This is a genomic window from Streptomyces odontotermitis, from assembly GCF_050510915.1.
In the GTDB taxonomy this organism is placed as follows: domain Bacteria; phylum Actinomycetota; class Actinomycetes; order Streptomycetales; family Streptomycetaceae; genus Streptomyces.
Genome location: NZ_JBNJLS010000002.1, coordinates 454735 through 680085 on the forward strand (window position 1 = coordinate 454735; position 225351 = coordinate 680085).

General features: G+C 72.5%; 197 protein-coding genes and 4 pseudogenes (2 of these 201 cut by a window edge). 82 read left to right on the top strand and 119 right to left on the bottom strand.

Features of this window, described 5'->3' with window-relative positions:
• The 7 genes from ACQB60_RS08215 to ACQB60_RS08245 form a co-directional block, all read right to left on the bottom strand.
• Nucleotides 1-1188, bottom strand: the beginning of a protein-coding gene (locus ACQB60_RS08215; RefSeq protein WP_496925642.1) for a PQQ-dependent sugar dehydrogenase. Its footprint begins 1281 nt before the window's first position; the window shows 1188 of its 2469 coding nt (coding positions 1-1188); it begins with the start codon at nt 1186-1188; the stop codon falls past the left edge of the window.
• Nucleotides 1189-1464: 276 nt separating this feature from the next.
• Nucleotides 1465-2466 (bottom strand): sugar phosphate isomerase/epimerase family protein, encoded by a 1002-nt coding sequence (locus ACQB60_RS08220; RefSeq protein WP_496925160.1) that lies wholly within the window; start codon nt 2464-2466, stop codon nt 1465-1467.
• 12 nt (nt 2467-2478) lie between these two features.
• Complete coding sequence (locus ACQB60_RS08225) at nt 2479-3735, bottom strand: Gfo/Idh/MocA family protein (protein ID WP_496925161.1); 1257 nt, start codon at nt 3733-3735, stop codon at nt 2479-2481.
• A gap of 12 nt (nt 3736-3747) precedes the next feature.
• Nucleotides 3748-4800 carry a substrate-binding domain-containing protein gene (locus ACQB60_RS08230; RefSeq protein ID WP_496925162.1) on the bottom strand — a complete coding sequence of 351 codons (1053 nt, stop codon included), beginning with the start codon at nt 4798-4800 and terminating at the stop codon, nt 3748-3750.
• A gap of 70 nt (nt 4801-4870) precedes the next feature.
• Nucleotides 4871-5878 (bottom strand): ABC transporter permease, encoded by a 1008-nt coding sequence (locus tag ACQB60_RS08235; protein ID WP_496925163.1) that lies wholly within the window; start codon nt 5876-5878, stop codon nt 4871-4873.
• Complete coding sequence (locus ACQB60_RS08240; RefSeq protein ID WP_496925164.1) at nt 5875-7449, bottom strand: sugar ABC transporter ATP-binding protein; 1575 nt, start codon at nt 7447-7449, stop codon at nt 5875-5877. The genes ACQB60_RS08235 and ACQB60_RS08240 overlap by 4 nt, the downstream gene beginning before the upstream one ends.
• Before the next feature lie 170 nt (nt 7450-7619).
• Nucleotides 7620-8801, bottom strand: a complete 1182-nt coding sequence (locus ACQB60_RS08245; RefSeq protein ID WP_496925165.1) for an ROK family transcriptional regulator — start codon at nt 8799-8801, stop codon at nt 7620-7622.
• A gap of 234 nt (nt 8802-9035) precedes the next feature.
• On the opposite strand from ACQB60_RS08245, the gene ACQB60_RS08250 reads away from it, so the two are divergent.
• Complete coding sequence (locus ACQB60_RS08250) at nt 9036-10217, top strand: low temperature requirement protein A (protein ID WP_496925166.1); 1182 nt, start codon at nt 9036-9038, stop codon at nt 10215-10217.
• Between the two features lie 185 nt (nt 10218-10402).
• Here ACQB60_RS08250 and ACQB60_RS08255 read toward each other — a convergent pair whose 3' ends face one another.
• The 4 genes from ACQB60_RS08255 to ACQB60_RS08270 all read right to left on the bottom strand — a co-directional run bounded on the left by ACQB60_RS08255 (nt 10403) and on the right by ACQB60_RS08270 (nt 14082).
• Nucleotides 10403-11077: a GntR family transcriptional regulator gene (locus ACQB60_RS08255; protein WP_496925167.1), complete on the bottom strand. Its 675-nt coding sequence runs from the start codon at nt 11075-11077 to the stop codon at nt 10403-10405.
• 182 nt (nt 11078-11259) lie between these two features.
• Nucleotides 11260-12207: a beta-ketoacyl-ACP synthase III gene (locus ACQB60_RS08260; protein ID WP_496925168.1), complete on the bottom strand. Its 948-nt coding sequence runs from the start codon at nt 12205-12207 to the stop codon at nt 11260-11262.
• Nucleotides 12208-12599: 392 nt separating this feature from the next.
• Nucleotides 12600-12725 carry an MFS transporter small subunit gene (locus tag ACQB60_RS08265; protein WP_496925643.1) on the bottom strand — a complete coding sequence of 42 codons (126 nt, stop codon included), beginning with the start codon at nt 12723-12725 and terminating at the stop codon, nt 12600-12602.
• A 22-nt stretch (nt 12726-12747) separates the two neighbouring features.
• Nucleotides 12748-14082 (bottom strand): OFA family MFS transporter, encoded by a 1335-nt coding sequence (locus ACQB60_RS08270; protein ID WP_496925169.1) that lies wholly within the window; start codon nt 14080-14082, stop codon nt 12748-12750.
• A gap of 284 nt (nt 14083-14366) precedes the next feature.
• Between ACQB60_RS08270 and ACQB60_RS08275 the strand changes: the two genes are divergently transcribed.
• The 5 genes from ACQB60_RS08275 to fdhD are packed head-to-tail and all read left to right on the top strand — an operon-like array spanning nt 14367 to nt 20937.
• Nucleotides 14367-15338 carry a 2-dehydropantoate 2-reductase gene (locus ACQB60_RS08275; RefSeq protein WP_496925170.1) on the top strand — a complete coding sequence of 324 codons (972 nt, stop codon included), beginning with the start codon at nt 14367-14369 and terminating at the stop codon, nt 15336-15338.
• Nucleotides 15335-17278 carry a molybdopterin oxidoreductase family protein gene (locus ACQB60_RS08280; protein WP_496925171.1) on the top strand — a complete coding sequence of 648 codons (1944 nt, stop codon included), beginning with the start codon at nt 15335-15337 and terminating at the stop codon, nt 17276-17278. The genes ACQB60_RS08275 and ACQB60_RS08280 overlap by 4 nt, the downstream gene beginning before the upstream one ends.
• Nucleotides 17279-17284: 6 nt before the next feature.
• Nucleotides 17285-19156: an NADH-ubiquinone oxidoreductase-F iron-sulfur binding region domain-containing protein gene (locus ACQB60_RS08285; RefSeq protein WP_496925172.1), complete on the top strand. Its 1872-nt coding sequence runs from the start codon at nt 17285-17287 to the stop codon at nt 19154-19156.
• A 28-nt stretch (nt 19157-19184) separates the two neighbouring features.
• Nucleotides 19185-20045: a 2Fe-2S iron-sulfur cluster-binding protein gene (locus ACQB60_RS08290; protein WP_496925173.1), complete on the top strand. Its 861-nt coding sequence runs from the start codon at nt 19185-19187 to the stop codon at nt 20043-20045.
• Nucleotides 20046-20052: 7 nt separating this feature from the next.
• Complete coding sequence (fdhD, locus tag ACQB60_RS08295; RefSeq protein ID WP_496925174.1) at nt 20053-20937, top strand: formate dehydrogenase accessory sulfurtransferase FdhD; 885 nt, start codon at nt 20053-20055, stop codon at nt 20935-20937.
• Between the two features lie 83 nt (nt 20938-21020).
• Here fdhD and ACQB60_RS08300 read toward each other — a convergent pair whose 3' ends face one another.
• Nucleotides 21021-22394, bottom strand: a complete 1374-nt coding sequence (locus tag ACQB60_RS08300; protein WP_496925175.1) for an MFS transporter — start codon at nt 22392-22394, stop codon at nt 21021-21023.
• 94 nt (nt 22395-22488) lie between these two features.
• On the opposite strand from ACQB60_RS08300, the gene ACQB60_RS08305 reads away from it, so the two are divergent.
• The gene (locus tag ACQB60_RS08305; RefSeq protein WP_496925176.1) at nt 22489-23430 is read left to right on the top strand and encodes a LysR family transcriptional regulator; all 942 of its coding nucleotides are present in this window, start codon (nt 22489-22491) and stop codon (nt 23428-23430) included.
• On the opposite strand, the gene ACQB60_RS08310 is transcribed toward ACQB60_RS08305, so the two are convergent.
• Entirely contained in the window at nt 23384-23824 is a 441-nt protein-coding gene (locus ACQB60_RS08310; RefSeq protein WP_496925177.1) for a MarR family winged helix-turn-helix transcriptional regulator, read from the bottom strand. The genes ACQB60_RS08305 and ACQB60_RS08310 overlap by 47 nt on opposite strands.
• A gap of 181 nt (nt 23825-24005) precedes the next feature.
• On the opposite strand from ACQB60_RS08310, the gene ACQB60_RS08315 reads away from it, so the two are divergent.
• Nucleotides 24006-24734, top strand: a complete 729-nt coding sequence (locus ACQB60_RS08315; protein WP_496925644.1) for a dienelactone hydrolase family protein — start codon at nt 24006-24008, stop codon at nt 24732-24734.
• Between the two features lie 158 nt (nt 24735-24892).
• Nucleotides 24893-25546, top strand: coding sequence for a GOLPH3/VPS74 family protein (locus ACQB60_RS08320; RefSeq protein ID WP_496925178.1), 654 nt, complete (start codon nt 24893-24895; stop codon nt 25544-25546).
• On the opposite strand, the gene ACQB60_RS08325 is transcribed toward ACQB60_RS08320, so the two are convergent.
• Nucleotides 25540-25977 (bottom strand): MarR family winged helix-turn-helix transcriptional regulator, encoded by a 438-nt coding sequence (locus ACQB60_RS08325; RefSeq protein WP_496925179.1) that lies wholly within the window; start codon nt 25975-25977, stop codon nt 25540-25542. The genes ACQB60_RS08320 and ACQB60_RS08325 overlap by 7 nt on opposite strands.
• Nucleotides 25978-26111: 134 nt before the next feature.
• Between ACQB60_RS08325 and ACQB60_RS08330 the strand changes: the two genes are divergently transcribed.
• From ACQB60_RS08330 to ACQB60_RS08340, 3 genes are all read left to right on the top strand, one after another.
• Nucleotides 26112-27065: a quinone oxidoreductase family protein gene (locus ACQB60_RS08330; protein WP_496925180.1), complete on the top strand. Its 954-nt coding sequence runs from the start codon at nt 26112-26114 to the stop codon at nt 27063-27065.
• Nucleotides 27066-27202: 137 nt separating this feature from the next.
• Nucleotides 27203-29116 (top strand): exo-alpha-sialidase, encoded by a 1914-nt coding sequence (locus tag ACQB60_RS08335; protein WP_496925181.1) that lies wholly within the window; start codon nt 27203-27205, stop codon nt 29114-29116.
• A 10-nt stretch (nt 29117-29126) separates the two neighbouring features.
• A complete protein-coding gene (locus tag ACQB60_RS08340) occupies nt 29127-30425 on the top strand; it encodes a DUF5005 domain-containing protein (RefSeq protein ID WP_496925182.1) in 1299 nt (432 codons plus the stop codon).
• Here ACQB60_RS08340 and ACQB60_RS08345 read toward each other — a convergent pair.
• Nucleotides 30361-31401: a bile acid:sodium symporter family protein gene (locus tag ACQB60_RS08345; RefSeq protein WP_496925183.1), complete on the bottom strand. Its 1041-nt coding sequence runs from the start codon at nt 31399-31401 to the stop codon at nt 30361-30363. The genes ACQB60_RS08340 and ACQB60_RS08345 overlap by 65 nt on opposite strands.
• Before the next feature lie 165 nt (nt 31402-31566).
• Between ACQB60_RS08345 and ACQB60_RS08350 the strand changes: the two genes are divergently transcribed.
• Nucleotides 31567-32433 (top strand): LysR substrate-binding domain-containing protein, encoded by an 867-nt coding sequence (locus tag ACQB60_RS08350; RefSeq protein WP_496925184.1) that lies wholly within the window; start codon nt 31567-31569, stop codon nt 32431-32433.
• An 8-nt stretch (nt 32434-32441) separates the two neighbouring features.
• Here ACQB60_RS08350 and ACQB60_RS08355 read toward each other — a convergent pair whose 3' ends face one another.
• Nucleotides 32442-33422 (bottom strand): Lrp/AsnC family transcriptional regulator, encoded by a 981-nt coding sequence (locus ACQB60_RS08355; RefSeq protein ID WP_496925185.1) that lies wholly within the window; start codon nt 33420-33422, stop codon nt 32442-32444.
• A 113-nt stretch (nt 33423-33535) separates the two neighbouring features.
• Between ACQB60_RS08355 and ACQB60_RS08360 the strand changes: the two genes are divergently transcribed.
• Nucleotides 33536-35077: an MFS transporter gene (locus ACQB60_RS08360; RefSeq protein WP_496925186.1), complete on the top strand. Its 1542-nt coding sequence runs from the start codon at nt 33536-33538 to the stop codon at nt 35075-35077.
• Between the two features lie 58 nt (nt 35078-35135).
• Here the strand turns inward: ACQB60_RS08360 and ACQB60_RS08365 are convergent, their stop codons facing one another.
• From ACQB60_RS08365 to ACQB60_RS08375, 3 genes are all read right to left on the bottom strand, one after another.
• Nucleotides 35136-36575, bottom strand: coding sequence for a helix-turn-helix domain-containing protein (locus ACQB60_RS08365; RefSeq protein ID WP_496925645.1), 1440 nt, complete (start codon nt 36573-36575; stop codon nt 35136-35138).
• A 113-nt stretch (nt 36576-36688) separates the two neighbouring features.
• Nucleotides 36689-37486 (bottom strand): SAM-dependent methyltransferase, encoded by a 798-nt coding sequence (locus ACQB60_RS08370; protein WP_496925187.1) that lies wholly within the window; start codon nt 37484-37486, stop codon nt 36689-36691.
• On the bottom strand, nt 37483-38328 hold the full coding sequence (locus ACQB60_RS08375; RefSeq protein ID WP_496925188.1) for a helix-turn-helix domain-containing protein: 846 nt from the start codon (nt 38326-38328) through the stop codon (nt 37483-37485). The genes ACQB60_RS08370 and ACQB60_RS08375 overlap by 4 nt, the downstream gene beginning before the upstream one ends.
• Before the next feature lie 219 nt (nt 38329-38547).
• On the opposite strand from ACQB60_RS08375, the gene ACQB60_RS08380 reads away from it, so the two are divergent.
• The 5 genes from ACQB60_RS08380 to ACQB60_RS08400 all read left to right on the top strand — a co-directional run bounded on the left by ACQB60_RS08380 (nt 38548) and on the right by ACQB60_RS08400 (nt 46181).
• Complete coding sequence (locus ACQB60_RS08380; RefSeq protein WP_496925189.1) at nt 38548-39123, top strand: winged helix-turn-helix transcriptional regulator; 576 nt, start codon at nt 38548-38550, stop codon at nt 39121-39123.
• Between the two features lie 249 nt (nt 39124-39372).
• Nucleotides 39373-41196, top strand: a complete 1824-nt coding sequence (locus tag ACQB60_RS08385; protein WP_496925190.1) for an AMP-dependent synthetase/ligase — start codon at nt 39373-39375, stop codon at nt 41194-41196.
• Nucleotides 41197-41307: 111 nt separating this feature from the next.
• On the top strand, nt 41308-42567 hold the full coding sequence (locus ACQB60_RS08390) for an ABC transporter substrate-binding protein (RefSeq protein WP_496925191.1): 1260 nt from the start codon (nt 41308-41310) through the stop codon (nt 42565-42567).
• 15 nt (nt 42568-42582) lie between these two features.
• Complete coding sequence (locus ACQB60_RS08395) at nt 42583-45399, top strand: ABC transporter permease subunit (RefSeq protein ID WP_496925192.1); 2817 nt, start codon at nt 42583-42585, stop codon at nt 45397-45399.
• Nucleotides 45396-46181, top strand: a complete 786-nt coding sequence (locus ACQB60_RS08400) for an ABC transporter ATP-binding protein (RefSeq protein ID WP_496925193.1) — start codon at nt 45396-45398, stop codon at nt 46179-46181. Before ACQB60_RS08395 ends, ACQB60_RS08400 begins: the two co-directional genes overlap by 4 nt.
• Before the next feature lies 1 nt (nt 46182).
• Here ACQB60_RS08400 and ACQB60_RS08405 read toward each other — a convergent pair whose 3' ends face one another.
• The 3 genes from ACQB60_RS08405 to ACQB60_RS08415 all read right to left on the bottom strand — a co-directional run bounded on the left by ACQB60_RS08405 (nt 46183) and on the right by ACQB60_RS08415 (nt 47694).
• Nucleotides 46183-46353: a hypothetical protein gene (locus tag ACQB60_RS08405; RefSeq protein WP_496925194.1), complete on the bottom strand. Its 171-nt coding sequence runs from the start codon at nt 46351-46353 to the stop codon at nt 46183-46185.
• On the bottom strand, nt 46346-46678 hold the full coding sequence (locus tag ACQB60_RS08410; protein WP_496925195.1) for a DUF6415 family natural product biosynthesis protein: 333 nt from the start codon (nt 46676-46678) through the stop codon (nt 46346-46348). Before ACQB60_RS08410 ends, ACQB60_RS08405 begins: the two co-directional genes overlap by 8 nt.
• A gap of 185 nt (nt 46679-46863) precedes the next feature.
• Nucleotides 46864-47694 carry a helix-turn-helix transcriptional regulator gene (locus tag ACQB60_RS08415; protein WP_496925196.1) on the bottom strand — a complete coding sequence of 277 codons (831 nt, stop codon included), beginning with the start codon at nt 47692-47694 and terminating at the stop codon, nt 46864-46866.
• 110 nt (nt 47695-47804) lie between these two features.
• Between ACQB60_RS08415 and ACQB60_RS08420 the strand changes: the two genes are divergently transcribed.
• Nucleotides 47805-48176 carry a cupin domain-containing protein gene (locus tag ACQB60_RS08420; protein ID WP_496925197.1) on the top strand — a complete coding sequence of 124 codons (372 nt, stop codon included), beginning with the start codon at nt 47805-47807 and terminating at the stop codon, nt 48174-48176.
• A gap of 35 nt (nt 48177-48211) precedes the next feature.
• On the opposite strand, the pseudogene ACQB60_RS08425 reads toward ACQB60_RS08420, so the two are convergent.
• Both ACQB60_RS08425 and ACQB60_RS08430 read right to left on the bottom strand, forming a co-directional pair.
• A pseudogene (locus ACQB60_RS08425) lies at nt 48212-48676 on the bottom strand (transposase); the annotation flags it as partial.
• A gap of 330 nt (nt 48677-49006) precedes the next feature.
• A pseudogene (locus ACQB60_RS08430) lies at nt 49007-49240 on the bottom strand (helix-turn-helix domain-containing protein); the annotation flags it as partial.
• A gap of 17 nt (nt 49241-49257) precedes the next feature.
• Here ACQB60_RS08430 and ACQB60_RS08435 point away from each other — a divergent pair.
• On the top strand, nt 49258-49806 hold the full coding sequence (locus ACQB60_RS08435) for a flavoprotein (protein ID WP_496925198.1): 549 nt from the start codon (nt 49258-49260) through the stop codon (nt 49804-49806).
• A 94-nt stretch (nt 49807-49900) separates the two neighbouring features.
• Here ACQB60_RS08435 and ACQB60_RS08440 read toward each other — a convergent pair whose 3' ends face one another.
• From ACQB60_RS08440 to pqqA, 11 genes are all read right to left on the bottom strand, one after another.
• Nucleotides 49901-50398 carry a GNAT family N-acetyltransferase gene (locus ACQB60_RS08440; RefSeq protein ID WP_496925199.1) on the bottom strand — a complete coding sequence of 166 codons (498 nt, stop codon included), beginning with the start codon at nt 50396-50398 and terminating at the stop codon, nt 49901-49903.
• Between the two features lie 172 nt (nt 50399-50570).
• The gene (locus ACQB60_RS08445) at nt 50571-52391 is read right to left on the bottom strand and encodes a discoidin domain-containing protein (RefSeq protein WP_496925200.1); all 1821 of its coding nucleotides are present in this window, start codon (nt 52389-52391) and stop codon (nt 50571-50573) included.
• A gap of 12 nt (nt 52392-52403) precedes the next feature.
• Nucleotides 52404-53516 (bottom strand): PQQ-dependent sugar dehydrogenase, encoded by a 1113-nt coding sequence (locus ACQB60_RS08450; protein WP_496925201.1) that lies wholly within the window; start codon nt 53514-53516, stop codon nt 52404-52406.
• Between the two features lies 1 nt (nt 53517).
• Complete coding sequence (locus ACQB60_RS08455) at nt 53518-54534, bottom strand: chitinase (RefSeq protein ID WP_496925202.1); 1017 nt, start codon at nt 54532-54534, stop codon at nt 53518-53520.
• An 88-nt stretch (nt 54535-54622) separates the two neighbouring features.
• Entirely contained in the window at nt 54623-55423 is an 801-nt protein-coding gene (locus ACQB60_RS08460; RefSeq protein ID WP_496925203.1) for a heparin lyase I family protein, read from the bottom strand.
• A gap of 6 nt (nt 55424-55429) precedes the next feature.
• Nucleotides 55430-56608 carry a glycoside hydrolase family 88/105 protein gene (locus tag ACQB60_RS08465; RefSeq protein WP_496925204.1) on the bottom strand — a complete coding sequence of 393 codons (1179 nt, stop codon included), beginning with the start codon at nt 56606-56608 and terminating at the stop codon, nt 55430-55432.
• A gap of 17 nt (nt 56609-56625) precedes the next feature.
• Nucleotides 56626-57726, bottom strand: a complete 1101-nt coding sequence (gene pqqE / locus ACQB60_RS08470; RefSeq protein ID WP_496925205.1) for a pyrroloquinoline quinone biosynthesis protein PqqE — start codon at nt 57724-57726, stop codon at nt 56626-56628.
• Entirely contained in the window at nt 57723-58013 is a 291-nt protein-coding gene (gene pqqD, locus ACQB60_RS08475) for a pyrroloquinoline quinone biosynthesis peptide chaperone PqqD (RefSeq protein WP_496925206.1), read from the bottom strand. Before pqqD ends, pqqE begins: the two co-directional genes overlap by 4 nt.
• Complete coding sequence (pqqC, locus tag ACQB60_RS08480; protein ID WP_496925646.1) at nt 58010-58666, bottom strand: pyrroloquinoline-quinone synthase PqqC; 657 nt, start codon at nt 58664-58666, stop codon at nt 58010-58012. Before pqqC ends, pqqD begins: the two co-directional genes overlap by 4 nt.
• 110 nt (nt 58667-58776) lie before the next feature.
• Nucleotides 58777-59745, bottom strand: coding sequence for a pyrroloquinoline quinone biosynthesis protein PqqB (gene pqqB, locus ACQB60_RS08485; protein ID WP_496925207.1), 969 nt, complete (start codon nt 59743-59745; stop codon nt 58777-58779).
• A gap of 10 nt (nt 59746-59755) precedes the next feature.
• On the bottom strand, nt 59756-59890 hold the full coding sequence (pqqA, locus tag ACQB60_RS08490) for a pyrroloquinoline quinone precursor peptide PqqA (protein WP_496925208.1): 135 nt from the start codon (nt 59888-59890) through the stop codon (nt 59756-59758).
• Between the two features lie 292 nt (nt 59891-60182).
• On the opposite strand from pqqA, the gene ACQB60_RS08495 reads away from it, so the two are divergent.
• Nucleotides 60183-61016, top strand: coding sequence for an aldo/keto reductase (locus ACQB60_RS08495; protein WP_496925209.1), 834 nt, complete (start codon nt 60183-60185; stop codon nt 61014-61016).
• 50 nt (nt 61017-61066) lie between these two features.
• Here the strand turns inward: ACQB60_RS08495 and ACQB60_RS08500 are convergent, their stop codons facing one another.
• From ACQB60_RS08500 to ACQB60_RS08525, 6 genes are all read right to left on the bottom strand, one after another.
• Nucleotides 61067-65548 (bottom strand): SAV_2336 N-terminal domain-related protein, encoded by a 4482-nt coding sequence (locus ACQB60_RS08500; RefSeq protein ID WP_496925210.1) that lies wholly within the window; start codon nt 65546-65548, stop codon nt 61067-61069.
• Nucleotides 65545-66633, bottom strand: coding sequence for an AAA family ATPase (locus ACQB60_RS08505; protein ID WP_496925211.1), 1089 nt, complete (start codon nt 66631-66633; stop codon nt 65545-65547). Before ACQB60_RS08505 ends, ACQB60_RS08500 begins: the two co-directional genes overlap by 4 nt.
• Nucleotides 66634-66701: 68 nt before the next feature.
• Complete coding sequence (locus tag ACQB60_RS08510) at nt 66702-68429, bottom strand: VMAP-C domain-containing protein (RefSeq protein ID WP_496925212.1); 1728 nt, start codon at nt 68427-68429, stop codon at nt 66702-66704.
• Between the two features lie 30 nt (nt 68430-68459).
• Nucleotides 68460-68849 carry a CU044_2847 family protein gene (locus tag ACQB60_RS08515; RefSeq protein WP_496925213.1) on the bottom strand — a complete coding sequence of 130 codons (390 nt, stop codon included), beginning with the start codon at nt 68847-68849 and terminating at the stop codon, nt 68460-68462.
• Nucleotides 68850-68896: 47 nt separating this feature from the next.
• The gene (locus tag ACQB60_RS08520; RefSeq protein WP_496925214.1) at nt 68897-70504 is read right to left on the bottom strand and encodes a serine/threonine-protein kinase; all 1608 of its coding nucleotides are present in this window, start codon (nt 70502-70504) and stop codon (nt 68897-68899) included.
• 16 nt (nt 70505-70520) lie between these two features.
• Entirely contained in the window at nt 70521-74747 is a 4227-nt protein-coding gene (locus tag ACQB60_RS08525; protein ID WP_496925215.1) for an nSTAND1 domain-containing NTPase, read from the bottom strand.
• A gap of 296 nt (nt 74748-75043) precedes the next feature.
• Between ACQB60_RS08525 and ACQB60_RS08530 the strand changes: the two genes are divergently transcribed.
• Nucleotides 75044-76573, top strand: a complete 1530-nt coding sequence (locus tag ACQB60_RS08530) for a glycosyltransferase family 39 protein (RefSeq protein WP_496925216.1) — start codon at nt 75044-75046, stop codon at nt 76571-76573.
• A gap of 112 nt (nt 76574-76685) precedes the next feature.
• Here the strand turns inward: ACQB60_RS08530 and ACQB60_RS08535 are convergent, their stop codons facing one another.
• Nucleotides 76686-77615 carry a class I SAM-dependent methyltransferase gene (locus ACQB60_RS08535; protein ID WP_496925217.1) on the bottom strand — a complete coding sequence of 310 codons (930 nt, stop codon included), beginning with the start codon at nt 77613-77615 and terminating at the stop codon, nt 76686-76688.
• Nucleotides 77616-77807: 192 nt separating this feature from the next.
• The gene (locus ACQB60_RS08540; RefSeq protein ID WP_496925218.1) at nt 77808-78884 is read right to left on the bottom strand and encodes a helix-turn-helix transcriptional regulator; all 1077 of its coding nucleotides are present in this window, start codon (nt 78882-78884) and stop codon (nt 77808-77810) included.
• Nucleotides 78885-78946: 62 nt separating this feature from the next.
• Between ACQB60_RS08540 and ACQB60_RS08545 the strand changes: the two genes are divergently transcribed.
• On the top strand, nt 78947-79432 hold the full coding sequence (locus ACQB60_RS08545; protein ID WP_496925219.1) for a hypothetical protein: 486 nt from the start codon (nt 78947-78949) through the stop codon (nt 79430-79432).
• Nucleotides 79429-79893, top strand: coding sequence for a hypothetical protein (locus ACQB60_RS08550; RefSeq protein WP_496925220.1), 465 nt, complete (start codon nt 79429-79431; stop codon nt 79891-79893). Before ACQB60_RS08545 ends, ACQB60_RS08550 begins: the two co-directional genes overlap by 4 nt.
• A 55-nt stretch (nt 79894-79948) precedes the next feature.
• On the opposite strand, the gene ACQB60_RS08555 is transcribed toward ACQB60_RS08550, so the two are convergent.
• A complete protein-coding gene (locus tag ACQB60_RS08555; protein WP_496925221.1) occupies nt 79949-80683 on the bottom strand; it encodes a class I SAM-dependent methyltransferase in 735 nt (244 codons plus the stop codon).
• Nucleotides 80684-80689: 6 nt separating this feature from the next.
• Nucleotides 80690-80995: a 4a-hydroxytetrahydrobiopterin dehydratase gene (locus ACQB60_RS08560; protein WP_496925222.1), complete on the bottom strand. Its 306-nt coding sequence runs from the start codon at nt 80993-80995 to the stop codon at nt 80690-80692.
• A 108-nt stretch (nt 80996-81103) separates the two neighbouring features.
• On the opposite strand from ACQB60_RS08560, the gene ACQB60_RS08565 reads away from it, so the two are divergent.
• Nucleotides 81104-81919 carry a helix-turn-helix domain-containing protein gene (locus ACQB60_RS08565; protein ID WP_496925223.1) on the top strand — a complete coding sequence of 272 codons (816 nt, stop codon included), beginning with the start codon at nt 81104-81106 and terminating at the stop codon, nt 81917-81919.
• Here ACQB60_RS08565 and ACQB60_RS08570 read toward each other — a convergent pair.
• Nucleotides 81909-82370, bottom strand: coding sequence for a hypothetical protein (locus ACQB60_RS08570; protein ID WP_496925647.1), 462 nt, complete (start codon nt 82368-82370; stop codon nt 81909-81911). The two genes, ACQB60_RS08565 and ACQB60_RS08570, sit on opposite strands and share 11 nt — an antisense overlap.
• A gap of 235 nt (nt 82371-82605) precedes the next feature.
• Here ACQB60_RS08570 and ACQB60_RS08575 point away from each other — a divergent pair, with 235 nt between their 5' ends.
• The 4 genes from ACQB60_RS08575 to narI all read left to right on the top strand — a co-directional run bounded on the left by ACQB60_RS08575 (nt 82606) and on the right by narI (nt 89276).
• Nucleotides 82606-86286, top strand: a complete 3681-nt coding sequence (locus tag ACQB60_RS08575) for a nitrate reductase subunit alpha (RefSeq protein WP_496925224.1) — start codon at nt 82606-82608, stop codon at nt 86284-86286.
• Between the two features lies 1 nt (nt 86287).
• Nucleotides 86288-87895, top strand: a complete 1608-nt coding sequence (narH, locus tag ACQB60_RS08580) for a nitrate reductase subunit beta (RefSeq protein WP_496925225.1) — start codon at nt 86288-86290, stop codon at nt 87893-87895.
• 83 nt (nt 87896-87978) lie between these two features.
• Complete coding sequence (narJ, locus tag ACQB60_RS08585) at nt 87979-88554, top strand: nitrate reductase molybdenum cofactor assembly chaperone (RefSeq protein WP_496925648.1); 576 nt, start codon at nt 87979-87981, stop codon at nt 88552-88554.
• The gene (narI, locus tag ACQB60_RS08590; protein ID WP_496925226.1) at nt 88551-89276 is read left to right on the top strand and encodes a respiratory nitrate reductase subunit gamma; all 726 of its coding nucleotides are present in this window, start codon (nt 88551-88553) and stop codon (nt 89274-89276) included. The genes narJ and narI overlap by 4 nt, the downstream gene beginning before the upstream one ends.
• 1 nt (nt 89277) lies before the next feature.
• Here the strand turns inward: narI and dnaK are convergent, their stop codons facing one another.
• The 4 genes from dnaK to ACQB60_RS08610 all read right to left on the bottom strand — a co-directional run bounded on the left by dnaK (nt 89278) and on the right by ACQB60_RS08610 (nt 94742).
• Nucleotides 89278-91152, bottom strand: a complete 1875-nt coding sequence (dnaK, locus tag ACQB60_RS08595; protein WP_496925227.1) for a molecular chaperone DnaK — start codon at nt 91150-91152, stop codon at nt 89278-89280.
• A 147-nt stretch (nt 91153-91299) separates the two neighbouring features.
• Nucleotides 91300-91725: an OsmC family peroxiredoxin gene (locus ACQB60_RS08600; protein WP_496925228.1), complete on the bottom strand. Its 426-nt coding sequence runs from the start codon at nt 91723-91725 to the stop codon at nt 91300-91302.
• Nucleotides 91726-91845: 120 nt separating this feature from the next.
• Entirely contained in the window at nt 91846-93684 is a 1839-nt protein-coding gene (locus tag ACQB60_RS08605; protein WP_496925229.1) for a vWA domain-containing protein, read from the bottom strand.
• Nucleotides 93681-94742, bottom strand: coding sequence for an ATP-binding protein (locus ACQB60_RS08610; protein WP_496925230.1), 1062 nt, complete (start codon nt 94740-94742; stop codon nt 93681-93683). The genes ACQB60_RS08605 and ACQB60_RS08610 overlap by 4 nt, the downstream gene beginning before the upstream one ends.
• A gap of 186 nt (nt 94743-94928) precedes the next feature.
• Between ACQB60_RS08610 and ACQB60_RS08615 the strand changes: the two genes are divergently transcribed.
• Nucleotides 94929-97754, top strand: a complete 2826-nt coding sequence (locus ACQB60_RS08615; protein WP_496925231.1) for an ABC transporter substrate-binding protein — start codon at nt 94929-94931, stop codon at nt 97752-97754.
• 178 nt (nt 97755-97932) lie between these two features.
• Nucleotides 97933-99558 (top strand): DUF6345 domain-containing protein, encoded by a 1626-nt coding sequence (locus ACQB60_RS08620; RefSeq protein ID WP_496925232.1) that lies wholly within the window; start codon nt 97933-97935, stop codon nt 99556-99558.
• Here ACQB60_RS08620 and ACQB60_RS08625 read toward each other — a convergent pair whose 3' ends face one another.
• From ACQB60_RS08625 to ACQB60_RS08635, 3 genes are all read right to left on the bottom strand, one after another.
• Entirely contained in the window at nt 99559-100977 is a 1419-nt protein-coding gene (locus ACQB60_RS08625; protein WP_496925233.1) for an amino acid permease, read from the bottom strand.
• A gap of 81 nt (nt 100978-101058) precedes the next feature.
• A complete protein-coding gene (locus tag ACQB60_RS08630) occupies nt 101059-103221 on the bottom strand; it encodes a phage holin family protein (RefSeq protein ID WP_496925234.1) in 2163 nt (720 codons plus the stop codon).
• A 169-nt stretch (nt 103222-103390) separates the two neighbouring features.
• Nucleotides 103391-103822, bottom strand: coding sequence for a hypothetical protein (locus ACQB60_RS08635; protein WP_496925235.1), 432 nt, complete (start codon nt 103820-103822; stop codon nt 103391-103393).
• A gap of 97 nt (nt 103823-103919) precedes the next feature.
• On the opposite strand from ACQB60_RS08635, the gene ACQB60_RS08640 reads away from it, so the two are divergent.
• The 6 genes and pseudogenes from ACQB60_RS08640 (at nt 103920) to ACQB60_RS08665 (ending at nt 109249) form a co-directional block, all read left to right on the top strand.
• The gene (locus ACQB60_RS08640) at nt 103920-104693 is read left to right on the top strand and encodes an MBL fold metallo-hydrolase (RefSeq protein WP_496925236.1); all 774 of its coding nucleotides are present in this window, start codon (nt 103920-103922) and stop codon (nt 104691-104693) included.
• The gene (locus tag ACQB60_RS08645; RefSeq protein ID WP_496925237.1) at nt 104690-105331 is read left to right on the top strand and encodes a DedA family protein; all 642 of its coding nucleotides are present in this window, start codon (nt 104690-104692) and stop codon (nt 105329-105331) included. Before ACQB60_RS08640 ends, ACQB60_RS08645 begins: the two co-directional genes overlap by 4 nt.
• 105 nt (nt 105332-105436) lie before the next feature.
• Nucleotides 105437-107101 (top strand): APC family permease, encoded by a 1665-nt coding sequence (locus ACQB60_RS08650; protein ID WP_496925238.1) that lies wholly within the window; start codon nt 105437-105439, stop codon nt 107099-107101.
• A gap of 101 nt (nt 107102-107202) precedes the next feature.
• Nucleotides 107203-108603: an L-serine ammonia-lyase gene (locus ACQB60_RS08655; protein ID WP_496925239.1), complete on the top strand. Its 1401-nt coding sequence runs from the start codon at nt 107203-107205 to the stop codon at nt 108601-108603.
• A gap of 48 nt (nt 108604-108651) precedes the next feature.
• Nucleotides 108652-108738: pseudogene (locus tag ACQB60_RS08660) on the top strand (phosphatase); the annotation flags it as partial.
• Nucleotides 108739-109051: 313 nt separating this feature from the next.
• Entirely contained in the window at nt 109052-109249 is a 198-nt protein-coding gene (locus tag ACQB60_RS08665) for a hypothetical protein (protein WP_496925240.1), read from the top strand.
• Nucleotides 109250-109259: 10 nt separating this feature from the next.
• On the opposite strand, the gene ACQB60_RS08670 is transcribed toward ACQB60_RS08665, so the two are convergent.
• The 4 genes from ACQB60_RS08670 to ACQB60_RS08685 all read right to left on the bottom strand — a co-directional run bounded on the left by ACQB60_RS08670 (nt 109260) and on the right by ACQB60_RS08685 (nt 113499).
• Nucleotides 109260-110510, bottom strand: coding sequence for an MBL fold metallo-hydrolase (locus ACQB60_RS08670; protein ID WP_496925241.1), 1251 nt, complete (start codon nt 110508-110510; stop codon nt 109260-109262).
• Nucleotides 110507-111955 carry an aminotransferase class I/II-fold pyridoxal phosphate-dependent enzyme gene (locus ACQB60_RS08675; protein ID WP_496925242.1) on the bottom strand — a complete coding sequence of 483 codons (1449 nt, stop codon included), beginning with the start codon at nt 111953-111955 and terminating at the stop codon, nt 110507-110509. The genes ACQB60_RS08670 and ACQB60_RS08675 overlap by 4 nt, the downstream gene beginning before the upstream one ends.
• 101 nt (nt 111956-112056) lie before the next feature.
• Nucleotides 112057-112617 carry a hypothetical protein gene (locus tag ACQB60_RS08680; protein WP_496925243.1) on the bottom strand — a complete coding sequence of 187 codons (561 nt, stop codon included), beginning with the start codon at nt 112615-112617 and terminating at the stop codon, nt 112057-112059.
• A gap of 162 nt (nt 112618-112779) precedes the next feature.
• Nucleotides 112780-113499 carry an ANTAR domain-containing response regulator gene (locus ACQB60_RS08685; RefSeq protein ID WP_496925244.1) on the bottom strand — a complete coding sequence of 240 codons (720 nt, stop codon included), beginning with the start codon at nt 113497-113499 and terminating at the stop codon, nt 112780-112782.
• Nucleotides 113500-113576: 77 nt separating this feature from the next.
• Between ACQB60_RS08685 and ACQB60_RS08690 the strand changes: the two genes are divergently transcribed.
• On the top strand, nt 113577-114704 hold the full coding sequence (locus tag ACQB60_RS08690; RefSeq protein WP_496925245.1) for a GAF domain-containing protein: 1128 nt from the start codon (nt 113577-113579) through the stop codon (nt 114702-114704).
• 86 nt (nt 114705-114790) lie between these two features.
• Here ACQB60_RS08690 and ACQB60_RS08695 read toward each other — a convergent pair whose 3' ends face one another.
• Together ACQB60_RS08695 and ACQB60_RS08700 are read right to left on the bottom strand one after the other, a co-directional pair.
• Nucleotides 114791-115774: an RNA polymerase sigma factor SigF gene (locus tag ACQB60_RS08695; protein ID WP_496925246.1), complete on the bottom strand. Its 984-nt coding sequence runs from the start codon at nt 115772-115774 to the stop codon at nt 114791-114793.
• Between the two features lie 227 nt (nt 115775-116001).
• Nucleotides 116002-116133 carry a hypothetical protein gene (locus ACQB60_RS08700; protein WP_384850475.1) on the bottom strand — a complete coding sequence of 44 codons (132 nt, stop codon included), beginning with the start codon at nt 116131-116133 and terminating at the stop codon, nt 116002-116004.
• Nucleotides 116134-116307: 174 nt separating this feature from the next.
• Here ACQB60_RS08700 and ACQB60_RS08705 point away from each other — a divergent pair, with 174 nt between their 5' ends.
• A complete protein-coding gene (locus ACQB60_RS08705) occupies nt 116308-116751 on the top strand; it encodes a CBS domain-containing protein (RefSeq protein ID WP_496925247.1) in 444 nt (147 codons plus the stop codon).
• A gap of 3 nt (nt 116752-116754) precedes the next feature.
• On the opposite strand, the gene ACQB60_RS08710 is transcribed toward ACQB60_RS08705, so the two are convergent.
• Complete coding sequence (locus ACQB60_RS08710) at nt 116755-117330, bottom strand: TIGR03086 family metal-binding protein (protein WP_496925248.1); 576 nt, start codon at nt 117328-117330, stop codon at nt 116755-116757.
• A gap of 215 nt (nt 117331-117545) precedes the next feature.
• Here ACQB60_RS08710 and ACQB60_RS08715 point away from each other — a divergent pair, with 215 nt between their 5' ends.
• Genes ACQB60_RS08715 through ACQB60_RS08730 form a run of 4 tightly spaced genes read left to right on the top strand, consistent with a single transcriptional unit; the run spans nt 117546 to nt 120534 of the window.
• Nucleotides 117546-117767 carry a FeoA family protein gene (locus tag ACQB60_RS08715; protein WP_496925249.1) on the top strand — a complete coding sequence of 74 codons (222 nt, stop codon included), beginning with the start codon at nt 117546-117548 and terminating at the stop codon, nt 117765-117767.
• A complete protein-coding gene (gene feoB, locus ACQB60_RS08720) occupies nt 117760-119766 on the top strand; it encodes a ferrous iron transport protein B (RefSeq protein WP_496925250.1) in 2007 nt (668 codons plus the stop codon). Before ACQB60_RS08715 ends, feoB begins: the two co-directional genes overlap by 8 nt.
• A complete protein-coding gene (locus ACQB60_RS08725; RefSeq protein WP_496925251.1) occupies nt 119763-120134 on the top strand; it encodes a FeoC-like transcriptional regulator in 372 nt (123 codons plus the stop codon). The genes feoB and ACQB60_RS08725 overlap by 4 nt, the downstream gene beginning before the upstream one ends.
• 19 nt (nt 120135-120153) lie before the next feature.
• Complete coding sequence (locus tag ACQB60_RS08730) at nt 120154-120534, top strand: VOC family protein (protein ID WP_496925252.1); 381 nt, start codon at nt 120154-120156, stop codon at nt 120532-120534.
• Nucleotides 120535-120567: 33 nt separating this feature from the next.
• On the opposite strand, the gene ACQB60_RS08735 is transcribed toward ACQB60_RS08730, so the two are convergent.
• Complete coding sequence (locus ACQB60_RS08735) at nt 120568-122196, bottom strand: ABC-F family ATP-binding cassette domain-containing protein (RefSeq protein WP_496925253.1); 1629 nt, start codon at nt 122194-122196, stop codon at nt 120568-120570.
• A gap of 211 nt (nt 122197-122407) precedes the next feature.
• Between ACQB60_RS08735 and ACQB60_RS08740 the strand changes: the two genes are divergently transcribed.
• From ACQB60_RS08740 to ACQB60_RS08755, 4 genes are all read left to right on the top strand, one after another.
• Nucleotides 122408-123676 (top strand): alkaline phosphatase D family protein, encoded by a 1269-nt coding sequence (locus ACQB60_RS08740; RefSeq protein WP_496925254.1) that lies wholly within the window; start codon nt 122408-122410, stop codon nt 123674-123676.
• Between the two features lie 78 nt (nt 123677-123754).
• A complete protein-coding gene (locus tag ACQB60_RS08745) occupies nt 123755-125245 on the top strand; it encodes a bifunctional phosphatase PAP2/diacylglycerol kinase family protein (protein WP_496925255.1) in 1491 nt (496 codons plus the stop codon).
• A 120-nt stretch (nt 125246-125365) separates the two neighbouring features.
• The gene (locus ACQB60_RS08750) at nt 125366-126181 is read left to right on the top strand and encodes a class I SAM-dependent methyltransferase (protein ID WP_496925256.1); all 816 of its coding nucleotides are present in this window, start codon (nt 125366-125368) and stop codon (nt 126179-126181) included.
• A gap of 147 nt (nt 126182-126328) precedes the next feature.
• Nucleotides 126329-127213 carry a DUF4097 family beta strand repeat-containing protein gene (locus ACQB60_RS08755; RefSeq protein WP_496925257.1) on the top strand — a complete coding sequence of 295 codons (885 nt, stop codon included), beginning with the start codon at nt 126329-126331 and terminating at the stop codon, nt 127211-127213.
• On the opposite strand, the gene ACQB60_RS08760 is transcribed toward ACQB60_RS08755, so the two are convergent.
• A complete protein-coding gene (locus ACQB60_RS08760; RefSeq protein WP_496925258.1) occupies nt 127203-130400 on the bottom strand; it encodes an AfsR/SARP family transcriptional regulator in 3198 nt (1065 codons plus the stop codon). The genes ACQB60_RS08755 and ACQB60_RS08760 overlap by 11 nt on opposite strands.
• Nucleotides 130401-130589: 189 nt before the next feature.
• Here ACQB60_RS08760 and ACQB60_RS08765 point away from each other — a divergent pair, with 189 nt between their 5' ends.
• A complete protein-coding gene (locus ACQB60_RS08765) occupies nt 130590-130760 on the top strand; it encodes a hydrophobic protein (RefSeq protein WP_496925259.1) in 171 nt (56 codons plus the stop codon).
• A 45-nt stretch (nt 130761-130805) separates the two neighbouring features.
• Here the strand turns inward: ACQB60_RS08765 and ACQB60_RS08770 are convergent, their stop codons facing one another.
• From ACQB60_RS08770 to ligD, 11 genes are read right to left on the bottom strand one after another with little or no spacing between them, the layout of a single operon-like run.
• A complete protein-coding gene (locus ACQB60_RS08770) occupies nt 130806-131069 on the bottom strand; it encodes a gas vesicle protein K (RefSeq protein WP_496925260.1) in 264 nt (87 codons plus the stop codon).
• Between the two features lie 28 nt (nt 131070-131097).
• Nucleotides 131098-131334 (bottom strand): gas vesicle protein, encoded by a 237-nt coding sequence (locus ACQB60_RS08775; RefSeq protein ID WP_496925261.1) that lies wholly within the window; start codon nt 131332-131334, stop codon nt 131098-131100.
• Nucleotides 131331-132248, bottom strand: a complete 918-nt coding sequence (locus tag ACQB60_RS08780) for a GvpL/GvpF family gas vesicle protein (RefSeq protein ID WP_496925262.1) — start codon at nt 132246-132248, stop codon at nt 131331-131333. Before ACQB60_RS08780 ends, ACQB60_RS08775 begins: the two co-directional genes overlap by 4 nt.
• Nucleotides 132241-132579 carry a gas vesicle protein gene (locus ACQB60_RS08785; protein ID WP_496925263.1) on the bottom strand — a complete coding sequence of 113 codons (339 nt, stop codon included), beginning with the start codon at nt 132577-132579 and terminating at the stop codon, nt 132241-132243. Before ACQB60_RS08785 ends, ACQB60_RS08780 begins: the two co-directional genes overlap by 8 nt.
• On the bottom strand, nt 132576-133769 hold the full coding sequence (locus ACQB60_RS08790; protein WP_496925264.1) for an SRPBCC family protein: 1194 nt from the start codon (nt 133767-133769) through the stop codon (nt 132576-132578). The genes ACQB60_RS08785 and ACQB60_RS08790 overlap by 4 nt, the downstream gene beginning before the upstream one ends.
• The gene (locus tag ACQB60_RS08795; protein ID WP_496925265.1) at nt 133762-134469 is read right to left on the bottom strand and encodes a DNA primase; all 708 of its coding nucleotides are present in this window, start codon (nt 134467-134469) and stop codon (nt 133762-133764) included. Before ACQB60_RS08795 ends, ACQB60_RS08790 begins: the two co-directional genes overlap by 8 nt.
• Before the next feature lie 22 nt (nt 134470-134491).
• Nucleotides 134492-134731, bottom strand: coding sequence for a gas vesicle protein GvpG (locus tag ACQB60_RS08800; protein WP_496925266.1), 240 nt, complete (start codon nt 134729-134731; stop codon nt 134492-134494).
• Between the two features lie 9 nt (nt 134732-134740).
• Nucleotides 134741-135520: a GvpL/GvpF family gas vesicle protein gene (locus ACQB60_RS08805; RefSeq protein ID WP_496925267.1), complete on the bottom strand. Its 780-nt coding sequence runs from the start codon at nt 135518-135520 to the stop codon at nt 134741-134743.
• Nucleotides 135517-135945: a gas vesicle protein GvpJ gene (gene gvpJ / locus ACQB60_RS08810; RefSeq protein WP_496925268.1), complete on the bottom strand. Its 429-nt coding sequence runs from the start codon at nt 135943-135945 to the stop codon at nt 135517-135519. Before gvpJ ends, ACQB60_RS08805 begins: the two co-directional genes overlap by 4 nt.
• Before the next feature lie 58 nt (nt 135946-136003).
• Nucleotides 136004-136360: a gas vesicle protein GvpO gene (locus ACQB60_RS08815; protein ID WP_496925269.1), complete on the bottom strand. Its 357-nt coding sequence runs from the start codon at nt 136358-136360 to the stop codon at nt 136004-136006.
• A 37-nt stretch (nt 136361-136397) separates the two neighbouring features.
• Nucleotides 136398-137360, bottom strand: coding sequence for a non-homologous end-joining DNA ligase (gene ligD, locus ACQB60_RS08820; protein ID WP_496925270.1), 963 nt, complete (start codon nt 137358-137360; stop codon nt 136398-136400).
• A gap of 117 nt (nt 137361-137477) precedes the next feature.
• On the opposite strand from ligD, the gene ACQB60_RS08825 reads away from it, so the two are divergent.
• Nucleotides 137478-138014, top strand: a complete 537-nt coding sequence (locus ACQB60_RS08825; RefSeq protein WP_496925271.1) for a hypothetical protein — start codon at nt 137478-137480, stop codon at nt 138012-138014.
• Here ACQB60_RS08825 and ACQB60_RS08830 read toward each other — a convergent pair.
• Nucleotides 137989-139848: a transketolase gene (locus ACQB60_RS08830; protein ID WP_496925272.1), complete on the bottom strand. Its 1860-nt coding sequence runs from the start codon at nt 139846-139848 to the stop codon at nt 137989-137991. The genes ACQB60_RS08825 and ACQB60_RS08830 overlap by 26 nt on opposite strands.
• 2 nt (nt 139849-139850) lie before the next feature.
• Nucleotides 139851-141275: an NAD(P)/FAD-dependent oxidoreductase gene (locus ACQB60_RS08835; protein ID WP_496925273.1), complete on the bottom strand. Its 1425-nt coding sequence runs from the start codon at nt 141273-141275 to the stop codon at nt 139851-139853.
• A gap of 259 nt (nt 141276-141534) precedes the next feature.
• Here ACQB60_RS08835 and ACQB60_RS08840 point away from each other — a divergent pair, with 259 nt between their 5' ends.
• Both ACQB60_RS08840 and ACQB60_RS08845 read left to right on the top strand, forming a co-directional pair.
• On the top strand, nt 141535-142632 hold the full coding sequence (locus tag ACQB60_RS08840) for an enolase C-terminal domain-like protein (protein ID WP_496925274.1): 1098 nt from the start codon (nt 141535-141537) through the stop codon (nt 142630-142632).
• Between the two features lie 77 nt (nt 142633-142709).
• A complete protein-coding gene (locus ACQB60_RS08845; RefSeq protein ID WP_496925275.1) occupies nt 142710-143273 on the top strand; it encodes a hypothetical protein in 564 nt (187 codons plus the stop codon).
• Nucleotides 143274-143308: 35 nt separating this feature from the next.
• On the opposite strand, the gene ACQB60_RS08850 is transcribed toward ACQB60_RS08845, so the two are convergent.
• Nucleotides 143309-143932 (bottom strand): phage holin family protein, encoded by a 624-nt coding sequence (locus ACQB60_RS08850; RefSeq protein ID WP_496925276.1) that lies wholly within the window; start codon nt 143930-143932, stop codon nt 143309-143311.
• Nucleotides 143933-144025: 93 nt separating this feature from the next.
• Between ACQB60_RS08850 and ACQB60_RS08855 the strand changes: the two genes are divergently transcribed.
• Both ACQB60_RS08855 and ACQB60_RS08860 read left to right on the top strand, forming a co-directional pair.
• Complete coding sequence (locus ACQB60_RS08855) at nt 144026-144601, top strand: hemerythrin domain-containing protein (RefSeq protein ID WP_496925277.1); 576 nt, start codon at nt 144026-144028, stop codon at nt 144599-144601.
• A 68-nt stretch (nt 144602-144669) separates the two neighbouring features.
• A complete protein-coding gene (locus ACQB60_RS08860; protein ID WP_496925278.1) occupies nt 144670-145020 on the top strand; it encodes a VOC family protein in 351 nt (116 codons plus the stop codon).
• Between the two features lie 45 nt (nt 145021-145065).
• On the opposite strand, the gene ACQB60_RS08865 is transcribed toward ACQB60_RS08860, so the two are convergent.
• Entirely contained in the window at nt 145066-147042 is a 1977-nt protein-coding gene (locus ACQB60_RS08865; protein ID WP_496925279.1) for a DUF5107 domain-containing protein, read from the bottom strand.
• Nucleotides 147043-147082: 40 nt separating this feature from the next.
• Nucleotides 147083-147247, bottom strand: coding sequence for a hypothetical protein (locus ACQB60_RS08870; protein ID WP_496925280.1), 165 nt, complete (start codon nt 147245-147247; stop codon nt 147083-147085).
• A gap of 51 nt (nt 147248-147298) precedes the next feature.
• Here ACQB60_RS08870 and ACQB60_RS08875 point away from each other — a divergent pair, with 51 nt between their 5' ends.
• Nucleotides 147299-147637, top strand: a complete 339-nt coding sequence (locus ACQB60_RS08875; RefSeq protein WP_496925281.1) for a DUF6204 family protein — start codon at nt 147299-147301, stop codon at nt 147635-147637.
• On the opposite strand, the gene ACQB60_RS08880 is transcribed toward ACQB60_RS08875, so the two are convergent.
• From ACQB60_RS08880 to ACQB60_RS08895, 4 genes are all read right to left on the bottom strand, one after another.
• Entirely contained in the window at nt 147618-148187 is a 570-nt protein-coding gene (locus tag ACQB60_RS08880; RefSeq protein WP_496925282.1) for a GNAT family N-acetyltransferase, read from the bottom strand. The genes ACQB60_RS08875 and ACQB60_RS08880 overlap by 20 nt on opposite strands.
• Before the next feature lie 32 nt (nt 148188-148219).
• A complete protein-coding gene (locus ACQB60_RS08885) occupies nt 148220-148540 on the bottom strand; it encodes a hypothetical protein (protein ID WP_496925283.1) in 321 nt (106 codons plus the stop codon).
• Complete coding sequence (locus tag ACQB60_RS08890) at nt 148537-148776, bottom strand: LapA family protein (protein ID WP_496925284.1); 240 nt, start codon at nt 148774-148776, stop codon at nt 148537-148539. The genes ACQB60_RS08885 and ACQB60_RS08890 overlap by 4 nt, the downstream gene beginning before the upstream one ends.
• A gap of 149 nt (nt 148777-148925) precedes the next feature.
• On the bottom strand, nt 148926-150737 hold the full coding sequence (locus tag ACQB60_RS08895; RefSeq protein WP_496925285.1) for an alpha/beta fold hydrolase: 1812 nt from the start codon (nt 150735-150737) through the stop codon (nt 148926-148928).
• Between the two features lie 362 nt (nt 150738-151099).
• Between ACQB60_RS08895 and ACQB60_RS08900 the strand changes: the two genes are divergently transcribed.
• Nucleotides 151100-151609, top strand: a complete 510-nt coding sequence (locus ACQB60_RS08900) for an AAA family ATPase (RefSeq protein ID WP_496925649.1) — start codon at nt 151100-151102, stop codon at nt 151607-151609.
• A gap of 12 nt (nt 151610-151621) precedes the next feature.
• On the opposite strand, the gene ACQB60_RS08905 is transcribed toward ACQB60_RS08900, so the two are convergent.
• Nucleotides 151622-152758, bottom strand: a complete 1137-nt coding sequence (locus ACQB60_RS08905) for an FAD-dependent oxidoreductase (protein WP_496925286.1) — start codon at nt 152756-152758, stop codon at nt 151622-151624.
• Nucleotides 152759-153122: 364 nt separating this feature from the next.
• Here ACQB60_RS08905 and ACQB60_RS08910 point away from each other — a divergent pair, with 364 nt between their 5' ends.
• Nucleotides 153123-154964 (top strand): glycosyltransferase family 39 protein, encoded by a 1842-nt coding sequence (locus ACQB60_RS08910; RefSeq protein ID WP_496925287.1) that lies wholly within the window; start codon nt 153123-153125, stop codon nt 154962-154964.
• Between the two features lie 67 nt (nt 154965-155031).
• Nucleotides 155032-155253, top strand: coding sequence for a DUF7489 domain-containing protein (locus ACQB60_RS08915; RefSeq protein ID WP_496925288.1), 222 nt, complete (start codon nt 155032-155034; stop codon nt 155251-155253).
• Nucleotides 155254-155357: 104 nt separating this feature from the next.
• On the opposite strand, the gene ACQB60_RS08920 is transcribed toward ACQB60_RS08915, so the two are convergent.
• The 4 genes from ACQB60_RS08920 to ACQB60_RS08935 are packed head-to-tail and all read right to left on the bottom strand — an operon-like array spanning nt 155358 to nt 160550.
• Nucleotides 155358-156296, bottom strand: coding sequence for a S66 peptidase family protein (locus tag ACQB60_RS08920; protein ID WP_496925650.1), 939 nt, complete (start codon nt 156294-156296; stop codon nt 155358-155360).
• 17 nt (nt 156297-156313) lie between these two features.
• Entirely contained in the window at nt 156314-158299 is a 1986-nt protein-coding gene (locus ACQB60_RS08925; RefSeq protein WP_496925651.1) for a prolyl oligopeptidase family serine peptidase, read from the bottom strand.
• Between the two features lie 42 nt (nt 158300-158341).
• Entirely contained in the window at nt 158342-159715 is a 1374-nt protein-coding gene (locus ACQB60_RS08930) for a M20/M25/M40 family metallo-hydrolase (protein ID WP_496925289.1), read from the bottom strand.
• Nucleotides 159708-160550 carry a M55 family metallopeptidase gene (locus ACQB60_RS08935; RefSeq protein WP_496925290.1) on the bottom strand — a complete coding sequence of 281 codons (843 nt, stop codon included), beginning with the start codon at nt 160548-160550 and terminating at the stop codon, nt 159708-159710. Before ACQB60_RS08935 ends, ACQB60_RS08930 begins: the two co-directional genes overlap by 8 nt.
• A 277-nt stretch (nt 160551-160827) precedes the next feature.
• On the opposite strand from ACQB60_RS08935, the gene ACQB60_RS08940 reads away from it, so the two are divergent.
• The gene (locus ACQB60_RS08940; protein ID WP_496925291.1) at nt 160828-161301 is read left to right on the top strand and encodes a hypothetical protein; all 474 of its coding nucleotides are present in this window, start codon (nt 160828-160830) and stop codon (nt 161299-161301) included.
• A 49-nt stretch (nt 161302-161350) separates the two neighbouring features.
• Here ACQB60_RS08940 and ACQB60_RS08945 read toward each other — a convergent pair whose 3' ends face one another.
• Nucleotides 161351-162244, bottom strand: coding sequence for a LysR family transcriptional regulator (locus ACQB60_RS08945; RefSeq protein ID WP_496925292.1), 894 nt, complete (start codon nt 162242-162244; stop codon nt 161351-161353).
• 196 nt (nt 162245-162440) lie between these two features.
• On the opposite strand from ACQB60_RS08945, the gene ACQB60_RS08950 reads away from it, so the two are divergent.
• Complete coding sequence (locus ACQB60_RS08950; protein ID WP_496925293.1) at nt 162441-162827, top strand: tautomerase family protein; 387 nt, start codon at nt 162441-162443, stop codon at nt 162825-162827.
• 50 nt (nt 162828-162877) lie between these two features.
• Here ACQB60_RS08950 and ACQB60_RS08955 read toward each other — a convergent pair whose 3' ends face one another.
• From ACQB60_RS08955 to ACQB60_RS08965, 3 genes are all read right to left on the bottom strand, one after another.
• A complete protein-coding gene (locus ACQB60_RS08955; RefSeq protein WP_496925294.1) occupies nt 162878-163273 on the bottom strand; it encodes a VOC family protein in 396 nt (131 codons plus the stop codon).
• 75 nt (nt 163274-163348) lie between these two features.
• A complete protein-coding gene (locus ACQB60_RS08960) occupies nt 163349-164389 on the bottom strand; it encodes a helix-turn-helix transcriptional regulator (RefSeq protein ID WP_496925295.1) in 1041 nt (346 codons plus the stop codon).
• An 86-nt stretch (nt 164390-164475) separates the two neighbouring features.
• Entirely contained in the window at nt 164476-165645 is a 1170-nt protein-coding gene (locus tag ACQB60_RS08965; protein WP_496925296.1) for an FAD-dependent monooxygenase, read from the bottom strand.
• Nucleotides 165646-165800: 155 nt separating this feature from the next.
• On the opposite strand from ACQB60_RS08965, the gene ACQB60_RS08970 reads away from it, so the two are divergent.
• Nucleotides 165801-166307 (top strand): DinB family protein, encoded by a 507-nt coding sequence (locus tag ACQB60_RS08970; protein ID WP_496925297.1) that lies wholly within the window; start codon nt 165801-165803, stop codon nt 166305-166307.
• Nucleotides 166308-166389: 82 nt separating this feature from the next.
• Here ACQB60_RS08970 and ACQB60_RS08975 read toward each other — a convergent pair whose 3' ends face one another.
• From ACQB60_RS08975 to ACQB60_RS08990, 4 genes are all read right to left on the bottom strand, one after another.
• The gene (locus tag ACQB60_RS08975; protein ID WP_496925298.1) at nt 166390-166743 is read right to left on the bottom strand and encodes a hypothetical protein; all 354 of its coding nucleotides are present in this window, start codon (nt 166741-166743) and stop codon (nt 166390-166392) included.
• Between the two features lie 172 nt (nt 166744-166915).
• Complete coding sequence (locus ACQB60_RS08980) at nt 166916-168544, bottom strand: ABC transporter substrate-binding protein (protein WP_496925299.1); 1629 nt, start codon at nt 168542-168544, stop codon at nt 166916-166918.
• Nucleotides 168544-170472: a hypothetical protein gene (locus ACQB60_RS08985; protein WP_496925300.1), complete on the bottom strand. Its 1929-nt coding sequence runs from the start codon at nt 170470-170472 to the stop codon at nt 168544-168546. Before ACQB60_RS08985 ends, ACQB60_RS08980 begins: the two co-directional genes overlap by 1 nt.
• Nucleotides 170473-170852: 380 nt before the next feature.
• A complete protein-coding gene (locus tag ACQB60_RS08990) occupies nt 170853-171857 on the bottom strand; it encodes a GHMP family kinase ATP-binding protein (protein ID WP_496925652.1) in 1005 nt (334 codons plus the stop codon).
• 166 nt (nt 171858-172023) lie between these two features.
• On the opposite strand from ACQB60_RS08990, the gene ACQB60_RS08995 reads away from it, so the two are divergent.
• From ACQB60_RS08995 to ACQB60_RS09020, 6 genes are all read left to right on the top strand, one after another.
• Nucleotides 172024-173040: a pyridoxal-phosphate dependent enzyme gene (locus ACQB60_RS08995; RefSeq protein WP_496925301.1), complete on the top strand. Its 1017-nt coding sequence runs from the start codon at nt 172024-172026 to the stop codon at nt 173038-173040.
• A 32-nt stretch (nt 173041-173072) separates the two neighbouring features.
• The gene (locus ACQB60_RS09000; RefSeq protein ID WP_496925302.1) at nt 173073-173918 is read left to right on the top strand and encodes a Rossmann-like domain-containing protein; all 846 of its coding nucleotides are present in this window, start codon (nt 173073-173075) and stop codon (nt 173916-173918) included.
• Nucleotides 173919-174001: 83 nt separating this feature from the next.
• Entirely contained in the window at nt 174002-175261 is a 1260-nt protein-coding gene (locus ACQB60_RS09005; RefSeq protein ID WP_496925653.1) for an MFS transporter, read from the top strand.
• 125 nt (nt 175262-175386) lie between these two features.
• Nucleotides 175387-176376, top strand: a complete 990-nt coding sequence (locus ACQB60_RS09010) for a FecCD family ABC transporter permease (RefSeq protein WP_496925654.1) — start codon at nt 175387-175389, stop codon at nt 176374-176376.
• A 1-nt stretch (nt 176377) separates the two neighbouring features.
• Nucleotides 176378-177157: an ABC transporter ATP-binding protein gene (locus ACQB60_RS09015; RefSeq protein ID WP_496925303.1), complete on the top strand. Its 780-nt coding sequence runs from the start codon at nt 176378-176380 to the stop codon at nt 177155-177157.
• A 26-nt stretch (nt 177158-177183) separates the two neighbouring features.
• Nucleotides 177184-178188: an ABC transporter substrate-binding protein gene (locus ACQB60_RS09020; protein WP_496925304.1), complete on the top strand. Its 1005-nt coding sequence runs from the start codon at nt 177184-177186 to the stop codon at nt 178186-178188.
• 22 nt (nt 178189-178210) lie between these two features.
• On the opposite strand, the gene ACQB60_RS09025 is transcribed toward ACQB60_RS09020, so the two are convergent.
• The 5 genes from ACQB60_RS09025 to ACQB60_RS09045 form a co-directional block, all read right to left on the bottom strand.
• Nucleotides 178211-178936, bottom strand: coding sequence for a class I SAM-dependent methyltransferase (locus ACQB60_RS09025; RefSeq protein ID WP_496925305.1), 726 nt, complete (start codon nt 178934-178936; stop codon nt 178211-178213).
• Nucleotides 178937-179113: 177 nt separating this feature from the next.
• The gene (locus ACQB60_RS09030; protein WP_496925306.1) at nt 179114-181540 is read right to left on the bottom strand and encodes an ATP-binding SpoIIE family protein phosphatase; all 2427 of its coding nucleotides are present in this window, start codon (nt 181538-181540) and stop codon (nt 179114-179116) included.
• 212 nt (nt 181541-181752) lie between these two features.
• Nucleotides 181753-184212, bottom strand: coding sequence for an MFS transporter (locus ACQB60_RS09035; RefSeq protein ID WP_496925307.1), 2460 nt, complete (start codon nt 184210-184212; stop codon nt 181753-181755).
• Between the two features lie 214 nt (nt 184213-184426).
• Nucleotides 184427-184870, bottom strand: a complete 444-nt coding sequence (locus ACQB60_RS09040) for an SRPBCC family protein (protein ID WP_496925308.1) — start codon at nt 184868-184870, stop codon at nt 184427-184429.
• A 115-nt stretch (nt 184871-184985) separates the two neighbouring features.
• A complete protein-coding gene (locus ACQB60_RS09045; RefSeq protein WP_496925309.1) occupies nt 184986-185759 on the bottom strand; it encodes a TetR/AcrR family transcriptional regulator in 774 nt (257 codons plus the stop codon).
• A gap of 51 nt (nt 185760-185810) precedes the next feature.
• Here ACQB60_RS09045 and ACQB60_RS09050 point away from each other — a divergent pair, with 51 nt between their 5' ends.
• Both ACQB60_RS09050 and ACQB60_RS09055 read left to right on the top strand, forming a co-directional pair.
• Entirely contained in the window at nt 185811-187271 is a 1461-nt protein-coding gene (locus tag ACQB60_RS09050) for a DHA2 family efflux MFS transporter permease subunit (RefSeq protein WP_496925310.1), read from the top strand.
• 76 nt (nt 187272-187347) lie between these two features.
• Nucleotides 187348-188391, top strand: a complete 1044-nt coding sequence (locus tag ACQB60_RS09055) for an Rv2578c family radical SAM protein (protein WP_496925311.1) — start codon at nt 187348-187350, stop codon at nt 188389-188391.
• Between the two features lie 17 nt (nt 188392-188408).
• On the opposite strand, the gene ACQB60_RS09060 is transcribed toward ACQB60_RS09055, so the two are convergent.
• The 8 genes from ACQB60_RS09060 to ACQB60_RS09095 all read right to left on the bottom strand — a co-directional run bounded on the left by ACQB60_RS09060 (nt 188409) and on the right by ACQB60_RS09095 (nt 201773).
• The gene (locus tag ACQB60_RS09060) at nt 188409-189716 is read right to left on the bottom strand and encodes an acetylxylan esterase family protein (protein WP_496925312.1); all 1308 of its coding nucleotides are present in this window, start codon (nt 189714-189716) and stop codon (nt 188409-188411) included.
• Between the two features lie 113 nt (nt 189717-189829).
• Entirely contained in the window at nt 189830-192862 is a 3033-nt protein-coding gene (gene fxsT, locus ACQB60_RS09065; RefSeq protein ID WP_496925313.1) for an FxSxx-COOH system tetratricopeptide repeat protein, read from the bottom strand.
• Between the two features lie 57 nt (nt 192863-192919).
• A complete protein-coding gene (locus tag ACQB60_RS09070) occupies nt 192920-194215 on the bottom strand; it encodes an aKG-HExxH-type peptide beta-hydroxylase (RefSeq protein WP_496925314.1) in 1296 nt (431 codons plus the stop codon).
• A 75-nt stretch (nt 194216-194290) separates the two neighbouring features.
• Complete coding sequence (gene fxsA, locus ACQB60_RS09075; RefSeq protein ID WP_496925315.1) at nt 194291-194425, bottom strand: FxSxx-COOH cyclophane-containing RiPP peptide; 135 nt, start codon at nt 194423-194425, stop codon at nt 194291-194293.
• A gap of 180 nt (nt 194426-194605) precedes the next feature.
• Complete coding sequence (locus ACQB60_RS09080) at nt 194606-197884, bottom strand: SAV_2336 N-terminal domain-related protein (protein WP_496925316.1); 3279 nt, start codon at nt 197882-197884, stop codon at nt 194606-194608.
• A gap of 5 nt (nt 197885-197889) precedes the next feature.
• Complete coding sequence (locus tag ACQB60_RS09085; protein ID WP_496925317.1) at nt 197890-198915, bottom strand: AAA family ATPase; 1026 nt, start codon at nt 198913-198915, stop codon at nt 197890-197892.
• Nucleotides 198916-199113: 198 nt separating this feature from the next.
• Entirely contained in the window at nt 199114-201255 is a 2142-nt protein-coding gene (locus ACQB60_RS09090; RefSeq protein ID WP_496925318.1) for a VMAP-C domain-containing protein, read from the bottom strand.
• Nucleotides 201252-201773: a CU044_2847 family protein gene (locus ACQB60_RS09095; protein WP_496925319.1), complete on the bottom strand. Its 522-nt coding sequence runs from the start codon at nt 201771-201773 to the stop codon at nt 201252-201254. Before ACQB60_RS09095 ends, ACQB60_RS09090 begins: the two co-directional genes overlap by 4 nt.
• Nucleotides 201774-201993: 220 nt before the next feature.
• Here ACQB60_RS09095 and ACQB60_RS09100 point away from each other — a divergent pair, with 220 nt between their 5' ends.
• On the top strand, nt 201994-203589 hold the full coding sequence (locus ACQB60_RS09100) for an alpha/beta hydrolase (protein ID WP_496925320.1): 1596 nt from the start codon (nt 201994-201996) through the stop codon (nt 203587-203589).
• Between the two features lie 113 nt (nt 203590-203702).
• Here ACQB60_RS09100 and ACQB60_RS09105 read toward each other — a convergent pair whose 3' ends face one another.
• From ACQB60_RS09105 to ACQB60_RS09115, 3 genes and pseudogenes are all read right to left on the bottom strand, one after another.
• Entirely contained in the window at nt 203703-204065 is a 363-nt protein-coding gene (locus ACQB60_RS09105) for a PIN domain-containing protein (protein WP_496925321.1), read from the bottom strand.
• A gap of 22 nt (nt 204066-204087) precedes the next feature.
• A pseudogene (locus ACQB60_RS09110) lies at nt 204088-204345 on the bottom strand (ribbon-helix-helix domain-containing protein); the annotation flags it as partial.
• A 48-nt stretch (nt 204346-204393) separates the two neighbouring features.
• On the bottom strand, nt 204394-205287 hold the full coding sequence (locus ACQB60_RS09115; RefSeq protein WP_496925322.1) for a LysR family transcriptional regulator: 894 nt from the start codon (nt 205285-205287) through the stop codon (nt 204394-204396).
• A 162-nt stretch (nt 205288-205449) separates the two neighbouring features.
• On the opposite strand from ACQB60_RS09115, the gene ACQB60_RS09120 reads away from it, so the two are divergent.
• From ACQB60_RS09120 to ACQB60_RS09160, 9 genes are all read left to right on the top strand, one after another.
• Nucleotides 205450-205911: a pyridoxamine 5'-phosphate oxidase family protein gene (locus ACQB60_RS09120; RefSeq protein WP_496925323.1), complete on the top strand. Its 462-nt coding sequence runs from the start codon at nt 205450-205452 to the stop codon at nt 205909-205911.
• Nucleotides 205912-206039: 128 nt separating this feature from the next.
• A complete protein-coding gene (locus ACQB60_RS09125) occupies nt 206040-207434 on the top strand; it encodes an ATP-grasp domain-containing protein (protein WP_496925324.1) in 1395 nt (464 codons plus the stop codon).
• 1 nt (nt 207435) lies between these two features.
• Nucleotides 207436-208704 carry an MFS transporter gene (locus tag ACQB60_RS09130; RefSeq protein ID WP_496925325.1) on the top strand — a complete coding sequence of 423 codons (1269 nt, stop codon included), beginning with the start codon at nt 207436-207438 and terminating at the stop codon, nt 208702-208704.
• Nucleotides 208705-208943: 239 nt separating this feature from the next.
• Complete coding sequence (locus ACQB60_RS09135) at nt 208944-210770, top strand: GH3 auxin-responsive promoter family protein (protein WP_496925326.1); 1827 nt, start codon at nt 208944-208946, stop codon at nt 210768-210770.
• Entirely contained in the window at nt 210767-211624 is an 858-nt protein-coding gene (locus ACQB60_RS09140; RefSeq protein ID WP_496925327.1) for an alpha/beta hydrolase, read from the top strand. The genes ACQB60_RS09135 and ACQB60_RS09140 overlap by 4 nt, the downstream gene beginning before the upstream one ends.
• On the top strand, nt 211621-212838 hold the full coding sequence (locus tag ACQB60_RS09145) for an enolase C-terminal domain-like protein (RefSeq protein ID WP_496925328.1): 1218 nt from the start codon (nt 211621-211623) through the stop codon (nt 212836-212838). The genes ACQB60_RS09140 and ACQB60_RS09145 overlap by 4 nt, the downstream gene beginning before the upstream one ends.
• Nucleotides 212835-214067 (top strand): aminotransferase-like domain-containing protein, encoded by a 1233-nt coding sequence (locus ACQB60_RS09150; protein WP_496925329.1) that lies wholly within the window; start codon nt 212835-212837, stop codon nt 214065-214067. Before ACQB60_RS09145 ends, ACQB60_RS09150 begins: the two co-directional genes overlap by 4 nt.
• A 59-nt stretch (nt 214068-214126) precedes the next feature.
• A complete protein-coding gene (locus ACQB60_RS09155; protein ID WP_496925655.1) occupies nt 214127-214912 on the top strand; it encodes a carbon-nitrogen hydrolase family protein in 786 nt (261 codons plus the stop codon).
• Between the two features lie 63 nt (nt 214913-214975).
• The gene (locus tag ACQB60_RS09160) at nt 214976-215380 is read left to right on the top strand and encodes a RidA family protein (protein WP_496925330.1); all 405 of its coding nucleotides are present in this window, start codon (nt 214976-214978) and stop codon (nt 215378-215380) included.
• 7 nt (nt 215381-215387) lie between these two features.
• On the opposite strand, the gene ACQB60_RS09165 is transcribed toward ACQB60_RS09160, so the two are convergent.
• From ACQB60_RS09165 to ACQB60_RS09175, 3 genes are read right to left on the bottom strand one after another with little or no spacing between them, the layout of a single operon-like run.
• A complete protein-coding gene (locus ACQB60_RS09165) occupies nt 215388-216422 on the bottom strand; it encodes a PAS domain-containing sensor histidine kinase (protein WP_496925331.1) in 1035 nt (344 codons plus the stop codon).
• The gene (gene kaiC / locus ACQB60_RS09170) at nt 216415-218004 is read right to left on the bottom strand and encodes a circadian clock protein KaiC (protein WP_496925332.1); all 1590 of its coding nucleotides are present in this window, start codon (nt 218002-218004) and stop codon (nt 216415-216417) included. Before kaiC ends, ACQB60_RS09165 begins: the two co-directional genes overlap by 8 nt.
• Nucleotides 218001-218339: a circadian clock KaiB family protein gene (locus ACQB60_RS09175; RefSeq protein ID WP_496925333.1), complete on the bottom strand. Its 339-nt coding sequence runs from the start codon at nt 218337-218339 to the stop codon at nt 218001-218003. The genes kaiC and ACQB60_RS09175 overlap by 4 nt, the downstream gene beginning before the upstream one ends.
• Nucleotides 218340-218551: 212 nt before the next feature.
• On the opposite strand from ACQB60_RS09175, the gene ACQB60_RS09180 reads away from it, so the two are divergent.
• Complete coding sequence (locus ACQB60_RS09180) at nt 218552-219172, top strand: response regulator (RefSeq protein WP_496925334.1); 621 nt, start codon at nt 218552-218554, stop codon at nt 219170-219172.
• Between the two features lie 448 nt (nt 219173-219620).
• Here the strand turns inward: ACQB60_RS09180 and ACQB60_RS09185 are convergent, their stop codons facing one another.
• The gene (locus ACQB60_RS09185) at nt 219621-220202 is read right to left on the bottom strand and encodes an adenylosuccinate lyase (protein WP_496925335.1); all 582 of its coding nucleotides are present in this window, start codon (nt 220200-220202) and stop codon (nt 219621-219623) included.
• Nucleotides 220203-220597: 395 nt separating this feature from the next.
• Here ACQB60_RS09185 and ACQB60_RS09190 point away from each other — a divergent pair, with 395 nt between their 5' ends.
• Together ACQB60_RS09190 and ACQB60_RS09195 are read left to right on the top strand one after the other, a co-directional pair.
• On the top strand, nt 220598-222391 hold the full coding sequence (locus ACQB60_RS09190; protein WP_496925336.1) for a 3-hydroxyacyl-CoA dehydrogenase family protein: 1794 nt from the start codon (nt 220598-220600) through the stop codon (nt 222389-222391).
• Nucleotides 222392-222530: 139 nt separating this feature from the next.
• Nucleotides 222531-223361 carry a TetR family transcriptional regulator gene (locus ACQB60_RS09195; RefSeq protein ID WP_496925656.1) on the top strand — a complete coding sequence of 277 codons (831 nt, stop codon included), beginning with the start codon at nt 222531-222533 and terminating at the stop codon, nt 223359-223361.
• A gap of 119 nt (nt 223362-223480) precedes the next feature.
• Here ACQB60_RS09195 and ACQB60_RS09200 read toward each other — a convergent pair whose 3' ends face one another.
• The 4 genes from ACQB60_RS09200 to ACQB60_RS09215 all read right to left on the bottom strand — a co-directional run.
• On the bottom strand, nt 223481-223945 hold the full coding sequence (locus tag ACQB60_RS09200) for a GNAT family N-acetyltransferase (protein WP_496925337.1): 465 nt from the start codon (nt 223943-223945) through the stop codon (nt 223481-223483).
• A gap of 29 nt (nt 223946-223974) precedes the next feature.
• Nucleotides 223975-224475: a hypothetical protein gene (locus tag ACQB60_RS09205; protein WP_496925338.1), complete on the bottom strand. Its 501-nt coding sequence runs from the start codon at nt 224473-224475 to the stop codon at nt 223975-223977.
• A 4-nt stretch (nt 224476-224479) separates the two neighbouring features.
• Nucleotides 224480-225178: a hypothetical protein gene (locus ACQB60_RS09210; RefSeq protein ID WP_496925339.1), complete on the bottom strand. Its 699-nt coding sequence runs from the start codon at nt 225176-225178 to the stop codon at nt 224480-224482.
• A gap of 116 nt (nt 225179-225294) precedes the next feature.
• Nucleotides 225295-225351: the 3' end of a toxin Doc gene (locus ACQB60_RS09215; RefSeq protein ID WP_496925340.1), read on the bottom strand. Its footprint extends 318 nt past the window's final position; 57 of the gene's 375 nt are visible here — the last part of the coding sequence; the start codon falls outside the window, past its right edge — the gene reads right to left on this strand; it ends in the stop codon at nt 225295-225297.

The window sequence follows — 225351 nt, forward strand, 5'->3', positions numbered from 1 at the left end:
GGTGCCGAACTCGGGCACGGACCCGCCGTCGTAGGGGATCCAGGCTTCCTGCGCGGCCGGCAGGTCGGTGAGGCCGGTGTTGTGCGGCGACTCGTTCTTCGGGGCGGCGCAGTTGAAGGCCGACCCGGAGGTGGAGGTGGCGAAGTCGTAGTCGATGTAGGCGTCGTTCTTGCCGGTGCAGTACGGCCAGCCGTAGTTGCCGGGCTTGGTGACGCGCGCGAACTCGACCTGTCCCGCCGGTCCCCGCTTCGGGTCGGCGGCGCCCGCGTCGGGGCCGTAGTCACCGACGTAGACCGTGCCGGTGGGCTTGTCGACGCTCATGCGGAAGGGGTTGCGGAAGCCCATCGCGTAGATCTCGGGGCGGGTCTTGTCCGTGCCGGGCGCGAAGAGGTTGCCGCCGGGGACGGTATACGAGCCGTCGTCGGCGACCTTGATGCGGAGGATCTTGCCGCGCAGGTCGTTGGTGTTGCCGGCCGAACGCTGGGCGTCGTAGGCGGGGTTGCGGTTCGCGCGCTCGTCGATGGGGGTGAAGCCGTCGGAGGCGAAGGGGTTGGAGTCGTCGCCCGTCGACAGGTAGAGGTTGCCGTCCTTGTCGAAGTCGATGTCGCCGCCGACGTGGCAGCAGATGCCGCGGTTGGCGGGGACGTCGAGGACCTTCTTCTCGCTGGCCGCGTCGAGGGTGCCGTCGTCCTTCAGCGTGAAGCGGGAGAGGCGGTTCACGCCGTCGAACTTCTTGAAGTCGTCGGCGGTGCCCTCGTTCGGGGCGTCGCCCGCGGGGGTGTCCAGGGGCGGGGCGTAGTAGAGGTAGATCGCCCGGTTGGTGCTGAACTTCGGGTCGATGCCGACGCCTTGGAGGCCCTCTTCGTCGTGCGAGTAGACGGGTATCTTGCCCGCGGTCCTGGTGTCACCGTTCGCGTCGGTGAGGCGCAGGGTGCCGTCGCGGGAGGTGTGCAGGACGGAGCGGTCGGGAAGCACGGCGAGCGTCATGGGCTCGCCCATCTCGGGCTCGCCCTTGGCGAGGGTCACCTGCTGGAAGTCCTCGGCGGCCGACGCTCCCGCGCCGGTGGCGGGGTCCTTGGGTGCGGCGCCCGCGTGCGGGGCGGCGAGGGTGAGGGTCGCACCCATGAGGAGGGGGGCGGTGAGCAGGGCGAGTGTCTTACGGCGTCTTGGGCGGCGGGTCCTGTGCAGCACGGTTCTCCTCCGGGAGGGGTGTACGGAGCGGGTGCGTTGCGTGTCTGCGTGCACCGGGGTGCGCCGTCACCCCGGGGAGGTTCATGTCCTGTACATCTCAGGGACGGTAGCGAGCTTTGTCTTTGGCTGGAAGCCCTTGCGCAGAGGGGAAGTTGGGCTTTCTCCTCGGGCGGGACAAAGTGGGAGCGGGCAGGGGGAGTCCACCCCGCCCCGCCCCTTCCCGTAACCAGGGACTTCGCCCCTGGACCCTCCCCGACCCGAGCGCCGGACGGGCTAGTCCGACCCGAAGGCCGCGTCGAAGCTGCCGCTCGGTGGGTCGAAGTCGTACGCCTTCAGCTTCGTCAACGCCTCCGGCGCCCCCTGCAGGCGGTCCATCCCCGCGTCCTCCCACTCCACCGAGATCGGGCCCTCGTACGCGATGGAGCGCAGCATGCGGAAGACGTCCTCCCAGGGGACGTCGCCGTGGCCCGCCGAGACGAAGTCCCAGCCGCGGCGCGGGTCTCCCCACGGGAGGTGGGAGCCGAGGCGGCCGTTGCGGCCGTCCAGGCGCCTGCGTGCCTCCTTGCAGTCGACGTGGTAGATGCGGTCGCGGAAGTCGAGGAGGAAGCCGACCGGGTCCAGGTCCTGCCACACGAAGTGCGAGGGGTCGAAGTTCAGGCCGAAGGCCGGGCGGTGGTCGACCGCCTCCAGGGCGCGGTGCGTCGTCCAGTAGTCGTAGGCGATCTCGCTGGGGTGCACCTCGTGGGCGAAGCGGACGCCCTCCGCGTCGAAGACGTCCAGGATCGGGTTCCAGCGCTCCGCGAAGTCCTCGTAGCCGCGCTCGATCATCGACTCCGGCGCGGGCGGGAACATCGCGACCAGGTGCCAGATCGAGGAACCGGTGAAGCCGATGACCGTGTCGACGCCGAAGGCCGCGGCCGCGCGGGCCGTGTCCTTGATGCGGGCGGCGGCCCGCCGCCGGACGCCCTCCGCGTCCCCGTCGGCCCAGACCGCGGCCGGGAGGATCGCCTGGTGGCGCTCGTCGATGATGGCGTCGCAGACCGCCTGGCCCACCAGGTGGTTGGAGATCGCCCAGCACTTGAGGCCGTACTTGTCGAGCAGCGCGTGCCGCCCGTCCAGGTAGGCGGGGTCGGCCAGGGCCTTGTCGACCTCGAAGTGGTCGCCCCAGCAGGCGAGTTCGAGGCCGTCGTAGCCGAAGTCGCGGGCGAGGCGGCAGACCTCCTCGAGCGGCAGGTCCGCCCACTGACCGGTGAAGAGCGTGTACGGGCGTGGCATCGGCTGGCCTCCTCAGGCGGGGATATTGGCGGGACCGGCGGGGATCGTCGTGTAGACCGAGTTCTTCGTCGCGCTCTCCTCCACAGCCGCGAGGACCCGCTGCACGGACAGCCCGTCCGCGAACGACGGTGCGGGGTGCTCCCCGGTGGCGATGGCGTGCAGCAGGTCGCGGGCCTGGTGCACGAAGGTGTGCTCGTAGCCGAGGCCGTGGCCCGGCGGCCACCAGGCGTCCAGGTAGGGGTGGTCGGGCTCGGTGACGAGGATGCGGCGGAAGCCGGAGGACGACGCGGGTTCGGTGTGGTCGTGGTACGAGAGCTCGTTGAGGCGCTCCAGGTCGAAGGCCAACGAGCCGTCGGAGCCGTTGAGTTCGAGGCGCAGCGCGTTCTTGCGGCCGGCGGCGAAGCGGGTCGCCTCGAAGGTGGCGAGGGCGCCGGAGGCGAGGCGGCCGGTGAAGACCGCCGCGTCGTCGACGGTCACCGGGCCCACGTCCGCGGGCCGCCCCGCGCCGGTGGCCGCGAGACCGCTCGACGCCCCGTCAAGCAGCGGCCGCTCCCGTACGAACGTCTCGGTCAGCGCCGACACGCCCGCGAGCGGCTCCCCCGCCAGGTACTGCGCGAGGTCCACGATGTGCGCGCCCAGGTCGCCGAGGGCGCCGGAGCCCGCGCGGTCCTTGCGCAGCCGCCAGGTGAGCGGGAAGGCGGGGTCGACCAGCCAGTCCTGGAGGTAGGCGAGGCGGATGTGGCGCAGGGTGCCGAGGCGGCCCTCGCGCACCATGCGGCGGGCCAGGGCGAGGGCGGGCACCCGGCGGTAGTTGAAGCCGACCATGGCGATCCGGCCGCGGGCGCGGGCCCGTTCGGCGGCCTCGGCCATCGCCTCGGCCTCCTCGACGGTGTTGGCGAGGGGTTTCTCGCACAGCACGTGCTTGCCCGCGTCCAGAGCGGCGATCGCGATGTCGGCGTGGCTGTCGCCGGGGGTGCAGATGTCCACGACGTCCACGTCGTCGCGGGCGATGAGGGCCCGCCAGTCGGTCTCGGCCGCCGCCCAGCCGAGCCGGTCGGCGGCGGCGCGCACGGCCGCGCCGTCACGCCCGCAGACCGCGGCAAGGACCGGCTGGACCGGCAGGTCGAAGACGCGGCCGACGGTGCGCCAGCCCTGGGAGTGGGCCGCGCCCATGAAGGCGTAGCCGACCATGCCCACCCCCAGCGCCCGCTTGCCCGCGCCGTCCCGCCCCGACTCCTCCGACCCCTCCGACTGCTCCGTCTCTCGCATGCGACGCACCTCCTACTTGAAGCCGGTGGACATGTACTGGCCGACGTTGTCCTTGTCGACGACGGCCGAGTAGAGCGTGATGAAGGCGGGGATCTCCTGTTCCGCCATGCCGCTCACGCCCTTGCTCTGGCCGAGGGCGCGGGCCAGGTCGATGGCGGAGGCGGCCATGGTGGGCGGGTAGAGGACGGTGGCCTTCAGGACGCCGCGGTCCTGCTTGATCTCCTGGAGGGCGGAGAGCGCGCCCGCGCCGCCGACCATCAGGAAGTCGTCGCGCCCGGCCTGCTTGATGGCGCGCAGGGCGCCGACTCCCTGGTCGTCGTCGTGGTTCCACAGGGCGTCGAAGTCCTTCTGTGCCTGCAGCAGCTGGGACATCTTCGACTGCCCGGACTCGACGGTGAACTCCGCCGCCTGCCGCGCCACCTTCTTGATGTTGGGGTAGTTCTTCAGGGCGTCGTCGAAGCCCTTGGTGCGCTGCTTGGTGAGCTCCAGGTTGTCGAGCCCGGCAAGCTCGACGACCTTCGCGTCCTTCTTGTCCTTGAGCTTCTCGCCGATGTAGCGGCCCGCGTTGAGGCCCATGCCGTAGTTGTCGCCGCCGACCCAGCAGCGGTACGCCTGCGGGGTGGCGAAGACCCGGTCGAGGTTCACGACGGGGATGCCGGCCTTCATCGCCTTCAGGCCGACCTGGGTGAGGGCCTTGCCGTCGGCGGGGAGGATGACGAGGACGTCGACCTTCTTGTTGATCAGCGTCTCGATCTGCCCGATCTGGGCGGCGGTGTCGTTGGACCCCTCCGTCGCCTCCAGGCTGACGTCGGAGTACTTCTTCGCGCGCTCCTTGGCGTTGTCGTTGATCGCGTTGAGCCAGCCGTGGTCGGCCTGCGGTCCGGCGAAGCCGATGGTGACGTGCTTGCCGGGCTTGTCGTCGGCGACGGGCTGGTCCTTGGCGCTGTCGGAGCCGTCGTCCTTCGTGTCGTTGCTGGTGCAGGCGGTGAGCAGGGCGCCCGCACCCACGGCGGCGGTGCCGAAGAGCAGTCCTCTGCGACTGGCGAACTGTGGTGACTCTGGCATGGCGATGGCCCTTCAAGTGGCTTCAGGTGGCTACGGCTGCTTCGGCTGGCTACGGCTGCCGCAGCCGGCTTCAGACGGAGGTGGCGGTGCGGCGCTGGACGAGGACGGCGGCGACGATGATCGCGCCCTTGGCGATCTGCTGGACCGCGGTCTCCAGGTTGTTGAGCGCGAAGATGTTCTGGATCGTCGTGAAGATCAGGACGCCGAGGACGGAGCCGGTGATGGTGCCCCGGCCGCCGGTCAGGAGGGTGCCGCCGATGATCGTGGCGGCGATGGCGTCGAGCTCGTACAGGTTGCCGTTGGTGTTCTGGCCGGAGCCGGCCAGGACGATCAGCAGGAAGGCCGCGATGCCGCAGCACAGCCCGGACAGCAGATAGAGGTAGAGCCGCTGGCGGCGCACGTCGATCCCGGCGAGCCGCGCGGCCTCCGCGTTCCCGCCGACGGCCACGGAGCGCCGCCCGAAGGTGGTCCGGTTCAGCAGCAGCCAGCCGATCACGGTCACCGCGGCGAAGACCATCACGAGCGGCGGGATGCCGAGGACGTACGCGTCGCGCTCGCCGAGCTTCAACACCGAGTCGATGGTGACCATTTGAGTCTTGCCGTCGGTGATCTGGAGGGCGAGTCCGCGGCCGGAGGCCAGCATGGCGAGCGTCGCGATGAAGGGGACGATCCCGCCGTACGCGATGAGCAGTCCGTTGACGAGGCCGCAGCCCAGACCGACGATCACGGCGGTGAAGAGGATGCCCGCGAAGCCGTACTCCTGGGTGGCGACCGTCGTCGCCCACACGGAGGCGAGCGCGACGATCGCACCGACGGAGAGGTCGATGCCGCCGGAGATGATGACGAAGGTCATGCCGACGGTGACGACGCCGATGACGGACGCCTGGGTGAGGATCAGCTGGACGTTGTCGGTGTCCAGGAACGAGTCGGGCTGGGTGATGCCGCCGATCAGGACGAGCACGGCGAGGACGCCGAGCAGCGACAGGGTGCGCACGTCGAAGCGGATGACGCGGGGGCGGTGCTCGGCGGGGGCGCGTTTCGGGGCGACGGGCCGGGCGGGCGATGCGGGCTGCGTCATGACGCCGGGCTCCCTTCCATGACGAGGTCGAGTACGCGGTGTTCGTCGAGGTCGCGTGCGGGGGCGGTGTGCACGACGCGGCCCTCGCGGAGCACCAGGACGCGGTCGGCGAGGCCGAGGACTTCGGGGACTTCGCTGGAGACGAGGAGGACGGCGAGCCCCTCGTCCGCGAGGCGGCGGATCACCGCGTACAGCTCGGCGCGGGCGCCGACGTCGACGCCGCGGGTCGGCTCGTCGAGCAGCAGCACCTTGCAGCCGCGCAGCAGCCAGCGGGCAAGGACGGCCTTCTGCTGGTTGCCGCCGGAGAGGGTGCGCACGGGAGCGGAGGGCTGGTCGGGCCGCAGCGACAGCTCGCGGGTCGCGGCCCGGGCGGCCTCCCGCTCGGCCCTGCGGTCGATCCAACCGGCGTGCGCGAAGCGGGACATGGAGGAGACCGACACGTTGCGGGTGACGGACTCCAGCATCAGCAGCCCCTGCGCCTTGCGCTCCTCGGGCGCGAGCCCGAGCCCGGCCCGCACGGCGGCCCGCACGCTGCCCGGCCGCAACACGCGCCCGTGCACGGCGACTTGACCGCCCGTCGGCTTCCGCGCCCCGTAGATCGTCTCCAGGATCTCGGAGCGACCGGAGCCCACGAGCCCGGCGAGGCCGACGATCTCGCCGGGCCGCAGGTCCAGGTCGAGGGGTGCGAACTCCCCGTCGCGGGCGAGTCCGCGCACGCTCAACACGGGCGGCGACACGTCCAGTTGGGCCTCCTGACCCTGCTGGCCCTGCTGGCCCTGCTGGCCCTGCTGGCCCTGCTGGCTCTTCGGCCGGTCAGGGAAGACGTACTCGACGTTGCGCCCCGTCATCAGCGCGACGACCTCGCGGGTCGGCGTCGACTTGGCGGGCAGTCCGCCCGCGACGGCGCGCCCGTCCTTGAGTACGGTGACGCGGTCCCCGATGCGCCGGATCTCCTCCAGGCGGTGCGAGATGTAGACGACGGCGACGCCGTCGGCGGTGAGGTCCCCGACGATGCGGAAGAGGTTGTCTACCTCGTCCGGGTCGAGGGCGGCGGAGGGCTCGTCCATGACGATGAGGCGCACCTCGTGGGAGAGGGCGCGGGCCATGGAGACGATCTGCTGCTGGGCGGCGGACAGCTCCCCGACGAGGGCGCCCGGAGCGATCTCCCCGTGCCCAAGTCGCTTGAGAAGCTTGCCTGTTGCGGCGCGGGCCTCCCGCCCCCGTACGACGAATCCGGCGGTCGTCGGCTCGTGCCCGAGGAAGACGTTCTCGGCGACGGAGAGGTGCTCGACCAGGTCGAGCTCCTGGTAGATGGTGGCGATGCCGAGGCGCACGGCGGCGATCGGCGACCGGAGCCGGGTGGCGGCGCCGCGCCAGGTGATCTCGCCGTCGTCGGGCTGATGGGCCCCGGCCAGAACCTTGATGAGCGTGGACTTCCCCGCGCCGTTCTGGCCGAGGAGACAGTGCACCTCGCCCGCCTGGACGGTGAGGTCCACGCCGTCGAGGGCGCGGACGCCGGGGAAGGACTTGGTGATGCCGGACATGGTGAGCAGCGGTGGTTCTGGTGCCATGGCGGGTCCCCTACGCGGGTGCTGGCCGGATTCAGGGCAGGGCAGGGCAGGGCGCTGTGCAAGGACGGGAGCGGTTTGGTGCTCGCCGTGAAGCGGGTGGTGAGGTGGTGAGACGTGCTCGTGGGGCGTGCTCGTGGGGCGCGGTGGTGAGACGTGCTCGTGAAGCGTGGTTACGCGGGTGAGAAGAGGTGGTCGCTGATGAGCCGGGCGCCGCCGATGACTCCGGCGGTGGGTCCCAACTCACCGAGCACGATGGGGAGGTTGCCGGTCGCGAGGGGCAGCGACTGGCGGTAGACCTGGGTGCGGATCGCGGCCAGCAGCGTATGGCCGAGGCCGGTCACGCCGCCGCCGATCACCACGAGGCCGGGGTTGAAGAAGCTGACGAGCCCGGCGATGACCTGGCCGGTGCGGTTGCCGCCCTCGCGGATGAGGTCGAGGGCGGCGGCGTCCCCGGCGGCGGCCGCCGCGGCGACGTCGACGGCGCTCAGCGAACCCGCCGTCTCCAGTCGGGCGGCGAGCTCCGTGGAGCGCCCCTGGGCGGCGGCCTCGGCCGCGTCGCGGGCGAGGGCCGCGCCGCTGAAGTACGCCTCCAGACAGCCCCGGTTGCCGCAGGCGCAGGGCCGCCCGTCGGGCTCGACCTGGATGTGCCCGATGTCGCCCGCGCTGCCCGTCGTGCCGCGGTGGACCTCACCGCCGACGACGATGCCGCAGCCGATCCCGGTGCCGATCTTCACGCACAGGAAGTCGCCCACGGAGCGTGCGACGCCCGCGTGCTGCTCCCCCATGGCCATCAGGTTCACGTCGTTGTCGACCATGACGGGGCAGCCGAGGTCCTGGCTGAGCGCTTCCCGTACGGGAAATCCGTCCCAGCCCGGCATGATCGGCGGGGCCACCGGAACGCCCTCGGGGAAGCGGACAGGCCCCGGAACACCGATCCCGGCGCCGTCGAACCCCTCCGCGAGCCCGGAAGCCCGCAACTTCCCCGCCATGGCGAGCACTTGCTCGAAGACAGCCACCGGCCCTTCCCGGACGTCCATGGGCTGGTTGATGTGCCCGAGGACCTCCAGCTCGGCGTTGGTGACGGCGACGTCGACCGAGGTCGCGCCGATGTCGACGCCGAGGAAGCGGAGCGAGGGGGCGAGCCGGATGTTGTGGGAGCGGCGGCCGCCGCGCGAGGCGGCGAGTCCGTCGGCGACCACGAGGCCGGTCTCGAGCAGCCGGTCCACCTCGACGGCCAGCTTCGACCGCGAGAGGTCGACCTGATCGCCCAGCTGGGCACGGGAGTTGGGCCCACCGTCACGCAGCAGCCTCAGCAGCCGCGCCTGGTGCGCGTTGGCGGGTCGAGCCGTCATACGTCTCACGCGCCCCTCCCCGCCTCATCGGGCCTTTCGGCCTTGGGCCTCTCGGCCTTGGGCCTCTCCGGCTGGCTTTCGAGGGGAACGTAGCAGCGGCTGCGCGGACTGGGAAGAAGTTGCGCAGTAAATGGCGGTGACTTTCTCCCCTGACAGGACAAAGGCTGGACAGGCGGCCGTCGACCTGCTGGTGTGACGGCCGCACTCTCACGATCAACTCAACAGGGGGAACAGATGGAGGCGGACGTCACCGCTGGGGCCGGGCGCCGCGTCAGCACGCTGGAGCTCTTCTTCGATCTCGTCTTCGTCTTCACGCTGACCCAGCTGACCGTGCTGCTCACGCACGAGCTGTCCTGGGCCAACGCGGGCCGCGTGGTCCTCGTCTTCACGGTCGTCTTCTGGATGTACGACGCCTACGCCTATCTCACCAACCAGGTACCGCCCGACCGCCCTTGGCGCCGGCTCCTCCTCATCATCGGGATGGGCGGCTTCCTCGTATGCGCGCTCGCGGTGCCGACGGTGTTCGGCGCGGGCGGCGTCCCCTTCGGCCTCGGCTACCTCCTCGTCGTGGTGGTCCACACGGCCCTCTACACGCTGATGCACGGCCGGGACGTGGCATGGTTCGCGCTCCCCAACATCCTGGGCGCGCTCGCGGTGACGGGGGCGGGCGCGGCGGACGGCCGCACCGCGGAGGCCCTGTGGCTCCTCGCCCTCATCCTCCAGATCGCGACACCGCGAGTGATCGTGAGGGCGACGCGGCGGGAGAAGACCGCGACCGGGACGGCCACGCCGGGCCTCGGCCAACTCGGCCTGCGCCTGGGCGGATTGAGCGCCACCCACCTGGTCGAGCGGCACGGCCTCCTCCTCATCGTGGCGCTCGGGGAGTCGATCGTCGCGATCGGGGTCGGCGCGGGCGACCTGCGGATCACCGGGCAGCTCGCGGCCGGTGCGTTTCTGGCGCTCGCCGTCGCGGCGGCGCTGTGGTGGACGTACTTCGTGCGTGACGAGGGCGCGGCGGAGGCGGTGTTCGCCCGCACGCCGCCCACGCGCCGGTTCGCCCTCGCGATCCGGGCGTACTACTACGCGTTCCTGCCGATGCTCCTCGGCATCGCGTTCTTCGCGGCGGGCGTGAAGAAGTCGATCGGCCACCTCACCGAGTCCCTGCCCACGGCTCCCGCGCTGGCGCTCGCGGGCGGCGTGGCCCTGTTCCTCGCGGGCGACGTGGCGTTCCGCCGTGCCCTGCGGTTCGGCCCCTTGCGCTACCGCGCGACGGCGGTTCCGGTCACGCTCGCGACGACGCTCCTGGGCACGGGCTTGTCGGCGGTGGCGGAACTCCTGGGCTTGGTGGTGGTGTTGGTGACGATGCTGGCGACGGAGACGGCACCACGTGAGAGCGAACACACCGCCCCCGCGTGAGAGCACATCCGCCCACCCGCGTGAGAGAGATACGGGTGGGCGGGTGGGAGACCGCCGCGGAGCGGCGGGGAAGTCACGCGGCGGAGCCGCGGAGAGTCAGGGCCGCGGAGCGGCGGGGAAGCCACGCGGCGGAGCCGCAGCAAAGCTCCGTCGCGGAGCGACGGAGAGGGACCAGTTCCCGGCGGCTAGCCCTCGCGGTGGTGGTACGTCTCCCTCGTATGCTCCGTATGCGCCCGCATGACCTCCGTGGCCCGCCGCTCATCACGCGCGGCGATCGCCGCGATCAGCGCCCGGTGCTCGATCCAGGACTGCTTGCCCCGCTGCCGAGCCACCGGCGTGTAGTACCAGCGGACCCGCCGGTCCACCTGCCCCGCGAGCTCGGCGAGGACCAGGTTGCCCGCGAGCTCCATGACCTTGCCGTGGAACGCCGCGTTCGTCGCGACGACCAGGTCCACGTCCCCGTCCGCGACGGCCTGTTCGCCCTTCGCGCAGAGCTCTTCGAGGGCGGTGATCCCGGACGTGCCCGCGTTGGCGGCGGCGAGCCGGGCGGCCTCGGCCTCCAGGAGCGTGCGGACGGTGAGGAGCTGGTCCGCCTCCTCCTCCGTCGGCTCGTGCACGAACGCGCCCTGTGCGGGGCGCAGATCGACCCAGCCCTCGGTGTTGAGACGCTGCAGCGCTTCCCGTACGGGCTGCCGCGACACCCCGAGGTGCCCGGCGAGTTCGCTCTCCACCAGGTGCTGGCCCGGCTGCAGGGCGCGGGTCGTGATGAGTTCGAGCAGCGCCTCGTAGACCCGCTCCCGCAGCGGACCGGGCCGCTCCAGTCTGGGCACGGCCCCCTGTGGCAGTCCTGCGGACAACATCACGCCCCCTCTGGCCCCGGTGTGCGGTTTCGGCCAACGCCCCATTGCCTTTTGTCTACAGTCTACGGAGCACAATGACCAGGGCCAGGGGCAGTTGAGCCAGTCACACGCGCGAACTCGCCGGGCCACCCGCCGCCACGAGGAGGCGCCCGACCCGCTGCCGCAAGGGACGCACCACCCGCCTACGGGCAGCGCACCACCTGTCCCGCGTACGACAGGTTGCCGCCGAACCCGAAGAGCAGGACGGGGTCCCCGGTGACGATCTCGCCGCGCTCCACCAGCTTCGAGAGGGCGAGCGGCACGCTCGCGGCCGAGGTGTTGCCGGAGTCGACGACGTCGCGTGCGACCACCGCGTTGACCGCGCCGATGCGCTCGGCGAGGGGTTCGACGATGCGCAGGTTGGCCTGGTGCAGGACGACCGCGGCGATCTCGTCCAGGGCGAACCCGGCCCGCTCGCACGCCTGCCGGGCCAGCGGCGGCAGCTGCGTCGTCGCCCACCGGTACACCTTCTGCCCCTCCTGCGCGAAGCGCGGCGGCTCGCCCTCGATCCGCACGGCGTCGCCCATCTCGGGCACCGAGCCCCACAGCACCGGCCCGATGCCGGGTTCCTGGCCCGGCTCGCACGCCTCGACGACGGCCGCTCCGGCGCCGTCCCCGACGAGGACGCAGCTGCTGCGGTCGGTCCAGTCCACGATGGAGGACATCTTGTCGGCGCCGATGACGAGGGCGCGGGTCGCGGCGCCCGCCCGTACCGCGTGGTCGGCGGTGGCGAGGGCGTGGGTGAACCCGGCGCACACCACGTTCACGTCGAGGGCCGCGGGGGCCGGGATGCCGAGGCGGGCGGAGACGCGGGCGGCCATGTTCGGGGAGCGGTCGACGGCGGTCGAGGTGGCCACCACCACGAGGTCGACGCCGTCGGGCGTCAGACCCGCCGCGGCGAGCGCCTTGGCCCCCGCGTGCCAGGCCAGCTCGTCGACGGGCTCCTCCGGGCCCGCGATGTGACGGGTGCGGATGCCCACCCGCGACCGGATCCATTCATCGCTGGTGTCGACCATGGCGGCAAGGTCCTCGTTGGTGAGCACACCGGACGGTTGATAGTGACCGACGGACGTGACGCGCGAGCCATGCATGGAGCGGATCCCCCTTTTATGCCGAGTTGCCGGAGCTGCGGGACCCACCAGTCTGGTCAGAGACTGATGGGTAACCGTGCACGTAAAGCGACAGGAATGCGGCAGCGGGTTTGGATGGATCTCATCAATTCCGCCACCTGGTGAAGAGACGCACGGACCTGTGCACGCGTTGAGCGGAGCGTGACCGAACATCACCGCACCGCGGTCAGGATCCCACAACAAAGGCACGTCGGCAGGGGTATTGAAAGCGGCTTGGAAGCCCGAACCGGGCTTCCTGGTAGGCCAGTTGACCAGCGCATATGCCGATCAGATCCAGCCAATACCGGCTCGTTGACCGGTTTTCTACTGGCCTTCGGCGCCAGGAGTCACCCCGGCCACCCCGGCGCGGGGCGTCACCCGGTGAACAGCTGTGTCGCCTTCCGTACGAGTTCGTACAGACCGTAACCCAGCGGGGCGAGCACCCAGAGCCAGGCCGCGGTGATCAGTGCCCGGCGACGGGGCGGGACCGCGGGGGCCACGGGGGCGGCGGAGGGGGCGGGGTCACTGGGGAGCGGGCTCGTCGGCGTGGGCATCTGCGGCCTTCCTGGGGGCGGGGATGTGGTGGCGGGCGTGGACGGGGCGGACGAGTTCGTTGGCGACGAAGCCCACGGCGAGCAGCGCGATCATGATCGTGAGGGAGAGGCCGTAGAGCTCGGGGCCGTGCTTGCCCGCGTCCTTCTGGTGGTCGGCGACCCGGTTCACGATGAGCGGCCCGAGGACGCCGGCCGTGGACCACGCGGTGAGCAGGCGGCCGTGGATGGCGCCGACCTGATAGGTCCCGAAGAGGTCCTTCAGGTAGGCAGGGATGGTGGCGAACCCACCCCCGTAGAAGGAGAGGATCACCAGCGCGCAGACGACGAACAGCGGCTTGGAGCCGTCGCCGAACCGGGCGATGAGCAGATACATGAGCGCGCCCGCGCCGAGGTAGAGCCGGTAGACGTTCTTGCGGCCGATGCGGTCGGAGGCGGAGGACCAGCCGATGCGCCCCGCCATGTTGGCGGCGGAGAGCAGCGCGACGAAGCCCGCCGCCGCCGAGACGGACACAGGGGTGTCCGAGTCCGCGAAGAAGTCGGTGATCATCGGGGCGGCCTTCTCCAGGATGCCGATCCCGGCGGTCACGTTCATGCAGAGCACCAGCCACAGGCACCAGAACTGCGGGGTGCGGATCGCCTGCCGCGCGGAGACCTGCGGCCCGTCGAGCGGCGCGGGAGCGCCCGGCTTCGGCGCCACCTCCGCCCGCGGTACGCGCACCAGGGCGACCCCGAGCGCCATGAACACGGCGTACGTGAGCCCGTGCACCAGGAACGCGAGCGCGATGCCGTCCGCGTCCGCGCCGAAGGAGTCGAGCATCCGCGCCGACCACGGCGAGGCGATGAGCGCGCCGCCGCCGAAGCCCATGATGGCGATGCCCGTGGCCATGCCGGGCCGGTCGGGGAACCACTTGATCAGCGTCGACACCGGCGAGATGTACCCGATGCCGAGCCCGATGCCGCCGACGAAGCCGTAGCCGAACACGATCAGCCAGTACTGCCGCGTGGCGGCGCCGAGCGCGGCGAGCAGGAAGCCGGAGGAGAAGCAGGTGAGGGCGACGGCCATGGCCCAGCGCGGGCCGTTGCGTTCGACGAGGGTGCCGCCGAACGCCGCGGACAGGCCGAGCATGACGATGCCGAGCTGGAAGGGGAGCGCGCTCTGGGTGCCGCTGAGGTCGAGCGCGGATTCCAGGGGCGGTTTGAAGACGCTCCAGGCGTAAGCCTGGCCGATGGAGAGGTGCACCGAAAGGGCGGCGGGCGGTACCAGCCACCGGCTCCAGCCGGGTGGCGCGACGGGGGGTCTCATGATCCCGAACGGTAGGAATCCGCCGGGCAGTTGGGAAGAGGGCGGGCATCCCTTCGTCCGCTCCTTCGTCCGCTCCTTCGTCCGCTCCTTCGTCCGCCCCTCATCCGCCCCTTCGTCGACGATATGCAATCTGCCGCGAGGCGCGTCAGACCTCTTGCTGGCCCAACTTCCATACTGTAGACAATATTCCATCGACAGTCGGCGACCGCTGTGAGCCTTCCGGCGCCGACCGCCGTCCACTTCGAGCCTTCTTCGGATCCCTCGACCGAACGGAGCGCCCCACCGTGAAAGTCGCAGTACTCGGCGCCGGGGCGATCGGCGCCTATGTCGGAGCCGCGCTGCACCGCGCGGGTGCCGACGTCCATCTCGTCGCCCGTGGACCGCACTTGACGGCCATGAGGCAGCACGGCGTCCGGGTCCTCAGCCCGCGCGGCGACTTCACCGCGCAGGCCCACGCCACCGACGACCCGGCCGACATCGGCCCCGTCGACTACGTCTTCCTGGGCCTCAAGGCCAACTCGTACGCGGCGTGCGGACCGCTCATCGAGCCCCTGCTGCACGACACCACCGCGGTGGTCGCCGCGCAGAACGGCATCCCCTGGTGGTACTTCCACCGGCACGGCGGACCGCACGACGGCCACCGCGTGGAGAGCGTCGACCCGGGCGGCGCCGTCAGCGCGGTGCTCGCGCCGGAGCGCGCCATCGGCTGCGTGGTGTACGCCGCAACGGAGTTGGCGGGGCCGGGCGTCGTCCGGCACCTCGAAGGCACCCGCTTCTCCCTCGGCGAACCCGACCGCTCCCGCTCCCCGCGCTGCGCCGCCTTCAGCGAGGCCATGGTCGCGGGCGGCCTCAAGTGCCCCGTCGAGCCCGACCTCCGCGCCGACATCTGGATCAAGCTGCTCGGCAACATCTCCTTCAACCCGATCAGCGCCCTCGCCCGCGCCACGATGCGCGAGATGTGTCTGCACGGCGGCACCCGGCGCGTCATCGAGATCATGATGTCGGAGACCCTCGCGGTCGCCGCCGCCCTCGGCTGCAAGCCGGACATCTCCATCGAGCGCCGCCTCGCGGGCGCCGAACGCGTCGGCGACCACCGCACCTCCACCCTGCAGGACCTGGAGCGCGGCAAGCCCCTGGAGCTGGACGTCCTGCTCGCGGCCGTCGTCGAACTGGCGGACATCACCGGGGTTCCGGTGCCGACGCTCCGCACCGTCCACGCCATCTCGGACCTGCTCGCATTGAGGACCGCCGCATGAGCCGCATGAGCCGTACGAACCACACGAGCAAACGCGACCGAACCCCCAAGACCTACACCCGCCTCACCCACCCCCTCGTACGGGACTCCCGCGACGAGCCGTTCCGCCCGGCGACCTGGGAGGAGGCGCTCGACCGTGTCGCGGCCGGACTCCGCTCCGCCCAGGGCGCGTTCGGGATGTTCTCCTGCGCCCGCGCCACCAACGAGATGAACTACGTGGCGCAGAAGTTCGCCCGCGTCGTCATGCGCACCAACAACGTCGACTCCTGCAACCGCACCTGCCACGCCCCGAGCGTCGCGGGCCTGTCCGCCGCGTTCGGCTCGGGCGGCGGCACCTCCTCGTACGAGGAGGTGGAGCAGACCGACCTCATCGTGATGTGGGGATCCAACGCCCGCTTCGCGCACCCGATCTTCTTCCAGCACGTCCTGAAGGGCATCAGGAACGGCGCCCGGATGTACGCGGTCGACCCGCGCCGCACCAGCACCGCGCAGTGGGCGGAGAGCTGGCTCGGCCTGAACGTCGGCACGGACATCCCGATGGCGCACGCGATCGGCCGCGAGATCATCCACGCGGGCCTCGCCAACCACGCCTTCATCGAACGGGCCACCACCGGATACGACGACTACAAGGCCCTCGTCGAACCGTGGACCCTCTCCCTCGCCGAGAAGGTCACGGGCGTACCGGCCGCCGCCATACGGGAGTTGGCGCACGCCTACGCCCGCGCGGAGCGGGCCCAGCTGTGCTGGACGCTCGGCATCACCGAGCACCACAACGGCACGGACAACGTCCGCGCCCTGATCAACCTCTCCCTCCTGACCGGCCACGTGGGCCGCTACGGCTCCGGCCTGCAGCCCCTGCGCGGCCAGAACAATGTGCAGGGCGGCGGCGACATGGGCGCGATCCCCAACCGCCTGCCCGGCTTCCAGGACATCCTCGACGACGCGGCGCGCCTCAAGTTCGAGTCGGCGTGGGAGGTGCCGATCCAGCCGCGCTACGGCCTGAACCTCACCGAGATGTTCGAGGCGATGGAGGCGGGATCGCTGCGGGCGGTCTACTGCATCGGCGAGAACCCGGCCCAGTCGGAGGCCGACAGCGACCAGGCGGTACGCCGCCTGCGGGCCCTCGACTTCCTCGTCGTCCAGGACATCTTCCTGACGAAGACCGCCGAACTCGCGGACGTCGTGCTGCCCGCGACGGCGGGCTGGGCCGAGACCGAGGGCACCACGACCAACAGCGAGCGCCGCGTCCAGCGGGTGCGCGCGGCGGTCCGCCCGCCCGGCGAGGCCCGCGAGGACATCGACATCATCTGCGACCTCGCCGCCCGGCTCGGCCACGAGTGGAAGTACGCGGACGCGGAGGCGGTCTGGAACGAGCTGCGCTCCCTCTCCCCCGACCACCACGGCATGACGTACGAACGACTGGACTCCCTCCAGGGCATCCAGTGGCCCTGCCCCGACGAGGACCGTCTCGAACCGACGTACCTGCACGGCAGGTTGTGGGAGACGGACGAGACCGCGCGCGGCGACGCCGCCCCCTTCGGCCTGGTCGCGCACGACCCGCCGGTGGACCTCACCGACGAGCGGTACCCGATCCGGCTGACGACCGGCCGGCGGCTCGACTCCTACAACACCGGTGTGCAGAGCGGGAGTTTCGCGTCCCCGCTGCGCCGCGGCGAGTACGTGGAGCTGTGCCCGGAGGACGCGGAGCGGTACGGGGTGGCGGTCGGCGAGGAGGTCCGGGTGTCCTCGCGGCGCGGCGCCGTCCTCGCCCCGGTCTGGGTGGACCCCGGGCTCCGCCCCGGACTCGCGTTCATGACCATGCACTTTCCCGACGAGGTGGACACCAACCAGCTGACGATCGAGGCGAACTGCCCGATCGCGGGCACGGCGGAGTTCAAGGCGTCGGCGATACGCATCGACAAGCTGACGGCAGGGGGCTGAGCGGACGTGGATCTGCGCTTCGGTGACAGCAAGCCGACGGACGAGGAGCGGGCGGCGGTCGACGCGCTGCTCGGCCCGCCGGACTCCGCCTGGGAGGGCGCCGGCGACCGGCCGGAGGCCGATCTGCGGTGGGCCAGGGGCGGGCGGGAGGCCCGCGAGCGGCGCGATCTGCTGTTGCCGGGGCTGCACGCGCTGAACGACCGGGTGGGGTGGGTGAGCGAGGGCGGCCTCGACTACCTGTGCCGCCGTCTGACGGTGCCGCCGGCGGAGGGGTACGGAGTGGCGACGTTCTACTCCATGTTCTCGGTGCGGGCGCGGCCTGCGACGGTGGTGCGGGTGTGTACGGACATCGCCTGCGGGGGCGCTGCGCTGTGCGCGGAGGTGAGGGCGCGCTCGGGCCCCGCGTCCGGGGTGGCGGTCGAGGCGAGCCCTTGCCTGGGCCTGTGCGAGCGGGCCCCGGCAGCCCTGGTGGTACGCGCGGGTGCGCCTGCGGCGCCTGCTTCCCCGACCCCGCCCCTTCCTGAAGGGGAAAGGGAAACCCCGTACGCCACCGCCGTCGTCGCCCCCGCCACCACCGACTCCATCGTCCTCGCCGCGGCCTCCCCCGAGTCCGCCGCCCCGGAGCCCCCCGCATCGATGGCGGTCCCCCAGGCAGGCAGCAACGGCCTCGTCCTCCTCAAACGGGTCGGCACCGTGGACCCGGAATCCCTCGACGACTACCGGGCCCACGGCGGCTGGACCGCCCTCCGCCACGCCTTCGCCCTCGGCCCCGCCGCCGTCATCCGCGAGGTCACCGACGCCGGCCTGGTGGGCCGAGGGGGCGCCGCCTTCCCCACGGGAAGGAAGTGGCAGGCCACCGCCTCCCAGCCCGACCGCCCCCACTACCTCGTCTGCAACGCCGACGAGTCCGAGCCGGGCACCTTCAAGGACCGCGTGCTGATGGAGGGCGACCCGTACGCCCTCATCGAGGCGATGACCATCGCCGGGTACGCGACGGGGGCCCACCACGGCTACCTCTACCTTCGGGGCGAGTACCCCCGCGCCCTCACCCGCCTGACCCGCGCCATCGAACAGGCCCGCTCCCGCGGCCTCCTCGGGGACGACATCCTCGGCCAGGGGTACTCCTTCGACATCGAGATCCGCCGGGGCGCGGGCGCCTATGTCTGCGGCGAGGAGACGGCGCTCTTCAACTCCATCGAGGGGTACCGGGGCGAGCCCCGCTCCAAGCCGCCCTTCCCCGTGGAGAAGGGGCTCTTCGGCAAGCCCACCGTCGAGAACAACGTCGAGACCCTCGTCAACGTCCTCCCGATCCTCACCCTGGGCGCCCAGGCGTACGCCGCCATCGGCACCGGCACCTCCACGGGCCCCAAGCTCTTCTGCGTGTCGGGAAGCGTCGAGCGGCCCGGCATCTACGAACTCCCCTTCGGCGCCACCCTCGGCGAGCTCCTGGACCTCGCGGGACGGCCCGGCAACCTCCGCGCGATCCTGCTCGGCGGAGCCGCGGGCGGCTTCGTGCGCCCCGACGAACTGGACATCCCTCTCACCTTCGAGGGCACGCGGGAGGCGGGGACCACCCTCGGCTCCGGAGTCGTGCTCGCCCTCGACGACACCGTGCCGCTCCCCCGCATCCTGCTCCGCATCGCGGAGTTCTTCCGCGACGAGTCCTGCGGCCAGTGCGTGCCCTGCCGCGTCGGCACCGTCCGCCAGGAGGAGGCCCTGCACCGCCTCCTGGACCGCACGGGGGCGGCCGCCGCCGACGACGTCGCGCTGCTGCGCGAGGTGGGCCGCGCCATGCGGGACGCCTCGATCTGCGGCCTCGGGCAGACCGCGTGGAACGCCGTGGAATCCGCCATCGACCGCCTGGGGGCGTACGAATGATCACGAACCGTCACCGGGAGGCGTCCGCATGACCGCGATACCGCTTCAACCACCGCGCCGCCTCGTCGAGTTCACCCTCGACGGGCAGGAAGCCAGGGTCCCCGAGGGGGCCACCCTCCTCGACGCCTGCCGCGCCGCCGGAAAGGACGTCCCGACGCTCTGCGAAGGCGACACCCTCACCCCCAAGAACGCCTGCCGCGTGTGCGTCGTGGAGGTGGAGGGCGCCCGCACCCTCGCCCCCGCCTGCTCCCGCAGGGCCGAGCCCGGGATGAAGGTCCGCACCGACACCGAGCGCACCCGGCACAGCCGGAAGATCGTCCTCGAACTCCTCGCGTCCTCGGTCGACTTGTCGACGACCCCGAAGGTCGCGGGCTGGCTCAAGGAGTACGAGGCGAAGCCCGACCGCTTCGGCCCGGACGCGGCCCGCCTGAACGAGGAGCCCAAGGTCGACAACGACCTGTACGTCCGCGACTACGACAAGTGCATCCTCTGCTACAAGTGCGTCGACGCCTGTGGCGAGCAGTGGCAGAACACCTTCGCCATCGCGGTCGCCGGGCGGGGCTTCGACGCCCGGATCGCCGTGGAGCACGACGCTCCGCTGACCGACTCGGCGTGCGTGTACTGCGGGAACTGCATCGAGGTGTGCCCGACGGGTGCGCTCAGCTTCAAGAGCGAGTTCGACATGCGGGCGGCGGGGACCTGGGACGAGTCCGCGCAGACCCAGACGACGACCGTGTGCGCGTACTGCGGAGTCGGCTGCAACCTGACGCTGCACGTGCAGGACAATGACATCGTGAAGGTCACCTCGCCGCACGACAATCCGGTGACCCACGGCAACCTCTGCATCAAGGGCCGCTTCGGCTACCAGCACGTACAGAACCGGGACTGATCAAGGCATGGGACGAGTCACGGAACGACGGCGCGTCATCCGGATCCGGGACGGGCGCGTCAGCGAGCGGGCGGACACCCTCGTCACCGAGGAACCCCTGGAGATCCGCCTGAACGGGAAACCACTCGCGATCACGATGCGCACGCCGGGGGACGACTTCGCGCTGGCTGCGGGGTTCCTGGTGAGCGAGGGCGTGCTGGCGTCCGCCGACGACCTGCAGTCGATCGTCTACTGCGCGGGCGCGACGGAACGGGGCACCTCCCGCTCGAGCGGAGCCGGGAGTGGGGGAGGGTCCAACACCTACAACGTCGTCGACGTGCGGCTCGCGCCCGGCGTCCCGGTCCCCGACATCACCCTGGAGCGCAACGTCTACACGACGTCGTCGTGCGGCCTGTGCGGCAAGGCCAGCCTCGACGCGGTGCGCACCCAGGCCCGGTTCCCGCTCGCCGACACTCCCCCGGTCCGGCTCGGCCCCGGCCTGCTCGCGAGCCTCCCCGACCGGCTGCGCGCCGCTCAGCGGGTGTTCGACCGGACCGGGGGCCTGCACGCGGCGGCGCTGTTCTCCGAGGAGGGCGAGCTGCTCGACATACGGGAGGACGTGGGCCGCCACAACGCGGTCGACAAGCTGGTGGGCCGGGCGCTCCAGGAGGGCCGGCTGCCGCTGTCCCGGGCCGTGCTGCTGGTGTCCGGGCGGGCCTCCTTCGAGCTGGCGCAGAAGGCCGTCATGGCGGGCATCCCGGTGCTCGCGGCGGTCTCCGCGCCGTCCTCGCTCGCCGTCGACCTCGCGGCGGAGACCGGCCTGACCCTGGTCGGCTTCCTGCGCGGGGCGTCCATGAACGTGTACGCGGGTGAGCACCGCGTCGCCCTTGAGGCACCGGCCGTCCAGGGCTGAACCGCTCCCCCGCCACACGGCGGCGGGCCCGGACCGGGCGGGGAGCGCCCCCTGCGCCCGGCCGGGCCCACACCGCCGCCCGGTCATGGAGTGGCTCGGGCCCGCGCCACCAGGAGCACCGCCACGGCGCCCACGCCGCAGAGGATCCAGCCCGCCGTGGACAGCCCGGCGAGGGTGCCGAGCACGGCGACGCCGAGGGCCGAACCCGCTTGCCGGACGGCGTTGAGCGCGCCCTGGCTGGTCGCCGCGTACGCGGGCGGGGCGGACAGGGCCATCGCGGCGGCGGCGCCCGGGATGGACAGCGTGCCGGTCGCGGCGAGGGCAAGCTCGGCCGCGACGATCAGCGGCAGCGGCGGGTTCGAGGTGGTCACGAGGGTGAGGAGCAGGCCCGCGAGGACCGTGGCCGTCATGCCCGCGAGGAGGACCGGTCGGGGGCCGTGGCGGGCCACGAGGCGGCCGGTGAAGAACGGCATCACGCACACCGGGAACACGATCGGCAGTGAGGCGAGCCCGGCCTCGAACGGCGTGAGCGCGTACGCGCGTTGCAGCCACACGGCGAAGAGGTACATGCCGCCGAAGTAGGCGAAACAGGACACCGCGGCGGCCACCATGGCGGCCCGGACCCGGTCCAGGGCGAGCAGCGCGGGCGGCAGGACGGGGGCGGCGGCGCGGCGCTCCACGAGGGCGAGGGCGGCGAAGGCGAGTACCGCGGCGGCGACCGGCAGCAGGGCGGCCGCCGAGCCCCAGCCCTCGATGCCCGCTTCGACGAGGCCGAAGGTGAGCAGGCCGAGCCCCGCGGTGGACAGGAGCAGTCCGGGGCGGTCCAGGGGGCGGCGGGCGGCGCGGGCGGGCGGCGTCGGGACGCGCCGGGACAGGAGCAGCGCGGCGAGCGCGATGGGCGGGTTGACGAGGAACACCAGGCGCCAGCCGCCGAGTTCGACGAGGGCGCCGCCGAGGACGGGGCCGACGGCCGCGCCGATGCCGCTGAGCGCGGTCCAGGCGCCGATGGCCCGGGTGCGGCGGGCGGGGTCCGGGTTGAGGTGGATGAGCAGGGCGAGCGAGGCGGGCACGAGCCCGGCGCCCGCGGCACCGAGGAGTCCGCGCCCGGCGATGAGCGCCCCGGCGCCGGGCGCGAGGGCGCAGAGCGCGGACAGCACGGCGAACGCGGCGAGCGCGGTCAGGTAGACGCGGCGGGCGCCCCACCGGTCGGCGATGACGCCGCCGGCGAGCAGCAGTCCGGCGAAGACGACGGTGTAGGCGTCGACGGTCCAGGGCAGCGCGGCCGCGGCGGGGTGGAGGGAGCTCTGCACGTCGGGGACGGCGACGTTGAGGATCGAGGTGTCGAGGAGGACGAGCAGGTTTCCGGCGGCGATGCCGAGGAAGGTGCGGCGCGATCGGGCGCCGGGCGCCACCTGTTGAGGCGCGCCGGTGGTGCGGGGCAGACTTTCCGTGGTCATGGGGCGAGCGTCGCCCGAGGGGTGCGGGGGCGGCGACGCCGGACGTCCGATGCCCCCATCGGAGAGTCCGATGGGGCGTGGGTAGGGTGACGCGGTGGACACCCGCTATCTGCGCGCCTTCGTCGCGGTCGCCGACCACGGCGGCATCTCCGCCGCCGCCCGGGCGCTCGGCTACGCCCAGTCCAGCGTGAGCGCCCAACTCAAGCGCCTGGAGGCCGATGTGGGTGCGGTCGTGCTGCTGCGGGCGGGCACGGGCGCGAGCCTCACCGAGGCCGGGCACCGGCTCCTTCCGCACGCCCGCGAGGCCCTCGAACTGGACGCGCGGATACGCAGGGCGGCGCTCGGCGACCGGCCCCGGCTGCGCATCGGCGCCCAGGAGTCGCTCGCCCACGCGTGGCTGCCCGAGGTGCTCGCGGCTCTGGAGTACGGGGCGGCGGGCACGGACGTGAACGTCGACGTCGAGCTGACCGTGGGCGTGCGCAGCCGGGTGGAACGGGCCTTCGGGGCGGGCGAGTTGGACCTGGTCTTCCAGTACGACAACGGGCTGCGGGCGCTCGGCGCGCACACCGTCGTGGGCCACGACCGCACGGTTCTCGTGGCGGGCCCCGGCCACCCGCTGGCCGGGCGCCGGGCGGTGACGCCCGAGCAGACCCTCGCGTACGGCTTCCTGGTCTCCGAGCCCGGCTGCACCCTGGAGCTGCTGCTCGACCGCTTCGGCGAGGACTCGTTCACGGGCTCGCGGCAGTCACGGGTGACGGGCTCCATCTCGGCGCTGCTGCGCCTGGCCGGGCACGGCCACGGCCTGTCGCTGCTGCCGGAGATGACGGTCGCGCGCGAGCTGGAGAGCGGTGAGCTGGTCCGGCTCGACCTCACGGAGCGGCTGCGCCCGGTGAGCATCGTGGCCCAGTGGCAGCCCCGCCTCGGCCCCGCCGAAGGCCCGCTGCGCGCGCTCCTGGACCTGGCTCGTCGCGCGGACCCGCTACCGGAGGTCACGCACGGGTGTGGTGATCCAGCAGGCGGGTCAGCAGGTGCGTGAGCTGGTCGCGTTCGGCCTGGCTGAGTGGTGCGAGCAGTTCGTCGTGGAGGGTGTCCAGGACCGTGTCGAGGCGGCGCAGGTGGCGGCGGCCCTGCGGGGAGATCGTGATGAGGTTGCGGCGCTGGTCGTCGGGGTCCGGTGTGCGCTCGACGAGCTGCCGTTCGGCGAGTTCCTTGAGCACGCCGACCATGTCGCTGCGGTGGATGCCGGAGCGCAGGCTCAACTCGGCCTGGCTGCCCGGCCCGTACTCCTGCAGTGAGGCGAGCACGGCGTAGTGCCACTTGCGGGCGTCGGCGCGGGCGAGGCCGTCGTTGATCAGCCGGTCCGAGCGCGTGGTCAGCTGCGACAGCAGCCGGCTCGGCAGTCGGCGCAGCCGCTCGGGCGTCCTGGTCATGGCGCCGATCCCCTCCATTGCGTTAGTGGGACCAACGATATACGTTCACTCACGCCCACACCGTTAGTGCCACTAACGCTGAAGCCGCCGTCACGCGAACTGCCGCCGTCGGGCGACCTCAGGACCCGGCGCCGAGAATGCGAAAGGAAGATCCGCCATACCCACCCAGACGCTCACGACACTGCAGATCCCCACCCCGGACGGCGAGGCCGACGCGTTCGCCGCCTTCCCCGACGACGGCGGGCGGCACCCGGGGGTGCTGATGTACGCGGACGGCTTCGGCATCCGGCCCGTGCTGCGGGAGCTGGCCCGCGAACTGGCCGGGCACGGCTACTACGTCCTCGTCCCCAACTTCTTCTACCGGCACGGTCCGGCGCCGCTGTTCGACCTGCCCGAGCACATCGGGGAGGACGTCAGGCCCGCGGTCATGGCCCAGGTGATGCCCCTGCTCCAGGCACACACCACCGAGCGGATCCTGCGCGACGCCGACGCCTACCTGGACTTCCTCGGCTCCCGGCCCGAGGTCGCCGCCGGACCGGTCGCGGTGACCGGCTACTGCATCGGCGGCCTGCTCGCGATGCGCACCGCCGCGGCCCACCCCGGCCGCGTGGCCGCCGTCGCCGGATTCCACGGCCCCGTGAGCGCCGGCGGGCCCGACGACCTGCGCCGCCTTCTCGCCACCCTCACCGCCCGGGTCCACCTCGGCCACGCCGAGAGCGACCTGACGCCCGAGGCCCTCCGCGAGCTCGACCAGGCGCTGGACGCCGCCGGGATCGACCACACCTCCGAGATCTACCCGGGCACCGTCCACGGCTTCACCATGTCCGACACCGACGCCTTCAGCCCCTCAGGGCTGCAGCGCCACTGGGAGCGCCTGCTCCCCCTCCTGGCCGGTACCCTGACGGCCTGAAGAGCGACGCGGCCCGACAGCCCCGATTCCCGCACCATGGGGCACAAGTGGGCCCGCGATGACCGCCGGGCGGCGAGAATCGAACGAGAACGCCGCCCGGCCCGCCGTGGCCGGCCCCGGCGCTCTCGCCCCCGCACCCGACCGACGTGGAGCCGCTCATGACCACCGCACAGGACCTCGCGATCGTCGCCGCGGAGCTGACGCCCGACCGGACCGTGGAGCAGGGCGAGCTGTCACTCGCGCTCGCCGGGGCCGAGGTGCTGGACCTGGTCGAGGCCGGAGCCCTGGCCGTGGACGGCGACCGTCTCCTGCCGGGAAGCCAAGTCCGCACGGGGGAACGCCTGTTGGACGAGGCCGCCGCAGCGCTGATACGGCAGGAGCCGCACGAGTCGGTCGAGGACTGGCTGTGGCGCCGGGGCCAGGGACTCTTCACGGCGTACGCCGACGACCTGGCGCGGATCGGGCTGACGACCCGGCAGCCGAGCCGCTGGGACCGACTGCGGACCGGGCGGACGGCACCGACCACCCCCACTGCCGCCACCACCCCCACTGCCGCCACCGCCTCCACCGCCGCCTCCGCCGCCCGGCACCGCGCCGAGGGTCGCTGGTCGGCGGGCGAGCCCGTGCTCGCGGCCCTGGCGTCCGCCGCCGGCCTGCGCGCCGAGCCGGTCGAGGACACGGAGGAGCTCGCCGGTGACGCGGTCGCGGCGGTGCTGGCCGCCGTCGGCGGCGCCGTCCAGGAGCTGCAGGCCGTACGGCAGCGCAAGGCGATCGAGGACGCGGCGTTCGACAACGTCTGGCGCGGCTACTGACCCACCACCCGCTGCAGCATCCCCAGGAACTGCGTACGCTCGGCGGCCGAAAGGGGCGCGAGCAGCTCGGAGTTGGCGCGTTCCGCGGCGCGGGCGCAGCGTTCCACCGCAGCCTTGCCCTCGTCCGTGAGGGTGATGGCGTTCTTGCGGCGGTCGTGGGGGTCGGGGGCGCGCAGGACGAGTCCCGCGGACTGCAGGTCGTTGATGATGCCGACCATGTCCTTGGGGTCGAGCGAGACGGTGCGGCCGAGCTCGGCCTGGGCGACGGGGCCGCGGTCGGCGACGGCGGACAGCACGACGTGGTGCCACATCTTCATGTCCTCGCCCGCGAGCGCCTCGGCGACCAGGCCGCGCCCGCGGGCGGCGGCGCGCCCCAGGAGCCAGCTGGGGAGGGTGCGGATCGTGCTGGGTGCGGGAGGGGTGCTTGCCATGGGAGGGAGCGTATCGAAGAACCGTTGGACTTCCCAATGAAGTTCCCTGTACGGTCTTCATTTGTTGGGGTTCCCAATGGTTCTCCCTGCCCCCTGTCCTGCTCCACCTTCCCGCTCCCTGCCTGGAGGCACCCGTGCGTCGCGTTCGCTACGAAGTCAGCGGTGGCCCCGAAGTCCTGTTCCTCGAAGACGTCGACGTTCCCGTACCCGGCGCCGGTGAACTCCTCGTGCGCAACGAGGCAGTCGGGGTGACCCTCCCCGTGGTCCGCAAGGTGCGCGAGGCCCGTGCACCCGTCGCGCTCGGCGGTGAGGTCGCCGGGGAAGTGGTGGCCGTGGGCGAGGGCGTCACCCGGTACCGGGTCGGCGATCGCGTCACCGGGCTCGTCTTCGGGCACGGGTACGCCGACCACGCCCTGTTGCACTGCGACATGGCCTCCCCCGTGCCGGACGGGGCGAGCGCCGTCGACGCCGTGGCCCTCGTCCGCAGCGGCCTCGTCGCGTACGGGGCGCTGGAAGCCGCGCGGCCCGCCGCCGGAGAGGCCGCCCTCGTCACCGGCGCCGCCAGCGGGGTCGGCCATCTCGCCCTGCAACTGGCCCAGTTGAAGGGGGCGTCGCGCGTCGTGGCCGCCGCCTCCGCGCCCGACGGGGCCACGTTCGCCGCGAAGGAGGCGTTCCTGCGCGGGCTCGGGGCCGATGAGGTCCTCAGCTACGACGACCTCGCCGACGAGGAGCGGCGGGGGGACGGCGCCGACTACTGCCTGGACGCCGTCGGCGGTGAGCTGCTCACTCCGGCCGTGCGCTCCCTCGCCCCGCACGGCCGCCTGGTCGCGTACAGCTCGGGCGGCGGCACCGTCGCGGCGTACGACCTGCTCGTGGGCGCCAAGTCGGTCATCGGGTTCCAGATGCGGATCGTCGCGCAGGGGCGGCCCGAGCGGTACGAGGCCTGGCGGCAGGAGCTGTGGCGGCTGCACGGCGCCGGGCTCCTCAAACCCGCCGTGCACGCCGAGTTCGGGCTCGCGGACGCGGCGAAGGCGCATGAGGTGATCGAGGGGCGCGCAAACCTCGGAAAGGTCGTCCTGGTCCCCTGAGGTCCGCCCGAGGGCGCTTCGCACTCCCCTGGCGCACGCTTCTTGTGGGCGGCGATTCGCCCCAAGTAGCGTCTGTGGCGCGCACGTTGGACGTGGGATGTCAGGATGTCCAGTCGCCATGAAGGGCGGACCGCACCATGCCTACTGCCAGTCTCCGTGTACGCCTGAGAACGCTCGGCACCACCACAGCCGCACTCGCCGCCGCCCTCGCCGGGGCCCTGCTCCCGGCACCGGCCGCGCACTCCGCCGAACCGGCACAACGCACCGCCGCCAGCCCGCCCTTCGAACAGCAGGTCCTGTTCAAGGCGTCCCAGGATCCCGGCTACGCCTGCTACCGGATACCCGCCGTCGTGAAGACCGTGAAGGGCACCCTCCTCGCCTTCGCCGAGGGCCGCACCCGCGACTGCAGCGACGCCGGTGACATAGACATCGTGGTGAAGCGGTCCGAGGACGGCGGCCGCACCTGGGGCCCGCTCCAGGTCGTCAACGAAGGAGCGGGCGACACCCACGGCAACCCGGCGCCCGTCGTGGACCGCGAGACCGGCCGCATCCTGCTCGCCGAGACCTACAACACGGGCCGCACGGACGGGAAGAACTGCGATGTGCCGTGCGACCGCACCCCGCACCTGCAGTACAGCGACGACGACGGCCGCAGCTGGTCGGCGCCGCGCGACCTCAGCGACGAGATCCTGCCCGACGACTGGAACTCCTGGTACGCCACCGGGCCCGTGCACGGCCTCCAGCTGACCCGCGGCCACCACCGCGGCCGCCTCGTCTTCACCGTCAACGCCGAGACATGGAACGGAAGTCGGGTCACCGCCAACCACGCCGCGCTCATCGTCAGCGACGACGGCGGCGACCACTGGCGGGTCGGCGCCCGGGACTCGTATCCGATCGCGGACGACGGGACGTTCCGGCAGAAGCCGTCCGAGATGACCATCACCGAGCGGCACGACGGCGCGGTCTACGTCAGCGGCCGGGAGCAGGACGGCACGGACCTCGGCCACCGCACGCACACCCTCAGCCGCGACGGCGGCGACAGCTTCGTGGCCCCCTTCCGCGCCCTCCCCGACCTCTACACACCCCAAGTCCAGGGCTCCACCCTGCGGTTGGGCAACCGGATGCTGCTCGCCTGCCCGGGCGACCCGGACCGGCGCCGGACCATGATGATCCGGTCCTCGTACGACGGCGGCCGCACCTGGGACAGCTTCGACCGGGGCACCGTCGTCACCACGGACTGGTCCGGCTACTCGGACATGGTGCAGGCCGACGACGACCACGTGGGCCTGATGTACGAGGGCGGGGCGGTCGACGCGCGCGACGAGATCCGCTTCGCCCGCTTCACCGAGGACTGGCTGAAGCCGCGCCGCGGACCGGACCCGAAGACCACCGACCGCGCCTGGTTCGCCCGGCCCGCCGCCGTGCTCGGCGGCGCCACCGAGACCGAGGGACGCATCGGCGGGGCCCTCTCCTTCGACGGGACCGACGACTCCGTGCGCCTGCCCTACAGCGACCGACTCCCGCTCGGCACCCAGGACTTCACGGCATCCCTGTGGTTCCGCTACACCGCCACCAGCGGTGAGCAGCCGCTGCTGTGGATGGGCGGCGTCGGCACCAATCAGCCCCAGGTGTGGCTGCGCGGCGAGCCCGCCAGCAAGCGCGTCACGGGTCTGATCACCACGCGGGACGGCGCGACGCCCCCGAGGTCCGCGTCCGTGTCCACGACCGGCGCGTACAACGACGGCCAGTGGCACCACATCGCCCTGCGCCGCACCGGCGGCCGCCTCACCCTCTTCCTCGACGGCACCCCGGTCAGCGCCCCGGACGTCCCGGGCACCGTCTCCCGCAACTCACCCTTTGGTGTGCACATCGGTGAACGCCTCGACAGCCGCGCCCACTTCACCGGCGGCATCGACGAAGTCCGGGTATGGGACCGGGCGTTGAGCGACGAGGAGATCGGCGATCTCGGCTCGGCGCGGTCCGCGCGGGGCGCTGTGACCCGGGACACCGTGCTGTGGCTGCCCATGGACCACATCCGCGGAAGCAACTAACGTCCCGGGCGTGTCAGCCGACCATGGACCCACCGGGCGGCCCGGACGCGGGAGTTCCCGCCGCCGGGTCTGGCCGGCCGTACTCCTCGGCCTCGCCCTCGCCGCGATCCTGCTCACCGCCCTCCCGGACGACGACCGGGAGGGCGGTGCGGTCTGCGGGCCCCGCACCGTCGCGTCCTGGTCCGCCGACACCGAGCTGACCGGGGCCTTCGCCCGCTACGGCGACGACACGAAGCGCGCCGACGACTGGACCGGCGGCGACGGCACCCACTCGGTGCGGCTGCCCGACGGCCGGGTGCTCTGGCTGTTCTCCGACACGTATCTGGGCCAGGTGCACGCGCCGCCCAACCCGGCGGGCCAGCCGCACACGTGGCGGGACGCGACGGCGCCCTTCGTGCGCAACTCCGGTGTGGTGATGAGCCGTTCGGGCTCCCTGGAGCGGACCGTCGCCGCGCCGCTCTTCACCGACCCGGCGCCCGGGCAGTGGCGGTGGCCGGTCGCCGCGAAGGTGGAGCCGCGCTCGCCGGGCTCGGACGAGCAGGTCGTCCGGGTCCTCCTGTGGAGCCGTACGACGGGCACGGGGCCCTGGATCTACGGCGTCCCCACCGCCACCGAGGTCGCCACGCTCTCCCTGCCCGACCTGCGCCTCGAAGGCATCGTGACGGTCTCCGACCAGCGCGCGGTCGCCGCCCCCGAGGAGCGCGTCCTGTACGGCACCTCGACCGTCGACGCCGACGGCTGGACGTATGTCTTCGGCGGCAACGACGGCCAGGCCGCCGCGCGCCCCGCCTCGCACGCCTACGTCGCCCGCGTCCCGCACGGCCGGCTCGCCGAGCCGGGGGCCTGGCAGTACTGGGACGGCAAGGACTGGACCGCCCAGGGGGCCGTCACCGCCAAGGGGGCGCCGAAGAAGCCGAAGCCGGTGCTCGGGGACGGGCAGAAGCGGGGCGTGGGCAGCGCCTTCAGCGTCGCGCGGGTCGACGGCACGTACGTCCTGTTCACCATGGGCGCCGGCGCCGAGGCGCTGAGCGCCGTCACCTCGTACTGGGCCTGCTCCCCCACCGGCCCCTGGCACGGCCCCGCCAAGGGCTTCGCGCCGCCCCTGCCGAAGGACGGCGCCGCCCGCCAGGACACCGCCGCCTACAACCCGCAGGTGCACCCCGCGCTCAGCGGGGACGGCCGCCTCGTGCTGAGCTACGACGTCAACTGGCTGGACGCGACGCCCTCGGCGGCCGCGGCCAACATCAGCCGGAACGTGTCCCTGTACCGACCGCGGTTCGTGTCCCTGAAGCTCGCCCAGGAGCGCTGACGAACTCCTCCGGATCGCGCGAGCGGCGCTTGGCGATGACCGCGCACACCATCAGCTGCATCTGGTGGAAGAGCATCAGCGGCAGCACCGCGAGGGACGCCTGCGCGCCAAACAGGACGCTCGCCATGGGCAGTCCGGCGGCGAGGGACTTCTTCGAGCCCGCGAACTGGATCGCGATCCGGTCGCCCCGCGCGAAGCCGAGCCTCTTGGCCCCGTACCAGGTGAGCGCCAGCATCACCGCGAGCAGCACCGCCTCGACGGCGAGCAGCGCGCCGAGCCGCAGCGGGGTCACCTGGTGCCAGATGCCGCGCACCATGCCCTCGCTGAACGCGGTGTAGACGACGAGCAGGATCGAGCCGCGGTCCACGAAGCCCAGGATCTTCTTGTGCCGGGCGATGAAGCAGCCCACCCAGCGGCGCAGGAACTGTCCGGCGAGGAACGGCACGAGGAGCTGCAGCACGATCTTGAACAGCGAGTCGGCGGAGAAGCCGCCGCCGCTGTTGCCGAGCAGCGCCGCCGCGAGCAGCGGCGTGATCACGATGCCGATGAGCGAGGAGAAGGAGCCCGCGCAGATCGCCGCGGGCACGTTCCCGCGCGCGATCGAGGTGAACGCGATGGACGACTGGATGGTCGAGGGGACCAGGGTCAGGAAGAGGAATCCGCTGTAGAGGGCGGGCGTCAGGACGTACGGGACGAGTCCCCTGGCCGCGGCCCCGAGCAGCGGGAAGACGAGGAACGTGGCGGCGAGGACGGTGACGTGGAGCCGCCAGTGCTTGAGTCCGTCGAGCGCCTCGCGGGTGGACAGGCGCGCCCCGTACAGGAAGAACAGGAGGGCGACGGCGCCGGTGGAGGCGCCGGACGCGATGTCGGCGGCCGCTCCGCGCGCGGGCAGCAGCGCCGCGATTCCCACGGTGCCGAGCAGGGCGAGGATGTACGGGTCGACCGGCATCCACGACGGCCACGTCAGGCGTTTCATTGGTTCCTTGCTCTCGTGCGGCCCGTGCCGGGCACGCTCGTGCCGCGCGCGCCGGGCCCTGGGTCAAGATCGCGCGCTCTCCATGATCCTCCTCAACCCCATGATCGGGAATCCCGCATACCGCTCTGACTGTCATCACGCTTCATGATGGGTAGGCTCGGCCCCGTGTACGACCCCTCGCAGCTGCGCACCTTCCTCGCGGTGGCCCAGACGCTGAGCTTCACGCAGGCCGCCCGCCGCCTCGGCCTGCGCCAGTCCACGGTGAGCCAGCACGTGCGGCGCCTGGAGGACGCGGTGGGGCGCCAGCTCTTCACCCGGGACACCCACGGGGTGGAGCTGACCGAGGACGGCGAGGCGATGCTGGGCTTCGCGCGCCGCATCCTCCAGCTGTACGAGGAGGCGGCCGCGCACTTCCGCGGGACGCGGCTGCGCGGGCGGCTGCGGTTCGGCGCCTCCGAGGACTTCGTGCTGACCCGGCTCACCGACATCCTGGAGACCTTCCGGCACGACCACCCGGAGGTCGACCTGGAGCTGACCGTCGAGCTCTCGGGCACGCTCCACGCCCAGCTGGACGCGGGCAAGCTCGACCTGGTCCTGGCCAAGCGCCGCCCCGAGGACCCGCTCGGCGAACTGGTCCGGCACGACGAGCTGGTGTGGATCGGCGCGGAGCGGCTGCGCCTGGACCCCGACCGGCCGGTCCCGCTGATCGTCTACCCGCCGCCCGGCATCACCCGCGCCCTGGCCCTTCAGGCCCTGGAGCGCAGCGGCCGCGCCTGGCGCATCGCCTGCACCAGCGGCAGCCTCAACGGCCTGGTCGCCGCCGCCCGCGCGGGCCTCGGCGTGATGGCGCACTCCCGCGGCCTGATCCCGCCGGGCCTGGTCCGGATCCCGGACCGGGCGGGCCTGCCCGAGCTCGGCGCGGTCGACTTCGTGCTCCGCCACGGCGAGCGCAGGGCCCGCGCGCAGGAGGCCGCGGACGCGCTCGCGGCGGCGATCCTGGCGGGCGGGGACCGGCTGCACCGGACGCGCTGACCTGGGCGTCAGCGCGGATACGCCCGGTACGTGAGCTGCTTGATGCGCCGGTAGAAGGGCGCCGTCTCGACGTGCTGGACGCCTTCGAGGCGGCCGAGCTTCCCGCTGAGGTAGGCGTACAGCGCGGCGTTGTCGCGGGCGATGGCGCTCACCATGATGTTGGAGGGTCCGGCCACGGCGCTGGCGTGGGCGACCTCGACGTGCGTGGCGAGCTCCTTGCCGACCGTGTCGAGGGCCCAGGGCGCGGCGGTGATCCAGAGCATCGCCTGGGTGCGCAGGCCGAGCAGGGCGAGGTCGTACTCGATGTCGATGTACACCGCGCCGGAGTCGAGCAGCGCCGCGAGCCGCCGCTTGACGCCGGACTCCGAGCGGCCGGTGGCCCGTTGGAGCTCCGGATAGGTGGCGCGGCCGTCGCGTTCCAGTGCGACGACCAGGGCCTCGTCCTCCGGGTCGATGCGGGCGGTCCCCATGGCGGCGGCGGGGCCCCGCTCGGGGCGGAGCGCGGCGACCTGCTCGGCGCTGAGCGGGCCGCACTTGACGATCCAGCCCGCCGGTCCGCCGAAGAAGCGGTGCAGCATCTGCTGGGCCTTGATGTCCACGATCTGCGGGGTGCGCGGCAGCTTGCCGAGCAACAGGTCGTGCTCGTCCTGGGTGCGCGGCCTGGTGCAGCAGACGACCTCCGTGCCACCCGACGTGAGCCCAACCCAGGCGGTGTCCGGCCGCCGCGCGAGGGCGGTGGCGATGGGCTCGGCGCCGTCCGGCGCGCAGCGCAGCCGCAGCGTCCACCGGTCGAAGCCGAGCCGCTCGTGGTCCCGGACCCCGACGATGCGCAGACCGCCCTCGGCGATCAGCCTGCGGTAGCGGCGGGCGACGGTCTGGTCGGAGACGCCGAGCACGGCCGCGATCCGGCTGAAGGGGGCGCGGCCGTCGACCTCCAGAGCGTGCAGCAGCTTCACATCGAGCTCATCAAGGAGAGGTGATTCCACCACGCCCACCACTTCACATGTCGGATTCCAGCGATTCACCGTCAGGCATGCGATGAAACGCCCGGCCGGACCCCATCGTACGGGGAACACGCATCCGTCGTACGAGGAGTTGGATCATGCGTAAGTGGGGGCCGCTGACCGCGGTGTCTCTGGGGACGTTCATGCTGCTGCTGGACGTCACGATCGTGGTGGTGGCGCTGCCCGACATGGCGCGGGCCCTCGATGCCACGCTGAGCGATCTGCAGTGGGTCATCGACGGATACGCGCTGGCCCTCGCCGCGCTGCTGCTCGGGGTGGGCGCCGCGGCGGACGTCCTCGGGCGGCGCCGCCTCAACGTCGCGGGCACCGCCGCCTTCGCGGTGGCGTCGCTCGGCTGCGGCCTCGCCACCAACGCGGAGCTGCTCGTCGCGGCCCGCGCGCTGCAGGGCCTGGGCGCCGCCGCGATGTTCGCGACGACGCTGCCGCTGCTCGGCGCCGCCTACCAGGGCAAGGACCGGTCCGTCGCGCTCGGCGTGTGGGGCGCGGTCAGCGGGGCCGCGGCGGCGCTCGGGCCCGTCGTGGGCGGGCTGCTCACGGAGGGGCCCGGCTGGCGCTGGATCTTCTTCGTGAACCTGCCGGTGAGCGTGGCGGCGATAGGGATGACGCTGCGCGTGCTGCCGGAGGCGAAGGGCGAGAGCGGCCGCCGGGTCGACTGGGCGGGCACGGTCACCTTCGCGCTCTTCGCCGGCGCGCTCACCTACGGCGTGGTGCGGGCCGGCGCCGAGGGCTGGACGTCGGCGCCGACCGCGGTGACGCTCGCGGTCGCCGCGCTCGCCCTGGTGGCCTTCGTCGCCGTCGAACGGCGCGTCGCGCAGCCCCTGTTGGACCTGCGGCTGCTGCGCCAGGGCGGCTTCACCGGGGTGCTGATCGGGGCCGTCGGCTACAACGCGGCGGCGTTCGGGCTGATGGCGTACCTGTCGATCTGGCTGCAGACGGTGCTCGGCATGAGCCCGGTCCACGGCAGCCTGGTGATGCTGCCGCTGGCGGCGACGTCGTTCGTGGTGGCGGCGGTCGGCGGGCGGCTGCTGCACGGGGTGCCCGCGCGATTCACGATCGGTGTGGGCCTGCTGCTGATCGGCGTGGGCGGGCTCGTCCTGGCACGGCTCGACGCCGGTTCGTCGTGGGGCGCGCTGGTGCCGGGCCTGACCCTGGCGGGCGTGGGCACGGGCCTGGTCTCGCCCGGACTCGCGGGCGCGGCGCTCGCCTCCGTGCCGCCGCGGAACGCGGGCATGGCGGGCGGCGCGGTCAACACGTTCCGGCAGCTCGGCTACGCGCTCGGCGTCGCCGTCTTCGGAACGGTGCTCACCTCCCGTATGCAGGACGCGATCGGCCACGACGCGGCGCACACCGTCGCGGGCGGCGGCGCGGCGGCCCTGCGCGGCACGCTCTCGGACCACGCGATCCGCTCGGCCTTCGCCTCCGGCCTCAACGCGGCGTCCCTGACGGCGGGTTCGGTGGGGCTCGTGGCGGGCGTGGTGGTGCTGGTCATGGTCCGCACGCGGAGGCAGCCGCCGCGGGCCGGGGCGACCTCGACGTCGGCTTCAACGTCGGCTTCGGCTTCGGCTCCTGCCTCGGCTTCGGCGCAGGCGGCCCCCGGGCTCCAGGGTCAGCGCGCCTGACCGTCCTCCGACGCCCCGACGCCCCGACGCCCCGACATCCTGACGTCCCGCTGCCCCGCTACTGCGCCGGCCCCCGGTAGGTCCGGCCGCCGCGGCGGGGCAGCGCCGTCGTCGCGTCGCCCGCGCGGGCCAGCGTCTCGGCGGCCAGGTGGAGTTCGGCGCGGACCGTCGCCAACGACAGGTCCAGGTCGAGGAGTTGTGCGCACTTGGCGAGCCAGGCGGTCAGGGTGGTGCGGTGCAGGCCGAGTTCGGCGGCGGCGGGCGCGGTGCGGGCGCGCTGGCGCAGCCAGCAGCGGAGCGCGATGCGCAGCCGCACGTCCAGCGGTTCGAGCAGGGCCCGCGCCCAGCGCTCCGCGGGGGCGGGGGCGAGGAGGTCGGGGGGCAGGGGCGTGGCGGGGAGGCGGGCGGCGGTGGCGGGGCCCTCAGCGGGGGCCGGGGTGCGCAGCGCGAGGAGGAGTTGGGCCTGGACGGTGGCGCTGTCCAGGTCGGCGGCGAGGTGGGCGCCGATGGTGCGCAGGCGGGCGCGGACGGTGTTCTCGGACACGTCGAGCGCGGGCGCGGCGGCCTGCGCGGAACCCGCGCGCAGCCAGGCTTCGAGGGTGCGGCGCTGTTCCCGGTCCAGGGGGGCGAGGACGGCGGCGGACCAGGCGGCGAGCCGGTCGGCGGGCACGACGTGCAGCAGCTCGTGGGCGCCGAGGCCGGTCGCGGGGCTGAGGCAGCCGGGCGCCGCCCCGGTGCGCGCGGTGCCCGCCTCGGCCCACGCAGTGGCGAGGACGTCGAGGGGTACGGGGTCGGCCGCTCCCCCGGTCAGCTGGTGCCGCTCGGCGACGCGGGCGACCAGGGGGAGGGTGCGGTGCTGGTCGCCGTGCGCGTCGTGCAGGGCGACCACCGTCAACTCGGCCCCGTCCAGGGCGATCAGCACGCGGTGGGCGCCGCGGGCGGCGTGCGGCCGGACGGCGCGCCACAGCGCGTGGTGGGCGGCGTGGACGCCCTGTCCGGTGAGCCGGTACACGGTGGCGTGCGTGGCGGTGCAGCCGCCGAGCACCTCGGTGGCGAGCTGGTCCTGGCCGTGCAGCAAGAGGTGCAGCACGGCGCCGTGCAGGCGCTGTTCGGCGCCCCGCGTCTCGTCGGCCTGCCGGGCCCGCACCCGCAGCAGGTCGACGGTGGTCTGTGCGACCAGCGCGGCACGGGGTCCGGGCGTGGCCTTGCCGGGGCCGAGGACGAGGACGGCACCGGCGGCCTGCCGGATGAGGAGGTGCGGGTGGGCGCGCGGGTACGCGACCGCCCGTACGCCCGCGGGCGCGGCGGTGTGCGGATAGCTGTGGACCGCCCCGGCGACGGGGTCGACGAGGGTGGCCCAGCCGTCGGCGAGGGCGGCGGCCTCGGCGATGAGGGCAGCGCCGGAGCGGGCCGCGGCGAGGGTGAGCCGCCGCGTCACGTGCTGCGGCGCGTCCTGGTGCGGCCCGTCTCCGGGGAACCCGTCGTCGACGGGAGGCACGGCAGCGGCGGGAGGCAGGGAGGTGGTGGGGGGCAGGGAGGAGCCGGGAGGCACGGCAGCAGCGGCGGGCGCGGGCCGCGCACAGTCCTGTGCGCGGCCCGCGCTGCTCGTCGTCACGGGATCAAGGCGACGCCGCCCCACCCGGCCCGATCGGTGAGCCTGCCGGTGTTCGCGTCGGGCCGCCAGCGGGGCCAGGAGGTGTAGCCGGGCTCCACGAGTTCGAGGCCCTTGAAGAACTCGACCGTCACGGACGGCTCGCGGAAGATGTACGGGATCGCGCCGGAGCTGTTGTACTCGTCCTGCACGACCTGGTGTTCCTCGTCGGCCGCGGTGGAGTGGCTCACCGACAGATAGCTCCCCGAGGGCAGCTTCTCCACCAGGCGGCGCACCAGGGACAGGGCGTCGTCCCAGTCGACGATGTGCCCGAGCACGTCGTTGATCACCAGGGCGATGGGCTGGGTCATGTCGAGCGTCTTGGCCGCGCCCGCGAGGACCGTCTCGGTGTCGCGCATGTCCGCGAGGACGTAGTCGGTGGCGCCCTCGGGGGTGCTGGTGCGCAGCGCGTGGACGTGGAGGAGGACCAGCGGGTCGTGGTCGACGTAGACGATCCGGGAGTCGGGGGCGATGCGCTGGGCGACCTCGTGGGTGTTGTTCGCCGTCGGCAGTCCGGCGCCCAGGTCGAGGAACTGCCGGATGCCGGCGTCCCGCGCGAGATAGGTCACCGAGCGGCGCAGGAAGTCGCGGGACTCCTGTGCGAAGGGCTTGATCTTCGGGTACTTGCCGCAGTACGCGTCACCGGCGCGCTGGTCGGCGGGGTAGTTGTCCTTGCCGTTGAGCCAGTAGTTCCACACCCGGGCGCTGTGCGCCACGGACGTGTCTATCTGCGGGGGCAGTTGGGTCGGTTCGGTCACGCCAGTTCCTCTTTCGATCTATGGGGATGGGGGGCTGCGGTGCAGGCGTAGTCGAGCAGCATGAGGTAGGCCGTCACGGTCTCGCGCGCGTCCCACACGTCGGCCGTGCCGGGCAGTCCGCCCTCGCGGACCACGTGGTCGGAGATCTCCGGCACCTCGACGCGGTAGACGGTCAGCGGCGGCTTGCCGGTCAGGGCGTGCGGCGGGGCGTCCAAGGGGTGGACCTGCAAGGTGACTTCGGGCCGCTCGGCGGCGGCCCGCAGGGCCTTGGTCTGTTCGGCCATGATCTCCGCGTCGCCCACCTGGGTGCGCAGGGCGACCGCCGACATCAGGGCCCAGACACGGGTCTGCTGGGCGCGCAGCCGCTCTTGACGCTCCATCAGGAATTCGATGCGCCCGTCCTTCTCGGCCGGGGAGAGGCCGGGACGCAGCGCGTCGTCGACGGCGCGGGCATAGGCAGGGGTGCGCAGCAGGACCGGGACGAGCGCGGGGTGCCAGGTGCGGATGATGCTGGCCGCGGACTCCACGCTCATCAGGTCCAGCTGCCAGGAGTCCATGACGGCACGCCACGGGTGCCACCATCCGGGACGGTTGGCCGCCGCCAACTTCCCGAGGAATTCCTCCGTTTCGGCGGGGCCCGCGCCGTAGGCCGCCAGGAGCGTGGAGACCTGGCCCGCGTCCAGGGACGTCTGGGCCTGTTCGATGCGGCGGACCGTCGCGGGATGGGCGCCGAGCGCGTCGGCCGCCTCCCGGAACGTCAGTCCCGCCGACTCACGCAAAGTTTTGAGCCGGGTGGCCAGAACGAGGTGCGCGACGGTCCTGCCGGATCGTTCGCGGGCCACAAATCCCTCCCCCTTTCCCGCACTTACCGCAACTTGTGGATAGTGCACACCCTGTACCTTGCAATCCCTGCGCGCAACCCTTTCTATGGCATCACTGCCTGCTCGGCGAAACAGAGCCCGGACCAGCTCAGAAGGGGGACAGGTAGATGCCTGAAACGCCGTCAATGCGAACGGATTCCGGCTGGGGGCTTGTACGGCTCCTGGTGGAGCCGTATCCGCATGCCTGAGGCGAACGGCCCCTTAAACGACACGGCCCGAGGCGACACCACCGGAGGCGACACGACCCGCGGCACCCGGCGACGGCCGCCGCGCGGTCTCGCCTCCCGCCTCTCGGCCTTCCGGCGCCCCGCCCCGGCCGAACGACCCTCGCCCCTCGCGCCCGACCCCGAGCTCTCACCGGGCGACGAGCGCTACCTCCAGCGGGTCCACGACTTCCTGCACCTGCTCAACGGGGAGTGGGACTGGGACGTCCTCGTCGCCCTGAGCTCGGGCCCGCTCCAGTACACGGAGCTCCTGGACACGGTGCGGGAGCGGACCCCCGCGAGCAAGTGGGCCGCCGGGCCGCGCCGGTACCTCCAGGAGCGCGCCCTCACCCGCACCCTGCAACGCCTCACGGGGACCGAACTCGTCCACCGCGAGCGCGAGGTGGACTTCCCGTACGCCGCCGCGTACCGCCTCGCGCCGCCCGCCGCCGCCCTGCTCGACGTCATGACCCCGGCCGCCGAGTGGGCCGAGGCCCACTCCGGCCTCCTGGGGCGGGCCCAGGAACGCAGACGGCGGGCTCCCGACGCCTGACGCGACCCGTCAGCCGCGGGACAGAGGCGCGGTGACCGGGCCGTACACGGCCCGTACAGATTCGGTGGAGATTACGCCACCGAAACTTACCGATCCGTAAGAAATCTGTCCCGCCCCTCCCCTTGTGGCCCTATTTCACCCGCCTGACCAGCACTGATCGTCCGCGCCCCGGGCACCGCACCCCTCTCCCGCCCCGCGCCGGGGTGGGGTACGGTCACGGCGCTGTGCGGAGCGCCACAAGGAGCATCATTGCGCGAGTTCTCGAATCCTCCGACGGCGTTGGCGCCGCCGGTGGGCGGCCTGGCCGACGCCGTGTTCGACCATGCACTCGAGGATCCGCTCCACATCGCCCTGGGCCGCAAGGTCGACGACCGCTGGCAGGACGTGACCGCCGGGCAGTTCCGCGACGAGGTCCTGGCTCTGGCCAAGGGGCTGCTCGCCCAGGGCGTGCGGTTCGGCGACCGGGTCGCGATCATGAGCCGCACCCGCTACGAGTGGACGCTCTTCGACTTCGCGCTGTGGACCGTCGGCGCCCAGGTCGTGCCGGTCTATCCGACGTCCTCCGCCGAGCAGGTCTTCTGGATGCTGCACGACGCGGGCGTCTCGGCCGTCATGGTCGAGCACGAGGACCACGCGATGACGATCGGCGCGGTCATCGACCGCCTCCCCCAGCTGCGCCGCCTCTGGCAGCTGGACGCGGACGCGGTCGGGGAACTCACGTACGCGGGCGCCGAGATCGACGACGAGGTGGTGCACCGCCACCGCCGGGCCGTCACCCCCGACTCGATCGCCACGATCATCTACACCTCGGGCACCACGGGCCGCCCCAAGGGCTGTCTGATCTCGCACGCCAACTTCATGTTCGAGGCGGACACCGTCATCGAGCGCTGGGAGCCGGTCTTCCACTCCAAGCGCGGCGACGAGGCGGCCACGCTGCTCTTCCTGCCGCTCGCGCACGTCTTCGGGCGCATGGTGCAGATCGCCGCGGTGCGCGGCGGGGTCAAGCTCGGCCACCAGCCGCAGCTCAACGCGGCGGCGCTCATCCCCGACCTGCAGGCGTTCCGGCCCACGTTCATCCTGGCCGTCCCGTACATCTTCGAGAAGGTCTTCAACGCGGCCCGCCGCAAGGCCGAACGCGACGGCAGGACCGGCCCGTTCGACAAGGCCGTCGAGGCGGCCGTCAGGTACGCGGACGCCGTCGAGGCCAAGTCCTTCGGCACCGGCCCCGGGCCGAGCGCCGCACAGCGCATGCAGCACCAGGTCTTCGACAAGCTCGTCTACGCCAAGGTGCGCGAGGCGATGGGCGGACGCGTGCGGCACGCGATGTCCGGGGGCTCCGGCATGGACCGCCGCCTCGGCCTGTTCTTCGCGGGCGCGGGCGTCACGATCTACGAGGGCTACGGGCTGACCGAGTCCACGGCCGCCGCCACCGCCAACCCGCCCGAGCGCACCCGCTACGGCACCGTCGGCCAGGCCATCCCCGGCACCACCGTGCACATCGCCGACGACGGCGAGGTCTGGCTGCACGGCGGCAACGTCTTCCAGGGCTACCTCAACGACCCCAAGGCCACCGACGCGGCGCTGCACGACGGCTGGCTCGCCACCGGCGACCTGGGCGCGCTCGACGAGGACGGCTATCTCACGATCACCGGGCGCAAGAAGGAGATCCTGGTGACCTCCGGCGGCAAGAGCGTCTCGCCGGGCCTCCTCGAGGAACGGGTCCGCGACCACCCGCTGGTGGCCCAGTGCATCGTCGTCGGCAACGACCGCCCCTACATCGCGGCGCTCGTCACCCTGGACGCCGAGGCCGTGGAGCACTGGCTCACCATGCGCAACAAGCCGCAGCTCTCCCCCGCCGACCTGGTCCGCGACCCGGACCTGGAGACGGAGGTGCGCCGCGCCGTGGTGGCCGCCAACACGCTGGTCTCGCAGGCCGAGTCGATCCGTACGTTCCGGATACTGGCGCACCAGTTCAGCGAGGAACACGGCCTGCTCACGCCCTCGTTGAAGCTGAAGCGGAAGGCCATCGAGCAGGCGTACGCGTCCGAGGTCGAGGCCCTCTACCGCGCCTGATCCGCCGCGCCGAAGGTTTCTGACGGCTCATCAATTACTGTCGCGCCAGTTATTGACGGTTCATCAGGTCCCGCACAGAATCAGCCCCACTTCGACGGAGGGGGCTCGACCGTGCCGCGATCGATCCGTGCCATCACCGCCACCGTGGCGGCCCTGCTGCTCGCCACCACCGCCTGCAACTCGGCTTCCACCAGCGGAAGTTCTACGGACAGCAAGGGCGGCACCAGCCGGGGCGTGACCGACGACGCCATCAAGGTCGGCGGCATCGTCTCCATGACGACCGCCAGCGGCTACAGCAAGAAGGACACCGACCTCGGCGCCCGGGCCCGCTTCGCGCGCGCCAACGCGGCGGGCGGCGTGCACGGCCGGAAGATCGACTACACCGGCGCCGAGGACGACGGCCAGGACCCCGCCAAGAACCTCGCCGCCGCCCGCAAGCTCGTCCAGCGTGACAAGGTCTTCGCGATCGCCCCGATGAGCTCGGTGACGTTCTCCGGCGCGGACTTCCTCCAGCAGCAGAAGGTCCCCACCTTCGGCTGGGGCACCATCCCGCCCTTCTGCGGCCCGAGTTATATGTACGGCTTCGGCGGCTGCATGGTCCCGATGCCCGGCGGCACCATCACCCAGAGCTGGCCGGAGGGCCTCAGGAAGGTGCTGAACGGCTCCCAGGGCAGGACCGTCGCGATCCTCGCCAACGACAACGACGCGGGCACCTTCGCCATCCGCACCTACAAGCAGAGCTTCGCCGCCGCCGGCTTCAAGGTGACGTACGCCAAGTCCACGGTCCCCGCCACCTCGGTGCCGAACGACTGGTCCGCGTACACGAAGGCGATCCTGCGCTCGAACGGCGGCAAGGCCCCCGACGCCGTCGTGAGCGTCATGCAGACCCCGTACAACATCGGCCTGTTCACCGCCGTCAAGCGCACCGGCTACCAGGGCGTCCTCACCGACCCCACGGACTACGACCCCGGTCTGCTCTCCAAGAGCGCCACGAAGAAGGCCCTGGACGGCGTGCACGTCCTGCTGGCCTTCCAGCCGTTCGAGCAGAGCAGCCCGGCGATGAAGCAGTTCAAGGCGGACATCAGGAAGACGGCGGGGAAGGACGTCCCGCTCAACATGCACATGATGACGGGCTACATGTCCGCCGACCTCTTCCTCGCCATCGCCGACAAGGCGGGCAAGGACCTCACCGTCGAGTCCTTCCAGAAGGCCGCCGACGGCTACTCCGACACCGGCACCATGGTCGGCGACCGCGCCCTGCCCAAGGGCCAGAAGGAGGCGTTCGGCTGCGGCGCCCTCGTACAGCTCAAGGGCGGCAGGTACCGCGTGTCGGCCCCCTTCAAGTGCTACGAACCGATCCCCTTCAAGTAGAGGGGACCCGTCCCCATGTCGGACCTGCTGGGCTTCGTCCTGAGCGGACTCGTCTCAGGCGCCCTCTACGCGCTCCTGGCCACGGGCCTCGTCCTGTCCTACTCCGCCTCCGGACTCTTCAACTTCGCCCACGGCGCCACCGCCTACCTCTGCGCCCTCACCTTCTACGAGCTCCACTCCGGCCTCGGCTGGCCCGCCGTCCCCACCGCCCTGCTCCTGGTCTGCGTCGCGGCCCCGGCACTCGGCTGGGGCCTGGACCGTCTCATGTTCCGGAAGCTGGCCCGCGTCGGCGAGACGGCCCAGATCGTGGCAACCATCGGCCTGTTGGTGGCCCTGCCCGCGCTCGGCCTGTGGGTGGTGGAGCTCCTTGAGGACGCGGGCGCCTCGGTGAAACCGGCGGAGAACCAGTTCGGCCTGCCCGGCGTGGGGCCGAGCCCCGCCACGTCATGGCAGCTCATGGACGGCGTCGGCATCGACTCCGACCAGCTGATCACGTGGGTGGCGACGGCGGCGGTGGCGGTTGCTCTGTGGCTGCTGATGCGCCACACCCCCCTGGGCCTGCGGCTGCGCGCGGCGGTCGACAACCGCTCACTGGTGGAGCTGCGCGGCATGAGCGCGGACCGGCTGTCGTCGGTGGCGTGGATGCTGTCGTCCGGACTGGCGGGACTGGCGGGAGTCCTGGCGACTCCTCTGCTGGGCCTGTCCTCGCACGACTTCACCTTGTTCCTGTTCGTGTCGGCGACGGCAGCGGTGCTGGGCCGCTTCATGTCGATCCCGCTCGCGTTCGCGGGCGGGCTCGGGCTCGGGGTGCTGCAGAACCTGGTGGCCGGTTACGCGGACTTCGCGGACCGGATCACGGGCTTCCGTACGGCGGTGCCCTTCTTGTTCCTGTTCGCCGGACTGCTGCTGCTGACCCGGCGGCAACGGGCGGCGGGGACGGCGGCGGCCGACGCGCCCCCGGTCGACTACTTGGCGGGGAGGTCGTGGGCGCGGAGGTGGGGGCCGTGGGCAGTGGCGGCGGTGCTGATGGCTTTGGCGTTCTACACGATCACGACCCCCTTCTGGAGCGGCGTCCTCGCCCAAGGGCTGGCCATTTCCCTGGTCTTCATCTCCTTCACGGTCGTGACCGGGCTCGGCGCGATGGTGTCGCTGGCGCAGGCCACGTTCGTGACGGGCGCGGCGCTGGTGGCCGGGCTCCTGATGAGCCACGGGTGGCCGTTCATCGCGGCGGCGCTCGTCGGGACGGTGTGCGCGGCGCTGCTCGGCGCGGTGGTGGCGCTGCCGGCGCTGCGGCTGGGCGGCCGCTCCCTCGCCCTCGCGACGCTGGCACTCGCCTTCCTGGCGGACCAAGTCCTCTTCCAGATGGGCTGGTTGAGGAACGGCGACACGGGCTGGGAGATCCCGCGCCCGGTGTTCGGCCCCGTCGACCTGAGCGACGACCGGGCGATGGGGGTGGCGATGGTCGTCCTCGCCACGGCGGCGGTCGCGGCGCTCAGCGCGCTGCGGAACTCGGCGTCGGGCCGGGCGATGCTGGCGGTCCGCTCGGCCCCGGCGGCGGCGCTGGCGTCGGGGGTGTCGGTGGTACGGACGAAGCTACTTCTGTTCACGCTGTCGGCGGGGCTCGCCGGTTTCGGCGGGGTGATGTACGCGTCGTTCAACACCCGTATCACGGCTACGGACTTCACGGCGATGACGGGGCTCGTGTGGCTGGCGGTGGTGGTGGCCGCGGGGGTGCGGAGGCCGCAGTTCGCGGTGGTGGCGGGGGTGGTGTTCGCCGTCGTCCCGCACTTGTTGAGCGACTACGTCACGGAGTCGGTTCAGGTGCCGGTGGTCCTCTTCGGCCTTGCGGGACTGGCGCTGGCCAACGACCCTGACGGGTATTGTGCGGCGGTTTCGGTGCGGTTGCATCGGCGGCGGGTTTCCAGGCCGCGGCCTGGGGCGGCGGACCCAGCCCGTCCGGTGTTTGAGGACGAGGCCGTTCAGGCCGATGGGGGTCCAGGGGCGCAGCCCCAGGAAGGGTGCGCCAGGGGCGACGGAGTCGCCGTATCGGGAAGGGGCGGGACTGGGGAAGAGCCCGCCGGAGGCCCAGCCCTGACCCTCCACGACCTCCACGCGGGCTACGACGGCGCCCCCGTCCTCCACGGAGTGACCCTCACCGTCCACCCCGGCGAGATCGTCGCCCTCCTGGGCCCCAACGGCGCCGGAAAGTCGACCACGTGCAAGGCGGCCGCAGGACTCATCCCGCCCGCCGAGGGCCAGATCCGCATCGGCGGACGCGACGTCACACACACCGGCCCCACCCACCGCGCCCGCTCCGGCGTCCTCCTCGCCCCCGAGGGCCGCGGCATCTTCCCCTCCCTCACCATCGAGGAGAACCTCACCCTCCACCTCCCCGACAAGGACCAACGAGACGCCGTCTACGCCCGCTTCACCACCCTCGCCGCCCGCCGCAAGGTACCGGCAGGCTCCCTCTCCGGCGGCGAACAGCAACTCCTGGCCCTGGCCCCCCTCCTCCAGAACCCACCCACCGTACTGATCGCGGACGAACCGTCCCTGGGCCTGGCGCCCCGCATCGTCGACGAGGTGTTCCACCTCCTCACCGAACTCCGCGACGCGGGGGCAGGGTTGCTCCTGGTGGAGGAGAAGGCGGCGGAGGTCCTCGGGGTGGCGGACACGGTCGCGTATCTCGCACAGGGCCGCGTGTCGTGGTGCGGCCCGCGGGCGGAGGTCAGACAGGACCGCCTGACGGAGGCGTACTTGGGCATGAAGGCCACGGCCACAGGCACAGACAGGGCCACCGACCACAGGGCGGAAGGAGCAAGCCACCCATGACCCAAGACCGACACGCGCTCGCCGCCACCGGCATCGGCGTCCGCTTCGGCGGCATCCACGCCCTGGACGGCGTGGACCTCACCATCACCCCCGGCGAGGTCTGCGGCCTCATAGGCCCCAACGGGGCAGGCAAGACAACCCTCTTCGACGTCCTGTCCGGCATCCGCCGCCCCGACACGGGCCGGATCCTCCTCGACGGCACCGACGTCACACGCCGCTCCCCCGTCTGGCGGGCCCGCCACGGCATGCGCCGCACCTTCCAGCGGCAGCAGCTCTTCGGACAGCTGACCGTGACCGACAACCTCCTGGTCGCGCAGGAGTGGCGGGGAGGCGGCGGCGGCTTCGCAGCGGATCTGCTCTCCGCACCGACCCGCCGCAAACACGAGGCATCCCGCCGCGAACGGGCCACGGCCGTCCTGCGCGAATGCGGCCTGGACACACTCTCAAACGACTACGCGGGCGCACTCCCCGTGGGCCAGGCCCGCATGGTGGAACTGGCCCGCGCGGTGGCGGACCCCCCACGCGTCCTGCTCCTGGACGAACCGGCATCCGGCATGACAGCGGACGAAAGAGCCCACCTCTCCGCAGTGATACGCCACTTGGCCGACGAGGAGGGCTGCGCCATCGTCCTCGTCGAGCACAACGTCGCCTTCGTCATGGAACTCTGCGCCCGCGTCGTGGTCCTCGACCTCGGCAGGGTCCTGGCCCAGGGCACGGCGGCGGAGGTGCGCGCGGACACCAGGGTGCGGGACGCGTATCTGGGCACGGCGGCGACGGCTTGAGCTACCCGGGCGGGCCACCACCCTGTTGCGGCCACCGTCCACCGCCGTAGTAGTGGTGGTGGTCGCCGCCGTGCCCCGCCCTTCGGCAGCAGCGATAGGTGTCGCCGGGCTTCTGATCCCAGCAGAGGCCCGGAATCTCGACTCCCCGCTGACGCGCCTTCTCTTCAGTCATGCTCAACCTCCTTTGCGTAGGCGTCGAGTTCGCGGAGGCGGCGGCCGAGCTCGGCGACGTACACGGCAGCGACCAGTGGGGCGTCTGCGGGGAGCTGTTCGGCAAGGGCGTTGTCGGCCGCGTCAAGGACACGCTGCCGGTTCCACCAGGCGACGGTGCCGCGGTCCAGTCCGTCCGCCTGCCTCTGCACCAGCGGCAAGCGTTCCTGCAGTGCGGCTCGAAGTCGCTCGTCCAGGGCACGCACGTCAGTCGTGCACGGCAGGGTGCGGCAGGCCGAGAGGGCTTCCTCGATGAGGTCGTCCACCGGGGAGAGTTGAGCGTTCATGGTGTCCCCGCATCCACGTTGATCAGGTAGGTGACCAGCGTGGGCCCCAGCCGGGGTCACAATGCTCACAGATTTGTGAGCGTTGCGAGCGGGACCTAGTGCTCTGACCGCATAGGTTCGCCGGGTTGATCTTCAGAGGCGGAGGCTATTGGGGACGTTCTGAGGCGAGCATCCGATGCGAGGGCTCAAGAGGTAGTTGGGTACAAACCGGTGCGAGTGCGCTGGTAGCGCGCGGGGGTGGTGCCGACGTGGCGTGTGAAGTGTCGGTTGAGGTGGGCCTGGTCGTGCAATCCGACGGTTGTGGCGACCTCAGCGGGTCGGTGGCCGTCGAGCAGGAGGCGACGGGCGTGTTCGATCCGCTTGCCGGTGAGGTAGGCGTGTGGCGGAAGGCCGTATGTCTGCTTGAAGCAGCGGATCAGATGGGTGGGGTGGGCATGCAGGGTGGCCGCGGCATCGTGCAGGGAAAGGCCGGCGTGGGTCCGTGAGTCCAGTAGTTCCCGCAGCTGAGCGGCGAGCCGGTTTGCCTCACGCCCCGGTGCGCGGGGCTGGAGCGCAGCGAGATGGAAGTGGAGCCGCTCTCGGATGAACGAGAGGCGGGACTCGGCTTCGAAGCCGTCTCCGGGATGTACGAGAGCGGTGTGCAGCTGGTCGATCCGGCCGCGCAGCAGTTCATCGTTGAGGACCGGGGTGTCCGCCGCCCGGCCGGCCAAATGCTGCGGGAGTACGGAGTCGTCGAGGTAGAGATTGCGCTTGCGGAACCCGGATTCGGTGACGGTCCGCCCGTCATGGGGGATGTCGGGAGGAAGCAGGAGGACGCTGGTGTTGCCGGTCGCCCCGTGGCGGTGACGGTCGAGTGCGAAGTCCACGGAGCCGTCGTCGAGGATCATCAGATCCCACGTGTCGTGGGTGTGGGCCGGGTATGCGTGGTCGGTGAAGTGGGCGTGGAAGACCTCGGCGATCCCGGGGACCGGCGGCCGCCAGGCGCTGATGGACGTGCGGGGGCGGTCGGAGGCCATGCCAGGAACGTACAAGACCCGCGAAGTCGGGGCCCGGCAGGCTCGTCACACCGGACGGAGGGCTCAAGAGCCCGCTCCGGTGCCCTGTCTGTCTTGAGGAAGGATGCCGTATGCCTACGTCAGCTGTTCCCGTCAACCTTGCCGACAAGCTCGCACAGTTCAGCGAGCTGTGGTCACAGAAGAAGGTGGCGGTGCTCAACGACTACGAGGTCAAGCTGGCCAAACTGAAGGGGGAGTTCGTCTGGCACACCCACGAGGACACCGATGAATTGATCCTGGTCATCAGCGGGCGGCTCACCATCCAGCTCAGGGATGGCGATGTGGTGTTGGAACCCGGCGAGCTGTTCGTCGTTCCCCGCGGGGTCGAGCACTGCACCGTGGCCGACGAGAAGACCGCGATCCTGTTGCTCGAACCGGCGGGAACGATGAACACCGGTGATGCAGGAGGGCCGATGACCAAGGCGGCCGAGATCCTCAGCTGAGGCAGGGCGTCAGGCCGCGACCTTGAGTGGCCGTCCCCACCCCAGCGGATGCCCTTCTCGCTGCGGACGCGGACGCGTTCGCGTCGTTGGGCGGCCAGGACATCGGGATGGCGGGCGTTCTGGTTGCGCCAGTGCAGATAGCGGTGCAACTCCTGTGTCTGAACGGTGTGGTTGGGGTGGTGGGAGTTGGCAAGGGTGAACTGCCGCAGCGGCCCGAAGTGCGCCTCGATCGGATTCGCCCAGGACGCGTTCGTCGGGGTGAAGCACAGCTCGACCTTGTTGCGGGCTGCCCAGCGCAGGATGCGGGCGTTCTTGTGGGCGGACAGGTTGTCCAGGATCACGTAGATCGGGGCGCCATCGGGACGCGCTGACCGGATGGTCCTGAGCGCGGCCCACGTCGGGTTGATCCCTTTGCGGTGCCGGTTGACGCCCCACAAGGTGTCGTCGCCTACCGAGTAACAACCGTGGAAGTACGTGACCCCGTGGGTGCGGTGGAAGGTCCCCGCACCCGATGGTCGATCCGCAAGCTCGCCGACCATCTGCGGCGCAACGATGACGCCGGGCAACGCCTGGGCCGCATTCCTCAGGTGAGTGGCACGGACCTCTTGGCACAAGCAGTCGGCGGCTTCGATGAGCTGCTGGGCCGGTCGGCAGGTGAGGTCGGGGTTGGCACCGAGGTCGTAGAGGTCGATGGCCTCACGGATGGGGCGGACCAGCGCAGCGAGGCGGTCCTGCTGCAGCTCGGTGATATAGGGCTGTCCGTTCAGGACGGTGACGTCGACCTGGAGGGCACGGGCGACAGCCGCAGTGAAGTCGTCAGTTGCAGGGCGGGCACCGCATTCCACTTGGTTCAGCAGGCTGTAGGAGTAGGGGATCCGGTCCGCGAGTTGGACCTGTGTCAGGCGGGCCAGTTTCCGTTGCTCTCGGATCCGTGCGCCTGTGTGGTCGCAGTCCAGTCCGGGCATACGGGTCTCCATTCCTTGCAGCCACTTGGAACGGTACCCACGCCAGGGGGTGTTGGGCCTCGCTGCGCCCCGACCTGTCCAGTTCTGGGGCGGTCGCATGTGATCGGATGGGGCGTATGACGTCTCGTGTGCTGTATCTCTTCGGGTCTGCTGCTCCTCCGGTCTTCGACGTGGCGAAGGTGATCGAGGATGCGCAGCAGCGGGGGTTCGATGTATGTCTCGGGTTGACGCCGACTGCGGCCCGCTGGTTGGAGGAGTCCCTGGATGGGCTGGCTGCGTTGACTGGGCATCCGGTGCGCTGGGAGTACAAACGGCCGGGGGAGCCGGATGCGTGGCCGAAGGCGGACGTGATCGCGTTCGCGCCCGCCACCTTCAATTCGATCAACTCGTGGGCTCTCGGGCTGACGCACGACTTCGTGATCGGAGTAGTCGCCGAGGGCATCGGCAAGGGCATTCCACTGGTGGCAATGCCATGCGTGAACGCCGCCTACGTTCAGCACCGGCAGTTCGAGCGGTCAGTTGTTGCCCTGCGCGAGATGGGCGTAGAGGTGCTGTACGGAGAGGACGGGTTCGCGCCGAATCAGCCGGGCCAAGGGCGCCCGGACGAATATCCGTGGCCTCTGGTTCTTGACGCAGCGGAGCAGATCGTCGGCCCTCGGGCCTAGGCTGGCATCACGCCCCCGCGCGACCGCGCCAGGCGCGCTCGGTCATCCAGATGGTGAGGTCGCGCGCGATGCGGCCGACATCGGTGGACACACGTCAGGAGACCCGCGGCAGCGCCAGCCACTCCCCCCACGTGATGTCCCGCCCCACAGAGCGCGGCTGCTTGAAGGGCCACTCCGCGGCCAGCCACTGCGGCACCAGCGCGTCGAGCGCTCGCTCCGTCTCGCTGTCGACCAGGGCGTCCACCACCCACCAGGAGATCTCTGCGTCGGCGCCGGTGCGCTCGGGTGGGTCGATGTAGACGCAGCCGAGGAGTGCCGTCTCCTGTTCGTCCAGGAGCGCGTAGTTGAACGACTGGTGGGCGGCGATCTCGCGCTCGTGGCGCAGGAGGTCGATGCGGTCCTCGTCGTACGTCATCGACTCCTGGGGCCAGTCCCAGGCCGGGCCGAAGATCTTCCAGAGGCGCTCCCGGGAGCCCATCACGGCGGGGTAGTCGATCGCCGTGTCGGCCTCGCGGATCGGGCGGAGGTGGAGTGCCGTGCCGGGTACGGGGACGTGGACGGGGTGGATGAAGTCTTCGGGCAGCCAGGTCATAGGGAGCGAGGCTACAGCTGGACGGTGTGGGGACTCTCGCCCTTTTCTCGCCGACCGCCGACCGCCGACCGCCAACCGCGGCCCGCCGCCCGCCGCCCGCCGCCCAGCTCACGGCAGCCGGGGGTTGCGTCGGCCTCACCTCGCACGACGCGCGCCCCGGCCGCCGCCCGCCCTACCCGGAGGAGCCGCCGACCGGGTAGGACGCGCCGAGCCACGCCTCGTCGATCCGCAGCCGCTTGTAGCGGGTGGTGTCGGTCGACGCCGCGTGGGTGCCGGTCACCTCGAGCCGGATGTGGCGGGCCGTCGTCGGCGGGATGTCGATGACGGCCACGCCCCGGTGGCTCGGCAAGGTGCCGGTACGCACCGGGCTGCCCCAGTGCGTGCCGTCCGCGCTCGCGTACACCCGGTAGCCCTTGATCCGCGCCGACTGCTCCGTGTCGGAGCGGGGGTAACTCACCGAGTCCTCCCGTTGGTTGAGGGACAGGTAGCGCACCCTTCGCGCCGCCGTACCCAGGTCGAAGGTCAGCGACGTGGGCGTCGTGCGGTCGCTGTCCCAGTACGTCTCGTAGTCGCCGTCGGCCGCCGCCGAGGCCGGGTGGCCGCTCGCCGCGCTGCTCGCGCTCATCGTGTAGGCGTCACGCGGGATCACGCCCTCCCGTCCCGCCGTCGTCACCTTGAAGACCGTGTCGTACGGGTCCCAGGTGCCGGGGGCGAGGTCCGTGAGCGTCAGTGTTCCGCCGGACTGGGAAAAGGGGATGCGCGCTCCCGTACGGAGGTCGGTGACCGCCGTGACCCGGTAGCCGTTGTCGCGGACCTTGAGCGTGGACGCCCCCGGCGGTGTCAGTACGTGGATGTAGTGGCGGTCGGGGTGCGTCCTGCTGACCGTCGTCACTCCGTGCGCGCCGTCGTTCCAGAAGCCGGGCTTGAGACCGCCATGCAGGTAGCCGCCGCCCTCCACCGCGCTCAAAGACTCCCAGATCCGGTCCAGGTAGCCGTCCGTGAAGTTGTTGAACGCCGCCTGTTTGGGCGGGAGTTCGCCGTTCAGCATCGCCGTCTCGGCCATCAGGGCCTTGACCGAGGAGCCCACGTTCGTCACCAGGCGGCCGAGCGTGAGTCTGCGGTCCACCTCCGGGTCGCTGCCCGTGTACCACCAGGAGCCCGTCGAGGGGAGTTTGAAGTCCGCTTCGGTCAGGCGGGGTGCCGCCGTGTAGATCGCCTGGGGGTAGTCGTAGGACGGGGTCATGCCGGTCTTCTGTTCGTTGCTGATCATGTCCATGATCGGCGTGTCTTCGTTGTTGTTGCTCAGGGTGTAGTGCGGGCGCCTCTCGTAGATCTTGCGGTAGAGGTCGTGGCCCTCCCAGTACGCGTTGTCGTTGTCGATCCAGAAGCCGCCGAGGTCGGGGTAGCGGTCCATGACCTCGAAGAAGTTGTCGTACGAGAACTCGCCGAAGCCGTCGCGGGTCGTCAAGTCGACGTCGCGGCCCTTGTGGTCCGAGTACGCCTTCGAGTCGAGCCACTCGTGGCCGCCCTCGTCGTGCCACTGCGGGTCGTCGGTCATGTAGAGGATCGTCCTGAGGCCCTTGGCCCTGGCCGCCGCGATGAGTTCACCGAGGAAGTCGCGGCGCGTCGAGCAGCTGCCGGGGATGGCGGACGGCCAGGGACGCGCGTAGCCGAGGCGGCTGTGGAAGGTGGCGAGGACCAGGTACTGGGTGTGCAGCTTCTGCGCCTCCTTCACCCAGTGGTCGGGGGTCCAGCCGCCCGCCGTGACGTCGTTCTCCCAGTCGCGGCAGTCGGTGTGGGCGGGTGCGGTGCGCTCGCCCCAGTGGAGGAAGAGGCCGCCGACGGAGGAGCGCAGGAAGTCCTGGCGCGGGTGGTGGACGTCGGCGCGGGCCGCCGGGCCCGGCAGCGCCGACACTCCGAGGAGGAGTGCCAGCGCGGCCAGGACCGGCAGGAGACGGCGCCGTACGCCCGTGGCAGGCGTCATCAGTGCCATGGCGGGCCGCCCCTACCCGAGCGAGACCTTGAAGATCTTGTCCGAGCCGTCCGGCTCGCCGCCGTTGTTGTCGGCGTTCGTCGTGGACAGCCAGAGCTCCTTCGCCCCGCCCGGCACGGCGGTCACCGCGCGCAGCCGCCCGTAGTCACCCACGTAGAACGCCTTCGCCGTGCCGACGTCCTCGTTGTCGGCGTTGATGGGGATGCGCCAGAGGCGTTCACCCCTGAGGGCCGCCATGTAGATCGCGCCGTCCACGACGGCGACGCCGCTCGGGGACGCCTCGGCGACTCCCCACGTCTTCTTGGGGTTGGTCATCCCGGACGTGTCGCAGGTGCCCTCGCATATCGGCCAGCCGTAGTTCTTGCCCGCCTTGATGAGGTTCAGCTCGTCCTTGGAGCTGTTGCCCAACTCGGCCTCCCACAGCCGCCCTTGGGGGTCGAAGGCGATGCCCTGCGGGTTGCGGTGGCCGAGGCTGTAGACGTAGTTGCCGAAGGGGTTGCCGGGGGCGGGCTCGCCGTCCCTGGTCATGCGGAGGATCTTGCCGTTGAGGGAGTTCTTGTCCTGGGCGAGGTCGGGGGTCTGGGCCTCGCCCGTGGTGGCGTACAGGTATCCGTCGGGGCCGAAGGCGAGGCGCCCGCCGTTGTGGTACTTGTTCTTCTTGATGCCTTTGAGCAGCGCCTTGTAGTCGCTGAGCTTCGTCCCGTCGTACGTCATGCGGGCGATGCGGTTGCCCTCGGACGAGGTGTGCATGAAGTACACGTAGTGGTTGCTCGCCCAGTCCGGGTCGACGGCGACCCCCATCAACCCGCCCTCCCCGCCCGTGGTCTGGGCCTCGGGGACCGTGCCGACCTGGGTCTTGGTCCCGCCGTCCGGCGACACCTTCCACACCCGGAAGTCGTCCCGCTCGGTCACGAGGGCCGACTTCCCGTCGGGCATCCAGTACGTGCCCCAGGGGATGGTCCAGCCGGTGGAGACGGTGCTGATGTCCTTGGGCTCGCTGTCCGCCGCCGGGGGCCGCACGGGTGCGGCGGAGACGGACGGCACGTACTGGCTGACGCCGATGACGAGGGCGGCGGCCGTCCCGCAGACGACGGCGCGGCGCACCTGGGGGGTGCTGGAGTTCATCTCAACCTCCGTACTGGGCGACGATTTTGGTGAAGTCGTACGGCTGCTGCGAGACCCCGCTGCAGGAGTCCCCGTCGCCGCCGGACCCGCAGGCCCGGTCGCGGTTGACGGACCAGAAGGCGAAGCGCGCGATGTGGTGCTGCCGCGCGTAGCCGAGGATGGTCTTGAAGTCGCCGGTGGTGACGGTCTCGTCGGCCTCGTCGGTCTTGCCGTTCATGGAGGAGACGCCGATGTGCCGGAAGGCGTCGGTGTCGCTGTAGCCGTACGCGCTCTTGACCGCCGCCTTGAGGCCGTCGAGGGCGCTGACGGTGGCCTGGCCCATGGAGCCGCTGTGGCCGCCGAAGTCGAACGGCATGATCACCCAGGCGTCGTTGGCGAGCCCGGCCGCGGCGCCCCGCTTGATGAGGTCCTTGCCGGTGGCGTCGGGGCCGTTCGGCGTGGTCCCCATGGTCACGTACGTGACGATGCCCGGGTTCTTCTGCTTCACGATCTTCAGGGCGTCCACGACGCGCTGGCGGACCGTCGCGTTGGAGAACTCGGTGTCCTCGATGTCGATGTCGAACGCCTTCAACTTGTAGGCGTCGATGACCTTTTGATAGGCGCCGGCGAGCGCGGCGGCGCTCGTGCACTTCTCGCCGAGCTTGTTGCCGCTCCAGCCGCCGACGGAGACGACGATGTCGCCGCCCGCCCCGCGTATGGAGTTGATGGCCGCCTCGTCGGAGCCGCCCTTGAGGGCGCGGCTGCCGTCCCACTTCGGGTTGCAGCCGCCGTCGGACAGGATGAAGGCGAGCGTGAACCACTTGACGCCGGTGGCGGCCATGACGTCGGTGGGCTTCTGCGGGTTGCCCCAGCCCAGGTACTCGTACGGGGCGGCGTGGAGGGTGCCCGCGGCGCGCGGTGCGGAGGGCGCGGGGGACGCCTGGGCGGACGACGACTCGGTCACGAGGGTGAGCGAGGCGGCGGTGAGGAGGCCGGTGGCGGCCAGAGCAGTGGTGACTCTGCGGGGGGTGTGGGCCATGGGGGCTTTGTTCTCCTTCTCGGTGTTAGGAAGAGTTCCTAACAATGGATGGGCAGGGGTGTCCCACCTCGTGCGGTGCGGAACGGAGTTACGTGAGCTGGTAGCCGCGCAGGTCGGTGAGGAGCATGTACGTGTTCTGGAGCGAGCCCGAGGTGTCGCCGAGGGAGCGGTAGATGCCCCACTTGGGCCGCACCCGGTCGGCGAGGAAGGTGTCGACGCCGGACTTCGACTTGTCGATGACGGTCGTGGAGCCGCTCTTGAGGATCCAGCGCAGCGAGCCCGCCGAACCGTTGCCGATCTTGATCTGGAAGTCGACGTCGATCCACTTGTCCTGCAGCGGCTCCAGGTCCGTGCGACCCACCAGGACGTCGTCGGTGAACTGCTTCAGCTCGATGGTCTGCCGGCCGTCCACACGGCGCAGCGACTGCACGACGATCGGTGAACTGCCCTGGCCCGGCTGCTTCATCTGCATGATGTGCGTGAAGGTCGTCGTCGCCTTGAGCGAACTCGGTATGTACATGCGGTACGTGAGCCGCCAGGTCTGTCCCGACTGCCACTTGAGGTACGAGTCCCCGGTGCGCAGGCCCGTGACCTCCTGGCGCTGGCGGTCGGTGTGGGTGTCCCGGTCGACGGTGTGCATGGTGAAGCGGAAGTTGTCCCCGTCGGGCTTGATGTGGGGGTGCCCCGCCGGGTGCGAGTCGGCGCGGTCGTCCTCGATCGTCTCGAAGGCGCGCAGGCCGTCGGTGCGTGCGGACGGCGACCAGCGCAGCTGCCAGGACGCGGCGGGTGCACCGGCGACGGGCGCACCGGCGGCGACCCGCGCCCCGGCGGCCGCCGCCACCGTGCCGCCGAGTGCCGCTCCCAGCACGGCCCTTCGTGATGGAGTCATGCGTTCCTATCCCTTCTCTCTGAGCTGCTCGTTCATGATCAAAAAGGCGCCCAGGCCGTGGAAGTCGTTGGTCTCACGGGGGCGCGCGATGTAGAAGGCGTAGTCGCCGACGTTGGTGCCGATGGAGATGTCGGCGAGGTTCGTGCGGCCGTCGGGGCCGAGGGAGATCTCCTTCAGGACGCCCTCGTAGCCGCGCCGGGCGACCTGCGCGTAGTGCGGGTCCACATAGCCCTGCTGGGCGGCCCGGGAGAGCGCGTAGGTGAACATGCTGGAGCAGGACGTCTCGGTCCAGTTGCCGTCGCGGTCGCCCTTGTCGACGACCTGGAACCAGCGGCCGGTCGCGGGGTCCTGGTACTTCTCGACCCCGGCCGCCAACTTCCGCACCTTGTCCACGAGTTGCGCCCGTCCCGGCTGGCCCGCCGGGACCGCGTCGAGGACATTGACGGCGGCCATCGCGTACCAGCCGATGGCGCGGCACCAGTGCTCGGGGGCGAGCCCGGTGTCCCGGTCGGCCCAGGAGGCGGTGCGGGACTCGTCGTAGGCGTGCCGCAACAGCCCGTTGCCGACCTGGAGATGGCTCCCGTAGACGGTGAGCTGCTTGACGGCCTCGGAGTTCGCGTAGGCGGCGTCGCCGAACTCCTTGCCGTACTCGACGAGGAACGGATTCACCATGTAGACGCCGTCCGACCAGAGTTGATGGGCGCGGCTATCGGTGTCGGCATGCCAGAAACCGCCGTCCGCGGTACGCGGATAGCTCCTGAGCCGGTCGCGGACCTTGCGTGCGGCGACCTGGTACCGCCGCTGTCCGGTCTCGTGGTGCAGGATCACGAGGAGCCGTCCGGCCTGCATGCTGTCAAGGCTGTTGAACTTCTGGCCGATGTTCCCGGAGCCGTCCACGAAGCGGTCCACATAGCTCTTGATGTACGTCAAGTAGCGCGCCTGGTGCGTGCGTTGATAGGTGAGGTACTGGCCGTAGAGGTAGAGCCCGACGGGGTAGGACCAGCCGCCGATCGTGTCCGGTGTGAAGCGGGCGGTGGTGGAGTCGACCATGGCGGTGGACCAGTCGGTCGCGGCGCTCCGGGGCTCCCTCGCGGGGCCCGCCTCGGCCGCGGGGGCGGCGGCGAGCAGCGCGGCCATGACGACGGCGCACAGCACCGTACGTCTTCGCACGCCTCCCCTTCGCATCACGCCTCTCCTTCGCATCATGCCCCTCCTTCGCGGTAGGCGTACGCGGGGACCGGCGCCGGGTCGCGCGGGGTGCGCGCGGCGTCGACGAGGGCGCGGACCTCCGCATGGTCGGGTGAGCGACGGCAGGCGGGGTCGGTGCGCGCGGCGTCGCCGGTGAGGGCGTACGCCTGGCAGCGGCAGCCACCGAAGTCCGTGGCGCGCAGCGCGCAGCTGCGGCAGGGCTCGCGCATCCAGGACTCGCCCCGGTACCGGTTGAAGGCGTCCGACTCACGCCAGATCCAGGCGAGTTGCCGCTCCTTGACGTTGGGCGCGGCCGCTCCGAGGAGTTCGCCCGCCGCCGGGCACGGCAGCACCGTGCCGTCCGGGGCGACGGTCAGGGAGAGGGCGCCCCAGCCGCCCATGCAGGGCTTCGCGGTGCCGTCGACGTAGTCGGGCGCGACCCAGACGAGCTCCATGCGCCCGGCGAGCCGCTCCCGCCACCGCTCGACGGCGGCGCGGGCGGCGGCGACCTGGGCGCGGCTCGGCAGCAGTGCGTCCCGGTTGCGCAGCGCCCAGCCGTAGAACTGGGTGTTGGCCAGCTCGACCCGGTCCGCACCCCACGCGAGGCCCAGTTCGACGAGTCCGTCCAGGGCGTCGAGGTTGGCGCGGTGCAGCACGGCGTTGAGCCCGAGCGGAAGCCCGGCCGTGCGCACGAGCCGCGCGGCCCGCTGCTTGGCCGTGAACGCCCGTGCTCCCGCCATGAGTTGGGCTTCCTTCGGGTCGGGGTGCTGCACGGACAGCTGCACGCTGCGCAGGCCCGCGTCGACGAGCACGGCGAGCCGCTCGCGGTGCAGGCCGACGCCGCTGGTGACGAGCTGCGTGTGGATCCCGGCGCCGTCCGCGGCGGCGACGATGTCGGCGAGGTCGCGGCGGAGCAGGGGCTCACCGCCGGAGAGATGGGCCTGGACGACACCGAGGTCGGCGGCCTGCCGGAAGACGTCGCCCCACTGGGCCGACGTCAACTCACCGGTGCGGGCGACGAGTTCGGTGGGGTTGGAGCAGTAGGCGCAGCGCAGGGGGCAGCCGTGGGTGAGTTCGGCGAGCAGCGCCCACGGAGGATCGGGAACCCGGGTCACCGGAGCCACCCCTCCCCCCGTAACTTGTGCAGGAACACGGGGACTTCAGCGGCGACGGGCGCGTCCGGGTGGCGCTGCGCGAGCTCCGCCACGATGGCGTCGACGTCCCGCTCGCCGTCGCAGAGCCCCAGCACCTGCCCGGCGGCCCCGCGCAGCACGACGACCCGCTCGGGCAGGACGAGGAGGTCGACGTCGCGCACCCGGTCATGGCGCAGGGTGACTGAGCGGACGAGGGCGGGACGCCAGGGGGCCCGTATCCGAGAGGCATGCGCAGGGATGTCCGTCATGCCGCTCCCTCCCCCCGGTCGACGGCGTCGAGCAGCGACCACAGCACGTCGCACTTGAAGGCGAGTGCGGCGACGGCCCGCTCCTGCTGCTCGCGGGTGCGCGCCCACTCCAGGACGAGCGCGAGCGCCTCCTGCCCGTCACGGCCCCCCTGTCCCACGCGCGTACGGAAGTAGGCGAGCCCGTCGGCGTCGATCCACGGGTAGTGGCGTTCGAAGGCGGCGATCCGGGTGCGCATCAGGTCGGGCGCGGACAGCTCGGTGAGGGAGGCGGCGACGGCGTCGAGGGCGGGCCGCAGCCGGCAGAAGTTGACGTAGCCGTCGACGGCGAGCCGCACGCCCGGCAACATCCTTGTGGTGTCGGTGAGTTGCTCACGCGACAGCCCCGCCGCCTCGCCGAGCCGCAGCCACCGCTCGATGCCGCCGTCACCGTCCTTCTCGCCGTCGTGGTCCTGGATGCGGCGCAGCCAGCCGCGCCGGAGCGCCGGGTCGTCGAACTTGGCGAGGATCAGGGCGTCCTTGACGGGGATGTGCCGCTGGTAGTGGAAGCGGTTGGCGATCCAGCGCCGCACCTCCGCGCGCGTCAGGGTGCCTTCGTGCATGCGTACGTTGAAGGGGTGCCGGTCGTGGTAGCGCTCGGCCGCGACGGCGCGCAGGCGTGCGGTGAGCTCGTCCGGGGTCCAGGGAGCGGGATGCTCGGGGGGCTCGGGGCGCTGGGGGTGCTCGGGGTGTTGGGGGTACTCGGGGTGCTGGGCAGGGGCGGCCGTCACAGCTCGATCACCATCCGGTCGGCGGCGGCCTCGAGCCCCCACTCGGCGAGCTGCTTGTGCTGCTCGGCGTGCGGGTCCCCGAGGGGGTTGGTGTTGTTCAGGTGGGTGTAGAGGACCCGGCCGGGGAGGCGGGCGAGGCGGTGGGCGGTGCCGCCGGGGCCACTGATGGGGAGGTGTCCCATGGCGGTGGCGGTGCGCGTGGTGAACCCGGCCCGTACGGGTTCGTCGTCGTCCCAGAAGGTCCCGTCGACGAAGACGAGGTCGGCCTCGCGCGCGGCCTGTTCGAAGGCGTCGGTCCAGACGGCGAGGGCGGGGGCGTAGAGGACGGTGGCGTTGGTGCCGGGGTCGTGGAGGCGCAGGGCGACGGACCAGGTGGGGGTGTCGGGGCCGCCCTGGCCGGCGGCGTAGCGGGGCCGTTTGGCCGAAACAGGCAGCGCGGAGACGCGAATCCCCGAACCTCCTTCCAGGACAAGCGGGTTGACCCCCTCCGCACCCTCCTCACTCTCCGCGCCCTCCGAGCCCTCCGCGCCCTCCGTCCCCGTCCCGTCCGGCAGTTCACGCCACCGGACAGCGGTGTACGGGCCGAGCACGGCGTCGAGGCGCAGCCCGTCGCGCACCGCGCCGCGCACGGGCGCCGTGGCGAGGATCTCCACCCCGTCGCGGGCCTCGCGCAGCCGGGCGATGCCGAGGGTGTGGTCGAGTTCGGCGTCGGTGAGGACGACACCGGCGAGCGGGGTCCTGCGGGGTTCCGGCCCCGGGTGGAGGGCGGGACAGTCCTCGATCTGGGCGCCGAGGTCGGGGGTGGCGTTGACCACGTACCAGTGGCGCTCGCCCGCGCGGACGGCGAGCGAGGCGTGCAGACGGCGGCGCTCCGGGTGGGCGCGTGCCCCGGTGCACCCGGGGCACGCGCAGTTCCACTGGGGCAGTCCGCCGCCCGCCGCGGTGCCGAGCACCTGCAGCAGCATGGCGGTGGGTTTACCGGTCGGCGAGACGGTAAGCCGTGACCTCTAGGGCGGTGTCGACGACCACGTACTCGGGGGTCTCCCACGAGAGGGGGGCCGCGGGGGCGGGGGCCGTGCCGTCCTGGGGGACGCTCTCGTGCTCGGTCATGTGCGTGCCTGCCTTCCTGACGGGGGGTGGGGGTTCAGGAGGGTGTGCGCAGAAGTCGCGCAGCGTTCACATGAGTGACTTGGATTCACTCACGTGCAATAGGGTCGCGGCATGACGGGACGCGGTCAATGGTGCAGACCGTTCTGAAGCCGTGCGCGTCGCGAAACCGCCCCAGGAATGCGACAGCACGCGCGAATCCGCCCCCAGGAATGCGACAGCACAACTGATCGTTGACCATAGGAGTACCAATCCTGCCTTCGTTGGCAGCAACCGACTTAAGGATCGAGAGCTCGTGAGCAAGGTCCCCCCGATCACTCTGAACAACGGCGTCGAGATGCCCCAGCTCGGCTTCGGCGTCTGGCAGGTGCCGGACGACGAGGCGGAGAAGGCCGTCGGCACCGCGATTGAGGCCGGGTACCGCAGCATCGACACCGCGGCCATCTACGGCAACGAAGAGGGCACCGGCAAGGCGATCGCCGCGTCCGGCGTCCCCCGCGAGGAGCTCTTCATCACGACGAAGCTCTGGAACGCGGACCAGGGCCACGACGCCACGCTGCGCGCCTTCGACGCGTCCCTGGAGAAGCTCGGCCTCGACTACGTGGACCTGTACCTGATCCACTGGCCGCTGCCCTCCAAGGGCCTGTACGTGGACACGTACAAGGCGTTCGAGAAGATCCAGGCCGAGGGGCGCGCCAAGTCCATCGGCGTCTCGAACTTCCTCCCCGAGCACCTGGAGCGGCTCCTCGCCGAGACGTCGGTGATCCCCGCCGTCAACCAGATCGAGCTGCACCCGCACCTGCAGCAGCGCGCGTCCCGCGAGGTCCACGCGGAGCAGGGCATCACCACGGAGGCGTGGTCGCCGCTGGGCCAGGGCAAGGGCCTCCTGGAGGTCCCCGCGATCATCGCCATCGCGCAGAAGCACGGGCGCACCCCCGCGCAGGTCGTGCTGCGCTGGCACGTCCAGCTGGGCAACGTCGTCATCCCGAAGTCCGTGACGCCCTCGCGGATCAAGGAGAACATCGATGTGTTCGGCTTCGAGCTGGATGTCGAGGACATGGCGGCGATCAGTGCGCTGAACGAGGACCGGAGGCTGGGGCCGGACCCGGCCACGTTCGACGTGGTCTGAGGCTTCCCTTCTCTCTGACGTGACCTGGCCCGGCCGCTCGCCGGACCAGGTCACGCCGTCAGGCCGTCCAACTTCTCCTGGACGGCGCGGGTTTCGGGGGCGTTGGGGCCCAGGCGGGAGGAGTGGGCCTCGTGGACCCGCACGTACTCCCGGGCGGCTGCGGCCGAGTCGCCGGACTTCATGTGGCAGTCGCCGAGCCGCTCCCGGGCGCGCACGGTGTCCGGGTGGTCGTCGCCGCGCTCCTGGTGCCACAGCTCCACCACCACCTCGTACTTGCGAGCGGCCTCGCTGAAGCGTCCTGCCATTTCGTACGCGTCCGCCGTCAACTCCACGGAGCGGGCGAGCTCTTCGGGTGAGCCGGACACCATCAGCCGGTGGGCCTCCAATCGCTCGCACAGGCCCATCGCCGCGCTCAGCATCCGGGCCGCCAGGTATGCCCGCGCCAGCCCCTCTCCGGACCGGAGGGTGTCCGGGTGCACGTCTCCTTGCTGTCTCCTTCTGTCGGTGTACGCGGATTCGCAGAGCGGGACCGCGCCGCCCGGGTCCCCCAGGGCCAGATAGGCATCCGCCAGGTACTCGCGCGTGCGGACGGTCCGCAGATCCAAGGTGCCGAGGACCCGCTCCCGGTTGACCAGCGTCAGATGAAACTGCTGGATGGCCTCGGCCCACTCCCCGCGCGCCAGGTGTGCGCGGGCCAGGCCCTCGCGCGCGTCCAGGGTCTCCGGGTGCTCTCGGCCGCGGGTCCTGATCCTGGCGTCCAGCACATCCTTGTACGTCGCGACAGCCCAATGGCCGTTGCCCGTGAGCAGATACCACTCCGCCATGGCCACCCTGATGTCCACCGTCAGCGCATGGTCCTCGCCCAGGACCTCACGGCAGACCGGCAGCAGCAGCTCCGCCTCCCTCATCGCCCGCTCGGTGTCGCCCGCGGCATGGCAGGTCCGGGCGAAGTCGAACCAGATGACGAGTGTTTCCTTCTGCTCGGGGCCCAGGGCCATCCTCGCCTCGTACAGCAGCCCCTCGCACTGCTCCACGGACAGCTGTCCCTCGGCGGACCCCGCGCCGTCTTCCACGGCGTGGAGTTCCACGGTGCGCCGGTCCTCGGGCGGCAGCTCCTCGACGGCGCGCAGGATCCCCAGGAACCGGGCGTCTGCCTCCGCCTGGAGTCTGCGCCTGCGCTCGCGCGTGAGCCGTCGGCGTCGCGACGGCGGCCGCACGACCTCTGCGAGCATGGCTCCCAGCTCGGGGTGGTCCGCACCGAGCACCGGCCCCAAGGGCGCCAGCGCGTTCCTGTACACCTCGTACGACGCCTCGATCTTGTCCGCCGCCCCATAAGCCCTGGCGAGGGCCCCCGCCGTCAGCAGATAGGCCGGATCCTCCGGTTCGAGTATCCGACCGGCACACTCCAGCGCCCGCAGCAGCCAGGAAACGGCCTGCTCCGGGGCGCCGGACTGCAGGGCGCGCGCCGAGGCCGCCACCAGCAGTTCCGCGAAGGCCAGGCTGCCGTGGTCCGGCCGGACGAGGTCGGCCAACGCCTCGATGTGGGGCCGCATCCCCAGCCAATCGGCGATGGTGACCTCGTTCTCGGGAAGCGGATCCAGAGACCCCTCCGGCAGCCCTCGGTGCAGGCAGAGAACGGCCGCGTCCCGCGCCTCCGCGACGGCCCGCACGCTCCGGGCCGGATCGTCCGGGTCCGGCACCCGCGCCGCCGCGCGCACCTGGTCGTGCACCCGCACCGTCTCCCGGCCCTCGACCCCCTCCACCTCGACGAGCTTGACGTGCGCCAGGCCGCGCAGGGCGCGCTCCCGCTTCGGGGTGGACTCCACAAGGGCCAGCAGGCGCAGCGGCACGGGCTCGGTCCCGTACCAGGCCAGGATGAGCAGGATCCGGGTGGCCAGGCGGTTGTCGACGGCCTGGAGGGCGAGCTCGACGAACCTCCGCGCATCCGTCGGGGACCCGTCCGGGCCCGGATCGCGTACCAGATCGGCGCTCATGCGGGCGAGTTGGGCGCGGTACTCGATGACGGTGGTGTCGGTCTGCCGGAGGTAGGCGGCCGCCATGGAGACGGTCAGCGGGAGGCGGCCGAGGTCCTCGCAGAGCTCTTCGACGCCGTCGGCAGCCTCCGCGAAGCCGGAGCGCTCATTGAACAGCTCGACGGCTGCGGGGAGTTCGAGTGGTCCGACCTCCACCGTCGTGTCCTGCGGGCACCATTCGCCACTGAGCCGCCCCAGGACCAGGAAGCTGCCGCGCGGCCCGGCCCGGGTCAGCAGGGTGCGGAGGTCCGCCGTGGCTGCCCCGCTGTCGACGACCACCAGACAGTGGTGCGCCTGCAGCCACCCCAGGGCCCACTCCCGCAGCAGCTCGGTCGGCATGGCAGCCAACGGCTTGACGTCCTGCGGCAGTTCGGGGTGGACCGCGACGGCCAGCGCGGCGAGGCCCTCGTCGAGGGAGTCTGCGGTGTCCCCGTCGATCCACCACACCCCCTCGTACACGTCCTCCTCCTCGATCTCCCGCACCCACTCCGCGGCCAGGGCTGTCTTGCCCACACCACCGAGTCCGGTGACGGCGACGACGGAGGGCTCGTGCACAGCGGCGCGGATGAACGCCTCGTCCAAGAGGGCGAGTTCACGCTCACGTCCCACGATGCTGTGCGGCGGCGGAGTGTTCGAGAGGACGGAGGGACAGGGGGTGAGGGCGGGCTGCTGGAGGAGCGCCAACGGCCGCGTATCCACCTCCGTTTCCCCGGCCTCCGCCTCCACCCCACTGCCGATGTCTTCCGCCTCCACCTCCACCCCACTGCCGATGTCTTCCGCCTCCGCCTCCACCACACCCGCCCTCGGCCCCGCCCCCGTCCCCACACCCGACGGCGCCTCCACCAACCTCCGCTCCGCCACCGCCACAGCCGTGTTCCGCAGCAGCCCCAACGCCTCCTCGCTCACCAGCGCGAACGGCTCCCCCGCCGCCCCGAGCCCCCGGCTGCCCGTCCCCTCCTCCACCGGCACGACCGCGCGGAACGTCTCACTGCGCGCCCCCGTCCGCGCGGCGATGCCCTCGCCGATCCGGCTGAGGAGCTCGGCGGCGGCGAGCGACTCGGGGCGGGGCAGCGTCTCCAGCAACGCCGCCCTCGCGCCCGGCACGAACTCGTACAACTCCCGCTCCCCGGCAACCGGTTCGAGGAGCCCGCTGAGCAGCACCTCGGCCAGGTCGCTCGGTGGCGAGTCGACGGTGACGTGCTGCTGGATGAGCCGCATGACGGGGAGCGCGGGGACCGAGAGGGCGATGTGGGCGGCGAGGTCGGCGGCGGTGGGGGACGCCGCGGAGAGGAAGCGCAGCAGCCGCTCCTCCAGGGGCAAGTCCCCCTCCACGAGGGATGGTTGGCCATCGCGCCGCCGCGCCTCGCGCGCCACCTCCCGCGCACTCACGTACGTGACCGCCGTGTCCCGCCGCCGGTCCCCCGTCGCCATCACGAGCCCCGCCCAGTCGGCCAGCCACTCCGGAGACAGCTCCAGTACGGGTACGGGAAGCGTGCCCGGCTCCCTCTTCGTGCGGCCGTCGTGCGGGGTGAACCGGAGGGCCGTGTTGGGCGCGCCCGCACGCGAGGCGATGGCCCGGCCGGGCACGGCGGGCGCCGCGGTACGGCGCCACAGGCGTTCGGGCAGCGGCTGCAGGATGGCGGTCGGTCCACTGCGCGCCCACCGGTGCAGGACCGGCCCCACCCGCCCGGCCCACCAGTGCGGCCCGGAACAGTCGCTGAGGACGAGGACGAGGTCCCGTCCGGTGGGGTCGACGAGGGCAGCCGGCTCCCTGGCCGGGCCGGTCGGGGACGGGCGGACGGCCAGTCCCGGCCCCAGGTCCGCCAGGTACCACACCCGCACGTCCCGGAACGCCCCCGTCCGCCGCATCGCCTCCCTCAACTCCCTTACCAGCGGCCGCCATACGCCCATCGCGGGGCCGGTGTCGACGACGAGGGAGAGGGTGAGGAGGCGGTCCGTGGTGGGGACCATGACCGGGGTCCAGGGGCGCCTGCCGGGGCGGCGGGCGGCGCGGGACGCCGTGGCGTCCTCGTCCAGGCGGCGGCGCCTGCGGTCGGGGACGCGCTGCTTGAGCGGGCGCAGGGCCCGCTGGATCGCGAGTTCGTGGCGGAGCGCGCGCGGCGCGGGCACCAGCAGCTCGTCGGCGTCCGAGCCGGACGGGCCCGCCCCGCGCGGCAGGTGCAGGAGGCGGCCGCCGGCGACGGTCCCCTCCTCGGCGGCGTCGTCCTGCGGCGCGCCCTCCTCAGCGTCCGCGTCCGGATCGTCGTCCGCTCCGTCCCCGCGGTCGTCGTCCTCGAAGGCCGGGTCCATGACCGCCCAGGGGTCCGACCAGCGGCCCGCCGCGTACTGCCCTCCGGGCCGTCCGCCGTCCTCGCCCGGCTCGCACTCCTCCTCCACGCCCGGCAGCCGCTCCGCGAGCCACAGCATCTCCGCGAGCTCCAGCGGCGTGACCGGCGGGCCCAGCGCTTCGAGGGCGTCGCGGAGGCGCTCGACGGTCATCGCGGGGCGCCGCCGTCGTCGTCGGGCCCGGCCGTGTCGCTGCTCAGATACGGCATGACCTGGTCCGCCAGTTCGGCGACCGTCTCGGGGGATTCGCTGAACGACGCGTGGTGGCACATGTAGATCGCGTTGAGGAGCTGGTCGTTGGCGAGCAGCCCCTTGCTGCGGCGCGCGAAGAAGCGCTCGATGATGTCCCGTGCCCCGTCGGGGAGTTCACCCTCGGTGCCCGCGCCGTGGTCCGCGCCCACCACACCCCCGAGGTGCTCCCGCACGATCGCCGTCAGCTCCTCGACGCTCGCGGGCTGCTTCAGGTCCACCGTCACGCAGCGCCGCAGGAACGCGGGCGGGAACTCGCGTTCGCCGTTGCTGGTCATCACGACCAGCGGGAAGGCGCGGCAGGTGACCGTGCCGTCGCGGATCTCCACCCGGTCGGTGGTGCTGTCTGCCGTCATGACCCTGGCCGTCGGCTCCGCGCGGCGGGCCAGCTCGACGAGTTCGTAGGAGCCCTTCTCGAAGATGGTGAGGAGGTCGTTGGGGAGGTCGATGTCGCTCTTGTCGATCTCGTCGACGAGCAGGACGCGCGGACGCTCGTACGGGAGCAGGGCGGTGCCGAGGGGGCCGAGGCGGAGGTAGTCACCGATGTCGTCGGGCCCTGCGGCGCCCCTCGGCCCGTCCTCGCGGGCGCGCTCGGCCGCGTACAGCCTGGTCAGCGGGTCGTATTCGTAGAGCCCGTCCCGCAGCGCGACGCGGCTGGTGATGGGCCAGTGCAGCACCTTGCCGAGGCCGAGTTCATGGGCGACGGCGTAGGCGAGGGACGACTTGCCGGTGCCCGGGGCGCCGGTGACGAGGAGGGGCCTGCGCAGGTAGAGCGCGGCGTTGACCTGGCGGACGGCGTCGCGGCTCGGGCGGTAGCTGGCCGCGGCGTGCCGGTTGCCGGAGTCGCCGGGCGGGACGGGCAGGGGCGGGCCGCCCGTGAAGGTGCGCCACGGCGGCGGGGCGGGCAGCCGCTCGATCCCGTCGTGCGGGACGCGCGCCCCGGTGTAGAGCTGCCAGTCGGCCGACGCGGCGGTCTCGTCAGGCGCCATCTCTCGAACTCCCCATCTCACGAACTACCCATCACCACGAACTCACCATCGCCACGAACTCCCCATCGTCACGAACTCCCCATCGCCAGCGGTGGATCGGGCTTGCGCTCCGGGTCGTCCCAGAACAGGGTGAGCCGGTGCCCGCAGTGGTCGGCGCTCCCCTTGTGCGGGGAACGCGCCTCCTTGCGGAGCTTCATGACCTCGGTCGGCAGCAGGTCGGGGGCCACGGCACCGACGGCCGCGACGAGAACGTCCAGGTACGCCTCGGCGGCACAGCGCACGTGCCCCTCGCCGCCGTCCGCCCCGCAGTCGCGCCGCCGCCACAGCATGATGGGCACGCCCGTGTCGAGCGCGGCCGACAGCCAGTCCGGCCGGGGCGTCGCGGCATACGCGAGCGCGCACAGGTCGTCGTCGGCGTCGAGCCAGTCGTAGAACTCCGCGTAGTCGTACGGGCTTCCGCAGCGCACCGGCTGCGGCCGGGTCTCGCGCCGGGCACGCACGGTCTCCCAGCGCTTGCGGGTGAGACGGGCCGCCGTCACCGGCTTGAGCCGCTCGACGTGGCGGACGACGACGGGCACGGAGCGCAGGGGGCGGGGCCTGGCCGCGCCGGGCTCGTGGATGCTCCAGTCCTCGAAGGGCTGGTTCATGAGCCCTTCCGGGACGACGAACTCCAGCATCCAGTCCAGGTCGTGGACCTTCGCGACCTGCTCGGCGAGGAGCGCCTCGACCTTGGCGGGGACCTGGGCGCGGCGCACCCGCTCGGGTCCGGCGCCGCCGACCCGGACGCCGTCGACGACGGTGGAGACGGTGAGTTCGAGGCTCGCGCCACGGGTGAGGGGTTCGAGCCGCACGATGACGGAGCCGGTGGACCGGGCGGCGGCACCGACCTCGGCGCGCCCCCGCTCGGCGTACCCGACGAGCCAGCACCGCATCCACTGCTCCACGTCTTCCCGTGCGGGCGTGGGGAGTTGGGGGACGAGGACCCGCAGCAGCCGTTCCAGCCGGTCCTCGCCGCCGGGCATCTGCTCGCCCACGTACCGGATGGCGTCCCATACGGAGGCGAAGGCGGGCAGCGTGCGCCGGAAGGCGGGGAACGCCTTCCGGACGATGACCTCGAGCCCGATCCGCGGTTCGGCTCCCGCGCACCGCATGCGCAGTTCGCGGCGCGGCTCGGTGGCGAGCCAGTCGAGGTCCAGCAGGTCGTCGAGCTCTTCCCAGTGCCGCCGCATGGAGGCGAGGGGCAGCATCCGCCCCGTGTACCCTCCCTGTTCGCCGCCGAGCACGGCGTCGGTGACGATCCCCACGACGCGCTCGCTGGTCGGGTCGTACACGGCGGCTCCGCTGAACCCCTCGTCCAGGCGCCGCAGATGGGCCTGGGCGACCTCGACCTCCAGCCACTCCGCGCGCAGCAGGCGGTCACCGCTGGTGCGGAGGGTGACGTGCGTGCCGTCCTGCTCATGCCCGAGCGGATAGCCGAGAGCCCTCAACTCATAGGTGAGCGCGCCGTTCTGAGGTACGAGGGCGTCGAGCGGGGCGAAGACGCAGGCGCGCTCGCAGTCCAGCGGTGTGTCGAGTTCAAGAACCGCGATGTCCCCGAGGTCGTCGAGCCGCTCCCACCCCGTGCCGCAGTCGCGCACGGTGGCGGTCAGGTCGCCGACCACTCCGGGGAGCGCCACGACCACCTTGCTGAGGCCGTGGACGACATGGGCGCACGTGACGATGCGCCGGTCGTCGACCAGCACCCCGGCCCCCACCGGCCGGCCCCCGTCCGTGGCGATCCGCGCACGCCAGTGCATGTCCCCCATTATTCGCCTCTGTGTCCGCCCCTACTCGCCCTGCGCACCGCCCTGTTGCCCCTGCACGGGCACCCCGGACGCGCCCTCTCCACCATCCCCCTGCGACCGCGTCCACGACAGCTTCACGGTCAGATGCCCCTCGGCGGAGGTCTTCGCGATGACGGCCCCGGCCGCAGCGTTCAGCTTCACACCGAATTCGAGCTCGATCTCGTCGGGGTTGAGCACGGTGGTCCGAAACGCCCGCAACGCCGCCTCCGCGGCCCCGCGCACACTGTCCAGGGCGTCCTCGAACCGCCCCTGCACATCGTGGATCTCCCCATCGGGGTGCCGTCGCGACACGGACCGGAATCCGGGGTCCCGAGTGTCCACCTCGACGACGACGGGACCGTCGTCGGACTCCCAGCGCATCAGCTCGCTCATGTAGGAACGTTAACGTCAACAGGGGTCCCGTTAGGGGGCGTTGGGAATTACCGCTCGCGATACGTCGCCATGGCCCGCTCGTAGACCCGGTTCACGGCGTCGCGGCGCGACTCGGGGCCCGTCACCAGGATGAGGTGGTAGCGGCCCTTGGAGAGGATGGCGAGGTTGCGGACGTAGACCTCCCGGCCGGTCTCCTCCTGCCAGGTGTAGCGGCCTTCCGCCATGGTCAGACCGCGCGTTTCGATCTGCCGGAGGCCGGTGACCGAGGACCACGACGAATCCCGGAACGGTTTCAGTTCCGGCTCCCCCTCGTTCAGGTACTTGATCGGTTCCTTCCCGAACCGGTCGGCGGAATCCCTGCCCGGCACGACGGTGAGCCGATAGTCGCCGCCGGTGAACAGGTACTGGCCCTTGCTGTTCCTGTCGTGCCGCTCCCACCGGTCCGGCACTTCGACGCCGAACGAGCTCTCCTCGACGAACCGGTACCCCTTCGCCGCCGCCCTCTCCTTGGCCTTGCCCTGCGAGGGCCGGGGCGAGTGCGGGGCAGGGGACGCGTGAGCGGACGACGGTTTCTCCGACGCGCCCTCGGGGGACGACCCGTCGCCGTCCGTGAGCTGCCGGACGGTCAGGGCGGCGACGGCGACCAGCACGGCCGCGACGACGGCGTAGGGGACGACACGGCGCCGCTCGCGTGCCGGGCGCCGCGGTCGCGGCCGGGCCCCCGCCCCCTGCGCCGTCCGGAGCACGGCCGGGGCCGGTGTCGGTGTCGGGGCCGGTGTCGGGGCCGGGGCCGGTGTCGGGGCCGGTGGCTCCGCCACCCTCCGCAGCACGTCCACGACCGCCTCCGCCGACGGCCGCTCCTCGGGCACCTTGGCCAGCAACTCCCGTACGAGTACGCCCAGTTCACGCCCCTTCCCGACCGGCACGCTCGCAGCGGTGAGCACCGCAGCGACCGTCCCCTCCAGCGTCTCCCGCCGGAACGGCGACCACCCCTCCAGCATCCGGAAGAGCAGCACTCCGAGCGACCACAGATCGGACGGGGGCGCCGGACGGTGGCCGCCCATCCGTTCGGGCGCGGTGTACTCCAGGGAGCCGACGAACTCGCCGGACCGGGTCAGGGGCTCGTCGCCCTCGATGTAGGCGATGCCGAAGTCGGTGAGGACGACGCGCCCGTCGGTGCCGAGGAGCACGTTGGCGGGCTTCACGTCGCGGTGCAGCACGCCGCGCGCGTGGGCAGCGCCCAGGGCCTGGGCCACGTGCAGGCCGATGCGGGCCGTCTCGGGCTCGGGGAGCGCCCCCTCGCGGGCGAGCAGGCCGGCGAGGGACTCGCCCTCGATGCGCTCCATGACGATCCAGGGGAGCCCGCCGTCCGTGATGACGTCGTGCACGGTGACGATGGCGGGGTGGCGCACCCGTGCCGCCGCGCGGGCCTCCCGCAGGATGCGTTCGACGCGGGCCGCCTGGGTGGCGGGTTCGACCGGGAGCAGTTCGGGCAGGTGGGCCACCTTGACGGCGACGTCCCGGTCGACGAGGTCGTCGTGTCCGAGCCAGACGGAGCCCATGCCGCCCGCGCCGATGCGTTCGACGAGCCGGTAGCGGCCGCCGATCACCTTGCCCTCGGCGCCGCCGGTCCCGGCTCGTTCCCCTGTGGTCATGCGGGCATCATGCCCGTCAACAGGTGGCCCGGTAGGGCGTGTTCGGCAGATGCGTACGCCACTGGGACCTGGTGAGGCCGCCGTGGGCGTGTGCGCACGCCGCCGCGGCGGCACGCTCCGGGGCGACCGCGAGGCTGCGGGTCACCGAGCTCGGGGTCGCGACGCGGAGTGCGCCGTCGGCGAAGCCCAGGGCGAGGACGGGGCCGTCCGTCGCCGGATAGTCGGCTCCGGCCAGGCGCGGTGTGGACGTCTCCCACAGGCGGACGGAACCGTTCTCGCGGCCTGCGGCCAGGTAGCGGCCGTCGGCGGAGAAGGAGAGGACGGGCACTCCCGCTGCCCCGGTGCTGTCGGCCTGGGACCCGGGCGAGAGCACGCCGAGGACACGCGTGCCGCGCCCGTTCCACAAGGTGGTCTTGCCGTTGTGGTCGACCACCGCGAGGTAGCGCCCATCGGGGCTGAACTCGGCCGTCTCGACGATGTCTTCGCCGCGCAGCACGTGTGCCGTCCGGCCGGTTGCGAGGTCGGTGAGCACGCCGTCCCAGGTCAGCGCGGACCGGCCGTCGGGGGTGAGCGTGGCCTGGATTCCCGCCGTCGCGCGACGCAGGACGCGGTGGCGGGTGTGTGCGTCGACCCGCCAGGTGTCGATGCGGCGGTCGTCGTTGTCGTGGCTGCCGACGGGGCCGCCCGTCGTCACGAGCGGTGCGCCGGCGCCGGGGATCACCAGGCCGTCGACCCGGGACGGCACGGTCTGCCGCAGCGTGGCCGCGCGCCGCCGCAGGTCCCAGGCCCGCAGGGTCGTCCCGTCCTCCCTGTACTGCGCGTAGGCGACCGTACGACCGTCCGGCGAGAACGCCATCGGTTCGCTGCAGTCCGCGCAGGTGCGGCCCGGAAGCACGGCCGTGGCCCGGCCGTCGCGGGTGCGCCGGACCTTGAAGTCCCCCTTGCCCCCGTGGGGTTCGACGGTGGCCACCGTGCGGCCGTCCGGGCTGAACCGCGCCGCCTGCAGGGGCTTCGGCAGGCCATGGGCGGCCGCCGACAGCTCCGCGCTCACGTCGACGGTCCGTACGACCTCGGGCCCCGCCAAGTGGCGGACCACGCCGTCCGCCGCGTCGAGCCGCACCTCCCCCGCGCCCGCGTCCTCGCGGGCATGGCGCAGCAGCGGGGCGTCCGGACGCGCGGTGCGCCAGAGTGCGAACTCGTCCCTGCCGAGCGTCACGGCGAAGGCGCCGTCCGCGCTGAACGCCACCTCCGGTTCCTCCGTGCCCGGCACCCTGATCCTCGGGCGCTCGCGTCCGGACCGTACGTCCCAGGTGCGGATCGAGCCGTCCGCGGGGACGACAAGCGCCCGGCCGTCCGGCGTGAAGGACACGTCCTGGGCGGTGCACGCCCGCGCGTCGAGCGCGCGCGGCCAGGTCCTGCGGAGCGCGCGTCCCGTCCTGATGTCCGTGACGGTCAGTCCGCCGTCGTCGTCGAGGCAGGTCGCCAGGAGCCGGTCGTCGGGGCTGACCGCGGGGGCCGGGCTGCTGCTGGAGCGTGCGTCCTCGGCCTTCGCGAGGAGCCGGTGGCGGCGCACGTCCCACACCTGGACCTCGTCCCGGTCCTCGTCGACGACGACGAACGTCCGCCCGCTCGGCCCGAACTTCCCCTCCACGCTGCCCCGGTGGGACGGCCCGAAGCGCGGCCCCACCGCCCGCTTCCGCCGCAGGTCCACGACCTGGACGCCCCGCTCGCCCCAGACGGCGAGCAGCCGCCCGTCCGCACTGACCCGGGCAGGGGCGCCGTCCTCGTGGTGGGGGGCGTAGGTGCCGATGCGGCGGTGGGTGCGCATGTCCCACCGGGTGACCCGGTCCCGGTCGACCGACGTCAGGACGCGGCCGTTCGCGCTGAGGAAGCGCGTCGCGTTGGGCACCGTACCGTCGTCGAGGCCCGCGAACGCGTCCCGCTCCCGCCGGGCCCCCGCCGTCCGCACCGCCTCCCGCGTCTCGGGCAGGTCGGCGAGGCGCCAGGCCGCCACGCTCAGCCGCGCCGCCGTCACCGGGTCCGAGGTGCGCAGCGTCTGCGCCACGCCCACGATCCGGCGCGCCTCCGCCTCCGCCCGCTGCCGCTTCCCGGTGCGGTTCTGCTGCCATGCCACCGCGCCCGCGACGGCCGCGAGGCAGAGCAGCACGGCGAGGGCGGACACCAGCACCCGCGACCTGCGGGCCGCGCGGGCGGAGGCGCGTACGCCGTGGTCGTGCGCCGCGACGCTCGCCCGCAGGAACTCCCGCTCCAGCCTGCTCAGTTCGAGGCCACCATCGCCGTCGCTGTCGCTGTCGCTGTCGCTGTCGCCATCACCATCGTCTCCGGCGGCGAAGGCGTCCCGCGCCGCGGTCAGCCTGGCACCGCGGTACAGCGCCCCGGCATCCCGCCCCAACTCCCTCCAGACGTACGCCGCTTCGGTCAGTCCGCGCCGCAGCCGCAGCCGTTCGCGGTCCGCCTCGACCCAGCCGCGCAGCCGGGGCCAGGCGCTGAGCAGCGCCTCGTGGGCCAGGGCGACGGTGGTGCCGTCGGCGATGAGCAGCCGGGCGCGGACCAGCCGCTCCAGCACCTCGCTGCTCCCGCCGACCTCCCGTGCCCTGTCGGCCTCCCCGGCCTCTTCAGCCTCTCCCGCCTCTCCACTCCCGCCCGGGAGTTCGGCGCGCTCGACGGGGCGGCGGGTGTCCTGCGTGCCGTCGCCCGGCTCCACCATGCGCAGCAACAGCCTGCGGGCTGCCGCCGCTTCACCCTCCGTGAAGCTCTCGAAGACCTCCTCGGCGGTGTGCGCGACGGCCCCGCGGACACCGCCGATCGCCTCGTACGCGGCCTCGGTCAGCGTCTTGCCGCTGCGCCGCCGCCACACTTCGCGCAGGGCGTGCGCCATCAGGGGCAGTCCGCCCGGCTCGTCGGCGACGTCGGCGACGATGCGGGCGGTCAACGCCCGCTCCACGACAAGGTGTTCGGCCGTGGCGGGCCGGACGACGGCCTCCCGGAGGCGGGCGGGCGTCATCGGACCGACCAGGAGACTCGCCTCCCGCAGCGCGTCGGCGAGCGGGGCGTGCTCGGCGCAGTGGCCGTAGAAGTCGGCGCGGACGGCGAGGATCACGCGGAGGCGGCGGGCCGGTTCGCGGGCGGCAAGCAGCAGTTCGAGGAAGCGGGCGCGCTCGGCGGGGTCCCGGCAGAGCGCGAAGGTCTCCTCGAACTGGTCGACGACGAGGAGCGTGTCGCCGTCTCCGTCGGCCGGGGTGAACAGGGCGCGGTGCGTACGGGCGGGCCGGCCGCCCGGCGTGAGGATGCGGATAGCGGCGGGCCGCCCGCCCCGACCCCTCAGCCCCGCGCAACCACTCGCGTCCGCCCGGCCCTTCGCGTCCGCCCCACCTTCCAGCTCCGCGCAACCGCTCGCGTCTGCCCGGACCTTCGGCCCTGCGCGACCGTTCATGTCCGCCCGGCCTTCGCGCTCCGCGCGACCGCTCGCATCCGCCTGGCCTTCCGGCTCCACCCGGCCCTTCGCGTCCACCCGGCCTACCAGCCCCGCGCGACCGTCCGCATCCGCCCGTCCTTCCGGCCCCACGCAACCGCTCGCGCCCGCCCGCCCCTTCGCGTCCGCCCCGCCTCCCGACCCCGCGCAGCCGTCCGCATCCGCCCGCCCCTCCTCGTGCGGCCCCCGTCCCCTCACGCCCGGCTCCCGCAGCGCCGGGATGAGCCCCGCCCGCAGCAGCGACGACTTGCCGCTCCCCGACGCTCCGAGCACCACCACGAGGCGATGGCGCGCGGTGAGGTCGAGGAGTTCGTCCACGAGGTCGTCGCGGCCGTGGAAGCGGGACCGGTCGCCGGGGCCGAAGCGGGCCAGCCCCGGGTAGGGCGACTCCTCCGACTCCGTGCCCTCCGGGGTGGGTTGGGCGTGGGCGGTGACCGTCTCCTGCCACCGCCGCTCCCACTCCTCCGCGTCGCCGTCGCACGCGGCGACGTATGCGAGGAGCACGGCGAGGGAGGGGAGCCGTTCCCCGGAGGCCGCGGCGGACAGGGTCGGGGCCGAGTAGGGGACGCGCTGCGCCATCGACCGGTAGGTGGGAGTGCCCGCGTCCACGCGGAGCTTGCGGAGCTCGTACGCGAGGCGCTGCACGGGGCCCGCCGTCGGCTCCAGCGGCTTCTCCCTGCGCCCCACCGTGCTCCCCCTCTCCCCCTCTCCGTCCTCGCCCGCCCCTCCACCGGCGAAGATCCCATCCACGCTAACAATTGATTGACGGCCCGGAACAGGGCTGCCCATCAATCCCCGCTCGGCTGAACTCGGCCTTTCGGGCCCCGTGTCGGGCCTGGTCACCACCGATCCGTCCGTACGGGGAGCCCGCCATCACCACCGCCCTCCAGACCCAGCGCACCACCGCGCGCCCAGCCGGCACCCCGGCTCCGCCGCGAGCGACTCCGCGGCCCCTGTGGTCGGCCGTCCTGCCCGGCGCGCTCCTCGCTCTCGCCCTCGGCCTGTGGGGGGTACGGCGCGAGGGCCACCTGTGGCGGGACGAGGCGGTGACCGTCGACGTCGCCAGCCGCGAACTGCCCGATCTCTGGAACACGTTGGGGAACGTGGACGCCGTCCACGGCCTGTACTACCTCGTCATGCACGGCCTCTTCCGGACGGTCCCGTACGGCGTCGACCTCACGCTCGTGCTGCGCCTCCCGTCGGTGCTCGCGACGGCGGTCGCCGCGGCCGGGGTGGCGCTGACCGGTCTGCGGCTCGCGGGGCTCCGGACCGGGCTGTTCGCCGGGGTCGTGTTCGCCGTGCTGCCGCCGGTGCAGCGGTTCGCGCAGGAGGGCCGGTCGTACGCGATGGTGTGCGCGGCCGTCGTCTGGGCGACGTATCTGCTGGTGCGCGCCGTCCAGTTGGGCGGTCGTCGGCGGTGGGCGGGGTACGCGGCGGTGCTGCTCCTGGCCTGCCTGCTGCACGAGTTCGCGGTGCTTGCGCTCGCCGCGCACGCGCTGGTCGTACCGCGCACCGCCCGGCGCGGGTGGCTGGCGGCCGCAGCCACCGTGGTCGCCGGGCTCACGCCGCTGGCAGTGCTGAGCCAGCGGCAGTCTGCACAGGTGGAGTGGATCGGCGGACCGGGCCGGGCAGCGGCCCAGGCACTCGCCGTCCTGGCCGGGATCGGGGGCGCCTGCGCCGTGTTCCTCGCCCGGGACAGCGGGTGGTGGGGCGCGGTGCGCCGAGGCGGGGGCAGGGTCCTGAGCCGGGCTCAGAGCCTGGGCCGGGAGCGGGGCCTGGGCCGGGAGCGGGGCCTGGGCCGGGAGCGGGGCCAGGGCGGAGAGCAGGGCCAGGGCCGGGAACAGGGCCAGGGCGGAGAGCAGGGCCTGGGCGGACGCCTGGGTCGGAGTGCCGACGAGGACACGGCTGGCGCAAGAGGCATGGGCGAAGCCGCGTTCGTGCGGCTCGGGCTCGGGCTCGCCGTGCTGCCCTCCGCGCTGCTCCTGCTCGCCTCCCTCGTCCGCCCGCTCTACATGGACCGGTACGTCCTTTACTCCCACGCGGGGCTCGCCCTGCTCGTCGGCGGGGCCCTCGACCGGGCGGCGCGGGGTGCCCGGTGGCGCGCGGTCGTGGCGGCCGGGGTGGCGGGGGCCGCCGTCGTCTCCCTTGTCCCGCTCTCCGTCCAGCTGCGCGCGCCGGAGAGCCGCGTCGACGACGCCACGGCCGTGGCCCGCGTCCTGCGCGACACCGGCCGGTACGGCGACGCCGTGCTGTATCTGCCGCTGCGCCGGCGTGCCTGGTCGCGCCCGTACCCGTGGGCGGCCGCGGGCCTGCGCGACATCGCGCTCGACCGGGATCCGGTGGCGGCGGACAACCTGTACGGGACCGAGGTGCCCGCAGACGTCCTGCGCGCCCGGCTCCTCGCCCAGCCCCGCCTGTCCCGCGTCGTCGTGGCCACCGACCCGGGCGGGCCGGCCGACACCGCGGCGGGCGAGGCGGTGAAGCGGTCGGTCCTCGACCGCCACTTCGAGAAGTGCCGCACCCGGAACGTCGACGGGGCGCGCGTCATCCTCTACGCGCGCCCCGGTCGCTGCTGAACTCCGCCGACCTCCACTGACCGCCGCCGACCTCTACTGACCGCCGCCGACCACTGCCGACCTCTACTCGCCTCTACTGGCCTCTACTGAACTCGCCCTCCCCACCGGCTCGTTACTCCTTCACGGCCACGTGCACCGTGTGCGCCGCCAGCAGGAACAGGTCCGGGCGGCGGCTCAGGCCCTGCGGGTCCTCGGGGTCGAGCAGGCGGTCGAGAGTGCCCTTGTCGTCGGGGGCGAGGGCCTCGGCGAAGCCTTCGCGGATGCGCGTGAACTGGTCCACCACATGGGCCCGGGCCGCCTCGGGCAGGGGCGCGGGGAGGTCGAGCAGGAAGGTGCGGGTCGCCATGTGCCGCAGGCCCGCGGCGTTGAGGAGGGTCGGCCAGTCCTCGACCGCCTCCCGCGCGCCGGGCAGGCCCGCGCGCATCTGCGCGAACCACTCCGCCTCCGTCGCGTCGAGCCGGGCCTGCAGGCCGGGGCGGCCGAAGCCGAGGTCGCGCGGGAGGTAGCGGGCGGGCAGGCCGCCCTCCAGGACGGCGAGGGCGCCGCCCGGCGTGAGCCGTTCGCCGAGCGCGGCGAGCGCAGCGCCCTGGTTGCCCACGTGGTGCAGGGAGCGGGCCGCCCAGATCAGGTCAGCGGGGGGCAGCTCGCCGATGCCCTCGGGCAGTTCGGCGCGGAGGGTGCGCAGGCGGCCGTCGAGCCCTTCGCGCGCGGCACGGTCGGCGGCCCGCTCCAGGAGCGCGTCCTCGGGGTCCATCGCGATCACCTGCGCCCCGGGGAACTCCTCGGCCAGCAGGCAGGACACCACGCCGGGGCCGCTGCCCGCGTCGACGACCGTCGCGGGCGCGGGGCGCAGCTCGCGCAGCCAGGCCGCGGCGTCCCGGTACAGGGGCGCCGTGACCTCGGCGTTCTGCTCCAGGTGCGGGATCATGGCGGCCCAGTCCATCTCGGTGTCGTGACCGTGATGACCGTGACCGTGGCTGTGGCTGTGGCCCTGGGTCTGCGTGCTGTCCTGCTGTGCGCCGTGGTGGTCGTGGTGGCCCATCGTCGCCGCCCTTCCGTAGTTCTCCGCTCCGCGGGGTTCTTGGTCCGCGGGGTTCTCGGCCCGCCGGGCCGGTGGTCCCTGGCCCGTCGCCGGACCGCTGTCAGCGTGCGCGCACCTTCGCCCCTCGGGCAAGTCACGTTGCCGGTTCAGCAAGGAGAGGGCGGCTCGGCACCCGCCACGGGCAAGGAGGGCTCAGCCGCCGCCTCGCTCCGCCCCGCGGGGACCGGCCCCGCCCCCGTAGAACCCGTACAGCCTCCGCACCGTCCCCGCCATCCGCTCCCGCAGCTCCGCAGGGGCGAGGACCTCCACGCCCGCACCCCATCCCAGGAACACGTCGTGTGCGTGCGGGACGCTCTCGATGGGCAGCACGGCCCGGGTCCAGCCGTCCCCCTCCAGTCGGCCCGTCGCCTCGGCCGCCCGCGCGGCGGCACCCGTGAGGCGGGGCAGCGTCTCCGGGGCGAGCCGGACCACCGCCTCGCCCTCGTGCAGCCGGGCGTGGAAGGACTCCTGGTACGCCCGCCAGTACGCGGCGAGGTCGAAGCCGTCCGGGACCGTGAACTCCTCGTCCGCCACGTCGAGTCGGAGGATCTGGTCCACGCGGTACGTGCGCGGGTGCCCGCCCCCAGCCGCGGACGCAGACGTGGATACAGACACAGGCACAGGCACAGCCTCGGGCACAGACGCAGGTGCGGGCACAGCGGACGCCGCCGCGACCACGTACCAGCGGCCCGCCTTCAGGACCAGGCCGTACGGGCGCAGCCGCCGCTCCACCTCGGTGGGCGCTCGCCAGCGGCGGTAGCGGACGTCCAGGACCCGGCCGTTCCACACCGCGTCGGCGACGGCGGGCAGGTGCGGCACCGGGTCCTCCTCCGCGTACCAGCCGGGGGCGTCGAGGTGGAAGCGGGCGCTGATCCGGTCGGCGTGGCCGCGCAGCTCGGGCGGGAGCGCCGCGCGGACCTTGAGCTGGGCGGCGGCGAGGACCGGGCCGAGGCCGAGCTCGGCAGCGGGTCCGGGCGCGCCCGCGAGGAAGAGGGCCTCGGCCTCGCCGGTGGTCAGACCGGTGAGCCGGGTGCGGTAGCCGTCGAGCAGCCGGTACCCGCCCGCGTGGCCCGCGTCGCCGTACAGCGGGACCCCGGCCGCGTACAGCGCCTCGATGTCGCGGTAGACGGTGCGCACGGAGACCTCCAGCTCGGTGGCGAGCTGGGCGGCGGTCATCGAGCCCCTGGTCTGGAGCAGGAGCAGGATCGAGACGAGTCGGCTGGACTTCACCACGCCATTTTCGCCGACTTCACTGACACAGGATGTCAGTGAAGCGGCTCTAGCTTCCTGCCATGCCCTTCCAGGAGAAACTGATCACCGTCCGGCCGCCGGTCCAGGTGTCCGGCCGGCACATCAAGCGCTACCACGTCACCACGGACCCGGCGGGCATCGCGCCCGAGGTGGAGGAGGCGGCGTACGCGATCCTGCCCCGGCTGCTCCCCGAGCCGGACGGGACGACGCCGCCCGCGACGTTCGTGGTGCTGCACCGGGGCGGCGACAGCGGCGCCTACCTCAACGCGTACAGCTGGGTGTGGGACAACGTCCTGCACTTCAAGGGCGCGGCGGCGGGCCAGCCCGCGCTGGGCTGCCCCGACACGGACCCGACCCACTTCATCACCCCGGAGGTGCCGTGGATCGGCTGCGTGTGGGAGCTGCCGCCGATCCAGCACGAACGCGACGCCTGGATACGGCACGTGCTCGCCCCCGACGTGCCCGACCTCGACGCCTATCTCACCGACTCCCGCCCCGGCGCCACGACAGGAGACCTCGCCGCATGAGCACCGCCCACGACTTCGACTTCTTCTTCGGCGACTGGGACGTGGCGCACCGCCGCCGCCTCGACTTCCTTGATCCGCACAGCGGTTGGGAGGAGTTCTCGGCGCGGAACCGCTGCTGGAGCCTGTTCGGCGGGGCCGCCAACATCGACGAGATGCCGGTGCCCGAGCAGGGCTGGACCGGGCTCACGCTGCGGCTCTTCGACCCGAAGACGCGGCTGTGGTCGCTGAACTGGTCCACGGACCGCACGGGACGGCTCTTCCCGCCCGTGTTCGGGGCGTTCGCCGAGGACGGGCGCGGCGAGTTCTACGGCGACGACACCCACGACGGCAAGGATGTACGCGTGCGGTTCGTGTGGTCGGGGATCTCGAAGACCACGGCCCGCTGGGAGCAGGCGTTCTCACTGGACGGCGGGGCGACGTGGGTGGAGAACTGGTCGATGGCGTTCACGCGGCGGAGTTAGCGCGGCCAAGGGCCAAGGGTCAGGGGTCAGGGGTCAGGAGTCCGGAGGGGACGGCTCACTGCTTCGCGTACGCGTGCAGCGTGAACTCCGGGTCCGGGCGCGGGACTTCCTGGTCCGGGAGGCGCGCGAGCTCGTCGGCGAAGCGGCGGGTCAGGGGGTCGTCGGGGGCGAGCTGCGTGAACCAGCCGCGCCGCAGGTCGGCGACCGTGGAGCGCGGGGAACGCCCCTGCCCGTGGCCCCGGAAGCGGGCGGCTCCGGTCCGGCGCAGACCGTGACCGGCCGCGTGCCCGGCGACCACGTCCGCCGCGTCGACGGAGGGGCGCCGGGGCCGGTCGGCGAGGACCGCGTCGATGTCGCTGCCCACGTCGTGCGCGGCGGCCTTGTCGACGGTCGTGACGAAGACCCCGCCGGGCCGCAGCACCCGCGCACACTCCCCCACCACCGTGCCCGTCTCCTCCGCCCCGGAGAGCAGGTGCAGCAGCCACACCGCGCAGACGGCGTCGAAGGAGCCGTCGCGGAAGGGGAGTTGGCGGCTGTCGCCGATGACGACGGCACCGGGAAGGCGCCCTGCGGCCATGCGCGCCATGCGCTCGGTGGCGTCCACCCCCGTCACGGCCAGGCCGCCCCGGGCCAGTCGGCGCGTGACGAGGCCGGTGCCGCAGGCGACGTCCAGCAGGGTGCGGGCGCCGGGCGGCACCAGGCCGAGCACGGCAGCGGCGGCGGCCTCGGCGCGGGGTTCGCCGCCGCGGCTCGCGTCGTAGCGGTCGGCCTCTGCGGAGTAGTCCAGCATGGTCGTTCAGGACGCTCCATGTCCGGGCGCCAACGCCGCCACGCGGTGGGCCAGTTCGAAGTCCAGCTCGGTGAGGGCACCGCCCGCACTGTGGGTGTTCACGGCCAGGGTCACGGTGTTGTAGCCGAGCGTCAGGTCCGAGTGGTGGCCGAGCTCTTCTTGGATCTGCGCGATGTGCACGACCATCGCGGTGGCCGCGAAGTGCGTTTCGAGGCGGTAGGTGCGGCTGAGCCTGTCGCCGTCGACCGACCAGCCCGGCAGCTCCGCGAGCCGGTCCTCGATGTCCTTCTGCGACAGCGGTTCGACAGCCATGGCGCACCGTTCCTTCCGGGTTTCTGGTTGTTCGCGCTTCCGTTCCGTGGAGTTCTCAGCCTGCCCCAGCCACCCATCACACGCCACTCCTCGATTACGGTTCCGGATATGACAACTGCCGTTCCCGCCACAGGAAAAGCCACGGGTGTCGGGCCGCTGCTGCGCGGCTGGCGCACCCGGCGCCGGATCAGCCAGCTGGACCTCGCGCTGCGCGCCGACTCCTCGGCCCGCCACATCAGCTTCGTGGAGACGGGCCGGTCCCGGCCGAGCGAGGACTTCCTGCTGCGCCTCGCCGACCACCTGGACGTGCCGATCCGGGAGCGCAACGACCTTCTCCTGGCGGCGGGTTACGCGCCGCGCTTCACCGAGACCTCGATGGACGACCCCGCCTTCGAGACACTGCGCGAGGGCATGGAGCGCCTGCTGCACGGCTACGAGCCGTACCCGGCCCTGGTCGTCGACGCGTCGTACACGGTGGTGGCCGCCAACCGCGGCATCGCGATGCTCATGGACGGCCTCCCGGAGCACCTCCTGGAGCCGCCCCTCAACGCGATGCGCCTCACCCTGCACCCCGAGGGCCTTGCGCCGAAGATCCTGAACCTGCGCGAGTGGCGCGGCCACCTGCTGCACCAGATGGAGCGGCAGATCGCGCTGCAGCGCTCCGACGCGCTGCGTGCGGTGTACGAGGAGGTGGCGGCCTACCCGGTGGCGGACCCGGGCGAGGACGCCTTCGCCGAGGGCACCGACGTCCCCTACTTCGCGCTCCCGCTCCGCGTCCGCCACGAGGGCCGCGAGCTGTCCTTCGTGTCGTCGATCTCGACGTTCAACACGCCCATGGACGTGACGGTCGCCGAGCTGGCCATCGAGACGCTGCTCCCGGCCGACCCGGCGACGGTCAAGTACCTGCAGACCCTCACGCCCTGAGCGCCGAGCCCGCCGAGCCGACCGAGCCGGCCGTGGCCGCCCGCCCGGCGCGCAGCGCCCCGTACTGGACCGCGGCGAATCCGGCCACGACGAGGGCCTGCAGCGGGATCCACACGGCCCCCGCTGCGCTCGGCGAGAACCAGACGACCAGCGCGACGACGCTGAGCACCGCCCAGACGGCGTTGACCTCGACGACGGCCCGCACGCCGAGCACGGGCGGCCTCGTGCGGGCCGCGAGCACACCGACCCCGACCGCGTACACGACGAGACCGGCCCCGAGCGTGAGCAGCAGCCCGTCGTCGACGCCCAGCAGCCGCCCCAGGGGCCCGGACGCGACGGCGTAGGCGAGCCCGTTCACGCCGGTGACGACGGCGTCGAGGCCGAGGAAGCGGCGCAGCATCGCCGTGGGGTCGGTGGTGCGGGCGAGGGCGGTGAGCTGGAACGTGGACAGCGCAGACGATGCGGACATGGCGGATCAGCCTCCTTGCCGGGTTCGGGGCCCGGGTCCGGTCCGGAGTGCGCCGGACCGGACCCGGTGCCATCACTGTGCCGAGACGCGGGGTGCGGGTCGATTACGTCAGAGGTAAGGCCGCCCCTCGGCCGAACAACCCATACGGCCCCCACAGGGGTGTGCCCCCCATTCCCCGCCCCTAGGTTCGGCAAGAGGCAGACCTAGGGAGCCAAGGGTGACTGAGACGACCGAGCCCGGTGCCGCACTCCTGCGTGCTGGGAAGTTCTTCCGCCGCGGCACCGCCGCCCCCGACCTGCACAGTGTGTCCCTCACCGGTGGCCGGGAGGCGGACGCCTTCTACCGGGACCGATGGAGCCACGACAAGGTCGTGAACTCCACGCACGGCGTGAACTGCACCGGTTCCTGCCGCTGGAAGGTGTACGTCAAGGACGGCATCATCACCTGGGAGACCCAGCAGACGGACTACCCGAGCGTCGGCCCCGACCGCCCCGAGTACGAGCCGCGCGGCTGCCCCCGCGGCGCCGCGTTCTCCTGGTACACGTACTCGCCGACCCGCGTCCGGTACCCGTATCTGCGGGGCGTGCTCGTGGAGATGTACCGGGAGGCGAAGGCCCGCCTGAAGGACCCGGTCCTGGCGTGGGCGGACATCCAGGGCGATCCCGAGCGGCGCCGGAAGTACCAGCAGGCGCGCGGCAAGGGCGGCCTGGTGCGGGCCAGTTGGGACGAGGCCGTCGAGATCATCGCGGCCGCGCACGTGCACACCATCAAGACGTACGGCCCGGACCGGGTCGCGGGCTTCTCGCCGATCCCCGCGATGTCGCAGGTCTCGCATGCCGCCGGGGCCCGCTTCATGGGGCTCATCGGCGCGCCGATGCTGTCGTTCTACGACTGGTACGCGGACCTCCCGGTCGCCTCGCCGCAGGTCTTCGGGGACCAGACCGACGTACCGGAGTCGGGCGACTGGTGGGACGCGGCGTATCTCATGATGTGGGGCTCGAACGTCCCGGTCACGCGGACGCCGGACGCGCACTGGATGGCGGAGGCCCGCTACCGGGGCCAGAAGGTCGTGGTGGTCTCCCCCGACTACGCCGACAACACGAAGTTCGCCGACGAGTGGGTGCACCCCCACCCGGGCACGGACGGCGCGCTGGCGCTCGCGATGGGGCACGTGGTCCTCAAGGAGTGCTTCGTCGACCGGCAGGTGGACTTCTTCACCGACTACGTACGGAAGTTCACCGACCTGCCGTTCCTGGTCACCCTCACCGAGAGGGACGGCGCCTACGTCCCGTCGAAGTTCCTGCGCGCCAGCGACCTGAACCAGCCCGGCGAGGGCGGCGAGTGGAAGACCGTCGTGCTCGACGAGGCGACCGGCCAGCCCGCCGTCCCGAACGGTTCGCTGGGCTTCCGCTGGACGGAGTCCGGCAAGGGCAAGTGGAACCTCGAACTGGGCAGCATCAAGCCGCAGTTGTCGCTGCACGGCGCGGATGTCGCGGGCGGCGTCGAGGTGCTGCTGCCCCGCTTCGACACGGAGGGCGGCGAGCACGGTCAGGGCCGCGGCGAGGTGGTGCGCCGCGGCGTGCCGGCGACCCGGCTCGGCGGCCAGGACGGGCCGCTGGTCACCACGGTCTTCGATCTGCTGCTCGCACAGTACGGCGTCGCGCGCCCGGGGCTTCCGGGGCAGTGGCCCGCGTCGTACGAGGACGCGGAGACGCCGGGCACCCCAGCCTGGCAGGAGGCGCACACCTCCGTCCCGGCGGCCCAATGCGTGAAGATCGCAAGGGAGTTCGCGGCGACGGCGGAGAAGTCGCGCGGGCGCTGCATGATCCTGATGGGTGCGGGGACCAATCACTGGTTCCACTCGGAGACCATCTACCGGGGCTTCCTCGCGCTGCTCCAGCTCACCGGCTGCCAGGGCCGCAACGGCGGTGGCTGGGCGCACTACGTGGGCCAGGAGAAGTGCCGGCCGATCACCGGCTGGGCGACGCTGGCGAGCGCCAACGACTGGAGCAGGCCGCCGCGCCAGATGATCGGCACCGCGTACTGGTTCACCAACACCGACCAGTGGCGCTACGACAAGTTCTCCGCCGACGTGCTGTCCTCGCCGCTGGGCACCGGGCAGTTCGAGGGGATGACGGGCGCCGACTGCCTGGCCCTGTCGGCGCGTTCGGGCTGGATGCCCTCGTACCCGACCTTCGACCGCAGCTCCCTGGAGCTCGGGGAGACGTCCGACCCGGTGGCCGACACGGTGGCCGAACTCAAGGCGGGCACGCTGAAGTTCGCGTGCGAGGACCCCGACGCCCCGGAGAACTGGCCGCGCGTGCTGACCCTGTGGCGGGCCAATCTGCTCGGCTCGTCCGCGAAGGGCGCCGAGTACTTCACCAAGCACCTGCTGGGCACCCATTCGTCGCTGCGGGCCGAGGAGGCCGCGCCCGACGAGCGGCCCACCACGGTCACCTGGCGGGACGAGGCGCCCGAGGGCAAGCTCGACCTCCTCGTGTCCCTCGACTTCCGGCAGACCTCCTCGACGCTCCTGTCGGACGTGGTGCTGCCCGCCGCGACCTGGTACGAGAAGCACGACATCGCGACCACGGACATGCACCCGTACGTCCACTCGTTCACCCCGGCCGTCGACCCGCCCTGGCAGGCCCGCTCCGACTTCGACGCGTTCCGTGCGATCGCCGACCGGCTCAGCGAGCTCTCCGTGGACCACCTGGGCACCCGCAAGGACCTGGTGGCGACGCCCCTGCAGCACGACACCCCGGGCGAGGTCGCCCAGCCCGGCGGCGTGGTCCTGGACTGGCGCAAGGGCGAGTGCGAGCCGGTGCCCGGCAAGACGATGCCGGGCCTCGCGGTGGTGGAGCGGGACTACACGGCGATCGGCGCGAAGTTCGTCGCGCTCGGCCCGAACGTGGAGCAACTCGGCCTGCCCGCCAAGGGGATCATGCTCCGCCCCGACCAGGAGGTCGACGAGCTGCGCGAGCGCAACGGCGTCGTGCGCGGCGGTCCCGCCGACGGGCGCCCCGCGATGGACACGGCGGTGAAGGCCGCCAACACCATCCTCGCCCTGTCGGGCACCACCAACGGCCGGCTCGCCACCCAGGGCTTCCACACCCTGGAGGCGCGCACCGGGCAGGAGATGGCGCACCTGGCCGCCGAGCACGAGGGCAAGCGCATCAGCTACGCGGACACGCAAGCCGAGCCGGTGCCGGTCATCACCTCCCCGGAGTGGTCGGGCAGCGAGTCGGGCGGGCGCCGCTACGCGCCGTTCACCCTCAACACCGAGCACCTCAAGCCCTGGCACACCCTCACCGGGCGCCAGCACTTCTTCATCGACCACGACTGGATGCACGAGCTGGGTGAGGCGCTGCCGGTCTACCGGCCGCCCCTGGACATGAACCGCCTCTTCGGCGAGCCGCGGCTCGGGCCCGACGGGACGAAGGAGGTGACGGTCCGCTACCTCACCCCGCACAACAAGTGGTCGATCCACTCCGAGTACCAGGACAACCTGTTCATGCTGTCGCTCTCGCGCGGCGGCCAGTGCATCTGGATGGCGCCGCAGGACGCGGACGCGATCGGGGTGAAGGACAACGACTGGATCGAGGCCGTGAACCGCAACGGCGTGGTCGTGGCCCGCGCGATCGTCTCGCACCGCATGCCGGCGGGGACGGTGTACATGCACCACGCGCAGGAGCGCACCGTGAACGTCCCGAAGGCCGAGGCCACCGGCAAGCGCGGCGGCATCCACAACTCCCTGACCCGCGTGATCCTCAAGCCGTCCCATCTCATCGGCGGCTACGCCCAGTTGTCCTGGGCGTTCAACTACCTGGGCCCGACCGGCAACCAGCGCGACGAGGTGACGGTCATCCGCCGCCGCTCGCAGGATGTGGAGTACTGAGATGCGCGTCATGGCTCAAGTCGCGATGGTGATGAACCTCGACAAGTGCATCGGCTGTCACACCTGTTCGGTCACGTGCAAGCAGGCGTGGACCAACCGGGACGGCATGGAGTACGTCTGGTTCAACAACGTCGAGACCCGCCCCGGACAGGGCTATCCGCGCCGCTACGAGGACCAGGACAAGTGGAAGGGCGGCTGGGAGCTCAACAAGAAGGGCGCCCTGAAGCTCAAGCAGGGCGGCCGCATCAAGTCGCTCCTGGAGATCTTCTCGAACCCGAAGCTGCCCGAGGTCAAGGACTACTACGAGCCCTGGACGTACGAGTACAAGAACCTCACCGACGCCCCGCTGGGCGACGACTACCCGGTGGCCAAGCCGCGCTCGCTGATCTCCGGCAAGCCCATGAAGATCGAGTGGTCGTCGAACTGGGACGACAACCTGGGCGGCGCCCCGGAGCACGGCGACCTCGACCCGATGGTGGCCAAGACCCGTGAACAGGCCGCCGAGAAGGTCAAGTTCGCCTTCGAGCAGACCTTCATGTTCTATCTGCCGCGGATCTGCGAGCACTGTCTGAACCCGGCGTGCGTCGCCTCCTGCCCCTCGGGCGCGATGTACAAGCGCGCGGAGGACGGCATCGTCCTGGTCGACCAGGACCACTGCCGCGGCTGGCGCAAGTGCGTCACCGGCTGCCCGTACAAGAAGGTCTACTTCAACCACAGGACCGGCAAGGCCGAGAAGTGCACCATGTGCTACCCGCGCGTCGAGGTGGGTCTGCCCACGGTCTGCTCGGAGACGTGCGTGGGCCGCCTCCGCTACCTCGGGGTGATCCTGTACGACGCCGACAAGGTCACCGAGGCCGCCTCCGAGCCGGACGAACACAAGCTGTACGACGCGCAGTTGGGGGTGTTCCTCGACCCGGACGACCCGGAGGTGCGGCGCGCGGCCGAGAAGGCGGGCATCCCGCACGACTGGGTCGAGGCGGCCCGCCGCTCCCCCGTGCACGCCCTCATCAGCAAGCACAAGGTGGCGCTCCCGCTGCACCCGGAGTACCGCACGATGCCGATGGTCTGGTACATCCCGCCGCTCTCCCCGGTCGTGGACGCGCTGACCGAGACCGGCCACGACGGCGAGGACGCGGACAACCTCTTCGGGGCGATCGACACCCTGCGCATCCCCCTCGAATACCTCGCGTCGCTCTTCACGGCCGGGGACGTCGGCCCGGTCCGCTCCTCCCTGGAGAAGCTCGCCGCGATGCGCTCGCACATGCGGGCCATCAACCTCGGGGACCGGCCGGACAGTTCCATCGCGGAGTCGGTGGGCATGTCGGCCGCGCAGATCGAGGAGATGTACCACCTGCTCGCCATCGCCAAGTACGAGGACCGCTACGTCATCCCGACGGCCGCGATGGGCGACGCGAAGGCGCTGGAGGAGTCGGCCCTGCCGGACTCGTGCAGCCTCGACTACGAGGACGGCCCCGGCATGGGCGGCGACGGGCCGTTCGGCCAGGACTCGGGCCGCAAGCAGCTGCCCCTCGTCACGATCGAGAACTTCCACGCGCTGCGCGAGCGGCAGACCGCCGACAAGGAGCCCGAAGTGGAGGAGCGCCCGTGAGCAGGTCGAGCAAGCAGAGCCGGTCGCGCAGGGCGAGCAGGTCCTCGGCGCGCGAGGCGTCCCCGGCGACGCCGCACGCCGTCCTGTACCAGGCCGCGGCGATCTGCCTGGTCTACCCCGACGCGGAGTTCCACGAGCGGCTGCCCCTGCTGCGGGCGGCGGCCCCGCAGCTCGCGGACTTCCTCTCCTACGCGGAGTCCACTCCCCCGCAGGAGCTCGCCGAGGACTACGTGCGGGTCTTCGACTTCAAGAACCGGCACAGCCTGTACCTGAGCTGGTGGCGGGACGGCGACACGCGGCGGCGCGGGATGTCCCTGGTCCGCTTCAAGCAGATCTACCGGGAGCACGGCCTGGAGTTCACCGGCGAGGAGCTGCCGGACTTCCTCCCCGCCGTCCTGGAGTTCTCCGCGCAGGCGGGCCCACTGCTCCTGGAGGAGCACCGCAGCGGCCTGGAACTCCTGCGCCTGGCCCTCACCGACCACGGCACGCCCTACGCGTCGGTCCTCGCGGCGGTCTGCACGACGCTGCCGGGGCCCTCGCCCAAGGACCGCGCCGAGGCGCAGGCCCTGGCCCGCTCCGGGCCGCCGACCGAGGAGGTCGGCCTCGAACCGTTCGGCGCCACCCGGCTGCTGCCCGTACTGACCGGAGACCGATCATGAACACGCTGCTGTGGGGCGCCCTCCCGTACGTCGCCTTCGTGCTGCTCGTCACGGGCCTCATCTGGCGCTACCGCTACGACAAGTTCGGCTGGACGACGCGCTCCTCGCAGGTCTACGAGTCGAAGCTCCTCAACATCGCGTCACCGATGTTCCACTACGGCATCCTCTTCGTGCTGGTGGGCCATCTCATGGGCCTGTTCATCCCCGAGTCGTGGACGGACAAGGTCGGCATGACGGAACTCGCCTACCACCGGCTCTCCTTGTGGGGCGGCACGGCGGCGGGCGCGCTCGCGGTGCTCGGCATCCTCATGCTCATCTACCGGCGCCGCACCAACGCGCCCGTGTTCCGCGCGACCACCGCCAACGACAAGGTGATGTACGTCTTCCTGCTCGCGGCGATCATCATGGGCATGTGGGCGAAGCTCACCAACTCGGGCCTGGACGAGGGCTACAACTACCGCGACTCGATCGCCCCGTGGGCGCGCAGCCTGTTCACGCTGCAGCCGAAGGTGGACGCCATGGTGGGCGTCCCGCTCACGTTCCAGATCCACGCGGTCATCGGCATGGCCCTGTTCGCCCTGCTCCCCTTCACCCGCCTCGTGCACATGTTCAGCGCCCCGGTCCAGTACCTGTTCCGGCCGTACGTGGTGTACCGCAGCCGCGACCCCCGGCAGATGGGGCCGCGGCCGCCGCGGCGGGGGTGGGAGCGGACGGGGTCCTGAGTCAGCTCTTCCCCGCTCCCCCGCCCTTGGTGCCGTCCCCCTTGTCCTCGTCGACGATCTCCGCGTCCACGACGTCCTCCTGGGCCGGGGCGTCCTGCGGAGGCTGCTCCGCGGACTGCGCGGACTGCGCGTTCGCGTACATCGCCTGGCCCATCTTCTGGCTGACCGACGCGAGCTTCTCCGCCGCCGTGCGCATCGCGTTCGTGTCCGTGCCGTCCTTCAGGAGAGCCTTCAACTCCGCTGCCGCCGCCTCCACTTCGGTCTTCGTGTCGGCGGGTACACGCTCCTCGTTCTCGCGCAGGAACCGCTCCGTCTGGTAGACGAGCTGCTCCGCCTGGTTGCGCGTCTCGGCGGCCTCGCGGCGCTTGCGGTCCTCCTCCGCGTGCTCCTCGGCCTCCCTGACCATGCGGTCGATGTCCTGCTTGGGGAGCGCGGAGCCGCCCGTGACCGTCATGCGCTGCTCGCGGCCCGTGGCCTCGTCCTTCGCCGAGACGTGCATGATGCCGTTGGCGTCGATGTCGAAGGTCACCTCGATCTTCGGGACGCCGCGCGGGGCGGGCGGCAGGCCCGTGAGGTCGAAGACGCCGAGCTTCTTGTTGTACGCGGCGATGTCGCGCTCGCCCTGGAAGACCTGGATGCCGACCGAGGGCTGGTTGTCCTCCGCCGTGGAGAAGGTCTCCGAACGGCGGGTGGGGATCGTGGTGTTGCGCTCGATCAGCTTCGTCATGATGCCGCCCTTGGTCTCGATGCCGAGGGACAGCGGGGTCACGTCGAGCAGCAGGACGTCCTTGACGTCACCGCGGATCACGCCCGCCTGGAGCGTCGCGCCGACCGCGACGACCTCGTCCGGGTTGACGCCCTTGTGCGGGTCCTTGCCGGTGAGTTCGCGCACCAGCTCCGTGACGGCGGGCATCCGCGTCGAGCCGCCCACCAGGATCACGTGGTCGACGGCGGACAGCTGCACGCCCGCGTCCTGGACCGCCTGGTGGAAGGGCTCCTTGCAGCGGTCGAGCAGATCGGCGGTGAGCGCCTCGAACTGGGCCCGGGTGAGCTTCTCCGCCAGGTGCAGCGGGCCCTCCGCGGAGGCCGTGATGTAGGGGAGGTTGATGTCCGTCTCGCTGGACGAGGACAGCTCGATCTTCGCCTTCTCGGCGCCCTCGCGCAGCCGTTGGAGGGCCATCTTGTCCTTGGCGAGGTCGATCCCGTACGCATTCTTGAACTGCTGCACGAGGTGCTCGACGATCCGCTGGTCCCAGTCGTCGCCACCGAGCTTGGTGTCGCCGTTGGTGGCCTTCACCTCGATGACGCCCTCGCCCATCTCCAGGAGCGAGACGTCGAAGGTGCCGCCGCCCAGGTCGAAGACGAGGACGAGCTGTTCGTCGGCCTTGTCGAGGCCGTACGCGAGGGCCGCCGCCGTCGGTTCGTTGATGATCCGCAGCACCTTCAGGCCGGCGATCTCCCCGGCCTCCTTGGTGGCCTGCCGCTGGGTGTCGTCGAAGTAGGCGGGGACGGTGACGACCGCGTCGGTGACGTCCTCGCCCAGGTAGGACTCGGCGTCGCGCTTCAGCTTCTGCAGCACGCGCGCGGCCAGCTCCTGCGCGGTGTAGCGGGTGCCGTCGACGTCACCGCTCTCGGGGAAGCGCCAACTGGCCTCGCCCATATGGCGTTTGACGGACCGTGCGGTGCGCTCCACGTTGGTGACCGCCTGCCGCTTGGCGACCTCGCCGACCAGCACATCGCCGTTCTTGGCGAAGGCGATGACCGACGGCGTGGTGCGTGCGCCCTCCGCGTTGGCGATGACGGTGGGCTCGCCGCCCTCCAGGACCGCCACCACCGAGTTCGTCGTCCCGAGATCGATCCCGACCGCACGAGCCATGTCCCGTCCCCTCTCCCGGTTGTCCACGCCCCCGCTGTCCAGGTCTCCAGCACAAAACTTGAGTGGGCTCCTGTCAAGACCGCACAGCACGACTGCCGCGCCCCCTCGAAGGGAGCGCGGCAGTCGGTGAGGTGCGGCGGTCCGGCGTCAGGCGAGCTTCGCCGACAGCGTGATGGTCGTCCCCGAAAGGGCCTGGCTGACCGGGCAGTTGGCCTTGGCGCCCTCGGCGGCCTCGACGAACGCGGCCTCCTCGACGCCCGGCACGGTGCCCTCGACGGTGAGGTGGATGCCGGTGATGCCGGTGCCCGGCTGGAAGGTGACGTCCGCCGACGTGACCAGCTTCGTGGGCGGGGTGCCCGCCTGGGTCAGGCCGTGCGAGAGGGCCATCGAGAAGCAGCTGGAGTGCGCGGCGGCGATGAGCTCCTCGGGGCTGGTCTTGCCGTTTGCCTGCTCGGCGCGGGACGGCCAGGACACCGGCTGCTGGCCGATGCCGGAGGAGTCGAAGGTCACGGTGCCGGAGCCCTCGGTGAGGCTGCCTTCCCAGACCGTGTGCGCGGAGCGCGTGGTAGCCACGATGCGGATCCCTTCGGTGGTGTGCGGTGAGCAACGTTCCGTAAGCACCCATCCGACCACACCTCGCGGCGGGGCGCGTGCAGGACCGGCCACGCCCCGCTCACTGCACCTCACCTCACCTCACCTCACCCGGAACACCGGCCCTCGCGCCGTGAACGGCAGCCGCGCGCCCTCCGGCACCAAATACGCGTGCTCGCGCCGCACCCGCAGCACGTCGCACGCGCCGTCGGTGATGACGAGGACCGGGGCGCCCGGCGGGAAGTCGTCGGCGCGCTGGAGCAGGTCGATGCCGGGCTGCAGCACGGTGCCGCCCCGGCCGCGCACCCGCACCCGGCCCGCGATCTCGGTCACCGGCACATAGCCGGCGTCGAACGGCGCGGCGTCGCAGAACACGACGCGCGCCGCCGGTACGTCCCGTGCGGCGGCGTACGAGGCGATGGCGCCGAGCGCCTTGCCGAGCAGGGTGCGGCCCATCGAGCCTGAGGTGTCCAGGACGACCCCGAAGGTGCAGCGGGCGACCTCCTCGGGCGGGAAGTGGCGCCCCGCGCGCGGGATGGCGGGGCTCGCGGCCTGGCGGCGTGAGGGGCGGGCGTACGTCCGCAGCGGCTCGGGCCTCGGCACGAACTCGTCGAACCAGCGGGCAAGTCGGGCATCCCATGGCACCGGCGGGTGGGCGAGCGCCCGGATCTCCTCGACGAGTCCGCCGGGGAGCAGGCCGCGCTCCTGCTGGTGGTGCAGGTCGAAGCCCTGCACGAGGCCGCGCCGGTAGAACTCGTCGAGATCCACGTAGTCCCCCACGGGCCGCCCGAGCGGCTCACCCAGAACGTCCCCGCGCCCCTTCCCCCGCAGCGTCGCGAGACGCCGCTGCCGCCGCTGGTCGGTGACGATCCGGTCGTAGACCTCCTCGGCCGAGAGCCCCGCCAACTCCGGGTCGTACAGCAGCCCTTCGGGCATCTCGCCGACACCCATCTCCCGCAGCCACCCGTTGATCACGTAGTCGGCGGCGACGTTGAACAGGTACGGGTCGCGGGCGCCCTGCCGGTCCCCGTGCCGCAGCGCGGCGTGCAGCATCTCGTGGGCGAGGATGAAGCGCCACTCCTCGTCCGCGTACCGCCGCAGCGGGTTGATGTAGATCTCGCCCGCCTCGGCGTTCACCGCGGCGACGGAGATGTCGTGGGCGCGGGCGAGTTCGGCGTCGGCGACGACCGTCATCCCGGCCGCGATGCCGCCGAGAAGGGGGTAGGAGGACACGAACCAGTTCAGCGCCCGCTCCCAGGGCCGCGTCGGCACCCGCTCGCCCTTGAGCTCCTCGCGGCGCCCGCCCGCGACGTCCATCGCGGCGGAGACGGTGCGGGTCAGCGCGTGCGCGAAGACCGACTGCCAGTCCTTGACGGGGCCGTACCAGGCGGGCCACGGCTCCAGGACCTGGTCGGGCGTGGGGCCGCCGGCGCCGCAGTGCTCGTACTCGGGCGGGATGCCGTCGCGCCGCCAGCGGGCGGCGAGCTGCTCCTCGTCCCCGCCGGGGAAGACGGCGGGCAGGTGGTCGGGCGCCCGCCCCACGGGAAAGGTCTGCTGGAAGCGGTGGACGACGACGCAGCGCGCGGCCAGCTCGTACCGGTCGGGCTGGGTCCTTGCTCCCTTGGCGGCGGGGACGTGGCCGAAGCCGAGGTGCAGCAGGCAGTGCGCCAACGCCCAGGCCCACTCGGCGGGTTCGGCCCGCCGGGTCGGGTGCACGTGCACGCACCCGTCCGAGTCGACGAGGGCGTACCCGTGCGCGGGTGCCACCCCGCAGCCGCTGCGGCAGAAGTCGGCGTCCAACGAATCGAGGGCGGGATTGCGCCGCACGAGCTCAAGTCCCTTGAGATACGCCTCGGTTGCCGGATCGAGCCGCCCTTCCCCCTTCCCGCCGTCTCCCTTCCCCCCGTCTCCTTTCCCGCCCTTCCGCCGTACGCGGCTCATCGGCGGGCCTCGACGAGGCGGGGCATGTCACGGGCGGCCTCGACCAGGAACCACGCGGGCAGCAGCGGATTGCCGTCCACGTCGTCGGCGATGACGGTCTGGGCGACCTCGACGGATATCTCGGCGAGCTGCACGAGCAGCGACTTGGCGCGATAGGCGGTCTGCCGCACGGCAGGGGACGCGTGCTCCTTGGCGGCGGGCAGCTCCTTGGCGAGCCGCCCCCTGAACGACTCGGCGAGGTAGTAGAGCAGATCCCGGTCCTCCAGCCGGTGCGGCCAGCGCGCCTCGCCCTTGAGGACGGCGTCGAGCCCGAACTGGCTGCGCACGATCTTCACGTACCCGCAGAAGGCGACCGCGTGCGTCGGCGTCAGCAGTCCGTGGGCGATGACCTTCAGGGTGTCCTCGTCGAGGGTCGGCCCGAAGGAGTGCAGCGCGTCGGAGAGCATGTGCCAGGAGCGGGGCGTGGAGAACGGCTCCTCCGTCTTGGGCGGCTTGGACCACAGGTGGTCGGGCCGGTCGGTGAGATGGTCCGTGACCCACGGGTGGATCCCCGCGCCCGCCGCCCAGCCGAGCCAGTCCGTCGCCGAGGCCGAAAGGTGCACGTGGGCAAGGCGGTTGACGAGGGCGGAGGCGATGGGCCGGGCGAGGGCGTTGTCGGTCGCACGGTTTCCGGCGCCGATCACGATCGACCCCTCGGGCAGCTCGTAGTTCCCGATCCGCCGGTCGAGGATGAGCGAGTAGAACGCCTTCTGCACGTCCGGCGTCGCCGCGTTCAGCTCGTCCAGGAAGAGGCAGTACGGCTCGTCGCGGGCGATCGACTCGGGCGGGCAGAACACGGAGCGCCCGTCGCGGATCTGCGGCACCCCGATGAGGTCCTCGGGCGCGAGCTGCGTCCCGAGCAGACTGACGCACTCGAGCCCGAGCGACTCCGCGAACTTCCGCACCAGCGAGGACTTTCCGATGCCGGGCGCGCCCCAGAGGAAGACGGGACGCACGGTGGCGAGCCCGAGCAGCAGCTCGGGAATTCTGGCGGGCGTGACACTGACGGCTGCCTGCACGCGCAGACTCCTTCATGGTGGGTGAGGGGGCGCGCAGGGGCGCGATGTCCGATACGGACAGTGTGTGCCGCGTGTGACCCGAGGCGCAGCCCATTTTTCGGGGTGACTTCCGGGACGACCTGCCATCCTGGACGCCGCGCTGCTCGATGCGGCCAGCAACCAGGCTTCGACGCGGGGGAATTGGGGATGCCGGGGAACAACCAGGCCAGCGGCAGCGGCAGCGGCAGCATCGGCCGGTACCGGCTGCGCCGGCGGCTCGGCAGCGGCGGCATGGGCAGCGTCTGGCTCGCGGACGACGAGGCACTCGGCCGCCAGGCCGCGCTCAAGGCGATCGAGGTGCCGCACGGCCTGAGCGAGCAGGAGCGGGCCGAGCGGATCGCGCGAGCCCGCGTCGAGGCCGAGCACGCCGCGCGCCTGAGCCACCATCCGCACGTGGCCAGCGTGCTGGACGTGATCGAGCACGACGGGCTGCCGTGGATCGTCATGGAGTACGTCACCGGGGCGGCCGACCTGGAGTCGGTGGTCCGGGAGAGCGGGCCGCTGCCGGACGCGGAGGTCGCGGGGATCGGCGCCGCCGTGCTCAAGGCCCTGACGGCCGGGCACCGCCTGGACATCCTGCACCGGGATGTGAAACCGGCCAACATCCTTCTCGCGCCGGACGAGTCGGGTCGCCCGCGCGGCAGGATCACCCTCACCGACTACGGGATCTCGCTGCGCCCCAGCTCCGGTCTGCCGCGCATCACGCAGGGCATCATCGGCACGCCCGGGTTCCTCGCCCCGGAGCGGGTCCGCGGCGCGGAGCCATCGGCGACGTCCGACCTGTTCTCGCTCGGGGTCACGCTCTACTACGCCGCGACCGGCCGTCATCCGTACCACGCGGACGACCCGGCGGCCCTGTTCGCCGCTCCCCTGCTCCAGGACCCGGAGCCGCCAGGGACGGCCGTCCCCGCGCTCGGCACGGTCATCATGGGCCTGCTCGACAAGGACCCGGTCCGGCGGCTCTCGGCGGAGCGGGCTGAGCCGGTCCTCTCGGCGGTGGCGGCGGGCCGCTCCCCGGACGCGGCGGACCTCCTGCGGCCGGACCGGACGATCCGGCTCGCCCCGCTCGCGCCCCCGACCCCGACGCTGCGCGACGCGGGAGCCGCCCGGGACCGCGCGGCCCTCGCTCCTGTCGGCACCTCCCGACGCCGCCTGATGCGGCGCCCGTTGACGGTCGCCCTGGCTTCCGCGCTCAGCGCGGGCGTCATCACGGCCGCGGCGATCCTCCTGCCCGGCATCGGCGGCGACGGAAGCGGCGGGGACGGCCGGGACGGCGGCACCGGGAGCTCCGGGGACAAGGGCTCCGGCAGTTCCGCCGACGGCCCGGAGCGCGCGGTCGCGATCGGCTCCGCCGCGGACTCCACCGGCCCCGCCAAGGAAGTGCCCGGCGCGCGCAAGGGCGGCACAGTGCAGGTGCTGCAGCGCCAGCCCCTCACACAGTTCGACCCGGGCCAGTCCTTCCTGGTCGACGAGCAGACGACGCAGACCCTGCTCAGCCGCACGCTCACCACGTACAAGACGGAGGGCGAGTCCGGCCGCCTCACCCTGGTCGGCGACCTCGCCACCGACACGGGCACGTCCTCGGACGGCGGCCGGACATGGACGTACACCCTCAAGAAGGGCCTCACGTTCGAGGACGGCTCGGCGATCACGTCGAAGGACGTCCGGCACGGCATCGAGCGCCGCTACGCCGCTTTCATCGCCGACGGCCCGGCCCATCTGCAGCAGTGGCTCTCCGGCGACCAATTCCGCGAGGCGCTGCCGGACGGCCCCTACCGGGGCGACCACCTTCCCGACACTGTCCTGGAGACCCCTGACGACCGCACCGTCGTCTTCCACTTCGACCGCCCGCGCGGTGAACTCCCCTTCGTGCTCGCCCTGCCGACCTCCGCACCGGTACCCCCGGAGAAGGACACCAAGAAGGCGTACGGCAGGGCTCCCGTGGCCTCGGGCCCCTACCGGGTCCGGGGGCTGCGGCCGGGCCGGAGCCTCGACCTCGTACGGAACAAGGAGTGGGACCCGCGCACGGACGCCGTGCGCCACCAGTACGTGGACGGGTTCCGGGTGCGCTACGGCGTGGACCCGGCGGAGTCCACCCGGAGGCTGCTCGCCGACGGCGCCGACCGCACGAGCATGACCTGGTCCAACAGCGTCCCGGCGGAGCTGGCCGCCAAGGTCCTCAAGAACAAGGCGGCGATGGGCCGTTCGCTGAACCGGACGCAGCCGGGCCTCTTCGCCGCCACCATCAACACGGACCGGATCAGGGACAAGCGGGTCCGCGAAGCCCTCGCCCGAGCTTTCCCCTCCGGCCGCTATCTGCGGGCGGTCGGCGGCACGACCCAGGGCGAGGTCACCGGCTCGCTGTTCAGCCCGCCCGTGCAGGGCTACCAGAACTCCGATCCGTTCCGGAAGAAGGCCGATCCGGAAGGCGAACCGGAGCGGGCCCGGGCCCTGTTGAAGGAGGCCGGGGCGCTGGGCCAGAAGATCGTCTATGCCTATAACGACCTGCGCGAGAACCGGGCAGCGGCACCGGCGGTCGAACAGGCCCTGGAGAAGGCCGGGTTCAGGGTGACCCTGCACGAGATCCCGTTCGACAGGTACTACGACACCATCGGGGCGCTGGACAACGAGTTCGACCTCTACGTCACGGGCTGGAACTCGGAGTGGCCCTCGGGGTCCAACACGGTGGAGCCGCTGTTCGCCAGCGCGTCGGTGGCCGACGGCGGCGTGAACTACGCCCACCTGGAGTCCACCGAGGTGGACGACGGGATCGACGCGGCGCACAAGGCGCCGGGGCTGATCGAATCAACGGACGCCTGGGCCAAGTTGGGGCGGCAGATCCTCACCGGACAGATCCCGCAGGTGCCCGTCTACTGCCCCCGCCTCTTCGCGCTCTGGGGCTCGGCCGTGGGCGGGGTCAAGTACCACGCGCCGTTCGGGCACATCGACCCCACCGGCGTCTATCTCAAGTGACCGCCGTACCACCCCGGATGCGCCCTCCACCGGGACACCAGAGGCCCACGATATGCCCGTTGCGCACGCCAGATGTCCGGAATGCCACCTGTCCAAGCACCCGTCGCGGTGACACTTTGAGGCCCCTCTCACCCCAGGGAGAGCCAGGGGTGAGAAGTCCATCGCAGGGGGTTAGGCCATGCGCATGAATTACGCGGACCGGGGTCCGTCTCCGCTTCAACTGGAGAAACCCGGAGCAGCCGGTGACCGCGACTCGACGTTCGGCTGGTGGGGGGCTTTCAGCATCCAGAAGTTCGTCAACCAGGCGACTCTCTACCACACGCACGAGGACGCCACCGGCTGGCTGGCGTACCTCCAGCAGTTCTACGACCGCAACTTCTGGTTCGCGGACGGCGGCGCGCAGGTGTGGGCGTACGAGGAGACGTACGACAACTGGCAGGACCGCTACGGGATGGACGCGGTGTGCGCCGTGTACCACTCCGGGCACGGCGGCATGGACGGCAACGGCGTCTTCTTCGCGCCACTCGGCGCGGTCTGGGACGGCCGCAGCGACGCGATCTCCAACCGGATGTCGCTGGGCAACGAGAAGGTCAACTACATCTTCTGGTCCACCTGCAACTCGCTGCGCGTCCTCGACGGGCACTCCCCCATCCGTACGTGGGGCGGTCCCAACATCGGCTTCCGGATGATCTTCGGCTTCGAGACGACGAGCATCGACAGCCCGGACTACGGCAAGAAGTTCTGGGAGAAGTGGCGGGCCGGACAGACGTTCTGCGACGCGTGGCTCAACGCGAGCTGGGACATCTACCACGGCCAGGCGCCCTCCGTGGCGGCCGTGGGCGCGACCCAGGCCGAGGCCACCAACCGCCTCAACACCGAGCGGAACTTCTACCGCGACCACGTCTCCGACAACTGGTACGCCTGGCGCTGGTACTACGCCCGCGCCACGCTCACCGACCCGCTGACCCAGCTGCCCGGCGAGCAGCAGGTCATCCAGCTGGCCCCGCGCGACCCGAGCGAGGAGCTCAGCACGCTCGGCCGCATCACCGGGTTCCCCTCGGCGGCCCTCCAGGAGGTGCAGGTCGAGCGGCAGGGCGTGCTCAGCACCTCCTCCGGCGACCGGGTCATCTCCACGGCGCCGCACGGCATCCGCTGGGTGCAGCTCGCCGAGCCCAACCACCGCAACATCACGCAGCTGCCCACCGACCGCGCGGTCGAGGCCGCCCGCGAGTTCGCCGAGCGGTACGCCGAGGGCGCGGAGCTCGCGGTCGAGAGCGTGCACGACCTGATGCAGAACTCCGGCACGAAGGACGGCGCGGAGATCGGCGAACCGGTCTCGCTCCAGACCCATGTGACGTTCCGTCAGGTCTTCAACGGGGTGCCGGTGATCTCCCCGGACCGCGGCCTGATCCGGGTGGGTCTGGACAACGACGCCACCGTCGTCCAGGCGCAGATCTCCACGCGCAAGGCGACCGGCGTCACCCGCGCCCCGCACGCGAGCGTCGCGCCCGAGCCCTCCCAGGGCGCCCGGCCGGCCGTGCAGGAGAGCGACCCGCGCCGCGCCCTGGACAACGCGCAGCAGCGGATGCTGGCCCGGCTGGCCGCGGTCACCGCGGACGAGCCCGGACGGAGCGCCGCCGCGCAGGCCGAGCCCGAGGTCCGCGAGGTGCCCGGCACCTTCCAGGTCGGCTACGAGATGCAGGGCAACGAGGCGTACCTCGCCGCCCGCAAGCTCGTCGAGATCGGCCCGGCGGACGGGATGTTCAAGACCCAGCGCTGGGTCGTGGCTCCCCTGGCACGGTAGCTAGCCGGTGACGGTGGCGGTCCGCTGCTTGCGGGCCGCCATCCACGCGTACACGAGGACGCCCACGAAGAGGAACAGCACGCCCTGGTAGACCGCCGCGTAGCCGGAGCCCGCGACCAGCCACATGGAGAAGGCGAACGCGACGCCCGCGAGGATGCCGTCGCGCACCAGCCGGGAGCGGTTGACGCGCTCGCCCTGCCCGGAGACCAGGAAGTAGATCTGCGCGGCGGTGGCGAGCAGATAGGGCACGGTCGCCGTGAACGTGGTGATCAGGACGAGGGACTCGAAGACGCCGCCGGAGCCCGCCGTGTAGTTGTAGACCGTCAGGAGCGAGGCGAGCACGACGGTGACGGCGACGCCGATGGTGGGCACGCCGCGCTGCTTCTTGGCGAAGGCGCTCGGGAAGAGGCCGTCCTTGGCGGCGGCGTACGGCGTCTGGGCGCTCAGCAGCGTCCAGCCGTTGAGGGCGCCCACCATGGACACGAGGGCGGCCAGGGCGACGGCGGTGCCGCCCCAGGACCCGCCGAACATGACGTTCACGGCGTCCGAGAACGGCGCGGTGGAGGCCACCAGCTTGTCGTGGGCGACGGTGCCGAAGACGGCGAGGGTGCCGAGCAGGTAGACGAGGGCGGCGCCGAGGGTGCCGAGGATGGTGGCGCGGCCGACGTTGCGGCGCGGGTCGCGGACCTCGCCCGCGCTGACGGCGGCGGACTCGACGCCCAGGTAGGAGAAGAGCAGGATCGCGGCGGACGCGGAGACGGCGCCGATCGCGGAGTCGTCCGTGGCCTGGAACGGCCCGAGGTTCGCGCTGTCGAAGAAGAAGAGCCCGCCGACGGCCACGAGAAGCAGCGGCAGGAACTTCAGGACGGTGGCGACGAGTTGGACCGCGCCCACGTACCGCGTGCCGGCGAAGTTGGCGAGCGCGGGCAGGAGTTGGAGCACGAGGGCGGCGACGCAGGCCGACCACTTGTGGTCGTTGACGGGGATCAGGACGTTCAAGTACCCGACGGCGGCGACGGCGAGGGCCGCGTTCGACACCCACGTGGTGATCCAGTAGGCCCACGCGGCGAGGAACCCCGCGAAGTCGCCGAACGCCTCGCGCGCGTACACGTACGGCCCGCCGGTGCGCGGGTCGCGCTGGGCGAGGCGGCCGAAGACGAGGGCGAGGGCGATGGCCCCGGCGGTGAGGACCGCGAACGCGACGAGGCTGACGGTGCCGAACGGGGCGACGGAGGCCGGGAGCAGGAAGATGCCGCCGCCGATGATGTTGCCCATGACCAGGCAGGTGGCGATCGGGAGGCCGAAGCGGCGGGCGTGCTTGCTGTCCTGCCCGGAGGGGTCCTGCCCGGAGGGGTCCTGCCCGGAGGCGTCCTGCCCGGAGGCCGGAGCCGACTGCGGTTCGGTTCCGGTGTCGTGCATGGGTGGTGCCTCTCGTCGTTCCTGGGGCCCGGGATCGCCGGACGAAGGCCCATCGTCAGGTACGCATAAGAGTCCGCCAAATCAGTGTGTTTTGTCCTGCGCGGCACGCTCGGCGGCCGCAAAAGCTCCACCGTCGGGGACTTCGGGACGGCAATGCTCCGGCGGCTCCTCCTCGGGAACCTGCGGCCCCTGCTCCTCGCCGAGCCACCCCCGCAGCACCTCGTGCACCCGCTCCGCACCCACCAGTTCGCCCCCTTCGCCCCCTTCGGCCCCGTCGGCCACCGGCGGCCGGAGGGTGAGCGGGGAGAGCAGGAAGGGGTGGGACTGGGCGCCGCCGAGCCCGCCGTGCGAGCCGATCTGCTCCTCGAAGGCGAGCACTTCGCCCTCGTCCGGGTCGTACCAGGAGTTGACCATGATGTCGGCGACGTGCGGGAAGCCGTCCGTGCGGCGCACCGCGTCGGCGGCGCCCGGCCCGAAGTCCGCGAGCGGCCCGGGGTCCGCGGGCTCCCGCGGCTCCTCGTCGAGATGGACCTCGGCGCCGCGCGCGCCCAGCACGACGGGGCCGCGCTCCGCACTGCGTACGAGGAGGAAGCCGATGCCCGGGTGGTTGGCGAGCGTCGGGAGCAGCGCCGGGTGGCGGCGGTCGATCTCCTCGCGCGTCATGCGGTGCGGGACGTCGCCGAAGGAGACCAGTCCGAGGTTGCCGGAGGCGAGCACGACCGGCTCGGCGCGGCGCGCGGGCCGGTGCTCGCCCGCGCCCTCCTCGACGGGCCTGCGCAGCGCGGCCCGCACCGCCGCACGCGCCTCGGCGCCGCTGTGGGTGCGCTGCGCCTTGCGCGGCACGGGCAGGCCGCAGCCCGCCTTGACGAGGTCCTCCAGCGTGAGCCCGTACCGCGCCTGGAAGGTCTCGCCGGGGCTCTGCCCGTGGTCGGACAGGAGCACGATCCGGTAGGCGCGCGGGGCGTGTTCGGCGACCTTGGCGAGCAGCGCGAGGGAGCGGTCGAGGCGGGCCAGGACCTTCTCGGCGTCGCGGGAGCGGGGGCCGGAGTGGTGCGCCACTTCGTCGTACGCGACGAGGTCCGCGTAGACCGCGCTGCGCCCGGCGAGCATGTCCCCGATGACCGCGGCGACCACCACGTCGCGCTCGACGACGGTCGCGAAGGCCCGGATGAAGGGGTAGAGCCCGCCCCGGCCCACCCGCGGACGGCGCCGCTGGAACCGCGCCCGGGTGGACTCGCCGATCTCCCGGCCGACCTCGGCGACGAAGGACAGGGCGGTGCGCACCGCGTTGGCGGGGTCGCGGAAGTAGGCGAAGTACCCGGCGCGCGAGCGGTTCTCCCTGCCCCGGCGGGCGGCGATCGACAGGACGAGGGCGAGCTGTTCGGCGCCGCCGCTGAAGAGGTTTCCGCGGCTGGCGCCGTCGACGGTGAGCAGGCCGCCGTCGCCGGTGCGCTCGATGGCGCGGCGCTGCAGCTCGGCGGCGGAGGCGGGCCGGTTGGAGACCATGACCTCGCCGGTGTCCTTCTCGTACCAGCGGAAGGCGGGCACGTCGAAGTTCGAGCCGTGCAGGATGCCGAGCTGGCTGGCGCCGGTCTGGCTGGACCAGTCGGTGCGCCAGGGGGTGAGCCGGTGGGTGGGGTCCTCGGTGCCCGCGCCGAGCCAGTGCGCGACGGTCGGCATCAGCCCCTTGTCGACGGCCGCGCGCAGCACGTCGTGGCCGACGCCGTCGAGCTGGAGGAAGACGGTGCCGGGCGTGACGGGGCCCTCGCTCACCTCGTCACGGCGTCTTCGGCGGTCGGCGAGCCGGTACAGGCGGCGCCGGTAGGCGTCGTCGTCCCGCACCGCGAGGGCGGCACCGGTCGCCGACGCGACCGCCGACATGACGGCGGCGACCACGACGGCGGTCTGCGCGTTGGCCTCCCCCCGCCCGTCCGGGATGAGGCTCAGGGCGAGCAGCAGCAGCGATCCGTTGAGGAAGAACGCGAGCAGGCCGAGGACCAGGGCGGGCACCAGGAGCAGCGCCCGGACGAGCAGCGGCCACACCACGGCGGAGAGCAGACCGAAGGCTCCGGCGCCGGACGCGGCGGTGATCGCCACGCGGGTCGCGCTGTCGCCGTCGTCCGACTGGAGCTTGAAGTCGGGCAGGATCCCGGCGAGCGCGAGCATGGTCAGGGTGCTGACCGCCCAGACGGCGATGACCCTCCACAGGGTGCTGCCCACCCGTCGCCAACGGCCTGCGGCCACGTGCGCCTACCCTCCGGGGAACTGGACGAATCGGGGCACCCAGCCTGTCATACGCCCGCTCGTGGGTGGGGCGCCCTACCGGGGGCTGCCGCCCCCGGACCCCCGCATCGGCGCTTCGCGCCTCGTCCTCGAACGCCGGACGGGCTGATGAACGCGCGGGTCGAGCTGATCAGCGGCCGTCGTATCCCGCCGTCGGCATGGACAGGCGGCGGTGGACGTGGGCCTTCATCTCGCTGTCGTACGAAGGCTCGGCAAGACCCGCCGTCTCCACCCGGACCCCGCGTCTCGCGCACTCGGCCGTGAACGCGTCCGCGTTGCTCAGCGCGCGCTCCAGGACGCGGCGGCTGGGGACCACGAAGAGGTCGACGAGGCCCGCCTCGACGTCGGCCCACAGCGCGGCGTGGTCGAACCGCAGGCCCCGTACGACGAGTTCCTGGGTGACGACGAAGCCGCGCGCGGCGGCCCACTGGGCGCACATCGCGTGCTGGCTGCGCGAGTCGACGAGGAACGGGTCCGCCTCCAGCTCCTCCAGGGGCGTCAGACTGGCGATCGCCGTGACCCGCACCGCGGGCGGGGCCGCGGCCCGTGCGGTGTCTCTCATGACCTCCCCCTCACCTCTGGCTTCGGACCTCCGGTGTCAGCCGAAGACCCTACTCCTGGCCGTAGGCTCGGAGACAGTCTCGCGAAGGAGGAACCGGGTGCCGGTGGAGGTCACGTGGTGGGGTCATGCCACCTGCACGGTCGAGGACTCGGGCGCCCGGGTCCTCACCGACCCTCTCTTCGCCGGGCGCCTGGCACATCTGCACCGGCGCCGCGGTGCGCTGCCGCCGCCCGCGGCGGCCGTGGCCGACCTCGTGCTCGTCTCGCATCTGCACGCCGACCACCTGCACCTGCCGTCGCTGGCCCGGCTCGCGCCCGGCACCCGCGTACTGGTGCCGCGCGGCGCGCCCCGCGCGGTGCCGGGACTGCGCCGGCTGCGCGGGCTGCGCCTGACCGAGGTGGTGCCGGGGGACGAGGTCCGCGAGGGGCCGCTGACCGTCCGGGTGGTGCCCGCGCTGCACGACGGCCGCCGGCTGCCGATAGGGCCGCACCGCGCCCCCGCCCTCGGCTACGTCGTCAGCGGTGAGGCGCGCACGTACTTCGCCGGGGACACCGGGCTCTTCGACGAGATGGCCGACTGGGTGGGCGAGGTCGATGTGGCGCTGCTGCCGGTCGGCGGCTGGGGCCCGTATCTGGGGACCGGGCACCTCGACGCGGGGCGGGCCGCCGAGGCGCTGGCCCGGCTGCGGCCGCGCAGCGCGGTGCCGGTGCACTACGGCACGTACTGGCCGATCGGCATGGACGCGGTGCGGCCGCACGAGTTCCACACGCCGGGCGACGAGTTCGTGCGCCGGGCGGCACAGCTCGCGCCGGACGTGGCCGTGCACCGCCTCGACCACGGCGAGAGCGTACGGCCGGAGGCCGCCCGATGATCACTGCCGCGGCCGCGGCCCATGCGGCGACGCACTCGGTGCCGCCGGAGTCGACCCAACAGGCGGTCGGCTACCCCTCCCTCTTCCTGCTCGTCTTCATCGGCGCGCTGGTGCCGGTGGTGCCGACGGGCGCCCTGGTGAGCTCGGCCGCGGTGGTGGCCTTCCACCAGACGGCGCCGTTCGCGCTGCTCCTGGTCTTCGGGGTGGCGGCTCTCGCCGCGTTCCTCGGGGACGTCGCCCTGTACTGGCTGGGGCAGCGCGGCATGCGCTCGAAGAACGGCAGCCGCTGGCTGTCGGCGATCCGCGACCGGGCCCCCGAGGAGCGCCTCACCCAGGCCCAGGACAAACTGCGCGACCACGGCGTGCTGGTCCTTGTCCTGTCCCGGCTCGTCCCCGCGGGCCGGATCCCGGTGATGCTGGCGTGCCTGATGGCCCGCATGCCCCTGCGCCGGTTCGCCCGCGGCGACGTCCCCGCGTGCCTGGCCTGGGCGGTGACGTACCAGCTGATCGGCATCCTCGGCGGCTCCCTGTTCAAGGAGCCGTGGGAGGGCGTGGCGCTGGCGGTCGGCCTGACGGTGCTGATCAGCGCGGCGCCGACGGTGTGGCGGCGGGTGCGGAGGTCTTCGTCGACGGCGTGAGCCCCGTCCCCTCGCGAGCGCAGGGGATCTTGCGTGACCAACGTCCCACACAGATGGGGCCATCAGCGCACAGATGGTCAAAGATCGGCAAATAGGCTGAGGTCCATGGACATCAGCGCGGCCAACAAGAAGGGGCTCAGCCTCTTCGCCCTGATCATGATCGGTCTGGGGTCGATCTTCGGCTCCGGCTGGCTCTTCGGCGCCGGAAAGGCAGCTCAGGTCGCGGGTCCCGCGGCCCTGGTCGCCTGGGTGATCGGAGCCGTCTTCATCGGCATGATCGCCATGTCGTACGCGGAGGTGGGCGCCGCCTACCCGCTGCCCGGCTCCATGGCCCGCTTCGGGTCCATATCCCACGGGCCCGTCCTCGGCTTCATCACCGGGTGGGCCGTATGGATCGCGATCGCCGCGCTGATCCCGATCGAGTCGATCGCCGGCACCCAGTACATGTCGTCCTGGAACTTCGGCTGGGCCCGCGGCCTGGTGTCGGAGGGCTCGCTCACCGGCACCGGCATGGCGATGGCCCTCGTCCTCACCGTCGCCCTGTGGCTGGCCTGCTACTGGTCGGTGGCGCTGCTCGCCCGCGCCAACAACATGCTCACGCTGGTCAAGTTCGCGATCCCCGTGCTCGCCGTGATCGCGCTCATCGCCTCCGGCTTCCACACCGGCAACTTCACCGACCACGGCGGCTTCGCGCCCAACGGCTGGTCCGCCGTGATGACCGCCGTCACCACCTCCGGCGTCGTCTTCGCCTTCAACGGCTTCCAGGCCGTCGTCAACCTCGGCGGCGCCGCGAAGAACCCGGGCCGCGCCATCCCGCTCGCCCTCGTCGGCGCGCTCTGCCTCGGCCTGGTCATCTACATGGCGCTGCAGATCGCGTTCATCGGCTCCGTGCCGCCGGAGAAGCTCGCCGAGGCGGGCGGCTGGAGCGGCATCAACTTCGCCTCGCCGTTCGCCGACCTCGCCAAGATGCTGATGCTGCACTGGGTCGTCACGATGCTCCAGTTCGGCGCGTTCATCTCGCCCTCCGGCGCCAACATCGGCAACGTCGCCTCCGCCTCGTACATGGCGCAGAACCTCGCCGAGACCGGCTTCTTCCCGAAGAAGATCCGCGAGACCCACCCCAAGTACGGCACCGCGCGCCCCGCGATGTGGCTCAACCTCGGCTTCTCCGTGCTGCTCCTGGTCACGGTCGGCCACAGCTGGGAGGCGCTCGCCAGCGTCGTCTCGGCGGCCATGGTCGTCTCGTACCTCATCGGCCCGATCGCGGTGGGCGTCTTCCGGATCACCAAGCCCGAACTGCCGCGCCCCTTCCGGCTTCCCGCGGCGAAGGTGCTCTGCCCGATCACGTTCGCCTTCGCGGCCTGCGCCCTGTACTGGTCGAAGTGGCCGGACACCGGGAAGGTCGCGCTGCTGACCCTGGTCTCGGCGCCGATCGCGGCGATCGTGCTGCGCCGCAAGGGAGAGAAGAACCTGGCACGGCAGTTCGCACCCGCCTGGTGGATGATCGGCTTCCTGCTGTGGATGGCGACGCTGTCGGCCCTCGGCAGCTCGGAGTTCGGCGGCTACGGCGTGATCCCGGGCGGCGTGGACATCGCCGTCGTGGCGGTCTCGGCGATCGGCTTCTACTTCTGGGCGGTACGGGCGGGCGTACGTGCCCACGAGGCGGGGCTGCCCGCGCCGGATCCCGTACTGGACGCGCCGCAGGAGTCGGCGACGGAGACGGAGCAGTCGCCCGCCGATCGCCCCGACCGGGAACTGCAGTCGGCGTAACGGAACACCGGGGCGCCCTTTCGGGGGCGCCCCTCCCCTCCCCTCCCCGCTCCTCCCCTTCCTCCTCCACCCTCACCACCACCAGACAGGGAAACGCCCCCATGGCCATCTCGGTCTTCGACCTGTTCTCGATCGGCATCGGCCCGTCCAGCTCCCACACGGTCGGCCCGATGCGCGCCGCCGCCCTCTTCGCCCGCCGCCTCAAGAACGAGGACCTGCTCCAGCGCACCGCCACCGTCCGCGCCGAGCTCTACGGCTCCCTGGGCGCCACCGGCCACGGCCACGGCACCCCCAAGGCGGTCCTGCTCGGCCTGGAGGGCGAGTCCCCCCGCACCGTGGACGTGGAGAAGGCCGACGACCGCATCGAGGACATCAAGCGCAGCGGCCGCCTCAACATCCTCGGCACCCACGACATCACCTTCGACTTCGACGAGGACCTGGTCCTGCACCGCCGCAAGGCACTGCCCTACCACGCCAACGGCATGACCGTCGCCGCCCACGACGCCGCCGGAACGCTTCTGCTGGAGAAGACCTACTACTCCGTGGGCGGCGGCTTCGTCGTCGACGAGGCCGTCATTTCCGGAGAGGGCAACCCGGGCGAGAACCCGATCGTCCCCGACGACACCATCCTGAAATACCCCTTCCGCACCGGCGCCGAACTGCTCGTCCGCGCCCAGGAGACCGGCCTGTCCATCTCCTCGCTGATGCTGGAGAACGAGAAGGCATGGCGCACCGAGGACGAGATCCGCTCCGGCCTGCTGGACATCTGGCGCGTCATGCAGGCATGCGTCAGCCGCGGCATGTCGCGCGAGGGCATCCTGCCCGGCGGCCTCAAGGTCCGCCGCCGCGCCGCCACCTCCGCCCGCCAGCTGCGCGCCGAGGGCGACCCCCAGGCCCGCGCCATGGAATGGATCACCCTCTACGCCATGGCCGTCAACGAGGAGAACGCCGCAGGCGGCCGCGTCGTCACCGCCCCCACCAACGGCGCCGCCGGCATCATCCCCGCCGTCCTGCACTACTACGTCAACTTCGGCGCCGGCGCCGCCTCCGAGGCAGAAAAGGAAGAAGGCGTCATCCGCTTCCTGCTCGCCGCGGGCGCCATCGGCATGCTCTTCAAGGAGAACGCCTCCATCTCCGGCGCCGAGGTCGGCTGCCAGGGCGAGGTCGGCTCCGCCTGCTCCATGGCCGCAGGCGCCCTCGCCGAAGTCCTCGGCGGCTCCCCCGAACAAGTCGAGAACGCCGCCGAGATCGGCATGGAACACAACCTCGGCCTCACCTGCGACCCCGTCGGCGGCCTCGTCCAGATCCCCTGCATCGAACGCAACGGCATGGCCGCCGTCAAGGCCGTCACCGCCGCCAAGATGGCCCTGCGCGGCGACGGCTCCCACAAGGTCTCCCTCGACAAGGTCATCAAGACCATGAAGGACACCGGCGCCGACATGAGCGTCAAATACAAGGAAACCGCCCGCGGCGGCCTCGCCGTCAACATCATCGAATGCTGAACCATCGACCGCTGAGGACGTGCTGAGCCGGCCTGAACGTAGGTATCGCTCAGACCCCCGCAGGGGCGAACTGTCGACATGGCGACCCGGTTCGGGGTACGCACGTACAACTTTGAGTACGTACGCGGAGTCGCGGCGGCGGTCATGGATCAGCTGCCGCGAGCGCCACGGATGAGCCATCCGTGAGGGCGCGCATGTGCGCCGGCAGTCGCCTTCGGGCAGGCCGGACTCACAACGTGCCGCTCCAGGGCGCTCCTTGATCCCTCACGCAGCGTGAACTCGCTATGTACTCAATCGCGCGTGTCTGTCACAGGGGCGGCCGATGGCGGCTCCTCTTCCCCACTCACATCACCCGCCCCTAGCCTGGGGATACAGCACGCACCTGGAAATTCACCGAGTATCTGACGCTTCCCTGGGATGCGTCGCGGCTGAGCGGGGAGACACTGCCATGGCCTTGGTCATACCGCACGGACTGGCACAGCCGGTAACCACGGCACTGCGCACGCTCCCCGTGGTCCTGGTGGTGCTCCTCTCCACCCCCGCGTGGCTCACCTGGCCCTTCCTCTCCGACCGCAGACAGCGACGGGTCGTCCAGATGACCAGGGAACTGGCCGCATGGGCGACGCAGAGCGCCCCGAGACGGTGAGGGGGGCGGGTCACGCGAGCACGCGCGACGCCCCCACTGGCAGGTCCCACAAGTCCTCGCGTGCCAGGCCCGTCTTCTCCCAGGCCGCCCGTACCCGCGTCAGCGGTTCCAGGACCGGTTCGGCGGAGAGGAGGAAGGTGCCCCAGTGCATGGGGGCCATGCGGTGGGCGCCGAGGTCGAGGGTGGCCTGGACCGCCTCCTCCGGGTCGCAGTGGACGTCGCGCAGCCACCAGCGCGGGTCGTACGCGCCGATCGGGAGCAGGGCGAGGTCGATGCCGGGATAGCGGGCGCCGATGCGTTCGAACCAGTGGCCGTAGCCGGTGTCGCCCGCGAAGTAGATCCGTTGGCCGTGGACGTCCGTGAGGACCCAGCCGCCCCACAGCGTGCGGCAGGTGTCCGTGAGGCTGCGCTTGGACCAGTGGTGCGCGGGCACGAAGTCGAAGCGGACGCCGCCCGCCCGCCTCCCACCGCCGCCCTCGACCGAGACGCCTTCGGCGCCACCCCCTGGCATCAGTTCGGCGCCCTCCCACCAGTCCAGCTCGATGACGCGGGTGAAGCGGCGCCGGGTGAACCAGCGGGCGAGGCCCGCCGGGACCAGGACAGGGGTGTCGCGCGGGAGCCTTCGGAGGGTGGGGGCGTCCAGGTGGTCGTAGTGGTTGTGGCTGATGACGACCGCGTCGATGCGCGGCAGTGAGCTCCAGGCCACGCCCACCGGCGTGACGCGGGCGGGGGTGCCGAGGATCTTGCGGGACCAGACCGGGTCGGTCAGGACCGTGAGGCCGCCGATGCGCAGGACCCAACTGGCGTGTCCCGCCCAGGTGACGGCCACGGTGTCGGCTCCGACCCGGGGCAGCGGACCGGGTTCGAAGGGCAGCCGCGGGATGTCCGTGAGCGCCTCGGCGGGCGGGCGCACCGCACCCTCCCTCGCGAACCTGGCGAGAGCCCGGATCCCGGGCAGCGGCGTGGTGAGCCGGTCGGCGAAGGACTTGGGCCACAGGCGGGGGCGGGGGCGCGTGCCGGTGTCGGGCGCGCGGGCGGGGACCGGGGTGGGGAGGACGTGGAGGGTGGTGCGCCGGGTGTCGGCACCCGGACCGGTATCGGAGCCCGTGCCTGTTCTGCGGTCGAGCGCGGGGCCCGTGGGCTCCAGCTGCCCTAGTTGCTCCAGTGTCCGCTGCCCCGGCTGGGCGCCCTCGGTGTGCTGGGTGCCCTGGGCCTGGTACGCCTGTTGTGCCTGGTGGGCCTGTTGTGCCTGCTGCGTCATCGAGGAGGCTCCATTCGCTGTGCATCCGCGCGGAGATCGTCGAAGGTCGACCTGAAAATGCTCAACGCTCGTTCGACGTGCGGCAATTCCAGGGGATCCGGTGAGGTGAGCGACTTCGTGCACTCCTGAGAGGTGGAACCGAGGAGCGGTGCCGTGGACAGCCGTACGCGCAGGGCGGCGAGCTCGTCGCCGAAGCGGTGGCCGCCGGGTGCGGGCATGCCGAGCCGCTCGCCGAGGTAGTCCTCCAGCTCCTGGGCGTCGCCGACGGAGCGCTCCGCGAGCGCGGGCCGCAGCGGCTCCAGGTCGACGTAGAGGTGGCGGCCCGCGCGGGGCGGCCGGGCGAGGGCGCCTGCGGCGAGCACCACGTCGCGCGCGGCGGCGGCCACGCGCGCGTGCAGCCGGGTCGCCGTGGTGAGGCGCTCGGTGATCTCGTCGGGCTCCCCCAGTGCGTAGGCCGCCGCGGCGGCGACCGGGGCCGCGAGGCGGGCGCCGAGCGCGGTGAGCACGTCGAGGGTGCGGGCGCGCAGCGCGGTGCCTTGGGAGGTGGTGGGGAAGCGGGCGACGGCCGCCGGGAGCGCCGGTGGCAGGAAGGCGCCCGAGAGGTCGCTGAGGACGGTCACCCGGGCGTGGTCCATCTCGGCGGGGCCGATCAGGACGGTGTCGTGCGGGTAGTGCAGGGTGTCGCGCCAGGTCTCGTCGCTGACGATGTGGAGCCCCTCGCCCGCTGCGGCCTCGACCGCCTCGTGCAGGACTTCCGGGGGCGCCACGGTGGCGGTGGGGTCGTCGGCGACGGACAGCACGAGCACCCGTGGGGCGCCGCCTTCGGCGCGGACCCGGCGGACGGTCTCCAACAGGGCGTACGGGTCGGGGACTCCGCCGCACTCGGCCGGGGTCGGCACGTGGTAGATGGAGGCCCCGAGGAGCCGGGCCTGCGGTGCCCACCAGGCGGGGCAGGGGCGCGGCAGCAGGACGTCGCCCCCGCCGAGGGCTGCGGTCAGCGCGAGCAGCAGGACGGGCGCGCCGGGTGCGGCGGCGACCTGTCCCCGCTCCACCGGGAGCCCGCGCCGCGACCAGTACCCGCAGGCGGCGTCGAGGAGGGCCGGGTCCCCGCCGACGATTTCGGCCCGGCTCCGCCCCGCCGTGGCGGCGACGGCGGCGGTCAGCTCGGGCAGCACGGGGAGCCCGGGCTCGGGCGCGGGCGGGCCGAAACGGACGGGTCCGGTGCCTTTGGGGAGCGCGAACACGGGGACGGGGCCCGCCTCGTGGACGCCCGACCCCGCGCGACCGGGGCCCACCTCGCCGTCGATGCCCGACCTCGCACGACCGGGACCCACCTCGCCGTCGAAGCCCGCCCCCACAGGAACGGCACCCCCGCCGCCGTCCTCCGACGACGGCCCCGTGGGAGAGGGATCCGATGGATCCGGCTCCTCGGGCGTCCCTCGCATGTGTGCCTCCGTGCGGTGGGGACGGCCGGTGGGGGCCGTCCGGTGCGGGCCTCTGGGCTCTGCGTACCCAGAGGGTCGCCACTCCATCTGTCCGAGTGGCGTCAACTGTCCTGATTCACCCCTCGGCGCAGCCGGAGCGCGGCGGCGCCCATCACGCCCGCGATCAGGACGCCGCCGGTGATGAGAGCGGTGCGGGAGTCCGTGAAGCTGCCGCCCTCCCCCGCGTGCACGCCGTGGCGCACGGGGGTGGAGCGGCTCACGGTGAAGGAGGCGTTCCACTGGCCGTCGCCGGGGCAGTTGCCGTCGACGCCCCAGTCGGACGTGGCGCCCACGGCGTTCGGGCCGCCCTCGAAGTTCCCGGCGGGCGCGATGCGGGCGGTGCCGTTGTAGGCGGGCCCGGCGATGTCGTCGTTGGCGTTGTCGACCAGGTGGAGCTGGGCCGCGCCCTGCTCGAACGCCTGCGAGTTGGCCTCGATGGTCCGGGGCGGCGAGGAGCCGGCCGCGGGGCACGCCACCGAGATGGTGACGGTGCCGCCCGGGGCGATGGTGCGGGGGCTGACCTCGGCGGCGGCGTCACCGGCGTACGCGGGGGCGGCGGCGAGGCCGAGGAGGGCGAGACAGGTCAGTGGGGCGAGGGCGGTGGCAGCGGTCGAGGTACGCATGAGGCCATCACAGCGCGGCGCCGCCCCGTGCGCGCGGCGACCTGTGGCGGGGTGCGCCGAATGGGCTCAGCCCACCGTCCGCTCGCTCCAATTCTTCGCCCCCACCCGGCCCGGCAAGCAGCCCCCTCGACCCACCGAGCCAGGTCCTGCCCAGCAGGCGGCTCAGCTCGTCGCGGGCGCCCGCTCCAGCGACTGCAGCTCGCGTTCGAGGCCCCGGCCCCGGGACGCCACCAGCGCGCCTGCCACATCCGTGAGCTTGCGGTTCGTCGTCTGGGATATGCGGCGCAGGACGCCGAACGCCGTGTCCTCGTCGCAGCCCCGCACGTGCATGACGATGCCGCACGCCTGGTCGACCACCGGGCGGTTGCGCAGGGCGGTGCTCAGATGGTCCAGCTCGGTGAGCGCGGCGCGGTAGTGGCGGTCGCGCACCAGGCCGGTCGTGGCGAGGTCGCCGAGGACCCGGGCCGGGCCGTCGAGCGCGTCGTCGAGCGCGCCGGGGCGGAAGCTGAAGAGGGTGAGCGTGACGGTGAGCCCGGCCCGCAGGAAGGGCAGTGTGACGCTCGCCCGTACGCCGGAGTCGAGGGCCACGGCGCGGTACTCGGGCCAGCGCGTCTCACGCAGCAGGTCCTCCGCGTCCACGGGGGCGCCGCCCTCGCGCGCGGCCAGGATGGGTCCGTTGCCGGAGCTCAGCTGTACGGCGACGAGCCCGGCCAGGTCGGGATGGGTGACGGCGGTGCGCTCCTCGACGCCGTCGATGACAGTGGCGCTCGCCCCGCAGCACGCGGTGGTGCAGCGCACTGCCTGCTCGGCGAGTTCGATGATCCCACGTCCCGGCGGCACGGCCTCTGGTGCGAGCAGTTCCGGTTCCGGCTTCGTGGACATGAGCTGTTCCACCTCCTCTCTTGGCGGATTCCCGGTGAGGTATCGGGGAAACAGGCTCGAGCGGTTACGTTCGTCGCATGGCACCAGCTGATGAGTTCGGCGAGCAGCTCGGCGACTTCATGCGTCGAGTCGGCGAGTTGAGGGCGGCACGCTCCGTTCCGTCCGAGGATCTGCGCACCGTGCTGGACGCGGCGCTCTTCGAACTGGACCACGTGGCAGAGGAGTTGTGGCCGCGCTACGAGAAACTCACCTCCGGAAGGAGCCGGGGGGCCAACAGCGCGGACCGGGACGAGCAGCAGCTGCTGCGCGCGCTCTTCCAGCGGCTGCCCCTCCCGGTCGTCCTGATGGACCGCGAGACCGTGGTGCGCCGCATGAACTTCGCCGCCGCGGGCTTCACCGGCGTGCGCGCGGGCTACGCCACCGGCAGGCCGCTGACCGGGCTCCTGGTGCACGCCGACCGGGTGGCGTTCCGCTCCCAGGCGGCGGCGGTGGCCCGCGGCGAGGGCGACCGGAGCCTGACGGTGCGCCTGCAGGTCCAGCCGCGCACCCCGACCCGGGTGACCCTGGCGGGGCTGCGTCCCGGCAGGGAGCCGCGCATGGCGGTCCTCGCCGTGCTCCAGCAGGACGTCCCGGCGGCGCGCAGGACCGGGCCCGCGCAGGGCGGCGGACCGGTGCCGGACCTCGACGAGGCGAGCCGGCACGTGGCGCTGACGGACCTGGCGGACGCCATGACGACGACGCTCCTGACAGCGCCCGCGGGCGACCGCGCGGCGGTCCTGGAGCGGGCCGCGAAGGCCCTCCACGAGCGGTTCGCGGACTGGGTGGTGGCCGACGAGGGCGCCCGGCGGCCGCGCCGCGTGGCCGTGCTCGGGCGGGACGACGCGCTCGTACGGGATGTGCGCGCGCAGGATCCCGCCACGTGCCCCCTCGTGGCGGAGGCGGCGCGCGGCGGGGGCCTCGCGCTGCAGATCCGCCCGGAGGACCCGGACGGCTTCGGCCGGGACGCCTCCGGCGCGCACGTCCTCGTACGCGCGGAGGTGACGTCCCTGCTGTGCGTGCCACTGACGGCGCGGCCCGACGGACCGGTGGAGGGCGTGCTCACGCTCTTCCGGTGCGGGCCGCGCCTCGCCTTCTCGATGGCCGAGGCGCAGGCCGTCGACGTGATGTCGCGCCATGTGGCGCTGGCGCTGCGGCGGTCCGGCTGACGGCTGACGTCGGCCGGACCGCGTCAACTGCTGCGCCACGTCGGCCACATCGCGTCGGACACCCCACGTCGGACACGCTGCGTCGGCTACGCCGCGTCGCGCATCACCTGCTCGCGCAGTTGCTCGCAGCTGCGGCTGATCAGGCGGGAGACGTGCATCTGGGAGATGCCGAACCGTTCGGCGATGCGGCTCTGCGTCATGTCGTGGAAGAACCGCAGATAGAGGATGTCCCTTTCGCGTTCGGGCAGTTGGCGCAGGCGCGGGGTGACGGCGACGCGGTCCACGACGACGTCGAGCGCCGGGTCCGGCCCGCCGAGCGCGTCGCTCAGCGAGTACCCGTCCTCGCTGCCGGGGAGTTCGGCGTCGAGGGAGAGCGCGGTGAAGGAGTCGAGCGCCTCCAAGCCGGTGGCCGCGTCCTCCTCGCTCATCTGCGCCTGCTCGGCGATCTCGGCGAGGGTCGGGGCGCGCCCGGAGATGGTGTGGGCCAGGTCGTGGCGGGCGAACCGGACGCGGTTGCGCAGGTCCTGGACACGGCGCGGCACATGCAGGGTCCACATGTGGTCGCGGAAGTGCCGCTTGATCTCGCCGGTGATGGTGGGTACGGCGAAGCTCTCGAACGCGGAGCCGCGCCGCGGGTCGTAGCGGTCGACGGCCTTGACCAGGCCGAGCGCCGCCACCTGGCGCAGGTCGTCGGAGGACTCGCCGCGGCCGCGGAAGCGACCGGCGAGCCGGTCGGCCATGGGCAGCCAGACGCGGACGAGTTCGTCGCGCAGCTCGTCGCGCTCCGGGCCCTCGGGCAGGCCGACGAGGCGGAGGAAGTCCGCCGCGGTGTCGGGGGCGTCGTCGTGCGGGTGGCGCTTCGAGGCGGGTCGTGCGGAGGGCCTCGTGGCCGAGTGGCCGGAGGTCTTCGCCGCCGCGGGCGCGGGCGGCGCGGATGGCTTCGGGGCCGAGTGCGTCGCGGACTTCCCGGAGGGCCTCGGGGTGGACTTGGGTCCCGGCTTGGGGCCGGACTTGGTGCAGGGGCGTGCGGTGGTCTTCCGGAAGGACGCGGGGGAAACGTCGGATCGCATACTGGATCCCAACTCCCTTGTCGGTGCCGTGACATGCGGGTCACCGTGGGAGAGCGCGCTGCCGACATGACGGGGCACACCCGGGGTGGGGCCGCAGCCACTCCCACGGACGTGCCTGTAGGTCCGAAGCACTGTCTTTCCGACTGCCCACCCGAGCCGCCGCCAAACACCGCGGGGTTCCCGGGCGGCGCCCGGGAACCCGTGTCCCTGCCTTCCTGCCGTGCCTCTCACAGCGCGCGACGGATGCCGTCCGGCTCGTCGGCGTGCTTCGCGGGCGGCAGCAGCAACTCCTCGTACCGGCCGAGTGCCAGGACCACGCCCAGCATCACGAACGGAATCAACACAGCGAGTACCGCCATGACCCCTTCACCACCAAATATTTGACTGTGGGGGGTGGTGCTGGGGTCCGGGTCTCCCCGCCGCTCCGGTACAAACCGGCGCGCGTGGTCCGTGTCACGGCGGCGTACGCGGGTACGCGGGAGCAGCGAAGGAACTGACGGATCGAGGCAACGTCGAGAAGGGCCCACGAAGCCATGGCTGAATTCGTGAGGGACGTCATGACATCGGGCGTCGTGGCAGTGCGCCCCGATGCCTCGCTGGTCGAAGCGGCGCAGCTGATGCGGGCGCAGGACATCGGCGATGTTCTGGTGGCTGCCGAGGGTCAGGTCATCGGCGTGCTCACCGACCGGGACATCACCCTGCGCGCCGTGGCCGACGGCGCGGATCCGCTGACGGTCAGCGCGCACGCGGTGTGCAGCCCGAACCCCGTGGTGGTCGGGCCGGACGACGCGGTCGCGACGGCCGTCGCCCTGATGCGCGACCACGCGGTGCGGCGGCTGCCCGTCGTCGTGGACGGCGAGGCCGTGGGCATGGTGAGCCTCGGGGACCTGGCTCTCGCCCGGGACCCCGGCTCCGCGCTCGCCGACATCAGCGGTGCCACCCCCGAGGGCAGGGCCGGTGACGGCCTGCTGCCCTGACGCCTACGGGTTGCGGCCCAGCAGGCACAGGAGCTTGGTCTGGACGTCGGCGCCGGGCGGAGGCGGCACGGGCGTGGCGAACAGGCCGCTCTTCTCCAACTCGGCCGCGTACGGCGTGACTTCCCGTACGGCGAAGTCGACGAGGGCCGCGGGCAGCCGCTCGTCGGCGCCGATGCCGCGGGACAGGTCCCAGGCGTGCACCACCAGGTCGGTGATCATCTGGCCGCAGTAGAAGGCGGCCGGAGTGGCGCCGTACGAGAGCTCGACGGTGCGCTCCAGGGCGTCCGGTTCGCCGAACGCCTCACGGGCGCCTGCCGCCGCGGTGTCCCAGGACGTGACGGGGTCGGGGCCGAGCATGTCGCCGTCGAAGGTGTCGCCGACGGTGGCGGGGCTCTCGCCGTCGCGCACCAGCGGGGGCACCCACAGCTGCTCGACCGTGAGGTGGTTGACGAGGTCGCGCACGGTCCAGTCGGCGCACGGCGTGGCCGCGTCCCACTGGTCGGGGCCGACGGCGTGCACCCTCTCGGTGAACAGGTCGAGCGCTTCGCCGTGCCGGGTCAGGATCGGATTCTCAGGCATACGTTCCATGGTGCGCTTGTGCTGCCGCCAGGACCACAGGGCTTGGAAGCTCGCCCTCGCCCACGCCCCCTCGGCGCTCGCCGGGGGCGCGCCGAAAGTCCCTGCGCACAGGCCAAAAGCCCCTGATGGCACGCGAAATGCCAGCTTTTACCAATGCTTGCCCATAGGCCCCTGAACCGGGACTTAGCCTGACCTAAGTTCCCAAGGAGGTCTCCATGGTCCTGCACGGCTGCGCCCCTGGCGCCCGGGTCCGACTCACGCATGTGACCGTCCCCGCCGGCGAGCGGCTCAGACTCGCCGAGCTGGGCTTCGTCCGGGGCGCCGAGCTGCGGGTCCTCGGCCGCGGCGCGACCGGCGGGCTCTTCGTGGGGCTCGGCGACGCGCGCATCGCGCTGGACACGGCCACCGCGCACGACCTGCACGTGAGCCATGCCTGAGACCCCCGCCGCCGTCCTGAACGGAACCCGTACGCTCGCGTCGTGCTGCGCGCCCCCTCCCCCGGCGACACCGCGCGCCCCCGCGGCCACCGTCGCGCTCGTGGGCAATCCCAACGTCGGCAAGTCGACCCTCTTCAACGCCCTCACCGGGGCCCGCCAGCACGTCGGCAACTGGCCCGGCAAGACGGTCCACGTGGCCACCGGCACCTGGCGCTCCGGCGACGCCGAGCTCGCCCTCGTGGACCTGCCCGGCACCTACAGCCTCGTGCCGCGCTCCCCCGACGAGGAGCTGACCCGCGAGCTGCTCACCGAGCACGGCGGGGACGGCGAGGACGGCGAGGACGGCGCGGGGCGGCCGGACCTCGTCGTCGTCACCGCCGACGCCGCCAACCTCGCGCGCAGCCTGTATCTGACCGCCGAGGTCCTGCAGACCGGCGTGCCGTGCGTGGTCGCGCTCACCATGACCGACGTGGCGCGGCGGCGCGGCATCGATGTCGACGAGGCGGCGCTCGCAAGGGAGTTGGGCGTCCCGGTGGTGCCGGTGCAGCCGCGCGGGCGCCGGGGTCTGGACGCGCTCGCCACCGCCGTACGGGAGGAGCTGGCGGCCGGGCGCACGCCGCCCGCACCCTCTCTGGGCCTCGCCCCGGACGAGCCCGATCCCGAACTGGCCCTCGCCGAGGCCCGGTACGCCTGGGCGCACGAGGTCCTCGCCGCCGCCCGCAGCCGCGCGCACGGCGGGCGGCTCACGGTCTCCGACCGCGTCGACCGGGTGCTGACCTCGCGCTGGGGCGGCATCCCCTTCTTCCTGGGCGTGATGTGGCTGGTGTTCACGGCCACGACCGCCCTCGCCAAGCCGCTCCAGGACGGGCTCGGCGACTTCGTGTCCGGGCCGGTGAGCGACGCGGCGAACGGCCGGCTCGACGCGCTGCACACGCCGGGCTGGCTGCGCGGGTTCCTGGTCGACGGGCTGATCAACGGCGTCGGCCAGCTCCTCACCTTCGTGCCCCTGATGCTCATCATGTTCGTGCTGCTCGCGGTCCTGGAGGACTCCGGGTACATGGCGCGGGCCGCGTTCATCGTCGACCGCCTGATGCGCCGCCTCGGCCTGCCCGGCCGCGCCTTCCTGCCGATCATCGTGGGCTTCGGCTGCAACGTGCCCGCCCTCGCGGGCCTGCGCATCCTCGGCAACCCGCGCCAGCGCCTGCTGCTCGGCATGCTCATCCCGTACGTGACGTGCAGCGCGCGCCTCACGGTCTACGTCCTGCTCGCCAGCGTCTTCTTCGGCAGCCGGGCCGGGACGGTGGTGTTCGCCATGTACGTCCTGTCGGTCCTCCTCGTCATCGGCGTGGGCATGCTCCTTCGCCACTCCCTCTTCCGCGAACTGCGCGGCGAGGCGCTGGTGTTGGAGCTGCCGCCGTACCGCCTGCCCGCTCCCCGCGTGATCGCGGCGCAGACCTGGCAGAAGCTCCTCGCCTTCCTGAGGACCGCGAGCGGGGTGATCGTCGCGACGGTGACGGCGGTGTGGCTGCTCTCGGCGATCCCGCTGGGCGCGGCGGCCGGGACCGCCTTCGGTGAACCGCCCATCGAGAAGAGCGTGTTCGGCGCCGTCTCGCGCACCGCGGCCCCCGTCTTCGCCCCGGCGGGCTTCGACGACTGGCACGCGGCGGCGGCCCTCGGCACGGGCTTCGTGGCGAAGGAGGCCGTGGTGTCGACGGTCGCGCAGACGTACAGCGCGGCCGAGCCCGAATCCCCGGACCACACGGGGACGTTGGGCACGGAGCTGCGCGCGACCTTCGACCGCTCCTCCGGGGGCCATCCGATCCCGGCGGTCCTCGCCTTCATGGTGTTCCTGCTCGCGTACACGCCCTGCATGGCGACGATCGCCGCGCAGTGGCAGGAGATGGGCCCGCGCATGACCCTGCTCGCCGCCGGGATCCAGCTGTCGGTGGCGTGGCTCCTCGCGGTGGCGGTGTTCCAGGCGGGGAGGCTGTGGTGGTGAGCCAGGCCCCGGCCCCGGGCCCGCTGCGGCAGGTCCTGGCCGAGGTGCGCGCCGCGCGGGGCAGCGTCCGCCCGGCGGACATCGCGGCCCGCGTGGGGCTCGCCCCCGACGAGGCCGAGGCGATGATCGACTTCTGGGTGCGGCGGGGTGAGCTGACCCGCGAGGAGGTCGGCGGAGGCTGTCCCCCGGCCGGCTGTGGCGGCTGCGCGCTGGTCCAGGCGTGCGGGGGCCCGGCGCTGGCGGCGCGCCGCCCGCTGCTGCTCACGGTGCGGCCGACGACGCGAGGGGACCAGGAACGGGACCAGGACCAGGACCGGGACCGGGGTCCGTCTGGTCGTTCTCGTGGATCAGGCCGCTCCGCCGCCTGAGATCCCTACACTCCCGGGCATGGCATGCCGCATCAGTGAACTGATCCTCGACTGCGCCGACCCCGAGCGGCTCGCCGCCTTCTGGAGCGATGTGCTCGGGTACGTCGAGGTCGGCCGGGAGGACGACGGAAGCATCGAGATCGGGCCGCCCGACACCGGCTTCGGCGGCCCGCAGCCCACTCTGGTCCTCAGCCCCAGCAGCGACCCGCGCCCCGGGAAGCTCCCGCTGCACCTCGACGTCAACCCCACCGACCGCGACCAGGACGCCGAGCTGGAGCGGCTGCTCGCGCTCGGCGCCAGGCCCGCCGACGTCGGCCAGACCGGCGAGGAGAACTGGCACGTCCTGGCCGACCCCGAGGGCAACGTCTTCTGCCTCCTGCAGGCCCGCCTCGCCCCGTGAGCAGGGCTCCGGGACGCGTCCCGCGGACAGGCCCTAGCGGACCCGCTCCACGCGGCGCTCGTCCCAGACCGGCTCCGGCGTCTCGCGGACCTGGCCGTCGCTGCCGAAGACCAGGTAGCGGTCGAAGGCGCGGGCGAACCAGCGGTCGTGCGTGACGGCGAGGACCGTGCCCTGGAACGCCTCCAGGCCCTCCTGCAGCGCCTCGGCCGACTCCAGGTCGAGGTTGTCGGTCGGCTCGTCGAGCAGCAGGGCCGTGCAGCCCGCGAGCTCCAGGAGCAGGATCTGGAAGCGGGCCTGCTGGCCGCCGGAGAGCCGCTCGAAGTTCTGCTCGGCCTGCCCCGTCAGCTCGTAGCGGCGCAGCCTCGACATCGCCGCTCCCCGGTCCTGGGCGTGCTCGCGCCACAGGATGTCGAGCAGCGGGCGGCCGAAGAGCTCGGGGTGGGCGTGGGTCTGCGCGAAGTGGCCGGGCACGACGCGGGCGCCGAGCTTCCACGCGCCGGTGTGCGCGACGGGATTCTCGGAGTCCCCCGCGAGGAGGCGCAGGAAGTGGGACTTGCCGGAGCCGTTGGACCCGAGGACGGCGACCCGCTCCCCGTAGAAGACCTCCAGGTCGAAGGGCTTCATCAGGCCGGTGAGTTCGAGCCCTTCGCAGGTCACGGCCCGGACGCCGGTGCGGCCGCCCTGCAGGCGCATGGTGATGTCCTGCTCGCGCGGCGGCTCCGGGGGCGGCCCGGCCTCCTCGAACTTCCGCAGCCGGGTCTGGGCGGCGTGATAGCGGGACGCCATCTCGTGGCTGACGTCGGCGGCCTGGCGCAGCGTGCGGACCAGCTTCTTGAGCTGCTCGTGCTTCTCGTCCCAGCGGCGGCGCAGCTCCTCGAAGCGCGCGAAGCGGGCCTTGCGGGCCTCGTGGTACGTGGCGAAGCTGCCGCCGTGCACCCAGGCGTCGGCGCCGCCGGGGCTCTGCTCGACGCTGATGATCTTCTGGGCGGCGCGGGCGAGGAGCTCCCGGTCGTGCGAGACGAACAGGACGGTCTTGCGGGTCTCCTTGAGCCGCTCCTCCAGCCAGCGCTTTCCGGGTACGTCGAGGTAGTTGTCCGGCTCGTCCAGGAGCAGCACCTCGTCGGTGCCGCGCAGCAGGGCCTCCAGCACGAGCCGCTTCTGCTCGCCGCCGGAGAGGGTGCGGACCTCGCGGAACTGCGCCTTGTCGTACGGGACGCCGAGCGCGGCCGTGGTGCAGATGTCCCAGAGGGTCTCGGCCTCGTACCCCTGCACCTCGGCCCAGTCGGAGAGGGCCTGGGCGTACTGGAGCTGGGCGGCCTCGTCGTCGACGGTCATGATCGCGTGCTCGGCGACGTCGACGGCGCGGGCGGCCTCGCGGATGCGGGGCGTGGCGACGGAGACGAGGAGGTCGCGCACGGTCGTCTCGTCGCGCACGGAGCCCACGAACTGCGGCATGACGCCGAGTCCGCCGCTGACCGTGACGGTGCCGCCGTGCGGCTGGAGCTCGCCGGAGATGAGCCGCAGGAGCGTGGTCTTGCCCGCGCCGTTGGCGCCGACGAGGGCGACGACCGAGCCGTCGCCGACGCGGAAGGAGACATCACCGAGAAGGGCCCTCCCGTCGGGGAGGTAGTACTCGATGTGTGCGGCTTCCAGGTATCCCATGAGCGGGATTCTCCGGGGCGGGGCGGGGCGGAGGCAAACGCGTTTCCCGGCCCCCGGCCCGCGCCCGGCCACCGGCCGCTCTCGGCCCGCTCCGGGCGGGGTCCGCCGACCCCGGTCGTCGCTAATCTCGAAGGGACGCCGCCGGAATCGCGAAGGGACGCCGTCGGCGTGCTCGTCCGTACACGTCGGCGTACACCCAGGGGGGTGCCCCATGGCCCGGTCGGTGAAGAGCGTCTGGGCGGGCGGACTGACCCACACCGGCGTCACGGTCCTCGCCACGACCGCCCCGCCCACGGCCGGTTCGCTGCGGGTGGCGAAGAACGAGGCGATGACCGGGGCGGCGACCCACGGCCCGGTCACCCCGGACGCCCAGGGCCACCTCCGCTTCCGGCTCACGGGCCTGAAGCCGGCGACCCGCTACTGGTACGTCGTCGACGACGGGCAGCCGAACACCGCGTACAAGGGGACCTTCCGCACGCATCCCGGCCCGCCCGGCGAGCCCCTCTCGTACATCTTCGGCGCGGCGGGCGACGCCGGGCTCACGGGCGAGGGCGACGAGGCGACGGTCACGCGCGCGGTCAGCAACGGGTTCGTGTTCCCGACGATGGTCCGGCAGTCCCTGGCGGAGCAGTGGGCCTGGTTCTCCCACCTCGGGGACCTGCACTACCGCAACATCAAGACGAACAGCCCGGCGCTGTACCGGGCCGCGTACGACGACAACTTCAACTACAACAAGGGCGTGAACCCGGCGGCGCGCCAGGGCCGGTTCCTGCGCACCCAGGCGGTCACCTACGTCTGGGACGACCACGACTTCGGCCCGAACAACTCCGACCGCACCAACCCGGGCAGACCCGCGGCCCAGAAGGTCTACCGCGAGTACGTCCCCTCCTACCCCCTGCCCGACCGGGCGGGCATCCACCACTCCTGGCAGGTGGGCCGCGTCCTCTTCGTCGCCGCGGACGTCCGCTCCTTCCGCGACCCGAACACGGCACCGGCCGAGCCGTCCAAGACGATGCTCGGCAGCAAGCAGAAGGCGTGGATGGAAGCCCTCCTCACCCGCGCCCGCGCGTCGGGCGCCGAGGTCCTGGTCTGGCAGTCCCCGTCCCGCTGGCTGGGCGGCACCGACACCTGGGACTCGTTCCGCCACGAACGCGAGGAGATGATCCAGCTGTTCGGCGACACGGGCTGGCTGGACCGCATGCTGTTCCTGACGGCCGACATGCACGCCCTGTCGATCTGCTCGGGCCCCCACAACCCGTACGGCCGCTTCCCCATGTTCATGTTCGCGTCCATGGACTCCGGGTCCTGGGACACGGGCAGCGAGTACGACATCGGCTCGGTGGCGGGCCGCCGCCAGTACGGGACGGTGCGCGTCGAGGACACCGGGGACACCATCACCCTGACGGGGACGGGCTACCACGACGGGACGGCCCGGATGAGCCATGCCGTGCAGGTGCACGTCGGCCGGGGCGTCGGCTAGGGGGTGGCAGCCCGTGGCCCCGCCTGCCGCCGGGAGCGGGGCGGGCACGATCAGGGACGGATGGGGTACCCGAGCCCCATGACAGCCGACGCGCATGCTGCACACCCAGGCACCCGCTCCCGACTGCTCGCCCTCGACAGCCGCCTCTTCCACGCCGTCGCCACCCGCCACTGGCCCGGCGGGGACCGGCTGCTCCCCCGGCTGAGCCACAGCGCCAACCACGGGGTCCTCTGGTTCGCGGCCGCGGCCGCGATCGCCGCCACCCGGACTCCCCGGGCCCGGCGTGCCGCCGCCCGGGGCACCGCCTCGCTCGCCCTCGCCTCCGCCACCATCAACACGCTCGGCAAGCGCTCGGTGCGCAGGCCGCGGCCGCTGCTCGACGCCGTGCCGCTGATACGGCAGTTGAAGCGGCAGCCGCTGACCACGTCGTTCCCCTCGGGGCACTCCGCCTCGGCCGCCGCCTTCGCCACCGGGGTCGCCCTGGAGTCGGGGGCGTGGGGTGCGGCGCTCGCGCCCGTCGCGGCCGGGGTCGCGCTGTCCCGCGTCTACACCGGGGTGCACTTCCCGAGCGATGTGCTCGCCGGTGCGGCGCTCGGGGCGGGCGCCGCGTTCGCCGTACGCGGGCTCGTGCCGACCCGGTCGCAGCTGCCGCCGCCCGGCCGGCCGCGTGCCGACGCCCCGGCGCTGCCCGGCGGGCGGGGTCTCGCCGTGGTCGTCAACGACGGGGCCCGCACCGCGGAACGGTCCCGCGCCCTGCGCGACGCGCTCCCCCTCGCCGAGTTCACCACCTGTCAACCCGGGGAGCTGGAAGGGGAGTTGGAGAAGGCCGTCGGCCGGGGGGCGCGGGCGCTCGGTGTGTGCGGGGGCGACGGGTCGGTCAACGCCGCCGTGGGGGTCGCCGTCCGGCACGGTCTGCCGCTCGCCGTGCTGCCCGGCGGCACGTACAACCACTTCGCGTACGACATCGGGGTCGAGGGGCCGCGCGAGCTGAGCCGTGCGGTGGAGTGCGGCGACGCCATCGCCGTCGACCTCGGCCGCTTCGCCACGGAGACGGCGGACGGGCCGAGTCAGGGCCACTTCCTCAACACCCTTTCCCTGGGCGTCTATCCGGACCTCGTGCGGCGCCGCGCCCGCTGGGCGCACCGCATCGGCGGCTGGCCCGCGGGGGTGCTCGCGGCCGTGCGGGTGCTGCGCGGCGACGGGAAGCCGATGCGCGCCGAGTTCCGGGGGCGCCCGCGCGCCCTGTGGCTGCTGTTCGTGGGCAACTGCGTCTACCACCGGCTCGGGCCCGCCCCGGGCCGCCGCTTCGACCTCGCGGACGGCCTGCTCGACGTCCGCCTGGTGCACGGCGGCCGCAGGCCCGGCGCCCGGCTGCTCGCGGCCGCGCTCGCCGGGCCCCTCAAGCACTCGCCCGCGCAGGCGGCCGTGCGGATGCGACGCCTGCGGGTGGACGGCGTCGCGCCGGGCACGGCCATGGCGTACGACGGTGAAGTGGCGCTGATCCAGGGTGAGTTGACGGTGGAAAAGGTGCCCGAGGCGGTCACCGTCTACCGGCCGCTGCCCGGCTAGGGACACGGGGGCACACACACGTCGTCCACATCCTGATACGCGTATCTCATTATTCGGCATGGCGGCGTACCGTCTCTCCTGTCACCGCCTCAGCGAATGCGAACGCGAAGGAGTCCGGCCATGCCGAAGGAGACCGCCACCTACACCCACGGGCACCACGAGTCCGTGCTGCGCTCCCACACCTGGCGCACCGCCGCCAACTCGGCCGCCTACCTCCTCGACTCGCTGAAGCCGCACATGAAGGTCCTGGACATCGGCTGCGGGCCCGGCACCATCACCGCCGACCTGGCCGAGCTGGTCCCGGACGGGCACGTCACCGGCGTCGACCACGCCCCGGGCATCCTGGACCAGGCCCGCACGACGGCGGCCGAACGGGGCCTGGAGAACGTCGAGTTCGGCGTCGCGGACGTCCACGAGCTGGACTACCCGGACGACACCTTCTGCGTCGTCCACGCCCACCAGGTGCTCCAGCACGTGGGCGACCCGGTGCGCGCCCTGAGCGAGATGCGGCGGGTCTGCGCCCCCGGCGGCATCGTCGCCGTGCGCGACTCCGACTACGCCGCCATGACCTGGCACCCCCACTCCCCCGCCATGGACGACTGGCTGGACCTGTACCGCCGCGTCGCCCGCGCCAACGGCGGCGAACCCGACGCCGGCCGCCACCTCAAGTCCTGGGCCCTGCGGGCCGGTTACGCCGATACCGCCATCACGTCGACCGCGAGCGCCTGGTGCTACAGCACGCCCGAGGAGCGCGACTGGTGGAGCGGCCTGTGGGCGGACCGCACGGTGGCGTCGGCGTACGCCGAACGGGCCACGGAGAGCGGCCACGCCGACGCCGGCCGGCTGACGGCGATCTCGGAGGCGTGGCGGGAGTGGGGCCGGCAGCCGGACGGCTGGTTCGCCGTGCTGCACGGGGAGATCCTCTGCCGGAAGTAGGCACCTCTGGCGGGGGGGGAAGGGCCGGTCCGGAGGCCGCGACAGCGCGATGACGGTCGCGTGACAGGGGCGCGGGTGACCGTGGTGGCACCGCAGCGGGGAACGCGCCGCGGGTCGTGCACCACGAGTCGTCAGGAGTTGTCCGCCATGCCCACCTTCCCCACCCCCGAGCCCCTCTCCGTGACCGTCGACATCGTCTTCGGGAACATCCGGTTCGTCGCCGGAGAGCGCGCCGACACCGTGGTCCGGGTCCGGCCGGTCGACCCGTCGCGGGAGCTGGACGTCCAGGCCGCCGAGCACGTCGTCCTCGAGTTCGGTGACGGCAGGCTGGTCGTCCGGCATCCGAAGCGGCGCACCGTGTTCACCACCAAGTACGGGTCCGTGGACGTGGTGGTGGAGCTGCCGAGCGGGTCCGATGTGCGGGGGGACACCGCTGAGGGTGAGTACGTCGTCAAGGGTGTCGTCGGGAGCTGTCGGCTGCAGAACGCCATCGGGGACATCCGGGTCGGGCAGGCCGACCGGGTGCGGTTGAAGACCACCGCGGGCAAGGTGATCGTCGACCAGGTGCGCGGGCAGGCCGACGTCAGCGCGAACGGGGACGTCCGGATCCGCCGGGTCGGCGGGAGCGCCGTCGTCAAGAACGCCGGGGGCCACTGCTGGATCGGGGAGGCCGAGGGGGACGTGAAGGTCGGCTCGGCCATCGGGGACATCACCGTCGACGTGGCGCGTGCCGCGGTCGACGCCAGGACCACCAACGGCAACATCCGTGTGGGGCAGGTGGGTCGTGGCTCGGTCGATCTCCACTCCGTCATCGGCACGGTGGACGTCGGTGTCCCGCACGGCACCGGCGTCCGGCTCGACGCGCACACCTCCATGGGGCGCGTGCACAATCACCTGGCGGGGCAGCCCGCCCCGGAGCAGGCCGAGCGGACCGTCAAGGTGCGGGCCCGCAGCAGCGCCGGGGGCATCGTCGTCCGCCGGGCCGAGCAGCCCACGGCCACGCGGGCCGGGCACCCCACGGTCACGCCGTGAGCGTGGCCTCCGCCAGCTCCTGCCAGTCCGCCCGCCCGCCCTCGCGGGTCGCCTCGGCGAACGCCGTCTCGCCGAGGCGCCCCCGCGCCTCCTCCGCGATCCGCGCGGCATCCGGCAGCGAACGGTCCTGCGCGCCGCGCACGGCGTCGCCCGCCGCGAGCAGCCGTACGGCCTGTTCGTCCCGTCCTTGGCGCAGTGCGAGGTCCGCCAGGCCGACGAGGACCTGCGCGATCATCGGCAGATGCCCCACCTGGACCACGGCCCGGAACGCCGCCGCCCGGTGCGTGCGGGCCTCGTCGAGGTCGTCCGTGAGGTAGCCGGACAGGTCCTGGACCACGGCGCGGAGACCGCCCCCCTCGTGCCCGTCGCCCCCGTCGTTCCGCTCCCGGATCGCCGCCAGCTGCGCACGGGCCCGGTCCGGCTCGCCGCGCCACCACGCCAGTTGCCCCACCAAGACCGCCATCGCGTCCAGCGCGTCCGGCCACGTGATCCGGTCCGCGCACCGCTCCGCCTCGGCCAGGGCCGCGTCACTGGCGCGCTCGTCGCCGAGCAGCCAGTACAGCTGGGCCTGCCGCGCCCGGTAGCCGACCACGTCCTCCGTGGTGCCGAACTCGGTCAGGGCGGCGCTCGCCTGCTCGTAGTACTCGCAGGCGCGGGCGAACTCGCCGCGCAGGGCGAGCCGTTCGGCCAGCGAGGTCAGCGCGAGGGAGGCGCCCCACCGCTCGCCGAGCGCGCGGAACTCGGTGAGCGCCGTCTCCATGTCCGCTTCCGCGTCGCGGGGACGTGACGCAGCCGATGCGCCCGGCTCCTGCGGCTCCCCCGACACGGCGTGGCTCAGCACCAGGCGGAACCTGCCGCAGTTGAGCCGGGCCGCCGCCCGCACCCATGGGTCCTCGTCGTCGAGCAGCGCCTCGTAGGCGGCCAGGAACTCCGTCGGCCCCTTCAGCATCTTCTCCAGCGGCCCGACCAGCGCGATCACCGGGTGGCTGCGGCCGTGCCTGCTGAAGCGGTACGCCTCGTGGATCCACTTCTGCGCCTGCTCCGGGCCACCGAACCCGGACGTCACCAGCATGGCCACGAGCGCGTACGCCACCGCCCGCACCTCGTCGGACACCTCGCCGGGCAAGGAGGCGGCCGCCACGCCCAGTTCGGTGCCCTCGGCCTTGCGTCCGCTGAGGAACCAGTACCAGCCCACCGCGGCGACCAGCCGCAGCGCCTCCTGCGCCCGGCCCTCGGCGATGGCGCCCCGCAAGGCGGCCCCGATGTTGTCGTACTCGGCCTCCAGGACGGCAAGCCACTCCAGCTGCTCGGCCCGGCGCAGATGCGGCTCCGCTGTCTCGGCCAGCTCGGTGACGTAGGCGAGGTGCGCCTGGCGCGCCGACTCGGCCTCCCCCGCCTCGACGAGGCGCTGCGCCGCGAACTCCCTGATGGTGTTGAGCATCCGGTAGCGCGGCGCGCCATCGCCGTACGCGCGCAGCAGCGACTTCTCGGTCAGCGCAGTCAGCAGGTCGAGGACGAACTCCCCGTCCGGGCAGACCCGTTCGGCCGCCTCCAGGCTCACGCCGCCCGAGAACACGGACAGGCGGCGCAGTACTTCGCGCTCGTTCTCGCTCAGCAGGTCCCAGCTCCAGTCCACGACCGCGCGCAGCGTCCGGTGCCGGGCGAGCGCCGTACGGCTGCCGCCGGTCAGCAGCCGGAACCGGTCGTCGAGCCGGTCCGCGAGCTGGTCCACGGACATGGTGCGCAGCCGGGCCGCGGCCAGTTCGATGGCCAGCGGCATACCGTCCAGCGCCCGGCAGATCCGCGCCATCGTCGCCAGGGTCCGGTCGTCGGAGCCGATGCCGCGGCGCACGGCGCCCGCCCGGTCCCGCAGCAACCGCACGGCGGGTGCGGCGGCGATCTCCGCCGGGTCCGCGCCCTCCGCGGGCAGGGCGAGCGGCTCGACCTGCAGCAGCGCCTCCCCGGTGATGCCGAGCGGCTCCCTGCTGGTGGCCACGATGCGCAGCCGCCTGCACTCCCCGAGGAGCCGCTCCGCGAACGCCGAGACCTCGTCGAGCATGTGCTCGCAGTTGTCCAGGACCAGCAGCATCGCGCGGTCCCGGACCGCCGCGACGAGCCGGTCCACCGCGTCCCCGCCCGGAGCCCCGCCGGGCAGCGCCTGGTCGCGCAGGCCGATCGCGGTCAGCGTGGCCTGCGCCGGGTCGCCGCCCGCCTGCAGCGCGGCCAGCTCCACCAGCCAGGCGCCGTCCGGCAGCCCGCCGAGCAGGGTCCGCGCGGCCTCCGTGGCGAGGCGGGTCTTGCCGGAGCCGCCCGCTCCCGTGAGCGTCACGAGGCGGTGTCCGGCGACGAGTTCGGTGACCGCGGCGACCGCGCCGTCCTCGCCGTCCTCGCCATCCCGGCCGACGAAGCTGGTCAGCTCGGCGCGCAGGTTCGTCTTCCGGCTCTCCGTCCGGGCGCCCAGCTCGCCGCGGAGCACCGCGGTGTGCAGCGCGGACAGTTCGGCGGAGGGGTCCGCGCCCAGCTCGTCGGCGAGGCGCTCGCGCAGCTGCTGGTACACGGTCAGCGCCTCGGCGGTGCGGCCCGCCTCCGCGAGGCCGCGCATCAGCGCGCCGACGAAGCCCTCCCGCAGCGGATGGCGCGCCACCAGGTCGGTCAGCTCGGTGATCAGTTCCGCGCCACGGCCGAGGCGGGCCTCCGTCTCCATCCGGTCCCCGAGCACGGCGAGATGACGCTCGGCGAGGGCCGTGACCGCGGCGTCGAACGCCTCGCTGCCCTGGAGCGCGATGCCCTCCATGGCCTCCTCCCCGCGCCACAGGCCGAGGGCCGAGCGCAGCAGGTCCGCGCGGGCCGGGTCCTCGGCGGTACGGGCCTGCGCCACGAGGCGCTCGAAGCGGCTCACGTCCACGGCATCGGGGTCGACGGCCAGGCGGTAGCCGCCGGACTTCGCCTCCACCGAACCGTCGGGCAGCACCCGGCGCAGCCGGGACACCAGGACCTGCAGCGCGTTCACCGCGTCCGCCGGCGACTGTTCCCCCCAGATCCAGTCGACGAGCCGCGCGCGCGGCACGATCCGGCCGGGCTCCAGCGCGAGCGCCGCCAGCAGCCCGCGCAGCCGGGCGCCGGGCACCTCCACCGCTTCACCGTCGCCGACCTGCACTTCGAAAGGCCCGAGCATCCCTATTCGCACGCGGTCATCTTGCCGCACGGGCTGCGCCACCGCCTCATCCCTGGCGGGATACGTACGGCCGGAGGGTTCCCACAACCGGGCATACGGGAGGTTCCCTGCCCGCGTCCTCGCCCCGCGCCCTCCCCCTGCGTCCTTGCCCTGCATCCTTGCCGCGAACAGGGGCACTCGGTGGGCAGGAGGTAGACAACTATGGTTCCTGTCTTACTGGTTCTTCTTCTGGCCCTGATTCTCTTCGGGGCAGGCTTCGCGGTGAAGCTCCTCTGGTGGATCGCCGTGGCGGTCCTCGTCGTCTGGCTGCTCGGCTTCCTGATGCGGAGCTCGACGCCGGCGGGCGGCAGGGCGCGGTGGTACCGCTGGTAGACCCGCCGCCACCAGGAACTGAGCCCCCGCGCCAAGCGCGGGGGCTCAGTTTCTGGGCAGCAGTGGTCCGAGCGGCCCGAGGTCCAGATTCAGGTCCTCGGGCCGCAGTCCGTACCGCTCCCGCAGCTCCGTCATCCGTTCGTCGAGCAGCATCAGGGTCAGCCCGATCCGCTCCTCCTGGTCGGGCGAGAGCTCGCCGGTCTCGAAGCGGCGCAGCGCCTGCCGTTCCATGAGCTGACGCAGCAGCTCGACGACGGTCAGGACGAGGGCCACCAAGTCCCGCTCCACGGTCTCCGGTTCGAGGTCCATCGGTCAGTCAGTCCTCCCACGCGGTCGGTCAGTCCTCCCACGTCTCCGTGGAGCCCCACGGGGACGGGACGCGTTCGCTCACCGAGCTGATGAGGGCCTTCAGGTCGATCCGTACGAGATCCACGTCTGCGATCCGCAGGGTCAGGTCGCCGGTGATGACGACGCCGCCCGCGAGCAGCCGGTCGAGGAGGTCGACGAGGGCGACCTCCCGGCGTTCGAAGACGGGGTCGACGACGGGATCGGTGACGGGCTCGGTGACGGTCACGGCGCCACCTCGCCGTCCAGCCCCTCGCCACCGCTGAAGGAGTACGCCGCCCAGGGGCCCGTCAGCTCCAGGCGCAGGCCAGGCTCGCCGCACTTGCTGCGCTCCACCACCTCGATGAAGGGCCCGATGCGCGAACGCTCCACCAGATACGCGGCGTTGAGCACGTTGCGGCCCGGCGCTCGGGAGAGTGTGGCGCTCTGCGGCGGGTGCAGCCGGGCGGCGTCCGCGTGCCGGACGAGCTCGGCGTGCACACGGCGCGCGAACTCCTCGGCCCGCTCATCCGCCTGCTCGCGTGCCGCTCGCTGGGTGCGTCGGGCGCGGAGGTAGTCGCGGCCGGTGGTGGGGCGGGAGGTGGTGTTCGGGGACGGGGTCGGGGCCTTGCCCGGAGCCGGGGCCTTGCCCGGGGCCGGGGTCGCTCGGTCGCCGCCGCTCGACGCGGCGTCGGCCGGGCCCTCCGTCTCGTACACCTTCACTCCCCACTCCACCCGTCCGTCGATCCGCGCCAGCACGGCGGCGAACCGGTCGGCCTCCGCCGTGAGCAGCGCCCGTACGCCCTTCTCGTCCCGGAAGACGGTCGCGAGCCGCAGCGGCAGTGGGGCGGTGACGGCGGTGAGCGCGGCGACCACCTTCTCGTGGGCGCGCGCCGTCTCCGTCAGCCAGTCCAGGTCCTCCAGGTGCGCGCGGAGCTCCTGCTCCGCGAAGTCCCGCGCGGGCACGGGCCCGATGACGGCGGTCAGACCGCCCTCGGTGAGGCAGCGGGGCGCCGCCCCGCCGACTCCGGTAAGCCCTTCGGGGAGCAACCGCTCCCCGAAGGGCCCGCACACCGCGTATACGTACAGCAGGTCATCCTGAGTCTCGTTCAGGGGCTCGTTCAGGGGCTCGTTCAGGCGCTCGTTCAGGGGCTCATCACTCATCTCTGCCTCGCCCTTCCAGCTCCTCCAGCTCCGCCAGGCGGTGACGCAACTCCGCGTTCTCCCGCGTGAGTTCGCCACGGCGCGCCCGCGACGAGAGCGCCGGGTCGGACTCCCACCAGTCGATGCCCATCTCCTTGGCCCGGTCGACGGAGGCGACGACCAGGCGGAGCTTGATGGTCAGGAGCTCGATGTCGAGGAGGTTGACCCGGATGTCCCCGGCGATGACGACGCCCTTGTCCAGGACGCGTTCGAGGATGTCGGCGAGGTTGGCGCTCTCGCCGCGGCCGTAGGGGTCGGGCAGCCGTCCGCCGGAGCGCTGGGGCGTCGTCATCGGCGGCTCCGGCCGCCACCGCCGGCCGCGACGGGTTCGCGCTCTGCCTCTTCGTCTTCCTCTCCCTGGTCCTCTTCGTCGTACTCGTCCTCGGCCCTGCCCTCGTCGTACTCGTCCTCGTATGCGGGCTCGTCCTCGAAGTCCTCGGCGTCCTCGGCGTCTTGGGCGTCTTCGGCGTCTTCGGGCTCGTCGGACTCTTCGTCCTCGTACGCGGCCTCGCCCTCGCCCTCGACCTCGCCCTCATCTTCGCCTTCGTCTTCGTCTTCGAACCGGGGCTCCTCGGAGGATTCCCCCTCGCCGGACTCGTCGGGCTCGTCGTGCTCGTCTCGCTCCTCCCCGGTGTCGGACGCCTGTTCCTCCTCTTCCTCCGCCACCGCGTCCTCATGGCTCCGCACGACCTCGCCGTCGCGGATCTCCCCGCGCCAGCCGTCGCTCGCCTCGCCGCGCAGCGAGATGTGCCGGGCGAAGTGCTTGAGGTCGAGGCGGGCCCTGCGGCCCTGGGCACGCCAGATGTTGCCCGTCCGCTCGAACAGGCCCTTGGGGTAGTACTCGATGAGCAGCAGCACCCGGGTCAGGTTGTCGCCGAGCGGATGGAAGGTCACGACGCCCTTCGTCGTGCCCTTCGCACCCTCGGACGTCCAGGAGATCCGCTGGTCGGGGACCTGCTCGGTGGTGTGGGCGCGCCAACTGCGCTGGGACCAGAAGACCTTGAGCTTCCAGTCGGAGTCGGTGTCCTGCGCCACCGTGGCGCCCTTGACGCCCTTCGCGAAGGTCGAGAACTCCTGGTACTGGGTCCACTGGTCGTACGCCTCGCGGACGGGGACGCCCACGTCGACGTACTCCATGATGACCGTCGGCTTCTGTCCCGCCCCGCCCTTCTTCTTGCTCTTGCCGCCGAGCCCCTTGAAGGCGCCGACGACCTTGTCCTTCAGGCGGCCGCCGCCGAGCTCCACGGCGCTGCGCACCGGGCCCTTGCCCTCGGCGAGCTTCCGGCCGCCCTGGAGCGCCAGGTCGGCGAAGCCGGGGCTGCGGCCCTCGGCGATGTCGTTGAGCCGGTTCGTGGCCGAGCCCAGCTTGTGGCCCACGCCGACCAGCGCGCGCTGGGCCTGCGCCATGAGGAACGCCTGGGCCTCTTCCTTGAGGCGGTCGGCGGCGGGGCTGTCCTTGAGGGTCTTCGTGAGGTCAGTCATCGCTGCGGGCCCCCTTCGAGCGGGCGGCCGTCCGTTCGGAGGCGCGCCCCGACGCGGGCTTCCGGCGCGCGGGAGCCTTTCTCGCCGCGGCCTTCTTGGCCGGGGCCCGCTGGGCGGACTTGGTCGCGGACTTGGCGGTGGACTTGGCGGGCTTCGTGGCCTTCCCGGACGCGGACTTCGCGGGCTTGGCGGACGTCGCGGCCTTGGGGGCGCGCCGCCTGGAACGGTCAGCCTTTCCGGAGTCACCGGAGTCACCGGACTCACCGGAGTCGCTCGATTCGCCGGAGTCCCCTGACGCCTCTGACGCCTCTGACGCCTCTGACGCCTCTGACGCCTCTTCCTCGTCCTCCTCCTCGTCCTCGGACGCCTCCCCGCCCGGCACCACTCCGGCGAGCCGGTCCTGCACGCCGAGCGTGCGGTCGTGCAGGCGGTCCGCGAGGTTGTCCATCTGGCGGGTGACGAGGGAGCCTGTCGCGGCCTTGCCCACGCCGCGCACGTCCTCCCTCAACTGGTCGCCTATCTCCTTGAACTGCGGGTTCTCGGCCAGTTGCTTGCTCACAAAGGTGCCGATGGCCTTCGGGTCCAGGCTCAGCTTGCGGCCCGCCACCAGCGTCCCCACGGCGAAGGCCAGCTTGGCCTTCTTCGTGCGTCCGAGGACGTACCCCGCGCCTACGGCGAGGCCCAATCCCATTCGGTTCATGGTCAGAAGTCTCGATTCATCGTCAGAATTCGCGTTCCGGCTCGTGCCGCAGCCGCTCAAGGAGCTCGCCCTCGAGGCGGTCGAAGGTGGTCTCGTCGATCTCACCCGCCGTCAACTGCTCTTCCAGACGGGAGAGTTCGGCGCGCACGGTCGCCGGGTCGTAGTACTGGCGCTCCGCCTCCGCGACCACCTGCCGCAGCACCCACAGGGCGCCGCGGGCGGGGGCCACGGGCAGGAGCAGGAGTTCACCGACGAGCCCCATGACGGGCCGTCACTCCGAGGTCCGCCGACCGCTGGCCGCGGACGTCGCGGGCGCCGCGGGCTCGGACGGCGCGGGGTCGACGAAGCTGTACGGCGGCAGCGGGCCGTGCACCCGCAGGTCCAAGTGGGGCTGGTTGGTGCGCAGTTCCTCGACGGCGGCCAGGAAGCCCTCGGCCGTGTCGCGGCGCACCAGGAAGGAGAGGTTGGCGAGCCAGCCGGTGCTCTCGGGGCCCGCGCTGACCGCGTCCGCCGCCCGTTCGAGGGCCAGCCGCACCTCGACGCCGTCGCTCTCCTCACGCGCCCGTACGGCATTGGTCACCTGCTCGCCGAGCTCCACCTTTTCCTGGTAACTCCCGCCGCCCGCACGCTGGTTGGCGACGACCATGTCGCGCAGCTCGGGGTTCTCGGCGAGCACCTGGTGCAGCACGGCCTGCTCGTCGTGGCTGGCCTTGACGTTGTACTCGACCCGGCCCGCCAGGGCATGCAGCCGTTCCTCGTAGTGGTCGGCGCGCTCGTCGAGCACCGTCACGACGGACTCGTCGTCGGGGGCGAGGCTGCCGAAGCGCAGCGGCAGGACGGAGCCCGCGGCGCCCGCCTCGCTCAGGACGCTCTGGTGGGCGAGGAGGTCGCGCCGCTTGGGCCGCAGGTCCTCGGGGGCGTCGCTGACGATCGCTGCGAGCTCGCCGTGCTCCAGAATGCGCACCGGGCGCGGCGGGTCGCCGATGCCTCCCATGTCCTTGGGCAGCGCGGGGTGGGAGCGCGCCGCGATGCCGTAGATGTACGTGCTCACTCCTTCTCCTCCTTACGGCGTGCGGACGACGAGGAGCGCCGGGCGCGCGGCCGTTCCTGCGTCTCGCCCTCCTCGCGGGCCTGCTTGAACGCGTCGGAGATGGTCTCGGCCGCCCCGGAGAGCGCGCCCTTCGACTTGCCGCGGGCTCCGGACTCGGTGAGCTGTCCCATCAGGTCGGGGACGCCGGGGCTCTTGCGCGGTCCCGCCTCCAGGTCGAGGCGGTTGCACGCCTCGGCGAAGCGGAGATAGGTGTCGACGCTGGCGACGACCACGCGGACGTCGACCTTGAGGATCTCGATGCCGACGAGCGAGACGCGCACGAAAGCATCGATCACCAGACCTCGGTCCAGGATGAGTTCGACGACGTCATACAGGCCGCTGGTGCCGCCTGAGCCGCCGCTCTGCTGTGCCGGGACGACGGTCATACCGACCGTTCCTCCTTGCCTTGGGGCATACGGGTGTGGGGAGCGCGCGGTCGGCGGCCTACTGGCCGCCACGACGATGTGGGTCGGCCCGCCCGCGCTCGTAGCGGCCGATCCTGCGGTAGCCGGTGAGCTCTCCTCGCTGGTCGAGTTCCACCTCGTAGCTCGCGATGAGGCTCATCGTGTCGGGGACCCGGGCCAGTTCGAGCACTTCGACGACCAGGCGCCAGCCGTCCTCGGTGCGTTCGAAGGACGTCACCGCCTCGGCCTCCAGTCCGGTGAGCTCCACCAGCTGGTCGCGCGCCTGGCGCAGCACGGTCCCCGTGTCTCGGGGTGCTTCAGGTGCAGCTGCTGCTTCGGGCGTGTCCGCCGCTTTGCGCGTACGGGGTGCTTTGGGTGTTCGGGATGCTTCAGCCATGGCCACCTCCGGGTCCGGGTCACCAGGAAGGGCCGGGTCAAACACCGAGGGCGCGCAGCCTGCGGCGGGCCGGGCCGAGGGCGCGGCCCCGGTTCAGGAGCCCTTCCCAGGGGTTGGTGCGGGCCTGTTCGACGGCGTCGGCGACGCTCCAGCGGCGGGCTCCCAGGCCCGGTTCGTCGAGCTGGGCCCAGGCGAGCGGGGTGGCGACGGGCGCGCCCGGCCTGGCCCGCACCGCGTACGGGGCGACGGCGGTCTGCGCGTAGCCGTTGCGCTGCACGTCCAGGTAGAGGCGCGCGCCGCGGTCCTTCTTGCGGGCCGCGGTGGTGAGCTCGTCGGGGTGGGCGGCGACGAGGCCGTCGGCGAGGTCCTTGGCGAAGGCCCGGACGTCGTCGACGTCGTGCCGGCCGTCGAGGGGTACCACGATGTGCAGTCCGCGCGAGCCCGTCGTCATCGGCGCGGAGGGCAGGCCCACCTGGTCGAGGCGTTCGCCGAGCAGGTGGGCGGCGGCGCGCACGGCGTCGAAGTCGTCCCCGGACCCGGAACCGGCCCCGGACCCGGGCGGGTCGAGGTCGAAGACCAGGCGGTCCGGGAAGTCGAGGTGTCCGGTGCGGGACTGGAAGCGGTGCAGGGTGAGGCATGCCTGGTCGGCGAGGTAGAGGAGGGTGGCGGTGTTGTCGCACACGGTGTGGCGCAGGCTGCCGCCCTCCTTCTTGGGGACCTCGGCCCGGGTCACCCACTCCGGGTAGTGGTCGGGGGTGTCCTTCTGGACGAAGCGGGGCCCGCCCACGCCGTCGGGCAGCCGCTCCAGCATCAGCGGGCGCCCGCGCAGGTGCGGGAGCATGAAAGGTGCGACGGCCCGGTAGTAGGCGAAGAGGTCCGCCTTGGTCACCTCGTTCTTGATTCCGTTCCCGTCCTCGCTCTTGGGGAAGAGGACCTTGTCCGGCCGGTGCAGGTGCACGGTGTGGCGACCCGCCCGTACCGACTGGGTGCCGTTGTCCATGGTGGCTGACTCGCTTCCCTCTCTCGTTGAACCCACCTGGTCAGGGGGGTTATCTCCACCCCACGGCCGGTGGCCCTCCGGCGTGTTCCCGGCGTCTCGCCCCGGCAGCATCGAGCTATGACGAAACCCTCCCGCCTCCGTCCTCCGTACGATCCGCTGGGCGCCGACGCGCCTCCGGCGCCCGCTCCCGTGCACGCCGCCTTCGTGCTCTGGCTGGTTGCCGTCGCGGCCGGCGTCTTCGAGACCGCCGTCGCCGTGGTGGACCGGGCCACCGGCGCGGACGGCTCCCTCGGGGCGCTCGCCGGGGGCGTCGCGCTGCGCATGGCGGTGTTCTCGGCGGCCGTGCTGCTCGCCGTGCAGCTGCGGCGCGGCCGGAACTGGGCGCGGTGCGCCCTCGCCGTCGGACTCGGGGTGTTCGGGACGCTCTCACTGCTGATCGGGCCCGTCCAGTGGCTGGCGGACGGGCACGACATCGGCGACACGGTCACGGATCTCTCCGTCGCCGACGTGCTGTTCGGGGCGAGCCGGGTGCTGCACCTGGCGGCCGTGCTCACCGCCGTGGTGCTGATGTTCCGGCCCGCCGCGAACGCCTACTTCAAGCGGGCGACGCCCGGCAGGCCCGGCTCGCTCACCGCACCACCGCCTGCTCGGTGAGCAGCCGCGCCGCAGCCGCGATCGACTCGGCGTCGATGCCCGCCGCGTGCAGCTGCTCGGCCGGGGAGGCCGAACCCGGCATGGTGCGCACGGCGAGCCGCACCAGGCGCGGCACGGGGATGCCGTCGGTGAAGACGTCCAGGACGGCGTCGCCGAGGCCGCCCTCGGGCCGGTGGTCCTCGACGGTGAGCAGACAGCCGGTGCGGGCGGCCGCCTCCCGCAGGGTGCGCTTGTCGACGGGCTTGACGGAGTACAGGTCGACGACGCGCACCTGGATGCCCTCGCGGTCGAGCAACTCGGCTGCGGCCAGGGCCTCGTGGACCGTCACGCCCGCCGCGACGACGGTCAGCCGGTCCGCGTCGGACGAGCGCAGCACCTTCGCGCCGCCGACGGGGAACTCCTCGTCGGGCCCGTAAAGGACCGGCATGTCCCCGCGGGACGTGCGCAGGTACCGCACCCCCTCCAGCTCCGCCATCGCCGCGACGAGCCGCCCCGTCTGGTGGGCGTCGCACGGGTAGAGGACCGTCGAGCCGTGCACGGCACGGAACATCGCGAGGTCCTCCAGGCCCATCTGCGAGGGACCGTCCTGTCCGATGGCGCAACCGGCGTGCGAGCCCACGAGGTTGATGCCCGCGCCGCCGACCGCCGCCATCCGGACGAAGTCGTGGGCGCGGGAGAGGAAGGCCGCGAACGTCGAGGCGTACGGCACCCAGCCGCGCGCCGCCAACCCCACCGCGGAGGCGACGAGTTGCTGCTCGGCGATGTAGCACTCGAAGAACCGGTCGGGGTGTTCCTTCGCGAAGTACTCGGCGCGCGTCGAGTCGCCGACCTCGCCGTCAAGGGCGACCACGTCGCCGCGCGCGGTGCCGAGGGCGGTGAGGGCCTGCCCGTAGGCGGTGCGGGTGGCGACGGACTCGCCCACCTCATGGCGGGGCAGCTCCAGGTGGCCGGAGCGCACGGCGTGCAGCATCCGGGCAGCGGGCGGCGTCTGGACGTGGACGTGCACGTCGCGCACCCCGCCCAGCTCCTCGATGGCCGCCTCCGGGTCGGGCAGCGGCTTGCCGTGCATGCCCTCGCGGTCCTCGACGGCGGCGACGCCCCGGCCCTTCAGGGTGCGGGCGAGGATCGCGGTGGGCTGGCCGATGGTGGACTCCGCCTCCTGGAAGGCCCGGTCGACCGCGTCGGGGTCGTGCCCGTCGACGGCGACGACGTGCCAGCCGAAGGCGATCAGGCGGCGCGCGTACTCCTCGAGGTGCCACTGGTGGCGGGTGGGCCCGCGCTGACCGAGCCGGTTGACGTCGACGATCGCGGTGAGGTTGTCCAGGTGCTCGTACCCGGCGTGCTCGGCGGCCTCCCACACCGAGCCCTCCGCCAGCTCGCTGTCCCCGCACAACACCCAGACCCGGTAGGGGATCCGGTCGAGCCGCTGCCCGGACAGGGCCATCCCCACGCCGATCGGCAGCCCCTGTCCGAGCGAGCCGGTGGCAACCTCGACCCAGGGCAGGCGGCGCGGGGTGGGGTGCCCTTCGAGTCGGCCGCCGAGGGTGCGGAAGGAGAGGAGTTCGTCGTCGTCGATGGCTCCGGCGGCCTTGTAGGCGGCGTAGAGGAGAGGTGAGGCGTGCCCCTTGGAGAGGACGAACCGGTCGTTGCCGGGGTGTTCGGGCCGGTCGAAGTCGTAGCGGAGGTGCCGGGTGAGCAGGACCGCCATGAGGTCGGCGGCGGACATCGACGAGGTGGGGTGCCCGGATCCGGCGGCGGCCGCGGCCCGGACCGAGTCGACCCGCAACTGCCGGGCGAGCTCGGTCACCTCGAGGTTGGCGTGGTTCAGGGGCATGGTCAGCGGTCCTCTCCTTCGGGTCGTTCGTTGCGCTCTTCCTCGGGCCGCGGCGGCCCGCCGGGCAGCCGGGCCACTTCCGGCGAGGCCGTGTCCAGGGGCACCGACCACGACCGGACCAGGCCCAACTGGACGTCCTGGCGCGGCAGTACGGCGTCCAGCAGCCAGTCGGCGGCGACCCGCACCCGGTTGCCGGGCATGGCCGCGAGGTGGTAGCCGCGGGTGACGGCCCCGGCGAGCGGCCCGGACAGCGGGATGCCGAGGGGGTTGGCGGCCGCGCGGGCGCCGCCGAGGTCGACGGTGAAGCCGAGGTCGTGGTGGCGGTAGGAGCGCCGGTTGCCGAAGCCGAGGGACGCGGCGACGTTGGCGCCTGCCACCTTGCCCTGGCGCCAGGCGTGCTGGGCCGTCATCGGCGTGTACTCCCCCGGCCTGGTCAGATCGGGCACGGCGGCGGCGTCCCCGCACGCGAACACCTCGGGGTGCCCCGGCACGTTGAGATACGGGTCGACGAGCAGCCGCCCGCGCTCCAGCGGCCTGCCGACGCTCGCCACCAGCGGATCGGGCCGCACGCCGACGCACCAGATCAGGGTCCGCGAGTCGATGAACTCCCCGTCGTCGAGGAGCGCTCCCTCGGGCGTCGCCTCCTTCACGGAGGTGCCGGTGCGCACGTCGACGCCGCGCAGCCGCAGCACGCGGTCGGCGGTCCCGGACAGCCTGCGGTCGAGCTCGGGCAGCACCCGGTCGGCGATGTCGAGCAGCAGCCAGCGCGGCCGCATCCCGCCGCGCAGCGGATGCTTGCGCACGAGCGCGTCGGTCAGCATGGCGCCCTGCGCGGCGAGTTCGACACCGGTGTAGCCGCCGCCGACGACCACGAAGGTGCACCTGGACCGGCACTCGGCCGGATCGTCCGCGGCCGCCGCCAGCTCGATCTGCCGGATCACGTGATCGCGCGTGTACAGGGCTTCGGGGATCCCCCGGAACCCGTGCGCGTGCTCGGCGACGCCCGGCACGGGCAGCAGCTTGTTCACGCTCCCGACGGCGAGCACGAGCCGGTCGTACGTCAGCTCCCCGTGCCCGCCCTCGGGATCGGTGTACCGCACGGCGTTCCGGTCCAGGTCGACGCCGTCGGCCTCGCCGAGGACGAGGCGTACGCGGGGCAGGGTGCGGCTCAGCGAGACGGTGACCCGGCGGGCTTCCAGGAGGCCCGCGGCGACCTGGGGCAGCAAGGGCAGATAGAGGAAGTAGTCGGTGGGGTTGAGCAGGGTGATGTCGGTGTTGCCGCCCCGGTGCCGGCTGAGCCGGGAGAGGGTGCGGGCGGTCTGGTAGCCGGCGAACCCGGCCCCGACGACGACGGTGTGGGACCGGCCTGTGCCGCCGCTGCTGCGGTCGGCGCTGCGGCCAGTGGATCGGATCGGGATACGGGTCACGGAAACGCCTCCGGCGCGGTCGGACGGACCTCCCGCGTGCCCTGACCCGGACCTCCCAAACGCGACGCCGCGACTCCACGAACGGCACTGCACGGCACTTCGCGGCAGATCACAGCACATCACGGCACATCACAGAGGTGGGTTTGGACCACGCGAGCCCGGATACCCGCACCGCGCTCATCCCGCCCGAACCGGTCTCCGGCTCTTCCTCTCCCGCGAGCCGGAGACCGGCCCGTCACGCACAAGGCACGAGGCCCCCTTGAAAGACACCGTCAGCATCGAGCCCCCGGCCGTCTCCGCCTACACCGTCCCCACGGACGCCCCGGAGGCCGACGGCACCAGCGCCTGGGACACCACCACCATCGTGATCGCGGAGGTCACGGCGGGCGACGCGACCGGCACCGGCTGGACGTACGCGCCCGCGGCCGCCGCCGACGTGGTGCACGAGTGGCTCACACCCGTCCTCACCGGCCGCGACGCCCTGGACATCCCCGCCGCCCACGACGCGATGACGCAGTCCGTGCGCAACACGGGCCGCCAGGGCCTCGCGGGCTGCGCCCTCTCGGCGGTCGACATCGCCCTGTGGGACCTGAAGGCGCGCCTCCTGGAACTCCCTCTCGTACGGCTGCTCGGCGCCGCCCGCGACGACGTCCCCGTGTACGGCAGCGGCGGCTTCACCACGTACCACGACACGCATCTGGCGGCCCAGCTCAACGGCTGGGTGCACGGCCAGCAGATCCCCCGCGTCAAGATCAAGATCGGCGAGAGCTGGGGCCGCGCGGCCGCCCGCGATGTGCACCGGGTGGCCACGGCCCGCGAAGTCATCGGCGACCAGGCCGAGTTGTACGTCGACGCGAACGGCGGCTACACCCGCAAGCAGGCCGTACGGGTCGGCAAGGCGCTCACCGAGCACGGCGTCGGCTGGTTCGAGGAGCCGGTCTCCTCCGACGACCTGCGCGGACTGGCCCTGGTCCGCGACCACCTGGTCTGCGATGTGACGGCGGGCGAGTACGGCTACGACCTGGCGTACTTCGCCCGCATGATCCCCGCGGTGGACTGCCTCCAGGCGGACGCCACCCGCTGCGGCGGCCTCACGGAGTGGCTCCGCGCGGCGGCCCTCGCCCAGGCCCACGGCCTGGAGGTCTCGGCCCACTGCGCCCCGCACATCCACGCCTCGGCCGCGGCCTGCGTCCCGAACCTGCGCCACATCGAGTGGTTCCACGACCACGTGCGCGTCGAGTCCCTCTTCTTCGACGGCGCCCTCGACCCGACGGGCGGCGTGGTCCGCCCCGGCTCCGGCATCGGCCACGGCCTGACGCTGCGCTCGGACGACGTGGAGACGTTCAGGGTGGCGTGAGCCACGGCCCGTAGGACCAGGTCCCGTTGGGCTGATTCCATTGGCGTGAACCGCGCTCGCACTGCGAGTCTCGGTCCATGGATCCGGCTCTGGAGATCGTTGACGTCCTGCTCATCGGCGGCCGCTCGGGCGCGGGCAAGTCCTCCGTGGGCTGGGAGGTCGCGGCGCGGCTGCGGGCCGCGGACGTGGCGCACGCGTTCATCGAGGGCGACGTCCTGGACGCGGTGCACCCGGCGCCCGAAGGCGACCCGGACCGTTCACTCCTCACCGAGCGGAACCTGGCCGCGCTGTGGGCCAACTACGCGGCCATCGGCTGCCGTCGGCTCGTCTACACGAACACGGCGAGTGTGATGGCGAGCGAGGAGTGGATGTTCCTGAAGGCGTTGAGCGGGCCCGGTGGGCGGTATCAGGTCCGGATCACGCGGGCGCTGCTCACGGCGACGGACGCCACCGTCCGGGTGCGGCTGACCGCGCGGGAGCAGGGCTCGGAGCGGGAACGGCAGCTGCGCCGCTCGGCGTTCATGGCGGGCCTGTTGGAGAGGCGGGTACCGGAGGGCGCGCCACGCTACGCCACCGACGGCCGCACCGTCGTGGAGGTGGCCTCCGAAGTGGCCACCTCCTGGCTGGCCCGCACCGGGTGAGCACCCGGTGCGGGCCGGTCGAGCGTCCGGTGGCGTCAGCCTCGGTGGTGCGGGGCCTCCGGTCCCGGCGTTCCGGTGCCGGGGGTGGGGGCGGGGCCGGCGGGCGGTGCCGGGGGCGGGGCGGGAACGCCCTGGGCGCCGCCCGGCGGGGTGACCGGAGGGGCGACCGGCATGCCGGCTCCCGTCTCCCCGGCCCGCGTCTGCCCGCCGCCCGTCATCGGCGGCACCGTCGTGGGCGGCACCGTCGTGGGCGGGGCCGTCCGCGCCTCGGCCCGCGGCGGACGCGGCCGTGCCGCCTGGCGCAGCATCATCGCGAAGCCGCCGAGCGCCACGCCCACGATCAGCGCGGCCGCCCAGCCGGGCAGCCCGAGCGCGATCGCGAGGCCCGCCGCGACGACCAGGGCGCCGCCCGCGTACAGGGCGAGGGTGCCGGAGGCCGCGTACAGCTTGGCGGTGCGCCGCTGCTTCTCGGTGTGGGCGCGCACCTCCTCGCGGAGGCAGGCGCTCAGCTCCTCGTGGAGCGAGTCGTGGAGCGACTCCCGGAGCCCGTCCCGTACGGCCTGCTCCAGGGCGCCGTCGATGGTCCCCGCACGCGTGGCGCGCATGCCGGGACCGTCGGTCCCTTCCTTCATGGTGTGCAGCCTGTCGCGTTCAGTCATGGCGGCCGAGTACCCCCGCACCACGGCGCGTAACGGCACGCCGGCCGGGTACCCGCCGGCCCGCACCCCGATACGGAGGAAGAGGACCCCCGCATGACCGAGCACGCGAATCCCGACCGTCACGTCGATGTCGTGGAGCTCCTCCAGGCCCAACACGCCCGCATCCGCGTCCTGTTCGACGAGGTCGTGGCCGCCCAGGGCAGCGAGCGCGAGCTGTGCTTCCACGAACTGGTCCGGCTCCTCGCGGTGCACGAGACGGTGGAGGAGGAGGTCGTCCACCCGTACGCCCGGCGCACCATCGACGGCGGCGACACGGTGGTCGGCGAGCGGCTGCGGGAGGAGCAGCAGGCGAAGCGCGCGCTGTCCCGTCTGGACGGCATGGACGTGGACTCCCCCGACTTCCTGACCCGGTTCGCGGCACTGCGGCAGGACGTGCTGGCCCACGCGGACTCCGAGGAGCGCCACGAGTTCGCCCCTCTCCGGCTCGCCGCGGACCGCTCACGCCTGGAGGTCCTCGCGCGGGCGGTGCAGGCGGCGGAGGCCCTGGCCCCGACCCGGCCGCACCCCGGCGCGGACACGGCCCTCAAGAACGTGGCGCTCGGCCCGATCGCCGTGGTCGTCGACCGCACCCGCGACACGGTGCGCAGGGTCGCCGACGGGCACACCTGACCCCGGTCCCGGGAGCCGTTCCCCCGAAACGATCTCGCGGCCCGCCGACGCCAACTAGGCTCCTCCTCATGGAGATCCTGGGAGCCACGCTGCGCATCTGCGTCGAGGACCTGGAGTCCTCGGTCGCCTTCTACGAACGGCTCGCGGGCGGCAAGGCGATGCGCTTCGAGCGCGGCGGCGTCTCGGTCGCCGCGATCGGCTGCTTCCTGCTGATGAGCGGCCCCGAGCACGAGCTGGAGATCCTGCGGAAGGTCTCCGCGACGATCGCGGTGCCGGACGTCGACGAGGCGAACGAGGTCCTCACCGCGTCCGGGGCCCGCGTCATCGCGGGCCCCGTGCCCACGCCCGTGGGCCGCAACCTCATCGCCCTGCACCCGGACGGCTCGGTCTTCGAGTACGCGGACCGCAAGCAGGGCTGAGCAAGGGCAGGGCCTGCGGCACGCCGTGCCGGGGCCCGTCCCGCCTCAACTCGACGGGCGCATACGGAAGTCGTACCGCGACGGCAGCCTCTCCCCGCCGGAGGCCGCCGCCCAGACCTGCCCCACCGCCTCGTCCGCCTCCCGCAGGTCCGCCACCTCGAAGCCGTCGTCGAAGACGGCTCTGGCCGCCGCCTTCTCGCCCTCGGCGAGGAGCAGCCGGGCCTCGATGAGGCGGAAGCGGCCGGTCGCGCGGGTGGTGGCGTGCAGCCGCTCCCACACGCCGCGGGCGTCGCTCACGCGGCCGGCCGAGAGCAGCGTCTCGATCGCCTCCCGGCCCAGCGCGGCCGTCGCCGCGGTCCAGGTGACTCCGTCGTCCCGCCGCTCCTGGCACAGGTCGTCGAAGGCGTCCCGGTACCGGTCGGCGGCCCGCTCCCGGTGGCCCGACGTGAGGTCCGCCACCGCGAGGCAGCGCAGCAACGGCCAGACGGAAGGCGCCAGTTCGAGGCCGCGCTCCCAGCTCCGTACCGCCTGCGCGCGGTCACCGGCGTGCCACTGCGCCACGCCCAGGTGGTACTCGGCGAGCGGCTGCGCGGGCGCCGTCTCCAGCATGTCCCGCCAGTGCGGGGCGACCAGCGTGGGCCCCGGTGGGGCGACGCGGCGCGGCTCGGGCACGGCCCCCGAGTTGAGCAGCTCCAGCCAGGGCGCCTGCTCGGGCCCGAGCGTCGACTCCTCGAAGGGCGTCCCCGGCAACTTCCAGTCAGCGCGCAGCACTTCGAGGGCGCCCCAGCCGGAGCCGACGGCGAGGCGCTCGCCGGGTTCGACGTCCGCGCAGGGCCGCCACGCCTCGTAGGCCCGGTCCACGGCCTCGGCGGACAGCACGGCGGCGAGCCGCCCCTCGACCTGCCCGCGCGCGGCGGCCCAGTCCGCTCCGTGCACCGCGCCGGCGTCGGCCTCCAGGGGTCCGTACGCCTCCAGCCAGGAGAACTCGCTCTCGGCTTCCAGGCGTACGTGCTCCAGCTGGGTGCGGGCGAGTCCCGCCTGGATCTCCGCGTAGCCGCCGGTGCCGGGCTCGGTCAGCCACTCCTGCCAGCGCCGCCCGCCGGGCCCCGACCCCCACATGAACAGCTTGCGCCCGCGCAGCAGCCCGGTGGAGGTCTGCACGAGCCCGCGCCCCTCCTCGTCGAGGGCGGCGATCCAGCGGCGCGCCCCGTCGGGCAGGTCGTAGAAGTAGTCGGCGGCATGGGTGGACTTCAGCGGATACGTGCGGTCGGTGCCCTCGTGTTCCGGTACGGGCACCCGGCTGAGGCGCCGCGCGTACCCGAAGTGCCAGGCTTCGTCGGCGGGAGCGAGCACCCGGCTCCGCTCCGGAACGGCGATGTTGGACCACCAGTACACGGGCGCGGGCCGCTCGTGCGGGTTGCGGACGCGCACGCCCACGTACAGGAAGTCGGAGTCCTGCGGCAGCCACAGGTCGACCTGGAAGGGCAGGTCGCGCAGCCGCTCCCACTCCCACAGGCGCAGCATCTCGCCGCCGTCGGGGGCGGGCACGCGGGCGGCGTGCAGGGGCGCGCAGGCGAGCGTGGAGTGCCCGGTGGCGCCGATGTTCCACTCGATGCCGCCGGAGAACCAGGCGCCGTTCAGGGCGAAGTCGGCGGGCTGCAGCACCGGGTTGCGGTACAGCAGTTCGCGCCCGGTCGCCTTCTGCACGAGGGAGTGGACGCGTCCGCCGTAGCCCGGCAGGACGGTGGCGCGCAGCCGCTCGTTCTCGATGACGATCGCGTCGAGCGCGGTGGGGGTGCGCTCCCTCCCGTACCCGTCGAGGATCCGCGCGGGCAGCACGGAGCGCAGCGGCTCGTAGCCGAGCTGGCGCGCCATGTCGCGCGGCAGCCCGTCGAGGGACCGCTCGTCGAGGGTGTGCACCTCGTCGAGCGGACGCAGCGGGGGCAGCGGGTTCTCGGGCCCCAACGGGGCCGCGGGCAGGATCAGTTCGGCACGGCGCACGGTGGTCGTCACAACGACCATGGAACACGGTGCAGCCCACACCGACCAGGGGGTTTCCGGGTCAGGATTGCGCAAAGGCGTCCGCGACGAGATCGGTGAGCGGATCTCCCGCGGTCCCGTCCGGGTCCAGATCGGGGTCGATCCGCCGCAGCGCGAGCGACGCCCTGAGCTGGACGGAACAGTCCCCGCCCAGGACGCGGGTCAGGTCCCCGGCGTCGTCGAACACGTACGCTGGCCCCTTCAAGAGCCGGGCCGAACGAGAAGCGCAGGGAACGAGATGGGCACGCAGCACACATACCGGGTGATCGTCCGAGGCGCCTGGGAGGCCCTCACGGACGAGGCCCGCACCCGCCTGCTCGCGGAGGCGGCCGCACACGAGGGCCTCGCCGGAATGAAGTTCACCCCCGAGGGCACGCTGAGCTACGACCGCGCCCTCAAGCACTTCTCGTTCCGGTACGTCATCGAGTCGGACGCCGAGGACGGCGACGAGATGGCGGGCGCGCTCGCGGAGGACCGAGCGGAGGCGACGCTGCGTGAACTCGCCTACGGGCACAGTGCGTTGCGCTCGACGGTGACGGACATGGACACCATGAAGATCAACCGGAAGCACCGCTGAGCGCCGCCGTCCGGGCCATCTCCGCCGTCAGCGCCCACCGCTCGTGATCCCGCCAACTCCCGTCGATGAAGAGGAAGTCCGGCGAGAACCCTTCGAGCCGGAACCCGCTCCGCCGGGCCAGTGCGATCGACGCGGCGTTCGTGGGCTGGACGTTGATCTCCAGGCGGTGCAGGCCGAGGGGGCCGAAGGCGTGCTGCACGACGAGGCCGAGGCCCTCCGTCATCAGGCCGCGTCCGGCCGCGTGCGCGAACGCGCCGTAGCCGAGGGCGCCGCACTGGAAGGCGCCCGCGACGATGTTGTTGACGCTGACGTATCCGGCGATCGCGCCGGAGTCGAGCTCGCAGAGCAGGAATCCGGCCTTGGTGGCGTTCTCGATGAGCGCGCCCGCGTACGCGGCGTACGCCTCGGCCGTGCGGGGCGGGAAGAGCCAGGGGCGGTGCAGCTCCTGGCTCTCCTCGGCCCGCCGGGTGAACTCGTCGCCGTCCGCGTAGGTGAAGGGCCGGACGCCCACGCGCGGACCACGGGCGAGATATATGTCGCTGGCTGGCATACGGGCACGCTATCGGGCCGTCGGCCAGGGCCTCACTTGGCACCCTTGGGACACTTCTCGCCGTTCTTGACGACCCCGATGGTGATGGCCTGACCGTCGAGCTTCGTGCCCGCCGCCGGGGTCTGCGTGCACACCTTCCAGCTCAGCGGCCACAGGACGTGCCGGTGGAAGCCGCTGGCGTCGCTGACGTCGACGCGGGTGCGGTAGTCGACCGTGTTGAACACGTGCATGAGGCCGCGGCCCCGGAACTCCGGCATGGGCGGCCCGGCGGCCACCGCCGTCGTGACCGTCATGGCGGTGGCGGCGGCCATGGTGCCGACGACGACCGCGGCCCGTCGCAGTTCAACCCTCACTTGCGCCTCCTGACGAAGTAGGCCCCGCACAAGGCACCGATCAGTCCCGTGCCGAGGAGAGCCATCCACAGAGGCATGGACACTTCGGGGATGAGCAGTCGGATCTTGGTGTTGCGGGTGTTCTCGAAGATGAAGACCAGGGTGAGGACGGCGATCGTCGCGACGATCACCCTGCCGGGTGTCAGCAGCCCGTCCGAGCCGCTCTTCGAGCCGCCCGTGGAGGTGTTGGGGCTCATTGTCTGGACCCTTCCGTCGGAGGTTACGACCGGCCTCCCCCGCCCCCAGCATGGGCAGCGGGGCGGGTTCGCGCGCGGTGGGTGTTCCTCACGGGGTGGGCCGCTGGGCCGTACGGGTGACGTCAGTGCCCCCGGTGGCCCCGGTGGTCTCAGGGGACGACCGGCAGGTCGAGCACCCCCGTGCTGCCGGGCTCGCTCGTGACCGTCACCGGCTTCACGCCCCGGTTGCCCCCGTACGCCCCGTCGCTCGCCGCGATCACGAACTGGAGGCGGTGCCCCGTCTCGTACCGGTGCACGATGCCCGGCAGCGTCACCGTGAACGGCCGCGTCACGTCCGGCACCCGCACGGGCGCCACCAGGCGGTGCACCAGCGTCTTCTTGCCGTCGGGCGCGACGTCGTACAGCTTGGCGAAGAGGACGAGCTTGTCGGCGGCGTCGCCGGAGTTCTGCGTCTTCTCGGTCCTCGGCGAGACGACCTTCAGCGTGGCCTTCGGTGAACCCACGACGTCGACGGGGGACGTGACCGGTTCGGTGGTCCAGTCGAGGTAGGTGCCCTTGATGTCGTACGGGGCCGGGTCGGGCAGGCCGATCATCCCGGCGAGGGAGCTCTCCGAATGGCTCGTGGGGACGAGCCAGTTGCGGTACTCGCGGCTGCCGCGCGCGACCTTCTTGCGGTTGTCGACGAGCTTGCCGTCGCCGGACAGGTACAGCTTCCGGCTCGGTGCGGGCACCTTTGAGGCCGTGCCGTACGTCCCGTTCGGGCCGCTGATCCAGTCGCGGTAGTAGGCGAAGTCCGGCCCGGTGTCGACGCCCTTGCCGTGCCGCAGATAGCGGTCGAACCACGCGAGGATGCGCTTGCCGACGTACGAGGTCTCCAAGTTGCCCCGGCCGAGGTCGAGTTCACCGGAGTTCGGATCGCTGAGGCTGCCGCTGTGTCCCCCGTACTGCCAGATCATCTTGGCCGTCGTGCCCTGCGCCTTGAGGGTCTTGTACGTGGCCTGGGCCTCGCCCAGGTTGAAGAGGCTGTCGGCCTGGCCCTGGATGAGGAGCGTGGGCGCCTTGACCCGGTTCAGATAGGACACCGGTGAGACGCTGCGCGCGAACTTCTGGAGCTGCCGGGTCCTGTCGGCGGGGTAGCGGCCGGAGTTGAGGGTGCGGATGGTCTCGCAGGCGTCGGAGACGAAGTGCAGACAGCCGAGCTTGTTGATCCGGGACGGATCGAGGCTCGGCACGAGCAGGGGCTGGCCCTCCCCGATGAGATAGAACCCGTTCATCCACTGCCACTTGGCGGCTCCGGGCACGGACCGGTCGGCGGCGTTGTTCGGGTCGAGGGAGTACGCCAGGTCGTTCCAGGTGATCATCGGCACGAGGGCGTCGACGCGGTGGTCGACGGCGGCCGTCGCCATCTGGATGGCCCCGCCGTACGAGCCGCCGATCATCCCGACGCGCGGGTCCCCCTTGCGGTCCGTGGTGACGTAGTCGATGGTCGTGCCGTCGTCGGCGGCCCTCTTGCCCGCGAGGAAGTCGACGAGCCCGGAGGCCGCCACCCCGTCGGTCTTCGGGTCGTCGAGGGAGATCAGACACCCCGACTTGCCGAAGCCGAGCCCGGAGTAGACGAGCCCGACGTACCCGCGCTCCGCGAACGCCTTGCCGATCGCGGCCGTCCCCCCGTCGCTCTTGCTCCCGCCGAACCCGTTGGTGGCCAGCACGGCGGGCGCGGTGTGCGCGGCGTCGACCCCGGCGGGCGTGTAGAGGTCGGCGTCGACGGTGCAGGTGCGTCCGCCGGTCCTGACGGTGAACTTCAGCGCCTTGACGGCGACTTGGCCTCCCGTAGCGCCGTCTTCGGTGGCGCCCGCCGGGGCCGCGAGGGCGAGCGGTGCGGCGAGGGCGGCTCCGAGGGCGAGGGCGAGCGGCGTACGGGATCCGCGCAGGGCGCGGCGGGACAGGAGACGACGGGACACGGGGCGACGGGACACGGGACCTCCACGCTGAGGGCGACCGTCAACCGGCGGTCGTCTACTGGCCGGTAGGCCCGGCCGAGGTCATGCTGTGACACGTGTCAGGCGCGGGTCAACGCTCGTGACAGCGGTTTCTTCCGGGAGGCGGTGCAGAGATTCCGTGAAGGGGGCAGGGCCTCCCGCGCAGGCGGCGCGGCCTTCGGGGCAGGGGGCGCGGCGTTCAGGACGGGAGCGGCGCCGCCGGAATGCGGTTGCCGGCCACCGGGCGCACTGGCACGCTGACGCCCGTGATCCATGCCAAGACGCCTGACAGCGCACCGAGTTGCTCTCCGGGGAGCTCGCCGGACTGCCTGATCGTCACGGGGATGCCGGGGGCCGGGAAGTCGACGGTGACCAGGCGCGTCGCCGAGCGCCTGCCCCGCTCCGCCCGGCTCGACGGCGACTTCGTCAGCAGGCTGGTCGTCGGCGGGCGCGTCGGGGCGCTGGGCGAACCCGCCGACGAGGCGGCGCGCCAAGTGGAGCTGTGCAACCGCAATCTGTGCGCGCTGGCGGCCAACTTCTGCGACGCCGGCTTCACGCCCGTGATCGACTGGGTGATCCCCGACCGCGCACAGCTGGACTTCTTCGTCTCCCTCCTCCCGGCCCGCCGGGTCCTGTTCGTCGTGCTCGCACCGGGCATCGAGGCGTGCCGCCACCGCAACACCCTCCGCGACCCGCGGGAGCGCTTCTCCTTCGACGGTTACGAGGATCTGGATGCCGCGATGAAGCGGGAACTCGGCGATGTGGGCTGGTGGTTCGACACGTCGACCCTCACCGCCGAGGAGAGCGCCGGTCGCGTCGTCGAGGAAGCCCGCGACCGCGCACTCGTGAACTGACTCAGGGGGTGGTCACCGGCTCTTCTCGTATTCCTCGAACAGGGCGACCAGCGCGTGGGCCGTGTTGTTGCCGGAGTCCATCTGCTCGTGCTCGATGCCCTGGAGAGCGGCTTCGGCACCGCGCGGGAACATGGCCTTCTCGTACGCGGCGAGTGCGGACTCGACGTCGTCCGGGTGCGCGGCGAGGGACGCGGCGAGCTCGGCGCCGTCGAGCATGGCCAGGTTGGCGCCCTCGCCGTTCGGGGCCGCGAGGTGGGCGGCGTCGCCGATCAGGGTCACGCCCGGGGTGCGCTCCCAGCGGTGCTCGACCGGCAGGGCGAAGAGTCGGCGCAGGACGGGGGCGGTGTCGCCGTCGGTGATCAGCGCGGTGAGTTCGGGCGCCCAGCCGTCGAACTCGTTGGCGATCCGCGCCGTGGCCGCGGCGGAATCGGTGAAGTCGACGGCGTCGAACCACTCCTGCGGCTCGGCTATCCCCACGTAGGCGTGCAGGGTGTCGCCCTTCTCCCGGTGGGCGAAGATCTCCCGCCCCGGCGAGGGCGCCATCAACGACCCACCGCCGACCGCCTTCGCGGCGGCCGGGTGCCGGGTGTCGGCGTCGTACAGGTAGGTCTCGACGACCGAGCGTCCGACGTACTGGGGCCTGGCGTCGGTGAGCAGGGGCCGGACCCGCGACCAGGCGCCGTCGGCGCCGACCAGCAGGCTGGTGGCGAGGGTGACACCGCCGTCGAAGACCACCTCGTGACGCCCGTCCCCCAAGGACCGGACACCGCTCACCTTGTGCCCCCACTGCACGGTCCCGCCGGGGAGCGAGTCGAGCAGGATCTGCCGCAGGTCGGCGCGGAGCGCCTCGGGGCGGCCGCCCGTGCCGTCGTCGGCCTTGTCGAGCAGGACGGTCCCGTCCCGGTCGAGGACCCGCAGCGACTGGCGCCCCTCCAGGACGATGCCGTGGAACGCCTCCATCAGACCGGCCGCTTCGAGGGCCAACTGCCCGTTGTAGTCATGGATGTCGAGCATTCCGCCTTGCGAACGGGCCGTCGGGGATGCCTCCGCCTCGTAGACGGTGGACGTGATCCCATGGACGTGCAGGACGCGGGCGAGGGTGAGGCCGCCGAGTCCGGCGCCGATGATGGTGACGTGCGGGATGGTCATGGTGGCTCCTCAGCTGTCGCGTCAGGTGTCGAGGCCACCCGATGGGCTCGGGCGGGCCGTCTCCGCAAAGGTGCAGGAGCCCACCGACAGCCCACCGACACGGAGCCGACAGCCCCCGACAGCCCACCGACACGGCGGGCGCGGGTCACCATGCCCTCCCGTCACGGCCGGCGGCGAGGTACTTGAGGCGTACGCCCAAGGGCCACGGACGGTCTCGCCCTAGGGCCCGGGGCGGACCCGCCGGCTCGGCCGCGCAGGTGACGACCTGGACCGCGGCGGCGCCTAGCGTTCCGTACGCGATCGGGAGTCCCCCCGGCGGGTCTGCGACTCCGGTCGCTCCCCCATGCCGACGCGGAGGTCCCCCATGCCCGGATCCGGAGTCAGACCTCATGTGCTGGCGCCCTGCGCACTCATGCTGTCGCTCGGACTGTGGGGCCTCTCGCGCGGCGACAGCATGTGGCGCGACGAGGCGGCCACCTGGCAGGCGGCCCACCGGAGCGTTCCTGAGCTCTGGCAGATGACCGCCCACGTCGACGTGGTGCACGGGCTGTACTACCTCTTCATGCACGCCGTGTTCGCGGTGTTCGGGGACGGGCTCGGCTCGCTGCGGCTGCCGTCGGTGCTGGCCATGAGCGGCGCCGCCGGGCTGGTCGCCGACCTCGGGGCACGGCTGGCCGGCCGGTGGGTGGGCCTGGCGGCCGGGCTGTCGTTCGCCTTGATGCCCGCCGTACAGGAGTACGCGCAGGAGGGCCGCCCCTACGCCCTGGTCACGCTCTTCGTCGCGCTGTCCTGCCGCCTGCTTGTCGCGGCGGTGGACCGGCCCGGGCCCGGCCGCTGGACGGCATACGGGGCGACCGTACTGACGGCGGCCCTCCTCAACTGGTTCTCCCTGCTGGTGCTCTGCGCGCACGGCGTGACAGTGGCACTCGCACGACCGGCCCGCCGGATCGTGGGGCACTGGTCCGTCGCCGCGAGCGCGGCGGCCCTGGGCGCACTGCCGCTGGTCGCCGCGAGCCGGGACCAGGCGGCGCAGATCGCCTGGATACCGGGGGCGGGGGCGGGCACGGTGGTCGGGGTGGTGGTGATGCTGGGTGCGGGTGGGGGGTGTGCGTGGTTCGCGGGGGCCGGGGCGAGGGGTGACGCTGCCTTGCGGGGGCGGGCGGGAGGCCGGGCAGGAGCCGGAGCACGAGGGCGAGGGCGGCCAGAAGTTCAAGCGCGAGCGATCGCGGTTACGGGTGGGGCGGCTCAAGCGGGAACGGGAGCAGGAGCAAGAACGGGAGCAGGAACGGGAACTAGGACGATTGCGGCGGCTTCAACCGCGGGAACCGCGCCCGCAACTGCGACGATCGCGGCGACCGCAGCCACAGGCACCGTGCCCGCAACGGAAACGATCACCACGACCGCACCCGCAGACGCCCCACGAGCAGACACCGCACCCGCAGACGCCCCACGAGCAGACACCGCACCCGCAGGCACCGCACCCGCAGGCACCACACCCCCACACCCCTCCACCCACCCCCGCATCACACTCCCCACCCTCGCCCTCCCCCTCCTCACCCTCCCCCCGCTCCTCCTCCTCGCGGCCTCCACCCTCCGCCCCGTCTACCTCGCGCGCTACGTCCTCTTCACCCACCTCGGCCTCGCGCTCCTCATCGGCGCGGCATGCCACACCCTCGCCATCCGGACGTCAACTCCCCCTCTCCGTACGGTCCTTGCCGCCGCCACCTGCGCCTTCCTCCTCCTGCTCCCCGCCCAGATGTCCCTGCGCGACCCCCACGGCCGGATCGACGACGTCCTGTCCGCGGCAGCCAACGTCGCCACGGCCCGTGAACCCGGTGACGCGGTGCTCTACATCCCCGCCGCCCGGCGGGACACGGCGCTCGTCACACCCGGCGACTTCGTCGGGCTCGACGATGTCGCCCTGGCCCAGGGCCCCCTGGAATCGGGCACGTTGAACGGCGTGGAGGCCGGGCCTCGACACATCGAGCGCGCCATGCTCAGGGCGCATCGCATCCTCGTCGTCACCGATGCCCGTGGGCCCTCGCCCGGCACCGCCCGCGACCGCGTGAAGCAGCGGGTCCTGCAAGAGCACTTCTTACTGGGCGCCGAGAGGAGCGAACGAGGCCGCAAGGTCATGGTGTGGGTGCGCAAGAGCAGTGAGAGCAGTGACAGCAGCGAGAACAGCAAGAACTGGGGGGAGCAGTGAGAACAGGGTCACCCCACCAGCAGATGCGGGACGGGCGAGCGCGCCCGCACACCCGTATCGTGGCGGCATGTTCACATCGCGGAAGAGCGGCAAGGACGAGTCCTGGGAAGGCGTCGTGACCGACAAGTCGCGGGGCATGACCGACGGCTCGAACATGTACCACTACGCCGAGATCCGGCTCACCGACGGGCAGACCAAGAAGGTGCGCGTCGGTCGCAGCCTCTGGAAGGACCTCGCCGTCGGCGACCGCCTCGTCAAGGAGGCGGGCACGGACCCGGTCAAGGGGTAGCTCCCGGCCACCCCGTCCCCACCACCGTCCCGGCACCACCACCCCCGGCCCCGGCCCAGTCACCGGCCCAGTCACCGGGACTGCCGGACAGGAGCCGGAACCACTCACCTCAGCGCGGGCACGTCCAGCCTCAACACCCCCGCCCCCGCGTCCAGTTCGCCCACCACCCCCAGCGGCAGCGTCGGCGCCCCCTCCCCGTGCCCGAACCCGAAGTCCCCGACCACGGGCACCCCGAGCCCGCCGAGCCGGTCCGCGAACAGGGCCCGGACCTCGGTGTACGGCGAGCAGTCCACCCACGAGCCGAGCGCCACCCCGGCGACCCCGTCGAGCCAGCCGCCGCGCAGGAGTTGGGTGAGGTAGCGGTCGAGGCGGTAGGGGTCCTCGCCGATGTCCTCCAGGCACAGCAGGCCGCCGCGCGCCGAGGGGCGGGCGTGCGGGGTGCCGAGGTCGGCGGCGAGCAGGCTGAGGCAGCCGCCGAGGGTCACACCCCGCGCGCGGCCGGGGGCACAGGTGAATGCCGGGGAAAGGGTGGCGCCTGCCGTCAGTTCCTGTACCGACTCAGGGGTGAACAGCGTTGCCCGCAGGTGCTCTTGCGCCTTCTCGCTCTTGAGGAAGCCGTCCGTCGCGATCAGCGGCCCGTGCAGCGTCGCCAGGCCGAGGCGCGCCGCGAACGCCTCGTGGAGCGCGGTGATGTCGCTGTAGCCGACGAGCACCTTGGGCCCGGCCGCCCGCAGCGCCTCCCAGTCGAGGAGGTCCACCATCCGCTGGATGCCGTAGCCGCCGCGCGCGCAGAACACGGCGGACACCTCCGGGTCGCACCAGGCCCGCTGGAAGTCGGCCGCCCGGTCCGCGTCCGCTCCCGCCAGGTAGGTCAACTCCCGTCCTACGGACAGGACATGAGCCCCTGCCACCGGATCGAGGTCCCAGCCCCGCAGAATGTCCAGGCCCGCCTGCAGGCTCTCCTCGGGCACGGGCCCGGCGGGCGCGACCACGGCGACTCGCGACGACGGAGTGAGGCGGGGCGGGCGGGCAAGCGGGGTCACTCGGCCGGCCGGTGGGGTCACTTGGCGAGCTCCAGGGTGGGGATGCCGGTCGTGTGCAGGCCGAAGACCTGTGCGTACAGGGAGAGTTCGGACTCCAGGGCGCGGATCATCGTGTCGGCCCTGCGGAAGCCGTGGCCCTCCCCCTCGAAGGCGATGTACGCGTGCGGGACCCGCCGCCCCGCGAACCGGGCGAGGAACCGCTCGGCCTGCGCGGGCGGGCAGATCACGTCGTCGAGGCCCTGGAGGAGCAGGAAGGGGACGGTGACCCGGTCCGCCTGTTCCGTGGGGGAGCGTTCCGCGTAGCGGGCGGCGGCGAAGGCGCGCGGGCCCACCAGGGACTCCAGGTACTGGGACTCCAGGTCGTGGGTCTCGCCGGTGCTCCACGCGGTGAGGTCGAGGACGGGGTAGATGACGGTGCCGCACGCGTACACGTCGGTGGTGGCGAGCGAGGCCGCCGTGGTCCAGCCGCCCGCGCTGCCGCCGCGGATGGCGAGCCGGCCGCGGTCGGCGGTGCCCTCGTCGGCGAGCGCGAGGGCGACGGCGGCGCAGTCCTCGACGTCGACGACGCCCCACTGTTCGCGCAGCCGGTCGCGGTAGGCGCGGCCGTAGCCGGTGGAGCCGCCGTAGTTGACCTCGGCGACGCCGATGCCGCGCGAGGTGAAGTAGGCGATCTCCAGGTCGAGTACGAGGGGCGCGCGGTCGGTGGGGCCGCCGTGCGCCCACACCACGTAGGGCGGGAGTTCGTCGTCGGTGGCGAGGCGGCCGGGGTGGTGCGGCGGGTAGATGTGGGCGTGGATCTCGCGTCCGCAGGGGCCGCTGAAGGTGCGGATCTGCGGCTCGGGGTAGTAGGCGGGGTCGACGGGGTCGTCGTGGGCGGCGCCGATGACGCGGGCGCGGCCGGTGCGGGTGTCGAGCTCCACCACTTCGTACGCGCTGCGCGGGCTGGCCGCGACGCCGACGACGCGGGTGCCGTGCGTGGCGAGGGTGGGCGCCCACTCCGTCCAGGGCCCGGCCGCGTCGACGACCTCGCCGGTCTCCGGGTCGAGTATGCCGAGGGCGGTGGCGCCCTTGCCGTGCACAACGGCGACGAGCCCGCCCGCCAGCGGCGCGAACCAGCGGCGGCCCACCTGCCACAGGGCCCCGCCGAACTCCTCCTCGCGCGGACAGAGCGCCTCGGCGGCGCCCGTGCCGTCCGGCCGCGTCCGGTACAGGTTCCACCAGCCGGTGCGGTCGCTGGCGAACAGCAGCCGCCCGTCGGCCGCCCACTCGGTCTGCACGATCGACTCGCCGACGCCGCCCGCGAGGGTCCTGGCCGGTCCGAAGGTGCCGTCCGCGGCGACCTCGGCGACCTTCAACTCGGTCTCGTCCCACGGCATGTGGGGGTGGTCCCAGCCGATCCAGGCGGCGTGGCCGCCGTCGGGCGAGAGCCGCGGCCCGGTGACGAAGCGGTGGGCGCCGTCGGAGAGTTCGCACACCGCCGACCGGTCGCCGGCCGCCGAGCCGTCGAGCGGCACCGCGGCGAGGACCCGGCGCACATCGGTGGGCCCGGGTCCGGTGAACTCCTCCAGGACGCACCACACTTCCCCCCGGTCGAGGTGGATGCGCGGGTCGACCCAGCGCAGGCCGCCGCCGACGGGCGAGAGGGGAGTGAGGGGCCGGGGGACGGCGCCGGGGTTGTCGGGGGCGTGGGCGTAGAGGCGCTGGTCGGCGAAGTCGGAGAAGACCACGAGGGGGCCCTCGCCGTCGTGCGCCCCGGCCCAGGGCAGGCCCCCGTACTCCATGACCCGGCTGCGGACGTTCCACGGCGGCGGCAGGACCGACTCCTCGGTGCCGTCCGCGCGGCGCCGCACCAGGGCGCGGCGCCCGCCTTCGTCGGGGCGCGGCTCCGTCCACCACGTCTCGTCCCCCACGAAGCCTGCGAAGGAGGGGCCGCCGTCGTGGGCGGCCGCGAGCCGCGCGTCGATGGGCGAGGGCCAGGAGCCATACGGTGTGGTCTGCACCATGTCGTTCACGCCCCCACTTTCACAGAGCCGTCCGCCTTCTCTCTAGGCCGTGCGCAAGAACCGGTCAAGGACGCGGACCCCGAAGTGCAGGGCCTCGACCGGGACGCGCTCGTCGACGCCATGGAACAGCGCCTGGTAGTCGAAGCCCTCGGGGAGCTTGAGCGGCGCGAAGCCGTAGCCCGTGATGCCGAGCCGGGAGAACTGCTTGGCGTCCGTGCCCCCCGACATGCAGTACGGCACCACGTGCCCCTCGGGTGCGAACTCCTCTACGGCGGCGCGCATCCTGGCGTACGTCGGCGAGTCCACCGGCGCCTGGAGAGCCACCTCTCGGTGGTGGAACTCCCAGTCCACATCCGGTCCGGTGAGCAGGTCGAGGGTCTGGCGGAACTCTTCTTCGCCGCCGGGCAGATAGCGGCCGTCGACGTGGGCGGTGGCCTCCCCCGGAATCACGTTGATCTTGTAACCGGCGGACAGCATCGTGGGGTTGGCGCTGCCCCGCACGGTCGGCGCGACCAGCTCGGCGACCGGGCCGAGCTTGTCGAAGAGCGCGTCGACGTCGAAGCCGGGCGCGTCCACGTCGGCGTCCAGGCCGTACAGGGAGGCTAGTTCGACGAGGGCGGCGCGCACGGTGGGCGTGAGCCGGACCGGCCACCGGTGCTGGGCGATGCGGGCGATGGCCCCGGCGAGGTGGCCCACGGCGTTGTCGGGGTTCACCTTGGAGCCGTGCCCCGCCTTCCCGTACGCGGTGAGCTTCAGCCAGCCCGTGCCGCGCTCCCCCGCCGCGATCGGGTACAGCTCGCGCCCGCGCCCGTCATGGAAGGTGAACGCCCCGGACTCGCTGATGCCTTCGGTGCAGCCCTCGAAGAGCTCCGGGTGGCTGTCGGCGAGGAAGCCCGAGCCGTCGACGGCGCTGGCCTCCTCGTCGGCGGTGAAGGCGATGACGATGTCCCGGCGCGGCCGCACCCCGGCGCGCGCCCAGCGGCGGACGACGGCCAGGATCATCGCGTCCATGTTCTTCATGTCGACGGCGCCGCGCCCCCACACGACGCCGTCGCGGACCTCCCCGGAGAAGGGGTCCACGCTCCAGTCGGCGGCCTCGGCGGGCACGACGTCCAGGTGCCCGTGCACGAGCAGTGCCTCGGCGCCGGGGTCGGTGCCCGCGATGCGCGCGACGACGTTGGTGCGCCCGGGCGTCCGCTCCAGGAGGGTCGGTTCGAGCCCGGCCCCGGCGAGCCGCTCGGCGGCGTACTCGGCGGCGGGGCGCTCACTGCAGTCGCCGTCTCCGCGGTTGGTGGTGTCGATGCGGATGAGGTCGGAGGTGAACTCGACGACCTCGTCGAGCGCGGTGGCGTCGACTCCCGCCGACGCCGGAGTCGCCCCCTCGGCGGCGTCCGCAGAATCGTTCCGGTCAGCCATATTGCTCCTCCACGGCGGCCGCGGCGATCGTGGTGACCGCCTTGAAGGTACGAATTCCCTCGTACATCGTCTCGCTGGTGTACGTGATCTGGCGCTCCCCGGTGCGCCGGACGCCCGGCACGACGGTCGACGCCATCGACAGGTGTTCGGCGTCGAACTCGACCTCGACGGTGAAGGGCCCGGCGTCGACCGGATCCCGGCGCACCGCGAGCGCCGCGGCCTCCTTGGCGGCGGCCCGGATGTCGGCGGCGGTGCGCGCAGGCGTGCGGCAGATCGCCGCGTACCGCGACACGTGGTCCTTCACGGCGACCTTCAGCGCGTCCGGCGCGTAGCCGAGGGCGTCCTCACAGGCCAGGTCGTCCCCGGTGACGAGGACCACCGGCACCCCGAACTCGGCCACCACGCGCGCGTTGAGCAGCCCCTCGCTGGCCCGCACCCCGTTCACCCACACCCCGGTGATCGAATTGGCCAGATATGTGTGGGCGAGGACGCCTTCCATGCCGGCTCCCGCGTGGTAGCCGACGAACGCGATCCCGTCGACGGCGTGCTCCCCCTCGTACTGCACGCCCTCCACCATCGAGAGCGCCTTGTGCCGTCCGGTGAGCATCTCCGCCCGCTCGTCCAGCTCCTCGAGCAGCAGATTGCGCATGGTCCAGTGGGCCTCGTTGATGAGCACCTCGTCGGCGCCGCCTTCGAAGAACCCGACCACGGCGGCGTTCACATCCGAGGTGAACATCGACCGGCACCGCTCCCACTGGGGCGTACCGGGCAGCACGTCGGCAGGCCAGGTCACACCCGTCGCGCCCTCCATGTCGGCGCTGATGAGGATCTTCATGCGTCGCGGTCCCATCCGTCCCATCGCAGGTCAGAGGCTCGTACGGTCTACGGTGCCAGCACTTCTCGGCTTCACCCGGCAGTGACACAGATCTTCATGCGGCGTCACGTTACGCGGTGCCGAAAGGGCGGACCAGGTCGTTACGACCTTGGGACACCGTGCTATCAATACGCTCCGTATGGGGGACATAAGCTGCCCCCTGCGAATGCATCGCACAGTCCTGACAGTTGGGCCCCACGGGGCCACAGGGGGAAGAGGTACCAGCGCAGTGAACCGCATGCGCACCACCACCGCAGTACTGGCCACGGCGGCCGCCATCACGGGCACCCAGCTCGGCCTGGCCGAGGCGGCCTCGGCCGCTCCGCGCAAGGCGGCGGCCGCGGGCTGCCCGGTCGACATCTCCTACCCGACCCGGTTCTACACGGACCACAACGGCTGGGTGACCAACGGCGGCCTGTACTTCGGCATCAAGAACCGGAGCAGCAAGAGCTTCAAGAAGGTCTCCTTCACGGTGACCAACAAGAAGAACATCCGCTTCGGCAAGGCGACTCCGCACGGCGGCGGCAAGATCACGCACCGCACGTCGCAGAAGGCCACGGTCTACAAGACGACGCTCAAGGGCAAGAAGAGCCTCGGCTTCAAGGTCCGTACGCACGTGCTCAACCGGCGCTCGTACAAGGTCAGTTTCACCCTGCACGGCCAGGGCAGGACCTGGAACTGCGCGGTGAAGCAGGGTGGCTGGGGAGTCTGATCCCCTGTTCGCCGCCTGTCACCTGCCACGTGCTTGATCAGCACGCGGTCTAGATGACGATGACGGCCTTCGCTTCGGCGCGGGCCAGATGTCCCACGGCCGATTCGGCCAGGGTGCGGACCGCCGGGTGCCAGGGGCGCTCCGGCGGTCCGCTCAGGACGAGACGGCGCGAGGTCTGCGGCCGCACGGGCAGCAGCACCAGGTCGTCGGGGATCAGTGACCGCGAGACCTCGGACAGCACCGTGACCCCGATCCCGGCCTGCACCATGCTGATGAGGGTGGCCAGGTCCCGTACGCGATGGGTCGGTTCGAAGGGCACCCCGGCGAGCCGGTGGATGGTCCGGACGCGCGCCTCGCACCCGTTGGGCGAGATCAGGAAGTCGTCGTCCTCCAGATCCCGGATCTCGACGTACGGCTCACCGGCCAGCGGATGGTCGCCGGGCAGCAGCGCCCGGTAGGCGTCGTCGGCGAGCTGGATCCCCGGCCCGGCGGGCGGATCGACGAGTATCCCGGCATCGGCGGTGCCGTCCCGGAGCCACCCCTCCACCTCAGCGCTGTCCCCTTCGAAGACCCGCACGGTGACGCGGGGTTGGTCTTCCGCCCAGTGCCGGAGCAGCCCGGGCACCATGCCCTGGCATACGGTGGGCGTCGCCGCGAGCCGCACCGTTCCGCTCATGGCCCCGCTCGCGTCTGCCGCGACCCGCTCCACGGCCCCGGCCGCCGAGACGGCCATGCGCGCGTGCGGCAGGACCCGCTCCCCCAAGGCCGTCGTCCGTACCGGCGCGGCCCGCACGACGAGCGGCCCGGCCAGCTCCCGCTCCAGGGAGGCGACGGCGTGCGACACGGCGGACTGGCTCATGCCCAACTCGACGGCGGCCGCGCTGAATCCGCCCGCGTCGACGACGGCGAGGAAGGCGCGGAGCTGGGGCAGGTTCACGGACATGCGGCGGGCTCATACCTCCATGACACGTATGCGTTGGATCAATGGTGCCAGCCCGGGTGAGGCTTGCCGCACGCCGCCTCCGGGGCCCGCCGACCGGGCCGGGGGGCGCGACACCCGACCCTCATGTCTCATACGGACATGCCTCATACAGGCATGTCTCATACGGACGTGTCTCCTACGGAGGAGCAAGCCGGCCATGCCGTACTTCCGCGTCACCGTCCCCGATCCCGCCCTGCCCGCCGACGTCCAAAGCGCCCTCGCCGAGGGCCTGACGCGCCTCGCGGTCAGCGACCTCAAGAAGTCGAGCGCACGGACCATCGTGCACATCAACCTCGTCCAGGCCGGGAGTTACTACATCGACGGCAAGCCACTGACCGACGCCCGCGACGCCCATGTGGAGGCCGGCCTCACGGCGGGCACCAACAGCGCGTCGGAGAAGGCCGCGTTCATCGCGAGCGCGAACCGGCTCCTGACCGACCTCTTGGGCCCCCTGTCCCGCTCCGGGGTCGCACTCCACGAACTGCATCCGGAGAGCTACGGATACGGCGGGGTGACGCAGTTGGACTTCTACCGGCGGGCCTAGGCACAGTCCCACCGGAGGGGGTGACGGGCCCCCTCCGGACCGCCCCGGTTCTACTTCTCCGGTGCGAGGGTGCGCAGGACGCAGAACTCGTTGCCCTCGGGGTCTGCCATGACCACCCAGCTCCGGCCCGGCCCCTGGCCCACGTCCGCCGTGGTGGCGCCGAGGCCGAGCAACCTGGCCACCTCGTCCTCCGTGCTGCCGTCGATCGGGCTGACGTCGAGGTGGAGCCGGTTCTTCACGGCCTTGCCCTCGGGCACCTGTATGAACAACAGGGTGGGCGGCATCTGGCGGGCCCGTACCTCCTCGACGGTCGGCACCCAGGAGCCGATCTCGACCTTGCCCTCGCTCCGTTCGATCACCTTGAAGTCCAGGACCTCGCACCAGAACTCCGCGAGCCTCTCCGGATCGTGGCAGTCAACGGTCAACTCGGTGAACCTGCTTGTCATGACTCTCCCCACTAGTGCGGACAGGGCTCAGGGTATGGCTCCCGTCCCTCTCGCTTCTCAGGACGGCACTCCGGACTACCTGCGGGCCGCCGTGGCGGAGGGCAGTTCCGCGAAGCGGGCGCGGTAGTCGGCGGCGAAGCGCCCGAGGTGGGAGACGCCCCATCGGTAGGCGATCGTGCCGACGGGGTCGGAGGAGGTGAGGATCTCCTCGTGGATCCGGTCGAGCCGCAGGCTGCGCACGTAGGACAGGGGCGAGAGGCCGAGCCGGGCGCGGAATGCGGAGCTGAGGGTCCGCGGGCTGCAGCCCGCGGCATCGGCGATCGCGCCGAGGGTGACGTGCTCGGCGAGGTTCGCCTCGATGAACGCGAGGGCCGCCCGCAAGGAGCGCGGGTGGCCGGGCTGCGGACCCTCGTGCAACTCGCCGGTGTGCGAGTGCGGCTGCGCCAGGAGCAGAGCCGTGGCGAGGGAACGCAACTGGCTGCGTTGCAGCTCCGCGCGCTGGAACAGCGGATCTCCCGAGTCCAGCTGTTCCAGGAGGGAGTGGACAAGGAGTCGCACCGCCCGGCCCTTGGGCCCGGCCAGGTCGAGGGCGAGATCGAAGCGCACCGTGGACGCGGGCGGATGCCCCGTCAGCGCGGCGAACTCCTGGTCGATCAGGGCGGCGTCGAGCCGCAGGCCCAGGAACCGCGTACGCCGACTGCGCAGGGGCCGCAGTTCCTGGGTGTCGCCGGGGTTGGCGACACCCGCCGTGGCTTCGTCGAGGGTCGCCCGCAGGCCGCCGCACGATGCCGAAATGGCGCCGGAGACACCGATGTTGACGAAGTAGGAGCCACGGTCGCGGCCGTCGCGGCCTTGATGACCGTTACAGCTGTTGCGGCCGCTACTGCCCTCAGTGGAAGCGACGCGCACATCCAGCGGTGAGACGAAATAACCCACCGCGAAGTCGTGGGCGGCCACGCCGCGCAGTTCGTGATCGCCACCGCACAGCTCGTCCAGCGGCGATGTCGCGACCGAGCCGCCGAACAGGCGGGTGGCGGCGTTGAGCAGGTCGGCGGGGTTCTGGGATCGGGTGATGAGGTGGTTGCGCAGCGGCGTCGGCACGATGACGGGGGTCACCTCCCAAGGATTCAGGGGCCCGAGAGGCTCATTGTCGGCCGACCATGGTCATCGGGGTAAGGCACCAATGAGACGCCAGTGAGGTCCTACGCGGGCTCCGCCATGAGCCGATGGCAGGAATCGACCAGCGCGTACGCCTCGTGGTGGCGCTGCGCCTGCTCCAGGCCGACGATCGCCACCGAGGTCTCCACGAGTGTTCGGCACCGCCGCGCGCGCCGGCCGACGAACGCCCGGAGCCCCGCGCCGACGGACGCGTGCCGTCCGAGCTCCTGGGCCAGTACGAGCCCGTCCTCGACGGCCAGGGCAGCGCCACTGGCCATCTGCGGTGCGGGCGCGTGCGCGGCGTCGCCGATGACCACGGCGTTGCCGCGGTCCCAGGCGCCCTCCACGAGCCCCGTGAGCACCGGGCGGCGCACCACCGACTCCGGCTCCGACACGGAGACCAGGGAGCGCAGCTCCTCCCCCCGCCCCGGGAAGGCCCCCAGCAACTGCTGCAGGCGCGGCCCGAGTTCGGCATCCGGCAGGACGCTCCGCTCGACCCCGTTCTCCGTCAGGAACACGTACGCCTGCCTGTCCGAGAGCGGTACGAGGCCGGCCGTGTCGGTCTTCCCTGCGAACTGGTGGACCCCGGCGGCCCACCGAGGTCGGGGCACCAACACGCGCCAGACCATCTGCCCATGAAAGTCGAGGCCGCCGGGAAGGCCCCGGGAGCCGGGCGAGGTCTCAAGTCCCAGCAGGTCCCGCACCGACGAGCGGATCCCGTCCGCGCCCACCAGCAGCGCGACCTTCCGGACCGTCCCGTCCGACCACCGCACCCGGACCAGCTCCCCCTCCTGGTCCACCGCTACGACGGTCACTCCGTGGCGCACCACCACCCCGCACCGCTCCGCTTCCGCGTGCAGGATGCGGTGCAGTACGGGGCGGGCGATGCCTGCCATCGCCGGCCGCCGCGCACCGATCAGGCGCGGCAGCCGGACCTCGCCCGCGGGTTCGCCGTGCACGTCCACGTGCGTGATCGTGCTCATGCCGTAGCCCTCGGCCAGACACGCGTCCGCGAGCCCCAGCTCGTCCAGCGCGCGCAGCGAGGGACCGGTCAGGCACAGTCCCCATCCTGAAGTCGCCTCCGCCGGACCGGCCTCGGCGATCTCGACGACCTCGACCTGCCATCCGCCGCGCGCCAACGCGGTGGCCGCTGTCAGACCGGCCACGCCCGCACCCACGATCACGGCTGTCCGCTCACCGCGACAGCTGTCCATGTACGCCTCCAAAGCGCCGATTTCTTCGGAACCGTAGAACGCGTCGGCGCTCCGCCTTATCCGAATCGGGCGGCGGTCATCCGCTGTCGGCAAGCATTCGACCGCGTCGATAAATGCCTCGACACCGGTCGCCCCCATCGGGAACGCTTCGCGCGATGACCAGAATCGACGACACTCCGCCCGCGTGGGACGAGCGCACCCAGCTCACCACGTTCCTCGACTACGCACGTGACACCGCCCGCGCCAAGTGCGACGGCATCTCCGCGGAGAACGCCCGCAAGGCGCTCCTGCCGGGCTCACCGCTGATGACCGTGAGCGGACTGATCAACCATCTCCGCTGGGTCGAGTACTACTGGTTCCAGGTGGTCTTCCTCGGTGAGGAGGACCAGGGGCCCTGGACCGATGAGGACCCCGACCGCGAGATGCGTATCGCCGTCGACTTCCCGCTCCCCCAGCTGCTCGACGAATACGCCGAACACAGCGCCCGCTACCGCGAATTGGCCGCCGGACGCGGACTGGACGACCGGGCCGAGCGAGCCGTCCGCGACGGCCTCCACGTCGACCTGCGCTGGATCCTCCTCCACCTCACCGAGGAGACGGCCCGCCACAACGGCCACCTGGACATCCTGCGCGAGATGCTCGACGGCACGACCGGCGGCTAGCGCCACTGGACGCCACTGGAGACAGGGGTGGGCCCCCGGGGGTGCCGGGGGCCCTTGTGCGTGCGGCGGGTACGGGTCGGTGTCAGCAGTACGGGATGCCCGGGACCGGTTCGTCGTTGTTGCCGCCGGAGATGAAGATGTCGGAGATCCAGCTGCCGTCGTCGAGCTGCGCCCACCAGTAGTTGTAGTACTCGCCGTAGGAGACGCTGCCGCCCGTCGCCTGGCAGACGGCCTCGACGGTGCCGGGGCCGACCTGGCCGGTGACGGGTGAGGTGGTGTAGGGGTCCGCGTGGGTGTTCACGTCGCTGGCCCAGACGTTCACGGGCACGCGGAGCTGGGTGGGTGTGGCCGCGGTGGCGGCCGGGGCGAGGCTGACGGTGAGGAGTGCGGCGCCGGCCACGAGGGCGGCTCTGCGAACCAGAGGCAAGCGGGTCATGTGGTTCCTTCCCTGGTCGGTACGGAGTCCAAGGTCCTCTTGTCCCGAACCCTCTGACCAGGGCGTTTTCGGCCGTGGCGCATGCAAGCGGAATATTCACTGGTGTGGGGGACACGTCGAACGTGCACCGCCGTCTCCTTTGCGCCATGTGCAACGGCGCAGGTGGCACGCGTCATCGGGTTCCGCTGGGCACCACGCAGTTCTGCGGTTGCGGCTTCTTGTTCGGCCAGCCGATCTTGCTGAAGTCCACCTTCTTCGTACGGGGGTTGAGTGTGACCACGGCCACCGGCTTGTCGTAGGGGTTGCCACTGTTGGTGAGGCAGATCCAGCCGCTGGTTCCCCACACCCGGTTCGTGGACTCCAGGCGGGGCCACTGCGCGGCGACCCGCTCCAGTGTCGGGACGGTCCCCTTCTTCGCCTGACTGTTGGCCAGCCACACGGCATGGGAGATGGTCAGCATGCCGTCGTGGACCAACATCGTGCGGGAGTCGTCGAGTTCGACGTCGCCGATGTCGCCCGCACGCTGCCGCTTGATGAGGGCTTCGAGCTTCGCCAGCTCGTCGAGTGGCTGCGTGAAGTAGGGCGGTGGCTCCTCGCCTGCGTGCTTCTTCCTCCACTCGTTGAGCGCCGTCCGCCAGGCGTCCGGATGCGCGGGCGCCGCGTACTCCACGGTGACCTCAGGCTCCTTTCCATCCCCACCCAGACGTTTCCAGTCGGCGTCGCTCATGTACCGGTCGAGGGTGGCGGCCCCGGATCCGCTGACGATCGTGAACTTCCGGCCGTGGCAGTCCTGATCTGCGAGCTTGAGGGCGAACAAGCGCAGGTGCACGGGGCGGCCGGCGAAGTAGATGACCTTGGCGTCCGACAGGCAGATGTTCTGGCCGATCGTGTTGAAGTCCGTGCCCGTATTGCCGATCTCGTTGATCCCGGGCGAGTCGAACGGCTGGTCCTTCGGTCCGGGCGGGCCCGGTTCCTTGCGGCTGAATGCCTTGGCCAGTGAGGCGTTGTAGATGTCGTTCGGACGCGTGTCCTTGACCAGGACCGTGTCCCGGTCGTTCAGCCCGACGCGCGAGGCGGCAAGGGCATCGGCCTGGCTCTGATTGGTCGGGATGATACGGGCCAGCGTCTTGTAACGGGGCTTGCCCGTCTCGGGGTTGGCGAGTTCGTCGGCGCTGGCGCGGCTGATGAGGACGGGGATGCCCAGTTCGTTGGTGAGTCGGCCGACGGCCTCCTTGGTGCTGGCGAGGCTCAAGTTGAAGCCGGTGACGGCCCGGAGGTTGTCCTCGGGCGAGTCCACCATCTCCTTCAGCCGGTCGACGACCTTCCGCTGCTGGCCGTAGTCCGCGCCGGGGTTGGCGAGGACGAGTCGCATGAGGGGCGAGTTCTCCTCGCGGTTGGCCTGATACTGCGCGAGGTAGGCACCCTGCACCTCGCTGCGGAGCTGCGCCCGGTCCGCGGCGGACTTCGGTTCCAGGGGCAGCATCATGGCCACCGTCACGTGCGGCTTCTTGGAGATCCGCCGGTTCTCCTTGTCGATCGCGGCGGCCACCTTCGCTATCTCGCGGGTCCCGAAGTCGTATCCGGAACCGTTGACCCCGATGCACTCCCCGTCGCTCTTGTCGACCCCGGCGGCACAGTGATCGGGTTCGTTGACCCAGTCCGGGATGTAGACGAGGCTGAGCACGACCGCGGCCACGACGGCGAGGACCGTCACGGACTTCCTCAACAGGGTGGCCCAGCACGTCCGGTAGAGCCAGTCCACCGCCTTGCCCCAGGCCGACTCGCCCCGTCGCTCCGCCATCACCGCACCTTCCTGCCGATGTGCCGCGTGCACGCGCACGGCATGAGTGGCTGCCTGTTCTCGATCGACTCGCCCCACCTGCGGGCGGTGTCCGTCAGCGTGGCCGCCGCCCGGGGCGCCTCGGTGCACAGGTCGTCGAGGACGTCCTTCAGCGCTCCGGCCACCGCGTCGTCGATCGGCCTGGTCCGGTCCTCGCAGAGCCACAGGGCGTGCAGCAGCCGGTCCACCCGCCAGCGCAGCGTGCCGCCCTCCACCGGCACCTCCCCCAGGGCCCGGGGACGCCGGTCGTCGGGCCTGCCGAGGAGCGGTGCCTGGGCGATCGACAGAACGTCCTCGCACCACCGTCCCGGGTCGGTCGTGGCGAAGGCCGCGGTGAGCCGGTCGACCACCGACTCGGCTCCCTGGACGGCGAGTTGGTGATTGAGACGGTGGGCGCCCACCGTGCCGAACACCTCGTCGGGGTGGCCGTCGCGCAGCAGCAGGTAGTGGTTGTGGAGGCGCTCGTGGTCGAGGGCCCACTCCGCGCCGCCCGGCCGCATCCGGTAGAGGCGCTGCCGCAGCAGCGTGCGCAGGCCGAGGTCGCCGATGAAGTGGCGGGGGCAGTGCGGCCAGCCGCAGTCCTGGAGCAGATCGGCGATCCGGGGTGCGGCGAGCTGCGCGGGCCGCCCTTCCTGGACCCGGCGCATCAGGGCCTGGGCGCACGCCCCGTCGTGCGCGACGGACAGGTGCGTGAGCAGGTCGAGCCAGCCGTCGCGGTGCTGCGGCGGCAGTTCCTCGGGGAGTTCGCGCAGGATGAGTTCGTCGAGGAGCACCTCGCTGACCGGGTGCGGCTCGTCGTCGGTACGTACGGTGCCGTCGAGCAGTGCCGGGGTGCCGCGGTCGCCGAGCGGCCGGTACAAGGCGGTTGCCTCGCTCAGGCGGGTCACGAACAGCGGTCGGCCGCCGCTGAGCCGATGGATGCCGAAGTCGATCTGCTGCCAGGAGGCGGGGGTGTGGGCGCGGGAGCGCTGGTAGCGCAGCCGGGTCGCCGCCTCCTTCTGCTGGCCCCGGGTCAGGACGGGCATGCGCAGCAGCAGGGCGCCGCGGGCCGGTGGCGCGAGCTCGGGGTCCTGGGCCGGGGGGCGCCGCCAGGTGGGCAGAGCACCGTCGGACGGGGACCAGGTAGTGGGCGGGTCCTCGTCCGGGTCGCGGTCGCGGCCCAGGAGCCGTCCGCCGTGCTCGTGGCGGGCTGTGGCGAGGACGACGACGCGGTCGTGGTGGCCGGCCTCGCGGTCGGCGAGCACCGGCCGCAGCAGCCCGCGTCCCAGGGCGTTGTCCGCGTGGTCGAGGAGCACGGCGGGCCGCCCCGCGCGCACGAACCGCCCGACGCCCCGGAACTCGGCCTCGATGTCCTGCCGCAACGCCCGGAAGAGAAAGCCCTCGGCGGTCCGCCGGGCGGCGCCGCCCTGCTGGAAGTCGGAGACCAGCGCGTGCAGCCCGAGCCCGGACATGCCGGCCGCGCCGGGGTACTCGCCGTAGCAGCCGCGCAGGGCGGAGCCGCCCTCGCGGGAGACGCGGGCGAGCAGTTCGTCCACGACGGCGGTGAGCAGCGGAGTGACCAGTGGGTTCACCGCCAGCGCGGCCAGGGCGTTCAGATAGCCGTTGCGGGCGCGGTGGAACACACCCCGCCAGAACGCCCCCTTCGGTACGAGGGTGTCGTGCCGTCGCACCTCGTCCACGAGGTCGGCCTGGCTGGCCTGCCCGCCGCTCGCCGCGACGGCCGCGAGCCCCGCGTACAGGCGTGGGGTCTCTATTCTGCCGCCGTCGCCCGACCATTTCTGGAGCTGGAGGCCGATCTCCCGGAGGGCCTCGGTGATTTCCGAGCGGGTTTCCGCGTGTTCTTCGGACAGCTCACCGAAAGGCGGGACCCTGCAGTCCAGGAAGGCCACGGGAACGTAACTCCCGAACTCGCTCCGCACGCATCGCAGGAGGCGCCCTTTCCCCATCCCAGGCCCACCCGTAAGCAGCACGACAGGCAGGTCGGGCCCGTACAGCACCGGGTGATTGCGCCCTTTGCGGGTCTTTCCGAGCAGGCTCGGCACCAGTCCGTCGTCGGACAGCAGCTTCTCGAACCCAAGGTCGTCTGGCACGGTCCCCCCGAGGCATCACCGATGCGAACCGGCGTGTGATGGGGCGTCACGTTAGTGGAACACCCCGCGCCAGGGGAGCGAATTCCGGAGCTGGCTCGCAACTGGCGCAATCGCTACGGCTGTTGCCCGCCCGGCCGGGCGACAGCCCGCCGCACCGCCGAGCACCTCCGGCCACCGCCTCACCGCACCACCCCACCCCCGAAGCTCAGCGTCCGATACACCGAGACCCCACCCCCGGGCACTCCACCCCCGGCACCCTCGGACACCCCACCCCCGGCCGCCCCGGACACCCCGCCCGCTCCACCCACAAGCCCCGCACACGCCTCCGCCGCCACCGCGGCCCTCCGCGTGTACGCCGGATCGGCGAGGTCGAGGAGGATGCCGAGGGTCGTCCCGCTGTGCCCGACGGCGACGCCGAGGCCGCCCACCTCGCGGCAGATCTCCCGCATCGGCTCCAACGCCCTTTTGTGGCGCAGGCGTTGGTTCATCAGGGCACTGCGCGTCGCGATCCGGCCGACCTCCGCGAGGTCGCGGTGGCGGACCGCGGTGGTGAGCCTGTCGAGGAGGCGGGCGTAGGTGTGCCGGTCGGCCGTGGTGAAGGTCTTCGGGACGCGGTTGAACGCGACGGTGTCGACCTCGCCGCCCTCGTCGACGCCCACGACGCCCATCGCCGGGAGCGACCCGAGCACCGAGCGCAGCCGCACCGTGCGGTGGTGGAAGGCGACGATCGCCGGGTAGAGGACGCCGTCGGTGGGCTCGATCCGGGACAGGAGCCGCTCGATGCGGGCGGGCGGCAGTGCGACGCCGAGGGCCTGGCCCGTCGCGCGCGCCGTGGCGACGAGGTCGGCCGAGGAGCTGGCGAGGCCCTTCCCCTCGGGGATCACGCTGCTGAGGGTGAGGGTTCCGCCCGCCCCGCGCCCCGGGGCCAACTCGGCGATCATGCGGGCCAGTCGGAGGGCCTTCGTCTTGCGGGCGGGGCGCACCTCCAGGGTGGTGGAGTCCGGGTCGCGGCGGTACGTGGCCCGCGTCCAGCGCGCCACGGGAAGCGTCACCAGGAAGTCGCCGTCCCGCTCGGGCAGCGCCCCCTGGAGCAGCTCGCCGAAGGTGCCGAAGGCGGTGCCCACGCCGACACCCGGGAGCACCGGGCGCGGAGCACGTATGACGGGGGCGGCCCCCTGGGTCAGCTGCACTGAAGTCCACCTCTCGATCCTGAACGGCTGCGGGTCACCCACCCTACCCGCTCTTGACAATCATTTTCATCTAGTGTGATGCTCGCCCGGCTCCCCGAGGACCGCTCGGCCTCCGGGACCACTCCTGCCACCACGTCCTCTCCTCCACAGGGGCACACCCATGCACACGCACATCGCGGAAGCGGTGAAAGAACCCGACCTCATATCCCTCGAACCCGGCCTGCTCTGCCTCCGGTTCGAGTCGATGAAGATCTACTCGGCCCTGGGGGCCGTCCGCCATCTCCTGGAGACCGGTGCCGTCAGACCCGGCGACACCCTCGTCGACAGCTCCAGCGGGATCTACGCGCAGGCCCTCGCGCTCGCCTGCCACCGCTACGGCATGAAGTGCCACATCGTCGGCTCCACGACCGTGGACCGCACGCTCAAGATCCAGCTGGAGATACTCGGCGCCACCCTCGAACAGGTCGCCCCCTCCACCGACCTGCGCCTAGACCAGGAGGCGCGGGTGCGGCGGATCGGCGAGATCCTCCGGGACAACCCCTCGTACCACTGGATGCGGCAGTACCACGACGACATCCACTACTACGGCTACCGCGAGGTCGCCGCCGCGATCGGGGCGGACGTCCCCGAAGGGCCGCTCACGCTCGTCGGCGGGGTCGGCTCGGGCGCCTCGACCGGGGCCGTCGCCTCCTGGCTGCGCGCGGCGGGCCGGGACGTGACCCTCGTCGGCGTCCAGCCCTTCGGCAGCGTGACCTTCGGCTCGGAGCACGTGGCCGACCCGGACATGATCATCGCCGGGATCGGCAGCGCCATCCCCTTCCGGAACGTCCGGCACGAGCTGTACGACCGCGTGCACTGGGTCAACTTCGACTGCGCCCTCTCCGGGGCCGTCGCGCTGCTGCGCACCAGCGGCATCTTCGCCGGGCTCTCCGCCGGGGCCGCCCACCTCGGCGCGCTCTGGGAGCGGGCGCGGGACACCGAGGGCCGCACCCACGTCTTCATCGCCGCCGACACCGGCCACCGCTACGTCGAGAGCGCCTACGCCCGGCACGCCGAGGCCCCGGACATCGACACCCTCAAGCCGTACGAGATCACCTCCCCCGACGAGCTGCGGCTGCCCTGGTCCACCGGCACCTGGCCGCTCCACATCAACTCCTCCGACAGCGCCATCTCCTGATGGACCCTCAACTTGCCGTGAGAGACGCCCACATGAATCGCACCACCCCCTTCACCCCCACCACCCCGCACACCGTCGCCGAACTCACCGACGCCGTCCTCGCGGGCGCGTACGGAACCGACCCCGCCCAACTCACCGTCACCAGCGCGTTCTGGCTGTACCACACCACCCGGCTCGCCGGCGGCGGCGTCACGTACCACAACCACTATCTGCTCCTGCGGGTCGGCGACTCCTTCGGCGCCTGCTCCTTCGAGGCCGGTGAACTCCCCCCGGACTTCTGCGAGAACGCCTCCGGGCACTCCCTCGACAAGCTGCTGCGCGCCGAGTCGATGCCCGTCCGCATCGCCGCCCTCGACGCGTACCTCGCCCACCAGCGCCCGCACCGCGCCGCCCCGGACGCCGAGGCGGTCACCCTGCCCGTCGGCACCCCCGAAGTCCGCGCCGCCGCACGCGACGCCGCCATCGCCGGGCTCCTCGATCTCGCGCCCGGCGCCCGCGTCGCCCTCATCGGCGTGGTCAACCCGCTCGTCGCGGCCATCCGCGAGCGGGGCGGCATCTGCCTGCCCTGCGACCTCAACCTGCGCACCACCCAGTGGGGCGAGCAGATCACCGACGACATGACGGAGGTCCTCGCACACGCCGACGCCGTGGTCGCCACCGGCATGACCCTCAGCAACGGCACCTTCGACCTCATCCTGGAGCACTGCCGCGAACGGGCCGTTCCCCTGGTCGTGTACGCGCAGAGCGGCGCCGCCGTCGCCCGCGCCTTCCTCGCCTCGGGCGTCACCGGACTGTCCGCGGAGCCCTTCCCCTTCTCGCAGTTCAGCGCGGACGAGACGGCCCTGTACCGGTACCGGGCGGACGGGGCAGCCGCGTGAGCCTCGACGCCGAGAACTCACAGACCGAGAACTCACAGACAAAGACAGCGGTGCGGGAGGAAGCACTGCCGGGGGACCTGCGGATGGCGCGCGCCCTGTGGCCCGTCCTGCTCGCCTCGGCGGTCGGCCTCCTCCCCTTCACCGTCTTCAGCACGTATCTGGTGCCGATCGCCGCCGCCGCGGACAGCGGGGTCGCCTCGATGGGCGGACTGCGCGGACTCGGCGGCCTGGCCGCCCTGTTGGTGGGCACCGCCTTCGCTCCGCTGATCGACCGGGTGCCCCGCACCTGGGCCGTGGCGGGCTCGCTCGGCGCGCTCGGGGTCTCGGCGGCGCTCGGCGCGAGCGGCGACTTCCTGCTGCTGGCGGTGTTCTGCCTGCTGGTGGGCGCGAGTACGGCCGTGCTCAACCCGGCCCTCACCGCCGCGGCCGCCGACCGCTTCGGCACGGGCAAGGCGGCGGGCCGCGCGGCCACCCTCGTCACCGCCACCCAGTCGATGACGGCGATGCTCGCGGCCCCCGTCATCGCCCTTCCCGCGCTGCTGTGGGGCTGGCGGGGCGACCTGCTCGCAGTCACCGTCGTTTCCCTGCTCCTGGCCGTCGCCTTCGCCGTACGGGGGAAGGACGGCGCCGTACGAGGGAAGGGCGGACCGGGAACGGAAGAGGAAGAAGAGGAAGAAGCAGCGGAGGCGGTACCGGAACCGGCCGGTCAACGCCTGAGCTATCTCGCCTCGTTCAGAGCGCTGGGCCGGGAACGGGGCGTGTTGCCGCTGCTCCTCGTCGCCCTCCTGCGCACCGCCGTGTTCATGGGCTACCTCTCCTACCTCGCGGCCTTCTACGAGGAGCGGTTCCGGCTCGACGCCGGGCTCTTCACCCTCGTGTGGACGCTGAGCGGCGCCTCGTTCTTCGTCAGCAACCTCCTCACGGGACGCCTCACCAACGCCGCCGAGCCCCGCGTCCCCACCGAACGCCTGCTGCTGCTCGGCCTGTTGGCGGCACTCGCCTCCGTCGTGGGCTTCTACTTCACCCACTGGCTGCCGCTCGCCCTGCTCCTGACGTCCCTGCACGCCGCGAGCCACGCGGTGGTCGCCGCGTGCGGGGTGAGCCTGCTCGTCCGCCGGTGCGGGCCGGGGCTGCGCGGCTCGGCGCTGAGCATCAACGCCGCCGGGATGAGCCTCGGCGTGTTCGTGGGCGCGGGGCTCGGCGGAGCGGGGCTCGGGCTCGCCGGGTATCCCGGGGTCGCGGTCGTCTTCGGCGCGCTCGTGGTGGTGGCGCTGGGGGCGGCGGGGCTCGTCCTGCGCGCTGCGCGGGCGGATGGCGCCGGAGCGGGGGCGGGGGCCGCGTGAGCACCACGACGACACCGTCAGCACCGACGTCTCCGGCGTCAACCACCCCAGCCCTCAAGGGAGTACGGGCACGCCTCCACTCCCCCACCGCCCTCGCCCTCACCTGCGCCGCCCTCTTCCTCCTCCTGCTCGGCTCCGTCGTCGTCGCCATCGGGCTCGGTGCCGCCGCCGTGCCGCCCGCCGAGACCGCGCGCTTTCTGTGGGCGGCGCTCAGCGGGGGCCGCGTGGCCGCCGACGACGTCACGACGTACCAGATCGTCTGGCAGATCCGCACGCCCCGGGTGCTGCTCGCGGCCCTCGTCGGGGCCGGGCTCAGCGCGGTCGGCGTCGCGATCCAGGCGATGGTGCGCAACGCCCTCGCCGACCCGTTCGTGCTCGGGGTCTCCTCGGGGGCCTCGGTGGGCGCGGTCGGGGTGACGGTCACCGGCGGGCTCGCCGCGCTGGGGGTGTACGCGGTGTCGGCGGGCGCGTTCCTCGGGGCGCTCGTCGCGTCGTTCCTCGTGTACGCGGCCGCCTCCAGCGGCGGCGTCCTGGCGCCGCTGCGGCTGGTCCTGACGGGCGTCGCGCTGTCGCTCGGCTTCCAGGCCGTGATGAGCGTGATCATCTACTTCGCGCCGGACAGCGAGGCGACCAGCACGGTCCTGTTCTGGACCATGGGCAGCTTCGGGGCGGCCAGTTGGGGCACGCTGCCGGTCGTCGCGGGGGCCGTGCTGCTCGGGCTCGCCGTCCTGTACCGCAGCGGCCGGACCCTGGACGTACTCGCGCTCGGCGACGAAACCGCGTCCAGCCTGGGCATCCGGCCCGACCGGCAGCGCAGGGCGCTGCTCGTCCTCGTCTCGCTGGTGACGGGCGTGCTGGTCGCGGTGAGCGGGGCGATCAGCTTCGTCGGGCTCGTCATGCCGCACCTCGTGCGGATGGTGGTCGGCGCGGGGCACGCCCGGGTGCTGGCCGTCGCGCCGCCGGCGGGCGCGGTGTTCATGGTCTGGGTCGACCTGCTGTCCCGCACCGTGGCGGCGCCGCGCGAGCTGCCGCTCGGCGTGCTCACGGCGCTGGTCGGGGTGCCGGTGTTCCTCGCGCTGATGCGGCGCAAGGGCTATGTGTTCGGGGGCCGTTGACATGGAACTGCGCCTCCAGGACCTGACCGTCGCCGCCACCGACGGCAGGGCCCTCGTCCAGGACCTGTCCCTCGACGTGGCCGACGGCGAGGTCGTCGGTCTGATCGGCCCCAACGGCAGCGGCAAGTCCACCGCGCTGCGCTGCGTGTACCGGGCGCTGCGCCCCACGTCGGGCACCGTCCGGGTCGGGCCCGACGACCTCGCCGCGCTCCCGGCGCGACGCGGCGCCCAGCTCGTCGCCGCGCTCACTCAGGACGGCTCCGTCGGCCTGGACTTCACGGTCGAGGAGGTCGTGGCGCTCGGCCGGGCCCCGCACCTGCGCGGCAACCAGCCGCTGAGCGCCCGCGAACGCGCCCTGTGCGAGCGGACGTTGGAGCGCCTCGATCTCACCCACCTGTCCGGTCGCGGCGTCCTCACCCTCTCCGGCGGGGAGCGTCAGCGCGTCCTCCTGGCCCGGGCCCTCGTCCAGGAACCCCGGATCCTCGTCCTCGACGAGCCGACCAACCACCTCGACGTCCGCCACCAGGTGGAGATCCTGTCGTCGCTGCGCGGCGCCGGCCCGACCGTCCTGGTGGTCCTGCACGACCTCAACCTCGCGGCGGCCGCCTGCGACCGGCTCGGCGTGCTCTCCCAGGGTCGCCTCGTCGCCTCCGGAACCCCGGCCGACGTCCTCACCGAAGACCTCGTCACCGACGTGTTCGGGGTCCGGGCGACGGTCGTCAAGCACCCCCTGACGGGCGACCCGCAACTCCTGTACGCGCTCGCATCCACCCCCCGCTGACCCACCTCCGAGAGGCTCAACTCCCCATGTCCCACACCAGATCACTCACCCTCGCCGCCACCGCCGCCGCAACAGCTGCCACCCTCCTCCTCAGCGGCTGCGGCGCCGACATCGCCGACGACGGCAAGGGCGCCTCCGCCGGCCGGGTCACCGTCAAGCGCTGCGGCGAGCCCGTCCCGTACAGGACGCCGCAGCGCGCGGTGGCCTACGAGGGCGGCAGCGCCGACAAGCTTTTCAGCCTGGGCCTGACCAAGCACGTGCACGGGTACGTCATGCCGCCCGCCAACCCGCCCGTCAGCGAGTCCCCCTGGGCCGCCGAGTACGCCAAGGTGAAGATGCTCAGCGACGACCTGCTCAACAAGGAAGTCGTCGTCGACGCCAAGGCCGACCTCGTCGTCGCGGGCTGGAACTCGGGCTTCAGCGACCAGCGCGGCATCACCCCGAAGATCCTCGACAAGCTGGGCGTGCAGAGCTTCCTGCACACGGAGAGCTGCTTCAACTACCCCAAGTACCCGGAGAAGAAAGCCCCGTTCGAGGCGCTCTACACCGACCTGGAGCGGCTCGGCCGGATCTTCCACGTCGAGAAGAAGGCGCGGCAGGTCGTCGACGGACTGAAGAAGCGCGCGGCCGCCGTACGGGCGAAGGCACCCCGGGGCGAGCGGGTCCCCGTCTTCCTGTACGACTCCGGGACGGACCAGCCGTTCACGGCGGGCGCCCAGGTCCCGCCGAACGACATCATCAAGGCGGCGGGCGGCCGCAACATCTTCGACGGCCTCGACGAGCGCTGGACACAGGTGTCTTGGGAGTCCGTGACCAAGGCCGAGCCCGAGGTGGTCATCATCCTCGACTACGGCGACCAGCCCGCCCAGAAGAAGATCGACTTCCTGAAGAAGTCCCCGCGCACCAGGGAGCTGCCCGCCGTGAAGAAGAACAACTTCTTCGTCCTCGACTACAACGAGGGCATCAGCGGGCCGCGCAACATCGACGGCCTGGAGAAGTTCGGGGCGTATCTGCGCGGCCTGGAGAGGTAGGCCGGTCCCGACACCGCGGACGTCACTCCTCCCGCGCCACCACCAACCACTTCGACGGCAGCTCGATCCGGGTCCCGTCCGCCGTGAACTCCGTGGTGATGAGCGGGATGTCGCCCTCGGCGACGACCGTGAGGCCCGCCGCCCGTACATGGCCGAGCAGCGCCGCGTCCGCGACGTCGCCCGGTGCGAGGCCATGGGCGAAGACCGGTGCCAGTTTGGGCGGCGGGCCGTCGGGCGACTGGGCCAGGCCCATCAGGACGGGCTTGGCCGCCTCGGAGAGTTCGACGAGCAGGGCCCGGCCACGGTCGCCGATCAGGGTCGCGACGGCGTCGGCGAGGGGCTGGCGGTCGGCGGGCTCGCACTGGTGCAGGACGCCGCGCATGTACACGTTCACGTCGCCGAGTTCGGCGTGCAGCTGCTCGACGGCGCCCTTCTCGGAGGCGTCGAGCTGGCGGTACTCGGCCTGGCCCGCCGGGTCGGCGCGGCGCGCGTGGTCGACCGCCGCACCCGAGAGGTCGGCGCCGAGGACGCGCGGGTAGCGGTCCGCGAGGAACCGCGTCTGGGTGCCGTTCCCGCAGCCCAGGTCGAGGACGGGCAGGCCGATGGCGGCGAGGTGCGGCTCCAGGAGGGCGAGGTGGAGGCCGACGGTGAGGGCGGGCTCCGCGTCCCAGAAGACCGCGCCCTGTCCGTCGGGGGCCTCGCCCCAGAAACCCTCCCATGCCTCCCGGTACCGACTCGTGACGCTCATGACCAGCTCCCCAGGGTGCGACGGCCGCCTCCGTAGGGCGACGACGTGATCGGTGTACCGCTCCTGGGGTGTCGTGGACAAGCCACCGGCACAATCCTTCACGCCGCATTCGACGCGCGTGCCTCCGGCGTACGCCCCTGAGGGCGGCGAGCGACACCAACTTCCGGACTGGTGGCGCTACTTGTGCGGCAGGGCCAGTTCGAACCAGACCGTCTTTCCGGTGCTGGTGCGGCTCGTACCCCACTCCTTCGCGATGCCGCTGACGACATTCAGGCCGCGCCCCGACTCGTCGCCGGGGCCCGCGCTCGTGAGCGTGGGCAGCGTGTGGTCGGCGTCCGCCACCTCGCAGGTGAGGGTAGCGGCGCGGACCAGGCGCAGCTCGACGCCGCCCGAGCCGCTGTGCCGTACGGCGTTGGTGACCAGCTCGCTGACGAGGAGGGCGGCGGAGTCCGCGAGGGCGTCCAGGTGCCAGGACGCGAGGCGCTCGCGGACCAGTTCGCGGGCCCGGCCGACCTCGCTGGGGTCGGCTGCGAGGCGCCAGTGCGCGACGTCCTCGGTGGCGACCCCGCTGAGGCGGGCCATCAGGAGCGCCACGTCGTCCTTGCGGCCGCCGCGCGTGTTGAGGGCCCTGATGATGGTGTCGCAGGCGTCGTCCATGGAGGCGGCCGGGTGGGCGGCGGACTCGACGAGCGTCGCGAGGCCCACGCCGATGTCCTCACCGCGCACCTCGACCAGGCCGTCCGTGCACATCAGCAGGCGGTCGCCGGGCGCCACCCGCAGCCGTACCTCTTCGAAGGGCACGCCACCGACGCCGATGGGCGCGCCGGTGGGCAGCTCCAGGAGCTCGCTGCGGCCGTCCTCGGCGCGGACCAGGACGGGCGGGATGTGGCCCGCGTTGGCGAGGTGCAGCTCGTCCGCGATGGGGTCGTAGACCACGTACAGACAGGTGGCCAGGTAGTGCTCGCCGAGACGCTGGGCGAGGTCGTCGAGGTTGCGCAGGAGCTGCGCGGGCGGCAGGTCGAGGGCGGCCATGGTCTGGACGGCGGTGCGCAACTGGCCCATCATCGCGGCCGAGTTGAGGCCGTGGCCCATCACGTCGCCGACGACGAGCGCGGTGCGGGAGCCGGGCAGTTTCACGGAGTCGAACCAGTCGCCGCCGACCCGGCCGAGGAGGGTGCCCGGCAGATAGCGGGTGGCGATCTCGCAGCCGGGCATGCGCGGCTCGATGTGCGGCAGCATGCTGTCCTGGAGGGTGTCGGCGACGCTCTCCTGGTACGTGTACATGCGGGCGTTGTCGAGGACGAGGCCCGCGCGGGCGGCGAGTTCGGCGCCGGTGACGCGGTCCATGTCGTTGAAGACGGGCCGCTCCTGGTGGCGGAGCAGGATCATGAAGCCCAGGACCACGTTCCGTGCCTTGAGCGGGACGACCAGCATGGAGCGGTTGGTGATGAGGGGGCGTATGTCGCGCTTCTCGAACTGCGCGGCGATCGCGTTGCCCATCTCCTCGGAGATGCGCGGCACCAGGACCGGCTCGCCCGAGGTCATGCACTGGAAGAACGGCGTGTGCGCCGGGAACGGCATGGACTCGCCGACGGGCACCACGTCGTCCCAGCGGCCCGGCTCGTCCGTGTGCTCCACGGCGACGCGGTGCCACATCGTCGTCTCGTCGGGCGCGCCTTCGGGGAACCCCTCGCCCGCGACGACCTGTTCGCGCAGATAGGTTCCGGCGACATCGGTGAAGCGCGGCACGACGGCCTTGCTGACCTCGATGATGGTGCGGGACAGGTCGAGGGAGGAGCCGATGCGCCCGCTGACCTCGTTGAGGAACTCCAGGTGCTCGCGCACCGCCGCGTACTCGAGGTCCTCGCCCTCGTCGTCGGCGGCCTGCGGGGCGGGCGCCCCGCCCTCGGCGGCTGCTCGCGCCGCCCTCTCTCTGCGCTCCTTGCGCTCCACCCGGCGGGGCACGCCCCAGTCCGGGGTGACAGGGACCCGGTCGTGCTTGCTGAACTCCAGCACGGGATAGCCCAGTTCGAGGACCTGGGCCACTATGCGGGCGCTCTCGCCGACGCTCATGCTCGGCAGGATCTCCGGGAGCCGGTCGGCCAGCTCGTCGGCGCCGGGGAAGTCCGTGTGCAGGGCGAAGCCGGGGGCGATCCGCTCGGTGCTCGCCTCGCTGTCGTACCCGTCGCCGGGGCCGAGGGCGGTGGCGTCCGCGGCGAGCACCAGGAGGCGCTCGGGGCCGGGGCCCACCAGGGGGTAGGCCCACCACAGGACGTCGATGCGGTGGTCCCCGCCGAAGGCGTGGAGGTGGGCGCGGCCCGCGGCCGGGTAGGAGATGCGGCCGTCGAGCGAGGTCTCCAGGTCGGGGCCCAGGCCGTCGTACGCCCCGTAGGGCGCGCCGCTCTCGGGGAGGGCGCCGGAGACGGGCAGCAGGTCGCTCGCGGCACGGCCGACGGCGTCCTCCTTCGCGTACCCGAAGAGGCGGCGCGCGCCGGTGCTCCAGTGGGAGACCAGGCCGCTCGTGTCGACGACGATCACGGCCAGGGGCACGCGCCCCGAGACCGCGCTCCGCGCCGCCGGTCCCCCCGGGGTGCCACGCTCCATGGCCACGGCTCCTTCCCTTGGCGCCGCATGATCTGTGTCTCCCCAACCACCGTACGGCCGGGGCAGGTTGGTGTGCGCCTCAATGCGGGAAATTCCCTCGGGCCGGAGCCTCCGGCGCATCCGGCCCGTGAGAAACGGGTACTCTCCGTCCTTCAGACGGCGGAGAGACGGCGGAGAGACGGCGGAGAGACGGCGGACGGACAGCGGAACGCTCAGTCCTCGTGGCCGAGTTGGAGGTCGCGCTCGGTGCGCCCGCCGCCCGCCACCTGGAGCACGGTCGCGACCGGCGGGTAGCCCGCCGCGATGACCGTGTACTCGCCGGAGGAGAGGTCGACGAACCGGAACGTTCCGTCGGCTCCGGTGGTGAGGGTGTCCACGACGTTGCCCGCCGCGTCGAGGAGCGTCACGCGCGCGTCCTCCACGGGGCGGCCGCCGCTGGCCCGTACGGTGCCGCGCAGCACCGCGCCGCCCGCGAGTTCGACGTCCTGGCGGGTCTCCCGGGCCGCCTGCACGGAGACGGGCAGGGCGGCGGGCCGGAAGGCCGGGGCGCTGGCCGCGAGGGTGTACTCGCCGGCCACCAACTCCGTGATGACATAGCCCCCTTCGCGCCCGCTGCGGGTGGTGGCGACGACCTCGCCGCGCACGTCGGTGAGGGTCACGGCGGCGTCCCTGACGGGCGTGCCGTCGGCGGTGACCACGGTCCCGGCGAGGCGTCCGGCGCCGCCGAGGACCACGTCGAGTTCGACGGGGCGCTCGCCGACGGTGACGGTGACGGCCTGGGGCTGGTGACCGCCCGCCGCGGCGATCAGCACGAAGGAGCCCGAGCCCGGCGTGGACAGGGCGTACCGGCCGTCCTCGCCGCTGGCGCCGCGCCCGATCTGCTGGCCCGCCACGTCGATGAGGGTGAGGGCGGCGCGGGGCACCACGGTGCCGTCGGGGTGCTGCACCGTTCCGCAGACGGGCACTCCGGAGGTGTAACCGGTGGTGCGGGCCTGGGGGATGGCTGCGGGCTCGGCGGCCGGGGCGTTGTGGGACACCAGTGGTTTCTCCTTGAGGAAGAAGGCGATCAGCATGCCGAGGACGAGCACCGGCACCAGGTACAGGAAGATCCGCGGCATCGCGTCGGCGTACGCCTGGATGTAGCCCTCGCGCAGCGGGGCGGGCAGGTGGTGGACCAGCTGCGGGGTGATCGACTCGGCGTCGGGCAGGTCGGCACCGGCGGGGAGGCGGTCGCTCAGCGCGTCGGCGAGCCGGTTCGCGAAGAGCGTGCCGAAGATGGCGGCGCCGACGCTGCCGCCGATCTGCCGGAAGTAGTTGTTGGCGCTGGTGGCGGTGCCGAGGTCGGAGCCGCGTACCGAGTTCTGCACGGCGAGCACGAGGACCGGCATGACGAGGCCGATGCCCGCGCCGAGCACGGCCATCCAGATGCTGTACTGCAGCCGGGGCGTGTCGACTTCGAGGCGCGAGAGCAGCCACATGCCGGCCACGGAGAGGGCGCCGCCGAGGACCGGGTAGATCTTGTAGCGGCCGGTGTGGCTGATGAGCTGGCCGCCGATGATGGAGGCGCCGACGATGCCGCCCATCATCGGCAGCATGAGGAGGCCGGACTCGGTGGCGGTGGCGCCGTCGACCATCTGCAGGAAGGTCGGCAGATAGCTGGCCGCTCCGAAGAGGGCGACGCCGATGACCATGCCCACGAGACCGGTGATGTTGAAGACCGAGTCCCGGAACAGGCGCAGCGGGATGAGGGGTTCGGCGGCGAAGTGCTCGGCGACGAGGAAGAGCACGGTGGCGAGGGCGGCCCCGCCCGCGAGCCCCAGGATGACCCGGTCGCCCCACGCGTACTCGGTCCCGCCCCAACTGGTCAGCAGCACCAGGCAGGTGGAGGCGGCGGCGAGCAGCAGGGCGCCCAGGACGTCGAGCCGGGCCTTCACGTCGGGCTTGGGCAGCTTGAGGACGACGGTGACGACGGCGAGGGTGACCAGGCCGAAGGGGACGTTGAAGTAGAAGCACCAGCGCCAGGTGACGTGGTCGGTGAAGAACCCGCCGAGCAGCGGTCCGGCCACCGAGGCGAGGCCGAACGCGGCGCCGATCATGCCCATGTAGCGGCCGCGCTCCCGGGGCGGGACGATGTCCGCGATGATCGCCTGCACGCCGATCATGAGCCCGCCCGCGCCGATGCCCTGGATGGCCCGGAAGGCGATCAGCTGGTCCATGGTCCGCGACCAGCCGGCGAGCGCGGAGCCGATGACGAAGATGACGATCGCGAACTGGAAGACGCCCTTGCGCCCGAAGAGGTCGCCGAGCTTCCCGTAGATGGGCAGTCCGACGGTCGAGGTGAGCAGATAGGCGGTGATCGCCCAGGACATCTTGTCCAGGCCGTGCAGCTCACCGACGATCTTCGGGAGCGCGGTGGCGACGATCATCTGCTCCAGGGCCGCCAGGAGCAGGGCGAGCATGAGCCCGACGAAGACCATGCGCACGCGGCTCGGGCTGAGCCCGTGGGCCGGGAGCGCGGCCGCCTCGGCTCCGGATGCGGCACCGGCTCCGTCTCCGGCTCCGGCCGCCGCGTCGGCAGGGTCCTGGGGCCGCGGCTCCCGCTCGGGCTCCCGCCCGGCTCCGCCGGCCTCCTCGGTGGCCAGCTCCTGGGCCACCAGCGTCGTCCCGCCCACGTCCTGCTCCCCTCGTCGCGCCTGCGCCGCCCATTTCTCGCATTACGCGACAACTACGAGCAAGCGCGACGAGTCGCCCTTGTGTCGGGCCCGGCGGACGTATCCGCCGGTAGGAGCCCTACGGCGTACAACAGCGCCGTGCCGAAAACCACTCGAAACGGTGAGAGTGACAACAACCCCGATGGGTGAAGCGGGAGTTGAGGCTGCTTCTCGGCTACTTCTCGACCTCGGCGGCGAGCTTGGCGAGCACGGCGTCGTAGATCCGGCCGAGACCCTTGGGCGCGAAGGTCTTCTCGAAGAAGCCGCCGATGCCGCCCGCGCCGTTCCAGACGGTGGAGACGACGACGCGGGACTTGCCCTCGCCGCCGGGGGTGACCGTCCAGGTCGTGACCATCGAGGAGTTGCGGTCCTTCTCGACCAGCTCGCCGTCGGTCGGCTCGGTCACGTCGAGCAGGCAGTCCCGGATCCGCTTGCTGGTGGCCTGGAGCTTCCAGTGGACGACGGTGCCCTCGCCGTCGCCGCCCTCGCGCACCTCGTACTCGCTGAAGTGGTCCGGCAGCAGCTTCGCGCGCGTGCCGCTGTAGTCCGCGAGCGCGTCGAACACATCGTCCGGCTGCGCCGCGATTGTCCGCTCGGTGACCGCCTCGACCTGCGCCATGGCACTTCCTCCACTTGTTCTTCCAGGGGTGAGCAGTCAGCCAATCACCCTCCGTGCCGGGCCCTCAAATCGGGGTCGTACGGCGCCGCTTCCGGGCGGCGGGGGACGGGCGGGCTCAGGCGTGGGCGAGGTTGTCGATGATCAGGCCGAGGGCGAAGTCGAACCGGTCGTGCCCGGACCCCGCGGTCAACTCCCCCGCGTGCCGCCTGATCTGCGGGAACCGGTCGGACGGGAGCGCTTCGAGCCGGCCGACCAGGTCGTCGCGGCTCAGCACCCAGTCATCGCCCTCGCGCCGCTGCCGCTGCGCGAGCAGGGAGCGCTCCAGGGCGTAGGCGCCCACGTAGAGGGAGAGGGCGTCGATCGCCCACGCGGCCGTCCGCGGTGCGATGCCGCCGGACAGGAGGATGGCGAGCAGCCCCTCGTTCACGCGGAGGGTGTCCAGGTTGGTGGGCATCATGGCGAGCGCGGCACGGGAGACGCCCGGGTACTTCAGGTACTGGTCGCGCAGTTGGGCGCAGACGTCGCGGATCTGGTCCTGCCAGGCGTCCGGGTCGGGCTCGGGCAGCACGATCTGGGCGCAGAGGCGGCCGATGAGCAGGTCGTCAATGTCGTCCTTGTTGACGATGTGCGCGTACAGCGAGGACGGGCCCGTGCCGAGGACGTGCGTGATCCGGCGGACGGTCAGGGCGTCGTAGCCCTCGGTCGCCACGACGTGGAGGGCGGCGTCGGTGATCCGGTCGAGAGTGATCGGCACCTTCTTCGCGGGCTTCTTCCGGGCGGTGCCGGCGTCGGTGCCGCTGCCGGTGGCGGTGCCGGAATCGCTGTCGGTGGCGGAGGGCTGCTGTGCGTGGCGGGCGGCGCGGCGCTGTCGTGGCTGGTCGGAGGGCATGGGGGCATCCTAACTTGCGACGAACATTGTTCGTGGCGTAGAACTTAGTTCATGACTACTGAACTAAGTTCGTCAACGACTTCGGCAGTGACACCGCCCCCGCCCCCTGCACCCCTCCCCCTCCGGCAGGCATGGCTGGTCCTGGCCGTCGTCTTCATCGCCGAGATCATGGACCTCGTCGACTCCAGCGTCGCCAACCTCGCGGGCCCCTCGATCCGCGCCGACCTCGGCGGTGGACCGATGACCCTGCAGTGGGTCCTGACCGCCTACACCGCGGCCTTCGCCCTCGGACTGGTGACCTCCGGACGGCTCGGCGACCTCCTCGGGCGCCGCCGCCTCTTCCTGCTCGGCATGAGCGGATTCACCCTGACCTCACTGGCCTGCGGCCTCGCGCCGAACCCCGGCTTCCTGATCGGCGCCCGCCTGCTCCAGGGGCTCTTCGGGTCCGTGATGATCCCCCAGGGCATGGCCCTGGTGAAGGTGGTCTTCCCGCCCCAGCACCTGCGCAAGGCCCTCATGCCGTTCGGCCCGGTCATGGGCCTGGCCACCGTGGCCGGGCCGATCCTCGCCGGCTGGCTGCTCCACCTCGACCTGTTCGGCAGCCAATGGCGCTCGATCTTCCTGATCAACGTCCCGTTCGGCGTCGTCGCCTGGCTCCTCGGCCGCGGCGTCCTGCCGCACCACAGCGGCGAGGACCGCACCACGCGCCTGGACCTGACCGGCGTCGGCCTGCTCACCGCCGCCTCCGCCCTGCTGATCGTGCCGCTCATCCAGGGCCGTGACCTGGGCTGGCCCGCCTGGACCTACGTCATGATGGCCGCCTCCGCCGTCACCTTCGCCCTCTTCGTCGCCTCCGAGCGCCGCAGCCCGCACCCCGTCATCACCCCGTCCCTCTTCCGCCGCCGCAGCTTCGTCGTCGGACTCCTGATCGTGGGCGGCTTCTACGCCTCCCTCAGTGCGTTCGTCCTGGTCATCAACCTGCTGCTGCAGCTCGGCCTGCACTGGACGCCGCTGCACACCGGTCTCACCCTGATCCCCTGGGCGCTCGGCACCGCCGTCGCCGTCCTGCTCGCCGGTGCCGTACTGGCCGAGCGGCTCGGCCGGGCCACGCTGCACATCGGCCTGTCCCTCGCCGTTGCCGGCCTGCTCGGCCTCTGGTGGTCCACCGCGCACTGGACCACCGACCTCACCGTCTGGCAGCTCGCCCCCTCGCTGTTCCTGACCGGCTTCGGCTCGGGCCTGATGTTCGTGCCGCTCTTCGACTTCATCCTCGGCCACGCCACCACCGAGGAGGTGGGCACCGGGGCGGGCATGCTCAACGCCGTCCAGCAGTTCGCCGGAGCCATCGGCGTCGCCGCCCTCGGCACCGTCTTCTTCGCCCGCGTCGCGCACGCGAGCACACACGCCTACTTCAGCGCCGCGGAACTGGTCTTCGCACTCTGCGCCGGCCTCTACCTCCTGACGCTCCTCCTCGTCGGTCTGCTGCCGAAGCACTCGCAGCAGGCCCACTGACCAGCGCCGGGCGCCTCTCCGCACGATCAAGGGAACACATGTTCTATTGTGTGGCCAGTGCTACCGAGGAGGCGCCATGCGCTGGGAGAATCTCGCCGACCGACCGACGTCACCGGCCCGCACGGACGCCGCGCTGTTCGGCGCGGACGCCGTCACCACCCGGACCTTCGACACCCCCGAGTTCCGCGGGGTCACCTTCCACGAGGTCCGCGCCAGGTCGATCGTGAACCGCGTGCCCGGGGCGTCCCGGATGCCCTTCGAGTGGACGGTCAACCCCTACCGCGGCTGCACACACGCGTGCGTCTACTGCTTCGCTCGCAAGACGCACAGCTATCTGGACCTGGACACCGGGCTCGGCTTCGACAGCCAGATCGTCGTGAAGGTCAACGCGGTCGAGCTGCTCCGCCGCCACCTGGCCTCGCGCCGCTGGCACGGCGACCACATCGCGATGGGCACGAACGTCGACTGCTATCAGCGGGCCGAGGGGCGATACGGGCTGATGCCCGGGATCATCGCGGCGCTGCGCGACCACGCGAACCCCTTCTCGATCCTCACCAAGGGCACGCTGATCCTGCGCGACCTGGACCTGCTGCGCCAGGCGGCCGAGGTCACCGACGTCGGCATCTCGGTCTCCGTGGGCTTCACCGACGAACGCCTCTGGCGCACCGTGGAGCCGGGCACGCCCGCCCCCGAACGCCGCCTGGACGTCGTCCGCACCCTCACCGACCACGGCATCGGCTGCGGCGTTCTGATGGCCCCCGTGATCCCCTTCCTGGGTGATCACCCCGACCAACTCCGCGCCACGGTCCGCGCGATCGCCGCGTCCGGCGCGACCTCGGTCACGCCCCTGGTCCTGCACCTGCGCCCCGGCGCCCGCGAGTGGTTCATGGGCTGGCTCGGCCACCACCACCCCCACCTGGTGCGCCGCTACGAGCGCCTGTACGCGGACGGCGCCTACGCCCCCAAGTGGTACCAGCGCCGCATCACCCGCCATGTGCACGAGCTGGCCCAGGAGTTCGGGATCGGGCCGACGCGGGCCGGGGCTGCGCGCCGGATCCCCGTACGGGAGGAACCGGCGCCCCTGGCGTCGGGCGAGCCGACCCAGCTGACGTTGCTCTGAGGGCCGGACGCCGCTCGTCACCGCCCGCGCAACTCGCCGAACCAGCGCACGATCGCCGACGTGGCCGCGACGTTGGACCCCACATGACGGGATCCGTGGTGGTCGACGGGGCCGAGGTCGACGACCGGTGCGTCCACGCCGTTCCCGCGCAGAGCCTCCTGGCAGTGCGCCGTGTTGGCGGTGTCGGCCTGCTCGTCCCCGCCCGCCATGTAGAGGCGGACCGGGGCGCGCGGGGCCCAGTCGGCGCAGACGGCGTCGGTTGTCCGCAGCGCCGCCGCCAGCGGTCCCCGCGGCTGCGCGAGCAGCTCACGGCCGTGCGCGGTCAGCAGCTCGTCGACCGTGTCCGGGGTGCCCTCCATCAGCTGCTTCCCGGTGTGCGCGCCGTCGAAGAGCGCTTCGATCCGCCGGTCGTACGGGGCCCGGAAGACCTCGCCGGGGCTGTCGTAGAGGTGGTGGAGCCGTTGGAACGCCACCAGGGTGTAAGCCGCGTACACCACACTGGACTTGGGGTCCAGCGTGCCCTTGAAGAGGGCGGGCAGCTCCGTTCCGCCGAAGTCGTACGCGCCGCTGACCGGCGCCAGCGCGCCCAGCCTGAACCAGCGGTCCTCGCCCGCCTGAAGAGCCCGGCCGAGCCCCAGTGCCGCCGAGGCGCCCTGCGAGAAGCCGGTGGCCATGACCTTCCGCTCCAGCACATGTCCGGTGTGCGGCGCGAAGGCGCGGGCCGCGCGCAGCATGTCCAGGGACGCCGTGGTCTCGGAGCCGATGTCCATCCAGGGGTGCAGACCCGGCCCCTTGCCTATCCCCAGGTAGTCGGGCGCGATGCCCGCGGCGCCCGCCGACGCGTGCGCGATCACGGGCGCGGGCAAGAACGTGCCGCGCTGCATGGACGGCGCGTCGCCCTTGTGGCTGCCCGTGCCGTGCGCGAAGGAGACCGGCTGCAGCCGTCGCTCACTGCCCAGCGGAACCACGAACAGCCCGCTCGCCGTGGTGGGTTGTCCGTACGGATCGACGGTGCGGTAGACGAGGCGGTACGCGACCACGCCGTGCCGGACGGTGCCGGCGTCGAACCCGGCACCCTCCAGCTCGGCGGCCACGGCCCGCGGTGTCGCGAGCGTGTACAGCTTCTCGACGGAGACCAGCGTGCCCCGGCCGTGCTCCGCGTGCCGCGCCTGGGCAGGGGCGGCGGGCGCCGTGGCCGCGGCGGTGGCGGCGGCCGGGCCGCCCAGCAGCAGGCCGCAGCAGAGGGCTGCTCCCACTGCCCGGCGGGCGCCGAGGCGTCGCGTTCTCTTGCGCGAGGGCGGCAAGGGGGAGGCGGAGAGGACCATGACTCACTCCAGACGTAGTTCCGCGTAGGCCAGTTCAGCCTCACGCGTCGCGAACCACGCCGCACTGGGGCTGGGCCCCGGATCCTCCGGGTACCTGGCCCCCTTGCGCGCTCTCAGCCCAGATACGCCTCGAAGTCCCAGTAGGGGCGCGTGCGTTGGCGGGCGGAGATGGTGTGGGGGTGCTGGGCCCCGAGGGTGCGGGTCAGGGTCAGAAGACCGTCCTCCTCCAGCTTTCCCGCCTCCTCGCGCTCGCGCAGGGCGCGCAGGTCCGCCGCGAGGGCGACCTGGCTGGAGAGCGTGAGGGGATGCTCGTCGCCGAGGGTGTGGCGGGCGCGGCGCAGGGTGTCGCGGCTCAGTTCGGCGGCGTCGGCGATGCGGCCGGTGAAGTTGCGGGCGCCGGAGGCGTTGAGGGCGCAGCCGAGGACCCAGGGGTGGTCGGGGCCGAGCGTCGCCGTCAGTCCGGCGAGGGCCGACTCGAACATGGAGAGGGCCTCGGCGCGTTCGCCCGCCGCCTGCATCACGAGGGCGGTGTTGCCGACCATGCCGCTCGCCACGGGGTGGGCGGGGCCGAGCAGGGACCGGTAGCCCGCCTCCGCCTCGGCGATCAGGTCCTTGGCCTGGCTCAGGTCGCCGTGCTCGCGGAGGTAGTTGCCGTAGTCGGTGATCGACGTGAGGGTGCGGTAGTGGGAACGGCCGTGTACCAGCTCATGCTGTTCGACGAGGCTGGCCATCACGGGCCCGAGGTCCTGCGAGAATCCGCCTTCGCGGCGTTGGCAGAGCACCAACTGCGCCCGCGCCTCGAGAGTCTGTGGATGCTGTGGGCCCAGCACCTGGACGTGCAGTCGGAGCACGGCCTCCTGGCGGGCCAGGGCTTCGCGGTAGCGGCCGAGCAGGCGCAGGTCACGGGCGACGGCAGTGCCGGAGTTGAGGGTGTTGACGTGACGGGCGCGCAGGACACTCTCGCGCTGGGCGGCAGTCTCCACATCCAGTTCGTACGCCTCCCCGTACCGGCCTAGGAGCCGTAGGTTGAAGGCGAGGTTGTTCCGGGCCGTCAAGGTGATGCGTTCGTCCGGGCCGAGAAGGCGTCGGGCTTCGTCGAGGACCGTGCGCTGCAGTTCGTGCGCTTCCTCGTAGCGCCCGAGGAAACGCAGGGTGGAGGCCAGGGCGCTGTTGGTGAGCAGCTCACCGAGTTCGTCACGCTGCGGCGCCGCACGCAGCCTCTCGCGGACCGCACTGTGGAGTTCGTACGCCTCGCGGAAGCGGCCACTGGCCCACAGGATGTTGCCTTCCTGGATGGTGAGGTCCTGCATCGGCTGGGCCAGTGGGTCCATGATCCCGGACCAGTGGTGACGGATCTGTTCCGCGAGTTGAGTTCCGGCCTTGTACTCACCGCTGCGGAAGCAGTAGCGCAGGCAGTTCAGTACGGCTTCCTGGACACGGGAATCAGTGCTGCTCAGCGCGCCGGACGGTTCCAGGTGCGGCAACAGTTCGGCATAGCGTGGCCAGTGCCTGCTGTCCATGGGGTTGCCCGGGTCGGCCACGGCGAGCACCCGCCGTACTGCCTTGCGGTGGACGTCTCGATGGTCCTCGCTGGTCAGTCGGGAAATGATGTCGTGGACGAGCCGGTGCATGTGCACCGCCTCCTGGTGCGGACCCATGTCCGCCGTGGCGGAGCCACGCGTCTCGCGCGTGAGTACCGAGTAGTTGACCAGTGTGTCCAGAGCTCGGGTCCAGGCTGGCAGGTCAGCACTCATCCACCGCAGGTCCTCGGGGAGCTCGGCCTGCGGAAAGGCCCGGACCAGGCCGAGTGGGATCCTGCCCGGCGCGAACGAGGTGCACAGCCTGAGCACCTCGATCGCCTGAGGCTCAGCGCGACGGAGCCGGTTGATCAGTATCGACCAGGAGGTGAGGGAGGAGTTCGGGAAGCCCTCGCCGGCGACCGGTTCGTCGACGGTGGAGAGCTTGCGTTCGCGCACCATCCGCAGGTACTCGGGGACTTCCATGCCCGACTCACCGAGCCAGGACGCCGCCTGCACGAGCGGGAGCGGCACGTCACCGAACTCGGCGGCCACCTCATCGGCCTGTTCCGCGGACACATGCGTGGCGCGGCGCATCAGGTACCCGGTGGACTCGTGCCGGTCGAAGCCGGGCACTTCGAGCACGTCGGTGAGCTCACCCCAGCCCCGGTTGCGTGAGGTGATCAGGACATGCCCGGAGCCGTGCGGAAGCAGCGCCCGGGCGCCCTCGGCGTCATCCCAGCCGTCGAAAATCACAAGCCATCGGGAGTGCGGCTCCCCGCGCCTCAGCGCCTCGCGCACCGCGCGGATGCGTTCACCCGGCTCGCTGCCGACGCGCAGGCCGAGGTCAACGGCGAGTTCACCGAAACGGTCGCGCTGGATGTTGCGGTCGTCGGAGTTGACCCACCAGACCATGTCGTAGTCCGGGCTGAAACGGTGCGCGTACTCTGCGGCGATCTGAGTCTTGCCGATGCCGGACATCCCTAGCAGGGTGCAGGCCGCGGCGCCCGGCTCGGCATCCGAGAGGCGCTGGTTGAGCTCAGTGAGAAGGTCGTCGCGGCCGGTGAAACGAGGGTTGCGTCGGGGCACCTCTCCCCAGATGTCCGGCCGCGTCTCGGGATAGCGGGCGCCACGTTCCACAGGAGCCCGACGCGTCGCCGGACGTCGGTATTCCAGGCCGAGGCGACCGAGGAGACGCTCTTCGGCGCCCTCTTCGCTCAGACCCCACAGATTCGCCGGTTCCAGAACCGCAGTGGCCGGAAGAAGCGGCCTGTTGGTGAGGTTGACCGCCGCGAAGCGCTCCACGTTGGCCGCGACGAAGCCGCGCAGGACATCGTTCCACTCGCCTTCGGGGCGGGGACCGAGTTCGAAGAACCAGTCGTTCAAGACGAGCAGGATCCTGCTGCGCGGAGAGAGCAGGAGGTCCCCGAGCGATTCCTCCAGGGGAACCTCGCGTCGCGGGTCCCAGCGTTGCAGGGTGGCTCGGTGACCATGGCTCTCCAGGCACTGGGCGACCCAGGCAGCCCACGCCCGGTGATATCCGGGGAAGACCACCAGGAAACTCTCGGACGCAGCCGTGCCGCCGCGGTCCGTAGCGCTGCCCCCGCCCGACCGCCGCTGTTCCGCCATCACACATCTCCCTGCCGCGCGCGTGCGCACATAACGCCACTGATCGTTGACACAGTGTCACCCACGAATGCGGGTCTGCGTGCCGAGACTCACGTGGTGCCCTTCCATTTCTCGGACGAACTCACGCCCCGCAAGGGTCAGTTCATCGGACTCGAGCAGGATGGACAAGGCTTCGCCGACGTGGTCCCGGTACCTCTCGAACCGCTCCACGGCGCGCTGTCGCCACGCCTCCGGGGCGCCTGCCGCATCTCGCGCCCGGCTCCACAGATCAGTGAGCGCCAGGTGGGCGTACGCACCCTGCAGCACCGCAGGGACGGGGCGGGGGTCGGGGCGCCAGCCGACGCTGTGGATCGCCCCGCTCACCCGTCGGCACAGCGGCACGACTTCCTGGATCACTGCAAGCTTCGTGTGGTGCGCCTCATGGACCAGGATCTCCGCCATCTCCTCCGCCGACGTGGGCAGGGAGGCCAGCATCGCCCCGGGAGCCGAGCGCAGAGTGGCGCTGGACGCCTCGCCGTGGTCGCTCCGGTCGTCGGCCGTGATCGGCACCACCACCCGCAGCACAGCCACGACCTCGTCGGCTCGCTCGGAGTCGGTCCGCCAGAGGAGTTGCGTGGCGGCCCGCCAACGCTCGGCCCAGAGCCCGTCCGCGGAATCCGGACGCTCGAGGGCAGGACGGGCGACCGGGCCGACGCCGTGCGGCGAGACCCGGTAAGGGTCCAGATCGTCGAACATGACCGTACTGCCGGGAAGGGGCCGCAGCCCGGACCAGCCCGGACCGCCCCCCATGGGGCTCCCCGACTCGTACCGTCTCATCGCCCGACTCCTGGTCAGCACCACCCCGCCACGGCCCTCCCCGTCGGTGATCCTGACGCGTCGTGAGCCAATGCGCAGTCGCGCCTGTCCTGTTGGGCAGTGCATGACACCCAAGCCCGGCAGTGCCAGGGTGAAGGCGGGCGCGCTCACCGTGAGGTCGAAGCGACGGCCGACTCGTACGGCTGCGGCCGCGGCGACCCCGCCCAGGTGGGCGAGATCACGCTCCAGGCCAGGGCCTTCAGGTGCCGCGAGCACCTGGGCCAGCCATGCACCGGTCATGGGGTAGTCGATGACGTCACGGACAGCCGTACGATCGGCCCGCTCCACCCACTCCAGTACCCGCCAGTCGCGCTCGAAGCGTTGGCGTACCGCCGGCTCCAGTCCTCCGCGCCGTATGTCTACTCGAGCCAGCAGGGACTTGAGGAGCAACAGCCGCTGGGCATGAACTCCGGCACGCAGTGCCGCGACACCGCCCGGCACGGGGCGGGTACTAGCGGCGCAGGCAAGCACCGCGGGGGTGAAGGGTGTCACTGACATCCTGCTCCTCCGCCACCCTGCGGCATCCCCTCGCATCTGACTGAAAATGGACGCTCAACTGGCCCTGCCCTATGGTCAGTCGCCTTCGTTCGACCACCACGAATCCCCCAGTGCCCCAGGCCGCGCGAGGATCCGTTCCACCGCCGCCGCGAGCACCGGGTCCTCCATGGCACGCAATGCCCGCAAATCAACGCCGGAGAGATCAGGCAAGAGCGCAGGCTGTCCGGCGTCCTGATCGGGGCGGACCACCCTGTCCCTCTGCTCCCCCACCCTCGGCTCCTCCCTGCCGACGCCCCTTCCGGGCGCCCCTGGCGACTGCACCTATCTTCCCGAGGCCGGAGAAGCAGAAACCTGTTCGACACAACTCCGGTCGCCTCTCGGCCCGCCACGTCAGGCTCCCCCGCCCCACGGCCACCACGGTGGCGACGCCCGGTTCCAGTCGTCCTCCTGCCACTGGTCCGCGCCCACGGGAACGGCCTGTGCCACCTCCGGCTCCCGGGCCCGGCGGCGCGTCAACTCCACATCGGCCCAGTCGACTTCGTGGAGCTGCGCGACGAGACGCTGCCACTGGGCGGCCGCCGCCTCGTACCGTCCGCGGGCCGCGTCGGGGCGGCCCATCAGGGCGAGGACCGCGCCCTGCCCGTGCAGCGCGCGGGCGACCGTCACCGCACCGGGCCTGTCCTCGCCGTACGCCTCCAGGGCGTCCTCCTCGGCCTGCCGGTACGCCTGGAGCGCGTCCGCCCGTACGGGTGCCCCCGCCCGGCGCCACACCTCCAGGGCGACGCGCCCCAACTGCAGCCAGGCTTCCGCCCGTACGCGCAGGTCGGCGGCGCCGCGTACGACCTGCCGCAGCAGGTGGCGGCTCTCGAACAGGTCCGGCAGGAAGCCGAGATGGCGGAAGCGCTGGGCCAGGGCGCTGCCGACCAGGCCCTGGAGGCGGCCGCGCGCCGGGGAGCGGGCGGGCAGCGCGGTGAGGGCCTCGCGCAGCACCCGCTCCGCGCGGTCGACGACCGCCCCGCCCTCCGGCGCCGCGGCGCGCCGCAGCAGGGACTCGCCCCATGCGGTGAGCAGGGTGGAGCGGGCGGGGCTGTCGGGTGCGGCGAGGCGGGACGCCGCCTCGTAGCAGTGGTCGGCCGCGGAGTGGTCGCCGTTCGCGTCGTGCAGGGATGCCTGGGCGGCGAGGACGCGCAGGCGCAGCTCCGGTTCGCCGCCCGCGGCCTCTTCGGCGCGGGCGAGCACGGCGGCGGTCTCGGCGGGGGCCGCGCCGCCTGCGCGCAGGGCCTCGGCCAGGTCGAGCAAGGGGGGACAGCGGGCGGAGTCGGGGGCTTCCTCCGCCTCCAACAGGGCGCAGCCCGCTTGCAGTTCGGGTACGGCGGCGGCCGGCTGCCCGTCGGCCAGGAGCAGGGTGCCGCGGCGCAGCCGCAGTGTCCTGCGGGAGGCTTCGGGCCACTCGTCCGCCGGTCCCGCGAGGACGTCGAGGGCCGCGCGCAGGTGGGCGCCGTCGTCGGTGAGCTTCCATAACTCGTGGTGCACGGCGGCGAGTTCGAGGGAGGACTCGGCGCGTTCGGCACTGCCCGGAGCGGCGGCGCCGCGGGCCTGTGCCAGGACCTCGACGGCCTCGCGCAGCAGGGCGACGCGCTGCTCGGCGCCCCGCACCGATGCGGTGCCCGCCTCCGCCCGCAGGACCTGACCGAGCACGATTCCGGCACGCATGGCGTCTCCTTGACGTCGCGTCACTTCTCCCGCGCTGTCCCGCAGGGCCGCCCGCGCGCTGTCCTTGGCCCGGCGCAGGGCGGACGGGTCGCCCTGCTCGCGCCACTGCCCGAGCAGACGCCGCGCCTTCGCGACGGCGTCGGCGGCCGCGGCGACGGGCGTCGGTCCCGCGCCGCCGCCCGGAGGGGCCTCGCGCTCGGGGCGGTAGAAGCCCAGCACGCGTGCGGGGATCTGCGCGAAGAGCTCGGACTCGACGCCGCCCGCCACCCGGTGGGGCGCGTCCCCGTCGGCGGGCCGCGCAGCGTCCTGGTCCGGTTCCTGACCGGCGAGGCGGGCGGCGGCCAGGGCCGCGAAGTTACGGGTGCCCTTGCCGAAGTGCCGCTCCACGTAAGCGGAACAGTGCTTGAGGACGAGGCCCGCCACGTCGCGGTTGAGGGAGGCGAGCAGGAGCTCCTGGGTCCGCTCCGGGTAGACGAAGCAGGGGCGCGACTCGGTACCGGGCAGCTGCTGGAGCAGCCCGCCCAGGAGCACTTCGGCGAGCTCGGTCGGCCCGGTGTCGGGCACCATGGCGCGCTGGACGAGCTGCATGACGGGCAGCACGAGCGGGGCCGCCGCCAGGTGCACGGCGAGACGGACCGCGCCGGGTGACGCGGTGGCTCTGAAGGCCCGCAACGACTCCTCGGCGCTGCGCCCGGCCACGGCGGCGGCTGCGGGCCTGGCCCCTGCCCCTGCCCCTGCCCCTGCCCCTGCCCTCAACGCAGCCTCAGCAACAGTCGCTTCCTCCGCCCCCCGGCCGAGCGTCCGCGGCGGCCTCACCCGCGCCGCCCACACACGCTCCGCGCCGCCGCCCGGCCCCGACAGCAGCCGTGCCCAGGCCGCGAACGCCTCCGGGGTCGGCTGCAGGACCGGCACCGGGCGTTCCGTCACCCTCCGGTTGCCGTCGCTCAACTCCTGTTCCAGCCAGGGGGGTTCGTCCGGCTGGAACGTCGTGTGGCCGCCGGGCTCGGCGGCGCGGACGAGCAGGCCGGGTTCGGCGGGGAGCGCCGTGCGGCCCCACAGCCGGGGCGGCAGCGGCTGGACGACGGCCAGCGGGGCGGCGCGCGGCCAGCCGTGCAGGAGGCGCTGGGCGCTGCCGCGCTGCCACAGCGGGCCCACGCAGTCGCTGACGACGAGGGTGAGACGGCGGCCCGTGGGGTCGTGGAACTGGTCCGCCGGGCGCAGCCGGGTGTGGCGGCCGGGGCCCGACGCGGTGCCGATGAGGGGCGCCTCGTCGCCCGTGCCCGGCGGGGCGTGGAGCTGGTGGACCTGGACGTCACGGAAGACGCCGGACTGCTCGCACGCCTGGCGCAGCTCCTCGACCATCCGCTCCCACACGGCCATCGCCGGGCCGGTGTCCATGAGCAGGTGCAGATCGGCGCGGTGGCGGCGGGCGGCGCCGAGTACGGGGGCGAGAACGCCCGTCATGGCGGTGCGCTGGGCGGTCGCCTCCTCGTCGAGCCTGCCGTCGCCGGGGCGGGCCGGGGCGGCGCCGTAGCGGCTCAGGGGCCGCAACGCCCGCTGCAGGCCGAGCAGTCCGGGCAGCGCGGCCGCGGCCGGTGCGCGCACCCGGAAGGCGGGTTCGCCGTCGGCGGTGTCGGTGCGGTCGGTGCGGGAGGCATCGGCGGGGAGGTGGAGCGGGACCGTGCCGGAAGCGGTGCCGCGCGCGGGCCGGTGCGCGGACCCGTGGTCGGGGTCCGTCCGGGCGCCGGGCGGGCGCGGTGCGTCGCGGGCGGCGTCGGGCCGCTCGTCCGGGTGTGCGGACGGCGCGTCGGGGTCGCCGGGGCCGGGGGTGGCCGGGCCCGGCCCGTGCGGGAGCCACTGGGCCAGCCACACGGCGTCCGCGACCTGCTCGGCGGTGGGTTCGAGGCCGCCGCCGCGCAGCCTGCCGACGAGCTCTCCCAGACGCACCCGGCGCATCCGGCTCACCTCGAACGGTCGAGGGGCTGCAGGAGCAGGTCCGCGATGCGCTCGCGGGTCAGGCGCTCGGCGTGCGGGGCGTGCTGGGTGAGGAAGAGGGCGTTGAGGAGCTGGTCGGCGGCGATGATCTCGCCCGGTTCGCGGTCGAGGAAGCGGTCGATGAGGTCGCGGCTCTCGGTGATGCTCTCGCCGCCGAGGTGCGCCTCGACCATCGCGGTGAGCTGTTCCTCGCCGGGCGGTTCGAGCTCCAGCTGGACGCAGCGGCGCAACAGCGGTGCGGGGAAGTCCCGTTCGCCGTTCGAGGTGAGCACGATGAAGGGGAACGCCGTGCAGGCGACCCGGCCGCCGTGGACCGTGACCTTGCGGCCGTCGTCGGTGAGGACCTCCACCTCGGGCTCCCGGTCGGCGATGCGCTCCAGCTCCGGTATCGCGAACTCGCCTTCCTCCAGGGCGTTCAGGAGGTCGTTGGGCAGGTCGAGGTCGCTCTTGTCGAGCTCGTCGATGAGCAGCATGCGGGGCTGCTCGGAGGGCAGCAGGGCGGTGCCGAGCGGGCCGAGCCGGATGTAGGAGCCGATGCCGGAGGGGGCGGCCGCCGCGACCGAGTCCCCCGACTGCCCTTGTGCGCGCTCCAGTTGGACGTCCTGGAGGCGGCCGATGGCGTCGTAGCGGTAGAGGCCGTCCTGGAGGGTCGTACGGCTGACGATGGGCCAGCGCAGGACCCGGCCGAGGCCCAGCTCGTGGGCGACCGCGTAGGCGAGCGTGGACTTGCCGCTGCCGGGGTTGCCGGTGACGAGGAGCGGGCGGCGCAGATAGAGCGCCGCGTTGACGGCGTCCGTCTCGGCGGGCCGGGGCGCGTAGTTCTCCACGAGGCGGCGCCGGAAGCCGAGCCTGCGGGCGGTGGTGGGATCGGCGGTGGCGGCATCCGGTCCGGCCGCCGCCGCGGCGAAGTCGCGCCAGGGGGGCGGCGGGGGCAGGCGCCGCAACCCGTCATGCGGCTCTCCGACTCCGCGGTAGATCCGCCAATCGTTCACCGTGGGCTCCTCCCGGCTCTGGTGATCATGCGGCGGGCACAGCGCGTGCGGCGTACGACGTTACCGTCCCGCGCACCTGCCTGCCGAGCATCCTTCGCGCTTCCTTCGCGCTTCCTTCGCGCTGCGTTGCTCACTATGAACAGTCTTTTACCGAACGCTCTTTGACCAACCGTCACATCTGCGTCTCGGCCCTCGGTGCTACGTCCCGGCGATCGGTGGCGGCGCCATCTGCCCCCCTCCGTACGGCTCGTGGTCGGCCGGATCCAGGAGCACGGCGATGTTGCGTGCCCAGCCGCTGCTCGCCCTGGTCTCCGGCTCGGCGTCCGGGTCGGCGTTCTGGATGCGCAGCCTGCGGATGTGGCGGTGCAGGCCGTCGGCGCGGCCCGCCTTTTCCAGGAGTTCCCCCGCTTTGACGCGGAATTCCTGGCAGTCCTCGTGGTCGCGCCCGTCCCGGCGCCACAGGGCCAGCGGATGGCCCGCCGCCAGGGTGGCCGACATGGCGACGCAGCCGTCACCGCCGCCGACCGGGCCGCAGTAGACGGGGACGCAGCCGTCGGCGCCGTCGCGCTCCGGGTCCGAGAGCCGGTCGTACGCGGCCAGTCTGCTCTCCTTGCGGACGCCGGGCGCGTGCCCGTGGGCGACGACCTCGCGGCGCATCGGCACGGCGGTGAGCGGACCGCGCTCGGCGGCGGCCCAGAGGCGGCGCCGTTCGGGGCTGGCCGGTAACTCGCTGCGGCGCCGGGCCCGGATGACGACGGTGCGGCGCAGGCCGAGGGGCAGCGAGTGTTCGTCGAAGGGGTCCGCGGCACCGATCGCGCCGTCGGTGCCGTCGGTGCCGTCGGGGTCCGCGGCGCGCAGTCGCCACATGTCGATCGGCAGGTCGAACAACTGCGGTGGCAGCAGGGCCTCCACGGCGGCCAGGTGCTCGCCGCGGTCGCCGTGGCTGAGCGCGTAGGCCAGCCATTCGCGGAGGGCGTCCTCGAGGCGGGCCCGGGGCACGCCCCGGTCGTCGTCGCGGACGGATCTCTCGACCCGCCCGTCCCGGAGCAGCAGCACCCGCCACGGGTAGCGGCCGTAGACCTCGTCGCCGATCTCGATGCGGACGTCGACGCGGGTCGTCGGGTCCTGCGGCTGCGCGGGCACCGCCGTGGGCGCGGGCGCGTCCGCACGCTCGCCCTCGTCGGCGAGGAGCGGCCGCACGATCTCCACGATCTCCTCGCGGATCACCTGGTGCGCGGACTCGGCCTGCCCCATGACCAGGCGGGCGACTTCGCGCAGGGCGACGGGGTCCGCGTCCTCGCGGCGGGTGCGGTCGAGATGGCCCACCACCTTTGCCGCGTACAGGAGCACGGCTTCGAGGTCGCGTGCGGGTCCGGCGGTGGTGCCCAGCAGGTCCGGCAGGCCGTGCAGCTTCCCGGCGCCCTCGCGCCAGGTGCGCGGGTGCTCCTCGTTCAGCAGGGGCAGGTAGTCGTCCTGCAGCATCCGGGCCTTGACTTCTTCGACGAGGTCCTTCACCTCCACCGGGCGCCGCGGCGGCGGGAGTTGGGCGAGACCGCCGTACAGATGCGCCCGCGGCACGGGAGCGAACACGGCGGGGCCCGGGCGGCTGAACCGCGCCTGGATCCGCGGCCAGCACGCCTTCTCCAGGAGGTTGCCGAGCCGCCCCAGGTGGTGGCGGTCGTGCTCCCGCATCACCTCGTGCAGGACGTGTCCGCCCGGCAGGTCGTACAGCTCGCGCAGCGCCGAGACCGGCACCACCGCGCCCTCGCCCTCCCCGCGGCCCTTGTTGAGCCCGATCACCGCACCGCTCGCCAGATCGACCACCGGCCCGCCCGACGCCCCGTCGACGAGCCGGCTCCCGCCGAACAGCACCGCTTCGCCGTCGAGGCCGTGGCTCTCGCCGAGTGCCTGCCGCAGCGCGAGCTCGCCGGTCTCCATCGACCAGCCGTACGAGGAGATGGGCCCGGGAATCGTGGGGGGCCGCTCGCTCAGCCAGACGCAGGACGCGTCCATCGCCGCGGGCACCTCCACCAGGGCGAGGTCGGGAAAGTCCCAGTTCGGCCGGCCCGGTGTCCGCTGCTCCGGCCGGGGTTTGGCGAGGACGACCTTGCCGGTCGTGGTGCCGCCCTCCCAGGTGACGCCGACGGCGTGCTCGTTCCGCCACACCGGGCCGCCCCCCTTTCCCACGACATGGGCGCAGGTCAGCAACCAGCCGGGGGCGATGAAGAAGCCGCTGCCCCAGTAACTGCCCCGGTGGTGGTCACCGTGCGGGGAATACCCGTCGTGCGGCGCCTCGATGCGCGCGATCGAACGGCGCACGAGCGCGTGCAGGGGGCTCACCCGGCGCTGCCCTGCGGCGACGGGGGCACCTGGGTGACCCCCGGCGCAGACGGCCCGTGCTCGGTCCAGGTCAGCGAGACCGAGAGGGTGGCCCGTCCGCCCGCGCTCGCGAGGACGCCGACGATCTTCCCTGACTGGGCGGAGAGTTCGATGCCGAAGTTCACCGCGACCTCGACGGGCCCGGTGCGCCCCGCGGTGTCCGGCTCCGGCCCCGCGGGTGCCAGTCCGGCGCGCAGGGACCGCACCACTCCCCCGACGACGTCGGAGAGCCCGTCGGCCATGGCGAGGACGCGATCGCCCGCGCCAGTGTCCTGGTACCCCCCGCTGCCGGTGTCCTGGTACCCGCCACTGCCGGTGTCCTGATATCCCCCGCGGTCCTGCTGCCCCCCGTCCTGCTGTCCCGCGTGCTGCTGTCCCGCGTGCTGCCGCCCCCCGTGCGCCGGGCCGTCCGCCTCCCCGATCCTGGCCCAGATCACCGTGCCGTCATCAAGCCGTATCCGCTCGACCCCATCGCTCACAGCGCCCCCGTCCGTTTCCGTCACAGCGGTGGGCCAGCAGGCTAACTCTCCGCAACGACATGCGCGAGTAAACCGTGAGCACAGCGGTGGTCAGTCCCGTTGGTAGCAGGCGATTTCAGACCGAATCCCTTTGAATCCCTCCTTCCGGGACGCCGATTCCGGGACGATGCGGCCAGGGCCGCGGCACCCGCGGCCCCAACCCTCCGTCTGGGGAGGCCAGATGAAGAAACGCGCAGTCGCTCTGTGCGGGATCGCCGCGCTCACCGCGGGCATGGTCGTGACGACCACGGCCGCGGGCGCCGATGCCGAGCCAGACCGGTCGACCTCGCGCACCACCACGCACCTGACCTGGAAGAAGTGCGGTACGGCGGACTATCCGGCGCTGCAGTGCGCGTCGTTGAAGGTGCCGCTCGACCACGCCGACCACGCGGGGCGGCAGATCACCCTCGCCCTGTCCCGCATCCCGCACGCCGCGAAGAAGTCCCAGGGCCCGCTCCTGGTGAACCCGGGCGGCCCCGGCGGCAGCGGGCTCACGCTCGCCGGGTTCGTGGCGAAGAACCTGCCGAAGAAGGTCGCCGCGCAGTACGACGTCATCGGCTTCGACCCGCGCGGCGTCGGCAAGAGCGAGCCGGCGCTCGACTGCAAGCCGGGCCACTTCGACCCGGTGCGGCCGCCGAGCGTGCCGACGACGAAGGAGATCGAGCAGGCGAACAAGAAGCGCGCGGCGTCCTTCGCCAACGCCTGCGACGACAAGTACCGCGACATCCTGCCGTTCATCGACACGGTGAGCACCGCCAAGGACCTGGACCTGATCCGGGCGGCGCTCGGCGCGAAGAAGCTCAACTACTTCGGCTACTCGTACGGCACCTACCTGGGCGCGGTCTACGCGAAGTACTTCCCGCACCACGTCCGTCGTCTCGTGCTCGACTCGATCGTCGACCCCGACGGCGTCTGGTACCGGGACAACCTCGACCAGGACTACGCCTTCAACGCCCGGCACCAGGCGTTCATGGCGTGGGTCGCCAAGTACGACGCGACGTACAAGCTGGGCAAGGACCCGGCGAAGATCGAGGCCAAGTGGTACGCCATGCGGAAGGCGGTCACCAAGAAGCCCGCGGGCGGCAAGGTCGGCGCGGGCGAGCTGGAGGACACGTATCTGCCCGGCGGCTACTTCAACGGCTACTGGCCGTATCTGGCCGAGGCGTTCTCCGCGTACGTGAACAAGCACGACGCGGACCCACTGGTCGAGGCGTACGAGAACTTCGCCGCGATCGACGCCTCCGGTGACAACGGCTACAGCGTCTACGCGGCCGTGCAGTGCCGGGACGCCTGGTGGCCGCGCGACTGGAACCACTGGCGCCAGGACAACACGAAGGTGCACGCGAAGGCGCCGTTCACCACGTGGAACAACGCCTGGTACAACCTGCCGTGCCTGTACTGGTCGGTGCCCCCGCTGAAGCAGGCCGACGTCAGCAACTCGTCGCTGCCACCGGTGCTGCTGTTCCAGGCCACGGACGACGCGGCCACCCCGTACGGCGGCGGCGTCAGGATGCACCAACTGCTGCGCGGCTCGAGCCTGGTCGTCGAGCAGGGCGGCGGCAACCACGGCATCACGCTCAGCGGCAACGCGTGCCTGGACAAGTACCTGGCGACGTACCTCGACACCGGCAAGGTGCCGCGCAGCGGCGGCGAGATCGACGCGGTTTGCGCGAAACTCCCGGACCCGAAGCCCCTGAGCACGAGGGGCTCGTCCGGGCCCTCGTCCGGGTCCACGGGCGGGGCGGCCCTGCACGGGCTGCTCGGGTTCCGGGGCTGAGGGCGCGAAGTCGATTCGGCGCCACCCGCTCTCCTGCAGGCCCCCGGTAGAGGAGGACCTGGGGCCTGCAGATCCCTCGCGATGCCGGGGACTTGGTTACAGAAGATTCCGCATCAGAGCGGGAGGTCGTCCGGGAGCACCCGGAACGCCTTGTGGTGACCCAACGGACGGACGGCCCGGAAGGCTCGTCGGTCGAGGGTGAGGATCGCGTCCGTGTCGTAGTCGGCGGCAAGCGCCACGTTCACCGCATCGGCGAGGTCCAAGTCCAGGTCCAGCGCGCGGTAGCGGACACGGACGGACTGGGCGGCACCCAGGTGGTCCTCAGTGATCTCCGGCATGACCACACATCCCCGGCTCATCCAGCGCCGCAGATCGTCGACCGCGCTGAGAGCGGCTTCCCTGCCAAGCTCACGTGTGGCGACGTGATCGAATTCAGCCAGCAACAGCGGAGACATCACCAGCAAGCCGGCCGCCATGATCGCCTCGTTGGCCGCTGAGTGTTCCGGGACCTGAGTCGGTCTCACGCCGGACAGAGTCGGCGACTACCTCCCGGACCTCCGACGTGGACGGCGTGCGCCCAGAACCTTCGAAAGTCCGCGAGAACAGCGGCTCGTCCCAGACCCGGTTCGCCATGGCCGCAAGGTGAATGCCCTGGCGGATGATCTCGGCCTCGCTCATGCCTCGGCGCTTGGCGGCCTCCTTGATGATCGCCAGGTCCTCGGGGTCCGCGTAGACGTTGGTGCGCTTCATGGACATGCACCAAGCATGACCCCTGTACCAGTTTGATGTATGCCCATCATCGCGTCAGCGACACGATTCAGGCTCCGCTCCGGTCACGTACTCCGCGAACCTGGCGAGTACGGGATTCGGGTCCTCCGCGCGCCGCACGAAAGAGACGGCGTAGCGGGGCGGGGTCTCGGTGAAGCGGTGGATCGTGACCTCGGGCGGGCAGAGTTTGCGGGCCCGGCCGAGGTCCATCACCGAGACTCCGGTCCCCTCGGCGACCGACGCCACGACCTGCTCGAAGTCCGGCTCCTCGGCGACGATGTGCGGCGGCCGGTCCGGCCAGACGTCGGCGAGGAGCTCCTCGTAGAGGACCGGGCCCGCCTCCCTCGGCCACAGCACGACCGGCAGTCCGCGCAGGTCGCGGCGGGTGAGGCGGTCGCGGTCCGCGAGGGGGTGGCCGGGGGGCGTGATCACGGCGGCTTCCTCCTCGGCCATGACCGTGGCCTCGATGCCCGGTTCGCGGATCACCCCGCGCACGAAGGCGGCATCCAGGTCGCCGTCGGCCAGGCGCCGCAGGCACCAGGACGACATGCCGGTGGTGACCGAGACCGCGACGTCGTCGTGGTCCTTGCGGAAGGCGCGGATCAGGCCGGTGACCCGGTCGTCGGCGCCCGATCGCGAGTAGGCGAGCCGCAGCCGCCCGTGTCTGCCGTCGGCCACCGCCCGCACCCGGTCGGCGAGTTCACCGGCCGCCGTGAGGAGTGGTTCGGCGCCGTCTTGCAGCGCCTGGCCTGCCGGGGTCAGGGTCACACCCTGCGGGGTGCGGTCGAGCAGGGACACCTTCAGTTCCTGCTCCAGGACCTTGATCTGCTGACTCAGGCCGGGCTGCGCGATGTTCAGCTCCGCGGCCGCCCGCCCGAAGTGCCGGTGCCGGGCCAGCACCACGAAGTACTTGAGTCGGCGCAGCTCCATGACGGCATCCTAAGAAGCCTCCGTGCGGCCGGGCCAGCCGTGCCGTACAGACTTCATGGGCTGTACACACAGTCACCCCGGCGGACCCGATAAGCAACGGTGATCGGGGGCGAGAAAACGTCTATTGGACCCGCGTCCGGGTGCCCCGCAGGCTGGGACGACATGAGCGAGCGGGGGAGAACGGGAAGTGACGTACGGATGCGGCCGATGGAAGCGGCGGAGCGCGAGGCGTTCCTGGCCGAGGTGCGCGTGGCCGTCGTCAGCGTCGCGGGTGAGGACGGCCGGGCACCGCTGTCGGTGCCGATGTGGTACGCCTACCGGCCCGGCGGCGACATCACGCTGATCACCCCGCTGGACAGCCGCAAGGCCCGGCTCCTGGAGCGGCACCGGCGTCTCTCGCTCTGTGTGCAGGACACCGAGCCGCCGCGCAGCTACGTCACCGTCGAGGGGTCCGTCGTGGAGTTCCGGGCCCCCGCCACCGAGGCGGAGCGCCGCGCGCTCGCGCACCGGTATCTGGGGGTGGAGGCGGGCGACGCCTTCGTGGACGGGAGCGCCGGTGCCACCGCGCGCTCGGTCCTCATCCGCGTACGGCCGCTCTCGTGGCTGTCACGCGGCCCGGCCTGAACCTCGCCGCGACCGCGCCGCGCCGTACTGCCGCAGCCGTCTCCTCGCACCACCCTCACCTCTCACCTCTCACCGCCCGCGTGTCCGCACCACGCCCGCCTGCCGGGCGCGAACAAAGGGAGACCGAGGTGGCCCACCTCGTATTCGTCGAGATCACCGCGCTGGGCGTGCAGTCCATCGCGTACGCCAAGCGGCAGGGGCACGAAGTGACCTTGCTCCGCTCACCGTTGTACGACTTCATCACCCCGCCCGCCGAGCGCGCCGAGGCCGAGCGGCTCGCCGACCGCACCCTGTACGCGCCGGACCTGCAGGACGCGGAGGTGCTCCGCGCGCTGCTCGCCGAGCACGGGACGGGGCCCGGCGACGTGGACGCCGTGCTCTCCACGCTGTCGCTGTGCGTGCTGCCCGCCGCCCGGCTCGCCGAGCGGCTCGGCGCCCGCGGCACGCCGTACGAGGGTGCCGCCGCGGCCCGGGACAAGGGGCGCTGCCGGGAGATCCTGCGGGCGGCGGGCGTGCCCAGCCTGGGCTTCGCGGTGGTCACCGCGCTCCCCGAGGCGCTGCGGGCCGCGGACACCATCGGCTATCCGGTGGTGATCAAGCCGGTGTCCGGCGTCGGCAAGGCGGTCACCAGCATCGTCGCGGACGCGGCGGGGCTGCGGGCCCACTTCGCTGCCGCCGCCGAGGAGTTGCGCGCGATGGAGCCCGGCCTTGCCGCCGAGCTCGACGAGCGCTACATCGTCGAGGAGCTCGCGGTCGGCGAGCTGTACTCCGTGGAGGTCGCCGCCGACGGGGAGCGGTTCACGCCGCTGGTCGCGGTGGGCCGCAAGATGGGCCGCGACAACCCGGTCCTTGAGCTCGGCTGCACGGTGCCGTCCGGGCTCCTGGCCGCGGAGGAGGCCGAACTCGGCGCGTACGCGGCGGAGGTGTGCCGGGCGCTCGGGCTCGGCCTCGGGATCTTCCATGTCGAAGTCATGCGTACGGAACGGGGGTTCAGGCTGATCGAGACCAACCCGCGGATCTCCGGGGGTTCGTTGCCCGACTCGGTGCGCCTGGCCACCGACCGCAACCTCTTCGAGATCCTGGTCGACCTCTTCCTGGGCGCGCCGACGCCCTCGGGTCCGCTGCCCTGGCGGCGGGCGGCCAGCCACACGTTCCTGGCCGCCGCGCACGACACCGTCGTACCGGCCGACCTGCCCGCCGACTGGTTCGAGGAGTTCCGGCCGCGCCTGCACTCCGGCTTCAGCCGCGCCGTCCCGGGCGGCCGACTCCGGGCCATGAACGGCAACTTCGACCCCTTCGGCCTGATCCGCGTGCTCGACACGGACCCGGACCGCGCAGCCGAGGAGTGCGCGCGGGTGCGCGGGGACATCGAGAAACGCCTCGGCTTCCCGCTGACGGCCGTGGCGGAAAGAGCGCTGACAGGAGCAGGGGCAAGGGCAGGGGCAGGGGCAGGAGCAGGAGCAGACGCAGGGGCAGACGCAGCGGCAGCGGAACCAGTGGCGGCGCAGGGCGGCGGGCGCTGACATGTCCACCACCCCCCACCCCACCACCACTCTCCTCCGCTACCTCCTCACCGCCTCCCTCGTCCGCACCGCCAGCGGCGGCGCCGCCGTCGGGCTGTTCAGCCTGGCCGTCCGGGGCAGCGGGGGCGCCGGACTCGGCGGGCTGCTCGCCGCCCTGCTCACCGCGCCCTACGTCGCCGGGCCGTGGCTGGCCGGGGTGCTCGACCGGGCGCGCGACGGGCGCCGGGTACTGGCCGTCTCCTTCGTCGTGTTCGGGGCCGCGCTGGCCGCGGCCGCGCTGTCGCTCGGCCGGGTCCCGGCCGCCTTCGTGGCCGTGCTCGTCGGTGTCGCCGGGCTGTGCGGGCCGCTGGTCACGGGCGGGCTGAGCAGTCGGCTCGCCGCCCTGGACGGGCTCGCGGCGCGGGCGCAACGGCGGGCCGAGGGCTGGGACTCGGCGACGTACGGCATCGGCAACACGCTCGGCCCGGCGGCCGTGGGTGCCGCGGGCGCGGCCCTCGGACCGCGCGGCGCCGTGGTCTGTCTCGGCGCGACGGCGGTGCTCGCCGCGTTCGCCGTGCTCGGCCTGCCCGCCGTCGAACCGGCCGGCCGGGGCACCGGCGGGCGCGGGGCCGAACCCCTGCGCGTCCGCCAGACGTTCCGCGTCATCGCGTCCGTCGGACCGCTGCGCCGCGTCATGCTGGCGATGGCGCTCACCGCGCTCGTCGCGGGCGGCATCACGGTGCTCGCGACCACCCTGGGGCGGCAGCTCGGCGGGGGCGCGGGGGCGGGCGCCGCGCTCGCCGCGGTCTACGGGTTCGGCTATCTCGGCGGCTCGGTCCTGGTCGGCATCGTGCCGCTGCCGGGCGAGCCGGAGCGGACCTCCCTCGTGCTGGTCGCGGTGAGCGCGGGCGCGGTGGCCTGCTGTGCCGTGGCGCCGGGCTACGCCCTGGCGGTGGCCGCGTTCGCCGCCGCCGGTGCCGCGAGCGCCCTGCTGTTCACGGCGACGCTGGCGGTGCGGTCGGTGTACGCGCCGCCCGCCGCACGGGCGCAGGTGTATGTGTCGATGGGGGCCCTGAAGATGGCGGTGTCGTCGGCGGGCACCGCCGTGGCCGGCAGCCTGATGGGACTCGGTCCGCGCACCCTCCTCGGCGCCGGAACGGCCGTCACGCTGCTGGCCCTTGCCGCCGTCCTCGCCGACCGGCGGCTCGCCCTGCGGCGCACCGAGCCTGAAATGGACGGGATTTCATCGGCACGCAACAGTAGCGGCCGATTTCCCTCAGAAGTTTCTTGACGAGCCGACCACCGACCACAAATAATTGTGGTCATGCGACAGGGAACTGACGGACCGGGGGCAGCGTCAGCGGAATTCTTCCGCAGCTGTCCTCGCTCATCCTGTCGCTTTTCCCGCTGATCCCGCCACACCTCCGCGCACTACCGTGCGCCGCCGCGCCTTTTATGCGCCGCCTGGCGGTTGAACTGCAGCAACATAATTTCTGCATCTGCACCCGCGACTCCCACCCAAGGACAGACATGGCAGCCATTGCCGCACCCGCAGTGCATCTGACCAATGTTCTACCGTCGCCTCACGAGGCCGTTCCCACTCCCTGCTCCTGCCACTCTTTCGGTATACGCACTCAGCATTCCCTGCACATACAACGGAAACTATTCGAGAATCCGATCGGCGCCGCCCGATCGGTATTCGATGACATTCTCGACCAGTGCGCGCCGACCGAGTTCGGGCGGACGCACGGGCTGTCCCGGGTCCGCACGCTCGACGCCTGGCGGCGGGCGGTGCCCATCCAGCAGTACGAGGACATCGAGCCGTACGTGGCCCGCGCCCGCGAGGGCCGCCCCGCCGTCCTCACCCGCAGCCATCCGTATGCCTACTTGAAGACCTCGGGTTCCAGCGGCACCCCCAAGCACGTCCCGACCACCCGGCATTGGCGCGACCGCTACCGCGGACCCGCCCTGTACGCGCAGTGGGGCCTGTACTTCGAGACGCTCGCCGCCGCCGACGCCCGCGCGGGACGCCCCGCCTCCGCCGCGCATCTGCCGCAGGTCCTCGACCTGTCCTGGGAGCGCACCGCGAGCCGCCCCGGCCCGGACGGCGGCCCGCCCGCGTACAGCATCTCCGGCCGCCCCGCCGCGGTCAGCTCCCGCGACTGGCTGCCGCCGTGGTACGACGAGCCATGGCTCATCGGTGACCCCGGGGAGCCCTGGGACGCCGCCCTGTACCGGAAGGTGAGGCTGCTCGCGGGCGCCGGCGTACGGGCCGTGGTCGCCCTGAACCCGTCGAAGATCATCAGCCTGGCACAGACCCTGGCCGCGCACGGCGAGCGCCTGGTCGCGGACGTGCGCGACGGGACACTGAACGGGCGTCCGCATCCGGCGCTCGGCCCGGACCGGGAGACCGCCGACCGACTGGACGCCGTCCTGAAGGCGCGGGGCGGAGCCGCGGGCCTCACCGACCTGTGGCCGGGCCTCTCGCTCGCCGTGGCCTGGAACTCCGCGTCCGCCGCCCTGTACGGGGACTGGCTGGAGGAGGTCCTTCCCGGGGTGCCGCGGCTGCCGTTCAGCACGACCGGCACCGAGGGCATCGTGACCCTGCCCGTCGACGGCCACCCGTCGGCCGGTCCGCTCGCCGTCGACCAGGGCGTGTACGAGTTCGTCCCCGTCGAGGACACCGACGGCGCCGAGTCCCTCGCCCCGGACGCCGAGACGCTGCTCTTCGACGAGCTGGAGAGCGGCCGGGAGTACCGCCTCGTGATGAGCCAGGCCAACGGGCTGCTGCGGTACGACGTCGGGGACGTCTACCGGGTCGTCGGCCACTACGGCGCCACGCCGCGCCTGGAGTTCACCGGGCGGGCCGGCTTCCGCGCCTCCTTCACCGGCGAGAAGCTCACCGAGACACAGGTCCACCAGGCCGTCGTCGAGTCACTGCCCGAACGCCTCGGCGGCAGGCCCCTGTTCACCTGCGTGCCGGTGTGGGGCGCCCCGCCGCGCTACCACGTCGTCGTCGAGGGCGCGGCCGGGCTGGACGCCGCCGAGCTGGAGGCGTTCGCGCACGCCGCGGATGCCGCGCTGCGCCGCATCAACATCGAGTACGGCGAGAAGCGCGCCTCCCGGCGCCTCGGCCGGATCGAGATCACCGCCGCCGACTGGGGCGCCTTCGCCCGGGCCGAGGAGCGCAGGCGCGCCCGCGGCACGTCCTCCAACCAGATCAAGCACCACTGGCTGCAGCGCGACACCGGCCTCCTTGACGCCCTGCGGGAGCGCGGCCTGCTGCGCGCGAGCACCGAACCGGCCGTCCTCAGCGACCGCAGAAGCCCCGCCGAGGGGACCGGTGCCGCCCGATGACCACGACTCCCCTCCCCACCCCCGTGACCTCCGAACTCACCGCCGCCGACGGCACCGTCCTGTCCCTGCGCACCTGGCTGCCCGACGGCCCCGCCCGCGCCGCCGTGGTGTACGTCCACGGCATCCAGAGCCACTCCGGCTGGCTCTTCGAGACGGGTCCTGAACTGGCCGCCCGCGGCGTCGCCGTGCACGCGGCCGACCGCCGGGGCAGCGGGACGAGCACCGGCCCGCGCGGCCATCTGCCCTCCGCCGAACAGGTCCTCGACGACTACGCCCGGCTCCTCGCGGACGTCCGCGCCCACGCCCCCGGCATCCCGCTGACCGTCGTCGGCCAGAGCTTCGGCGGCAGCGTGCTGGCCGCCCTGGTGACCCGGGACCTGGTGCCCGCCGACGCCCGGCTGGTGTTCTGCGCCCCGGCGCTGGGCCAGCAGCGGGCCCGGCAGGACTCCGGCGCGCTGGCGGCCCTGCGCACCGGCGGCGGCCTGGCCACGACGCCGCTGTCCCTGACCGACGCCGACTACACGGACGTCACGGAGTACCTGGACTTCATGGCCAACGACTCCCTGATGGTGCGTCAAATCACCGCGTCCACGCGCTCGGTGATGGTGTGGCTGGAGGACGTGTACATGCGCGGCGGCACCTGGGACGAGCGCGTCACGGGCCCGGTGCACTTCGTCCGTCCCGGCCACGACGCGATCATCGACCTCGACACCTCCTGGACGGTGCTGTCCGGTCTCACCCGGCACGCCACGCCGGTCGAACTGCCCGGCTCGGCGCACTACGTCGAGTTCTCCGCCGACCGGCACACGTACTGGGACTGGCTGGCCGCCACGGCGATCGGGGGCGCCGCGTGACCGAGCGGCCCGCCCTCGACGTCTACACCGCCCGCGTCCCCATGGCCCGCCCCTTCGCCCACGCCGCCCACGCGCGCCGCACCTCCGCGTCGGTGCTGGTCCGCTGCTCGCTCGCGGGCGCGACCGGCTGGGGCGAGGGCGCGCCCCGCACGTACGTCACCGGGGAGGACCTGGCGTCGGCGGCCCAGGCCCTCCTGAACACCGAACCCCCGGACTGGGAGGGCGTGTTCACCGGTTCCTTCGAGGACGGCGTACGGGCCCTCGCCGCGCTCGACCTGCCCGGCACCCTGGGCAGCCCGGGGCGCCCGGCCCCCGCCGCGGCGGCCGCCCTGGAGACGGCCCTGCTCGACGCCTGGTGCCGTATCCACGGCCGGGACGCGGCGGACGCCCTGGCGCTCGCGGCCGCCCCGGGAGTCCTGGGATCCGCCCCGCGCATACGGGCGTCCGCGCTGGTCCTCGACTCCAGCCGGGGCCCGGAGCGACTGCTCGGCGCCCTCTCCCCCGAGGCGCTCGCCCACCTCACCCACATCAAGGTGAAGGCCCTGCCCGACCCGCACGGGACGCAGCAACTGGTGCGTCGCGTACGGGAGTTCACCGACCCGGCGGCCACCAGCGTCTCGGTCGACGCGAACGGCGCCTGGGAGGAACCGGCGACCGCCCTGCGCGCCGCCGCCCTGCTCGCCGACCACGTCTCCTGGCTGGAGGAGCCCACCCGGCCCCGTGACTGGGCCACGCTGCACCGCGTCCAGCGCGACACCGGCTGTCCGGTGATGCTGGACGAGTCGGCGGTCGGACCGGCCGACCTCGACTCCGCCCACGCGCACGCCGCGGCCACGTACGTCAACGTGCGCGTCTCCAAGTGCGGCGGCCCGCTGGGCGCCCTGCGGATGCTCGCACGGGCCCGCGCGCTCGGCCTGCACTGCCAACTCGGCGTGCAGGTCGCCGAGGTGGGCCCGCTGTGGGCGGCCGGACGGCTCCTCGCGGCCTGGGCGGCCGACCTGGTCGCCGTCGAGTCCGGCCGCCAGGACGAGTGGTTCGCCCCGGACCTCACCACGCCCGCGTACGCCGTCGACCGCGTCCGCCACCGGGCCGCCCCGCTCCCCGGCCCCGGCTTCGGCCTCACCCCCACCGGGCTGCCGCTGCGCCACATCGGCCGCGCCGGCGCCCCCGCCCGACACCCCGCAACACCCACCACGACAAGGACCTCCGCATGACCACGGCCCTCACCACGCACGCCCCTTCCGCCGCCGCCTCTCCCGCCCCGCCCCCCGCCGACCTGGTCTCCCGCCGCGTCGCGGCCCTCTCCGTCTCCTCGCCGTACGCCGTGCCCGCCCGCAAGCCGGGACCCGACTTCGTCAACCTGGTCGGCGGCGCCCCCGCCGTCGAGGCGCTCCCGCTCGCCGAGATACGCGAGGTCACCCAGGACCTGCTCGCCGGGCCCGACACCGGCGGCCCGGCCCTCGCCTACGGCCCCAACGCGGGCGACCCGGCGCTTCGCCGGCTCATCGCCGACCGCGAGGGCGTGGACCCCGCGCGCATCCTCATCACCAACGGCGGGCTGCACGGCACCTCCCTGGCACTGCAGTCCGTGGCCGAACCGGGCGACGTGGTCGTGGTCGACGACCCGGTCTTCCCCGACACCATCCGCATCGTCGAGCAGACCGGCGCCGACATCCACCCGGTCCCGGTGGGCCCGCACGGCCTCGACGTCGACGTCCTGGAGGAGCGGCTGCGCGGCGGCCTCCGCCCCAAGGCCGTCTACACCGTGCCGGACTTCCACAACCCGGGCGGCGGCCTGCTGCCGCACGCGCGGCGGCTGCGCCTCGTCGAACTCGCCGAGCGCTACGGCTTCTTCGTCCTCTCCGACAACCCCTACCGGGCGTTCTCGCCGGACGGCCGGGCCGAGCCCGACTTCCCGCTCGACAGCGACCGGGTCGTCGTCGCCCACACCTTCGCCAAGACGCTCGGCCCCGGTCTGCGCCTCGGCTGGCTGGTGGCGCCCGAGTGGCTCGCGCCGCACGTCATCAACCTGCGCCGCCGCCTGGACTTCCAGAGCTCGACGCTCTCCCAGGCCATCGCCCGCACCCTGCTCTCCCGCGACGGCTGGTTCGACGCACTCCTCGGCCGCAGCCGGGACCTCTACCGCGAGCGGGCCGGCCTCACCGTGCGCGCCCTGCGCGAGGCCGGCGACCAGCTGGAGTTCGACGACCCGGCGGGCGGCTTCTTCGTATGGGCGCGGGTCAAGGGCGGCGCGGCGACGGCCCGGCTGCTCGCCGAGCGGGCCGAGGAGGCCGGGGTCGTCTACTCGGTCGGCACCTTCTACGACCCGCTCCAGCAGGGCCGGTACGCCGACCACCTGCGCCTCGCCTACTCGCAGGCCCGGCACGAGCACCTGGTGGCGGGGCTGGAGCGGCTGACCGCCGTACTGCGGACGCTGCCGTGACCGCGGCGGCGACCGGGTCGGCGGCGGGTCCGGCGGCCGGACCGGCGGCCGGGCCGGTGCTGCGCGTCGCGCTCGGCCAGCTCGCCGCCACCGCGGACCCGGAGGCCAACCTGGCCCTGGTGGCGAAGGAGGTCGACCGGGCGGCGGCGGCCGGGGCGCGGCTGCTGGTGCTGCCGGAGGCCACCATGTGCCGCTTCGGCGTGCCGCTGCGTCCGGTCGCCGAGCCGCTCGACGGGACGTGGGCGTCGCGGGTGCGCGACCTGGCGAGGGACGGCCGACTGACCGTCGTCGTGGGGATGTTCACGCCCGCGGACGGCGAGCGGGTGCGCAACACGGTGCTCGTGGCGGGCCCGGACGGGCGGCTCGACGCCTACGACAAGATCCACCTCTACGACGCCTTCGGGCACCGTGAGTCCGACGCGGTCGCCCCGGGCGACCGGCCGCTGACCGTGGACCTGGACGGGATCCGGATCGGGGTGGCGACCTGCTACGACATCCGCTTTCCCGGCCTGTTCACCGAACTCGCCGCCCGGGGCGCCCAGTTGACGGTCGTGCCCGCCTCCTGGGGAGCGGGGCCCGGCAAACGCGAGCAGTGGACCCTCCTCGCCCGGGCCCGCGCGCTGGACTCCACGGCGTTCGTCGTCGCCGTCGGGCAGGCCGAACCCGCCGTGCCCCGGGCCGGGGCGGCGCCCACGGGCGTCGGCGGCAGCCTGGCGGTGTCCCCGCTCGGGGAGGTCCGGGCGGAGCTCGGCGACGGCCCGGACTTCACCACGGTGGACCTCGACCTCGGGGAGGTGACCCGGGCGCGGGAGACCGTGCCGGTGCTCGCGAACCGCCGCTGGTGAACCGCCTGCCCCCGGCACAGGCCCGCCGGGGGCGCTGTCAGACCCATGGTCCAGCATGGACGCATGAGTCAACTGGTCTACATCAGCGCCCCCGACGGCGTCGCACCCGCCACCCCGTACACGCACGTGGTGATGGGCACGGGCCGCTTCGTCGCGGTCTCGGGTCAACTCCCGCTGGACGAGCGGGGCGAGCTCGTCGGCGCGGGCGACGCGACGGCGCAGGCCCGCCAGGTCTTCGAGAACCTGCGCCGCTGCCTCGCGGCGGCGGGCGCCACGTTCGCGGACGTCGTGAAGCTGACGTACTTCGTCACGGACATGGCCCACATGCCCGCGATACGCACCGCGCGCAACGAGGCCCTGGACCCCGACCGCCTCCCGGCCGCCTCCGCGGTACAGGTCGCGGGGCTGGTGGGGCCGGAGTTCCTGATGGAGATCGAGGCGTACGCGGTCGTGGCCGAGCAGCGGTAGGCCACGCCTACGACCGGCTGTCGGCCCGCCGCACGCTCACACAGAACACCGCGCCCACCGGCCGCCCCGGCTCGTACCACGCGTCGCCGCCGCCCGCGCGCGCCAGGCTGCGGGCGATCCACAGCCCGAGGCCGGTGCCCGGGGCCTCGGCCTGCGGGCCCCGGCGGTAGCGCTCGAAGAGGTGCGGCACGAAGGACTCGGGGACGCCGGGCCCCTGGTCGGCCACGCGCACCTCGATGCGGTGCCCGGTGTCGCGCGCCGTGATGGTGACGGGTCCGTGGCTGTAAGTGGCCGCGTTCTCCAGGTAGTTGCCGATGACCTCCGCGAAGGCGAGGCGGTCGACCAGGGCCGTCAGCCCCGGCGGGACGCCGATGCGCAGGTCCATGTCGCGGGTGTCGGCCTCCGCGAGCCGTTCCAGGAGAAGACCGAGCAGCCCCACCGGCTCGGAGTCGGGCTCGACGGCGCCGGGCTGCCCCTGACCACCCGACCGGACCTGGCCGTCGATGCGGGCCGCGGTCAGCAACTTCCGTACCAGCGACTGGAGATGGGCCGTGCGCTCCGCTATCCGCTCGACGATCTCCGTCCTGCGCTCGGCGGTGAGGCCGGGCGGTTCCTCCCGCAGGACGTGCACGAGGGCGCCGAGCGCCGCGAGCGGGTTGTGCAGCTGGTGCGCGGCCACCGCGACCACCACGGTCCGCTCCTCCAGGGCGTGCTCCAGGGCCAGTTCGGCCTCGCGCCTGCGGGTGGCGTCGCGCAGCGCGGCCACATACAGCCGCTCGCCGTCGAGCCGGGCGGCCGTCACACGCATCTCCACCGTCCTGGTCCCGCCGGCCGGCAGCACGAGCACGACCTCGGTGGACTCGCCCGCCACCAGCGGGAAGCCGAACTCGGAGCCGATCACCTCGGCCAGGGGTCGCTCCAGGAGGGCGGCGGCGGCCGGGTTGCAGGCCCGTACCACCCCGGCGCCGTCGACCGCCACGATCCCGTCCGCCGAGGCGTGCAGCACGGCCCGGTAGAGATCCTCCGGTTCCGGCTCAGCCATCGCGCGGGTCGCCGCTCCCCTCCACGGCGTCCGGGCCCGGCGGGTCCGCGTCCGCCGTGGCGTGCTCGCCCTGCTCCGCCGTCCCCGGCCCCGTCACCACGCCACTGCCCACGAAGATGTGCGCGACACTGCGCATCGGCTCCCCGACCCGCATGCCCCGTTCGTTGATGAACACCTCGCGCACATGGTGGTCGTGGTCGGTGCCCCGGGTCTTGAGGACGGCCAGGGCCCGGCGCACGACGCCGACGTGCTCCACGTACCGCAGCAGCAGGTTGACGTCGGTGAGGCTGGCGAGCTCCACCGTGATCGCCGCGCCGTCCGAGGGTCCGGCCGACGTGGGCGCCGAGGTGATCAAGGTAGTGATCTCGTTCGACTGCAGGACGGCGCCCAGCGAGATCACGAAGTCGAGCAGGGCGCGCGGCCCCGCGACGCGCTGCAGGGCGGACAGGCTGTCGATCGCGACCCGGTGCGGCCGGAACTCGTCGATGGTGCGCTTGAGTTGGATGAAGTGTTCCTCGATGGAGGCGCTCTCCGGGTACTCGGAGTTCAGCCGAAGCGTCCCGGCCCCGATGAGCTTCTTCAGGTCGAGGCCCCAGCCCTGGGCACTGCGATGCAGCTGCTCGGGCGTCTCGTCGAAGGAGTGGAACAGCGCGCGCTCGCCCCGCTCGTGGGCGGCGGCCGTGAAGAACAGACTGGTGAGGGTCTTGCCCGTGCCGGTGGGGCCGGTGAGCATGACGACCGCGTCGCGGTAGACGCCTCCGCGGCACATGGCGTCGAGCCCCTTGTTGCCCAGCGTCACCCGTTCCAGGGTGGGCCTGCTGCGCGGGCGCAGATACGCGATCGGCATGACGACGATGCCCGCACCCGGATCGATGGTGAACTGCCACTCGCCCGTACGGTGCCGGGCCCCGCGGAACTTGACGATCTCGACCGTGCGCCGTCTGCGCCCCTCGTTCAGCGTGTTGCGCAGCATGATCACGTTGTTGAGGGCGAACTCCTCGACGCTGTGCCGCACGGGGCTCAGGCTGTTGCCGTCGGTGCGCTCCGAGGTGAACACCGCGGTGACGCCGAGGGCTTCGAGGGCCGCGGCGATGCGCAGCAGCTCGTGCCGGACGACCGCCGTGTCGGGAAAGCGCAGGAAGACGGAGTCGAGGGAGTCCAGGGAGACCCTGCGGGCGCCGGTGCGCTCCACGGCGCGCCGGATCCTGGCGAGCACCGCCGTGAAGTCGTACGCCCCGATCACGGGGCTCTCCTCGGTGAGGTCGGGCGTGGCGTCCACGAACACCCAGCGGTCCGCGGCCTCCCAGTCGGTCACGGTGAAGCCCAGCGAGAGCGCGTTGCGGCGGATGTCCTCGGGGGTCTCCTCGAAGGTGACGAAGACGCCGGGCTCGTCGTGGGAGAGCACCCCGCGGGCCAGGAACTCCAGGGCGAACAGGGTCTTTCCGCTGCCCGTCGTCCCGGCCACGAGCGTCGCGCGGCCGTCCGGCAGGCCGCCGAGCGCGAGCTGGTCGAAGCCGCTGATGCCGGTGGCGAGGCGCGCCGCACCGGCCGCTCGCCGAGCCGGGCCCCCGCCGCCGCTCATGAGCCCCTCGCCGTGTCTTCGCCGGTCATGTCCGCCCCGCTCTCCTGGTCCGCCCCGTTCCACACGCCGAGCAGCCCGAGCGCGGCTGCGGCGCGGTCGGTGTCCGCGAGGTCCCCGATCACCCTGCGGCGCGGCGGCGGGGCCATGCGCACCACTGTCGGTGTCGCGAAGACCCGTGCCTCGTCGGCGAGTTCGGGCTTGCCCAGGACGTCGACCACCTTGATCTCGAAGCGGTTGGGGATGTGCGTACAGCACAGCAGCCGTAAGTTCGCCAACGCGGCCGTGGACCGCTCCGTGGTTCCTGCGGCATACAGCACGAACGAATATGTGGTCACCGTCGGTGCCCCGTTCCTTGCCGTGCCGAGCCGTCGCCCCCTTCCCCGGTCGCACGTAGCAACTCTCCTGCGCACCCGCCGACTCGCACCAGATGCGGGGAGCGTATTTCCGGTGCGGGAAGTCCGCCCGGCGCCGGTCGGGCCTGACGGTGCGGCCATGGGCCCATACGCTGGAGAGGGCTCCCCTCCCCAGCGGAAGGGACGTTCCGGAAATGATCCGCGTGCTCGTGGTGGAGGACGAACGAGCCCTGGCCGAGGCGCTGGCCATCGCGATCGGAATCGAGTCCGACCTGGAGTGCGTGGCGGCCGTGGGTACGGTCGACGAGGCGCTGCGGGAGGCGGCCCGTCGACCGCCCGCGGTGACGCTCATGGACATCCATCTGCCGGGCACCGACGGCGTCGAGGGCTCCCGGCTGCTCAAGGCCGCGCACCCCGGCACGCGCGTCGTCTTCCTCACCGCCGATCCGCGCCCGGACCAGCTGACGCGCGCCGTGGCCGCGGGCGCCTCCGCGTTCCTCGCCAAGCACAGTACGTTCCCCGACATCCTCGCCGCGATCCGCAGCACCGCCCAGGGAAAGCTCCTGGTCGAGGAGTCGGCGCTGCAGGGCGGGGACAGGGCCCCCGGCGGCGGGCTCACCGTCCGCGAGTACGAGGTCCTGGTGCTGCTCGCGCAGGGCCAGGACCTGAGGACGATCGCCGGGCGGCTGGTCCTGAGCCGGCACACGGTGCGCGGCCATGTGAAGAGCGTCCTTGCGAAGCTGGGCGCGCACAGCCAGCTGGAGGCGGTGGTCACGGCCACGCGCCGGGGCATCCTGCCGGGCCGGAGGCCGTGAGGGCCTGCGGGCAGCGGCGTGCGGGCAGCCCAGCTGAGGGGTGGGGGCGTGCGGGCAGCCCATCTGAGGGGTGGGCCGCCCCTGTTGAGGGGGGTGAACGGCCCCGTTGAGGGATGGCAGCGGGCCCGGCCCGGCCCCTATCGTTCCCTTCGTGCGGTTGTCACGACGGCGGGCGGAATGGCTCCCCGTCGAGCGGCTTTCCCTGACCCGCGTCGCATCCGGCCGGACAACCGCACCGAACCAGACATGGGCCGAGAGACAGCGGCCCGCTGACCCAGCCAGGGGCCGCCGGACCAAGGTCCCCTTCCGTGTCGCGGCGCGCACAGCAGCGATCTCCCCGCGACAGCGCAGGACCGAGATTTCGCCCGTCTCCCGCCGGGCGAATCCCCCGGCGGCCCTCTCCTCGCCACCACTCCCGGGGCATGCGGCACCGCTCCCCGGGAAGGCGTCACCGCTTCCCGGGGATCCGCGCCAGCGCCGCCGAAGCCGCCGCCGCGAGCCGCGGAAACCCGCACGCCTCGGTCAGCACGGGCCGCGCCCGCGCGTCCCCCAGCGCGCCGAGCCCCTCCACGCACGCCAACGCGACCTTCCCGTACGGGTCGTGGGGGTTCAGGCGCCGCCGCAGCGTGGCGATCAGGGCGGGTGCCGACTCGGGGGCGCGCAGCTCCGTGAGCAGGCGGACGGGGTGGAGGGCGTAGGCGACGCGCAGCTCGTTCGTCGCGAGGGCCGCCGCCGCGCGGGCGGTGCGCGGGTCGCGCAGCCGCCCCAGGGCGTAGGCGGCGGCCGCGCACCGGGGCGGGTCCCGGTGGTTGAGGAGCAGGACGAGGGACTCGAAGGCCCGCCGGTCCCCCGCGACACCGAGCCGCACCGCCGCCAACTCCCGTGCCCACAGGGGCTGTCCGTCGGCGGTCAGCACCCCGGCGAGCTCATCGAGGTCCCCGATCGCCGCGAGCCGCGCATAGACCCGCGAGCCCTCCGCACCCGCCTCCCGACGTAAACGTTCCGTCACCGTCCGCAACTCCGCATCCATGCCGGGAGCCTAGGCAACTTGCCGAGCCCGCGCGACGTAGGTCACAGAGATCGGCGAACGATGAGGGCTGGCGCGCTCGTTACTCGCCGGTTAATCTCATGTGAGCGGGGCACACTCCCCGTAGCACACAGCACGACCTCGCAGTGGCCTGGTGACGCAGCCGCTGTGAGTGCCCAGTCGGTTCGGTACCTCAGGCACCCAGAGCACCTCAGGTACTTCCTCACGACGTCGGCCCCGGGACAGGGCCCGTCGGCTCCCTTCACCAGGCGTGCGCACGCCCTGCACCGCAGCGCGCCCGCCCGGCCGCGACAGGCACCAACTCCCGCACGCCGTGCGCCCTTTCGGCGTTCCCGCGTGCGCCCCCTCAGTCGTCACTCACCTCCTGGAGTCCACCCATGGACGCTCCCACTCCCCTGCCCTTGACCACCGTCGCCGTCGTCGGTCTCGGCACGATGGGCACCGGTATCGCCGAGGTGCTGGCCCGCGCCGGGCGTGAGGTCATCGGCATCGACATCAGCGAGCGCGCGGCCGCCCAGGCCGTGACCGCCCTGGAGTCCTCGACCGCGCGGGCCGTGCGCCGCGAGCGCCTCACCGAGAGCGAGCGCGGCGACGTCCTCGCCCGCTTCCGCACCTTCACCGACCTGCAGGCCGCCGCCGACGCCGACCTGGTGATCGAGGTCGTCCCCGAGTCGTACGAGATCAAGCAGCAGATCTTCCGCGAGCTGGACTCCGTGGTCCGCCCCGACACGATCGTCGCGACCGGCACCAACGCCCTGTCCGTGACCCGCCTCGCCGCCGAATCGGCGCGCCCCGAGCGGGTGCTCGGCCTGCACTTCTTCAACCCGGCGCCCGCGATGAAGCTCGTCGAGGTGGTCTCCTCGGTCCTGACCGCCCCGACCGCCGTCGCCGCCGTCACCGACCTCGCGCTCGCCCTCGGCAAGGAGCCCGTGGCCGTGGGCGACCGCCCCGGCTTCGTCGCCGACGGCCTGCTCTTCGGCTACCTCAACCAGGCCGCCGCGATGTACGAGGCGAAGTACGCGAGCCGCGAGGACATCGACGCCGCGATGAGGCTGGGCTGCGGCCTGCCGATGGGTCCGCTCGCCCTGCTCGACCTGATCGGCGTCGACACCGCCCGCACCGTCCTGGACGCGATGTACTCGGAGTCGCACGACCGCCTCCACGCCCCCGCGCCGATCCTCAAGCAGCTCAGCGAGGCGGGCCTGACCGGCCGCAAGTCCGGGCGCGGCTTCTACACGTACGAGGAGCCGGGCAGCGCGGTGGTGGTGCGCGACGCCCTGACCCCGCTGGAGGGCGCCGCGACCGCCGAGGGCCGCCCGGTGCGCTCCGTGGGCGTCGCGGGCTCGGGCACGATGGCGTCCGGCATCGCGGAGGTCTTCGCGAAGGCCGGGTACGACGTGGTGCTCGCGGCCCGCAGCGAGGAGAAGGCGGAGAAGGCCAAGTCCCGTATCGGCAAGTCCCTTTCGCGCTCCGTCGACAAGGGCCGGCTGACCGCGGAAGCGGCCGCGGAGACCCTGGACCGGATCACCCCGGCGGGCAGCTACGACTCCTTCGCGGACGTCGATCTCGCCGTGGAGGCGGTCGCCGAGGACCTGGAGGTCAAGCAGCAGCTGTTCGCGGCGCTCGACAAGGTCTGCAAGCCCGGCGCGATCCTCGCCACGACCACCTCCTCCCTCCCGGTGGTGGCCTGCGCCCGCGCCACCTCGCGCCCGCGCGACGTGATCGGCATGCACTTCTTCAACCCGGCCCCGGCGATGAAGCTCGTCGAGGTCGTTCGCACGGTCCTCACCACGGACGACGTGCACGCGACCGTCCGCGACCTGTGCACAAAGATCCGCAAGCACCCGGTGGACTGCGGCGACCGCGCGGGCTTCATCGTGAACGCGCTGCTGTTCCCGTACCTGAACAACGCGATCAAGATGGTCCAGGAGCACTACGCCTCGCTCGACGACATCGACGCCGCGATGAAGCTCGGCGGCGGCTACCCCATGGGCCCCTTCGAGCTCCTTGACGTCGTCGGCCTGGACGTCTCGCTGGCCATCGAGCGCGTCCTGCACCGCGAGTTCCGCGACCCGGGCCTGGCCCCCGCCCCGCTCCTGGAGCACCTGGTGGCCGCGGGCTGCCTCGGCCGCAAGTCCGGCCGCGGCTTCCGCGAATATGCCCGTCGCTGAGCCGGACAGGGCCGGGTACGACGGCCGGGCGGACGGCCCCGCGCCCGCGCGCGGGGCCCTGCGTACGGAACGTACGGACTGGGGCGGGCTGCTCGATCCGCCGGGCGGCCCCGTCCCTGCTCCGCACCACGCCACGCATATGCAGTACGTTCAGGGCATGCCCAAGGCCGCCAAGTCCTCACGTACCGCCCCGCCCGACCCCGCTCCGGAGAGCTCGGCCGGGAGCCGCGCCGCGGCCCAACGGCTCAAGATGCGCCGGGAGCTGGCCGCCGCGGCGATGGAGCTGTTCGCCACCAAGGGCTACGAGGCGACGACGGTCGACGAGATCGCGGCGGCGGCCGGGGTGGCCCGCCGCACCTTCTTCCGCCACTTCCGCTCCAAGGAAGAGGCGATCTTCCCGGACCACGACGACACCCTGATCCGCGCGGAGGCGGTCCTGAACGCCGCCCCGGCCCACGAGCACCCGCTCGACACGGTCTGCCGCGGCATCAAGGAAGTCATGAAGATGTACGCGGCCTCGCCCGGCGTCTCCGTCGAGCGCTACCGCCTCACCCGCGAGGTCCCCACCCTGCGCGAGCGCGAGATCGCCTCGGTGGCCCGCTACGAGCGCCTCTTCACCCGCTATCTCCTGGGCCACTTCGACGAGCAGGCCCACCACGACGGCAACGACGACCCGCTGCTCGCCGAGGTCGCCGCGTCGGCCGTCGTGACGGCCCACAACCACGTGCTGCGGCGGTGGCTGCGGGCCGGGGGCCAGGGGGACGTGGAGACGCAGCTGGACCACGCGTTCGCGATCGTGCGGCGCACCTTCGGGACGGGGATCGGCGCGGGCCGCGACTCCGCGTCCGCCGCCACGCCCGCGGCGACGGCGTCGGCGCAGGGCGAGGTCCTGGTCACGGTGGCGCGGACCGACGCGCCGCTGGAGGAGATCATGGGGACGATCGAGAAGGCGCTGCGAGAGCGCTCGTAGCGCCTTCCCGCCCCCTGCCACCGCTCCCGCTCGCGCTCCCCCCTGCCGCCGATCCCGCTCCCGCTCGCGCTCCCCCCCTGCCGCCGATCCCGCTCCCGCTCCCCTCCACCCCCGCCCGTTCAACTGACGGCGACGGACAGTTGGTAGCGCAACTTCTCCTTCGCCCGGGCGCCGAGGCGGTCGTAGAAGCGGATGGCGCCCGTGTTCCAGGGCGGCGTCTGCCACTGGACCTGCCCGAGCCCAAGCTCCCGCGCCTCGTCCACGACGGCCTGCACGAGCCGCTCACCGACCTTGAGCCCCCGGCAGCCCTCGCGCAGGAACAGGCAGTCCATGTGCAGGTACTCGGCGCCGTCCCACGTGGAGATCTCGGGCGCGCACGTGGCGTACCCGATGAGCTCCCCACCCCCTGACGCGTCACCCAACTCGGCGACGAAGCACCGCAGTCGGGGCTCCCGGGCCCCGAACAGCAGCGCCGCCAGCCGCTCGGCGAGGTCCACCGGCGGAGGTGCGGCGTTCTCGTAGGCGGCGTGCTCACCCGCGAGCAGGGCGACGTCGGCGAGATCGCCGGCACGGGCACGCCGCACCCGAGCACCACGCGCACCGGCAACGCCCGTCACCGGGCCTCCCCCTCCAGCACGTCGTCACCCCAGGCCGCCAGCCGCTCCTCGACGGTTCCGTGCCCGTCGAGCACATGCCGGGTGAAGGCGTCCCGCTCGTGCGCCAGGACCGCCGCCTCCCACACACAGGGGGCCAATCCCGCCCGGCCGGGCCGCAGTTGGGCGGGGTCACCGGCCGGACCGGTGAAGACGGCGAGGTCGGACATATAGCCCTCGATCCAGGTGTGCACGAGGACGTAGTCGCCGTCGCCGCCTGCGTGGACGAGCACGACGGACAGCCCGAGGGACCCGCGCTGCGGCGCCGACGCGAGATGCCCGGCGGCGACCCGCAGCGCGCTCTCCACGCCTTCGTCGTCGACGCTCCGCCCAGGAGCCTCGATCACACAGACCTTCACGAGGTGCCCGGCAAGCGAACGACTCCCCAACGACCGCACGGCACGGGTGTGATAGCCGTCGGCCAGCGCCGTCAGAGCATCCGAATCGACAAGATCAGTCATGCACTCATGATGCACGGGAGGGCCCGAGGGCCGACGGGGCGAGGTCGTCCCCGGGCGGACCGACGTCACCGCTCTTCCACTCGGGGTCATAGGCGCAGGGAACGGAGGCTCCCCCGGTGAAGTACTCCCGGTCCTGGTACCAGGTGAAGGACATCCGCTGATCGCCACCGTCCCGCTGGACGAACAGGTCCCAGGAGTCGCCCTTGCCCTTGCCGCCCTCACGGTAGGAGCTGACCTCCCAACCGTCCTCCTCCAAGTGCCGACGCAGCTTCCGCAGCCCGGGAACGGCCTGACCGGCGGGGACGTGATTCACGGCCCAGCGGTGGCTCATCGTGTAGGCACCGTCGACGGTCTTGTCGTCGAGCCCCAGCAGCCCTCCGTCGTAGCAGTAGCCGGAGCTGAAGGTGTTCTCCGTGCTCACGCCGATGCGCTCGACGCCCGGCCGCACGGTGCGCTGGAACCCCATGAGGTCGTACGCCTCCTGGGAGCGCTGGAAGGCCCGCCCGGCCATGTCCTCCGGCGCGACCCGCGGATAGTCCGTCGCGTCCTCGGCCTTCCACACGAGGAGGGCGATCGCCACGAACACGAGCACCACCGCCACGCCACCGCACCCGAGGACCCCGACGAGGCAGGAGGACGCCTTGGGCTCGGCCGGGGTGGCGGGGGCGACGGGGCCGGCAGGGGCAGGAGTCTCTTGGGACATGCGGGGACGGTATGCCGGGGAGGGGCGCGGCGGATGGGGGCGGGTACCCGGGCAGGGGTGGGTACGCGTACTCAATTGATCTACGCGGCCGCCGCGGGCGGGCCCCGCGACGGCTGTCAGATCCGCCAGGCCCTCAACTGCGCGGCGGCGTCCGCGAGTCCGGCCTCGTGCGC

What these genes read in the sequence shown, in the direction of transcription:
- ACQB60_RS09105 (WP_496925321.1), bottom strand. Translation starts at nt 204,065, where the DNA reads ATGGCGGCCGGCTTGCTGGTGATGTCTCCGCTGTTGCTGGCTGAATTC.
- ACQB60_RS08290 (WP_496925173.1), top strand. Translation starts at nt 19,185, where the DNA reads ATGACCGCGATACCGCTTCAACCACCGCGCCGCCTCGTCGAGTTCACC.
- ACQB60_RS08240 (WP_496925164.1), bottom strand. Translation starts at nt 7,449, where the DNA reads ATGGCACCAGAACCACCGCTGCTCACCATGTCCGGCATCACCAAGTCC.
- ACQB60_RS08975 (WP_496925298.1), bottom strand. Translation starts at nt 166,743, where the DNA reads ATGACCCGCTTGCCTCTGGTTCGCAGAGCCGCCCTCGTGGCCGGCGCC.
- ACQB60_RS09135 (WP_496925326.1), top strand. Translation starts at nt 208,944, where the DNA reads ATGGCAGCCATTGCCGCACCCGCAGTGCATCTGACCAATGTTCTACCG.
- ACQB60_RS08865 (WP_496925279.1), bottom strand. Translation starts at nt 147,042, where the DNA reads ATGGTCGTTGTGACGACCACCGTGCGCCGTGCCGAACTGATCCTGCCC.
- ACQB60_RS09025 (WP_496925305.1), bottom strand. Translation starts at nt 178,936, where the DNA reads ATGAGCGTCACGAGTCGGTACCGGGAGGCATGGGAGGGTTTCTGGGGC.
- ACQB60_RS08395 (WP_496925192.1), top strand. Translation starts at nt 42,583, where the DNA reads ATGTCGGACCTGCTGGGCTTCGTCCTGAGCGGACTCGTCTCAGGCGCC.
- ACQB60_RS08225 (WP_496925161.1), bottom strand. Translation starts at nt 3,735, where the DNA reads ATGCGAGAGACGGAGCAGTCGGAGGGGTCGGAGGAGTCGGGGCGGGAC.
- ACQB60_RS08785 (WP_496925263.1), bottom strand. Translation starts at nt 132,579, where the DNA reads ATGACGACGCCCCAGCGCTCCGGCGGACGGCTGCCCGACCCCTACGGC.
- ACQB60_RS08415 (WP_496925196.1), bottom strand. Translation starts at nt 47,694, where the DNA reads ATGGCCTCCGACCGCCCCCGCACGTCCATCAGCGCCTGGCGGCCGCCG.
- ACQB60_RS08915 (WP_496925288.1), top strand. Translation starts at nt 155,032, where the DNA reads ATGTTCACATCGCGGAAGAGCGGCAAGGACGAGTCCTGGGAAGGCGTC.
- ACQB60_RS08655 (WP_496925239.1), top strand. Translation starts at nt 107,203, where the DNA reads ATGGCCATCTCGGTCTTCGACCTGTTCTCGATCGGCATCGGCCCGTCC.
- ACQB60_RS08555 (WP_496925221.1), bottom strand. Translation starts at nt 80,683, where the DNA reads ATGCTGGACTACTCCGCAGAGGCCGACCGCTACGACGCGAGCCGCGGC.
- ACQB60_RS08900 (WP_496925649.1), top strand. Translation starts at nt 151,100, where the DNA reads ATGCCGGGGGCCGGGAAGTCGACGGTGACCAGGCGCGTCGCCGAGCGC.
- ACQB60_RS08945 (WP_496925292.1), bottom strand. Translation starts at nt 162,244, where the DNA reads ATGTCCGTGAACCTGCCCCAGCTCCGCGCCTTCCTCGCCGTCGTCGAC.
- ACQB60_RS08940 (WP_496925291.1), top strand. Translation starts at nt 160,828, where the DNA reads ATGCGCACCACCACCGCAGTACTGGCCACGGCGGCCGCCATCACGGGC.
- ACQB60_RS08435 (WP_496925198.1), top strand. Translation starts at nt 49,258, where the DNA reads ATGACGTCTCGTGTGCTGTATCTCTTCGGGTCTGCTGCTCCTCCGGTC.
- ACQB60_RS09195 (WP_496925656.1), top strand. Translation starts at nt 222,531, where the DNA reads ATGCAGTACGTTCAGGGCATGCCCAAGGCCGCCAAGTCCTCACGTACC.
- ACQB60_RS08910 (WP_496925287.1), top strand. Translation starts at nt 153,123, where the DNA reads ATGCCCGGATCCGGAGTCAGACCTCATGTGCTGGCGCCCTGCGCACTC.
- ACQB60_RS08905 (WP_496925286.1), bottom strand. Translation starts at nt 152,758, where the DNA reads ATGACCATCCCGCACGTCACCATCATCGGCGCCGGACTCGGCGGCCTC.
- ACQB60_RS08800 (WP_496925266.1), bottom strand. Translation starts at nt 134,731, where the DNA reads ATGGGGCTCGTCGGTGAACTCCTGCTCCTGCCCGTGGCCCCCGCCCGC.
- ACQB60_RS08545 (WP_496925219.1), top strand. Translation starts at nt 78,947, where the DNA reads ATGCCCTTCCAGGAGAAACTGATCACCGTCCGGCCGCCGGTCCAGGTG.
- ACQB60_RS08460 (WP_496925203.1), bottom strand. Translation starts at nt 55,423, where the DNA reads ATGACTCCATCACGAAGGGCCGTGCTGGGAGCGGCACTCGGCGGCACG.
- ACQB60_RS09115 (WP_496925322.1), bottom strand. Translation starts at nt 205,287, where the DNA reads ATGGAGCTGCGCCGACTCAAGTACTTCGTGGTGCTGGCCCGGCACCGG.
- ACQB60_RS08830 (WP_496925272.1), bottom strand. Translation starts at nt 139,848, where the DNA reads ATGCCCCTGAACCACGCCAACCTCGAGGTGACCGAGCTCGCCCGGCAG.
- ACQB60_RS08670 (WP_496925241.1), bottom strand. Translation starts at nt 110,510, where the DNA reads ATGACGCAGCAGGCACAACAGGCCCACCAGGCACAACAGGCGTACCAG.
- ACQB60_RS09045 (WP_496925309.1), bottom strand. Translation starts at nt 185,759, where the DNA reads ATGCCCTCCGACCAGCCACGACAGCGCCGCGCCGCCCGCCACGCACAG.
- ACQB60_RS08650 (WP_496925238.1), top strand. Translation starts at nt 105,437, where the DNA reads ATGGACATCAGCGCGGCCAACAAGAAGGGGCTCAGCCTCTTCGCCCTG.
- ACQB60_RS08780 (WP_496925262.1), bottom strand. Translation starts at nt 132,248, where the DNA reads ATGAGTGATGAGCCCCTGAACGAGCGCCTGAACGAGCCCCTGAACGAG.
- kaiC (WP_496925332.1), bottom strand. Translation starts at nt 218,004, where the DNA reads ATGAGCGGCGGCGGGGGCCCGGCTCGGCGAGCGGCCGGTGCGGCGCGC.
- ACQB60_RS08970 (WP_496925297.1), top strand. Translation starts at nt 165,801, where the DNA reads ATGACCAGAATCGACGACACTCCGCCCGCGTGGGACGAGCGCACCCAG.
- ACQB60_RS08770 (WP_496925260.1), bottom strand. Translation starts at nt 131,069, where the DNA reads ATGGACCTCGAACCGGAGACCGTGGAGCGGGACTTGGTGGCCCTCGTC.
- ACQB60_RS08440 (WP_496925199.1), bottom strand. Translation starts at nt 50,398, where the DNA reads ATGACCTGGCTGCCCGAAGACTTCATCCACCCCGTCCACGTCCCCGTA.
- ACQB60_RS08515 (WP_496925213.1), bottom strand. Translation starts at nt 68,849, where the DNA reads ATGAGCGAGCTGATGCGCTGGGAGTCCGACGACGGTCCCGTCGTCGTC.
- pqqD (WP_496925206.1), bottom strand. Translation starts at nt 58,013, where the DNA reads ATGACGGACATCCCTGCGCATGCCTCTCGGATACGGGCCCCCTGGCGT.
- ACQB60_RS08410 (WP_496925195.1), bottom strand. Translation starts at nt 46,678, where the DNA reads ATGAACGCTCAACTCTCCCCGGTGGACGACCTCATCGAGGAAGCCCTC.
- ACQB60_RS09040 (WP_496925308.1), bottom strand. Translation starts at nt 184,870, where the DNA reads ATGGCGCAGGTCGAGGCGGTCACCGAGCGGACAATCGCGGCGCAGCCG.
- ACQB60_RS09140 (WP_496925327.1), top strand. Translation starts at nt 210,767, where the DNA reads ATGACCACGACTCCCCTCCCCACCCCCGTGACCTCCGAACTCACCGCC.
- ACQB60_RS08620 (WP_496925232.1), top strand. Translation starts at nt 97,933, where the DNA reads ATGCGCATGAATTACGCGGACCGGGGTCCGTCTCCGCTTCAACTGGAG.
- ACQB60_RS09050 (WP_496925310.1), top strand. Translation starts at nt 185,811, where the DNA reads ATGACTACTGAACTAAGTTCGTCAACGACTTCGGCAGTGACACCGCCC.
- ACQB60_RS08400 (WP_496925193.1), top strand. Translation starts at nt 45,396, where the DNA reads ATGACCCAAGACCGACACGCGCTCGCCGCCACCGGCATCGGCGTCCGC.
- ACQB60_RS08645 (WP_496925237.1), top strand. Translation starts at nt 104,690, where the DNA reads ATGATCACTGCCGCGGCCGCGGCCCATGCGGCGACGCACTCGGTGCCG.
- ACQB60_RS08500 (WP_496925210.1), bottom strand. Translation starts at nt 65,548, where the DNA reads ATGACCGTCGAGCGCCTCCGCGACGCCCTCGAAGCGCTGGGCCCGCCG.
- ACQB60_RS08710 (WP_496925248.1), bottom strand. Translation starts at nt 117,330, where the DNA reads ATGCCTGAGAATCCGATCCTGACCCGGCACGGCGAAGCGCTCGACCTG.
- ACQB60_RS09180 (WP_496925334.1), top strand. Translation starts at nt 218,552, where the DNA reads ATGATCCGCGTGCTCGTGGTGGAGGACGAACGAGCCCTGGCCGAGGCG.
- ACQB60_RS08255 (WP_496925167.1), bottom strand. Translation starts at nt 11,077, where the DNA reads ATGTTGTCCGCAGGACTGCCACAGGGGGCCGTGCCCAGACTGGAGCGG.
- ACQB60_RS08675 (WP_496925242.1), bottom strand. Translation starts at nt 111,955, where the DNA reads ATGCGAGGGACGCCCGAGGAGCCGGATCCATCGGATCCCTCTCCCACG.
- ACQB60_RS08705 (WP_496925247.1), top strand. Translation starts at nt 116,308, where the DNA reads ATGGCTGAATTCGTGAGGGACGTCATGACATCGGGCGTCGTGGCAGTG.
- ligD (WP_496925270.1), bottom strand. Translation starts at nt 137,360, where the DNA reads ATGGACAACGGCACCCAGTCGGTACGGGCGGGTCGCCACACCGTGCAC.
- ACQB60_RS08450 (WP_496925201.1), bottom strand. Translation starts at nt 53,516, where the DNA reads ATGAACTCCAGCACCCCCCAGGTGCGCCGCGCCGTCGTCTGCGGGACG.
- ACQB60_RS08445 (WP_496925200.1), bottom strand. Translation starts at nt 52,391, where the DNA reads ATGGCACTGATGACGCCTGCCACGGGCGTACGGCGCCGTCTCCTGCCG.
- ACQB60_RS08925 (WP_496925651.1), bottom strand. Translation starts at nt 158,299, where the DNA reads ATGGTGCAGACCACACCGTATGGCTCCTGGCCCTCGCCCATCGACGCG.
- ACQB60_RS08325 (WP_496925179.1), bottom strand. Translation starts at nt 25,977, where the DNA reads ATGGCAAGCACCCCTCCCGCACCCAGCACGATCCGCACCCTCCCCAGC.
- ACQB60_RS09120 (WP_496925323.1), top strand. Translation starts at nt 205,450, where the DNA reads ATGAGCGAGCGGGGGAGAACGGGAAGTGACGTACGGATGCGGCCGATG.
- ACQB60_RS08260 (WP_496925168.1), bottom strand. Translation starts at nt 12,207, where the DNA reads ATGCATGGCTCGCGCGTCACGTCCGTCGGTCACTATCAACCGTCCGGT.
- ACQB60_RS09055 (WP_496925311.1), top strand. Translation starts at nt 187,348, where the DNA reads ATGCGCTGGGAGAATCTCGCCGACCGACCGACGTCACCGGCCCGCACG.
- ACQB60_RS09165 (WP_496925331.1), bottom strand. Translation starts at nt 216,422, where the DNA reads ATGGCTGAGCCGGAACCGGAGGATCTCTACCGGGCCGTGCTGCACGCC.
- ACQB60_RS09060 (WP_496925312.1), bottom strand. Translation starts at nt 189,716, where the DNA reads ATGGTCCTCTCCGCCTCCCCCTTGCCGCCCTCGCGCAAGAGAACGCGA.
- ACQB60_RS08380 (WP_496925189.1), top strand. Translation starts at nt 38,548, where the DNA reads ATGCCTGAGGCGAACGGCCCCTTAAACGACACGGCCCGAGGCGACACC.
- ACQB60_RS08405 (WP_496925194.1), bottom strand. Translation starts at nt 46,353, where the DNA reads ATGACTGAAGAGAAGGCGCGTCAGCGGGGAGTCGAGATTCCGGGCCTC.
- ACQB60_RS08955 (WP_496925294.1), bottom strand. Translation starts at nt 163,273, where the DNA reads ATGACAAGCAGGTTCACCGAGTTGACCGTTGACTGCCACGATCCGGAG.
- ACQB60_RS08860 (WP_496925278.1), top strand. Translation starts at nt 144,670, where the DNA reads ATGGAGATCCTGGGAGCCACGCTGCGCATCTGCGTCGAGGACCTGGAG.
- ACQB60_RS08740 (WP_496925254.1), top strand. Translation starts at nt 122,408, where the DNA reads ATGGCCCGGTCGGTGAAGAGCGTCTGGGCGGGCGGACTGACCCACACC.
- feoB (WP_496925250.1), top strand. Translation starts at nt 117,760, where the DNA reads ATGCCTGAGACCCCCGCCGCCGTCCTGAACGGAACCCGTACGCTCGCG.
- ACQB60_RS08245 (WP_496925165.1), bottom strand. Translation starts at nt 8,801, where the DNA reads ATGACGGCTCGACCCGCCAACGCGCACCAGGCGCGGCTGCTGAGGCTG.
- ACQB60_RS09070 (WP_496925314.1), bottom strand. Translation starts at nt 194,215, where the DNA reads ATGTCAGTGACACCCTTCACCCCCGCGGTGCTTGCCTGCGCCGCTAGT.
- ACQB60_RS08510 (WP_496925212.1), bottom strand. Translation starts at nt 68,429, where the DNA reads ATGCACTGGCGTGCGCGGATCGCCACGGACGGGGGCCGGCCGGTGGGG.
- ACQB60_RS08465 (WP_496925204.1), bottom strand. Translation starts at nt 56,608, where the DNA reads ATGCGAAGGGGAGGCGTGCGAAGACGTACGGTGCTGTGCGCCGTCGTC.
- ACQB60_RS08615 (WP_496925231.1), top strand. Translation starts at nt 94,929, where the DNA reads ATGCCGGGGAACAACCAGGCCAGCGGCAGCGGCAGCGGCAGCATCGGC.
- ACQB60_RS08230 (WP_496925162.1), bottom strand. Translation starts at nt 4,800, where the DNA reads ATGCCAGAGTCACCACAGTTCGCCAGTCGCAGAGGACTGCTCTTCGGC.
- ACQB60_RS08825 (WP_496925271.1), top strand. Translation starts at nt 137,478, where the DNA reads ATGACGAAACCCTCCCGCCTCCGTCCTCCGTACGATCCGCTGGGCGCC.
- ACQB60_RS08680 (WP_496925243.1), bottom strand. Translation starts at nt 112,617, where the DNA reads ATGCGTACCTCGACCGCTGCCACCGCCCTCGCCCCACTGACCTGTCTC.
- ACQB60_RS09205 (WP_496925338.1), bottom strand. Translation starts at nt 224,475, where the DNA reads ATGACTGATCTTGTCGATTCGGATGCTCTGACGGCGCTGGCCGACGGC.
- ACQB60_RS08875 (WP_496925281.1), top strand. Translation starts at nt 147,299, where the DNA reads ATGGGCACGCAGCACACATACCGGGTGATCGTCCGAGGCGCCTGGGAG.
- ACQB60_RS08750 (WP_496925256.1), top strand. Translation starts at nt 125,366, where the DNA reads ATGCCGAAGGAGACCGCCACCTACACCCACGGGCACCACGAGTCCGTG.
- ACQB60_RS08890 (WP_496925284.1), bottom strand. Translation starts at nt 148,776, where the DNA reads ATGAGCCCCAACACCTCCACGGGCGGCTCGAAGAGCGGCTCGGACGGG.
- ACQB60_RS08310 (WP_496925177.1), bottom strand. Translation starts at nt 23,824, where the DNA reads ATGACCAGGACGCCCGAGCGGCTGCGCCGACTGCCGAGCCGGCTGCTG.
- ACQB60_RS09160 (WP_496925330.1), top strand. Translation starts at nt 214,976, where the DNA reads ATGAGTCAACTGGTCTACATCAGCGCCCCCGACGGCGTCGCACCCGCC.
- ACQB60_RS08690 (WP_496925245.1), top strand. Translation starts at nt 113,577, where the DNA reads ATGGCACCAGCTGATGAGTTCGGCGAGCAGCTCGGCGACTTCATGCGT.
- ACQB60_RS08845 (WP_496925275.1), top strand. Translation starts at nt 142,710, where the DNA reads ATGGATCCGGCTCTGGAGATCGTTGACGTCCTGCTCATCGGCGGCCGC.
- ACQB60_RS08700 (WP_384850475.1), bottom strand. Translation starts at nt 116,133, where the DNA reads ATGGCGGTACTCGCTGTGTTGATTCCGTTCGTGATGCTGGGCGTGGTC.
- ACQB60_RS09185 (WP_496925335.1), bottom strand. Translation starts at nt 220,202, where the DNA reads ATGGATGCGGAGTTGCGGACGGTGACGGAACGTTTACGTCGGGAGGCG.
- ACQB60_RS08300 (WP_496925175.1), bottom strand. Translation starts at nt 22,394, where the DNA reads ATGACCACGGAAAGTCTGCCCCGCACCACCGGCGCGCCTCAACAGGTG.
- ACQB60_RS08565 (WP_496925223.1), top strand. Translation starts at nt 81,104, where the DNA reads ATGACAACTGCCGTTCCCGCCACAGGAAAAGCCACGGGTGTCGGGCCG.
- ACQB60_RS09020 (WP_496925304.1), top strand. Translation starts at nt 177,184, where the DNA reads ATGTCCCACACCAGATCACTCACCCTCGCCGCCACCGCCGCCGCAACA.
- ACQB60_RS09150 (WP_496925329.1), top strand. Translation starts at nt 212,835, where the DNA reads ATGACCACGGCCCTCACCACGCACGCCCCTTCCGCCGCCGCCTCTCCC.
- ACQB60_RS09015 (WP_496925303.1), top strand. Translation starts at nt 176,378, where the DNA reads ATGGAACTGCGCCTCCAGGACCTGACCGTCGCCGCCACCGACGGCAGG.
- pqqA (WP_496925208.1), bottom strand. Translation starts at nt 59,890, where the DNA reads ATGACCGAGCACGAGAGCGTCCCCCAGGACGGCACGGCCCCCGCCCCC.
- ACQB60_RS08360 (WP_496925186.1), top strand. Translation starts at nt 33,536, where the DNA reads ATGCGTAAGTGGGGGCCGCTGACCGCGGTGTCTCTGGGGACGTTCATG.
- ACQB60_RS08965 (WP_496925296.1), bottom strand. Translation starts at nt 165,645, where the DNA reads ATGGACAGCTGTCGCGGTGAGCGGACAGCCGTGATCGTGGGTGCGGGC.
- ACQB60_RS08695 (WP_496925246.1), bottom strand. Translation starts at nt 115,774, where the DNA reads ATGCGATCCGACGTTTCCCCCGCGTCCTTCCGGAAGACCACCGCACGC.
- ACQB60_RS08855 (WP_496925277.1), top strand. Translation starts at nt 144,026, where the DNA reads ATGACCGAGCACGCGAATCCCGACCGTCACGTCGATGTCGTGGAGCTC.
- ACQB60_RS09130 (WP_496925325.1), top strand. Translation starts at nt 207,436, where the DNA reads ATGTCCACCACCCCCCACCCCACCACCACTCTCCTCCGCTACCTCCTC.
- ACQB60_RS08950 (WP_496925293.1), top strand. Translation starts at nt 162,441, where the DNA reads ATGCCGTACTTCCGCGTCACCGTCCCCGATCCCGCCCTGCCCGCCGAC.
- narI (WP_496925226.1), top strand. Translation starts at nt 88,551, where the DNA reads ATGAACACGCTGCTGTGGGGCGCCCTCCCGTACGTCGCCTTCGTGCTG.
- ACQB60_RS08635 (WP_496925235.1), bottom strand. Translation starts at nt 103,822, where the DNA reads ATGAGAGACACCGCACGGGCCGCGGCCCCGCCCGCGGTGCGGGTCACG.
- ACQB60_RS08535 (WP_496925217.1), bottom strand. Translation starts at nt 77,615, where the DNA reads ATGGGCCACCACGACCACCACGGCGCACAGCAGGACAGCACGCAGACC.
- ACQB60_RS09210 (WP_496925339.1), bottom strand. Translation starts at nt 225,178, where the DNA reads ATGTCCCAAGAGACTCCTGCCCCTGCCGGCCCCGTCGCCCCCGCCACC.
- ACQB60_RS08220 (WP_496925160.1), bottom strand. Translation starts at nt 2,466, where the DNA reads ATGCCACGCCCGTACACGCTCTTCACCGGTCAGTGGGCGGACCTGCCG.
- ACQB60_RS09190 (WP_496925336.1), top strand. Translation starts at nt 220,598, where the DNA reads ATGGACGCTCCCACTCCCCTGCCCTTGACCACCGTCGCCGTCGTCGGT.
- ACQB60_RS09005 (WP_496925653.1), top strand. Translation starts at nt 174,002, where the DNA reads ATGGCGCGCGCCCTGTGGCCCGTCCTGCTCGCCTCGGCGGTCGGCCTC.
- ACQB60_RS08755 (WP_496925257.1), top strand. Translation starts at nt 126,329, where the DNA reads ATGCCCACCTTCCCCACCCCCGAGCCCCTCTCCGTGACCGTCGACATC.
- ACQB60_RS08765 (WP_496925259.1), top strand. Translation starts at nt 130,590, where the DNA reads ATGGTTCCTGTCTTACTGGTTCTTCTTCTGGCCCTGATTCTCTTCGGG.
- ACQB60_RS08420 (WP_496925197.1), top strand. Translation starts at nt 47,805, where the DNA reads ATGCCTACGTCAGCTGTTCCCGTCAACCTTGCCGACAAGCTCGCACAG.
- pqqB (WP_496925207.1), bottom strand. Translation starts at nt 59,745, where the DNA reads ATGCTGCTGCAGGTGCTCGGCACCGCGGCGGGCGGCGGACTGCCCCAG.
- ACQB60_RS08550 (WP_496925220.1), top strand. Translation starts at nt 79,429, where the DNA reads ATGAGCACCGCCCACGACTTCGACTTCTTCTTCGGCGACTGGGACGTG.
- ACQB60_RS08625 (WP_496925233.1), bottom strand. Translation starts at nt 100,977, where the DNA reads ATGCACGACACCGGAACCGAACCGCAGTCGGCTCCGGCCTCCGGGCAG.
- ACQB60_RS08560 (WP_496925222.1), bottom strand. Translation starts at nt 80,995, where the DNA reads ATGGCTGTCGAACCGCTGTCGCAGAAGGACATCGAGGACCGGCTCGCG.
- ACQB60_RS08335 (WP_496925181.1), top strand. Translation starts at nt 27,203, where the DNA reads ATGCCTACTGCCAGTCTCCGTGTACGCCTGAGAACGCTCGGCACCACC.
- ACQB60_RS08345 (WP_496925183.1), bottom strand. Translation starts at nt 31,401, where the DNA reads ATGAAACGCCTGACGTGGCCGTCGTGGATGCCGGTCGACCCGTACATC.
- gvpJ (WP_496925268.1), bottom strand. Translation starts at nt 135,945, where the DNA reads ATGACCGTCGTCCCGGCACAGCAGAGCGGCGGCTCAGGCGGCACCAGC.
- ACQB60_RS08505 (WP_496925211.1), bottom strand. Translation starts at nt 66,633, where the DNA reads ATGGCGCCTGACGAGACCGCCGCGTCGGCCGACTGGCAGCTCTACACC.
- ACQB60_RS09080 (WP_496925316.1), bottom strand. Translation starts at nt 197,884, where the DNA reads ATGCGCCGGGTGCGTCTGGGAGAGCTCGTCGGCAGGCTGCGCGGCGGC.
- ACQB60_RS08980 (WP_496925299.1), bottom strand. Translation starts at nt 168,544, where the DNA reads ATGGCGGAGCGACGGGGCGAGTCGGCCTGGGGCAAGGCGGTGGACTGG.
- ACQB60_RS08605 (WP_496925229.1), bottom strand. Translation starts at nt 93,684, where the DNA reads ATGAGCCGCGTACGGCGGAAGGGCGGGAAAGGAGACGGGGGGAAGGGA.
- ACQB60_RS08250 (WP_496925166.1), top strand. Translation starts at nt 9,036, where the DNA reads ATGGAGGCGGACGTCACCGCTGGGGCCGGGCGCCGCGTCAGCACGCTG.
- ACQB60_RS08320 (WP_496925178.1), top strand. Translation starts at nt 24,893, where the DNA reads ATGACCACCGCACAGGACCTCGCGATCGTCGCCGCGGAGCTGACGCCC.
- ACQB60_RS08715 (WP_496925249.1), top strand. Translation starts at nt 117,546, where the DNA reads ATGGTCCTGCACGGCTGCGCCCCTGGCGCCCGGGTCCGACTCACGCAT.
- ACQB60_RS09030 (WP_496925306.1), bottom strand. Translation starts at nt 181,540, where the DNA reads ATGGAGCGTGGCACCCCGGGGGGACCGGCGGCGCGGAGCGCGGTCTCG.
- fdhD (WP_496925174.1), top strand. Translation starts at nt 20,053, where the DNA reads ATGGGACGAGTCACGGAACGACGGCGCGTCATCCGGATCCGGGACGGG.
- ACQB60_RS08270 (WP_496925169.1), bottom strand. Translation starts at nt 14,082, where the DNA reads ATGAGACCCCCCGTCGCGCCACCCGGCTGGAGCCGGTGGCTGGTACCG.
- fxsT (WP_496925313.1), bottom strand. Translation starts at nt 192,862, where the DNA reads ATGGCGGAACAGCGGCGGTCGGGCGGGGGCAGCGCTACGGACCGCGGC.
- ACQB60_RS08520 (WP_496925214.1), bottom strand. Translation starts at nt 70,504, where the DNA reads ATGACCACAGGGGAACGAGCCGGGACCGGCGGCGCCGAGGGCAAGGTG.
- ACQB60_RS09100 (WP_496925320.1), top strand. Translation starts at nt 201,994, where the DNA reads ATGAAGAAACGCGCAGTCGCTCTGTGCGGGATCGCCGCGCTCACCGCG.
- narH (WP_496925225.1), top strand. Translation starts at nt 86,288, where the DNA reads ATGCGCGTCATGGCTCAAGTCGCGATGGTGATGAACCTCGACAAGTGC.
- ACQB60_RS08685 (WP_496925244.1), bottom strand. Translation starts at nt 113,499, where the DNA reads ATGTCCACGAAGCCGGAACCGGAACTGCTCGCACCAGAGGCCGTGCCG.
- ACQB60_RS08790 (WP_496925264.1), bottom strand. Translation starts at nt 133,769, where the DNA reads ATGACTGACCTCACGAAGACCCTCAAGGACAGCCCCGCCGCCGACCGC.
- ACQB60_RS08455 (WP_496925202.1), bottom strand. Translation starts at nt 54,534, where the DNA reads ATGGCCCACACCCCCCGCAGAGTCACCACTGCTCTGGCCGCCACCGGC.
- ACQB60_RS08815 (WP_496925269.1), bottom strand. Translation starts at nt 136,360, where the DNA reads ATGGCTGAAGCATCCCGAACACCCAAAGCACCCCGTACGCGCAAAGCG.
- ACQB60_RS08850 (WP_496925276.1), bottom strand. Translation starts at nt 143,932, where the DNA reads ATGACTGAACGCGACAGGCTGCACACCATGAAGGAAGGGACCGACGGT.
- ACQB60_RS08995 (WP_496925301.1), top strand. Translation starts at nt 172,024, where the DNA reads ATGCACACGCACATCGCGGAAGCGGTGAAAGAACCCGACCTCATATCC.
- ACQB60_RS08665 (WP_496925240.1), top strand. Translation starts at nt 109,052, where the DNA reads ATGGCCTTGGTCATACCGCACGGACTGGCACAGCCGGTAACCACGGCA.
- ACQB60_RS09000 (WP_496925302.1), top strand. Translation starts at nt 173,073, where the DNA reads ATGAATCGCACCACCCCCTTCACCCCCACCACCCCGCACACCGTCGCC.
- dnaK (WP_496925227.1), bottom strand. Translation starts at nt 91,152, where the DNA reads ATGGCTCGTGCGGTCGGGATCGATCTCGGGACGACGAACTCGGTGGTG.
- ACQB60_RS08795 (WP_496925265.1), bottom strand. Translation starts at nt 134,469, where the DNA reads ATGAACCGAATGGGATTGGGCCTCGCCGTAGGCGCGGGGTACGTCCTC.
- ACQB60_RS08730 (WP_496925252.1), top strand. Translation starts at nt 120,154, where the DNA reads ATGGCATGCCGCATCAGTGAACTGATCCTCGACTGCGCCGACCCCGAG.
- ACQB60_RS08930 (WP_496925289.1), bottom strand. Translation starts at nt 159,715, where the DNA reads ATGGCTGACCGGAACGATTCTGCGGACGCCGCCGAGGGGGCGACTCCG.
- ACQB60_RS08935 (WP_496925290.1), bottom strand. Translation starts at nt 160,550, where the DNA reads ATGAAGATCCTCATCAGCGCCGACATGGAGGGCGCGACGGGTGTGACC.
- ACQB60_RS08280 (WP_496925171.1), top strand. Translation starts at nt 15,335, where the DNA reads ATGAGCCGCATGAGCCGTACGAACCACACGAGCAAACGCGACCGAACC.
- ACQB60_RS08880 (WP_496925282.1), bottom strand. Translation starts at nt 148,187, where the DNA reads ATGCCAGCCAGCGACATATATCTCGCCCGTGGTCCGCGCGTGGGCGTC.
- ACQB60_RS08735 (WP_496925253.1), bottom strand. Translation starts at nt 122,196, where the DNA reads ATGGGATACCTGGAAGCCGCACACATCGAGTACTACCTCCCCGACGGG.
- ACQB60_RS08235 (WP_496925163.1), bottom strand. Translation starts at nt 5,878, where the DNA reads ATGACGCAGCCCGCATCGCCCGCCCGGCCCGTCGCCCCGAAACGCGCC.
- ACQB60_RS08745 (WP_496925255.1), top strand. Translation starts at nt 123,755, where the DNA reads ATGACAGCCGACGCGCATGCTGCACACCCAGGCACCCGCTCCCGACTG.